This is a genomic window from Arthrobacter flavus, from assembly GCF_039526005.1.
GTDB classification, from domain to species: Bacteria; Actinomycetota; Actinomycetes; order Actinomycetales; family Micrococcaceae; genus Arthrobacter_D; species Arthrobacter_D flavus.
Map to the genome: position 1 here is coordinate 135,330 of NZ_BAAAIJ010000007.1, position 194,446 is coordinate 329,775.

Sequence of the window (194,446 nt, forward strand, 5' to 3'; positions counted from 1 at the left end):
ACACCGCTGGGAAGGACACCTGCTTGAGCACCTTCGTGTCGGTGACGCCAGCCCAGTCGTAGGTCAATGCCACCTCGGTGGAGTCGGGACCCTGTGGGGTCAGCTCCCACACCCACTGCCATCCCGCCGGGTCGGTGCCGGCCTCTGCTGTCTTCCACGCGAGGAGCTTGTTGTGGTCATACCCCACCACATGGTTGTCGGTCTTGTAGTCCCCACCCATCTTGTCCCAGTGCTGGTTCATGGTGAACACCTGCCCGACGGCGGTGATGCGATCCGACTTTTCATCGGACTGCACCATCCCGGAGCCGTCAATCTGGGCGTGCCGCTCGGGGTTGGACAGGACGTTGAAGATGGCATTCGCTGAAGCGTCGATGACGCGGGTTGTGGTGATCGTTTTTTCACTCATTGGTGTTCTCCTTTGATAGTGCTGGTCAAATACGCTGCGGCATGCAGCCGATGAGGCGTTCTCATCAGGTTTCGACGACGACGTCGGACGGCAGTTTGTCGGGCCGCCAACCCCGCCAGACCGGGTGGCGGAGTTTCCCCGCGCCGGTTCGTTCGCTGAATTGCACCTCGCCGACGAGGGCTGGGCGTACCCAGTGCGCATCCGACGCATCAGCGGCAGGCACATCCGCAAGTGGTGCGGTCTTCCGGGACATCTTGCGGAGCCGGGATCCGATTTCCGCGAGGTCGCGTTCGGTCAGGCCCGACCCCACCCGTCCCACGTATTTGAGGTCGACGCCGTCGGGCACAGCGACCAGCAAGGACCCCACCTTGTGGGCCCGGCTGCCTTTGCCCGGCCGCCACCCGACCACCACCACTTCCTGGGTGAGCTGGTCTTTGATCTTGACCCAGTCCCGGGTCCTGCGACCGGCTGTATACGCGCCTGAGCTGCGCTTGGCGACCACCCCCTCCAGCCCGAGCGCCCTGCTGGCCGCCACGGCCTCCTCAAGCGTGACATCCAGCGCTGGGGGCACCTGAATGTGGCCATCCGCGGGGCTGTCCACAGCCTGCTCGAGAATTTCCCGGCGCTGGGCATACTGCAGCTGAAGCAATGAGTTGCCATCGAGGTACAGCAGATCGAAAATCATGAAATGCACTGGCGCTTTGCGGCGTGCGGCGTCAATTTCGGAGCCTTTGGTGAGATTGAAGCGGTTCTGCAGTAGCCCGAAGTCGGGGCGTCCCGACTTGTTCAGTGCCACGATTTCGCCGTCGAGCACAACATTGTTGCCGTTGACGTAGTTGCCCAGATCCGCCAGTTCGGGATACAGCGCGGTCATGTCATTGGCGTTGCGGCTGGTGAGACGCACGCCGTCGGGCGTCACTGTGGCGATTGCCCTGACCCCGTCCCACTTCATTTCAAAAGCCCAGTCCTCATCGGCTCTCACGTCCCCCGCAGATCCGGGGGACGCGAGCATCGGCATCAGCTCCGGCGGGGCCTCGGTGGAGCCCGACGCTGCGGCGTCGGCCGAGGTATCACCCGTGCTCTGGTCTTTCATCAGGTGCATCAACCAGTTCCGTTTACCCGAGCCGTCGCCACCGGTGTGGATGAGGGCGTACCGGCGGATGGCGCTGCCGCTGTGTGCCAGGCCGCCGTCGTCGCGGCCCTGAATGGTGCAGATGACTTCCTTGCCCTCGCGCCACTTCTCGGCGTGGTAGGTTCCGGAATCCCAGATGGACATCTCCCCGGCCCCGTACTCCCCCTTGGGGATGGTGCCCTCGAAGGCGGCATACTCCAGCGGGTGGTCCTCGGTCTGGACGGCGAGGTGATTCCTGTTCGGGGTGTCCGGCGGCCCCTTGGGTACAGCCCAGGAGACGAGGACGCCGTCGCGTTCCAGCCGGAAGTCGTAGTGCAACCGGCGGGCGTGGTGCTCCTGAATGACGAAACGGTTGCCGCCGGTGCCACTGACGCTGTCAGGGATCGGCTCGGGGGTCTTTGTGCGGTCCCGCATGGAGCGGTAGGTGTGCAGGCGGTCAGCAAGGTGGGCCTCGGATGTTGTCGTGTCCCCGGGCTCGGACTTGTCGGAAGTCCCATCCAGCCCGGTGAGGAGATCACCGAGTTCCTGCACCCGGTCCATCATCTGCCGGTAGTCGAGCTGCGCCAGCTCAGGGTCCTCCAGTTCCGCCCAGGTGCGGGGCGCGGCAACAGTGGGGCGCAGCCTGCCGCGCAGGGAGTAGGGCGTCACGGTGGTCTTGTTCCTGTTGTTTTGGCTCCAGTCCACCAGCACCTTCCCCCCGCGCAGGGACTTTTTCATGTCGCTGACCACCTGGTCGGGGTGGTCAGCTTCGAGCGCTCTGGCCAGCTCATGGGCGACGGCGGATACCTCATCGGAGGACTGGGAGCCATCCAGTGCCGCATACAGGTGGATGCCCTTGGAGCCACTGGTGACAGGGTAGGGTTCCAGGCCCATGTCGCGGAGGATCACGCGGGCATGGCGGGCCACCTCGGCGCAATCGCCGAGGCTCACCCCCTCGCCAGGGTCAAGGTCGAGGACCAGCCGGTCCGGAGTGTTGATCTCCCCGTCCGGGCCGAACCTCCACTGTGGAACATGGATTTCCAGAGCCGAAATCTGTCCGAACCAGGTCAGGGTGGCCAGGTCGTTGACCATCGGATACACGTTGACGTGGTCTTTATGGGCGATGGAGTGTCGTTGCACCCACGCAGGCGCCGACTGGTCGAGGTTCTTCTGGAAAAAAACCTGTCCGGGCTGATCCTCGGTTCCCACCCCGTTGACCCAGCGTTTGCGGGTTACCGCCCGGTCCCTGGCGTGTGGAATCAGGTAGCCGGCGATCGCAGCATAGTAGGCGAGAACGTCCGCCTTGGTGGTCCCGGTTGCGGGATAGATCACCTTGTTGAGGTTCGTGAGCCGAAGGCGTTGACCGTCCACAGTGACAGTCTGCTGCTGCTGACCCGTGCTGGAACCCATGGCACCAGTCTTGTCTGGAAGCGCCGCAAACGCCACATGCGCCGGGAAATCAGGGCACTGGATCCTTTCCCGGAGTGCTGTTAGTGGCTGAACTTCTCCTGGTAGTGGGCGACAAGGCGCTCCCAGTCAGCAGGGTTCTGGCCCAACGGACGCTCGTTCAGGAGATCGTCGAGGCCAATCAGCGTAAAGTGCCAGCCCGCCGCCGAGCTACCCGCGGCGTCTTGGTCCTGCAGGGTATTGGAGAGGGTCAGCAGGCAGCCGGCGTCGCCGTCGTGCGCCAACTCCCAGCGCAGCACCTCGCGATCCCAGGTGTAGGCGAGAAGGTGCGGCTTCTCGGCTTCGAGGACCGCGCCTTTGGTGGGCCGCTCCCCAGGAAACGTGAAGGTCACTTCGGCGCCTTTGCGCGGAAGCAGGTCCAGTTCGCAGGGGAACCAATACTTGAGTTTGCGGGGGTCCGTCAGGTGCTTCCAGAGCACTGATACGGGGAAGTTGTACCGCATCTCGAACCGGAGGACGGGCTTGCCGTCGACTGTGGTCGTGGTGACCGTGGGCTCAGCTTTTTCAGGATTCACCAATTCATCGTATCCGCGGAACCCAAACACTGGTTCACTTGGTACATGAGAGCCATCTGGAAGGGCGCCGTCGCTTTTGGGCTGGTCAATGTACCGGTGAAGGTCTATAGCGCCACCGAAGACCACGACATCAGCCTCCACCAGGTCCACGACAAGGACGGCGGCCGGATCCGCTATCAGCGCCGCTGCGAGATCTGCGGGGAGGTGGTCGAATACAAGAACATCGACAAGGCGTACGACGACGGCGAGCACACCGTGGTGCTCACCGACGAGGACTTCGCGACCCTGCCCGTCGAGAAGAGTCGGGAAATTGGCGTCGTCGAATTTGTGCCCAGCGACCAGATTGACCCGATCATGCTGGACCGGTCCTATTTCCTGGAGCCGGACTCCAGTTCCAATAAGGCTTATGTGCTGCTGCGCCGCACCCTTGAGGAAACCGACCGCACGGCGATTGTGCAGTTCACGCTGCGGCAGAAGAGCCGGCTCGGTGCGCTGCGGGTGCGTGGGGACGTCCTGATGCTGCAGACGCTCCTCTGGGACGACGAGGTACGCGAGGCCAGGTTCCCAGCCCTTGACGAGCGGGTACGGATCTCGGCCAAGGAGAAGGAAATGTCGGCCGCGCTGGTGGACTCCTTCTCGACCGATTTCGATCCTGAGAACTTCACCGATGAGTACCAGGAACAGCTGCGCACCCTGATCGAGGCGAAGCTTGAGAAGGGGGAAGCCCTCGACACTGAGGAAACGTTCGGGGACTCCGATGACGACGAGGGCGGCGGCAAAGTCCTCGACCTGATGGAGGCGCTGCGGCGCAGCGTGGAGAAGAACCGCGAAAAGAAGGGCACGTCGGACTCGACGAAAACAACCGAGTCGAAGAAGGCACCATCCAAATCCAAGGCAAAGGGCGCCTAGTGGCACACACCGGATCATTGCTCCCCAGCTTCTTCACCAACGCCCGCGGTGAACAGACCATTGCGCAGGCTCCCAACGCCCCAGTACTCGGCTGGACACTCTTCGGGCTCGCTTCCCGGATGGCCCTGCGGGAGGAAAACCGGGTGCTGCTGCGAACTCTCAGCCGGGTGTGCCTCGGACTGTGGGCAGTTCTTGAGCTGACCCGCGGTGACAGCGGATTCCGCCGGACCATGGGCGGTCTTACCCTCGGCTGGCTAGCCACACGGTAGCCAGCCGCTCCCACTCACTGTCCCGCCGGGACATTCCACCCCCTGGGCGCCAAGTTGTGCGCCATTCTTGGGCCCTGCCGTGTGCAGGTTTCCCCACGTTCTGGCCATTGAGGGGCCGGTTTGACGGCGTGTTCCAGTCCGACGCGCGCCCAGGGGCCAAGAACCTGGGGAATCCTGCACTGCTCCGCAACCATTCGACAATAACCATTCGTCAACAACCATTCGTCAACATGAGAGAGCGCTCTCTTGACGATGTGACATTCCGCACATACAGTGGACTCACACCTCAGAGAGCGCTCTCTCGCTTAGTCGGCGTATGTCGCTCACACACACAAAGGAGTGACCGTGGAATACTCGCGACTCAGGAAAATCACCGCCCTCGCCGGCGTCGCATCCCTTGCGTTAGTGGCGTCGGGCTGCGGCGGCGGCGGGAACGGAGAGCCGGCTGGCGCCGATAATCCCATTGCCTTGACCGTCACCACCTTCGGACAGTTCGGCTACGACGACCTCTACGCCGCGTATGAGGATCAGAACCCCGGCGTCACCATCGAAGCGACGAACATTGACGGCAGCGCCAATGCCCGCACCGACGCCTTCACCAAGCTCGCGGCGGGGTCGGGCCTCAGCGATGTTGTTGCAGTCGAGGAAGGCTGGCTCGGCTCCATCATGGAGGTGTCGGATCAGTTCGTCGACCTCAATGAACACGGCGCTGCGGACATCAAGGACAACTGGGTGGACTGGAAGTTCGAGCAGGGCACCGATCCCGAGGGACGGGTGATCGGGTACGGCACTGACATTGGACCCCAGGCTCTGTGCTTCAACCGCACCCTCTTCGAGGAGGCCGGGCTGCCGACCGACCGCGAGGAAGTTGCCGAGCTGTTCGGCGGTGACGAAGCAACCTGGGAAACCTACTTCGATCTGGGCCGTCAGTACAACGAGGAAACCGGCAAGGCCTGGTACGACCAGTCCAGCTTCGTCTGGAACTCGATGGTCAACCAGATGGAAGAGGGCTACTACACGGCTGACGGTGAGTTGAATGTCGAGGGCAACGAGGCGATGCGCGCCCAGTTCGATCTGCTGGCCGGTGGAACCCTTGATGGTCTCTCCGCCAACCAGACCCAGTTTGACTGGGGCAACGGACAGGCCTTCGTGGACGGCTCCTTCGCGGTTCACGTCTGCCCGGCCTGGATGCTCGGCACCATCAAGGAACAGCTTGAGTCCGCCGGCGGCGGAGCTGAGAGCGGTTGGGACGTCGCGGACGTTTTCCCCGGTGGGGCCTCGAACTGGGGTGGAGCTTTCCTCTCCGTCCCCGAGAGCTCTGAGCACCCCGCTGAGGCAGCCAAACTTGCTGCCTGGCTGACCGCGCCCGAGCAGCAGGTCAAGCAGTCCGCTGCTGCGAACAACTTCCCGAGCACCCTTGAGGCGCAGGCGGAAATCGTGGAAGCGGCGGTCCCCAATGAGCTGTTCAATAACGCTCCCTATGGCGCCGTCTTCGAGTCCCGGGCCGAAGGCGTTGTTGCCCAGTTCAAGGGACCCTACGACTCGGTGATCCAGGAGAACGTGTTCGCACCCGCCGTGAAGCTCCTCGATACGGGTGAGGGCACGGCAGATGAGGCCTGGGAAGAAGCACTGACCCTCCTCAATGACCAGGTCGTCAACAACTAGCAACACCCGGCCGCGGGGCCCCGGGACTACCGGGGGCCCCGCAGGGAGTCTGAGATCATCATGACTACGACATTGAACCGCCCGGCGGCTGGCAAAGCCGCAACGAAACCCGCAGTCACCTTCCGGCAACGCCTCAGCGTTTTCGACCTGAAGGTTTCCCCCTACCTCTACATCGCCCCGTTCTTCATCCTGTTCGCGTTGGTGGGACTGTTTCCCCTCGGCTATACCTTCTTCGTCTCCCTGTTCGACTGGCACCTGCTCAGGGGACAGGGCGAGTTTGTGGGCCTGCAAAACTTCCAGGAAGTTCTCCAGGACCGCTTCTTCTGGAACTCCCTGTTCAACACCATGAGTATCTTCCTGCTCTCCACCATCCCGCAGCTCGTGGTGGCTATCACCATCGCAGCCATCCTGGACCAGAACCTGCGGGCCAGGACGTTCTGGCGGATGAGCATCCTGTTGCCCTACGTGGTCACCCCGGTGGCCGTGGCAATGATCTTCGCGAACATGTTCGGCGAGCAGTACGGGTTGGTCAACAACATCCTCGCAAGCTTCGGCGTCGACCCGATCATGTGGAAGAACGAGACCCTCCCCAGCCACATTGCTATCGCGACCATGGTGAACTGGCGGTGGACCGGCTACAACGCGCTGATCCTGCTCGCCGCGATGCAGGCAGTGCCCAGGGACATCTACGAGTCGGCGGCGATCGACGGCGCTGGGCCGTTCCGGCGATTCTTCAGCATCACCCTGCCGAGCATCCGGCCCACCATGATCTTCGTGGTCATTACCGCAACCATCGGTGGACTCCAGATCTTTACGGAGCCACGGCTCTTCGACCCCAGGACCGCGGGCGGGACGGCAAAGCAGTTCCAGACCACTGTGCTCTACCTCTGGGAGATGGCGTTCCAGCGCCAGAACTTCGGGAAAGCTGCCACGATCGCGTGGATTCTTTTCCTGATCATCGTGCTCTTCGGCGTGATCAATTGGCTCATCTCGCGGAGGATCGCCACCAGTGGCGATGACCGTGGTGGAACCCGGCGGGCACGCCGCCGAAAACGACCTGTCGCCCCTGCGGCAGTCCTCCCCGCCGTCGGCGCGCAGCCACCGGCACCCTCGGCAGACCCTGCCGGAGAGCCACTGGCGGGACCAACAGCAAGGAGCGGACGATGACTGTCACCCAGACCCGACCCGCGGCAAGGAAGTCACCGACGCCGCGGTCGCTCGCGGCGCGCAAGGCACTCTTCGGGAATGGCCGCCGGCCGGGTTTTCTCACCTATGGACTCCTGATTGCCTTCTTCCTTGCCTCGGCCTACCCCCTCTGGTGGTCGGTGATCATCGGGAGCCGCTCCAATGAGGCCCTGGGACAGACCTGGCCCCCGCTCCTCCCTGGCGGTAACTTCTGGACGAATGTCGGCGAAGTATTCGACACCATTCCCTTCTGGCTCGCGCTCGGGAACAGCATACTGATTTCGAGCATCATCACTGTCTCGGTGGTGGGATTCTCCACCCTCGCCGGTTACTCGTTCGCGAAGCTCAAATTCAAGGGACGGACCGGTCTGATGGTCGCCGTGGTCGCGACGATGGCCATTCCCACACAGCTCGGCATCATTCCGCTGTTCATGCTGATGCGCACCCTCGGGTGGACTGGTGAGATCGGCGCCGTCGTCATCCCCACCCTGGTTACCGCGTTTGGAGTCTTTTTCATGCGCCAGTACCTGGTGGATGTCATCCCCGATGAGCTTATTGAGTCCGCCCGAATGGACGGGGCCTCGATGATCTCCACCTTCTTCCATGTCGCCCTTCCCGCGGCACGGCCAGCGATGGCTATCCTCGGATTGTTTACGTTCATGACCGCGTGGACTGACTTCCTCTGGCCGCTACTGGTGCTCGACGCCGGCAACCCCACTCTGCAGACGGCACTCAGCCAACTGCAGTCGGCACGCTACGTCGACTACTCGATTGTTCTCGCCGGCGCTGTGCTGGCAACACTTCCGCTGCTGGTGCTCTTCGCCGTCGCGGGCCGTCAACTCATTTCCGGAATCATGCAAGGAGCAGTGAAGGGCTAATGCCATTGAATGCAACACACCACGGTGCCACCGGTGCCGACCCCGCCCGCCACTGGCCGCCAGGCTTCCTATGGGGTTCGGCCACCGCTGCTGCCCAGGTGGAGGGTGCAAGCCATGAGGGCGGGAAGGAGGATTCCGTCTGGGACGCTTTCGCCCGCGTGCCGGGAGCGGTCGCCCACGGGGACACCCCAGAGAATGCGGTCCAGCACTATCACCGGATGCCCGAGGATGTTGCGCTCATGAAAGACCTTGGGCTGGGCTCCTACCGGTTCTCGACCAGCTGGGCGCGGGTGCGTCCGGGCGGTCGCGGGCCCAACGCCGAGGGATTGGACTTCTACTCCCGCCTCGTCGACAACCTCCTGGAGGCCGGGATCCTGCCGTGGCTGACCCTCTACCACTGGGACCTGCCGCAGGCGCTCGAGGAGAAGGGCGGCTGGGCGAACCGGGATACGGCGTTGCGGTTCGTTGACTACGCCAATGACGTCTATTCCGTACTTGGGGACCGGGTGCAGCACTGGACCACCTTCAACGAGCCGTTCTGCTCGTCCCTGCTGGGCTATGCCGCGGGCGTTCACGCGCCTGGTCGGCAGGATCCACGCGCCGCGGTGGCAGCCATTCATCACCAGCACCTGGCGCACGGTCTGGCAGTCAACGAACTCCGGCACCGCGGGGCCCAGCACCTCGGGATCACGCTCAACCTGAGCAACTCGATCCCCCGCGATCCCACCGACCCGGTGGACCTCGACGCGGCCCGCCGGTTCGACTCCCTGCAGAACCGGATCTTCCTCGACCCGATCCTGCGCGGCGCCTACCCCGAGGACACCCTCGCAGACCTGGAGCAGTTCGGCATCCGGGAAGTGATCCAGCCGGGCGACCTCGACGTGATCGGCACCCCCCTCGATTTCCTGGGCGTCAACCACTATCACGACGACCTGATCAGTGGACACCCGAACGCTGAGGGGGGCGACGGTCACTCCGGCGGCGCCACCCGCCCGACCTCGTCCTGCTGGATCGGTTCGGAGGACATCGCGTTCCCGAGCCGAGGGCTGCCACGCACCGCCATGGACTGGGAGGTCAACCCGGATGGGCTGCGTGACCTGCTCGTCCGGCTCGGCGAGGAGTACCCGACGCTGCCCCCGCTGTACGTCACCGAGAACGGTGCCGCGTACGACGACGACGTCAGCAGCGACGGGTCGGTCCACGACGAGGAGCGCACCCGTTTCATCCTCGATCACATCGCCGCCGTCGGCGAAGCACTCGACAAGGGTGCGGATGTCCGCGGCTACTTCGTCTGGTCTCTCCTGGACAACTTCGAATGGTCCTGGGGGTACGGCAAGCGATTCGGAATAGTGCGGGTTGACTACGACTCGTTCGAGCGGACGGTCAAAGACAGTGGACTGGCGTACTCGCGCGTCATTTCCGGTGCCCGGACACCGTCGCTCTCCCCGACAGCCGCTTAAAGTAGTCTCAGCAATACATACGAGGCTTCGGAGAAAACAATGACGCAGGACGCAAGCGGACCCCGGCCGGTCGCCACCCTGGAAATGGTGGCGGCGCTGGCCGGGGTTTCACGGGCCACGGTCTCCCGCGTCGTCAACGGTTTACCGAGTGTCGACCCAAAGCTCGCGCAATCGGTAAAAAAGGCGATCCTCGCACTGGACTACACCCCGAACCGTGCCGCCCGGTCTCTCGCCAAGCGCCGGGCGAACACGGTCACCCTGATCGTCCCCGAGTCGACGTCGAAGGTCTTCGCCGACCCCTTCTTCGCCTCGGTGGTGGAGGGCATCGCCAGGTACCTGACCGACACCGACTACACCCTCAACATGGTCATCTCGTCGGAATCGAAGCCGGAGAAGACCCGCAGTTTCCTGCTCGGCGGCAACGTCGACGGCGTCCTGGTGGTCTCCCACCACAGCGGCGACCACTCCTGGACGCACCTCTCGGGGTCACTGCCGATGGTGTTCGCTGGCCGCCCGCTGGTGGGCGGCAAGGAGAGCTACTACGTTGAGGTCGACAACGAGCAGGCTGCCTACAACGCCACCCGCCAACTCATCGACTCAGGGCGGAAGCATGTGGCGACGATCGCCGGACCCCAGGACATGCCACCCGGTATTGACCGGCTCGCCGGCTGGCGGACCGCCGTCCAGGAGGCAGGGCTCGGGGAGGCGCTGGTGGAGACCGGTGACTTCACCCAGGTGTCCGGGACCCGCGCGATGCAGAGCCTACTGGACCGTGGCGACCCCCTGGACGCCGTCTTTGCGGGAAATGACCAGATGGCCGCGGGAGCGTACACCGCGATTCAGGGGAGGGGCCTGCGCATCCCCGAGGATATCGCCGTCGTCGGGTTCGACGACGATTCCTTCGCCACCTCGGTGACACCCGCGTTGACCACCGTGCACCATCCGATCATCGAACTGGGCGGGAAGATGGCTGAGACCCTGGTGAACCTGATCGAGGGAATCCCGACCGACCGGGTAACGGTGCTTCCCACCTCTCTCGTCATCCGCGATTCCGTGTAACGAGGTTTGGGACCAACGGCACGCCGTTCCCGCCAACGTTGCCGGACCGGCCACCGAAGGTCTTTGCTCAGTCCTGAGGTGAGCCGCCCGGAACAAAGCGGTACCCCATCCCAGGCTCAGTGATGAAATGCTGAGGCCGGGGCGGTTCTGGCTCAAGCTTTTTCCGCAACTGACCGACATACAGTCGGAGGTAACCGGTGTCGTGTGCGTGCTGAGGGCCCCATACCCGCTCCAGAAGAGTCTGCTGGGTGACAAGCCGGTCAGGAAAACTCAGGAGCACCTCCAACAGCTTCCATTCCGTTGGTGTCAACCGGAGAGTCTCACCCGTGTTCACCCGTGACACCGTCTTTGCTGCCAGATCGACGCTAACGCCGCTGAAGGTGATGGTGGGCTCGCGGGCCACCGTCGGCGTGCTGCGCGTCAGCGCCCTCATCCGTGCCAGAAGCTCGTCGGTGGAGAACGGTTTAGTGACGTAATCGTCGGCGCCGGCATCGAGCGCCTCCACCTTGTCTCTGGAAGTGGCTCGCCCCGACACCACCAGAATGGGCACCTTGCTCCATCCGCGAATCCCCGCTATGACTTCAAGTCCGTCGATCATCGGCATTCCCAGATCCAGGACAACTATGTCTGGCTGCTGATCGGCAGCGCGTCGAAGGGCTGCAGCCCCGTCCTCAGCAGTAACAATCTGATGGCCCAACGCGGTCAACGTGATGCGCAGCGCCCTGAGAATTTGAGGATCATCATCGGCAATCAGTATCTTCACGGTTGATCCCCTTCATGTTCTGGAGGGGCCCCAGCAAGGGGATCATCTTCTGCGAGGGGAAGAGTAATCACCATGGTGGCTCCACCCCCTGGCGTATCTTCAATGTCAAGGGTTCCTCCCATGCCTTCGACGAACCCTTTGGAAAGTGCCATCCCCAGTCCAAGTCCGGTTTGGTTGTCGGTATCTCCCAGCCGTTGAAATGGAACAAACACGTCGTCCCGTCGCTGCTCGCTAATCCCTGGCCCTGTGTCGATGACACGGATGTCCGCTGTACTCCCGAACCTACTCGCGGACAGCACCACCTGCTGCCCGGCCGGGTTGAAACGCTGCGCGTTGGCCAACAGGTTAACCAACACACGTTGCAACAGGCCGGGATCCGCCAGAATCTGAACAGGCTCCTCAGGTAGGTCCAGTTCCACATCGGCGGGACCCAGCCCTAGTTCCTCCAACGCGGGGAGGAGCGCGTCCTCGACCCCCACCGGACGAATCGCGACACCGAGAACACCTGCCTGCAACCTGCTGACGTCGAGCAGATCGGTAACGAGGCCCGCGAGACTTCCAAGGCTCTGCTCGGCCGTTTCCAGGAGTTCGTTTCGGTCCTCAGAGGACCAGTCGACGTCGGCCGACCGGAGTCCCGTTACGGCGGCTGTGGCCGCAGCGAGGGGCCTGCGCAGGTCATGCCCGACAGCGGCGAGCAGCGCGGTTCGCACCCGATCTGCCTCGGCCAAGGGCGCAACCTCACTGGCGACAGCCGACAATTCTCGATAACCAAGTGCCGTGTCCAGCTGGGCAGCAATAACAGCCAGCAGGCGACGGTCTGATGCCGCGAGGCTCCTGCCGAAGAGCTCCAGTTGCGCCAGTTCTCCGACCGGCAAGATGGCTGAAGGCTCACCTGGGAGTAGATTACCCGCCCTCGCGATCGTCTCTCTGCCGTCGTACAATCGGACGCCGTCGAGGCCGAACGCTTCAAGGGTTCTGCCGAGAAGTGCTTCGATGGCGTCGCCGCCGCGCAGCACGCTCCCCGCGACTGTGGCCAGGAGATCTGATTCTGCTGCGGCTCTTCGGGCGGCGCGGCTGCGCCGGGCCGCGCTATCCACCACGAAACTCACCAGAACCGCGTTGATGACGTAGAGGATCAGGGCGACAAACTGGATGGGGCTGTTGATGGTCAGGGTGTACAAGGGGTCAATGAAGAAGAAGTTCAGAGTGATCCCGGACAGCACCGCAGCGAACAACGCCGGCCAGATTCCGCCGATCAACGCCGCTACCACCACCAGCAGTTGGTAGGCGAGGACGTCGCTGGTGATTGACGCTTCAGACCTGGCCGCGACGAGGGCCTGCGTCAGCAGCGGACCACCAGCCAGCGCGAAGAGGAATCCCGTGATGCGGCGCCGTGGGGTCAGTGCCCCTCCGATCTGGGGCAGGGTGAAACGACCGCCAGCCGCCGCGTGTGTCACGATGTGAACGTCGATGTCGCCGGATTCGCGGATCACCGTCGCTCCGATCCCCGGCCCCGACAGGAGAGCGGCAAGGCGTGGCCGCCTGCTGACACCGATCACCAGCTGCGACGCGTTCACTCCCCTGGCGAATTCAACTAGGTCCCGGGGAATGTCGCTACCAACCACCTGATGGAACTGGCCACCAAGTTTCTCCACCAGGGCACGCTGTAACGCCAGTTCGCCCGCGTTCAGGGGTCGGAGACCGTCGGGCATGGTGATGTGCACGGCGTGCAGTTCACCCCCCGCCGACCGTGCCGCGATGCGGGCACCCCTGCGGAGGAGAGTCTGTCCCTCTGGGCCACCCGTGAGGGCGACCACCACCCGTTCCCTGGCGACCCAACTGTTGTCGATCCCCTTTTCGGCGCGGTACCGCTTGAGCGCGCTATCCACCTCGTCAGCCAGCCACAGGAGGGTCAGTTCGCGCAGCGCGGTGAGGTTGCCCAACCGGAAATAGTTCGAGAGCGCTGCGTCCACTCGGGTTGACGGGTAGATGAGCCCCTCGGCCAGCCTGTCGCGCAGCGCGGACGGCGACAGGTCGACCACTTCGATCTGATCGGCCAGTCGCAACACTGAATCGGGAATGGTTTCCCGCTGGGGAACACCGGTGATCTGCCGCACCACGTCGTTGAGTGACTCAATGTGCTGGACGTTGACCGTAGAGATGACATTGACGCCGGCATTCAGGAGTGCCTCGACGTCCTCCCACCGTTTCGGATGCGGCATACCGGGAGCATTGGTATGTGCCAGCTCGTCGACCAGCGCGATGCTCGGCCGGCGGTCCAGCACCGCGTTGAGGTCCATTTCGGTCAGCTCCACCCCGCGGTGTCTGACCAACGTCCGCGGCACCACTTCAAGACCCTCGACCATTGCCGCAGTTGCGGAGCGCCCGTGGGTCTCCACTACTGCGACCACTACGTCCCTACCCTCGCCTACCAGCCGTCGGCCCTCTTCGAGCATGCTGTAGGTTTTGCCCACACCGGGGGCGGCCCCCAGAAATACCCGAAGCTGTCCGCGCGTCATTGTCTAAGTGTCCATAGCTTCCAGGGCCAGGTTCAACTCCAGCACGTTCACTGTCCGCTCCCCCAGGTAGCCCAGGTCCCGCTCCTTGATATGGGAGCGCGTCAGATTCTCGACGTCTTCCACCTGGAGTCCGCGGGCCTGCGCCACCCGGGCCACCTGGAGGAGGGCGTACTCGGGGCTGATGTGCGGATCCAGCCCCGACGCGGAGGTGGTCAGGGCCTCGGCGGAAATATTGCCAACCCCCTCCAGATCCTCGATGGCTACTCGCCTGTCCGTGACGGCACTGACGAGTGCCTCGCTTTCGGGACCCAGGTTACTGCCGCTGGACGCGCCGCCGTCGTAACCATCACCAGCAGCCGATGGCCTCGACTGGAACCACTCCGTCAGGGCCACGCCGTCGTCATCGGTGAAGGACTGTCCGATCAGGCTGGACCCAACTGTCTGGCCAGAATCCTGCACCAGTGAACCGTTTGCCTGGCTCGGTAAGGCCAACTGGGCGATCCCTGAGATCGCCAGCGGATACCCCAGACCCAGCACCAGGGTAAAGACCAGCATTGCCCGCAAGCCCACCCACAGCCCGCTGATACCTCGAGTTGCACTCATGATGTTGCCGCCTGTCTGTGAGCTAGAAACCTGGGATGAGGCTGATGATGAGATCAATGATTTTGATGCCGCTAAAGGGAGTGATCACGCCACCCAGGCCGTACATCAGGAGATTGCGGTTCAGCACCGCCGACGCCGATGCGGGGCGATACTTCACCCCACGCAGCGCCAGAGGTATCAGCGCGACAATGACCAGGGCGTTGAAGATGACCGCCGAGAGAATGGCCGACGACGGCGAGCTCAGCTGCATCACATTCAGTGTCGCGAGCCCCGGGAAAACCCCCACAAACATTGCCGGGATGATGGCGAAGTATTTGGCGATGTCATTGGCGATCGAGAACGTGGTGAGAGCACCGCGGGTGATGAGCAACTGTTTGCCGATGCGGACCACATCGATCAGTTTGGTCGGATCTGAATCGAGGTCCACCATGTTCCCGGCTTCTTTCGCCGCGGAGGTCCCGGTGTTCATGGCCATCCCCACGTCCGCCTGAGCCAGAGCGGGCGCGTCATTGGTACCGTCTCCGGTCATCGCCACCAGGTTGCCGCCCTGCTGTTCGGCGCGGATCAACCGCATTTTGTCTTCCGGCGTCGCTTCCGCGAGGAAGTCGTCGACACCCGCCTCAGCCGCAATGGCCCGGGCAGTCAGCGGGTTGTCACCGGTGATCATGACGGTGCGGATGCCCATGCTGCGCAGCTCAGCGAACCGTTCCGGAAGTCCCTGCTTCACCACGTCCTTGAGATGGATCGCGCCGAGAAGCACCGCCGTCCCGTCCGCTCCTCGCTCGGCAACCACCAGCGGGGTCCCTCCGGCGGAGGAGATCCCCTCCACCAGAAGACCCAGTTCGGCGCGGACGCCGTCGTCACCAGCGGTCGTGCCGTCCACCCAGGCGAGGACTGCACTTGCCGCACCCTTGCGCACCTGCGATCCGTCAGGGAAGTCCATGCCGCTCATGCGGGTTTGCGCAGTGAACGGGACAGCTTCTCCCTCGACCTCGCGTTCACCGGAGAATCCTGAAGCTCTCGCCAGGTCAAGGATTGACTTGCCTTCAGGGGTGGGGTCACTGAGCGACGAAACCCACGCAGCCCGAACCAGGTCCGCTGTGGGGACCCGTGAAATTGAGGAAAATTCGCTGGCCTGCCGGTTCCCGTACGTGATGGTGCCGGTCTTGTCGAGGAGCAGTGTGGTCACGTCCCCTGCCGCTTCGACGGCCCGCCCGGACATGGCCAGCACATTGCGCTGCACCAGCCGGTCCATTCCAGCAATGCCGATCGCCGATAGCAACGCCCCAATCGTGGTGGGGATCAGGCAAACGAGCAACGCCACCAGGACGGGCACGCTGACTTGTGCGCCGGAGTAGCTTGCGAGGGGATTCAGGGTCAGGATTACCACCAGAAACACGATCGATAGCGCAGCCAGCAGAATATTCAGCGCAATTTCGTTGGGCGTCTTTTGCCGCGAGGCCCCTTCCACCAGCCGGATCATCCGGTCGACGAACGATTCGCCCGGCTGGCTCGTGATACGGACGACGATCCGGTCCGAGAGCACCCCAGTGCCTCCGGTCACCGCCGACCGGTCGCCGCCGGATTCCCTGACAACGGGGGCTGACTCGCCTGTGACGGCCGATTCATCGACCGATGCAATCCCCCAGATGATCTCGCCGTCGCCGGGGATCGTTTCGCCCGCCGAGACGATAACTGTGTCACCGAGGCGAAGGTCAGCTGAAGCCACCTCCCCGACGACTGCCCGGTGTGCGCCCGGGTCACTCGACTCGTCATAGGATTCCACCCGATACGCCGGAGTGCTGGTGCGGGTGCGCCGCAGGCTGGCAGCCTGCGCTTTCCCCCTGCCCTCGGCAACCGATTCCGCGAGGTTGGCGAACAGCACAGTCAGCCAGAGCCAGAGCGCCATGATCCAGGTGAAGGCGCCCGGCACTGCCTCGCCTCCGGAGGCCTGTGGGCCACCCAGGAACGGTTCAGCGATGGCGATCAGAGTGATCAGCAGCGCCCCGACCTCGACAATAAACATGACCGGCGACCGCCACATCTGCCGCGGGTCGAGTTTGCGGAAGGCCCCGGGGACGGCCGCCAGGAGTTGCGCTGGACCAACGGACCGCGGGCGGGAGCCCGACGGCGGCGCCGCCTGGGCGGGCGCAGTAGAGGGTACTTGGGTGGTAGTGGACATTTCTAGAGCAGTCCTTCCGCAAGGGGACCCAGTGCGAGCACCGGGAAGAAGGTGAGGGCAGTGACGACCACTGTGACTCCGCAGAGCAGCGTCACAGATTGGAGCTTGTGAGTCGGCAACGTGCCGGCAGTGGAGGGGACCTTGTCCTGGGAGGCGAGTGACCCTGCCAGAGCCAGCACGAACACCATGGGAAGAAACCTCCCCAGCAGCATCGCTACGCCGAGAGCGGTGTTCAGCCACGGGGTGTTCGCGGTCAGACCGGCGAAGGCCGACCCGTTGTTGTTGCCGGCTGAGGTGAACGCGTAGAGCACCTCAGAAAACCCGTGGAGGCCGGGGTTGTAGATGGAGGTGGCCATCACATCCGCCCTGACCGCCGGGATGGCGAAGCTCAGGGCGGTGCCTGTAAGCACAATGATGGGCATGGCCAGGATGTACAGGCTCACGATTTTGATCTCCCGCGACCGGATCTTCTTTCCGAGGTACTCAGGAGTGCGCCCCACCAGCAGACCGGCGATGAACACGGTCAGCACGGCGAGAATCAGCATGCCGTACAGTCCCGACCCCACACCCCCCGGTGCCACCTCGCCGAGCATCATATTGATCATGGGCAGCATGCCACCGAGTGCAGTGAAACTGTCATGCATCGAGTTGACGGCACCGGTGGAGGTGAGGGTACTGGTCGACCCGAACAGCGTGGAACCCGCGATTCCAAACCGCTGCTCCTTGCCTTCCATCGCCGCCCCGGCAGCTTGAGGTCCGGCACCTGAACCGTTCAGTTCGAGCGCTGTGAGCGAGACCATCGACACCGTATAAATCACGGCCATCGCGGCGACAATGGCGTACCCCTGTTTGCGGTCACCGACCATAGTGCCAAATGTGCGTGGCAGGCTGAAAGGTATAGCCAGCATCAGCAGAATCTGAAACAGACTGGTCCAGGCCGTGGGATTCTCAAACGGATGGGCCGAATTGACGTTGAAGAAGCCGCCCCCATTGGTTCCCAGAATCTTGATGGCTTCCTGGGAGGCTACCGGGCCACCCGGTAGGGTCTGCAGGGCTCCCGTCAGCGTGGTCACAGAGGTGAAGCCGTTGAAGTTCTGGATCACCCCACCAGCAACGAGTACGACGGCGGCCACCACTGCGCCAGGTACCAGGATCCGGAGGGTGCCTCGGGTGAGGTCCATCCAGAAATTTCCCACGGTGTTGGCTCCACGCCGCGAGAATCCGCGCACCAAGGCAATAGCCACCGCCATTCCCACCGCGGCGGATAGGAAGTTCTGAACTGTCAGACCAGCCATCTGGACCGCATAGCCGAGAGTGACTTCGGGTGAATAGGACTGCCAGTTGGTGTTGGTGACGAAAGAGATAGCTGTGTTGAATGCCAGACCTTCGGGCACCGGTGGCAGCCCCAACGACGCAGGGAGCAGCGCCTGGGCCCGTTGCAGCAGGTACAGGATCAGCACCCCGAGGCCAGAGAAGACGAGCACACTCCTGGCATAGGACTGCCACGACTGTTCGGACCCGGGATCGGAACCAATCAGTCGATAGAAGCCGGCTTCAACCCTGAGGTGTCGTGGCGACGTGTAGACCGCGGCCATGTAGTCCCCCAGCGGCCGGTGAAGAAGGGCCAGGATGGCCACCACTGTGAGGAACTGCGCAGCGGCTAACCAAAGTTCCATCAGAACCGCTCCGGTTTCATCAGCGCATAGGTCAAATAGCAAACCGCTGCCAGGCCAAGGCTGATGGCAAGGATGTCGAACAGGATCACAGTCCATCCACCACCTTGGCTGCCAACACAACAACCGCAAAGAGCACAATCACTCCCGCGACGTACACGATGTCAAGCACGAGGAACCCCATCTGACTGGACTGGCGCCCCGGTTCAGGAGCGCCGGCACATTTTGGTGCCTCACTGATTAGATACCCGCCTTCAGCCCCAACCCGTGGTCTTTATGGGATCCTCACGCCCAACCGGTGAACCCCTACACCTTCTTTACGGGCACAATAGTCTTCGGTTCATGCACCGTCAGCACCAACGAATTTCCTGTGGCCCGAGTATGGCCTAAACTAACAACTGTCCTCCTGCGTCTGCAGGACATGACACCTGCCTGTGTAGCTCAGTCTGGTAGAGCATCCGCTTCACACGCGGAAGGCCCGGGGATCAAGGCCCCGCGCAGGCACCACCACCGGCCCAACGCCTCAGCGTTGGGCCGGTTTTGTGTCCCGGGAAGGTCAGCACGCTTGCTTTCGTTGCTGAATCCTCGGAAGGATAGGGACTATGGCATACACACCCAGCACAGCAATAGTCACCGGCTCCGACTCCGGCATCGGCCGGGCCACCGCCCTCGCCCTCGCCGAGGCGGGGTGCGACGTCGGGATTACCTGGCACTCCGATGAGGACGGCGCCAACGAGACTGCGCGTCTGGTCCGCGAGCTTGGACGTTCTGCGGTGGTCTCCCAGTTGGACACCACTGACGCTCCCGCCTGCGGAGATGTCATCGAGAAGATGATCAGCGAACTTGGCGGACTCGACGTGTTCGTCAACAACGCGGGCGTCAATGGCGGGACGCCCTTCATGGAGACCAGCTACGACGAATGGCGTGGCACCGTCGCCGCAAACCTGGACGGGGCGTTCGTCTGCATCCAGCGCGCGGCGGCCCAGATGATTTCGGCAGGGAACGGAGGCCGGATCATCGCCGTCACCAGCGTGCACCAGGAACAGCCCCGCGTCGGCTCCGCGGCCTACGATGCGTCAAAGCACGGCCTTGGTGGGCTGATCAAAACGATCGCCCTGGAACTCGGCGATCAGGGAATCACCGCCAACGCCGTACTTCCCGGTGAGATTTCGACGGCGATGAACGATGCCGAGGACGACGACGCTCACGAGATCGACCGTCCGGGCATTCCGCTGGGCCGCCCCGGCGCCTCCGAGGAAGTCGCGGCAGTAATTGCGTTCCTCGCCTCCCCGGCGTCCAGCTATGTCAACGGCGCCTCATGGGTGGTCGACGGCGGCATGCTCCAGATGGGCCCGCAGGCCGGTTCCCACCTGACCACTGGTAAGTGGCGAACAGTCTGACATTGCACGCCAGAGTGCCGGAGGCCACCCCGAACGCTCAGGCGGCATTCACTTGCCGTTCAGACAGGCGCAGTACGTTGAGGACATCAACTTCCCGTACTGAAAGGACCCACCGACCATGGAAACGTCGCCTCAGCCCCGCGGGGTCATCTCGGACTGGGCCACCCTTCGCCGTGGGCAACGGGTCGCGTTCAACCACGACAGCGATGGCCCCGTAGCGGGGGTTGTCGAGATGCGCACCGACGACGCCTCGGTGCTTTGGATTCAGCTCAACGAAGGTGCCGGCCGCCGGCTCATCCATCGCGAAGACGGATACCGGCTCAAACGGGCTGACTGATCCCGGACCTACTGTTTGCCCCGCTTTCCCTACTCACAGGGGAAGGTCCCGCAAGTAGCCGGCGAACCCGCCGGGTGTCCTGCCCGTTGTTCTGGCAGATGTCGTGGCCCTGATGGAGTCCACCGCCGCCCACTTCACCCCCTGCGATTTCAGCCGCTCGATCAGATCTGCATCCTCATGGATGTCCAAGGCGGCGAACCCCCCGGCTGCCTGGTAACTGTCCGCCCGGAATCCCAGGTTCGCGCCGTGCACGTAGGCGTGGCCGTCGTCGAGCGGGTGAGCCGCGTGCCAGGCGTGCTCCAGCGCGGCATCCAGGCCTACCGGGTTGGGAACCACTGTCCCCAGGACCAGCTCCACTCCCGTGGCAGCCATCCGGCACTGCTCGACGAGCCAATGGTCGGGTACCTCGGTGTCGGCGTCGGTGTTCGCCACCCAGATCTGGCTGGCCGGTTGCCGAAGCTGACCCAGGGCGTGGGTGATCCCGGCTCTGCGTGCCAATCCCACCGATGCGAAATCGACGGCCAGAGGCTGGGCTAGCGGATACTTGGCCACCACGTGTGCCGAAGCGTCGGTACATCCGTCCAGTACCACTGTGACGGACAGGACCACCGACGGGTACGCGTCGGCGAGCGCCCTGCCTGCCTCATCGAGGGCGGTCAGGCACCGCGGCAGGCTCTCCTCCTCGTTCCGGGCCGGTACGACGACGGCGACCGCCACCGGCACCGGCACCGGCACGGACGACTCATTCACAGCACACCGGTCGCTCTGGCCACCGACACCGCCGGTGGCCGCACCAGGAGGTCAATGCGGAAATCCTCTTCGCGGTGTTCTGCAAAAACAGCAAGTGATGAGGCCGAGCGGAATAGTTCGTGAACGGTGTCCCCATCCAGTTCCCAGCCGTCTATCGGGTGCCGCCAGTGGCACAGGAGAATGACCCCATCGGCTGCCAGCGAGGCGACCGCACGCGCCACGACATCAAGCAATTGTGTCCGGCTGAGGAAGTAGCCCACCTCGGAGATGACGATCAGGTCGAAGTCCCCAGGCGGCCAATCCCGTGGCACGGAGGCAACCCGGGCGGTCGCCCCGGGGTAATCGCTCAACCGTTCCTGTGTAGCTGCCACAGCCGTTGGGCTGATATCCAGGGCAAGGAGGGAATCCGTGCGCGCGGCGAGCTCGGCGGACAGTACACCGATGGAGCAACCCAGTTCGAGTGAAGCCGCAAACCGTTCCCGCGGTAACAGCGCCAGAGCCACCGAACGTTTTCGTCGTTCATAGAAGCGGTCTTGGAGCCCCCATGGATCGTCGGCGTCGGCGTGCAGCCGTTCAAACACACCCGAGGATGGGGTGGGGATGAAGGTCTCAAAACCGCGGGCGAAGTGGTCAAGGAACCCCGGGGCGAGCAGTGCTTCGTCCCCCGGCTCGTCGGACAGGGGTGCCGTCTGGCTCGCATGCATGAGCAGAGCCGACTGCTTAAGCGTCTGCTCATCGCCGGCAAGTTCAAGGATTTCAAGCTGGTCCCACGGCGCTTCGGAGGAATCCGGCGTCGCCCAGTGCCACAGCCACACGGGGTATTCAAGCAGCGGAAGGTTCAGTTCCGCTGCCAGCTGTGCCGCGGCCAGGCCGCCGGCTTCGTGATCCGCGTGCCCGTCCCCTCGCCACGGGGCCACCAACAAGGTACGTTCGCCCGGACGCCCCCCGGCGGCAACAATGCGTCGGAGCTGTTCGGCGAGTTCTTCGGCATCCAGCCCGCCGTCGGGAAGGTTGAGGAAGTGGGTCCGTGCTGAAGGTGCCAACAATTCGACGGCCTGCTCAAGTTCAATTTGCCGCAGCTCCGCCAGCTGGACGGCAGTGTGGGTCGGGGAATTCGGGTGGGACGCTTCGCCGTTGGTGGCAACGACTATGTCCATGGCAACTCCTGCGCGGGCCATGCGTCGCACCAGCCCGGCCGCCCCCAGCGTCTCGTCATCGGGGTGTGCTGCAACCACTATCACCCGCTCCGGCATTCTCCCGTCGAAGAGGGCCTCGATGCTGAGCCGGGCATCGCTGCGCCAGTCCTGGCTCCAGCGGTGCTCGGGCGTTCCGGCGTCCTCATGTGAAAAGGTCACCACGGGGAAACCCCGGTGCCCTGGAGGTGGCGACCCAGTGCTGCTGCGTCCCGTTCGGCGTGATGTTGGCGGAGATATACCTGCAGATCCGCCACCCTCCGGGCATGGTCCTCCTCCAAGGCCAGGGGTGCCGGACCAAGCCCGTGGCCCACTATCCGAAGGATTGCTTCGGCAGCGTCGGCAACAACGCCCCTCACCCGCGCAGCCAGCAACGCCCCGACAGCACCGCTGGCCCGACCTGCGTCGATGTCGGTTGCGGCCGCGGCGAGGGCCTCCCGCGCGGCATACAGATGCCGGTCCACCTCCCCGAGGTACATCAGCGCCAGCTGATCGGGGGTTCGTTCCTCCACGGAGCGCAGCAGCCGCCGGGCAATACCGACCGCGCCGCCGTACCAACAGGCAGCCACCCCCAGCCCTCCCCACGCAAACCCGTCGCGCTGGAGATACCAATTGTCGGCACCTACGGGGCGGGCGGATGCCGCATCATAATCAGTGGGGCCACTGTCCACCGCTGCCAGCCCACGGCTAACCCAGGTACCGCGGATAACCTGAACGGCCGGTTGGCGCAGGTCTACGCTGAAGGCGCGCCGTTCGCCATCCGGAACATGGGCCGTCACTATCGCGTAGTCCAGCTTGGCCGCCAGCGAGCACCAGGGTTTCCGCCCGGTCAGCTGCCAGCTGCCGTCACTGTTGAGAGAGTGGTGCGCTTCCAGGCGGTGTCCGGGCGCCTCGGCGGCGAACACCCCCCAGGTTCCCGGTGCAACTGGAAGGTCGGCTTGCCGCAGGATGGCTACCGCGTCAAGGTGCGGTTCAACGGTACGCGCCACCGACAGGTCGGCTGCTGCAATGGTGGCCAGGGTCTCCCACAGGGTCAGGGTGGATCCTCCGCCCGGCAGGGGGGTGCGGTCACCAAGCTCGGAGGCAAGTGTCAGTGCACGTGACACCGAGCCAGCCGCCGCGACAGCGCTCCCGTAAAGGGTGTCCTGGGTGTTTGACTCGCTATCCAAAAGCACTGACCGCTTCGGTGTCGTCACATCATCCTCTTCCTCTAGCGGCATGATAATCAGCATACTTACTCAATCCGGGGTCCGCCGTCGTCAACCACACCGCAAGACCTCTGCGGGTCCTTGACGGGAACAGTTTTTGGGAGTGGGCTTAGGTCCCACAACCCGACGGCGGAAGGCATCCGATGACATCCCTTTGGCAGGCAACCCGTCCGCAGCTCCCAGCCGACCCGTTCACGCCCGGCGCCACCTACGACTCAGTGGTCGTGGGGGCAGGGCTTACCGGAATCAGTACCGCGCTGTTGCTGGCACGCTCAGGCCAACGGGTCGCAGTACTGGAGGCGAGGCGCGCAGGGGATGTCACCACCGGAAACACCACGGGCAAAATATCACTCCTTCAGGGGACCCAACTTTCCTCTATTATCCGGCACCACGACGCCGAGACAGCCCGCCACTACGTCACCGGCAACCTTGAAGGGCAATCCTGGTTATTGCGGTTCTTCCGCGAACACGGTATCCCGTTCGACACTCGGGACGCGGTCGCCTACTCCGTCACCGACGCCGGTGCTGCTGCGCTGAAAACCGAACGCGAGGCGTGCGTCGCGGCGGGGCTGTCCCCGGTGTTGCAGGACACCTCCTCCCTGCCGTTCGCCGTTACTGGTAGCCTCCGCCTCCCGGGGCAAGCACAGTTTCATCCGCTGCGGGGTCTAGCTGGCCTGGCAGCTGATTTCAGGTCCCATGGCGGCCACCTGAGTGAAGGAGTCCGGGTGCAGGGGATCAGCACCGGAAAGCTGAAGGGGGACAAAATTAAGGTCAAGACCCCTCGCGGGGCGGTGTGGGCTGAGCATCTGATCCTGGCAACAGGTACCCCCATTCTCGATCGGGGCGGACACTTTTCAGTCCTCACCCCTCAGCGGTCCTATGCTGTTGCTTTTGCCGTCGAGAGCCTGGCTTTTGAGGGCATGGATGAGATGTTCCTGTCCATCGACGGACCGACCCGCTCCCTGCGCACCGCCGTCGTTGATGGACAGACGTACCTGATCGCTGGTGGCAATGGCCACCCGGTCGGCCGTGAGACCCATACGCAAGCCCTGGTCGATGATCTGGTGCGCTGGACCCAGCAACACTTTCCGTCGGTGCGGCCGGTTTATCAGTGGTCGGCTCAGGACTATGAACCCGCGTCAGCCCTGCCCTATGTGGGCAAGCTTCCACTGAGCCGACACAACATTTACGCCGCCACCGGATACAACAAGTGGGGTATGACCAACGCCGTCGCGGCGGCCTTGGCCTTATCGGCCGAAATTCTCGGCGGGCAGATGCCGTGGGCGAACAAGCTGTATGCCACCCGCGTCGCCCGGCAGGACGCGTTCAGCACTGTCAAAACAAACGCCGGTGCCGGACTGGAACTCCTGAACGGCTGGCTTAGCGGCTTGGCGCGAACCAGCACCGTCAGCCCACCGGAGGGTCAAGGGGTGGTGGTCCGCAACGGCGCCCGCCCTGAGGGGGTCTGCGTGGTCGACGGCGTCACCCACCGGATTTCGGCGGTCTGCCCCCACCTGGGCGGTGTTCTCGGCTGGAACGACGCCGAGAAGTCCTGGGACTGCCCCCTGCATGGATCGCGATTCTCGGCGGAGGGAACCCTCCTGGAAGGCCCCGCCACCCGCGACCTCACTCAGGGCAGCTGACGCTGGAACCTTCCCAATTCGTTCACCCACTGTTCACCTGTATCGTAAATGAGGTGCTGCCTCACCCCACGCGTCGCCTTGCCCTACTTGCCACCGCTGCCCTCGGCCTCTCCCTTACCGCCTGCGGATCCGACTATCCGTTGGGCCCCGAGCAGGAAGCCGCAGCCCAGCGTGCCAACTCAGACCTGCGAGGCACCATCACCGGCGCCGGATCCTCGGCTCAGGGTCCGGCAATGGACGGCTGGATATCCGGTTTCGGCACTCTTCATTCCCAGGCACAATTGCAGTATTCCCCCGATGGCTCCGGGGCGGGGCGGGGGGCGTTACTCGCCGGAGCAGTGCAATTCGCCGGCTCGGATGCTTACCTCAATGACGAGGAACTCGCCGAATCCGTTGAGGCCTGCGGCCCAGCCGGGGCGTTCAATATTCCGGCCTATGTGTCGCCGATCAGCATCACGTTCAACCTCCCAGGGCTCACCGAGCTCAACCTGGATGCCCCAACCATCGCCAGCATTTTCCTGGGCGACATCGACAGCTGGGATGACCCGGCCATTGCCGGGCAGAATGCCGACGTCGATCTACCGGACCTCCGGATTACCCCGGTCAGCCGGTCGGACGATTCGGGAACCACCGAGAATTTCACCGACTACCTCCACGAGACCGTTCCGGACCTATGGACGTTCGATGCCGATGGCACCTGGCCCAGCGCGCTCGGCAATGAGAATTCCAAGGGCAACGCGGGTGTTGTCAGCACGGTCGCTAGCACGGTGGGGGCAATCACCTACGCTGACGATTCAGCTGTTGGCCCACCGCTGGGGAGGGCGAACCTGCTGGTGGGAGAGGAGTACGTCCCGGTCAGCACCGAGGCGGCGGCCGCCGCCGTCGATATTGCGACTCCGGTCGACGGCCGGCCCAGTTACGATATTGCGCTGACCCTTGACCGGACCACCACCGAAGCGGGCGTCTACCCGCTGATCCTGGTGTCCTATCATGTCTTCTGCACTTCATACCCGGACGAGACAACTGTCGAACTCATCAAGGAGTTCGGCACCTATGTGGTTAGCCCTGAAGGCCAGGAGGCTGCCGCCGAGTCAGCGAAGAGCTCACCGATCTCCGCCCAGCTTTCCCAGCGGGCGACTGAAGCGATTGCGGGTATCACGGTCCGCGATTAGGTCATTGTTGTTAAACAGTTTCGGCCGGATCCCCACCTGCGTGGAGTTCCGGCCGAAACTGTTTAACAGTAAGTCTCTCGGCTAGCTCGGCGAGACGGTCGCGCGTGGGCCACCCGACTCGGGGTCGTCCAGCGACGGATCGTTGAGGTCCGATGCTCCGGCCGCGGACGTTGAGGTCTCAGTAGTGGTTCCTGACGGTGGCGCATCAATGTCACCGCGCCAGGCCCCTGTCTCTGAGTTGTTGCTTTCGATGAACTCCTTGAACCGCTGAAGATCGGATTTAACCTGTCGGTTGTCGGCGTTAACCGCCGAGCCGATCTTTTCGGTGAAGGTCTCAGGATGCCAGTCCAACTGGACGGCAACGCGGGAGGTGGTGTCATCAATCCGGTGGAAGGTCACCACACCTGCGTGGGACTTTCCGTCGACGCTCTTCCAGGCAATTCGCTCATCGGGGTGCTGCTCGGTGATTTCGGTGTCGAACTCTCGTTCCACCCCGCCGATCTTGGTGACCCAGTGACTACGAGTGTCAGATGCCTGGGTGATTGATTCCACCCCGCCCATGAACTGGGGAAAGGTTTCGAACTGCGTCCACTGGTTGTAGGCAGTGCTCACGGGCACTGCTACGTCGATGGATTCCTGGACTGTCGTCATGCTGGTTCCTCCTGTAAGTTCCACAATCAGTGAACTACTAAGTAAACTGATTGTATTCCGTGCCGCTGGATTTCAACAACATTTGCGGTCTAGGGTGAAGACTGCTTGACCCCTCATACCCGGTGCTTCCCAGCATCGAGGGAGGGCAGGTCCCACATACAGGAGGAAACCCATGAAGGCGTCCAAAACACTGACCGACAACATGCAGGCCGTGCTGGTTGAGCTCATCGAACTGCACCTACAGGGCAAGCAGGCGCACTGGAACGTCGTCGGAAAGAACTTCCGCGACATGCACTTGCAGCTGGACGAGATCATCGACGACGCCCGCCTGTTCGCCGATCAGATGGCCGAACGCATGCGCGCTCTGCACGCCGTCCCTGATGGACGCAGCGCTTCGGTAGCGAAGGGCACCACCCTGAACCAGTTCCCGGCCGGCCTGGTATCCACCAAAGACACAGTCACCATGGTTGTTGCCATGCTCGAAGGCACGGTGAAAACCATGCGCGACGTGCACGACCAGATCGACGAGGAAGACCCCACCACCGCCGACATCCTGCACGCCTTCATTGAGAAGCTTGAGCAGTACGCCTGGATGGTTGACGCCGAGAACATGGAACCGACTGCAACGGTCACTCAGCCCGCAAAGGTCTAGTACAGCAAACCTGCCTTCCCCGGTTAGTTACCGGAGAAGGCAGGTTTTTCTTTGGTAAGGAACGCTCGGGTTCCCTCACGCATGTCTGCGGTGGTGAACGCCTGCCTGAAGGAATCGGCCTCGATTGCCAGCCCGTCGGCGGTGGACCGCCCCTCCACCCGCCCCACTGTTGCCTTGACCGCTGCTACAGCGGCGGGAGAGTGTCCGGCAATCTCGGCGATGGTTTTCCGAGCTGCGGCGAGCAGCGCTTCCCGGTCGGTGAACACCGCGTTCACCAGACCTAGACGGTGCGCCTGGTCGGCCCTGATGCGCCGCCCGGTGAACAACAGTTCTCTGGCTTGGGACGGACCCACTCGCTGTTGCAATCTCACTGAACCTCCAAATCCGGGAACCAGGCCCAGGCTCACTTCGGGTTGTCCAAAAGAAGCCGACTCGGTGGCATAAATGAAGTCGCAGGCCAGCGCCAGCTCGCACCCCCCACCCAGAGCGAAACCATTGACCGCTGCAATCACGGGCACGGGGAGCGACTCAAGCCTGAGTGTCAGTGACTGCATCCTGGTGCTGTACTCCCACGCCTGATCCGGTGTCATGGCTGTCATTTCACGGATGTCGGCTCCAGCGGCAAAAGCCTTCTCCCCCGAGCCGATGATCACGACCCCGCGGGCCTCCCCACCAGCGTCGTGTCTGAATGCCGCTTCCAGGACGCCAAGAAGATCCTCAAGATCCTCGACGACCTGGGTGGATAGGGCATTGAGCGCCTCGGGACGATTGAGGGTAATTGTCACCGAAGACTGAGCGGAGCTAGCCTGGATTGTCGTATATTCCTTGAACTGCATGTTAATTTCCTCTCGACGGTGTCGTGGGTGGTAGCCGAAAATTCTCAGGGGAGCAGTTCCGGTGGCAGCGCCAGAAGCAGGCCGATAGCAGTTCCGTTGAAAACGACATGGGTGACGATCGCTGGCCCCAGGCGGCCGGTCCAGACGGTGAGAAACCCGCACATCACACCCACCGTGAACGTACCGACGAGGAGGTAGATTGACGATCTCAGGTCCCCTACCGCGCCGGTATGCAGGAGGCCGAAGACGAGGGAACTGACCACGATCGCCACAACCGTTGCAGTCGTTAGCGACCGCTGCGGAGTCGCGGTCGAGACCCGGCCCTTTGCTGAGCCTTTCAGCCACCATGCGTTCTGCACAGCTCGCAAGACTAGTCCGCGGTTGAAGAGTTCCTCGAGGAAAGGAGCGATGAGGGCTCCGCCGAGGACGGCGTTCACAAAGATCCAGCCGCTGTCGCCAGTGAGAAAGATTTCCGCGTTACCTTGCAGCACCTCGTCCTCGCCCAGCGGCCAGAGTAGGGTCATGATCACCTGAACAATTGCCAGGATAAAGCGTGCCGCGATGCCAACTCCGAGTCCAATGGCCAAGTCAATCCATTTGAATCTCAGACCGAAGTCCTTGGCAAGCGAACCAAATCCCCACACCTTTGAGGCCAGAACGCTGCTTCCCAGCAGGGCAAGCCAGGTGAAGCACAGTGAGACGAAGACTAGTTCAGGCCCGAAGCTGAGCACCGAAGAGAGCGCCAGCGTGCCACCGAGGGGAAGTGCCAACACCAGAACCAATCCCATGGCAGCCTGCCAGAGTCCCCACCCGGGCTTCAGCGGACCCATCGGGCCACGCTGGGCGGGGTTCGCAAACCGCGCTGAGGCCAGTGTGGTGTCTGAGACCTTCGGAGAGATCTGTGCGTGTGCGCCCGGGGGGTCGGGGGTGGGGTTGATGCGCATATCCAGCACACTACCTTCCTGCCTCCCGGCGGTCAGCCAACAAGTCCGCAGCGTCAAGGCATTGACGCGACGGGGGCAATGGGATTTAGGTGAAGGGAGCAGGCTGAGAGCCCATAGAGGAGCGCACCATGACCAGCTTTGGATTGCCGCCCGGGTTTGTGTTTGGAACGGCGACGGCTGCAGCCCAGATTGAGGGTGGCGTCCACGAGGGTGGCCGCGGTGAAAGTATTTGGGACGCGTACGCCAGGACTCACAAGAACATCCTGGATGCCTCGAGTGCAGCCATTGCCTGCGACCATTACCACCGGTATGCGGAGGATTTCGACCTGCTCCAGGGGCTGGGTGGGCAGGCGTATCGGATGTCAATCGCGTGGCCGCGTATCCAGCCCCTCGGACGCGGACCGGCAAACCCCGAGGGGATCGCCTTCTACCACCGGCTCCTCGATGCCCTCCTCGACCGGGGAATCCAGCCGTGGGTAACCATTTATCACTGGGACCTGCCCCAAGCGCTACAGAATGCCGGCGGGTGGCAGAACCGCGACACCGTTGATGCGTTCGCTGACTACACCCGGATTCTTCGGGATGAGTTCGGCGACAAGGTAGCCGCCTGGATGACAGTCAACGAGCCGGTAGTCCATACCGGCATCGGGCATGCCATCGGCCGTGCCGCACCGGGTCTGATGATGCTGGGCAGTGCCTTCGTCGTCGCGCATCATCTTCTCCTGGCCCACGGCACCGCCGTGCATACTCTCAGGGAAACCCTTTCCTCGCCGGTGGGTATTGTGAACAATCATTCGCCGGTGCAGCCAGCCACCGGCTCCGACCGGGACGCGCGTCTTGCAGTGCTGTACGACCGCTATCACAACGGCCAGTTCGCTGGGCCGGTCCTGACCGGCAGGTATCCACCGGAACTCGAGGAAGTGGACGGCATCTCCTTTGAGGTGATCCACGACGGTGACATGGAGATCATCTCGGCGCCCCTGGATTTCTACGGCGTCAATTACTACTTTCCGACCCGGGTCGGTGCGGCTCCACCGTTCTATCCGGTGCCGTTCGCTCCCAAAAAATTTGTGGGTGTGCCGGTTACCGATTTCGGCTGGCCGGTAATGCCCGCCAGCCTGCTCACAATTCTTAAGCAACTGAAAGCGGCCTATCCACAGTTGCCTCCGGTGTACATCACCGAAAATGGTTGCGCTTACGACGACGGTCCGCAGGATGGGCTTCAACGATCAGGGAGCGGCCTGCAGGATACCCGCCGGATCGAATTTCTAGAGCAGCATCTCGCCGCCGTCGGAGAGGCGATCGCGGCGGGAATTGATGTGCGGGGATACTTCCACTGGACCTTGCTGGATAACTGGGAGTGGCAGGAGGGGTACACCAAAAAGTTTGGTCTGGTGCGCCTGGAGCCAGCAACGCTGGAAAGGATCCCACGGGCCTCTTTCCACAGATATGCCGAGATAATCCGCTCAACGGGTAGTCCGCCCTGACCGACAGGCGTCGCCAGCCGCAGCAGCCTCCGGGCCGCCCGCTACCACCCGCCGAACTAGCTCACCAGATCTACCGTCTCGGCGAAGGGGGCAGGCGGGAGGGAAAGAGTTGCGGGGAGGCTGACCAGGGAGACACTGAGGCCTAGCGGCGGCCTCGCCCACCGGAGCCGGGCTTCCGTCCGCGCGGGGCCTGCTTCTTGCCCCCCGCTGGCGACTTCTTGGGTCCGCCAGTTCTTTGCGTGGGCTTGGCGGCGCCCGATGACGGTTGCTTTCTGTTTGCCGCCTTTTGCGCCTTCTTTTGCTTCTTTTCAGGTTCCTTGGCTGAGGGCTGCCGTGAGCTTCGTTCAGTGCGCCCCCTGACGATCCCGATGAACTCTTCGATGTCCTCGTCGGTATTCTCCGAAAGCCAGGCCACCGCAATAGTGGTGGGCTGACCATCGAGAACGGGCCGGTAGACCGCGTCCCTGCGGGCGTAGAGGCGCGCAATCGACATGGGCACAATCACCACCCCGACACCCGTTGCCGCGAGTTCAATGGCGGCCTTCTCACCACCGTTGGAAATCACATCAAGCTGGTTCTCGGCGACCAATTCGGCGAGGGGTACCTCGTCGAACAGCGACAGTTCGTGGTCCTTGCCCGCCACCACCACCGGCTGTTCCTCATAGAGGGGAATCACGCTGAAGCCTTCGCGGTCCACCGGGAGACGGACAAAACCGAGATCAACCGTGCCTGCGCGCAGCGCCTCCTCCTGGCTGGCTGCCTCATACTCGCGGGTTTCGAGCGGTTTTTCCGGAAACCTATCGCGCCACCGGCTGACCCATTTTCCGGGTGTCACACCGGGGACAAAGCCGACGGTGAGGACGCGGGGCTGGGGCTCGGACATCTGATCACACTAACCCACGGGAGGTCAGTAGCTTACGGGCGAATCGTCGTCGGGCGCCGGAATGAATTGGGTAGCCAGGGCTTCCGACCCACGTGCCAGCAGGGCGACGTCGGCACCCACCAGAATGAAACTGGCTCCGCCAGCCAGATAGTGACGTGCGGTGGCGGGGTTGAAGGCGTTCACTCCGGCCGGTTTTCCAGCCTTCTGTGCCGCTGCAAGACAGTGTTCGACGGCGGCGCGCACCTCGGGGTGCTCCTGCTGGCCCAGTACGCCCATAGAGGCTGCCAGGTCGGAGGGGCCAACGAAGATCGCGTCAACACCGTCAACGGCAAGGATTGCCTCGACGGCGGAGACGGCGGCGCTGGATTCAATCTGCACCGTCACGCTGAGGGTTGCCTCGGCGTCGGCCAAATATCCGGGGACCCGGTTCCAGCGGGAGGCCCGGGCCAAGGCCGATCCGACGCCTCGCACCCCAGCCGGTGGGTAGCGGGTGGCCGCAACGGCAGCTTCGGCGTCGCCCACCGAGTGGACCATCGGGATCAGGAGGTTCTGCACCCCCAGGTCCAGATACTGCTTGATCAGCACTGTGTCATTCACCGGGGGGCGAACCATTGCCTGCACCGGGTAACCGTGAACGGCCTGGAGTTGGGCAAGAATGGATTCCAGCCCATTTGGGCTGTGCTCAGCGTCGATGAGGAGCCAGTCCAGACCAGCTCCTGCGCAGAGTTCGGCAATCAGGGGGCTCCCCGAGCACACCCACATACCAGTTAACGGCCGATCGGCCCCTGCGAGCGCATCGCGAAACGTGGCATCTAGCGGAAGTGGCATGTCACTGCTCCCAGCGGTCCGTAGTCGGCGTGGATGGTGTCGCCCTTCTGCACCCACAACGGTCGGGTAAAAGACCCGGCGAGGATGATGTCCCCGGCTCTCATGCTGTCACCGTGGGCCGCAATCTTGTTAGCCAGCCAGTGAACACCGGCCGCCGGGTGGTCGAGCACCCCGGCGGCCACACCAGTCTCCTCAACCGTCTGGTTTTTGTAGAGGATAGCCGAGACCCAGCGGAGGTCAACGGCGTCTGGCCTCACCGGACGACCACCAACCACCATGGCGCCCATCGCCGCGTTGTCCGAAATGGTGTCAACGATGGTTCTCCCCTCCATCTCGATCCGGGAATCCAGGATTTCGAGGGCGGGAACCACGTAGTCGGTGGCATTCAGGACGTCGAAGATGGTGCACCCTGGACCCGACAGATCCTGTTTCAACACAAACGCCAGTTCCACTTCGACCCGCGGATGAGTGTACCGATCCCAGTCCACCGAGCAGCCGGTGTCGAGCACCATGTCATCAAAGATGGCCCCGTAATCGGGTTCGGTAATGCCGGTGGCCGCCTGCATGGCCTTCGAGGTGAGACCGATCTTGCGCCCCACCAGTATTCGCCCGGCAGCCTCGTTGCGTTGGCGCCACAACTGCTGCACTGCGTAGGCGTCCTCCACCGTCATGTCGGGATAGCGGGCCGTCAACCGCGGAACCGGAGTGCGGCTGCGCCCGGCTTCGACCAGTTCATCGGCGATGGCTTCAATTGTTGAGGCATCCAGCATGGCTACAGCTGCGCCCCCAACTTGAACGCCTGCTCGGCACCATTTTCGTCTTTACGGGTGTAGGAGAACCCGTCTGCGCCAACGGTGACGGCCATTTCGCTCTTCTCCTCGCGCACAATCACGGGTTGGGGATTGCCGTCGAGATCCAGGACCAGCGAGGCTTCGCTGTACCAGGAGGGGACGACGGCGTTGCCCCACCAGTCGCGGCGCTGGTTGTCGTGGACGTCCCAGGTAACCGTGGGGTTGTCCGGGTCGCCGGTGTAGTAGTCCTGGGTGTAGATCTCGATGCGATGCCCGTCCGGGTCGAGGATGTAGAGGTAGAAGGCGTTGGATACGCCGTGCCGGCCGGGGCCGCGTTCAATCCGGTCCGAGATGCGCAGGGCGCCCATTTTGTCGCAGATCTGGATGATGTTGTGCTTCTCGTGGGTGGCGAAGGCGACGTGGTGCATCCGTGGGCCGTTGCCCCCGGTCAGTGCGGTGTCGTGGACTGTCTGCTTGCGATGCATCCAGACGGCGTAGCTCACTCCGTCGGAATCCTGGATGTCCTCCGACACCCGGAAACCGAGGTCCTCGAGGTATTTGCGTCCACGCGGCACGTCAGGGGTGACCTGGTTGAAATGGTCCAGGCGAACCAACTCGCCGGCAGAGTAGAGGTCGTAGCGCTGGGTGAGACGCTCCACGTGTTCGACGTCGTAAAAGAACTCGTAGGGGAAACCCAGGGGGTCCTCGACACGGACGGAATCGCCAATGCCCTTGGTGAACCCCCCCGTTCGGCGTTCCACCCGGCAACCAAGTTCCGTGTAATACGCCTCGGCGGCGTCCACTTCCGCCGGGGACTTCACCCGGTAGGCGAAGGCCGCGACGGCGGCCACCGGCCCGAGACGCAGCACGAGGTTGTGGTGGATGAACTCCTCAAGCGACCTGAGGTAGATGGTGGAGTCGTCTTCGTCGGTGACATGCAGGCCGAGGACGTCGACATAGAATTCACGTGACTTCACGAGGTCAGTGACGACGATTTCCATATAGGCGCAGCGGACAATGTCGGGTGCCGGTGCGGTAGGGGTGGGGACGAAGTTTGTCATGATGGTCTCTCTTCTTTGAGCATGGCGCGGGGGAGGTGCCTGGGACGGGGGTCAGCCCTTGGTTGCGTCTGGGGTGCCGCCGAACTTCGGGGTGTGGACAGCGCCGAGGCTGATGTGAACTGCCTGCTGGTCGGTGTAGAAGTCGATTGACCGGTAGCCGCCCTCATGACCCAGACCTGACGCTTTGACGCCGCCGAATGGGGTGCGCAGGTCACGAACGTTGTGGCTGTTGAGCCACACCATGCCAGCTTCCAGGTTGTGGGAGAAGTTGTGGGCGCGGGTCAGGTTCTGTGTCCAGATGTAGGCGGCAAGCCCGTATTTGGTGTTGTTGGCGAGAGCCAACGCTTCGTCGTCGCCCTCGAACGGGGTGATGGTGACGACCGGGCCGAAGATCTCCTCCTGGAATATGCGTGCAGCAGGTGCGACGTCGGCGAACACGGTCGGCGCGATGTAGTTGCCCTCGGGTAGGTGGTCCGGCCGGCCCCCGCCAGCCAGCAGCCGACCCTCTGACTTCCCCAGCTCCACATAGGAGGCGACCTTCTCAAAATGCTCGGGGTGGACCAGCGCGCCAACCTCGGTCTTGGGATCGTGCGGATCGCCGACGACGATGGACTTGGCACGGGCCGCGTACTTTTCGCAGAACTCGTCATAGATGCCTCCTTCCACCAGAATGCGGGAACCGGCGGTGCACCGCTCACCATTCAACGAGAAAACACCGAACAGCGCCGAATCAATCGCTGCGTCAAGGTCCGCATCGGCGAAGACCACGCAGGGCGACTTCCCGCCAAGCTCCATGGACAGACCCTTGAGGTGCTCGGCTGCATTGCGGAAGATGGTCTGCCCGGTGGTCGTTTCACCGGTGAAGGAAATCAGAGGGACCTGAGGGTGTTTGACCAGCGCATCACCCGCTTCCTCGCCGAGGCCGTTGACCAGGTTGAACACGCCGTCGGGTAAGCCAGCGTCTTTGAAGATCTGGGCCCACAGGGAGGCGGAGAGCGGCGTGAATTCGGCGGGCTTGAGGACGACGGTGTTGCCGGTTGCCAGAGCCGGTGCGAGTTTCCAGGACTCCAGCATGAACGGAGTGTTCCAGGGGGTGATCAGTCCTGCGACGCCGATTGGCTTCCGGTTCACGTAGTTGATCTGGGAACCTGGAACCTTCATGGCGTCGTCGAACTGGGCCACGATGAGGTCAGCGAAGAACCGGAAGTTCTCGGCTGCCCGCAGGGCTTGCCCCTTCGCCTGGGTAATGGGCAACCCAGTGTCGAAGCTCTCCAGGTCGGCTAGACGCGACTCCTGCGCCTCGACGGCGTCGGCAATCCTGTTGAGGACCCTGGCTCGCTCACGTGGTTTCATGCGCGGCCACGGGCCGTTGACGAAGGCCTCCCGTGCAGCGGCGACCGCGAGGTCAATATCTTCCTTCTGCCCAGCGGCAGCGGTGGCGTAGTTGGTATTGGACACAGGATCCTGCACGTCAAAGGTCTTCCCACTGACGGAATCGACAAACTCTCCGTTGATGCAGTGCTGGATGTGGGTGGGCAGGGCCTGCGGTACATAGTGAGTGTTTTCAGGGACGGTGGACGTCATAGTGTTCTTCCTGACTGCTTGATGGGGCTCATTCAACGGGGGCGGAGGCCTGCGCAAGGTAGGCGTCAAGGGTTGCGGAGCGGTGGCTGCGGGCGGCATGCTCAATGGTGTCGGCGTCGGCCGCTGATTCGATGAGCTTCAGCAGCGCCTCGTGCTCCAGGACAGATTCCTTGGCGCGCCCGGGAACGAACCTGAACGTGGACGACCGAAGCGCAGCGAGCCGGTTCCAGCCTCGGTGCACCAGATCAAGGATGTGCGGATTGGGGCAATGCTCAAACAAAATGCTGTGAAATTCCTGATTCAGTGCCGTGAAACGGACTGGGTCGAAATGGTCAAGACACTCTCGCATCTGGGCGTTGACCGCGCGTGCCCGGGCTACCGCCACGGAATCGATCAGCGGCGCGGACAGAGCCGTCGCGGCCCCCTCGATGATGCTGAGAGTCTGCATCGTATACAAGTATTCGGTGGGGTCGATCCCGGAGACGGTGGCTCCAACGTTGCGCTCAAAGGTCACCAAACCTTCAGCCTCCAACCGCCTGATTGCCTCCCGGACCGGGACCACGCTGAATCCAAGATCTTCAGCGATCTTCGCCAGCACCAGCCGGTATCCTGGCGAAAAGGAGCCTTCGATGATGCGGGCCTTGATCGAGGCGTAAGCCCGCTCGGACTTACTGCCCGGTTCGACATCATCTCGCATGGCTTCGCCCTTAGTCTCAAGTGACGGTGCGACGACGGCGTCAGCCACGTACTGCTCCGTCGGCGACCCACTGCACGTATTTCGCCCTCCAGCCGGCATTCATTGGGTACAGCCCATCCACGCCGCTTCCCTGCTTGACCATTTCGAGGATGAAAGTCTCTTCCTGCTCTTGCAGGATGCAGTCGTCGACGAGTTCCTCGGCAAGTGCCGGTGGGATGACGAGAATTCCGTCCGAGTCGGCCACGATGATGTCCCCCGGCTGAACCGTTGCTCCGCCGCACGCGATGGTGATATCGGTGTCCCACGGGATGTGGCGTCGGCCCAGGACTGCGGGGTGGGGGTTGGCGAAGTAGGTCGGCATATCGAGTTCAGCAACAGCCGTGTAGTCGCGAACGCCGCCATCAGTGATGATGGCGGCCGCCCCCCGGACCTGGGCTCGCATCGCCAGAATGTCCCCTACCGTGCCGGTGCCCTTCTCACCCCGCGCCTCCATGACCAGAATTTCACCGTCGTTCACGGAGTCAATGGCGCGCTTCTGGGCGTTGAACCCGCCGCCGTGGGTGGTGAAGAGATCCTCCCGGTTGGGGACAAACCGGAGAGTGCGTGCCAGCCCCACCACTCGACGGTCAGGGCGGGTTGCCTGCAGCCCATCAATGCTCACATTGTTCAACCCTCGCTTGCGCAGCTGCGAGGAAAGCGTTGCGGTGGCAACGCTCTCCAACTTCTTCTTCAAATCAGGTGCCAGCCCCCGGCCAACTGGTTCCAGTCCGGCTGCCTCGCGTGACCCATAGGCTTCTTCACGCTGCGTGTCATCGGCTTTGGGCTGAGCGCCGAAGTCAGCGAACGGCGTCGTTCCCTCCACCACGCAGGTCCTGAGCCGGCCGCTGCTGTAGACACCAGCGGTGACCTCAATGTCGACCATGTCATCCGGATTCGCCACCGACGCACCGGCCGGGGTACCGGTCAGAATAATGTCCCCTGCCTCCAGGGTGATCAGCTGTGACAGATCGGCAACCAACTGGCCGAAGGGAAACAGCAGCTCCTCGGTGGTGTCGTCCTGGACGAGTTCATCGTTGTGCCAGGTACGTACCCGCAGTGCGGTGGGATCGATGTCGTTCGCTGGAATCAACAGTGGCCCCACCGGGGTGAACCCGTCGCCACCTTTGGAGCGAACGTTTGAACCCTTGTCGGCGTAGCGGAGGTCATAAACACCCAGGTCGTTGCTGGCGGTCACCCATTGGACGTGGTCCCAAGCTTGGGCAGGGCTGACCCGGCGCGCTGCTGTGCCGATGATGAGAGCGATTTCGCCCTCGTAGCCGAGCAGCTCACAGCCCAGGGGGCGTTCAACGACGCCGGGCGCATCAAGAGATCCGAGTGAGAGGGACGAGGAGGGTTTAAGAAAGTAGGAAGGCTGCAGCGGAATACGTCCTCGCTGCGCGGCACGGCTGGGGTAGTTGAGGTGAACCGCGATCACCTTCCGGGTGCGGGCCAGCAGTTCGGCACTCACGGCCGCGGTCGTGGACTCCATCGTCATATCGCACTCCTCGTCGTCGTCATACTCTCTCCGATTCCTAATGTACGAAATCGTATACGATATACTACCCACTGTGACAGCCGCCACGTCAAGGGTTCACGATCACGGCACCCATTGTGTCGCTGGTCATACCCGACGTACAGTGTGACCATTGATTCGATTATCGGATTACGTGTTCAAATAAAGAACTTTTCACAAAGAAGTGAGTGAGGCAGACCGTGCATTTTCACCATCACGGCTACGTATCAGGAGACCCCCGCGTCCAGGTAGCTTCAGGCGTCGGCATTGATCGGCCTGACGAATTGCCCGACGATGTTGACGTCCTGATTGTCGGCAGCGGCCCAGCCGGAATGCTCGCGGCCGCCCAGCTCTCCCAGTTCCCGGAGATCACTACGCGCATGGTGGAGCGCCGTCCGGGGCGGCTTGCAATTGGTCAGGCAGACGGCATCCAGGCCCGAAGTGTTGAGACGTTCCAGGCGTTTGGCTTCGCCGAGCGTATTACCGCCGAGGCATACCGGATCACGGAAATGGCCTTCTGGAAACCAGACCCCGCAGATCCCACCCGGATTATCCGGACAGCCCGCCCACTCGACGATCCGGCAGGGGTCAGTGAATTCCCGCACCTGATTGTCAATCAGGCGCGCGTCCTCGATTACTTTGCCGAGTTCATGGCCAACTCCCCTACCCGGATGAAGCCTGACTACGGCCTGGACTTCATTGGGCTCGATGTTGATGACGACGGCGAGTACCCCGTTGCCGTCACCCTCGCCCATACCGCTGGCCCACTCGAAGGAACGCAGCGGTCGGTCCGGGCTAAATACGTGATCGGTGCCGATGGCGCCCGCAGCAAGGTCCGCAGCGCCATCGGTTGCACGCTCGCGGGCGACGCGGCGAATCACGCGTGGGGAGTCATGGACGTTCTTGCCGTCACCGATTTCCCGGACATTCGGTTGAAGTGCGCCATCCAGTCCGGTGCTGGTGGGAGCATTCTTCTGATTCCCCGCGAAGGTGGTCACCTCTTCCGCATGTATGTGGATCTCGGCGACGTCGATGCGCACACCAAAGGTGAAATCCGCAGCACCACGATTGATGAAATCATCGAGAAGGCCAACGCAATCCTCCACCCCTACACCCTCGACGTCCGGAACGTCGCCTGGCATAGCGTCTACGAGGTAGGCCACCGCCTGACGGACCGCTTCGACGACGTCCTCCCGGAGGAACTCGGCACCCGAACCCCTCGGGTCTTTATCACCGGGGACGCCTGCCATACCCACAGCGCCAAGGCGGGCCAGGGAATGAACGTCTCGATGCAGGACGGATTCAATATTGCCTGGAAACTCGGACATGTTCTGGAAGGCCGCAGTTCTGAGAGCCTGCTCTCCACCTATTCAGCAGAACGCCAGGTAGTAGCCAAAAACCTGATTGACTTCGACAAAGAGTGGTCTTCGTTGATGGCTAAAAAGCCTGAAGACTTCGAGGACCCCACGGAACTGGAAAACTTTTACACCAGCACCATGGAGTTTCCCGCCGGATTCATGACCGAGTACCAGCCATCCCTCATCATCGGCCAGACAACCCATCAGGAACTCGCCACCGGGTTCCCCATCGGGAAACGGTTCAAGTCTGCGCCCGTGGCACGCGTTTGCGACACCAACCTGATTCATCTGGGGCACCAGGCTACGGCCGACGGACGCTGGCGCATCTACGTTTTCGCTGATGACCCGCTGCCAGGTGCACCATCGAAGGTGGCCACCTTCGCCGAATGGCTCGCCAATTCACCAGAGTCACCTCTCGCTGCGACACCCGTAGGGGCTGACCAGGACGCATGGTTCGATGTCAGGGTGATCTACCAACAGCACCACCAGAACCTGGATATCACAGCTGTTCCTGAGGTGTTTAAACCGCAGGTGGGACCCTTCAAGCTCAACTACCTGGAAAAGGTCTTTGGCGTTAACCCGGCCGAGGATATCTTCGACCTGCGGGGCGTCAGCCGGGATGGCGCCGTCGTCGTCGTTCGCCCGGATCAGTATGTAGCTCAGGTCTTGCCGCTGACGGCTCCTGCGGAGCTGGCCGGGTTCTTTGCAAAAATGCGCACCGGGCGCGGGTGAGGATCGGCGGGGGCAGCTAGGGTTAAGGGATGACCCCCGCAAAAAGCCCCCAGACCATGAAACCCGCCACAGCGGCCAAGAAACTGGGAATCTACCTGCCAGCCTCTCCCCAAGAGTTTCAGGATAACGACGTCACCCGCGCGGAGTTCAACGAACTCCAGCAGAATCCGCCGGAATGGCTGGCGGAGCTCCGCCGTAACGGACCTCACCCCCGCCCAGTGGTGGCTCAAAAACTGGGCATCTCCATTGGCGGTCTGGCTCGTGGTGGGGTCACCGAACCGCTCACGACGCCGGAAATCACCGCGCTGCTCCAGGAGCCCCCTGCCTGGTTGGTAGCTGAGCGCTCGACCCATGCGGCAGTCCGCAAACAGGATCTGATCACCAAGAACCTGCATGCTGAGAAGGACGACCAGTAGGGTAGACAGCTCGGCCGTGTCGACATTTCACGGAAATGAAGCATACTTACCTTTATGCTGCATGCACAACCGTTCAACATTGCCATCATGGCCCACCTGCACCACCCCATTGCCAGCCCATTTCCGGGTGGACTGGAAATGCACACCGCGCTGCTGGCTGAAGAACTCACGGCACGAGGACACACGGTCACCCTTTTTGCCAAGGGTGGCAGCCAGACGACAGGCACCGTTGTGTCAGTACTCGACGCCGGGTTCCACTTCGCCAAGCATCCCGAGGGTCCAGATCGTGACGCGCAGACACGCCACCTGGATGATGCTCAGAACACCACCCTGAACCTGATTGACAAGGGTAATTTCGACGTCGTCATCAACAACTCGCTCAGCCCGCTACCGCATGCTGATCCGCCCACCGCCCCCATGTTGACCATTCTCCATACCCCTCCGCTACCGAGAGTGACGTCCGTTTTCGAGGGATCCGGCTACCGCCCCTCGCCTCGGCAACGGTTTGTCAGCGTTTCAGCGGCCAATGCACGGCAGTGGCGGAACCATCTCGCCGACATCAGCATTGTTCACAACGGGATCCGGCTCGAAGAATGGCATTCAGGAGTACCGACCCGCCGACGCTCCGGCACGGCAGTCTGGGCCGGCAGGATCACCCCCGAAAAAGGGTTGCACGTGGCCATCGAGGCTGCATCCCTCGCCGGACTGCGGATCCGCTTTGCCGGACCCATTAGTGATCGGGACTACTACACTCGAACCATTGCGCCGTTACTATCTGAATCGGTTCAGCACGTAGGTCACCTGAACCATGCCCAGCTAGCGTCATTCCTCAGCTCCGGGGACGTCTTTATCGCTTCACCGTTGTGGGCGGAACCGTTCGGGCTGACCACAGTCGAAGCCATGGCGTGCGGCACCCCAGTGGCGGCACTTCCCTGCGGTGCGATGGCTGAGATTATTGACCTGCGCGGCGGAGTAGTGGCAGACGGGTTCTCTGCAGCAGACCTTGCCTTGGCCATTGAACAGGCACGCAGAGCGGACAGCACAGCGGTTCGGGCTTCTGCGGCACGGTTTGCAGCTGACGTGATGATTGCCAACTACGAAAAGCACCTCGGTGAACTGGTGAATCAGGACCTGATCACCGACTCAGCGATGCTGGCCTCCTAAACCGGTGGTGATCCTCGGGTTGTCCCTCGAGTTGTCCCTCGAGTTGTCCCCGTGACAGCTCTCCCCCGCGTCGCCTACTACACCCACCACCACGGCTCGGGACACCTACGCCATGCCCTAAACATAGCGCGCCTGCAGGTTGTTGACCTGTTGGTCACTGGATCCACCGAACCCGCCGGGCTCAGGGCAATTCCGAAGACCCGATTTGCCCAGCTCACAATAGATACCGGGCCCGACGGCGAGCCTTACCCGACGCCCGAAGAGCCATTTCTGCACTACACGCCCACCAATTCAGCAATCAGGGACCGCATCGCCGAGCTGCATGCTGCATGGCGAGACTTTGATCCGCAGGTCATCATTATTGATGTTTCGGCCGAGGCGGCAATCTTCGCCAGACTCTGCGGGTATCCCGTCATCTACCGGCGCATGCCCGGGGATCGCTCCGATGCAGTGCACAAACTAGCCTATGCGTCAGCTTCGGAGCTGGTCGCCTACTACCCCCGGCATCTTGAGGACTCCTCTTTTCTTGAGGCATTTGGGCATCGGACCCAGCATCTGGGGATGCTTGCACCTACCGGAGGTGCTGCGACAGATCCAACAAAGCCAGGTGGCAGGATCATCACGGTGCAGACCAGTCTGGGCGGCAACGGGGTGAAAATCAGTGATCTTGCCCAGGCCGCCCGATCCTGCCCCTCCTGGCAATGGAACGTGGCTGGACTGAGCACCGGGAACATTGATCTGCCACCCAATGTTCGCCTGCTGGGCGTTCTGAACGATCCCTCCGAGGAACTCGCCACTGCCGACATCATCATCACCTCCGCGGGGTACCATGCCGTTGCCGCGGCGGCCGCAGCTGGTCGCCCCACCATTCTGGTGCCAGAGGAAAGACCGTTCGGGGAACAGGCCGCCTTTGCCCGGGCGTTGGCTAGCACAGCGGGGATTCCGATGGCTGAGAGCTGGTCGGATGTCAGCTGGCCAGATCTCCTCCGCCAGGCGGAGGCGTCAGATGCGAGCGCCCTGCAGAAGGCCTTATTCGTCAGCCAGGAAAGTTTCAAGGGTGGGTTGTTGGATCTGGTGTTGAGGGTGTCGGCAGCTGGCTCTTAGGTGGCTGGTACAGAGACGCCAGGTTCTGGGGCGGATGGTGTTTAGTAGGGAGCGATCACGCGAGCGAGAGCAACGTCCTCGTCAGAGGGGTGCTTCAGTACATCGATTCCGTCTGCGTCGGCAGTCCAGTCGATGTACCCGGCGGCAGCAAAGGCCGACAGCCATCCGGTCATTGGCCATAGTCCCCATTTGTGGTGAAACACCAGGCTGTTGGCAACTATGTCAGTGAAGTGCTGCAAGGGTGGGCTGGTGACCCCATGATGTTGGTGGAACATGGTGGCGGCTGAGAAGGAAAGAATGACCCCTCTCTCACGCGCAGTGAAGGAAAAGTCGGTGTCTTCTCCGCCGTAACCAGTGAAAGATTCATCGAACCCGCCAATCAGTGCAAAATCGTCGGCTGCTACCGCGAAACCCAGAGACCAGAACAGTTCATACTTCTCAGTGGCGGTGGGGGGCTCGCCATCAGCGGGTGCCAACGTGGTTCGGGCATGGTGCGGGATCGAGGCACGCATCAATCCAGTGTCGCCGTCGTCCATCGGAAACCCGGCCTCGCTTAGATAGCGAGGTTGGGCCATCACCAGGCCACCCAAACTATCAAGGTCCCGCATCAAGGTTTCACAGAGTCTGGTGGCAGGTATGCAGTCAACATCCAGAAAAATCAAAGTATCAGTGGAGGCCGCTGCAGCTGCGGCATTCCGTGCGGCCGCCAGGTTCAGAGTCCCGGACCCGGAGGCCGGGAGATGAACAAGGAGTAGCGGAATTGCTGTGTCCAGTGGAGCGGGGTTGGGTTGCCCCATATACACAATGACCAGCTCTGCAGGCCTACTGGTTGAACGATTCAACCCAATCACGAGGTTCGCGAGATGTTCATCGCGGTTGGCGCTGATCACGAGGACCGAAAAATCCCTGGTGGATGGTGCTCTCAAGAGGCAGCTGGTTCGATGAGGTGGGGCCCATTGTTGCGGACCGATCCAACGGCGTTACCAACTACCCGGGGGACAAGTTTCGGTTCTGGAATGGCGTCAATCAGCGCCTGCACGTCGGAACTACCGGTCATTTTTGGGTTTAGCCAGTCTGAATAGAGGTCTGCTGGAAGGATAAGTGGTGTCCGGTCATGAATATGACCGAGGGTGTCGCTGGCGGTCGTGGTGATAATGGTGCAGCTGCGCAGCCACTTGTTCTGATGGTCGTCGGGCAGTGTTGGATCCGGCCAGTATTCGTAGAGGGCGGCGAAAGCAAGCATGTCGCTGGTTTGACCGTGGAGGTAGGTGGGAATTTTGCCCTCGGGGCCCTTTTCCCACTCGTAGTACCCGTTGGCCATCACGATGCCCCTGCGCCGGGAGGCAGCGGTGCGGAAGGATGGTTTCTCCAGAATGGTCTCCGCCCGGGCATTGATCAAGGGTGGACCTTTTTTCGGGTCTTTCATCCAGGACGGTACTAGCCCCCACCGTGCTGTGGTGAGCCGTCTAGCGGGCGTTTGACCTGTGTCGTCGAGCCGTTCCATGAGAAGTCTCACGGTGTCAGTGGGAGCCACATTATAGGAAGGCTCAGGTAGATCCTTGTCCACGAAATCAACGTCAAACAGGTCTATGAGGTCCTGGCCAGATCCCGCCACCACAAATCGTCCGCACATGAGGATAGGGTACTCCGGGGTAGCTTCAAACCTCACTCCCGGGAGGCTAGAGGGCCAAAACAACCGATTGACTTAATCGAACATATCTTCGAATATTAAGGGGTGACTGCACTAGCAATAAGCCCCCGGATGTCCCCGGGCACCACCCTGGATCAGGACTTGCTGGTGCCTGAACTTGCTGGTCAGTTGCGCAGCGAGCCTGGGTTGCAGGAAAAGATTAATCAGATGCAGGGAAGCCGGTTGGGATCACGGCGTTTACCCACCATTCCTGCTCTTGGACGGATCCTTCCCGGTGGAGGATTGATGGCGGGAGCGGCCTATTCGGTGGAGAACTCCACCACGCTGGCAATGGCATTGCTTGCCGGCCCCTCGGGTTCAGGCGCGTGGTGCAGCGTGATAGGTATCCCCGATTTCAATGTGGAAGCTGCAGCAAATCTGGGCATTGATCTAGACCGCCTCATCCTTATCCCCCATCTGGACGGCCAGTGGCTTACTGTGACTGCGGCAATGGTGGATGTGGTGTCCATCATTGTGACCAGGGCGCCGGCAACTATTACCAGCACCGATGCTGCTCGGCTGCGGGCACGGTTAAGGCAACGGGGAGCAGCACTCATTACCATCGGGGCCTGGCCACAGAGTGAGGCGGTACTCAGTGTCTCCGACAATCAGTGGGGTGGGTTGGGAACCGGATCAGGTCATCTGCAAACCCGCAGGTTGAAAGTCACGGCCAAAGGGAACAACGGTCGGTCACGGAGCTCTGAACTTTCACTCACTGAACTTCAGCAACGCACCTGGCCTCAACTCAATACTGCTGACAGCAGGACTATTGATCAGCGCTTCGTCCCCCAGGTGGTTGGCGCTTGATGAAGCTGCAAACACCACCTCAAACACTCAGGCAGGGTGCCACCAGGGTCATGATGCTCTGGTGCCCCGACTGGCCCATCACTGCTGCCCTGCGCGAGCTGAACCTCCCTCTCGATGCATCACTAGCCCTGGTCGATAAAGGTGAGGTCTATGCCTGTTCACCAGCGGCGAGGTCTGAGGGTGTAAAACGTAGGCTCAGGGTCCGTGAGGCTCAGGCACGTTGTGCTGATCTCATCGTTGAGCAATATGACCCTGCCCTCGATGAACGGGTTTTTGAACCTGTAGTTTCAGCAATTGAAAAGATCATGCCCGGAGTTCAGCTGTTACGCCCTGGTTTATGCGCCATCCCTGCGCAGGGCCCGAGCCGGTATTACGGCGGTGAAACCGCAGCGGCATCGGTTCTGCTCTCCACTCTCTCGACCCTTGGACTAACCAATGCCAGGATCGGTGTGGCTGATTCACCGTTCGCTGCAGAGCATGCAGCCCGTGCCACTGAGGTGTTGGAGGGCGCTGAACAGGACGCCATCTGGGTTGTTCCACCAGGCGAATCACCCCAGTTTTTGAGCTCTTTTCCGCTAGAAGTGCTAGCCGAACCAAAAATTGCAGTGTTGTTGCGGCGATTGGGAATCAAGACACTCGGTGACTTTTCAGCGCTTGCTGCAGGGGACGTTAGGAACCGGTTCGGCGTTGAAGGTGCAATCGCCCATCGGAAGGCCAGCGGACTTGATCATCGCTCAGTGGTGGTGCGTAAGCCACCACCGGAGCTGGACGTCCTTGTTGACTTCGAACCAGCCTTGGTACGAATTGATCAGTTGGCGTTTGCTTTCCGTACCTCCGCGGACCGATTCGTGGACCGATTGCGTGGTTCCGGCCTGGTGTGCACAGTGGTCAGGGTGGTGTTGCACTCTGACTCCGGTGAAGTTTCAGACCGGTTGTGGCGTCATCCACGATGGTTCGATGCCGATGACATTGTTGATCGGGTTAGGTGGCAACTGCAGGGCGGCGGACTGATTGAGCATGGTCTTCAATCAGGTATCACCCGAGTGCAAACCATTCCTGACACTGTTGAGGATCTAGGCGACCATGCTGATGGCCTGTGGGGTACCGGACCTGACGAAGGCGTCCACAACGGGTTGGCTCGCGTACAAGGCATGTTGGGTCATGGAGCCGTACTGACAGCGATGATTGCTGGTGGCAGGATGCTCAAAGATCGCAGAGTGCTCATTCCGTGGGGGGATTCTTCAGGCAGCAATCCACTAGCGGTGAGGGCTGCCCGGCAGTTGCCCTGGCCCGGCACGTTGCCCGGACCAGCACCAGCTACAGTCTTTGACTCCCCTCGTGAAGTGCGCGTGATCGACGATAGTGGTCACAGCGTTGACGTTGACACTCGAGGAATGCTCACTCATGCGCCAGCGCACTTCACACCACCAGGTTCATCCGCCAAGCAGCGCCGGGTACATCACTGGGCCGGACCATGGCCCATCAACGAACGGTGGTGGGACTCCTCAGGGCGGGCTCTGAACCGTTTTCAACTGGTGGATGAGACGGGTGCTGCCTGGCTACTACTCCTGGAAGACCACCAGTGGTGGGCAGAAGCCAGCTATGACTAGGGCAGCCATCACCTTGTGGAAAACGGGGGGCCCCCGTGGGGTGGAGTAACCCCCCGATCTCGTGGTCAGAATTTGAGCGGACCCTCTCCGATCGAAGCAGGCCCGGCGCGCCACCTGTCGGAGCTGATGGTGGTGATAGTCCCGCATGGTCACCGAAACGACAGCCGTACCGTTTGCCTCCCGCGACGCTCCCTGACTCAGATGGTCCTCTGGTTCCCTACGCGGAACTGCATGTCCACTCGAACTTCAGTTTTCTGGATGGTGCCTCCAGCCCGGAACAACTGGTCGAGGAAGCCAACCGGTTGCGCCTGAACGGACTGGCGCTGACCGATCATGATGGCTTGTACGGTGTGGTGCGCCTAGCTGAAGCTGCCGAAAAGTTTCCGCAACTAAGCACTGTCTATGGCACTGAACTCTCTCTGGACCTTTCCAAACCACAAAATGGCGAACCGGATCCAGAGGGTAGCCATCTGTTGATCCTGGCCCGCGGAACCGAGGGATACCGGACGTTGGCTGGCGCCATCACTGCAGCGCAACTGGCTGAAGGAGCCGAGAAAGGCAAACCCCGCTACAACCTCGAGAGGCTGGCCGAACAGGCGTCTGGAAAGTGGCTGATTCTCACCGGCTGCCGTAAAGGGTCAGTCCGTCAAGCATTGGTGCGTGATGGAGAGCACGGGGCGCGAGACGCCGTCGGGCAGTTGGTTGAACTGTTTGGCAAGGACAATGTTGTCGTTGAACTCTCTGATCAGGGGAACCCACTGGATAGTTCGATCAACGATGCCTTGGCGTCAGTGGCATCACGGTTGAAACTCCCAATCATTGCCACCAACAACGTGCACTATGCCTCACCTGAACAGCATCGGCTAGCTACCGCTCTGGCTGCGGTGCGTGCCAGGAGAAGCCTTGACGAGATGAATGGTTGGCTACCCGCTGCAGGTTCAGCTCATCTACGTAGTGGAGCTGAAATGGCTGCCAGGTTCTCGGCCTATCCCGGTGCTATCGAACAAACTGTTGACCTCGCCGACGATCTGGCGTTCAGGCTGCGGAGCGTCAAACCGGGGTTGCCTAATCTGGCGCTGCCCGACGGACACACCCAAATGAGTTTTTTGCGCACACTGGTGTGGCAAGGTGCAGACAAGTTTTATCCGGGCCGGCGTGACGTAGTGGAGCGGATCGAGAAGGAACTGGATGTTATCGAGGGCAAGAATTTCCCGGGCTACTTCCTGATTGTTCACGATTTGGTTCGCTTTGCGCGGGGCGAGGGCATCCTCTGTCAGGGTCGCGGTTCGGCCGCGAACTCAGCAGTCTGCTATCTGCTGGAAATCACAGCAGTTGATTCGATCATGTACAACCTGCCGTTTGAGCGTTTTCTCTCCAGCATGCGGGACGAGGAACCGGACATTGACGTCGACTTCGATTCCGATCGCCGGGAAGAAGTTATCCAGTATGTGTACAACAAATACGGGCGATTCAATGCCGCCCAAGTGGCCAATGTGATCACCTACCGGCCTAAATTTGCTGTTCGTGACATGGCCAAAGCCCTCGGCCACAGCCCGGGACAGCAGGATGCCTGGTCCAAACAAATTGAACGTTGGGGTGGCCTCGTCTCCAGTGACGATCATGACATCCCTGAAGCAGTCGTTCACCTTGCCCAAAGTGTCCTCAAATTTCCTCGCCATCTGGGGATTCATTCCGGGGGAATGGTGCTTACCGACCGGCCAGTGGGCGAAGTCTGTCCCATTGAACATGGACGAATGGAAGACCGCACTGTCCTGCAGTGGGACAAGGACGATTGCGCCTGGATGGGATTGGTGAAGTTCGACCTGTTGGGACTGGGCATCCTTGCCGCCATCCAATACAACTTCGACCTTGCAAAGAAACACTTGGGTGAGTCCTGGGATCTGCACACCATTCCAAAAGAGGAGCAGGGCGTCTACGACATGCTTTGCTTCGCCGACTCCATTGGAGTTTTTCAGGTGGAGAGCCGAGCTCAAATGGGGATGCTCCCACGCCTGCAACCCCGAAGATTTTATGACCTGGTGATAGAGGTAGCACTGGTCCGGCCAGGCCCCATACAGGGAGGAGCGGTCCACCCCTTCATTAAACGCAAACTGGGGGAAGAACCGGTCACCTACCTCCACCCCAAACTGGAACCAGTGCTGGAAAGGACCCTAGGGGTACCTCTTTTTCAGGAACAGCTCATGCAGATGGCAATGGTGGTGGGTAATTGTTCCGGAGCAGACGCGGACCAATTGCGCCGGGCGATGGGGTCCAAACGAGGTCTTGAACGCATAGATACGTTGCGGGACAAGCTGTACGCGGGGATGGCATCAAACGGCATCACCGGAGAAACGGCGGACTCGATTTACCTCAAGATCCAGGCTTTCGCCAATTTCGGTTTTGCTGAAAGCCACTCCATCAGCTTCGCCTTGCTGGTCTACGTCAGTGCTTGGTTGAGACTTCACTATCCAGGGGCATTCCTCGCATCACTGCTAAGAGCCCAACCTATGGGCTTCTACTCACCGCAGACCCTTGTTGCCGATGCCCGCCGTCACGGAGTGACGGTGCACCGGCCGGACCTGCTGCTTTCAGGAATTCACGCAGATCTTGAGCCCCTCGCTGGACCTGCGAGCACTTCCACCGGCCAAGCTACAGGCTTGGATTCCTGCTGCCAGCAGAATCAACCCCCCGTAGGTCCTTTTGACAGGTCCACCCCCTTTGATTCGACAGTCCACCGAAGGGATGCCCACTTCGCAGTCCGACTGGGCCTGGACAGCGTCCAATCCATTGGGACACGTGTTGCAGAACAAATTGTTTCCGAACGCATCGCCAATGGCGTCTATGCGGATATGGCGGATCTGGTGCGGCGCACTGAACTCAACGCCAGCCAACTTGAATCACTGGCAGCTGCTGGAGCCTTCGAATCAATGGGACTAACCGAGCGGGAAGCTCTTTGGAATGCCGGACCGGCATCCACTGAGCGAGCGGGTCAACTAAAAGGCACCACTATCTACATCCAACCGCCGCTATTCTCCGACCTCACTGCGGCAGACCGGGTCGCCTCTGATCTCTGGTCCACTGGCATCACCCCCGACGATCACCCGGTTCGTCACATCAGAGCAACTCTGATCAAACGTGGTGTTTTGACCGCCGCTGACCTGCTGCAGGCTGAACCAGGACGCCGGGTCGAGGTTGGTGGTGTGGTTACTCACCGGCAGCGACCCGCCACGGCAAGCGGAATCACCTTCATGAATCTGGAAGATGAAACGGGGCTGGTCAACGTCATCTGCTCTGTGGGGGTGTGGCAGCGATACCGGCGCATTGCCCGGGAAGCAAGTGGTGTACTGGTCCGCGGCATGCTGGAGCGCTCCGCGGAAGGAATCGTCAATATTGTGGCTGACAAGTTTGAGGTGCTGACCATGAAGGCGACCACAAAATCGCGAGACTTCCAGTAGCTACCGGTCCCAATGACCTGGGAGCTACGTCCACAACCTCTTGTTAACGAAAAAGACCCCCGGGTAACCGGGGGTCTGAGCCGTGCGCGAGGGGGGATTTGAACCCCCACACCCTTTCGGATACTGGCACCTGAAGCCAGCGCGTCTGCCGTTCCGCCACTCGCGCGCAACCACTCCAAAACATTTCAACACAACGGTCGAAGACCTTCGAGAACAGCAGAAATAAGCATAACGGAGCATCACTGAAATCACCTAAACGCGCTGCCGTATCCCACTGGCCAGAAGGGGTATGTCAGACAAGCACTCCGCTACGGTCCGAGGAATCGTTATCACTTAGTGGTCTATCCGGGCAGGTGGTTAAGGCCTTTTAGAGAGGTCCCCAGTAGTATCGAACTCATCGTGTCGTACGTTGACCATGCCTTCGCGCTCGATGAAGGCCGTGGATCGCTGTACCGGCAAACTATTCAATCGCAGGGTGAGGAGGCAACAAGTGGGTATTTTGGACAACGTGGAACGCGGGTTGGAAAAGATCGTCCGCGGCGCCTTCTCTACCGGATCACGGTCCCAGGTACAGCCCGTTGAAATTGCTAGCGCCCTGCGTCGCGAGTTGGACAACAAGTCCATCACCCTCGCCGAGGGCAGGACTCTAGCCCCGAATGTCTTCACAGCGAGGCTGTCAGACTCAGACTTTGTCCTGGCCCAGGAATGGGGATCGACGCTCGCCGAAGAGCTATGCGACGTGGTGATCAAACACGTCAATAGCCAGGGCTACTCACTTCGAGGTCCCGTCAAGGTCTCATTCACCAGGGATGAAGACCTCAAGGCTGGGGTCTTCGAGATTGATTCCTCCACTGAAAAACAAGCTGGTCCCAAAAGGTCCACTACCCCCAACGCACCCACCCGCCAACCAACCCGGGTGCAACCTGTGCTGGACCTCGACGGGCAGCGCTATTCACTCAACGCAGGATCCATCATTCTCGGTCGCTCGTCCGAGGCTGACATCCTCGTCGATGACACCGGAGTGTCACGAAAACACCTCGAAATACGCACACAGGGTGGCACCACCCAGGCAGTGGACCTGGGATCCACGAATGGCAGTTATGTGAACGGTCAACGCGTCCAGGGCCAAATCGACCTCACTGACGGATCGATCATCACCATGGGTCGCACCCGCATGACCTTTCGGCTGATCTCGCTACCGAACGGCGGCCGCTAGGAATGAGTGACCTGAGCGAACTGACTCTCACCGTGCTGCGGTACGGTTTCCTGATCCTGATCTGGATCCTGGTGATTAGTGTGGTGAGCGCTCTGCGCCGAGACCTGGTAGTCGGCAGCAAAAACCGGCTGGGGACGCCATCTGCCCGTCAAGCACGGAAGCACCCCGAACTCGTCGATGAGACACCAGCGCGTGTCACCGCGCGAACCCTCGTGGTCACCGAAGGGCCTCTGAAAGGCGCCACACTGGATCTCGCATCCAGCCCAATCCTGCTGGGCCGAGCCCAGGAAGCAACCCTCGTGCTTGAGGACGACTACGCCTCTGGTCGACACGCGCGTCTCTTTCCCCAGGGCAGCCGCTGGTTCATTGAGGACCTCGGGTCTACGAACGGCACGTTCCTCGCAGGCAGCCAGCTGACCCGTGCGTTGCCGGTTGATCTGGGTGTTCCCGTCCGGATCGGTAAGACGGTCATCGAATTGAGGTCATAGCGTTGGCCTACATCATGCGCTTCGCGGCACGTTCAGACGTAGGGATGGTCCGCGTCAAGAATGATGATTCTGCCTACGTAGGTCGCTATCTGGCCGTTGTCGCCGACGGTATGGGCGGCCACGCGGGTGGAAATGTTGCCTCCGCGTCAACAGTGCTGGATCTGGTTCACCTGGACCGGAAAGATTACGACGACGGTGATGCCGCGAACCAGCTGGCCGACGAAATTCAGACCGCCAACACGCTACTGTCCGAACTGGTGAACGCCAACCCACAGCTGGCGGGGATGGGCACCACCGTTACTGCCCTCCTATTGAATGGGAATCGACTCGAATTCGCGCACATCGGCGATTCCCGGGCCTACCGGCTCAAAGATGATGTCTTTGAGCAGATCAGCATCGATCACACGTTCGTGCAACGCCTCATTGATGAAGGCCGGTTGAAGCCAGAAGAAGCCGATGTCCACCCGCACAAGAACGTGCTGATGCGGGTTCTCGGCGACGTCGACGCCAGCCCTGAACTCGATCTCGATTCTTTCGAAGTCGACGCCGGAGAACGCTGGCTCCTATGCTCCGATGGGCTGAACGCCGTCCTCAGTGATGAGCTTATCGAGCGCATCCTGCGTGAAACACCAGACCTCCAAGCCACCGTCGACACCCTCGTCGACCTGACACTGGCCGGCGGGTCCCCTGACAACGTCACCATCGCTGTCGTGGAAATAGCCGCGGCAACAGCCGAAGACCTACGGACGGCCGCCCTGACAACCCTGCCGCCTGCCAAAGAGGCGGCCGGCGAAAAAGATGACGCCAAGCCAGCAGACGATCAACTGCCGGGGAGCGCCATCCGCGCCGACGTGATCCGACAGGACCTTTCGTCCCGGCCGCACAGGCTGGTCGGTTCTGCGGCGCTGGCAACCGAAACCGGTCAAATCCCCATCGTCACGCAGCGGACTACCGAACGCCGTGCCGCGATGATGCTTACCCATAAGGCCGCACTTGATGCCGAACTGTTCGACAACGACAACGACGCGGAGGAACCCGCCAAGGGCCGGAAACGCTGGCTGATCCCCGCATTTCTCGGGCTGATGGCACTTATTCTCGTCGCGGTGCTGTGGTTCGGGTATGCCTGGACCCAGACTCGCTACTACGTCGCCGAGTACGAGGACAACGTGGCAATCTTCAACGGTGTATCACAGACAATCGGACCACTGAGACTGAGTCACCTCGATCAAACCACTGATATTCCGGTATCCAACCTTCCCGAGTACCAGCGCACCCGGGTAGAAAGCTCGCTGCCTGCCACCGATCTTGAACATGCCCAGCGTATTGTCGAGGATTTGCGCGGTGACCTGCGAGCCGTCGCCTGCCCACCCGGGGATGAGAGCCCGTCGCCGTCCGCATCACCGTCGGGTTCCGCCGGCCCCTCAGTAGAACCAACCAGCACCCCCAGTCCCCGGAGCAGCCCACAAGCCGCCCCCGGTGAGGCCCAGGGCTGCCGAGACGAGTCATCATGAGCGACGTCCTTACCGTTTCAAAATCACGCCGCAACGTTGAAGCGCTGCTCCTGGTGATAGCGCTAGGAGTGGCAATCAGCGCCAACCTGATCGTCGGCCTCGACAAAGAGAATCCCCTTGATTCCGCCTTCTGGACTCAGAGCGGCATCCTCGCGGCGCTGGCCCTGGCCTTTCACATCGTTCTGCGCTTCAGGGCTAAATATGCGGATCCGGTAATACTTCCGATCGTGATTGCTCTGAACGGCATCGGCCTGGCCATGATTTACCGGATTGACCTAGCCAATGACACCACTGTCGCTGAAAGCCAGTTCCTGTGGACGTCAGTTGCCATGGCGGCATCCATTGCGGTCCTGTTGGTGTTCAAAGACCACCGGATGCTTCGGCGGTTCACCTACATTTCATTGATCGCGAGTGCGGTACTTCTCCTGCTCCCCCTCTCACCGCTCGGCCTGGAAATCAACGGTGCGCGGATCTGGATCAACGTTGGGTTTGGAACCTTTCAGCCCGGAGAGATTGCCAAGATCACGCTTGCCATCTTCTTCGCTGGCTATCTTTCCACCAACCGCGACCTAATTCTTCTGGCAGGAAAAAAAGTGGGTCCGCTGCAGCTTCCCCGCTTCAAGGACCTCGCCCCCATGGTGGTGGCCTGGCTGGTCAGCATCGGGGTCTTGATCTTCCAGCGTGATCTGGGCTCCTCCGTCCTGTTCTTCGGACTGTTCATGGTGATGATCTACGTTGCCACCAGCCGAATCAGCTGGGTCCTGATCGGACTGCTGATGATCGCAGCCGGCGGGTTCGCTGCAATCCAGTTGTTCAGCCACGTCTCGCTGCGCATTGATAGCTGGATCAACGCGTTTGATCCGGAGGTGTTCAACCGCCAGGCGGGGAGTAGTTTCCAAGTGGTCCAGGGTCTCTTCGGGCTGGCCAACGGTGGACTCTTTGGGACAGGTCTCGGTGAGGGGCGTCCTGATCTGGTGATCTATGCCAATAGCGACATGATCATCGCCGCCCTTGGCGAGGAGCTCGGGCTCATCGGCCTGTTCGGCATCATCATGCTCTTCGTCCTACTGGTGTCCCGTGGCATGCGCACGGCTCTGGGTACCAGGGACGGATTCGGCAAACTCCTGGCCTGCGGCTTGTCCTTCACGATCGCTCTTCAGTGCTTCGTTGTCATGGGTGGAGTCACACGCCTCATCCCACTCACCGGTCTGACCACACCATTCATGTCGGCAGGCGGGTCCTCGCTGCTTGCAAACTGGATCATCGTCGCAATCCTCCTGCTCATTTCTGAGTCCGCCCGCCGCCCAGCTGTCACAGGGCCGATGAAGGATTCTTTCCCTGACCGACAGGACTTTCGCACCGGGAATCTGACTAGCGGATCGAAAGGGGTCAGCGCGTGAATCAGGCAATACGAAGCTCGTGGATGGTGGCCCTTGCGATGTTCACCTTGGTTCTGGGGGCTCTGACGTTCGTCCAGTTCTTCGAGGCCGATGCCCTGGCGGACAACGACTGGAACAACCGGTCGCTCCTCCAGGATTTTGGTAAGAATCGCGGATCCATCCTTGTGGATGGGCGGGCAATAGCGGAGTCGGTACCCTCCGATGACGAGTTCAACTATCAGCGGGTCTACAACGAACCGAGCCTTTACGCGCACCTGACCGGGTTTTACTCTCTGGCCAACGGTGCCACCCAGTTGGAAAGCGTCATGGCCGACGAGCTTTCCGGCGCAAGTGACGACCTGTTCTATGACCGCATCGTGCAGTTGTTTTCCGGCGCACAGGTTCAGGGCGCGTCGGTCGAGTTGACCATCGATCCAGAGATCCAGCAGCTCGCCTGGGACTTAATTCCCGACGGTCAGCAAGGGTCGATCGTTGTCATGGAACCCGGCACCGGAAACATCCTTGCCATGGTCTCCAAGCCGTCCTACGACCCGAACCTGCTTGCAGGTCATGACACGGGCGTCGTGATGGAAAACCTCGAGGAACTGTCGTCTGTTCCCGGACTGTCGCCGTACTTCAATCCGGCCACGCAATCGCTGGTGGCGCCTGGTTCAGTCTTCAAGCTTGTGGTCGCAGCTGCCGCACTTGAGTCGGGCGACTTTGACGAGGATTCCGAAATTCCCAATCCGGCGGTCCTCGACCTTCCCGGCACGGACGCCGGCCTTCCCAACTTCGTCAACGGTAACTGCGCTGCCCGGGCAACTGCTGACCTGGAATTTGCGCTGGAACAATCCTGCAATACGCCATTCGCACAGATTGCGTGGGAGCTGGGCGAAGAAACAGTCCTCGAGCAGGCACAGGACTTCGGCTTCGGGGAGAAATTCTTCGTCCCGGTTGAGGTCGCTGCAAGCCAGTTCCCCGAAGACCTGAGCCAGCCAGCACTCGCCCAGTCAGCCATCGGCCAGTTCGATGTTCGGGTAACTCCGCTGCAAATGGCCATGGTAAACGCTGCTATTGCCAATGACGGAGTCCTCATGAAGCCCAACCTGGTGAAGGCGCTTCGTGCCCCCGATCTTGAGCGTATCAGCGCATCCGAACCCGAAGTACTGAAGGAATCAATGAGCGCTGACTCCGCGAACCAGCTCACCGACTGGATGGTGAATGTGGTCAACAACGGCTCGGCGCGGGCAGCGGCTATTCCCGGGGTGGAAGTAGCAGGCAAGACCGGCACGGCTGAGGTTTCCGGGCAGGGAGACAACGCCTGGTTCACCGGTTTCGCGCCAGCGGATGACCCGCAGGTGGTGGTATCGATCGTGATGCAGAACGTCGACCTGACGACGGGTGCACAACTAACAAGTCCAAGCGCTAGGCAATTGATAGAGGCGGTGTTGAATAAGTGAGACCTACATCAGGTATCACCTTAGGCGGACGGTTTAAACTCACCGACCGGATTGCCATTGGCGGGATGGGCGAGGTCTGGAAGGCAATGGACCAGGTCCTGGGCCGGGAAGTTGCCATCAAAATCCTCAAAGAGGAATACACGGGGGACCCGAATTTCCTCGACCGTTTCCGCGCCGAGGCACGACACACTGCGCTCCTCAATCATGATGGCATTGCCAACGTCTTCGACTATGGCGAGGAAGGCGGCTCGGCCTACCTGGTCATGGAGTTGGTTCCCGGTCAGCCGCTGTCCACCATCATCGAACGCGAACAGATCCTCTCACCAGACCGGGCGCTGTCCATTGTGGGCCAGACGGCCACAGCTCTGTCGGTGGCACACCGCCAGGGTTTGGTTCACCGCGACGTCAAGCCAGGCAACCTGCTGATCCTCCCCGACGGTCGGGTCAAGATCACCGACTTCGGTATCGCCCGTCTCGCTGATCAGGTTCCACTGACCGCCACCGGACAAGTCATGGGCACCGCCCAGTACCTTGCCCCTGAACAGGCCACGGGGCAGGCCGCCACCGGCTCAAGCGATATCTATGCCCTGGGCGTGATCGGTTACGAGCTACTCGCTGGCCGGCGTCCGTTCTCCGGGGAATCCCAGATCGCTATTGCCCTGGCCCAGGTCAATGATGCCCCACCGCCACTCCCAGAGACCATCCCTACCCCGGTCCGCGCGCTCATTGCCTCGATGCTCGCCAAGGACCCGGCCGATCGCCCCGCCGACGCCGAGTTGCTGGCACAGGCGGTAGCCGCCATTCGTAGAAATGACATCCGCGCCGCTCAGGCCGCCGTCCCAGGCATGCTCCTGTTCGGCAACAGCACGGGTCCGATCACCGCGCCAGTCCCAGCTCCGGAAACCTCGGCCACGACGGTAGTGCCGTCGTCGACCTCGTCGATGCCGACGGTCGGCGCCGCTGCGGGGAATGACGAAGTAGCGGCGTCCCGCGAATGGCACGAAGAGGAGATTGACCGGGGCGAGCCGGCGCCGGAATCCCGCGGCAGGAGCCCGTGGCTCATTCCGTCGATACTCCTACTTCTATTGGTTGGACTTGGCGTCGGGTTGTTTTTCCTCTGGCCCGTTCTGACCGGGGCAGATGACGACCCCAGCACCCCTCCGGCCACGACGACAACCTCGGCTAGCCCGACGCCGTCGGAGACGGAATCGGAAACGCCCTCAGCAACTCCCACTACCGAACCTGCTGAGACAGAAGAACCTGAAATCGTCATCAGTGCCGCTCAGTTCGAAGGCCGTCCGGTCGATGAGGTGGTTGCCGAGCTCGGCGCCCTCGGCCTTTCGGTCTCCACCGAGCAGGAAGAATCCGACATAGCAGAAGGCCTTGTCCTGAGCGTCAGCCCGGTGGGAACCCTTGCACGTGGCGCAGCTGTGACGGTCACCTCCTCCTCCGGCCCTGCGCCAGTTGAGGTGCCGTCAGGACTGGTGGGCTCCACGGAGCAAGAAGTCCAGCAAGCACTGATCAATGCAGGCCTGCAGCCAGCCAACGCTGGACCAGAAGAATCCGAGGAACCTGCCGGAACCGTACTGAGTGTGGACCCAAGCGAAGGTTCGGAGGTTGAACCCGGCAGCACCGTCAGCTACGTGGTGTCCTCCGGCCCCCCGCAGACCACCCCAGCACCCGAAGAAACCACCAGCCCCCCACCCACCACCGAAGCGCCCTAACGCGCTTCCTTCACTACTCAGATGCAGGCGGAAGGCGAACAAGTGACCACTGACAGGGTCCTGAACGGGCGTTACGAAGTAGGTGAGCTCATTGGCCGTGGAGGAATGGCCGATGTGCACCTCGGTCGTGACATCCGGCTGGGCCGGTCCGTGGCCATCAAACTGCTGCGTCGGGATCTTGCCCGGGACCCGCTGTTCCAGTCCCGTTTTCGCCGGGAGGCGCAGGCCGTCGCCGCGTTGAACCACCCCACTATCGTGTCCGTCTATGACACCGGCGAAGAAGAAATTGCCGGCCGTTCAGTGGACGACGTGAAGGTCCCGTTCATTGTGATGGAGTACGTTGCGGGGAGGACGCTTCGCGATCTCATTCGAGCCGGGGAGCTGACCCTCGATCAATCAGCCGAACATATGGTGGGCGTGCTGTCGGCACTGGAATACAGCCACAAGGCGGGTATTGTGCATCGCGATATCAAACCCGCGAACGTGATGATCACACCGGAGGGCAACGTCAAGGTGATGGACTTCGGCATCGCCCGGGCCATCGCAGATTCCGCAGCCACCATGACCCAAACCCAGGCCGTCATTGGCACCGCCCAGTACCTCTCACCCGAGCAGGCCAGGGGCGAGACCGTTGATGCTCGCAGTGACCTGTACTCGGCCGGTTGCCTGATGTACGAACTGTTCACCGCCCGTCCGCCCTTCATCGGCGACAGCCCGGTTTCCGTCGCCTACCAACACGTGAGGGAAATTCCCAAACCGGCTAGCCAGTTCAACCCCGAGGTCTCACCGGCTCTCGATGCGGTCTTACACCGGGCCCTCGAAAAAGACCGTCAGGACCGTTACCAGGACGCTGTAGCCTTCCGCGACGCATTGCAGCAGGCCCGCAAAGGTGTAGTTCCTCCTTCCCGGCCACAGGAGCACGCCACCGAGGCGCTCTCGACCCTACCCGCCGCTGCAAACTCGGCCACCGAGACCGAGGGCCCGCAGACCCGAGCCATGGCGAAGGTGCTGGCTGGCGGGTCAATGAGCTCGGGTCCGGTCACAGAAGACCAGCCTCCACTGTCGATATCTCGGACGTTTAACGCCGACGGCGATGCCGACGACCGCCGTCGTGCTGCCCGGCGCGCGTGGACCACAACATTTTTCATCATCGTGGCCCTTGTTCTTGCTGGTGGAACGTTTGTGCTGCTGAACTTGCTGAACTCCGAACCTGAGGGCCCCCTCCTGCAGGCGGTCCCAACCGTCGAAGGGATGACTCAGGATGAGGCAGCCAATGCCATCTTCGCTGCCGACCTGCGCCCTCAGTTTGACGAAGATTACAGTGACTCCGTCGAACCCGGGTTGGTGATCGATTCTGACCCGGGCGCAGGGGAAGAGGTCGAACCCGGTTCAACAATCAATGTCACTATTTCCGAGGGCCCTTCCGAGGCGATCATTCCCCAGGACATCCTTGGCATGACCGAGTCATCGGCTAGGGATGCCCTGTCTTCGGCCGGTCTCAGCGGCGGCACGGTAACCCAGGAAAACAGCGCAACGGTTCCGGCTGACCGCGTGGTCTCCACCACTCCCGGGGCGGGAGAGTCGGTCCCGATTGGATCAGAGATCGACCTCGTGTTGTCTACCGGATTGGTCGAAGTGCCGCGCTTGATCGAATTGACGACAGACGAGGCGATAGCGCAATTGGAGGACCCGGCGAGGGGTTTGACCTACCGCATAGAGGAGGTAGAAAACGCCGTCGTGGACCCCGACATTGTCACCGATCAGAGTGCAGAGCCCGGCTCGGTGGTCGCGCCGGGCACGCAAATAGTCATCACCGTGGCCGTTGCGCCGGAACCCGAGGATGACTCTTCGGCCGACCCGGACCCCACTCCTACCCCGACGCCTACGGAAGCGACCGAGGAACCCTAGCTCAGGATCGCAGACCCTGGCTCGGCGGTGTAGGGCCAGGGTTCCTGGCTCGATGAACCTATCTGGAAATCAGCGGGCTCAGGGTTGATGACTTTTCAGCGGCGCCCGCCAGTCCCAGAGACTCAAGCCAGTTGCCAAGCATGCGATAGCCGCCCTCGGTCAACACCGACTCGGGGTGGAACTGCACACCACACAGCGGAGCTGTTCGGTGCTCCAACCCCATGATGATGCCGCTTGCCGTGCGCGCGGTGACCACCAGCTCTGGTGGAACCACATCGCTCACTGCTGCAAGCGAGTGATAGCGGGTCGCGGTGAACGGTGACGGCAGCCCCGTGAAGATGCTCCCTGCCTCGTGTTCCACCAGGGATGTCTTGCCGTGCATCAGCTCTGGCGCATGGGTGACGGTGCCACCGAAGGCCTCCGCCAGCGCCTGATGCCCCAGACAGACCCCGAGCATCGGTGTCGAACTGTCACCGCACCACTTGATCATTTCGATGCAGATACCGGCATCGGCAGGTGTCCCTGGGCCTGGCGAAATCAGCACACCGTCACGCACCTCGGCGAGAGCGACCGCCTCAGCCAACGTGACGTCGTCGTTCCTCACCACAGTGGTTTCGGCACCCAACTCCTGCAGGTAGCCAACCAGGGTGTAAACAAAGCTGTCGTAGTTATCAATGACCAGAATGCGGGTGGGTGTGCTCATAGTGCTCGTGGAATGCCCGTCGTTGAACTCTTGCGGCCTGTTGTACCTTGATCATCAGCAATGTGCTCCACTGGTTTGTCCTGCAACGCACGGGCTGCCGGAATTTCACCTGGGTGGGGTTCGGCACCCCAGCACAGGTTCATTGGTTAGAATTATGCGGAACCGTGCTGATGACATTGATCCTTTTTCAGGATAGCGTGCGTCATCGCCGACTGCCGAGCCCTTGTGAGGGTAAACACTAAGGCGTTGCCCCTGTGGCTTCGCCTCTCTAGGAGGACCAGTGCCCGAGTCGAAGTCCCGCAAGAACAGGAAACCGAATCAGTCCAGCACCGCTGCCTCCGTCGAGCGGAAACCTAATCCGGTCTGGTACAAACCCGTGATGTTCGGATTGATGATCCTGGGGTTGCTGTGGATCATCGTCTACTACGTGTCCGAGGCACGCTTCCCTATTCCTTCAATCGACTCGTGGAATATCATGATCGGTTTCGGCCTGGCGATCATAGGGTTTCTGATGACGACGAAGTGGCACTGACCCAGCTTTCCCCATAGCCACTCCCCAACGCGTCCGCACTGATCGTGGGACAGAGCCAATTCCGGTCCCTGTCCTACGGTTGCTGCGGGCGCGTTTGCTGTTAAGCCCGATTCATACACACGTTGTGCACTAAGTTATCCACAGGTGTGGGTAACTTTCCTTAGATCAGGTCTAAAAGTGGTGCTTTTCGGCCCCCTGCTTATCCACAGGTGTGGAATTACATGTGTGTAAGTTATCCCCGCTGTTGATAAACCTTGTGGAAAACTTCTAGCCCAGTGGTAGCCGCACGAGTGATGAACCGATAATTGCCAAAGCTACGAGCAGGACAGTCAGACCCGCCAGACCTCCCCAATGAATCAGGGATCGGTTATTCCCCTTGGGGGCATAGGCGATGATTGCGGCCGCCGCGGTTCCAGCGAGCAGCCCACCGAGGTGCGCCTCCCAGGAGATCCCTGGGACCACGAAGCCCAACACGCCGTTGATGGCGATCAGAACCACGAGCTGGCGCACGTCGCCGCCTCTGCGGCGCTGGACTACCAACATCGCGCCAAACAAGCCGAAAACGGCGCCTGAAGCGCCCACCACCGACTGCAAGGGGTTGGAGAGCAGGAGCACGGCTACAGATCCACCAAACGCGGACAACAGGTAGAGCGCCAGGAAACGGGTACGCCCCAGCAACGGTTCCAGTGCCTGTCCCATGATCCAAAGCGCGTACATGTTGAACGCGATATGCAGCAGAAACCCGGTGGAGTGGAGGAATGCGGCCGTCAGCATTCGCCAGGGTTCAGGGGACAGGTATTCAGAGGTATAGAGCGGAGCATAGGCCAGTGCTCCGGTCAGCCCGGGGATGACCATCTGCAGCAGGAAGAGCACCGCGCAGATGCCAATGATCGAGAACGTGAGAAGAGGCTTCCCTTGCCTGGCCACACCGCCGAATATAGTTCGCTGTGTGGGAACATTCCGCGCACTTTCTCTCACACAGTCAACACACTGAATCCCGACGGCCGCCGGTCGCTGGCACTCCGGGCACGCAGGTCTGCCGCACCGCTGGCAGCGGACGTAACTGACACGGTCTGTGTGTCGGGAGCACACGGGGACTTCCTGCTGCGGCTGGTCCGCCGGGATTCCGTATGTCATTGGTGTCTTAGAGCTGCTCTACCGTGATCGAGTTGATAACAACATCTTCCAGTGGCTTGTCCCGTGCATCGGTGGGAATAGCGTTCAGCTGCTCCACGATGGTGCGTGAAGCTTCATCGGTGACGTCACCGAAGATGGTGTGCTTTCCCTGCAGCCAGGTGGTTGGGACCGAAGTGATGAAGAACTGTGAGCCGTTGGTACCCCGGCCACCCTGGATTCCTGCGTTTGCCATGGCCAGTTTGTAGGGCGCCGTGAAATCGAGGTCTGGGTTGATCTCATCATCGAACTGGTAACCCGGTCCGCCGATACCCTGACCCAGTGGGTCTCCACCCTGGATCATGAAATCCTTGATGACCCGATGAAAAATTGTGCCGTCGTACAACGGCTTGGTGGATTCCTCGCCAGTCTGCGGGTGGGTCCAAGCCTTTTCACCCGTCGCCAGGCCCGTGAAGTTTTGCACGGTTTTCGGCGCATGGTTCCCAAAGAGGTTTACCTTGATGTCGCCGAGGTTGGTGTGGATAGTTGCCTGTGCTGTTGCAATAGCTGTCATACCCCCATTCTTTCATGCACCCTCTGGTAAACCCCTGAGAATCAGCTGTTCCGCGCACAGTGAAAAATCGACCGGGATACCACGAACGAATAGCACGTCATTGCGATACCACGTAGGCTGACAGTCAACAGTCACTATTCCCGGGAGGCAGATGTGAAGAAGAACAAACGTATGACCCGCGACCTCGAGAAGAGCGTCGTCATGAGTGCCGAAGCCGCACGGGACTGGGCAGCTCCACGCGTCGATGCCGCCTACAACTGGGTGGCGCCACGGATCGAAAAGGGCTACGGATCTGCGTCGCCGATGATCCAGCACGGAGTGCAGCGTGCCGCACATGGCATTTCCGACGGGATCACCACCGTCACCCCACGTATTCAGGACGGCCTGGATAGAGTTGCGCCGCGCATTTCGCAGGTGGTTGACACCACCACCCCGCACATCCAGAAAACCCTGGACCGCGCAGCTCCCGCAATTACCGGTGCTCGTGACAAAGTAGTTGGCGACTACCTACCAACCCTGTCCCACAAATTAGGAGACGCTGCTGACAGCGTGTCCCGTTCGCTGTCCGGCGCAACGATACCCGAACCTGTAAACCGGGCGGTCACCAAGGTCACCGGGGACAAGAAGACGGTGAAAAAGGCCCAGAAGGCTGCGGCGGCGGCCGCAATGAAGGCTTCACGGGACCTGAAGAAGCGCCAGAAGAGCGGCAGCAAAGGCTGGTTGATCTTCGGTATCATCGCCGCAGCGATTACCGCTGGCGTTGCTATCTGGCGGGCTTCCAAGCCGGTCGAGGACCCCTGGAAAACCCCCGTCAAGGTCGATACCAAGCCCACCGGCGAAGCTGACCGCGCTGAGGAAGCAAAGAACGTTGTCGCTGACATCAAGCAGGCCGCCGATCGGGCCGCAGCCAAGGCTGGCAACGCTATCGATGAAACGTCAGAGGCAGCGAAGTCGGCTGGAACAGCAACGACCGGCAAGATCGCTGATGCAGCAGAAGATGTGAAGGATGCTACCAAATAGTCCCTTTGGTTTAGTGTGAAAGGAAAGGCGGTTCTTCGGAGCCGCCTTTCCTTTTGTTCACTCGTACGGTCAAGGGACTCACGGTGGTAGATTGACGGCCGTGCATCCTCTCCAGAACGCCGTATCGATCGTCATTCCGGCGTACAACGAGGAAACCATCATCAGGCAGTGTTTGATCGCGGCCATCTACCAGTCGGTGCCGGCCGACGAAATCCTTGTGGTCGACAACCGTTCCACTGATGGAACATGTGGGATTGTGCGGCAGATGCAGCTGGAGTATCCCGACAGTCCGATCAAACTGCTTCAGCATTCAGTCGAGCAGGGGTTGATACCCACCCGCAATTTCGGATTTGATAGCGCCTCAGGCAACATCATCGGACGAATCGACGCTGACTCTATGCTGGAGCCCGACTGGGTGGAGCAGGTCCTCGCGGGCTTCGATGAGGCCGACGTCGCCGCCACGACCGGCCCAGTGGTCTACTACGATATGCCGATGCGGCGCTGGGGCTTGCTTGCCGATGACAAAATCCGCCAACTTGTCCTGAAGCTCGCCCGTAACCAATACCACTTCCTCTTCGGCTCCAACATGGCCATCCGCCGGACGGCCTGGGAACAGATTCGTGAGTCCACTTGCCGGGACGAGGCAGACGAAATGCACGAGGATATCGACCTTTCGCTCCACCTGGCCGAACACGATCTGGTAATTCGTTACCTGCCGACCATGGTCAGCGGCATGTCGGCGCGCAGACTCGAGGATTCACCCAAGGATTACCGCCATTATGTAACCCGCTTTGATCGTACGTACAAAGCTCACCGCATCAACAAGCGGATCCTTGGCATACCCCCGCTGATTTTCATGTCTATCTACTACCCGGCAAAGATCATCCGTGCTGTTCACTCTGCTCGCAGTCCCCGCCAGCCCCGGGGTGGGACTCCCCAGGACGCTGCCGGGGGCCCGCCCCAGGCCTAGGTGCCACCCATCGCGGGCGGTGGTGTAGCCGCAGTCTCTATGGGAGGTCTCTGCCGCGGATTCATCTGTCCCCGGACCACAATAGCCAGGCCCACCAGGATCAACAGCAATCCACCATACGTGCCAGCCGGCAGCTGCTCGCCTAGAAAGATTGCTGCAAGCAGGGCTGCCCCTGGGATCTCAAGCAGAATGATCATCGATACCACCAGCGGGCTCATCACTGCCAGCAGGTGATTGAATACTGTGTGGCCCATGAGTTGGGCAACCAACGTGACGGCGAGGATCCCCACCCAGGCTGCCGGCGAGAATCCCACCAACGGCTGCCTGAAGATCAGGCACATTGCGAGCAGGATGAGCGCACACCCTCCGTAACAAAGGGTGGTGTAGGTGCCCGTGGACATGGTCTTCCGGGCGCTAGCCCCAGCCATCTGATAGATCCCAGCCAGGGCGCCGCCAGCCAGGGCCAAAAGATCACCGATGATGGCGTCCTGGGAGAGTGTCAGGTCGAATCCAGTGATGACGACGACGCCAAGCAGCGCCACACTCAGTCCCACCACCACCTTCGTAGCGGGCCTTGAACCCTGGATCGCATTGAACAGCGCGATCCAGGCCACCTGGAGGCAAACCAGCGCCGTCGCAGCCGCCACCGAGGTCAGTTTCAGGGCGGTGATGAAGCAGGCGAAGTGCAGTGCCAGTGCAGTGGCGGCAATCGTGAGACGCACGAAGTCGGGGCGTCGCAAGGCTTTGAACTCATGCCGCCTGGACAGTGCCGCGGGCCCACCCATCACCAGCGCACCAATCGCGTTGCGCCAGAAAGCTATCGCGAGGGCCGGAGCCACCGTCGCCGCCATAATTGGGCCAGACGCCGCAACGCCTAAAACACCCAGAATGGAGAGGAAGATGATCACCCAGTAACACTAAGCTACCCGGTGCAGTTCAGTTAACAGGAAAGGGTTCCGGCCAGTGGCCGGAACCCTTTCCTTCGGTGGAGGCACGGGGACTCGAACCCCGAACCCCCTGCTTGCAAAGCAGGTGCGCTACCAATTGCGCCATGCCCCCGATCGATTACCTTTACGGCAACCTCACCAGTATAGCCTAATCAACCGTATCGGTTGCCTTACGCCATACCGCTCTATCCCTTTCGGATTCCTGCCACCTTTTATAGGCGAAGACACTTGCTACCGCTGCTGCAACTACCAACAACTTCTTCACAGTGTTCCTCCTATCGCAGTTGCCTGCGGCTGGTAGGTCCGTGGGCGTACCAGGACTTGAACCTGGGACCTCTTCGTTATCAGCGAAGCGCTCTAACCGCCTGAGCTATACGCCCCGAAGCCTGTTCGGGCCGAAACACGACTTTACAGGAGTATCTCGGCAATCATCAAATCGTCCGGGAACAGGCGTCCGACGGGAAGGTTAATCGTCGGTGAGGGTGACACCAATTCCGCCAACCAGGGTCGATGAAATGTTGTACAGGACCGCCGAAAGCATCGCTAGAGCTGTCAAGAGCACCACATTCACCACCGCGATGATTGTGGCGAAAGAAACCACTTGACCCAGGGAAGCGAACTGGCGTAGATCAAAACCGCCGCTTTCGGTGCCAGCTATTTCGCGTAGTAGATCGTTCACCCCATCGAAAATCCCCGTGAGATCCAAAACCGTCCAAATGACAATGGCCGCGACCACGGTGACAATGCCCAGGGCTACAGACAAGAGGAATGACATCTTCAGCACAGACCAGGGATCAACTTTGCTGACCAACAGCCTGGCCTTCCGGGCCTTGGCCTTGGGAGCTGGTTTCACCAAACCCGGCCGGGTCCCAGCCGGTTTCGCCGAGGGGGCACCCGCTGGGCGCTGGGGTGGCCGTGCCGGGGCATTCACGCGGGGCCCGGCGCCGGTCTGTTTGACCGACCCTCCGGTTGCCCGTGGGTTTGAGTTAGGCGAGCTCACTCGGTACCTCCATTATCTGGCGACTGTGCTTCCAGCTCAGCCGTCTCTTCTGAGGTCAACGGTACTTCATCGGTTGTTGCCTCGGCGGATTCGCTGCTCTCTCCCGTCATATCAAGAGCCCCGTCTTCGACCGTGAGACCCCGTTCGCTATTGCGTGCGACGGCTATGATTCGATCCTTCTTGTCTGGCTTTGCGAAGATGACCCCCATCGTGTCGCGGCCCTTGGCCGGCACCCCGGTTACGGCTGAGCGCACAACCTTGCCACCGCCCATCACGACCAGGACTTCATCTTCTTCCTGGACGATCAGAGCACCCACCAGGTCCCCGCGTTCCTCCGCAAGCTTGGCAACCTTTATCCCCAGGCCGCCGCGACCCTGGACTCGGTATTCCTCAACCTTGGTGCGCTTGGCAAACCCACCCTCGGTCACAATGAAGACAAAGGATTCGTCAGTGACAACGTTGGCAGCAAGCAGCTCATCCTCTTCGCGGAACTTCATCCCGGTGACACCCGAAGTTGCCCGGCCCATAGGCCTCAAAGCGTCATTCGTGGCGGTAAACCGCAGCGACTGACCCTTCCTGGAAACCAGCATCATATCGTCGCTTTCCGATACCAGTTGTGCTGAGACCAATTCGTCGCCGTCACGCAGGTTGATCGCGATCACTCCGGCTGTCCGATTCGTGTCGTAATCCTCAAGTCTGGTCTTCTTCGCGAGACCGCGCTTGGTTGCCAGCACCAGATAAGGGGACTGCTGGTAATCCCGAAGGTCGAGCACCTGTGCGATCGATTCGTCGGGTTGGAACGCCAGCAGGTTGGCTACATGCTGACCCTTCGCATCGCGGCCAGCCTCTACCAACTCGTAGGCCTTCGCCCGATATACCCGTCCCAGGTTGGTGAAGAAGAGCAACCAGTGGTGGGTGGTCGTGACGAAGAAATGCTCAACTACATCATCGCCGCGTAGTTGCGCTCCTCTGATGCCCTTCCCACCGCGGGCTTGCTGACGGTAGTTGTCGCTGCGAGTCCGCTTCACATAGCCACCGCGGGTGATGGTGACGACCATTTCCTCTTCAGGGATCAGGTCTTCCATGCTCATGTCCGAGTCGAAACCCATGAGAATTTCAGTACGTCGGTCATCGCCATGCTTGTCGACTATTTCGCGGAGCTCAGTGGAGACAATATCCCGTTGCAGTTGCTTCGACGCAAGAATCTTCTGGTACTCGGTGATTTCCGCTTCGAGCTTGGCATGCTGATCCTGGATCTTCTGGCGTTCCAGGGCGGCCAAACGGCGCAGCTGCATATCCAGAATTGCCTGGGCCTGGATTTCATCGATCTCGAGCAGACCCATGAGCCCGTTGCGGGCGTCCTCGACCGTCGAGGAGCGTCGGATCAGGGCGATTACCTCATCAAGTGCGTCAAGAGCCTTCAGCAGACCCCGCAGAATGTGGGCCGCCTCTTCAGCCTTACGCAACCGGTACTGGGTACGCCGGACAATAACCTCGAGCTGGTGTGTGACCCAATGGCGAATAAATGCGTCCAGACTCAGCGTGCGAGGCACATCGTCGACGATAGCCAGCATATTCGCGCTGAAGTTGTCCTGCAGCTGGGTGTGCTTGTACAGGTTATTCAGCACCACCTTCGCGACCGCGTCGCGCTTGAGCACGACAACCAACCGCTGACCGGTGCGGCCCGACGTCTCGTCACGGAGATCGGCAATTCCGTTGACCTTCCCGTCTTTGACCAGGTCGGCAATCTTGATCGCCAGATTGTCGGGGTTTGCCTGGTAGGGCAATTCGGTGACAACCAGACAAGTACGACCCTGGATTTCCTCGACGTTGACGACGGCCCGCATTGTGATCGACCCGCGGCCTGTGCGGTAGGCGTCTTCGATACCCTTATGACCGAGGATCTGTGCTCCGGTGGGAAAATCCGGTCCCTTGATGCGTAGCAGAAGTGCCTCGAGCAGTTCCTCCTTGGTTGCCTCGGGGTTCTCGAGGTACCACTGGACGCCTGAGGCGACTTCGCGAAGGTTATGCGGTGGGATGTTGGTCGCCATCCCGACGGCGATACCCGACGATCCGTTGACCAGCAGGTTGGGGAACCGTGCCGGAAGGATGGTCGGTTCCTGATTCTTTCCGTCATAGTTGTCCTGAAAATCGACGGTTTCCTCGTCAATATCCCGAACCATTTCCATGGCGAGCGGTGCCATCTTGGTTTCGGTGTACCGGGGGGCCGCAGCTCCATCGTTGCCCGGCGAACCAAAGTTTCCCTGCCCCAGGGCGAGCGGATACCGCATAGTCCAGTCCTGAATGAGCCGGACCAGCGCATCGTAGATGGCAGTATCACCGTGCGGGTGGTACTGCCCCATGACTTCGCCGACCACGCGTGCACACTTATTGAAGGACCGGTCCGGCCGGTAGCCGCCGTCGAACATGGCGTAGAGAACGCGTCGATGGACGGGCTTCAGCCCGTCGCGGACGTCGGGAAGCGCGCGCCCCACAATCACTGCCATCGCATAATCCAGGTACGACCGCTGCATCTCAGTCTGCAGGTCGACTTGCTCTATTCGATCGGAGAGGACCCGTCCTTCAAGGGGGAGATCGGGTGTTTCTTCGTCGCTCATACGTCAGTTCCGTTCAGTTCTAAGTGCCAAGGCGTTGGAGCTGGCGATTACCGTCGATCGCCGGAACTCCCTAAATGTCGAGGAATCTAACGTCCTTCGCGTTCTGTTGGATGAAATTCCGTCGTGATTCGACGTCTTCACCCATCAGTACCGAGAAAATCTGATCCGCTGCGGCCGCATCGTCGACAGTCACCTGAAGTAGGGTGCGGTTGTCGGGGTCCATGGTGGTTTCCCAGAGCTCGGTGTAGTTCATCTCCCCAAGCCCCTTGTAACGCTGGACGCCGTTTTCCTTGGGCAAACGCTGGTTGTTGGCCAGGCCCATTTTGATGACTTCATCCCTCTCACGGTCGCTAAACACGTAGGAGTGGGTGGCGTTGGACCACTTGATCCTGTAGAGCGGTGGCTGCGCCAAATAAACGTAGCCATTCTCGATCAGGGGGCGCATGTAGCGGAACAGCAAGGTCAGCAGCAGCGTGGTGATGTGCTGCCCATCAACGTCAGCGTCAGCCATGAGGACAATCTTGTGATATCGAGCCTTGGCGACGTCGAAATCTTCGCCGATGCCGGCCCCAAAGGCTGTGATCATGGCCTGGACCTCGCTGTTGCCGAGAGCCCGATCCAACCTGGCTCGTTCGACGTTGAGGATCTTGCCACGCAGCGGCAGGATGGCCTGTGTATCGGGGTTACGTCCACGGACGGCCGACCCACCTGCCGAGTCGCCCTCGACGATGTAGATTTCAGACTTCGATGGGTCTTTCGACTGGCAGTCCTTGAGCTTTCCGGGCATCCCCCCGGATTCGAGCAGACCCTTGCGTCGGGTGGATTCGCGAGCCTTGCGCGCAGCGAGCCGTGCCTGCGCTGCTTGGATGGATTTGCGGATAACATCGCGGGCAGGTCCGGGGTTCCGTTCTAACCAGTCGCCCAGCTGATCGGTGACTACGCGCTGCACAAAGCCTTTGGCTTCGGAATTCCCGAGCTTGGTCTTCGTCTGTCCCTCAAACTGTGGTTCGGAAAGCTTCACTGAGATGACCGCGGTCAGTCCTTCTCGAATGTCATCACCGGTGAGGTTTTCGTCTTTTTCCTTGATGATGTTCTTGTCTCGCGCGTACCGGTTGATCAATGACGTCATGGCTGCGCGGAAACCCTCTTCGTGGGTGCCGCCCTCGTGCGTGTTGATCGTGTTGGCGTAGGTGTGAACACTCTCCGAGTAAGCACTGGTCCACTGCATTGCTACTTCGACAGCAATCTTGCGGTCGGTGTCTTCGGTCTCGAACCCGATGACATCTTCGTGGATGACATCCACGCGCTTTGCCGAGTTTAGGTGGTTGACGTAGTCAAGCAGCCCGTTCTCGTACATGTAGTCAACCTGGCGGTGCTTTGGAGTGTCCTCACCGGGGGTACCGTCATCAGATGTATCAGCAATTTCCTCAGTTTCAACCTCGTCGACCCGCTCGTCGACCAGCATGATTCGAAGCCCCTTGTTGAGGAACGCCATTTGCTGGAACCGGGCTCTCAGCGTTTCGAAGTCGAACTCCACTGTCTCAAAGATGGAGGCGTCCGGGTAGAACGTCTGAGTGGTTCCTGTTTCAGTGGTCTCAGCTCCACGGCGGAGCTCTCCCACCGGCTTGCCGCCATCAGCAAAAGATTGGTTCCAGACATACCCCTGACGCTTCACCTCGGTTTCCACTCGGGAGGACAGGGCGTTGACTACCGAGATGCCTACCCCGTGGAGACCACCGGACACCGCATACCCACCACCACCGAACTTACCGCCAGCATGCAGGATGGTCATGACGACCTCAACGGTGGGGCGCCCCTCTGTGGGGTGCATATCAACAGGGATGCCACGCCCGTTATCAACCACCCGAACACCGCCATCAGCCTGCAGTGTCACCTTGATGGTGTCGCAATGCCCGGCAAGAGCCTCATCGACCGAGTTATCGACCACCTCATTCACCAGATGGTGAAGGCCTCGGGGACCGGTCGAACCGATATACATGCCGGGTCGTTTACGAACCGCTTCAAGACCCTCGAGGACGCTGATATCGCTTGCGTCGTATCCGGTGGTCCCATTTTGGGCTTCTGCAGCGGACTGCGGATTGCCCTGGGTTTTGGCGTCCAGCTCGTTGTCATTAGCCACAGGCGCTGTCGGCTCCTCAAAGGTAGGAATCTGGGTAAAAAAGCTTCGCTGTTGACACCTGCGGAGCAGGTAACAGATCGAAGGCATCCCCTCAGGAATGCCATTTCCCATCATTCTACCTTGCCGCCGTGGACAATACCTCACTGAACAGGCCTCTAATGGCGAATAAAGCCGCATATAAGCCATTGGGAGGGCGGCAGCTAAGGCCGGATACCTCCAACGGGGAGTTCAGGGCCCTACATGGCGTTTACCGAACTGGCAATAGACCGATCGATCCGATCCTCAACGGAACTTATCCGTAGGTATCGCGGGGCCCTCTGCCTTTGACAGATCGGCCCCCTTTCCTCCAGTTGGGGGAGGCTGGGCCGAGAACCGAGATGCGGGTGACAACGCCGCTGCCCAACTCAGCGTCAAATCTTTGAATCAACATCGGGCTGATCAATCTGAGCTGAGTAGCCCAAGCGGTAGAGTCACAGCGCACGAGCACGGTACTGCCGTCAAAACTTTCGGGTCGGCAGTGCAAAGCGATTTCCTGCCCAACAAGTTCATCCCACCGGGCAAGCACTGAACCCACCGCCACTGGGGACTTCCACCCGCGCTCACTGAGCAACCGACTAAAGACATTCCCCAACCCCTCGGGATCACGGCCCGTATAGGTGACGGACCCCGCCGGCCGCCGTTTGGGGCTTGCCCCACCGCGCCGTCCAGCGGGCAATCGGGTGTTACCTCGGTTTTGTGAGGCATCACGGACTCGGTTCAGCAATGACTGTGGAGCATCCAGATAGGGCTCCCCACCGGCAGACTGATCGTCCTCGGGCGAATCTCCCGAGACGGTTCCCTCCGGACGAGGGTTATTGGGTTCCACTGTTGACCAGTCCCCCAGGTACCACCTGGAACTGGCGTCCGGTTAGCGACTCGGGAATATCATCGCTGACGGCAGCGGTGACCAGGACCTGTTCAGCTCCACCAACGATCGCCGCCAGCTTCTTCCTCCGGCTCGTGTCCAGCTCAGCGAACACATCGTCCAGGATGAGCACAGGGGTTGCACCCGGGGTGTTGTCGTCCTCAACCAAGAGGTAATACGATCCCAGCCTCAGGGCGAGCGCCAATGACCAGGTTTCACCGTGTGAGGCATACCCCTTGGCGATGGTCCCTCCAAGCACGAGGTCGACCTCATCCCGGTGAGGTCCAACGAGCGATATCCCCCGGTCAAGCTCCTTCTTCCGGTGCCCGAGAAGCGCCGCAACATACTTCTCAGTCAGCTCGTCCACGTTTGATGAGCCTAGGTTGTCATCTTCTCCGGCGCCGCCGTCGTCGACACCTGACAGCGACGACCGGTACGTGGCAACCGCCACCTTGGATCCGTCGGTGAGCTGGTGATACGCCCGTTCCAGATGCGGCTGTAGCTGCCCCAGTACGAGCAATCGGGCATGCAATAGCCTGGCGCCAGCTTCTGCGAGGTGCTGGTCCCACACATCGAGCGTCGCTTCATGTGAGGCAGTGAACTTTCCGCTGGCCCGCGCCGACTTCAGCAATGCGTTGCGCTGTTTGAGGACCCGCTCATAGTCGGCACTGATTCCCGCCCGGTGTGGGAGCAGAGTCACCATCAGATCATCCAGGAATCGACGGCGGTTGGAGGGATCACCTTTCACCAGTGCAAGATCCTCTGGCGCGAAAAGTACAGTACGGAGGATGCCGGCCGCGTCGCTCGCCTTGACTGGGTTTGCCCGGTTTATCCGGGCACGGTTGCTCCGGTCAGCGTTGATCTCCACCTCGACGCTGGTGGTTTGGGTCCCGCGTATCAGTCTCCCCCTGACCAGAGCACGCTCCGCATTGAACGCGATCAGCGGTTTGTCTGAGCTCACCCGGTGCGAGGAAAGAGAAGCGAGATAGCCGATGGCCTCAACAATGTTGGTCTTACCCACACCGTTGGGACCTACAAAGACTGTTACTCCGGCCTCCAATGGCACTTCAACCTGGCTGTAGGTGCGGAAATCCGTCAGGGACAGATGCTGAACATACATGGAGACCCACTCACGCGGATTCTGTGGGAGTGCGTACGAGGTGCCCACCAAACTGGTTTCGGAGTGCAGCCACCATCTTCATCGCGGGGGCATCGTCCTGGCGAGAGGAGAACCGTGCAAACAATGCCGCAGTGATGGCGGGGACCGGAATTTCGCTGGCGATGGCTTCCTCAACAGTCCATCGTCCTTCACCTGAGTCCTCGACATAACCGGCAATTTTGTTCAACTCCGGGTCCTCGTCGAGCGCCTTAACCAGCAGGTCAAGCAACCATGAACGGACCACCGTGCCATGCTGCCAGGCCTGGAAGGTGCCATGAACATCCTTGATGATGTCTTTTGCTGCCAACAGTTCGTAACCCTCTGCATAGGACTGCATCAGGCCGTATTCGATCCCGTTATGCACCATTTTCGCGTAGTGCCCAGCTCCTACGTCGCCGACGTGTACAAAGCTTTCTTCACGGGGTCCATCCGGCCGCAAGGCGTCGAAGACGGGAAGAACCCGCTGTACATCAGCGTGAGTTCCACCTGCCATCAGTCCATAACCATTGTCGAGGCCCCAGATGCCACCGGAAACACCACAGTCGATGAAGGCGATGTTTTTCTCCGCAAGCAACGCCGCATTGTGATGGTCTTCGGTGAAGCGGGAGTTGCCGCCATCAATCACCAGGTCCCCTGGCTCCAACAGTTCAGCGAGATCGCTCATCACAGTCCTGGTGATCTCTCCGGCGGGGACCATTACCCAGATCACCCGTGGTGTCTGGAGCGCTGCCACCAGATCGTCGAGAGAATCGACGTCTGAAAGGTCTGGGTCTCTATCGAACCCCGTGACGGTCAGCCCTTTTCGGCGAAGCCTTTCCCGCATGTTGAACCCCATTTTACCGAGTCCGATGAGGCCAATGTGCATTTCCGCTTCGCTTCCTGGGACGGGGAACAAGATCCACCCGGTGTTTCCGTGTCGCTAATGAACTGACTAGTTGGCCATTCGAACCGGCATCAGCAGGTACCGGTAGTCAGTACGGTCCTCTCCGATCGCGTCCTCCTGCGCGGAGATCACTACGGGCTTCGGGGGCGTGGTGAAGGAGAACCGAACGAATTTGCTGTTGAAAGCGCCCAACCCCTCGCTGAGATAGTGCGGGTTGAAAGCGACGGTGATGTCATCGCCGTCCAGGGTGGCTTCGATTGCCTCGGACGCTTGGGCATCCTCTCCGGTGCCGGCATCGAGTGTCACCTGACCTGCGCTGAAGGCCATCCGGACAGCAGTGTTGCGTTCAGCAACCAGCGAAACCCTACGCACCGCCTCAACCAGCACGTTGGTCTCAACCGTCGCGTGGATTGGGGTACTTTCCGGGAATAATGCCCGGATCTTCGGGTAGTCACCATCCACAAGGAGCGACGTAGTCCGGCGTCCACCACTTTCAAAACCGATGAGTTCCCGGTCATTGGAAAGGGCGATGCTCAGGTCGCCAGCGCTGCCCAAAGTCTTTGCTACTTCGTTGAGCGTTTTGGCTTTTACCAGTGCACTGGTGGAGATTCCCGGTGTCCGAGGTTTCCAGGTCACTTCGCGCAGCGCTAGACGGTAGCGGTCTGTCGCGAGCAGGGTAATCAGGTCATCTTCGATCTCCATGCGAACACCCGTGAGGATGGGCAGTGTGTCATCGCGACTTGCAGCGATGATGACCTGGGAAACGGCTTGGGAGAAGGCCTCCCCATCGACGATACCGCTTACTTCCGGTGGCGTCGGAAGTTCGGGATACTCGCCTTCAGGCATTGTCGCCAGGTTGAATCGGCTATTGCGGCAGGTCAGCGTTACCTTGGTGCCTTCGGTTTCCACCTCAACGGGTGCCGAGGGAAGGCTACGGCAGATGTCAGCCAGGAGACGCCCGGACACCAGGATGGTTCCTTCTTCAGCCACGTCAGCTGGGATCTCTAGGCGTGCAGAAATTTCATAGTCGAAACTGGCAAGGCTAAGGGTTCCAGCTGCGGCCTTGATCAAGAGCCCTGACAGCACCGGTACAGGCGGGCGGGGGGACAAGGAACGTGCCGTCCAGGTTACGGCCTCAGCTAGAACATCCCGTTCGACTCTGAATTTCACTGAAGGGTGCCGCCTTTCTCAACATAATTCTTGGGAAGATCGCCCGGCCAACGGGGCAGGGGCTCAGCCGGAGGGCCGGGAACTTCTTTACTCACAGAAAGCTTAGCCTGACTGTCGCCGAGCGGTTTTCGGAAGTGTGAGGTTTGTTCGGTTGGGGGGTGGAGTGGGGGATGTGGGTCGGGAAAATGTTATTTGGAAGAACTCTTGAATTTAAGGTTCGTAGTCGTAGTAACACCTGTTGAAACTGTGGATAACTGCCGCAGACCATGCAAGGACAGGTAAGTGCCTGTTGAGAAGTTGTGTACAGACGGCCTTTCGAGGTGGTGGGGGCTGTGGGGAAAATCCCTGAAATTCAGCGGGTCCACAGGGTTTGAGGGGTTGTCCTCATTAAGACCGGTGTTGTTCGACCAGTTATCCACAGTTCTATCCACACCTGTTAATACCACTGGTGTAGTTAGGCGTCTTTCCGCCGATGTTTGATCCTGTTGGTCAGCTCGGTGACCTGGTTGAAGATCGCGCGGCGTTCGGCCATCAGCTCACGGATCTTGCGATCCGCGTGGATCACGGTGGTGTGATCGCGCCCCCCCAATTCTTGACCGATCTTGGGTAGAGACATATCAGTGAGCTCCCTGCAGAGATACATGGCGATCTGCCGTGCTGTCACGAGAGTCCGGGTGCGGGATTTACTGCAGAGCTCCTCCATGCTGATCTGGAAGTAGTCGGCAGTCTGGGCCATGATCACGGCTGAAGTGATCTCCTGAGCGCCGTCGTCGGTGATGAGATCTTTGAGAACCACCTCAGCGAGTGTCACGTCCACTGGTTGACGATTCAGACTGGCGAACGCTGTGACTCGAATCAGCGCCCCCTCTAGTTCACGGATATTGGTGGAGATTTTGGAGGCGATGTACTCGAGGACATCATCTGGAGCACTCATGCCCTCACTGATTGCCTTCTTTCGGAGAATGGCGATTCTGGTTTCCAACTCCGGCGGCTGAATGTCAGTCAGGAGACCCCACTCAAACCGTGATCGCATCCGTTCCTCGAACCCCGAGAGTTGTTTTGGGGGTAGATCTGAGGTGATGACCACTTGCTTGTTGTGATTGTGGAGGGCATTGAAGGTGTGGAAGAACTCTTCCTGGGTGCGGTCCTTACCGGAAAGAAACTGGATGTCGTCAATGAGGAGGATGTCGACGTTTCGGTAAGTCTGTTTAAAGCTGGTGCCCTCGTCATCGCGGATCGAGTTGATGAAGTCGTTGGTGAACTCTTCCGAATTGACGTACCGCACTCGAATACCGGTGTAGAGATGCCGGGCGTAATGACCGATCGCATGCAGAAGATGGGTTTTACCAAGCCCAGAGTCGCCGTAAATGAACAAAGGGTTGTATGCCTTGGCGGGTGCTTCTGCAACAGCCACCGCTGCTGCATGGGCAAATCGGTTGGATGAGCCGATCACAAATGTATCGAAGACATACTTCGGATTGAGACGACCGAACTCGTGAGAGTTGCTCGGCAGGGTTGGCGCGGGCTTCGCCTCCTCCCTCGCAGGTTCCGCGCTCTGTGCTGGTTCGCTCTCGTCGACCTCGACCGGTGTAAGTTCGGGGTCGATAACGAAGGCACACTGCAGATCCTCACGGAATACCTCACGTAACGCCTCGTCCAGGGCTGCTTTCAAATGGGTTTGGAGAACCTCGCGGGTTAGTTCGTTCGGGACGGCGACCAGAAGGGTAGTCCCGATCAACCCCTGAGCCTGGGCCAATACAACGAATCCTCGCTGCCTGGGGGTGACCCTCTCATCGTGTTCCAGGGTGCGAATGACCTTGCGCCAGGAACTCCCTACATCATTAATTTCGTCCGGGCCCACTAATACCTCTCCACCATGTCCATCGAAACGGCCTTCATCCACAGAGTTATGCACAGCTGGTGGATAAACGACCCTTGGGCAAGACTAGAGGATGGGTACTGGAGAAGATAGCTGGTCTGTCGGGGCTACGCGGGGGCGCCGGGGACTCTCCACACACCGGGAAGCGGCAATTGAGCGAGGGTTGTCCACAGGTTTGGTGAACAACTTCCTGACCCGACGCCGACACCCGGTTTGACTGGCCTGTGTGCGGTCGCCTAACGTTATGTAGTCCTATATGTCTGCATTTTGCATGCCTGCGAATTGATCACCGATCAACCAAACCCGTTGGCCTCTGCACCAGTCGCAGATATCAAAACGTCGAATCGCCAGTCTGTTCTTCCCCCTTGTAGCAACGGACCGGACGCATCCTAAGATTGTCTTGGAGTAAATACAGTGAGCAAGCGGACCTTTCAGCCGAATAACCGCCGCCGGGCTAAGAAGCACGGTTTTCGCCTTCGGATGCGCACACGCGCTGGCCGAGCCATCCTTTCAGCGCGCCGCGGCAAGGGCCGCACCGAGCTGTCAGCTTAAGCAGCCCCAGCTAGCTTGAAGACGTGGGTTCGCCAGGCAGTAGCTAACGCCTCGGCAACCCGGCCGGTTCGGACAATCTGACATGTTGGCTCGAATCAACAGAGTTCGAACGGCTTCCGACTTCACCCATACCGTACGTTCCGGCTCCCGCTCTGGGCGCCGGAACTTGGTGTTATATGCGGTCACCACTTCTGCCGACCAACCCAGTAGATTCGGTTTCATCGTCTCAAAGGGCGTGGGGAACGCAGTGACACGAAACCTCGTTAAGAGGAGACTAAGACAAATGGCTGCGTCAGCCTTATCCCGCCAGTCCACTGGATTGGCCGTGGTGGTTCGGGCGCTGCCGCCTGCCGCTGGTGCAACCTGGAGTCAGCTCGCTAGTGACTTCGACCGGGCACTTGATTCGGCATCCAGCAGGAAGAGAGGCAGCACATGACCACGGCTGCCCCTGGCGTTTCGCTGTTTCGTGAGTTCCCCCGAAACGTGATGATCGCTATTCTGAAGACCTATCGGGTGGTTATCTCCCCGTTATACGGTCAGGTCTGTAGATTTTTCCCCTCCTGCTCGGCCTATGCACTGGAAGCAGTGACCGTTCATGGAGCGTTCAAAGGCGGCGGTCTTGCCTTTCGTCGGGTCTGCCGTTGCCATCCCTGGAACGACGGCGGCGTGGATCATGTGCCTGCCGGTGGCAGAGCATTCCCGGAGGGAAAAATACCCCAAATTGTTGTGCTGAATCATCCTGTGATTCCCGCTGATGACGAGAGCCGCTCGGCGGCCTGAGGAGCAAATAGCTATGGACTTCTTCAATACGATCCTCTTCCCGTTCCAGTGGTTGGTGTCGTGGATCATGACGTTCTTCCACGACGGCTTCACCTTTCTGGGTATGGATGCGGCGTCCGGCTGGACCTGGACCCTGTCCATCGTGGGTCTCGTTGTAGTTATCCGCGCGGCGCTCATCCCAGTCTTCGTTAAACAGATCAAAGCCCAGCGCGGTATGCAGGCCCTGCAGCCTGACCTGAGGAAACTGCAGAAGAAGTACAAAGGAAAAACAGATCAGCTGTCGCGGCAGGCGATGACCCAAGAGCAGATGGCGCTGTACAAGAAACATGGAACCAACCCATTTGCGGCCTGCCTCCCGATCCTGATCCAGATGCCCTTCTTCTTCGCGCTTTTTACGGTGCTCAACGGTGTGTCCAGGGCGTCGGAGACGGGCGAGACAATCGGTGCCATGACCACCGAGGAGGTCCGGCAGTTCGATGACGCATCGATCTTCGGTGCTCCGCTCTCGTCAACATTCCTGGGTAGTTTCGGGGACAACGCGAACGTCAGCGTGATCATTTTGTCGGTGATCATGATTCTGGCGATGACTGGGTCGCAGTTCATTACGCAGAAACAGATCATGGCGAAGAACATGTCTGAAGAGGCAATGCAAAGCCCCTTTATGCGCCAGCAAAAACTGATGCTGTACATCCTGCCTCTGGTGTTTGGTATCGGCGGTATCAACTTCCCGATTGGTGTGCTTATCTACTGGACCACGACCAACATTTGGACGATGGCCCAGCAGTTCTATGTCATTAGGAAGATGCCCACCCCGGGATCTCCTGCGGCGAAGGCGCTTGCCGAGCGGCGCGCAAAGAAGGGTCTTCCGATGACCCCTCTCCTCGGCGAGAAGAATGCTGATCCAGCGACTGAAGAGGTCATTGAGACCAAGGGGCAGCGCACACAGCCACAGCGTAAGAACAGGAAGAAAAAATGACAGCTGATAGTTCGCCGGCGGCCGGCCCAGAAGAAGCGATCGACTCGGCTGGCGAGGGTGGTGATTCATCGGCAACCATCAGGCGGCTTGAGGATGAGGGTGATGTCGCGGCGGACTACCTTGAGGAGCTCCTGGACATTGCCGATATCGACGGAGATATGGACATTGAAGTTCGGAATGGGCGTACCTACATCTCGATTGTGTCCGAGGACTCGGAGGGCGGTGCGCTAAGCGGTTTGGTTGGTAATGATGGAGAGGTACTGGAGGCTTTGCAGGAGCTGGCTCGTCTCTCAGTGCTCACATCGACGGATAGCCGGTCGCGACTCGTACTCGACATCGATGGCTTCCGTGAGGTGCGCGGCAAGGAACTTCGGACCATCGCCGTGGATGCAGTCAATATGGCGAAGGAGTCGGGCACTGATGTCGCCCTTGAGCCTATGTCTGCGTATGAGCGCAAAATAGTTCATGATGTGGTGGCCGAGCTCGGTTCCCTCAGTGAGTCTGAGGGTGAAGGGTCCGGGCGGCACATCGTGGTTTCCCCGGCGGATTCATAGCAATCCGGGAGTCGAGGCATACCTGATGGTGGAAATTACAGAGTCGGAACTTGCGGCTGCCCGAGCAATTTTTGGAGACCGGCTCGGTTTGGCTGAGCGGTTTGTTGAGCACCTGGCGACCACTGGAATAGAACGTGGCTTGCTTGGACCACGGGAGGTTCCCCGACTCTGGAGCCGACACGTGTTGAATTGTGCAGTGACTGCTGAACTGTTCCCCGCGGGGGTTTCAGTGGCAGATGTTGGTAGCGGTGCGGGCCTACCCGGCATAGCGTTGGCTATTGCTCGCCCGGATTTGTCCTTTACCCTCATCGAGCCGCTTGAGCGTCGTGTCACCTGGCTCAATGAGGTTGTCGCTGATCTGGGTATAGACAACGTCACGGTCTTCCGTGGGCGTGCGGAGGAGGCCGTCGGAAAGGTTTCCGTGAGTGTTGTGACCGCGCGAGCAGTATCTGCGCTGGGAGGACTTGCGGCAATGACGATCCCGATCCTGGCTGGAAGCGGTCAGGTACTGGCGATCAAGGGCCAAAGTGCTGCCGAAGAAGTCAAGAAGGCAGCCAAGCTGATTCGGAAGCTAGGTGGTCGCAACACTGCGGTAGTGCAGGTCGGTGCCGGTGTTCTGGATCAGCCAACAACGGTCGTCCGCATCACCGTTGGATAATCTGCCGATAGCTCCCCCGAATCTTCACCAATAGCGCTTGTCCCGAGGCAGGTTCGAGCTGGTCACCGGTACTCTAGACATAGGACCGAACCCGGAATGCTGAAAGCGAGTTATCCTGCGTGACAACGAAAGACGCTGCGAAGCGAAGTGAATCCTTGCTTGCTACAGGGTCTCAATTAGCGGTCACTCTAGGTGAAATCCAACCAGAAGTGTTTGCTGATCCAGCCAATATGGGAATAGTTTCACGTGAAACGACTTTTATGGTGTCAAGCAACCAGGGCTCTCCGGCTTCCGCTCATACGACCACCCCTAGCGCATCATCAAGGAATGTTATGGACGCGATGGACGACAGCACACCTTTGGCACGGGAACTCGCCAGTGAGAACCGTCGCAGGGAAAAACTGAGTGGACGTAGCCTGCCTAAACCTGATGCCACCCGCACGATGACGGTGAGCAATCAAAAAGGTGGTGTGGGCAAAACCACGACGACCGTCAATATTGCCGCAGCACTGGCCGCCGCGGGTCTGAACGTGCTTGTGATTGATATCGATCCACAGGGGAACGCCTCCACCGCGCTCGGAATCCCGCACCACGCAGAGATCGACAGCATCTATGACGTGCTTATTGACGATCTACCCCTCGGCGAAGTGGTGGTTCAGTGCCCTGATGTCCCTAATCTGCTGTGTGCCCCTGCAACCATCCATCTAGCAGGTGCGGAAATCGAACTGGTGTCGTTGGTCGCCAGGGAGCAACGACTGCGTCGAGCAATCGACCTGTATTCCCAGGAGCGTGCAGAGCGTGGTGAAGAACGTTTGGATTACGTCTTTATTGACTGTCCTCCGAGCCTGGGCCTCCTCACGGTCAATGCCTTTGTCGCCGCCAGGGAAGTGCTAATACCCATCCAGTGCGAGTATTATGCCCTGGAGGGGTTGAGTCAGCTGCTTAAAAATATCGAGATGATTCAGAAGCATCTCAATGCAGAGTTGGTGGTATCAACAATCCTGTTGACGATGTACGACGGGAGAACCAACCTTGCTGCGCAGGTGGCCGCTGAGGTTCGGGAGCATTTCCCCAAACAGGTCCTCAAGGCAGTAGTACCGCGATCAGTCAGAATTTCTGAGGCACCCAGTTATCAACAGACAGTGATCACTTACGACCCGTCGTCCAGCGGTGCCCTATCCTATCTTGAAGCAGCGTCGGAAATCGCCCTGCGCGGCTAGTGAGCTTCACGCTATTTCATCACCTCCCACAGTAGTGTGGGTATCAATAATCACCCGATGCGGATTGCTCTGCACTCTTTGAAGGGATCTGTTCATGGTCGAGAAGCGACGCGGATTGGGACGCGGGCTAGGAGCTCTTATCCCAAGCGCCCCGGTCGAGGAAAAAGCCGCGGGAATCGAAGCAACATCACCGCGTGGTGGACGGCCAGCTGATTTGTTTTTTCCTTCCGCACCGAACAGGGATGAGGCGGGAGATTCCGGCGACGGCTCGGACCGCCCGCAGCGAAACGCTTCGGGGATCAACAAGGACGCGCTGACAGCTTCTACCCGAGGCTCCAAACGAACTCCGGTCAAGAAAACCCCGCGGCCCCCCAAAAGGGTCACCAGCGACAGCGCACCCGTGGACTCTTTAGAAGATGCTGCTACTGAAACTCCCGTTGCGGTAGAAGAGACCAGCCCGGCATTGTCAGAATTGACGGTTGATGGGGGCGCGGCCGTGGATGAGAATTCCGGTCCTGTAGGCGGCCAGGGCCTCGAACTGGAGAACAATAGTTCTGCAGATGAGTTTCCATCAGACCTCACCTCAGTGGATGTTTCACGTGAAACAGTAGCCCAACCGGTGGACTCAAACTTGATGGAGGTACCTGGTGCCACCTTTGCTGAAATCCCCGTCAATCTGATTCACGCGAATCGAAAGCAACCTCGAAGTGTCTTCGACGATGACGAAATGGCTGAACTGGTCAACTCCATTCGTGAGATCGGCGTTCTCCAGCCGATCGTTGTGCGCCCGTCATCCGAGGGTGGCGAACAACCCTATGAACTGGTTATGGGCGAACGGCGCTGGCGTGCAACCAAGGAAGCCGGCTTTGCCCTGGTCCCGGCGATCATTCGGTCGACGACCGACGACGATCTCCTCAGAGACGCTCTCCTGGAGAACTTGCACCGTAGTCAACTGAATGCGCTTGAGGAGGCAGCAGCTTATCAACAATTACTGGACGATTTTGGCTGTTCCCACGACGAGTTGGCAGACCGTATCGGTCGTTCTCGCCCGCAGATTTCCAACACTCTCCGCTTGCTGAAGTTGCCCCCGCTAGTCCAAAGGCGGCTAGCCGCGGGTGTTATTTCGGCCGGCCATGCCAGGGCGTTGCTGGGGCTGGGTGATCAGGTCGAGATGGAAAAGCTTGCCCAGAAGATCGTAGCCGAGGGTCTATCAGTGCGGACCACGGAAGAGCTCGTCTCGATGAACGATGGTCTTCGTCGTCCCGTAAAGCCGAACACACCGCGTGCCGGAGCGCGTCATGAACGGTTGGACTATTTGGCGTCCTCTCTTTCCGATCGCCTGGATACCAGCGTCAAGATCACACTGGGTGCCCGTAAGGGCAAGGTGAGTATCGAGTTTGCCAGTGTTGATGATCTGAACCGCATTATGGGAGTGCTCGGTACGTCCGGGGGGTCCTAGGGCCAACAAGTGTACGGTTTCACGTGAAACAGTCCGGCATGTACAGTCACGTTGCCCGACAGGGTTGGTTCCCTTACCGGTCCGCACTGTTGCACCTCTAACACCCTTGCCTGTTGCCGCTTCGTTCCATATTTCGATCCTCGTCGTAAGTGTTGGACTCATGTGTTCGATATTGGCAGGTTGGTTGAGGTGAGGATGTTGTCCTGTTTAGTCATATCCTCCGCGATCGGCTGTTCTAACTCCTCCGATCATTTGTTGTTTCACACAAGACCGGGTTGTTAGGTTCCGATACCAACCGGTGATCGCGGGACACACTCAAATCGCTGGAAACTCTCAACTCGCGCATCCAGTCGCCCGAAAAGCAATTTCTAACTCCGTGGCTCGTGGGCGGCCGCAGATCTAGTTTCACGTGAAACAACGCTCCATACGGGCACCGCTGCACGTGGTTGACTGATCTTAAACAGCCCGGCGTGACCTTAGCGGCAGATCAATCCTCTAGGAGCGGGTCGATCTAGCCTGATAGTTGGTGAGAACTGTCCCCGCCTGGCTCATCAGTTTTTATTAGGTTTGGGAGGTGGTTCTACCCCTGGGAAGCGGCTGTTTTGGCATCCACGCTCCCCGATGACGGTGCAGACACCGCCTGTTGGGCTGACTGCTTTGCAATGACGGCAAGAAGGAGCGTTTCACGTGAAACAACGAGGCATACGGGCACCGGTGCACGTGGTTGCCTGATTTAGAACAGCCGCGCGTGACCTTAGCGGCAGATCAGTCCTCTCGGAGCAGGTCGATCTACCCTGATAGTTGGTGAGGACTGTCTCCGCCTGGCTCATCAGTTCCTGTCAGGTTTGGGAGATGATTCAACCGCTGATAAGCGGCGGTTTTGGCATCCACGGTCCCCGATGACGGTGCAGACACCGCCTGTTGGGCTGACTGCTTTGCAATGACTGCGGGAAAGACGGTTTCACGTGAAACTACTCATCAACACTGCCTGGCCCGATCCTGCTAGGCAAGTATCGGGTCGATATCTCTGCCTGTCTTTCCCGAGTGCCCCAAATGCTGGATCGCTAAGCTACATTGCTAGCTCAGTTCGACATCATTGGCTGGTTCTGGCTGGTCTTCTGATCGAGGACACCTGGTTTCGCTGTCTTGGGTCGTCGTCTGGGATGTCAGTTCATCGGCCGGAACGATCGTGGGGCGGAGAACACTCCAATAATCGACGTCCGTGCTGGTGCAACCGAAGTACGAAGAGTTGCGTCTTCGACTTGATCACCTTGCGCAACACTCCCTGGTGGATACTGGTTTCACGTGGAACGACTGCTGCGCGCCCGAACATCTATGATTTTGGGCGCCCATAGTCCACGGTTAGTCGTCGGCACGATAGAGGTATCAGGGAATTGGCTGGCCAGGGAATTGACTGTGAAGTGGGATGTCACCCGCTGCTGCCGTGGTTCCCCATGAACTGAGTTAGGCCCGGCGACTAGGGGCGCTGCTGATACCCACGAATGTGGACAGTCTATCCGGCTGGACGGGACTGATCTGGGTCGAACGTCTCCGCGCGGTTCACTAAGGGGCGTCCTGTGATGTCCATGGCCTCTTGCATTATCCGCAGATATGGTCTCTTCTTGGTTCGGTGTTCCAAACTGTAACGGGTGCTCAACCGTTTCTGTCCTGATGCAAGGGCTCGAGCAGTGTGAAGGATCGCTATCAGAAGGTCCGCTGTGATGGTCGCAGTGTGCTCAGGCTAGCAAGGCGTTGGGGCCGATCCCTGCATCAGTGACTCTCGGCATTCGCATAACTGCCAGCTGTTTCACGTGAAACAGCTGGCGTCTCTCGTCCTGGCTTGCTGCTGTGACGAGCACCCTCGTATCCGGGCGGCTTTGAATCTGTGGCTAGGCGGGACTTTGCGGCTCTGATTATCGACGCTGCGAGGGAGTGAGACGCGACATCGTGGGCTACTTCGCGACCGGGTGACACAAAGTGGTGATTCGGGTTTCACGTGAAACAGTGACTGGGCACTAAAAAGGCTGCCGTTTCGTAGAGAAGGGGCAGCCTTTTTAGGGAAATGCAGAATTAGACTTCTTTACTTGAGGAAGTCAGCAAACTCCTGCTCCAAAACCTGCTTCGGCTTCGCACCGATGGACTGCGCTGCGACTACCCCGTCCTTAAAAACATAGACAGCCGGGATGGAAGTGATTCCATACTTTGCAGCAGTAGCCGGATTGTCATCGACGTTCAGCTTCACCACATCAACCTTTTCCGAGTGCTCTCCAGCGATTTCATCCAGGATGGGCGAAAGTTTACGGCACGGCCCACACCACTCGGCCCAGAAGTCGACGAGCACCGGTTTTGTTGATTTCAATACATCGGCGTCGAAGGACGCGTCGGTAACTTCTCTTGCGGTCATGGCTACTCTCCTTGGGTGGTGATGGATACGCGGGCTTCTTCCGAGACGTGTTCGGCTGGCGGTGTCGGGACTTCCGCTGCCGTGTCTACCGAGTCTCCGAGGTCCGCGAGATAATGCTCCACGTCTATTGCTGCGACACAGCCGGAGCCGGAGGCGGTGATGGCCTGACGGTAGGTAGGGTCGATCACATCCCCCGCGGCAAACACCCCGGGGATAGATGTCTTGGAAGTGCGGCCCTGCACGGCAATGGTGCCTTCGGTGGTCAGTTCGAGCACATCCCGGACCAGGTCCACGCGCGGATCGTTGCCGATAGCAACAAAAACTCCGGTGACAGGTAGATGCTGGGTTGAATCGTCTACAGTGCTTGCCAGGCGCAATCCGGTTACCTTGGAGTCGCCGTCTATTCCCACCACCTCGGAGTTCCAGATAAAACGAACCTTCTCGTGGCTCAAAGCGCGATCCTGCATGATCTTGGATGCACGAAGGGTGTCGCGCCTATGGACGACGGTTACTGAGCGAGCAAACTTGGTCAGGAAGAGGGCTTCCTCCATTGCAGAGTCGCCACCGCCGATCACCGCGATGTCCTGGTCCTTGAAGAAGAACCCATCACAGGTTGCACACCAGCTCACACCGTGTCCTGACAGACGCTTCTCATCCTCCAACCCGAGTTCGCGATACTCGGAACCGGTGGACACAATAATGGACCGGGCGCTGAAGATCTCACCTGTGCCGATAGTGACCTTCTTGACCGCTCCGGACAGCTCAAGCGAGGTGACATCCTCAAACAGGATCTCTGTGCCGAACCGGACAGCCTGCTTCTCAAACTGCTCCATCAGATCTGGTCCCATAACGCCTTCAGGGAAGCCGGGGTAGTTTTCCACATCCGTGGTATTCATCAGTTCACCGCCTGCCTTGACGGAACTGGCAATCATCAGAGGTGCCAGGTTCGCTCGGGCGGTGTACACGGCGGCTGTATAGCCGGCCGGACCTGAGCCCACAATGATCACATCGTGGATCTTCTGTGGATCGGTGCTGGTGGTTCCGGTTGTGCCGGTTTCTGTACTCACGGGTTTGGTAGACCTTCCTTTGGTGACACCACTATTGAAGCCTGGGGCCCGGCTGAGCGGTCATTTATAAGAACCGCTTCTGGGTCAAGCTTATTCCGTCCGCGAAACGCTCCGGTCAACGAGAGGTGAAGCTCAGGAGACGCTGATTTCCGCTATCCGAACCCCCCAGGGGAAGACGGCTTGGACGTTGGTCAAGCGCGGAAGCTGGGTGAGGTTGACAATGATGTACTGAGCGGTGGCGGGCTGGTCAGCCGCGCTTGGTGGGACAGGGATGTTGATTGTCGGCCCGGTGAAGGAGCTCTGCGCAATCTGATCAGCGCCTTCCAGCGTGGGCTCGTCGTTCAGGAGAACCGTGAAGCTGCCACCGGAGCCGTTGAGCTGCTCGATCTGGATTTGGCTGATTGTTGATTCTTCTTCCAGTTCGACGACGAGAGCCATGTTCTGGGCCAAACCGCCAAAAGTCTCGTTCGCGTAGACGAGGCTGCCCCAGAAGCTACCAGGATTGCCATCGATAATCAGAGGGAGATCCGCGTCGGTTTCAGCGTTCAGCTCGGGGTTATCCGGCACGAGGCGTGTCACATTCGCCGCGACTGGCTCAACTGCTTCCACCGTTGGTTCGGGATTTTCCTCCGGTCCTTCGGCAGGAGTGGTTGCGACATCATCGGACGGTTCCTCCGCCACCTGGGTGGTGTCAGTGCCAGCCAGGGGGTCAGGCGAGAAGTAGTTGCTGAGCTGGTTGACGGACAGGGCAACGACAGTCACCAGAATGATTGCGAGCACCACTCCGACGAGAACCCGGGTGTACTTTGGGTTGTTGCCCTCGTCATTATCCTCAGCTGGGTCATATTCGTCATACTCGTCAGGGGCTTTACCACCGGAGGCGGCCGCAGCGGGAAAGTGCGACGCGGCCCGGCCTGAATCGTCTGCACGCGTTGCGTCGGCGTTGTAGTCGCTGTCTGACCAGAGGGAAACCTTTGGCTGGTCCTCGACACGGGGTGCCGAATCCGGTGCAGGGGGAACCGCCGACGAGGCGGACGTCGGGTTGGCTGAGGTGGGTGCGGGACCTCCGTCGGCGGCTCCCGCCGTGACACCGGCGCCAGCTGCTGCAGCTCCCTTGCCGAACTTCGGCAGCCGGGCCTTGGGCAGCCGGGCCTTCTTTTCGGGCTGGTCGTCGTCGTCGTCGTCGTAATCGTCGTCGTACGTCTCGGGTTCGGTGGAGCGGGGACCGCCGAAGATTTCCGATCCAAGGGTGTCGGTGAAAAAAGGTTCCACAAACGGTGCGTCCTGAGGGACGACGAGATCCAACAAATCAGCCGGGGAGGCGCGGTTGGTGACCAGATAGGTGCTCTCATCGGTGACGCCCAGGTCAAGAACCTGAATGTTTCCCGCCCGTTCACCGGTGGCTACTTCCCGGGCGGTAGCCGCTATTTGGCCGGCGTTGGAAGCTGAAGCGACCAGGATGCTGACTGGGCGATTCAGCACCTGGTCCATACCGTCGAGCACGAGGTCCCGGTCAGCAGAAGCCAGTACGTAGGCGGTGACCTTGTAGCGGCCTCCCAATACTGATCCGACGTCTACTGGTTGTGGCACGTGTTCCTCCCGCGGAATGGATGGATGCTGGGGCGCTGAACAGAATCCTGGTCAGCGCGTGAAGTCAATTGCAGATGATTCCCACCAATGCTACCGGTCAGCACCGCGGATCCGCGGGTTTTCAGCTCGCATGCCGGTGCCGATTTCACGTGGTACGGGTGAATCGGGACAGGAGGGGAGCCAGGAATTCATCAAGCTCCTTGATGCGCAGAACCTTGAGCATGAGCAGGTAGACGAGCGCCATCAGCGTGCCACAGACTGCGAGCACGCTGAAAGCGGCGAGGACTGATTGCCAGACAAAGCCTTCGATGCTGTAGCCACCGAAGAGCCAGAGCGTTCCGGTACCGACCGCAGCGGACACCATTCCGGCGAGGACAAGCCGAACGTGGACATCGTAGACGCGGCCCGCACCGTAGGAGCCGATCTTGCGTACCAGGAACGTGTGGCTGACGACGACGGCGATGATGTTGCCCAGCGAGTAGCTGACAGCCAGCAGTGGAACAATGTACTCCGGCGCAAAAGTCCCGGAAATGAGAGCCAGCGTCACTCCGATTACGGACAGGATGAGCTGGATCCTTAGCGGAGTGACGGCGTCCTCGGCTGCATAGAAGACCCGGTTCAGGAAGAAGTTGGCACTGAGGAAAGGTGCTCCGATGGCGAGCAGAGAAATGAGCACCGCGTTGAGTGCACCGTCTGGCCGGATCCCACCGGAGAACAGCATCCCCAGTGGTACTGCCAGCGCCAGGAGAACTGCCGCACCGAAAACTGTTGCCACCCCCATGATGCGAAGGCCCCGTGACAGTGTCTCCTTGATCAAGGCCAAATCGTTGCGACTATGGGCTGCCGCCAGCTGGTTGAACATCACCGTGGCGATGGAAAGGGCGATCACCGAATGGGGCAGGACGTACACCATTGTTCCGATGTCCAGGTTAAAAGGTCCCGCGATTTGCTGCGGCGGCACCCTGGCGAGATAGTCCGGGCGTGCTTCGGCCGCGATCGAAGCAACACGGATGTTGACCAGGTACAAACCGTTGCCCACCAGCATGGTGATGATGGTGATGGAAGCGAGTTTTCCGGTGCGGCCCAATCCCACCCCTCGCCATCCGAATGTTGGCTTCAGGCCCAACCCGAGCCGCTTCAGCGGCCAGAAAAGGACCAACGCCTGAATGACGATCCCTAGAGTGGTACCCCCCGCGAGCAGCAGTGTCTGGGGTGAGGTCCACGACTCCGGTGTGTGCGAGCTATCGAGCTGTGACCCCATCAAAACAATGAAGGCCACCAGCGCAGCAATCGACACAATGTTGTTCGCGACCGGCGCCCACATGTAGGGGCCAAAGGAGCCATTGGCGTTGAGGACCTGACCGACAATGGCGTAGAGGCCATAGAAAAAGATCTGCGGAAGGCACCAATAGGCAAAAATGGTGGCCAGCGCCAGGCGCTCACCCGAGAAGTCGGTGACCAGTGTCATGATCAGTGGTGCGGCGAGAGTGACCAGGGCAGTCAGGACCAGAAGGACTATAACAGCGAGGGTAATGAGGCGACTGATGAAGTCGGCACCCCGGTCAGGGTTCTGCGTCGCCTTGATGATCTGCGGCACCAGGACTGCGTTGAACACTCCGCCAGCAACCATCAGATAGATGAAGTTTGGCAGGCTATTGGCGATGGAGAATGCATCCACCACCCCGCCGGAGGCGCCGAGCGCCGTCGCGAGGAGCGCTACCCGGACCAGTCCGAGCACTCGAGACACCAGGGTTCCCGCCGCCATGATGGCGCTCGAGCGCGCCGTCGTGTCCGGGGCTTCAGCGGAAGAGCGCACGCCGTCGTCGCCTGAGGGCTCAGCGGTGTCGCCAGATTGAATCACACGACGGCTGGGCAGTACCCCAGCGTCCTGAACGGGGAGGGAGGCTGTGTTTGAGTCCGACATCGTTGTCTATCGTCTCACCACTGGCCCCGTGGCGATAACGCGGACCTATAGGTAGTCCGGGAGGACTTCCCGGGCGAGGTCAGCGATGCGGCGCTCATTGGGGAAGGAAAGTTTCTTTCCCAGCTCAGCCAGCGGAACCCAGGCCACATCGACTGCCTCGTGGTCCGGGTCATTCTCGATGGTGAGCTGGCCACCAGTGGAGATCAGAAGATAGTGGTGAACCGTTTTGTGAACGCGGTGCCCGCTGACGGTGAACCAGTAGTCGATACTCCCCAAAGCAGCAAGAATCCGGCCCTTGATGCCGGTTTCTTCCTCGATTTCCCGCACCGCCGCTTCGGAATTGTTCTCTCTACCTTCGGGATGACCCTTCGGAAGGCACCACTCAAGTCGGCCGCCACGGTTCAGCCGGGCAATGATTGCTACGTTGAGCTGCTCATCGGAGGTGTCGACCACTATGCCGCCTGCAGAGACTTCCTCGACGGTTGGGAGTGACTGGTGGACCTGGGGCGCGCCAGCACTGCCCATTGACACTGTCAACGGGGTCCGCTTGGGTGCGCTTGGAACAGGACGGTCCATGCAGTCCACTCTAACGATCTTTCGCTTCGGTTGATGACGATCGGCAAGCTCGACCGTCCTCCCGGGCCGGTACCAGCGTGTCGACCGGTGCCGGCACCCACCACCCCCATAGTGGAATTTGCCGGAGCATCTGGCACCCTTTAAGCACTATGGTGCACCTGTTAGACAACTCAACCCTTACCGCTCCGCTACCCCCGGTTGTTACCGAATTGGGACGGCTCTTCGTCGCCGCCGGATATGAACTGTCGCTCGTGGGCGGGCCGGTGCGTGACCTCTTCCTGAACCGCACCTCCCCGGATCTCGACTTCACCAGCAACGCCACACCGGACCAGACCCTGAACGTCATCCGCCCGTGGGCCGACTCCTACTGGGAGATGGGCAGAGACTTCGGCACTATCGGTCTCCGGAAAGACGGATTCATGATCGAGGTGACCACCTACCGGGCAGAGGCTTACGACCCCGCGTCCCGTAACCCGGTTGTGGCCTTCGGGGACACGCTCGAGGATGATCTGCTGCGTCGTGATTTCACCATCAATTCCATGGCGCTTCGGCTTCCGTCAATGGAGCTGGTGGATCCCTACGGGGGCCTCAAGGACCTGAAGGCGGGGCTGCTGCGGACCCCCGGGGCGCCGTCGTCGTCGTTCTCGGATGATCCACTGCGCATGATGCGGGCCGCACGCTTCGCCTCCCAACTGGGGATCGAGGTGGCCCCTGATGTGTCTGAGGCGATGACAGCCATGGCCCAACGCATCACCATCATCTCGGCCGAGCGGGTCCGCGACGAGCTGGTGAAACTGGTCCTGGGGGATGCACCTCAGCGGGGCATCGACCTGATGGTAGAAAGCGGATTGGCCGACCACGTGCTTCCCGAGGTGTCGGCGCTGCGACTGGAAATCGATGAGCATCACCGCCACAAGGATGTCTACCAGCACTCGTTGACTGTGCTCGAGCAAGCCTGCCGCCTGGAAACGGGCGCTGACGGAGCCGTACCCGGACCTGACTTCGTGCTGCGGTTTGCCGCGTTGATGCACGACGTCGGCAAACCCGCCACCCGTAAATTTGAGCCCTCCGGGGCGGTCAGTTTCCGGCACCATGACATGGTGGGATCCAAACTCACCGCAAAAAGAATGAAGGCCCTGCGGTTCGACAACGACTCGATCAAGGCTGTGGCCCGGCTGGTGGAGTTGCATATGCGGTTCTACGGCTACGGCGAGGCCGGTTGGTCCGACTCCGCGGTGCGCCGGTACGTCAACGATGCAGGGAATCTACTGGAACGGCTGCACCGGTTGACGCGTTCGGACGTCACCACCCGGAATCAGCGCAAGGCGGAGCGGCTGGCCTTCGCCTATGACGACCTGGAAGCGCGAATCGAGGCGCTGGCCGAACAGGAAGAACTGGAATCCATTCGCCCGGACCTCGACGGAGCCCAGATCATGGGACTGCTGAACATCAAACCCGGCCCGGTGGTTGGTCGGGCGTACCGATTCCTGTTGGAGGAACGAATGGAACATGGACCGCAGTCAGCCGAAAAAGCCGAGGCGGTGCTCCGCACCTGGTGGGCGTCACAACCAGAGTCGGCGACATCATGAGCCTCTCCGGCGCCGCTTCGCCAGACCTGACCCCAGCAGGAACTCCGCTGCCGCTCCTCTGGCTGATGCGGCACGGGGAAACCGAGTGGTCCCGGGACGGCAACTACACGGGTCTCACCGATCTGCCCTTGACCGCCAGCGGCGAGGAGCAGGCGGTCGACGCTGCACGGCACCTCGGAGGGATAACATTCGACACTGTCTTGTCCTCACCGTTGCAGCGCGCGGTCCGGACGGCGCAGCTGGCGGGTTTCCCTGATCCGGAGATTCTTCCGCATGCCCACGAGTGGGATTACGGCGACAACGAGGGACGCAACAGCGCCCTGGTTCGCGCGGAGAATCCCGGGTACCTGATCTGGAATGACGGCGTGCCGAACGGTGAAACTCTCGCCCAGGTTGCTGAGCGCGCAGACCGGGTTGTCTCAACGGTCCAGGCGGGCTGCGGTACCCCAGCAGACCAGGATCCTTCCGCGTATCCGGCCCGGAACGTTCTGCTCGTGGCGCACGGGCACTTCCTGCGGGTGGTCGCCGCACGGTGGCTGGAGATGGACCCCGGCCAGGGCCGACGGTTCGTCCTCGGCACCGCAGCGGTGTGCGCTCTGGGCTGGGACAAGCGGACACCGGCCATTGTGCACTGGAATCTTTGACACCCGACTGAAGCCGTTCTGTTGGTGAACCGGTCAGGCTGGAGGCTTCCGTTCCCACCCCGGATAGGTAACCCGCCTCAGCAGCGCCTCCATCGGGCCGATCCCGAATCGAGATAACCAGAGTCGGCTGAGCGCCAGCTGGGCACCAAACAGGACGACGACGACAACCATCACCTGGGCCGGCGGCAGGACATTGGTCAACCCGAAGCCAACACCAGTGAAAACGATCACGAGCACCAGCGACTGGCCCAGATAGTTAGTCAGCGCCATTCGTCCGGCCGGAGCCAGGGCGCCCAGGACGGCTTGTCCTGGCGGCGAGCGAAAAGCCAGCAGCAACAAACACACGTACCCGGCCGTTTGAAGGGGCGCGGTTAACGTGGTGATGCCGGTCGAGACCAGAGAAAACCGGTCGCGGTCGGCGTAATACAGCAAGGCGGACTGGGCCCCAGCGGCGAACAAGCCGATCGGCAGACAGATGATGGCAATCCGACGCAGCGTTGAACTGCTGACGGGTCGTTCGAGGATCCCTCTCCGCGCGGCGGCGAGACCCAGAAGAAACATCGCCAGGGACAGGGGTCCCTGGAAAAGCATCACTGAGGGGAGGGCGATGAGGTAGTTTTCCACATTCACTGCCAGGGCGGACCCCGGACCAGCGGTGAGGGCTGCGACGCTCGGGGCGGGGATCACGCCGTCGCCGACTGGATCGCCAACAGCAGCGACGAAGGCTCCCACCAGGGTCAACAACAGGGAGATGCTCACGGTTATGCCCACGGCGATCACGACGGCCGTCCGCGCGCTTATGGCCCGAACGCTGAACAGGACCACCCCCATGACCGCATAGGTCAACAGGATATCGCCGAAAAACAGCAGGAAGCCATGAGCCAGCCCGAGCATCGCGAGCCCCGCCAAACGGCGCAGCATGCGAGGACCCAGCGGCACGCCCGCCCGGACGGCGGCCCGCTCCTGCAGGGCGAAGCCGTAACCAAAGAGAAACGCGAACAGAATGTAGAACTTGCCTTCGAACAGCATCGTCACGATGAACCGGACTGCAATGTCCGACGGCGAGGAATGGTCCGAGCTGAGGTCGCCGGTGAAGGCCCAGGGGTCGGCGAAGAACCAGATGTTCACTGTCAGAATGCCAAAGAGCGCGAAGGCGCGAAGACCGTCGAGCTCTCGGAGTCTTTCCACGGCTGCCCCATCTCACTGGTCAGAACCCGCAGTCGCAGGATGCTGTCAGCCTAACTGGGAAGCGCTAGCCGGGCCGAAAGGGGTTGTAGCTGCCAAAAGACCAGGGGTGGGCAAAACAATTCACAATTGGCAGGCAAAAGCCCTAGGCGATTGACCGTCCAGTGGGGTAGCTTTGATTTGTGCCATTGGGAGTTCTCAATCGAGTGATCGCTTGATGGATTTCGGCACTGTCTCTATTGGCGCACTAGAAGAAAGGGAGGTGGGAACTGTGAATACAAAGCTACGCCGATCGTTTACCGCGTACACCAGTTCGGCCTCCGTTGCTGCGCATTAGCTAACTGCTGATTCGGTCGCCCTCCCGTTTGGCGGGGGACGACCCTCTCTCGGTATCCCTTTTTTGCTCAGGCGGGTTCCGCCTCTCTGTTGCGTGCACTGTCTGCCCGCCCTCCTCGATCGAGGAATCCCTTGGCACCATCAAATTCAGGAGACCCCTGTGTCCACTTTGCTGACCAGTTCCACTTCCCCAGTCCCACCAGCCACCCCAGAGCGTCCGATCCGACCGCATGGCGAGTTCATTATGGCCGGCAATCTCACCACCACCGGAGATCCGGAAACCGGGATGTCCGATTCGCCAGTACCAGCCATGCCCAACTATGCCCGTCGAGAGGAGGTGCACATCATGCTGAAGAAGCTCAGAGACAGCGTCTCCCTGTGGAAACGAATACCCGACCCACCCCCGCCCGGCGCGAGGGAATCGGTTGACCGCTTCGTCCTGCCGCAGCACACCATGTACGTCAAGTAACTGGTTCATCCACGCTGCGAGAGGCCCGTTGATGACCTTGTTCAACAACCGCGAAGGAGGATCTGATGTACATCATTAGTCCCACCACCAGAGAAGCCCGCGCTTCCCAGCGCGGGCTTCCGCCTTTAACGGACGCGAAAATTCGGCACGTTGCAGCCCGACACGGAATGTGCAGCCTGCACGGCACGTTATATGGTCAGTAGCGGCGGCTAACTGTCAGACAATTCAAGCGCTCGATAAGATCGGGAGCATTCAGGGGAGAGGAGAACTTATGCCTCCGGTAAAGCGTGTGGCAATGCTCTCCCTGCATACCTCCCCGCTGGATCAGCCAGGAGCCGGCGACGCCGGAGGGATGAATGTGTACGTGCGATCCCTGGCCCTGGAGTTGGCTCGCGTCGGGATCGACGTCGAGATTTTCACCCGCGCAGCCTCCGAGGGGCAACCGCACTCCGAGGAACTCGCGCCAGGGGTCATCGTCAGACACCTTCGGGCGGGGCCGCAGCGCAGGGTACCCAAGGAACAACTGCCGGGCCTGTCCGAATCCTTCACTGATGCTATCGCCGAGGTGACTGACCTCCTGGCGGACGGCCACTTCGACGTCATCCACTCCCATTACTGGGTTTCCGGGAGCGTCGGTCTAACCGTCGGGGCCAGTCTCAACCTTCCCCTGGTGCACTCCATGCACACCATGGCACGTGTCAAGAACATTCGCCTGCACGCTGGTGGGACACCCGAGCCGGATGTCCGGGTTGCCGGGGAACAGGCAATTGTCGACGGCGCCTCCCGCCTGATCGCGAACACTTCCACCGAGGCGGCCGAGTTGGAATCCCTCTACGGTGCTGCACCCGACAGAGTGGATATCGTGGCGCCCGGTGTCGATCTCGACACGTTCAATCCCGAGTCACGCCCAGAATCTAGAGCATCCCTCAATTTCGCGTCTGACACTTTTCACGTGGTTTTCGCCGGGCGGATCCAGAAACTGAAGGGACCGCAGGTGCTGGTTGCCGCCGCCGCTGACCTTGCGTCACGGCGCCCGGACATCCCGCTGCAGCTCAGCATTCTGGGGTCGGGCAGTGGTGCGGAGGCGCTGCGGTTGCAGCCCCTCATTGACGACGTCGGTCTTCAGGACCGGGTGAGACTCTACCCGCCAGTCCAGGCGAACCAGCTGGCTCATTGGTTCCGTGCGGCGGACCTCGTGGCGATGCCTTCCTTCACTGAATCATTCGGGTTGGTGGCGCTCGAGGCGCAGGCGTGCGGCACCCCGGTGCTCGCCGCCAATGTGGGGGGCCTGCCGCAGGCCATCAGCGACGGTCGGACCGGCACCCTGGTTAACGGTCACACACCTGAGCAATGGTCGGCTGCACTTGAAACCATGTACGACGACGCCGCGACCCGCACGTCGCTGGGCAGAGGCGCCGCCATTCACGCCCTTGCCTTCGGGTGGCAACGCACGGCCCTGCTCACAGCGCAAAGCTACCGCACCGCCGTCGAGCGATTCCAGGAAGCCGCAGCGCGCTGATAGTCCTCCGCGTTGGCTCACAACGAGGGCACTTAGGATAGGTCTGTGAACTCCACCGAACTTGCTGCCTACCTTGACTCTGTCCAGATCACTGGAGCGGTAGCCACCCCGCGCGAAGACAACCTGCGGCACATGCAGCTATTCCTCGAGGGCAGCGAACACCTTGAGTTTGGTGTCCGCACCACACGCCCCTGGAGTTTCGATGAGGTGTTCGACCTGATGAGCGACAGGGTGGGGATCAGCCCCAACCGCAACCACGTGACGGGACAGGACACCATCGACTCGGCACGGTGCGTGGCCGCGTTGGACCGGTTTGGATCGGTTTTCGGAGCTGCGGTGGCGGCCGGGCATCGCATCCTCTTCGCAACTGGGCACCCGGCCGGTCTCCTTCCGGTGCACGCAGCGCTGGCCGCTGCGGCCCGTCGGGCTGGCGCAACGGTGGTCGAGGTACCTGAGGGGCAACAGTTCAGGCACGGCGACATCCGGCAACTCTTCGGGGTGCTCGTCTGGCATCAGCACGGCGGGCTGGCGCATACTCACTCGCCGGAACCCATGCAGCTGAGCCTCGAACTGCTCGCGGAACTCGGTGAGCCAACCCCTGACCTGGTGGTGGCCGACCACGGCTGGGCAGGGTTTGCCGCCAGCGCAGGAATCCCTGCAGTGGGGTTCGCGGACTGCAACGACCCGGGATTATTCGTCTCAGAGGCAGAAGGGCAACTAAAAGTCGCGGTTCCCCTTGACGACAACGTGTCACCCGGACTCTACGAACCCATGATCGCCTACCTGTTGGACCGGTCCGGGCTGAGCTGAATCGCGGGATGCCGCTGGTAGATTTGACGCTGTGCCCAGACCCGCGGCACCTTATGGGACTCACTCCCGACGCGCCACAAGCCCAGAGGACTGTTGACAATGAAGTCTTTGCCCACCCCGACGAGCGACCTGGAAGTCGCCCGAAACGCAGCTATCCAACCCATTGACGACATCGCCGCCAAAGCCGGCATACCGACCGCAGCGCTCGAACACTACGGTCGGTACAAGGCCAAGATTGACACGGCGAAGCTGCTTCCAAACCCCGGGAAGCCTGCGGGAAAAGTGGTTTTGGTGACCGCAATGAGCCCCACGCCCGCCGGTGAAGGAAAATCGACCTGCACGGTTGGGCTCGCGGACTCTCTGGGACGAAGCGGACGTAATGTCATGATCGCTCTGCGGGAACCATCCCTCGGGCCGATCCTGGGTATGAAGGGCGGTGCCACGGGAGGCGGCTATTCGCAGGTCCTACCGATGGAGGACATCAACCTGCACTTCACTGGCGACTTCCACGCGGTCACGAGCGCCAACAACGCCCTGATGGCATTGGTGGACAACCATATTTACCAGGGCAACCAGCTGAACATCGACCCGCGACGGATCACCTTCAAACGGGTCTTGGACATGAACGACAGGGCCCTGCGCGAGGTGGTGATTGGACTCGGTGGGCCAACACAGGGCACCCCTCGCCAGGATGGCTTTGACATCACTGTTGCGTCAGAGATTATGGCGGTGTTCTGTCTCGCCTCGGATCTGCAGGACCTCAAGCACCGGCTGGCGAAGATCACGTTCGGTTACACCTTCGACCGTAAACCGGTGACGGTCGGCGACCTCGGGGTGGAGGGCGCGCTCACCCTGCTCCTGCGCGATGCAATCAAACCGAACCTGGTGCAAAGTATTGCCGGTACGCCCGCCCTCGTCCATGGCGGCCCATTCGCGAACATCGCACACGGCTGCAACTCGGTCATCGCCACGAGCACCGCTCGCCAACTTGCCGACATTGTGGTGACCGAAGCAGGGTTTGGTGCCGATCTGGGTGCGGAGAAGTTTATGGATATCAAGGCGCGGTATGCGGATGTTGCTCCGGCCGCCGTCGTCATCGTCGCCACTATCCGGGCCCTGAAGATGCACGGTGGAGTAGCCAAGACCGAGCTGCAGAAATCCGACCCGGCCGCACTGGAATCAGGGGTCGCCAACCTGCGCCGCCACGTCCACAACGTGGAGAAGTTCGGTATCGTCCCGGTGGTGGCGATTAACCGATTCGCAACCGACACCGAGGAAGAGTTGGACTGGCTACTCGCGTGGTGCGCTGCTGAGGGAATCGAAGCAGCCGTGGCCGATGTCTGGGGGCAGGGCGGCGGTGGATCTGGCGGTGACGAACTCGCAGCCAAGGTGCTGACCGCTTTGGCGGGGCCGCAGAGCTTCCGTCACCTGTACCCGCTTGAGCTTTCGGTGGAGGAAAAGATCAGGACCATTGTGCAGGAAATCTATGGGGCAGATGGCGTCGACTTCTCAGTACCGGCGTTGCGGAGGCTCGCAGAGATCGAAGCCAATGGTTGGGGCGGGCTTCCGGTCTGCATGGCGAAGACGCAGTACTCCTTCTCCGATGATCCTGCGATTCTCGGAGCGCCGAAAGGGTTCACGGTGCATGTCCGGGATCTGATTACCAAGACTGGTGCCGGATTCATTGTTGCGTTGACCGGCACGGTGATGACGATGCCAGGGCTGCCCAAGGAACCGGCTGCGATGCGCATGGACGTCGACGACGAGGGCGGGGCGGTCGGCCTGTTCTAGGCCCATTCCTGCTGGGCCCGTTCCTTCTGGGATCGGCCCTCGCGGCGTTCACCCAGTGGATGGCCGTCAGCAACACGGACAGGTGGGGTGGTAATTACCGCCCCACCTGTCCGTGTTTCCTACGCGTACAGTCGGCTGCTGCGCAAACTAGACCCGCAGACTAGCGGTCAAGCTCTCCGCGGATGAAGGCTTCAACCTTCTCGTGGGCGATATCGTCGGCGTACTGCTCCGGCGGTGACTTCATGAAGTAGCTTGAGGCCGAGAGGAGAGGACCACCAACCCCGCGATCGAGGGCGATCTTCGCCGCACGGATGGCGTCGATGATCACGCCGGCAGAGTTCGGTGAATCCCATACCTCGAGCTTGTACTCGAGGGAGACGGGTGCGTCGCCGAAGTTGCGCCCTTCGAGACGGACGAACGCCCATTTGCGGTCATCAAGCCAGGCTACATAGTCGGACGGACCGATGTGGACGTTCCGTTCGCCCAGATCAGCCTGAACGTTGGACGTGACAGCCTGAGTCTTGGAGACTTTCTTGGACTCCAACCGGTCGCGTTCCAGCATGTTCTTGAAGTCCATGTTGCCGCCAACATTGAGCTGGTACGTGCGGTCGAGGGTGACGCCCCGGTCCTCGAAGAGCTTCGCCATGACACGGTGGGTGATCGTTGCCCCGATCTGGCTCTTGATGTCGTCGCCCACGATGGGAACACCGGCGGCAGTGAACTTGTCAGCCCACTCCTTGGTTCCGGCAATGAAGACGGGCAGCGCGTTGACGAATGCCACCTTCGCGTCGATGGCGCACTGTGCGTAGAACCGTGCGGCGTCTTCGGACCCGACGGGCAGGTAGCACACCATGACATCGACGTTGTTGGCCTTCAGTTCGGCAACGATATCGACTGGCTCCGCGTCGGATTCCACGATGGTCTCGCGGTAGTACTTACCCAGGCCATCGAGGGTGTGGCCCCGCTGTACCTTAACACCGGTTGGGGGCACATCGGCGATCTTGATGGTGTTGTTCTCACTGGCACCGATGGCGTCGGCGAGGTCCAGCCCCACCTTCTTGCCATCGACGTCGAATGCGGCAACGAACTCCACGTCATTGACGTGGTACTTACCGAATTCGACGTGCATCAGGCCAGGTATCGACGCCGTTGCGTCCGCATCCTGGTAATAACGTACGCCCTGCACCAGTGACGCCGCGCAGTTGCCGACACCAACGATTGCCACCCTAATGGGGTTAGTTCCCACTGTTCTCCTCTTGAATCACTTCTTATGTCGACCCGCCGGATTTTTCCCGCAACGGATCAAACAGCTAATCCAGTCTACTTCTTATTCTTAACACCCGATCGTCCCGAAGCATTCCAACATCCTGATATATCGGTCAGATTCGCTGTGGATGGCCCACTTGATCGGTAGGCTTCAGGGATGGGAACCGGTCAGTCCCGGCGCCGGCCGGTGCGTATTTCGGTGCCGTCGCGTGCCGATGCGCTGTTGCGGGAATTCACTGAACTGATTGGTGGTCCGCTGGGCCGCAAGACCAGCCCGGGCACTATTGATCCCGGGGCATTCACGGTCGAACGCGTGCTGATCCTGTTGACGACGGCGGCGGCGGCGCTTGCCGTTCTGATCAGGAATCCCTGCCGGGTGGAGGGGTGGTTGGGTCCGGACCGCTATTACCGGGCCTGTCATTCGCAGTGGCCCGAGGCCTTTGCGGATCTTGGTGCAGGGACATCCTTCCTGCAGCTGGGTCACTCAGCGCTGACGGGCGCTTTTGCGGGAGTCACCGCCCAACTCGTCCCCGCGGGAAGCACGCTGAGGTATTACGACCTGCATTCGGTGCTGGCGGTGGCAGCGTGGCTGGTCACCGTCTACGCGACCATGCGAATGGCCAACCGGCGGCCGTGGGATGCGGCAATGGTCGCCGTCGCACCCATGATCGTGGTGGCCGGGTTTCTCAGCTGGGATCTCTGGGCGGTGATGTTCGCCGCGCTGGGTATGTTGGGGTTTGCCCGCGGCGGGTTCGTTTCAGCCGGAATCTTCCTCGGCCTCGGAACAGCCGCCGCCGGCTATCCGCTGCTGATCTTCGTCGCGGTCTCACTGCTGGCGTGGCGCACCCGTCTCTTCAGGGGCGCTGCTTTGACGGGATCCGTACTCGCTGCAACGTGGTTGGCGGTCAACCTTCCGTTCGCTGTGTACGACCCGCGAGGGTGGACCACACCGATCGCGGACGCGTTGACCAGGGAAGCCGGACCTTCATCCGTCTGGTTTGCCTACAATTCGATGATGGCCCGCGTGGGGGGCTGGGAAATGAGTGCCGCCACAGCCACGGTGCTCTCTGCGGTGGCGTTCACCCTTCTCTGCGCGGGGATCGCTGCCCTTGCGCTCTTGGCACCCCAGCGGCCGCGACTGGCCCAGCTGGCTCTGCTCCTGGTGGGTGCGTTGATCCTCAGCGGCAAGGAATACTCGCCGCAATACGCGCTCTGGCTGATACCACTGGTGGCGCTTGCCTATCCGAAGTGGCGGACCTTTCTGACGTGGCAACTCTTTGAGGCCGCCCACTGGTGGGCTCTGATGATGTACCTCGGGTGGCAGGCCAGCGGCGGTAACCAGCAGAACAACATCGACTTACCCTACTATTTGCTGGCCGTTTTCGGACATATGCTAGCAACGGCATATATTATGTATCGGGTGACCGAGAGCATTCTTGATCCCCGCCAGGACCCCGTCCGGCGCCTCGGTATTGACGATCCCCAGGGTGGGCCTTTCGATCATGCACCTGACCATCGGAGATCCGGGCGACGCCACGTCGCAGCAATCGGCACTCGGGTACGCTTGAGCCGACCCGCCCCTGAACCGAAAGATCATCCGTGACCGCAGTTGCCCTTCGCTTTGAGAAACTCAGCACGGAAGGCTTCGGAGCCTTGGCGTCGGCCCATCCGGCAGTGCTGATCCCGCTCGAACAGACCCCCCAGTGGGCAGCATTCGAATCCAGCCGTGGGCGTACTCCCTATGGGATCTGGGCCTATTACGACGGCGCTACCCTGGTCGCCGTCGCCAGTTACCTCTGGAGCAGCAGGCGGTTCAGGAAGTCGCTGGTTGCAGTCAATGGGCCGGTCTGGTTCGTTGAGCGCACATCTGACCTGGAAGCACGCTTGCTGCAGACCGTCAGGGAGCAGTTCGGTGCGGACCCGGCCGTCAGGCCCCTCTATGTTCGGCTTCAGGTTCAGCACCTGCAGGATCCGGCGACTGGACCAATCGAGCATGGCTGGTACGAGCGGGAGATCGTCGTTGACCTCACCCCCAGCGAGGCCGAAATCTTCAAGGCTTTCAAGCCAAATGCACGCAACAGCATCCGCCGGGCTGAACGGGCTGGCGTCGAGATCCGCAGTATCGAGAGGTCCGATTGGTCGGCTGTCTTCAGCTCCGAGCTGTTCCCCATTTTGGAAGAGACCGCCGCCCGCGATGGCTTCACCAGCTTTGAGTCAGCCTATTACGAGCAACTCCTGGAGCAACTCGGTGATCATCTCCGCCTGATGGTCGCCTACCTCGACGGTCAGGCGATTAGCTGGCTCATCACCACCGAGTACCGTGGTTATTCGGTGTACTACTTCGCGGCGAGCACCCAGGCGGCCCGGACAGTCTTCGCCCCCTACCTCCTCCTGTGGCATGCCTTCAAAGAACTCAAAGCGGCCGGCAATCGCAGCTGCGGGTTGACCGGCATCGTGAGCGAGAACTACCCGCAGCTCATTAACGTGACCACCTTTAAACGCAACTTTTCCAAGAACATCGTCGAGGTTCCGACCACCTACGATGTGCCCCTGGACCCGGTTCGCTACCGAGTGGTTGCTTTCGCCCTCACGGCACGGCGTACCGTGCCGTCAGCCGCCCGGTCGGTCACCGCAGCAGCCAGGGCGCGCACCGGTGCACTGTTGAGACGGGGGAGCAGCGGTGACTGACGCAGCAGTAGTCGGATCAGGACCCAACGGGCTCGCCGCAGCAGTAGTCCTTGCCCGCGCGGGCCTCAGCGTCACCGTTTACGAGGCAGCGACGACGCTTGGCGGCGGAGCCCGCACCGGTGAACTCGAGACAGACCACCTGAACGATCTCTGTTCGGCCGTACATCCAATGGCCCTTGCCTCCCCGTTCTTCTCCCACTTTGAACTGCAGCGGCGGATCGGCTTCGCTGTGCCGGAGATTTCCTACGCACACCCACTTGATGGCGGTCGGGCCGGGGTTGCGTTCCGCGACCTTGCGCGCACCACCGATGGGCTGGGGCGCGACGGGCCCGCCTACCGCAGGCTCATGGAGCCCCTCGTGCGGAACATCGACGGCACCCTCGATGTAGCGTTGAACCACCTGCTGAGGGTGCCACGCCACCCCATGGCTGCGGTGCGATTTGGTCTGGCCGCCCTCGACCAAGGGACACCGCTCTGGAACCGGCGGTTCAGCACCGCCGCAGCCGCAGCGCTGTTCACCGGCGTCGCGGCACACCCGGTGGGCACTCTGCCGTCCCTCCCCTCTGCTGGAGCCGGACTGACTCTGGGCGCGCTGGCACACGCCGGCGGCTGGCCAATCCCACTGGGTGGATCGCAGTCAATCGCCAACGCCATGGTCGATGACATTCGGGCGCATGGCGGGAAAGTTGTCGCCGACCACGCAGTGCGGTCCCTGTCCGAGCTGCGTGGCGTTCCACTGGTCCTGCTGGATATTGCCCCACCGGGGTTGCTGCAGCTAGCGGAGGGCAGGCTTCCGCGCAGCTACGAACGAGCCCTTCAGCGATTCCGGTTCGGTGATGGCGCCTGCAAGGTGGCATTCATCCTGTCTGGTCCAGTGCCGTGGAGCAACGAGGACGTTGCGCAGGCCGGAACCGTTCATTTGGGTGGCACCCGCGAGGAAATTGTGGCCTCCGAAGCGCAGGTGGCCGCTGGGAAACACGCCGATAATCCGTATGTCCTGCTCTCCCAGCCGTCGCTGTTTGACCCATCGCGCGCACCCCAGGGCCGACATGTCTTGTGGACGTACTGCCATGTCCCCAGCGGTTCCACACGTGACATGGCCGAGGCCATCACCGCGCAGATCGAGCGGTTCGCGCCGGGCTTCCGGGACGTCGTCGTCAGCTCATTCACGACGACGGCGGCCGAACTGGCCACCTCGAATGCCAACTATGTGGGGGGCGACTTCGGGGGAGGGGCAGTGACCCTGTCGCAGATGTTGGCGCGTCCGGTGTTGTCTCATGCCCCCTGGCGGACGCCGCTGGATGGCGTATTCCTGTGTTCGGCGTCGACACCGCCCGGCCCGGGAGTCCACGGAATGGGCGGCTTCCATGCGGCACGGCTGGCCTTGCGGCAAGTGTTTGGGCTGGCGGTTCCGCCGCTCGGCCTGAGTCTCCAAAAAGATCAGCGGAAAACACCGTGAGGATTTTCCGGCGGGCACGTCTTAGTTCTGTAGGTACTTTTTTGAAAGTTGACCTATTGAGCTATCACCTACCAGGAGAGAAGGGTTTCCATGAGCTTCATTGATAAGGCGAAGAACAAGGCCGAAGAACTTGCCGGCAAGGCGAAGGAAGCCGTCGGTGATGCTACTGACAACCAGGACCTGTTGCGTGACGGCCAAGCCGATCAGGGTTCTGCTCATACCAAACAGGCCGGCGAAAACATCAAGGACGTTTTCAAGGGCGACAAGTAGCCTCTCTCGTGTTGAACCCGCCGTCCTCACGGAGGCCCATCTGAGCCGCGTCTTGAAGAGTGGGCAGCCCGACGGAAAACTAAGGGTCCCGATAACGACCTACCCCTTTCCAAGATGTCGGGTGTTGTTGTATTCGAGCGGATCACCACCCAAATTAGCGACGACCTGGGCATTGAGTATTGATGGGCAGGTGGCCGCGTGGCGGGCGGTGGAACGAAATGGGATCCAACTTGGTGTTTATCAGCCAGTTCCACCAGCAGGCGTCCGCACACTCCGCCATGAAGTCAGTGTTGGCGGCGAATCAACGGGAATTTACTGCGAAGTAGGTCTTTAGCAGATTCGTGATGGCGCGGACCGTTGATCCGTCCCGCTGACGGATCGGCTTGCGGGGGCTGGTTTGGGGTCACTTCTGGCAGCATTGCGATATGAAAAGGTTCATGCAATCACTGGCAACAGGCATTCTCAGCGCTGTCGGTCCAGAAGGCCGGTTCGTGGCAATCGACGGCGTGGACGGCAGCGGCAAGACAACCTTCGCCGCAAACCTGGTTCGTCATCAATATGGCAAATGCCGGTGCAGCGGTGGCAACATTGGTCGGCCTCGTCGTGGCGTGGACAGGAGCAGGAGCTGCTATCGCGGGAATAGTCGTCGCGGCACTTTTGGTTAGCTCCTCCTTCTTGGCGGTTTGCAATTCTTGGGGAGCGGGCGTCGGTATCAATGCGGCATGGACCGGCACTGTATGGTGCTGGACTCAGTAGAGTCGTATCTCATAACTATCGAGAGAGGTTGTGTAACCGATGAAAGCAGCACGAAGATCGAAACCACAGAGGTGGACCTTGGTCCTTGGGACTGCCGTTGGTATAGCACTCATGATCGTGGGTCTGGCCCTGTTCGCAGTCAGTGTCCCTGGATACCTCGAAGGATCGTATGATCTCGAACTTGCGAGAATCGCTGGGATCGTCATGGTGCCGGGAATCATAATAGGACTGGCCTGCATGATGTTTATGATCCCAAAGCGATAGATCGCGGTTCGGTCTCACCGTCTTGGTGGTGCAGTTATGGTGCATCGCCAAAACGGTTTTCGTTGTTCAGCCATGAAGGTGGATGTTAATGCCGCGGTGCGCCGTTCTTAGACTGGCAGGGTCCCAGCCCTCAACTCACCCGGTTGGCGAGGATGAGACTGAACCGACTTTGCTCGGTTGAGCAGATTAGACGATCCCGAAATTCCGTCTGCTAGCATAGCGGGCAACCTGTTTCTTTTGAGGTCAAAGTTGATACCTACGGCGGGTTCGTCAAGTCAATGGGGGGCGCTATGCAGCATCGTGAGAGTTGTCAGGAATCAGGCTGGGGTCCCAGACATGATTCAACGATCGCTCGCGAACTGGTTCACCGATGGGCTGTCGCTGAAGTCTTTGTGACGGGATGGCAGCGACTTAGCGTTCACAGCTTTATCATCGGGGCACAGTGGCCTCGTCGCCACTATTTCTATGAAACACGTCGTGTCGTTGACTCGTTGACTCGTTGCTCGTCGCTGAGACTCTTCGCCAAGCCACCATCTGTCTGGCGCATGCAAATTACCGTGTCCCCATGGATAGCGGTTTCCTAATGAACCGCATGCAGATAGACATAGTTGACGCGTCGGTGACCGTCGGGGACCGCCCTGCGGACGTTGATCTCATCGTCGCAGTTACTGAGGTGCGATGGCGAGGCTCGGACGTGGTTGCCTTTCGAACGACAGTCGAATTTGCTGTGAAGGGCACCATCGTGGCCAAAGGCATAGGCGACCTGAAAGTCGTTGATTCCAACGTTTATGCACGCATCCGTAAGGGTGCACTGCGTTCTGACGCGGTCTTGACATCGGCACAGCAGGGTGTTCCTGGAGAACTGGTAGGGCGGTTAAATGAAAGCGACGTCGCTTTGAAAAAGCCGAAGGTAGGTAATCATTCCCGTGAATGGGAGCACTGATCAGATCCATTCGTCGACTCCGAATTCAATAATCCCGGTGGGAAGCTCTAGTCCATGTAGCGACGTGAAGAGGACATCGGTGCCGAATCCAGCGATCAGCCCGATAAGCCCGATCCGCAGCGAATTCCCCGCACGCTCCGGGAACAAACAACTCAAGAACGCGCTCTCGACTAAAACCATAGGGGCACCCCCCCCCAAGGTCCAGGTTGCCCGCCGGTTCACCTGACGACCGTTTTTGGTACTCCAGTCTGCGGCCTAGTAAGCTAGATCACGATCCTCATAATTTCATAGCCCTTGATCTGCAGCGGGAGAGTACTTCCGTAGACACACACTCCGGCGGGCGCCGTAGGAGCAAATCCTCCCCAGGAATCTCTCAGGCCCAGTACCGCTGCGGCTAGGCAACTCTGGAAAGCAGGCGGACGGATCCACGTCCATCTCACCGACGGTGCAAGCAGGCGTGTAGTTCTGCGGAATCTCTCAGGTCCCATACAGAGCGGGGAGGAACTCACCATTGTCCGGGCAGACGCCGACGCCCGGACCTCATCAATGGAGTTCCCATGACTGCTCAGCCCCTCACCGAATCAACCTTCGCCGACCGCCATATCGGCCCGCGCTCCACAGACGCCGCCCAGATGCTCAGCCTGCTCGGCTACCCCAGTCTCGATAAACTGGTAGAGGTCGCGGTCCCGGCCAATATCCGCTTGGCCGAACCGCTGAACCTACCAGGCGCGCTCAGTGAGTCTCAGGTCCTGGCGCAGCTGCGCGACATCGCCGGCAAGAACACCACTGCCGTTCAGATGATCGGCCAAGGTTATTTTGACACCGTAACGCCACCGGTGATTCGCCGGAACGTCCTCGAGGCCCCCGCCTGGTACACCGCGTACACCCCTTACCAACCCGAGATTTCCCAGGGCCGCCTCGAAGCCCTGCTGAATTTCCAGACCATGGTGCAGGACCTCACTGCCCTGCCCATCGCCAACGCCTCACTGCTCGACGAAGCCTCAGCCGTTGCTGAAGCTGCGCTACTGATGCGCCGGTCCGGCAAAAACAAGGGCAAGACAGTGCTTGACGCCGACTGCCTGCCGCAGACAATCGCCGTCGTTCGCGGCCGCGCCGAAGCACTTGGCTTCGAGGTGGAGGTGGCGGACCTCAGCCAGGGGCTGCCCGACGGCGACATCAACGGCGTCATCCTGCAGCAGCCCGGCGCCTCGGGGGCCCTTCGTGACCACCGTTCACTGATCGCCGCCGCGCACGACGGCGGCGCTCTGGTCACCGTGGCGGCGGACCTGCTGGCGCTGACCCTGATTACGCCTCCGGGTGAGCAGGACGCCGACATCGCCGTCGGCTCGGCCCAGCGATTCGGTGTCCCCCTCTTCTTCGGTGGCCCCCACGCCGCGTATATGGCGGTCCGTAAGGGCCTTGAGCGGATGCTTCCCGGGCGGTTGGTCGGGGTGTCGAAAGACGCCGACGGCGCACCCGCCTACCGCCTCGCTCTGCAGACCCGCGAGCAGCACATCAGGCGGGAAAAGGCGACGTCCAATATTTGTACCGCCCAGGCACTGCTGGCCATCGTCGCCAGCATGTACGCGGTCTATCATGGCCCGGACGGCCTGAAAGCGATTGCCGCACGGGTTCACACACACGCCGCCACGCTGGCAGCGACGCTCGCGGGTGCGGTGACAGTGGTCCACTCAGACTTCTTCGACACGCTGCTCCTCAACGTGCCCGGCAAGGCGCGGGACTTCCAGTCCACGGCGGAGTCAGCGGGCATCAACCTGCGGTTCGTCGACGAGGATCACCTGGGCGTCTCCTGCGACGAGACCACCACCGAGGAGCATCTGGCCACGCTGGCCCAGGTGTTCGGCGTCGGGCAGGTCGCCGAGCCGGAATCCGCCTCGGCTGGCCTTCCCGCCGACCTGGTCCGGACCTCGACCTACCTGACCCACCCGGTGTTCTCCAGCCACCGCTCCGAAACGCAGCTGCTGCGGTACCTGCGCCGTCTCTCCGACAAGGATCTGGCCCTGGACCGCACCATGATCCCGTTGGGATCGTGCACCATGAAGCTGAACGCCACAGTGGAAATGGAGCCCATCTCCTGGCCTGAATTCGCCACCATCCACCCCTTTGCCCCCGAGCACCAGACCGAGGGGTGGCGCTGGCTGATCGAGGATCTCGAGGACAAGCTCGCCGAAATCACCGGCTACGCCAAGGTGTCCATCCAGCCCAACGCCGGCTCGCAGGGCGAACTGGCAGGGCTGCTCGCCATCCGTGGCTACCACCGGTCCCGTGGCGACCAGGATCGCAACGTCTGCCTGATCCCATCCTCCGCCCACGGCACCAACGCGGCATCGGCAGTGCTTGCCGGGATGAAGGTGGTGGTCGTCAAGACCGCCGACAACGGCAACATCGACCACAATGACCTGACCGCGAAGATCGCGCAGCACGCCGAGCAGCTCTCGGCGATCATGATCACCTACCCCTCCACCCACGGGGTGTTTGAGGAAGACGTCAGGTGGGTCTGCGGTCAGGTGCACGACGCCGGCGGCCAGGTTTACATCGACGGCGCCAACCTCAACGCCCTGGTGGGCCTCGCGAAGCCGGGAGAGTTCGGCGGCGACGTGTCGCACCTGAATCTCCACAAGACCTTCTGCATCCCCCACGGCGGCGGTGGGCCCGGGGTCGGCCCGGTCGCTGTCGCCGAGCACCTCGCACCGTTCCTGCCCGGAGACGCAGCCCAGCAGGGCGCCGGAGCTGAAGGCGTCCCGATCTCTGCTTCGCGGTATGGTTCCGCCGGCGTACTGCCCATCTCGTGGGCGTACGTGGCGCTGATGGGAGGCGAGGGGCTCACCTCGGCCACTGGTCACGCTCTGCTGGCCGCCAACTATGTTGCGGCTCGCCTGACCGAACACTTCCCCCTGCTCTACTCGGGGGAGAAGGGGCTGGTTGCGCACGAATGCATCCTGGACCTGAGGCCCCTGACCGCTGCCACCGGGGTGACCGCCGAGGATGTCGCGAAGCGTCTCATCGACTATGGGTTCCACGCGCCAACGCTTAGCTTCCCGGTCGCGGGCACCTTGATGGTGGAGCCCACCGAGTCCGAGGACATCGGTGAGCTGGACCGTTTCGTCGACGCAATGATCGCCATCAAGGGTGAGATCGATCAGGTGCAGGCCGGCACGTACACACTGGAGCAGAGCCCCCTGCGCCAGGCGCCGCATACTGCCTTCGCTCTGATCAGTGACACCTGGGAGCAGGCGTACCCCCGCGAGTTGGCCGCCTACCCGGTCCGCACGCTCAAGCACAACAAGTACTTCCCGCCGGTCCGCCGGATCGATGGCGCGCACGGCGACCGCAACCTGGTGTGCTCCTGCCCGCCCATCGAGGCCTTCGAAGACTAAGGCCCGCCCCCGTCCGGCCGCCGGCCGGACGGGTTGAGTCCAGCGCACCATCGGAAGGATCCTCCATGACCAAGCAGACAGCCCTATACGCCGAACATGAACTTCTCGGAGCCAGTTTCACCGACTTCGGTGGCTGGCAGATGCCCCTGAAGTACCGCAGTGAGCTCGAAGAGCACCACACCGTCCGCCGTGCCGCAGGACTCTTCGACCTTTCCCATATGGGTGAAGTCTGGGTTACCGGCCCACAGGCCGCCGAGTTCCTGAACTATGCCCTGGTGGGCAACCTCGCCGCCATCGCCGTCGGCAAAGCCAAGTACTCGCTGATCTGCACTGAGGATGGCGGCGTGATCGATGACCTGATCGTCTACCGTCGCGCCGACGACAGGTACCTCGTGGTCCCCAATGCCAGCAACGCTGACACGGTCGCCGCAGCCCTGCAGGAACGAGCCGCCAACTTCGACGTGACAGTGGAGGACGTTTCCGAGACCACTGCCCTGATCGCTGTGCAGGGTCCCGCCGCCGAAGCAATCCTGCTGGAGATCGCCGCTACTGAGTCACGTCAGTTGATCACCGACCTGAAGTACTACGCGGCCGTCGAGGTGGAGCTGGCCGGACTACAGGTGCTCCTGGCCCGGACCGGGTACACGGGCGAAGACGGCTTCGAACTATTTATCAGCAATCCCCAGGCAACACAGCTGTGGAAAGCCGTCGCCGCGGCCGGGGCTCAGCATCAGCTGGCACCCTGCGGTCTCGCCGCGCGGGATTCACTGCGTCTGGAGGCAGGCATGCCGCTGTATGGCAACGAGCTCGGGCTGGACACCAACCCGTTCGAAGCAGGACTCGGCGGAGTGGTCAGTCTCAAGAAGACCGAGAACTTCGTCGGCAGGTCGGTGCTGGAGCCGCTGAAAGAAGCGACGCTGGAACGGAAACTGGTCGGCCTGCAGGGTGCCGGACGGCGGTCGGCACGCGCCGGGTACGACGTCGTCGTCGACGGTTCAGTCGTAGGGACCGTGACGTCGGGCCTCCCCAGCCCGACCCTCGGCTACCCTGTGGCGATGGCTTATGTGAGAGTCGAACTGGCCGAGCCGGGTACCGAGGTGCAGGTTGACCTCCGAGGGAAGCCAGAACCGTTCACGGTGGTTGCCACACCGTTTTACCGCCGTCAGAAATAGCCAGACTTTACATACCCCGAAAGGTATATACCCACGTGAGCATCATTAAATCAGGTCTCCGGTACTCAGCTGAGCACGAATGGCTCGACACCCCAGCAGATGGCGCGGCCACCGTCGGCGTGTCAGCCATCGCCGCCGACGCCCTGGGCGACGTTGTCTATGTCAGCCTCCCCGAGGTGGGCGACACGGTCACCGCTGGCGAAAGTTGCGGCGAGGTCGAGTCGACCAAATCTGTCTCCGACCTTTACGCCCCCGTTACCGGAGAGATCACCGAGATCAACCAGGACGCCGTCGACAACCCGGGCATTCTGAACGAGGATCCTTACGGAGCGGGCTGGTTGTTCAAGGTGGACGTCGCCAGTGAGGGCCCGCTCCTCACGGCCGAGGAGTATGCCCAGAAGAACGGCATCGACGCATGAGCGCCATCACCGGGCTGAAAACCGTCGATCACCTGAACGCGAATCTCGCCGATCTGGATCCGGAGGTGGCGCACAGCATCGACGCTGAGCTCACCCGGCAGCGCAACGGTCTGGAGATGATCGCCTCCGAAAACCACACTCCGGTGGCGGTGATGCAGGCGCAGGGTTCGGTGCTGACCAACAAGTACGCCGAAGGCTACCCGGGTCGTCGCTACTACGGTGGGTGTGAGCACGTCGATGTGCTTGAACAGCTCGCCATCGACCGGGTCAAGGCCCTCTTCGGTGCGGGGTTCGCCAACGTCCAGCCCCACTCCGGAGCGCAGGCCAACGCCGCCGTCATGCACGCCCTGATCAAGCCCGGCGATACGATCATGGGCCTGAATCTCGCTCATGGTGGCCATCTGACCCACGGCATGCGGATCAACTTCTCCGGCCGGCTCTACAACGTGATCCCGTACCAGGTGCGAGCCGATGACTACCGGGTGGACATGGACGATGTCGAACGCCTGGCCCGCGAGCACAAGCCGCAGCTCATCGTGGCCGGCTGGTCGGCCTACGCCCGGCAACTCGATTTTGAACGGTTCCGCAGCATCGCCGATGAGGTGGGTGCCTACCTCATGGTGGACATGGCGCATTTCGCCGGACTGGTAGCGGCGGGACTCCACCCCAGCCCGGTGCAGCACGCCCACGTCACCACCTCCACCACGCACAAGACGCTCGCCGGTCCCCGGGGTGGGATCATTCTCAGCAACGACGCTGATATTGCGAAGAAGATCAATTCAGCTGTCTTCCCGGGGCAGCAGGGTGGGCCCCTCGAGCATGTCATTGCGGGTAAGGCGGTTGCCTTCAAGATCGCGGCATCAGCCGAGTTCAAGGAACGGCAGCAGCGCATCCTCGACGGCGCACGGATCCTCGCTGACCGCCTCACCCAGCCGGATGTCGCTGCGCATGGCATCTCAGTGGTCAGCGGAGGCACCGACGTACACCTGGTGCTCGTGGACCTGCGGGACTGCGAACTTGACGGTCAGCAGGCCGAAGACAGGCTGGCGCAGATCGACATCACCGTGAACCGTAACGCGGTGCCCTTCGACCCCCGCCCGCCAATGGTCACCTCGGGGCTTCGCATCGGCACTCCAGCCCTCGCGAGCCGCGGGTTCGAAGCTGCCGCTTTCTCCGAGGTGGCCGACATCATTGCGGAGGCCCTCATCGCTTCTGCTGATGCTGACCTCGCATCACTTGCACAGCGCGTTGCGGCATTGGCTGCCGATCACCCGCTCTATGCCGACGTCGTGCCGTTTGGTGCGGGCACCAAGAACGACAGCTGAGGAACCCCATGCCCATTAGCGCTTTTGACCTGTTCAAAATTGGAATCGGCCCCTCCAGCTCCCACACCGGGGGGCCGATGACGGCTGCGTTCCTGTACACGGAGCTGGTGGAGCAGCGGGGGCTGGTCGGCTCAGTGCACCGGGTCGAGGTGGAACTGTTCGGCTCCCTCGGGGTGACCGGCCATGGCCACGGCACGATCAAGGCGGTCATCCTGGGGTTGGAGGGTGAACAGCCGCACCTGGTCGACCCTGTGACGGCCGAGCCCCGCGTCGATGAGGTGGGGCAGACCCGCCGCCTGCGATTCGCGGGCCACCGCGAGATCGATTTCGACCCGGAAGTCGACCTGATCATGCACCGCCGGAAACGGCTCGACTTCCACACCAACGGGATGCGGTTTCACGCCTACGACGCCGACGGCGCCGAGCTCCTGGCAAGGGACTACTTCTCGGTGGGGGGCGGCTTCATCCTTGATGAGGACCAGATCGGCGTCGACCACGCCGCCGAGGCCACCGTTCCGGTGCAGCATCCCTTCAACATGGGGGAGCAGCTGCTCGAGATCTGCGCGGCCACCGGCAAGTCATTCTCCGAGATCGTGATGGCCAACGAGCTGTCGTGGCGCACGGAAGCCGAGGTGCGCGCCGGGCTGCTGGAAATCTGGGACGTCATGCAGGACACCATCCGCCGCGGGTCCACCACCGATGGGATCCTGCCGGGCGGACTGGGGGTGCGGCGCCGTGCCGCCACCCAGTTGCGGCTGCAGCAGAAGGCCGAGGACCCCAACGACAAGCTGAGCACCATGGAATGGGTGACCCTGTTCGCTCTCGCCGTGAACGAGGAGAACGCGGCCGGGGGCCGGGTCGTGACAGCCCCGACCAACGGTGCCGCAGGCATCATTCCGGCGGTCCTGAAGTATTACGTCGACTTCGTTCCGGGAGCCAACGACGACGGCGTCGTCCGGTTCCTCCTTGCCGCGACCGCTGTGGGCGGGTTGTTCAAGCAGAACGCTTCCATTTCGGGTGCGGAGGTGGGCTGCCAGGGTGAGGTGGGATCCGCGTGCGCGATGGCGGCCGGTGCGCTCGCCGAGGTGCTCGGCGGGACCCCCGAACAGGTGGAGAACGCCGCCGAAATCGGCATCGAACACAACCTGGGCCTCACTTGCGACCCCGTTGGCGGTCTGGTGCAGATTCCGTGCATCGAGCGGAACGCCGTTGGCGCTATGAAGGCGATCACCGCCGCCCGGATGGCGGTCCGGGGCGACGGCAAGCATCATGTCTCGCTCGACGTCGCCATCAAGACAATGCGGGACACCGGCGCGGACATGATGGATAAGTATAAGGAAACCGCCCGGGGCGGCCTCGCCCTGAACGTGGTGGAGTGCTGACCCATGGCTGAGTACCCGGGGCGTCTTCCGCTTCGGGTGGAGATCATCCCGGGTAGCGGGATCGTGGAGGCCCTTCAGAAGCACCTGCCGACGCCAGCGGTTGTGACAATTACCTGTCTCCCGCACCACGGGGCCGAGGAAACTGTTGATCTCGCCGTGCGCCTGGCCGATCTCGGGTATCAGGCCGTCCCCCACCTCGCGGCGCGATCAATCGCGTCGCGAGGACAGCTCACTGGGTTCCTGAGCCGGCTGCAGGCGGCGGGCGTTTCTGACATCTTCGTGATAGCAGGCGACGGCGGCTCGGCAGCGGGCCCCTATGCCTGGAGCGGACACCTGATGGAGGACATCACCTCAATCAGCGGCGGGACCTTCGCGCTGGGAGCTGCCGCCTACCCGGAGGCCCGGCCCGGCGCGTCGGCCGCTGAGCTCACTGATGTGTTGTTGGCCAAGCAGGACCTATGTTCCTGGGCCGTCACTCAGCTCTGCTTCTCCGGACCAGCACTGGTCGCCTATGCGGCTGAGCTGCGCACCGCTGGAGTGACACTCCCTGTCTGGGCTGGGGTGCCGGGCGCCGTCGGCCGTGCCAGGCTGATCTCACTCGCCGCCCGCATCGGTGTAGGTCCATCGCTTAAGTTTGCCAGACGGTCGATGACCGGGGCTGGCGGCGGGTCGCTCGTACGCGGCGTGCTGGGGCCGTCGTCGTACGACCCCGCACCACTGGTGCGCCGCATCGGGGAGTCGGGCGATTTCGCCGGTCTCCACGTATACAGCTTCAACAACCTTGCGCCGATCAGCCGGATCTTCACCGTCGGCTGACCACTACCTGGCCAACCGGGAGGCGATCCACGAGCGACCCCACCCACGGCTGCTCTCCGGTGACCCGGTCCAGAAAAGGCCCCGCGGGTCAGGTCGGCCGATTGCAACCGGCCAACCTGACCCGCGGGGCCGTACCTGACCGGTTAGTAGCCTCCACTCAAAAACCTTGCGTCTGTAAGGTTTCTATGGAACCCTGTTCTTCATCGGATGAACAAAGGAGTTCCCATGCCAATGCCCATGAAGCCCAGCGACCGCAACCCGCTTGACCCCAGTCCCAAAGTCAGACGGAGGGCGGCACTCACGGCGGGAGTAACCGCAGCGGTCCTGTCGCTCGTTGTTCCCTCGGCCGCTGTCGCCGGCCCTGCAGGTGGACCCGACAACGGTAAAAGAGCCGACCCGTTGAATCAGTACGCCGCCGACACGTGGACATCGCTCGACGCGATGACCGACGAGACCACGGGCCTGCCGGCCGACAATATCGAGGGCGACCTCAGCACGCCGAGTGAGTACACCAGTCCCACAAACATTGGTGGCTATCTGTGGTCCACCATTGCAGCCCGAGACCTCAAGATCATTGATCGGAAGGAGGCGAGTGCCCGGCTGGCAACCACCCTCGACACTCTTGAAACCCTAGAAGTGCATGAGCCTAGCGGGATGTATTACAACTGGTATTCACCCACCGACGGCAGCAAGTTGACGATCTGGCCGGACAGCGGCGATGTCGTCTATCCATTCCTCAGCACCGTCGACAACGGGTGGTTGGCCGCAGCACTCAGGGTAGTGGCAGAGGCCGAACCCCGCCTCGCCCGGCAGGCCGATGCGCTTTACGACACCATGGACTTCGGCTGGTACCACGATCTCAACGCACGGGAAGGGGTTAGTCTCAACCGGGGCGGGTTCTGGGATGCGCCTCCCGGTGACGGTTGTGCAGTGCCGGGCAACTACGGCGACGAAGGCCCCGACGTCTACTACACCTGCCACTGGTATGACACCTCCGTGAGTGAGGCGCGCATCGCCACCTATCTGGGGATCGCCAACGGCCAGATCCCGGAAACCGCCTACTACGGCACCTACCGGACCATGCCCGACCAGGGCTGCGATTTTGGCTGGCAGGAGCAGAAGCCGACCGGTGTTACCCGCGAATACCTAGGCGTCAGTGTCTACGAGGGTGTATATGCCTACCGTGGCATGAAACTGGTTCCTGCGTGGGGCGGCAGTATGTTCGAGGCCCTGATGCCTGATCTGTTCGTTCCCGAGGCTGACTGGGGGAAGCGCTCCTGGGCGCCGAACCACAAGGCAACAGTGCGCTCCCACATCGAACACGGGATGGACGAGGCAGGCTACGGATACTGGGGCTTCTCCCCGGCCAGCGACCCCTTCGCCTCCTACCGTGAATATGGTGTGGAAGAGATCGGGATCAACGCCACCGGTTATGCCAGTGACGTTGAGAGCACCGATGTCGACAAGGGGTATGAGGGCTGCCGCGAGGCGGCCAATCCGGACCCGGAGTTTGGCGACGGAGTGGTCACGCCGCACGCGGCCTTCCTCGCCCTGCCCTACGACCGGAAGGCGGTCCTGGAAAACCTCGACGGCATCAAGAATGAGCTAGGGGCCTACGGTCCCGGCGGATTCTACGACTCGGTGGCTGTCGGCAGCGGAACCGCGGCCGAACGGTATCTCAGCCTGGACCAGTCAATGATCATGGGCGCCATCCTGAACGAGCAAAAGAAGGACAAGCTGAAGGACTACTTCGTGGACCGCGGGTTCGAGAAGGCCGTCCGCCCGCTGGTCGAGGCGCAGATCTTCGGCACCGAGCTGAGCGGTCGCTAGCCTGTTTCTGAACCCGGCGCGGTTGGGGGTGCCGGGTTCAGAAAGTACCCGCGGACAAACTCGTCGAAGACACCCGTCATATCCACTGTGTCGTCGAGGAGCCACTGTTGCTGCAGCCCATCCATCACCGCCGCGATCAGCCGTGACGCGTGGTGGACGTCCAGATCCTCGCGCACCAGACCATCCCGCTGCGCATCAGCGAGGATGGTGGCCGTCTGCTCGGCACGGGTGGCATAGCGGGCCGCAAAATACTCGTGCGCTGGATGGTCGCGGTTAGTGGCCTCGGCGGCGATCACCGTGTAGAGCGAGGTCAGTCCGGGGGTGGTCTGGTTGTAGGACACCACCCGGCGCATCTGTTGCAGGAGGGTGTCCTCGGCGACGTCGCCCGCGGCTTCCTTGACCCGTTCATCACGCTGCCGCAGCACCTCAGTGAAGAGTTCTTCCTTGGTGGCGAAGTGGTGCATCAGGCCGGCTGGCGTCAGGGCGACCCGTTTCGCAATCTCCCGCAGCGAGCCGCTATGGAAGCCACTGCGCCCGAAGACCACCAGTGCGGCGTCGAGTATTTCCTGGCGCTTCGCCTGGCCCTTGGCGTAACTGCCGCGTTTCCGGTCAGGAGTCGTAGTCATATCCAAAACCTATCGCATGATCGGAAATAAAAACCTTTCGCATGTAAGGTTTTTATGGTAGCTTGGCAACGAACTCCAGCGGCGAACCCTGTGCCCACGGAGGAGTAAACCCCACTTACTGGAGGCAACACTATGAATCAATGGCGATCATGGAGCGCGGTGGCCGTCATCGGCGCACTCGCACTGACCGGATGCGGACGCGAAGAAGGCAGCGAAGCGGGCCCCGAGGGCGGTGGCCCCATTGACGAGGCCCCCGCCACCGGAGAGGTGACCATCTGGGCGATGGGCAATGAGGGCGAGGTCCTGGACCAGCTGGCCGCCGACTTCGAGACGGAGAACCCGGATGTCACCGTCAACGTCACCCCCGTCCCCTGGGAAAGTGCCCACGACCGTATCGCCACCTCCATCGCCGGCGGAGAGACGCCCGACATTGCGATGCTCGGCACCACCTGGGTGGGCGAGTTCGCTGCGACCGGCGCCCTGGAACCCACTCCCGAGGGCCTGGTCGACGAGGGTGACTTCTTCGAAGGTTCCTGGGGCACAGCAGTGGTCGACGACGTCGCCTACGGTGTCCCGTGGTACGTGGACACCCGCGCCCTGTACTACCGCACCGACCTGGCCGAGGCGGCAGGCGTTGAGGCGCCGACCACCTGGGACGAGTTCAAGACCTTCACCGAGGGTATGCAGGCGGAGGGAGCCGAGGCCGGTATTTCCCTGCCGCCCGGCGGCTTCGACTCCTGGCAATACCTCGCACCGTTCGTGTGGCAGGAGGGCGGGGACATCATGAACGAGGATGGCACCGAGTTCACCTTCGAGACCCCTGAGTGGAAGGCGGCCTTCGAGTACTACGCCAGCTTCTTCGCCGAGGGAATCTCCGATCCGGTGCGGTTGGAGACCGGCGAGATTGAGCAGAAGTTCATCTCCGGTGACGTGGGGTCATTCTTCAGCGGTCCATTCCATATCGGATTGCTTGAGGAGCAGGGCGGTGAGGGATTCGCTGACCAGTTCGATGTGGCAATGGTCCCTGGCTCCGATGCGCGCACCAGCTTCACCGGTGGTGGCAACCTGGCGGTGTTCAACGACAGCGAGAACCGTGACGCCAGCTGGAAGTTCGTCCGGTGGCTCAGCGAACCGGAAACGCAGATCGCCTGGTATGGCATCTCCACGACGATGCCGAGCGTCCAGGCAGCCTACGAGGATCCCACCTTCGCTGACGATCCCAACCTGAGCGTGTTTGCCGACCAACTCGCCGATTCGAAGGCGCCACCCGCCATTCCCACCTGGGCGCAGGTCTCAGCGGTAATCGACCAGGAACTCGAGAAGGTCACCCGGGGCGACACCACAGTCGACGAGGCACTGGCCGCGATCCAGGGCCAGGCCGACAGCATCGGGACAGGCCTCTAACAGTGGCACTCGCCCACACGGCAAAGCCAGCTCCGGGGCGGGCCCGTAAACCGCGCTCGCGCCGGAGCAGGCAGACCGTCGTTGCCTGGAGTTTCGCTGCACCGTTCCTGATCCTCTTCGTGATCTTCATGGCCGGGCCAATCGTTGCTTCGCTTGCCATGAGCTTCACCGACCTGACCACCAGGGACCTGCGCAGCCCGTTCGGCGTGAACTTCGTGGGATTCGAAAACTACGTCGCGTTGTTCAACGATTCACGCTTCGTGCGGTCACTGGCCAACACCGCAGTGTTCGTGCTGATCGGCGTTCCCCTCACCATGGCCGTGGCGCTTCTGGTGGCCCTAGCCCTCAACAACGGCATCACCCGCTTCCGGACGTTCTTCCGGGTGGGCTTCTACGCCCCAGTGGTAACCAGCATTGTTGCGGTAGCGATCGTGTGGCGTTTCATCCTGCAGCCGGACGGCCTTCTGAACGGATTTCTGGGGATCTTCGGTATCACCGGTCCCCACTGGCTTGAGAACGAGCTGACGGCGTTGCCCTCACTGATCTTCATGGCGGTGTGGCGCAACATTGGCACCCTGATGGTGATCTTCCTCGCCGGGCTCCAGGGTGTTCCCCGGGAACACCACGAAGCGGCAATGGTGGACGGCGCCAGCGCCGTCCAGCGGTTCTGGAATGTCACCCTGCCCGCCATGCGGCCACCCATCCTGTTCGCAGCGGTCATCACGGGCATCGGGTTTCTGCAGTTCTTCGAGGAACCCTATGTGATGACCGGCGGCGGACCGCTTGATGCCACTCTCTCCACCGCCATGTACACCTACGATCAGTTCGGCTTCGGCAACTACTCCTATGCTTCGGCGGCGAGCTACGTCCTGTTCCTCGCGATCGTTGTCCTGTCCCTGATCCAGTTCCGTTTCCTCGGAAAGAAGGATTGATCATGGCCACTTCAGTTGCCCCGCCGGTCGTCACAGTTCCCCGGGAACGACGCCGGCGTACGCCGATGCAGCAACGTCCCCGCCTCTGGCTTTACGTGGTCCTCGGGCTTGGCATGGTCGCCATGATCATGCCGTTCGTCTGGATGATCCTCGGGTCCTTCAAGACGACCGCTGAGATCCGCCAGTATCCGTTGAACTTCTGGCCGCTCGAGCCGACCCTCGACAACTACACCGAGTTGTTTGTGCGCCTGGATTTCGCCACCTTCTTCGCCAACAGCCTGGTGGTGGCGGTGTTCGTCACAGCGGGCAACATCGTCTTCTCGTCAATGGTGGGGTACGCCCTGGCCAAGCTGGACTTTGCCGGTAAAAAGGTCCTGTTCATGCTGGTCCTCGGCACGCTGATGGTCCCGGGAGTGGTCACCTTTGTGCCGCTCTTCGTGCTCACCGCGAACCTGGGTCTGGTGAACTCCTACCCGGGGCTCATTCTTCCCTTCCTGATCGCACCGCTCGGTGTCTTCCTGATGCGGCAGTTCATGCTGAGCCTGCCCGATGACCTCATTGAGGCGGCACGCATTGACGGCGCCAGCGAATGGCGGATCTTCCTGCGGGTGATCATGCCGTTGTGCGGACCCGCCGTCGCCACCCTGACCATCCTGACTTTCCTCGCGTCGTGGAATAACTTCCTCTGGCCCCTCGTGGTCGCCACGAGCGAGGACCGCTACACGCTACCCGTCGCCTTGGCGCTGTACTCGGTGGGCCAGAATGCGGCGGAGTACGGCCTCATGATGGCTGGCGCCGTCGTCGTGGTCCTGCCCATCCTCCTGATTTTCGTCCTGCTGCAGAAGTACTTTGTGCAGGGCATCGCGCTGACAGGCATCAAATAGCCGGCCTTTGTGCTGGCAGAAAGTAGTCGACTATGAACTTCCCGAACGGGTTTCTGTGGGGTGCGTCCACGGCGGCGCACCAGATTGAGGGCGGCAACGTCAATTCTGATTGGTGGCAGCGGGAGCACGGTCATTTCCCGGGCGCCCCAGTTGAGGCGCCGAGCGGTGACGCTGCTGACAGCTACCATCGGTATCGCGAGGACATGACGCTGCTGGCCGACGCTGGCCTGACGTCCTACCGCTTCAGTATCGAATGGGCGCGGATTGAGCCGGAAGAGGGTTTTGTCTCCCGCGCCGCCGTGGATCACTACCGTCGGATGGTGGCGACCGCCGTCGAGCTCGGACTCACCCCAATGGTGACCCTGCACCACTTCACGAATCCCATTTGGTTCGCGCGTGCTGGCGGGTGGAAGGACGCCGGCTCCGTGGAGCGTTTCGCCCGGTACGTCGAGCACACGCTGCCAGTGCTGGAGGGTGTTGAGCTGGTATGCACCATCAATGAGCCGAACATGGTTGCTGTTCTTGCTGATCCCGAGCAGGGTTTTCCTTCAATCGGGCTTCCCGCTGGCAACGCGGAGGTGACTATGAACCTCATCTCCGCGCATCGCCGTGCCGTCGACATCTTGCAGGCGGCGGGTAAGCAGGCCGGTTGGTCGGTTGCCACCCAGGCCTACCAGGCTGAACCGGGGGCCGAAGATGTTACTGAGGAGTATGGCCGAACACGGGAGCACATCTTCTTGGAGGCCTGCGTCGGCGACGACTGGGTAGGAATTCAGGCCTACACCCGCACCAAGGTGGGCGTTGACGGTCCGCTGCCGATTGACGACGACGCCGAGCGGACCCTCACCGGGTGGGAGTACTACCCCTCAGCTATCGAGGATGGCATCCGTAATTCCTGGCAGCGCAACGGCGTCCCGATCTACATCACCGAGAACGGGATTGCTACCGGCGATGACACCCGTCGAATCGACTACACGCGCGGCGCCCTGGAAGCGGTCGCCCGGTGCATCGACGACGGAATCGACGTCCGCGGTTACCTGCACTGGAGCGCGTTGGACAACTACGAGTGGGGCAGCTTCAAGCCCACTTTCGGCCTGATCGGCTGGGACGCCCAGACGTTTGAGCGGCACCCCAAACCAAGCCTCGGTTGGCTTGGGAGAGTGGCCGCGGCGAACTCGGTCCGTGAGGTGGCGGACGCTGTGCAGTAGCTAATTCCACACAGAAGCGGCCCCTCGGGTCAGGATTGCCGCAAGGAACCGGCAATCCTGACCCGAGGGGCCGTTCCTCGCTGCTGGTCGGCCCGTTTCGGTGTCAAGCTGCCCAGGGCGGCAGGTGGGGAGGCCGGGTTTGCCCCCGGATGACAAACTTAAAGTGTGGCTCATCTAGACGTTTCCAACATTGACTACTTCCTCTCCGACGGGCGGCAGTTACTCAACGCCGTCAGCTTCAAGGTCGGCGACGGGCACAAGACGGCGCTGATCGGGCCGAACGGCACCGGCAAGACCACCCTGCTGCGCATCATTGCCGGGGATGTCACGGCCGACGAGGGTGCAGTCACCCGCTCCGGAAACATGGGCATCATGCGCCAGTTCGTCGGTCAGGTGAGGGACGAGACGACGGTCCGGGACCTCCTGGTCTCCGCTGCGCCGCCGGCGCTCGCGAAGGCGGCCAAGGCCGTCGACGACGCCGAGCTCGCCATGATGGAGAACGACGACGAACCCACCCAGATGCGGTACGCGCACGCCATCACCGAGTGGGGCGATGCTGGTGGCTATGAGCTGGAAACCACGTGGGACGAAGTGACGATGGCCGCGCTCGGCGTGCCCTACGCCCGGGCACAGTACCGGGCGTCGTCGTCGTTGTCCGGCGGTGAGCAGAAACGGCTGGTCCTGGAGGCACTGTTCTCCGGACCGGATGAGTTGCTGCTCCTCGACGAACCCGACAACTACCTCGACGTCCCCGGCAAGCGCTGGCTGGAGGCGAAGCTGAACGAGTCGAAGAAGTCGGTGCTGTTTGTCAGCCACGACCGGGAACTGCTCGCCAACGCCGCTACCCGCATCATCACCCTCGAACCGGGAGCTCTCGGGGCGTCCAGCTGGATCCACGGCGGCGGCTTCGAAACCTACCTGCAGGCACGGACCGACCGGAACCTGAGGTTCGAGGAACTCCGCCGCCGGTGGGATGAGGAGCACCTGAAGCTCAAGGAACTCGTCAATATGTACAAGAACAAGGCGGCGTTCCGGTCCGACATGGCCAACCGGTACCACGCAGCCCAGACCCGGTTGGCGAAGTTCCTCGAGGCGGGCCCGCCGGAAGCGATCCCCATTGAACAGAACGTCTCCATGCGGCTCAAGGGTGGGCGGACCGCGAAGCGCGCAGTGGTGGCCCAGAAGCTGGAACTGACCGGGCTGATGAAGCCGTTCAGCACCGAGATCTGGTTTGGCGACCGGGTAGGAGTGCTCGGATCCAACGGCTCGGGTAAGTCACACTTCCTGCGGCTCCTGGCCAGTGGTGGCACCGATCCGGAGAGGGAACACGAGCCGGTGTCCGAGGTCAGCATCGCGGCCGTGCCGCACGAGGGAACCGTGAAACTCGGTGCCCGGATCAGGCCCGGCTTCTTCGCCCAGACCCACGTCCGGCCCGACCTGCTGGGCCGCACCCTCCTGGACATCCTGCACCGCGGCGACGACCACCGCTCCGGCCTGCCGCGGGAAGCAGCCTCCGGGGTGCTGGACAGGTACGGCCTGGCCGGCCAGGCCGAGCAACTGTATGACTCCCTCTCGGGTGGTCAGCAGGCGCGGCTGCAGATTCTGCTGCTGGAGCTATCGGGCGCCACACTGCTGCTGCTCGATGAACCCACCGACAACCTCGACCTGCACTCGGCAGAGGCGCTCGAGAAGGCGATCGACGCCTTCGAGGGTACTGTCCTCGCGGTCACCCACGACCGGTGGTTTGCCCGCAGCTTTGACCGGTTTATGGTCTTCGGCTCGGATGGCAAGGTGTACGAGACGGAGGAGCCGGTCTGGGACGAGGGCCGGGTGCAGCGCGACCGCTGACCCCCACGGGACGGCTCCGCAGACCTAGCGGTACGTCTTCCTTCTGGTCTCGACCCCGTCAGGGCCGTAGGTTACCCACTCACCGGTCTTCCTGCCCCGGGCATACCAGCCGTGATCGAGAACGGCGCCAGTGCTGTGATAACGGGTCCACTCGCCATCCTGGACCTGGTCCATAAATGACCCGTGTTGCAGGAACCCGCCTCCCTCGCGGTGCCATTCCCAGTACCCGTCAAGTTCACCCGCCAGATACGAGCCGGCAGCCTTCAGCTGCCCATTCCGATAGTAGAACCGCCAGGCCCCCTGCCGGAGCCCTCCGGCGTAGGAACCCTCGCCCGAGGTTTTACCGTCGGTGAATAATTCAGTCCCGGGCCCGTCTGGGGGAACCGGGCTGGGAGGTGTTGTCGCCATGTGTCACAGCGTACGCTGAGCGCAGTAGACCGTCCCCACGCATTGCGCATACGGTTTACTGGTGCAAACTAATGTCTTGTCGGCCATGTGGGCGACATTCGCCGTCTTCGGCCTCAATGGTCTGGTCTTCGCAAGTTGGGCTGCCCGGATTCCGTCCGCGTCCTCAGTGCTGGGCCTCGGTTCGGGGGAGACCGGCGCCCTGTTGTTGGCGGCCGCCGCCGGATCGGTGCTCGCCCTCCCCCTCGCGGGTGGGATCTCAGGACGAGTGGGGGTCGCCAATACGGTCAGGATCGGCGGCGTGGTGTCTGCCCTCGCGGCGGTGACCATCGCTGGCGGATTGACGACGACGTCGGTCCCCCTCACCGCGATGGGACTGTTCCTCTTCGGTGTGGGCGTTGCCCTTTGGGATGTGGCCCAAAATATCGAGGGTGCCGACGTCGAGCACCGCCTCCGCCGCACCATCATGCCCAAGTTCCACGCGGCGTTCAGCGGCGGCGCCTTTGTGGGTGCAATGGTTGGCGCCGGTCTGTCACACCTCGACATCGACCTGTCTTACCACCTGCTGGGGGTTGCCGCCGTCGTCCTCGTGGTCTCACTCTGGGTGCCCCGCTACTTCCTGCCGGAGATCTCCCACGCTGACGCGCACCCCGGTACCCCCCAGCCCAGCCGATTCGCTGCCTGGCTGGAACCGAGGACGCTACTCATTGGTTTGGTGGTGCTGGGCGCGGCCCTGACCGAGGGGGCGGCCAACGACTGGGTAGCCAAAGCCACCGTCGACGGCCTGGCGGCCAGCGAAGCGACGGGCGCGCTCATGTTCGGCGTGTTTGTGGCGGCGATGACCCTGTTCCGGTTTGTGGGCGGTGGGGTGATTGACCGGTATGGCCGGGTCCGGGTGCTGCAGATTAGCCTCGGGTCGTCGTTGGTGGGTCTCATCATTTTCGTTTTTGCACCCACCGTGCCGCTTGCGGGGGTGGGAGCGGTGCTCTGGGGAGCCGGCGCCGCGCTGGGCTTCCCGATGGGAATGTCGGCGGCCGCCGACGAACCGCGTCATGCAGCGGCCCGGGTGTCTGTGGTTTCCACCATCGGCTACATGGCGTTCCTGGCCGGACCGCCCCTGCTCGGATTCCTCGGCGATGTGGTCGGGATCCGCAACGCACTGCTCGTCGTGGGGGTGGCGGTCCTTGCCTCATTCCTGGTCGCACCCGCTGCCGCTGAACGCCGGACCGACGCCGATCCGCTGGCCATACCCGTCCCCCAGAGGTCGGATCAACCGGGACCACCCTGACCGTTTTACCTGAGGACAAAAACTGTCCTCAATGAGTACCTGCGGGCTGTTTTGAACCTTAAGATTGGTCGCATGACAATTATTGAGGCCAGGGGTCTGAAGAAGACCTACAAATCGAAGAGCGGCCCCGTCCACGCGCTGGACGGGTTGGACTTGCGAGTGCCCCAGGGCACCGTCAAGGCGCTGCTCGGTCCCAACGGTGCGGGCAAGACCACCGTTGTGAAGGTCTTGACGACGCTGATCCAGCCTACTGAGGGCACGGCGTTCGTTGACGGCATCGATGTGCTCTCGAACCCCCGGGCAGCCCGTCGGATTATCGGGGCATCCGGACAGTACGCCGCGGTTGACGAGAATCTGACCGGGTTTGAAAACCTGGAGATGGTGGGCCGTCTTTATCATCTCGGGGCCAAGACGGCGAGGCGCCGTGCCCAGGAGTTGATTGACCAGTTCGAGCTCACCGAGGCGGGCAACCGCCCAGTCAAGGGTTTCTCCGGCGGTATGCGCCGGCGGATCGACCTTGCGGGGGCACTGGTCATCAACCCGAAGATTCTCTTCCTGGATGAGCCCACCACCGGACTCGACCCCCGGAGTCGGCTGGCGTTATGGCAGATCATCAAGAACCTGGTCAGTGACGGCACGACGTTGCTGCTCACCACCCAGTATCTTGAGGAGGCAGACCACCTGGCCGATGATATCGCGGTGATCGACGGCGGCAAGGTGATCGCCGAGGGCACCTCCGACCAGCTGAAGGCCCGAATCGGTGGGCACCGGGTAGTGGTGGCCCTCATTGACGAGTCCGACGCTGGCACGGCCAGTGAGATCCTCGCCCGCCATGGCGAGGGGGAGGCAAGGGTTTCCAGTGACCGGCGCAGCGTCGAGGTGGCCGTCACTGAAGGACCGCGCGCGCTGCAATACATCCTCGCGGACCTGGGTCAGGCCGACGTCGGCCTCCATGACGCTGGTATGCGCCGCCCCACCCTTGATGATGTGTTTCTCAAGCTCACCGGACATACCGCGGAAAACGAGCAGGACACTGAAAAGTCCGAAATGGAGCAAGCTAAATGAGTGTCCTCACCAAGCAGACGACCTACGAGAGTGTCGGAACGCCCGCCGGGCAACTCCTCTCGGATGGCTGGATCGCGACGCGCCGGAACCTGATCAAGATCAAGCGGGTGCCGGAAATCCTGGTCTTCACTATCCTGCAGCCGATCATGTTTGTGTTGCTGTTCAGCCAGGTCTACGGCGGGGCGATGAACGTCTCCGACTACACCAATTTCCTGATGGCCGGGATCTTCGCCCAGACCGTCATCTTCGGATCGACCTTCTCAGGCGCCGCGATGGCCCAGGACCTGAAGGACGGCATCATTGACCGGTTTCGTACCCTGCCGATGAGCCCCGCGGCGGTGCTGATCGGCCGCACCAACGGTGACCTGGTCATCAACAGTATTTCGATGCTGATCATGATGGGCACCGGCTGGATCGTCGGATGGCGAGTGACCACCTCCATCTGGGGATTCTTGGGCGGCGTGGCCATTCTCTTGCTGTTCAGCTACTCCTTCAGCTGGGTGATGGCGTTGCTCGGTATGAGCGTCAGAAGTCCGGAGGTCATCAACAACGCGTCCTTCATGATCCTGTTCCCGCTGACCTTCATCTCCAACGCCTTTGTTCCCATCCACACCATGCCTGAGGTGCTGAAGAACATTGCGGAGTGGAATCCGGTCTCTGCACTGGTGGAATCGGCCCGGCAGCTGTTCGGCAACACCAATCCGGACTTTCCGGAACCCACGGCCTGGACCCTGCAGAACCCGTTCATCACGATCTTCGTGGGGATCGCGCTGATGCTGCTCATCTTCGTGCCGCTCTGCATCAAGAAGTTTGAGTCCATCAGCTCGAGGTAGGGCTACGTCGGGTAAACAGAAACGGCCTTTGGGGTCAGAATCGCCGGGTACACCCGGCAATCCTGACTCGGGGGGCCGTTTCTGCGTCAGGAGGCTACTCATCCGAAAGGTGTAGGCGGAGGCCGTCAAACATCATCCCATGGAGCGGCGACTGGGCGGGGGACAATCCGTAGGGTAGAGGGAGGCCCAGCAGTGTGGGCACCACAGCAATCTTAAGGACGCAGCCATGATTGAGGCACAAGGCCTGGCGAAGCGCTATGGCTCCAAGACAGCCGTGGATAACGTGTCATTCACGGTCCACCCCGGTAAGGTCACCGGTTTCCTGGGGCCTAACGGCGCAGGCAAGTCCACCACGATGAGGATGATCGTCGGGTTGGATAACCCGTCCTCTGGCAACGTCACAGTCAACGGTCGGCGTTACGCCGAGCACCGGGCGCCCCTCCGCGAGGTTGGTGCCCTTCTGGACGCGAAAGCAGTCCACACCAAGCGCAGCGCCTACAACCACCTGCGCGCCATGGCAGCGACCCACGGCATCCCCAATAGTCGGGTCAAGGAAGTCATCGAGATGACCGGGCTGGGCCCTGTTGCCAAGAAGCGGGTCGGTGGCTTCTCCCTCGGCATGGGCCAGCGCCTCGGCATCGCCGCAGCGCTCCTGGGTGATCCCCACACAGTCATCCTCGATGAGCCAGTCAACGGACTCGACCCCGAAGGCGTCCAGTGGGTGCGCCACCTCGCCAAGGGGCTTGCCGCTGAAGGGCGCACCGTTTTCCTGTCCTCCCACTTGATGTCGGAGATGGCACTGACCGCCGACCACCTCATCGTGATCGGCCGCGGACGCATTATTGCCGACGCGCCTATTGAACAGATCATCTCGGATCAGGGACAGGTACGCACCCGGGTACGCACCGACAACCCAAGCGAACTGATCCGGGTGCTTGCCGGTGACGGTGTGACCTCGAAGCAGCTCGAACCCGAGATGCTCGAAATCACCGGCGCGGACTCTCACCGGATCGCTCGTACCGCCCTGGACCACCAGGTGCTCCTCTATGAGCTCACACCGCTGCAGGCGTCCCTCGAAGAGGCGTACATGCAGCTCACCAACGATTCAGTCGAATACCACTCGGCTGACCTCCCGCAGGCAACCCAGGCCGCCGGCGTCGGGGAAGGAAAGTAGCCATGTCTCACACAACAGTCGCAGCGCCGACGCGCGGCACAACCCAGGGTAGCGGCGTGAATTTCATGCGGATCCTGAAGTCCGAGTGGATCAAGTTGGTCACGGTTCCCTCCACCGTCATCATGCTGTCGATCACAGTCATCGTGATGATTGGGCTGGGAGCTCTCTTTGCATGGCAAACGACAATCCTGCTCGATCTCCAGGGAGACCCGGAGATGGCTGCCCAGATGCAGGGCGCCCCGGATGCAACCTCCATCACCAACACCATCCCCGGGTCGGGTCTGATCTTCGGCCAACTGCTCATTGGGTCGCTGGGCGTTGTCCTGATCGCCTCTGAATGGGGCACCGGGATGATCCGCTCCACGATGGTGGCAGTGCCAAAACGTATCCCAGCCCTCCTCGCCAAGCAGGCCGTGTTTGCAGTGGTCGCCTTCGTTGTTGGCGCAGGCTCAGCCCTGGTTAGCTACCTCATTGCACAGCCGATCCTGGCTCCGTCGGAGCTCGAATTCGGGCTCGGTGACGAGGGAGTGCTGATGCACATCATCAACACCGGTTCGGTGCTCGCCCTGATGGCTGTCATCGCGATGTCGATTGGCACGCTGCTGCGGAACACGGCCGGAGGCGTAGTGACCACAATCGGCCTGCTTCTGGTCCTCCCAATCCTGGTAGCCACGTTGCTGGCAGGGATTGCCGACTGGGTTCCCGACGCTGCTCGTTTCCTTCCCAGCAGTGCGGGGGAGCAAATGGTGGCCATCACCATCGCCGACGGCGCACTGAACCAGTGGCAGGGCGCGCTGGTGCTAGGCGCCTGGGCCCTCGTATTGCTGGTCATCTCCTTGCTGGTTACCAAGAAGCGGGACGTGTAACCCAGCGGGTCCACAACGGACCGATAAGCTCACTCAATGAGTGAAAAAGCCTCGGTGGAGGGGGCGGCGGGGCGAACGGCCGCCGTCTCCTTCACTGAGCTAAATGCACAACGGCTAGGCCCGTTCAGGCGCTATTTTCGGAGCCACCCGCGGGTCACTGACGCGCTGGTGGTGGCCCTTTACCTCGCCGCGAGCCTGCCACAGGCGATCATCGGAACCGTGACGGCAGATCGATGGGTTGCCTTGATCCCCGTCGTTGCAGCAGGGATCGTCCTCTTTTGGCGCAGAGACCGCCCGCTGATCGTCCTCAGCATCCTGATGGGACTCGAGTGGATTAGCCTCATGACCTCCGATGGTGAGGCGAGTGTCGGATTCGGTGTCTGGTTTGCCCTGTACGCTGTGGCCGCCCGGCATCCCCTCCGCAGCGCACTCTGGGCGCTTGCCGGAGCAGCACTGCTGACGATCACCCCCCTCTGGTTTGTCGACGCCCTGTTTGTCGACGAGGCCCCATACCTCATCTGGATCGTCACCGGCTTTGTGCTCATGTGGTATTTTTTGGCCGTCGGATTTGGGGTTACCACCCGCAAGGATCGGGAACATGAAACAGCCCTCCGAGAATGGGCCATCCGGAACGCCGAACTGGCGTCCGCCACCGAGCGCAACCGCATTGCCCGGGAGATGCACGACGTCGTCGCCCACTCCCTGTCGGTGATGATCGCCCTCTCCGACGGCGCCGCCGTCGTGATGAAACGGGACCAGGACCGGGCCCGCGAGGTCCTCGATGAGCTCTCGACCAGCGGACGCACGGCCCTGGCGGACATGCGCCGGGTGCTCGGCGTCCTTAGGGAGAACCCCGACGCCGCACCCCGCGAACCTCTCCCGGCGGCCGGCTCGCTATCCACGCTGCTTGACGGCTTCCGGGCGGCGGGGCTACCCATCCGGCTGGGACTCTCGGGCCCGGGATTACCTGAGGACCCAGCCTTCCAGCTCACCATCTACCGGATCATTCAGGAATCCCTGACCAACGTCCTGCGGTACGGCAAAAGTGTTACGACAGTCGAGGTAGCTATCAAGCGCACCGGAATCCTCATCCGGGTGAAAGTGTCCGACGACGGCCGCGGCAGTATGGGGCCGGTGGTGTCGGTGGGTTCCGGGCAGGGGATCGCTGGAATGCAGGAACGCGCCGCCATCTATTCGGGGACGGTTGATTGCGGGCCGGGCCCAGACGGTGGCTGGGTCGTGAACGCACAACTGGTCGTCCCTGAGGAGCAACAATCCAGCAACAGGAGAGCACCAAGTGTCCGAAGTGCCTGATGAGTTAGCGCTCAACGAGACAGCCATGCCCGAAACGATAGCCGGGGAGGCCATCAGGGTTCTCCTGGTTGACGATCAGCCGCTGCTGCGGATGGGGTTCCGGCTCATCCTCGAGGGTGAGGACGGGGTCGTCATCGTCGGTGAAGCGTCCAACGGCGCCGAAGGGGTGCGGATGGCGGCCGCCCTGAAGCCGGACGTCGTGTTGATGGACGTCAGAATGCCGATCATGGACGGCATCGAGGCAACCGGCCTGATCACCCAGTCTGGCTCGTGCTCACGCATCATCATCCTGACCACCTTTGACCTGGACGAGTACGCCTTCGCCGGCCTCCAGGCTGGAGCGTCCGCTTTCCTGCTGAAGGATGTGGGACCCGATGAGCTGGTGAATGCCGTCCGGGTGGTAGCCAGCGGGGACGCGGTTGTCGCACCGCGGGTCACCCGCCGGCTCCTTGAAACCTATGTGCGGTCGTTGCCACCCCTTGCGACTCCGCCGCCCGCCGATCCGTTGCTGGAGGACCTGACACCCCGTGAACGGGAGGTTTTGGAGGCCATCGCCGAGGGACTCTCCAATGCGGAACTGGCCCATAAGTTCTTCCTCTCCGAAGCCACCGTGAAAACCCATGTGCGGCGGATTTTCACCAAGCTTCACCTTAGGGACCGGGTACAGGCAGTTGTCTACGCCTACGAATCGGGTCTGGTGGTCCCCAGCCAGGGACAGGACTACTGAGCTTGGTAGGCTCGAATCCATGACTGCCCTCCAGCACATCACCGATCTCGGCGCCTACATTGGTGCGTCACCGTCCAGCTTCCATGCCGCAGCTGAAGGCGCAACCCGGCTGGAGGCTGCCGGGTTTGTGCGGTTGGAGGAAGCCGACGCGTGGACAGCACGGGAGGGCAAATTCCTGGTGGTCCGTGATGGGGCCCTGATCGCCTGGGTCACCCCCGCCAACGCCACCCCCGTGACCGGTTTCCGGATCCTGGGCGCCCACACCGATTCGCCGGGTTTCAAACTGAAACCCAAGCCCACCACCGGTCGGCACGGCTGGCTTCAGGCAGGCGTGGAAATCTACGGTGGACCGCTGCTCAACTCCTGGCTGGACCGCGAGCTGGGGCTCGCAGGCAAACTCGTCACCCACGACGGCGTCGAGCACCTGGTGTCCACGGCTCCCTTGCTGCGGTTCCCCCAACTTGCTATCCACCTCGATCGGGCAGTAAACGACGGACTCGCGTTGGACAAGCAACAGCATATGAATCCGGTCTGGGGAATCGGTGACCCACGCGACGCCGACCTCCTCGAGCTGCTGGCAGACTCAGCAGGGATTGCCGCGGCGGACGTCGGCGGGTACGACGTCGTCGTCGCGGACACTCAGCCAGGTAGCGTTTTCGGCGCAGACGGTGCTTTCTTCGCCGCCGGTCGGCTGGACAACCTTTCCTCGGTGCATGCCGGACTGGTTGCTCTGATCCGGGCGGGTGCGACGGCGTCCCCGGATGGGCCAATCGCCGTTCTCGCCGCCTTTGATCACGAAGAGGTGGGAAGCGCCTCCCGCTCCGGAGCGAGCGGCCCCTTCCTCGAGGATGTCCTGCACCGCATTTCGGGTGGGCTGGGGGCCCAGTCTGAGGAACGCCGCCGGGCGCTAGCCGCCTCGTTCTGTGTTTCGGCGGATGCTGGTCACGCGGTGCACCCCAACTATGCCGAACGCCATGATCCCGTGAACCGCCCCATCCTCGGTGGTGGACCGCTGCTGAAAATCAACGCTAACCAGCGCTACACCACGGATGCCCCCGGTGCCGCCTATTGGGCCCGCCTGTGCCGCGAAGCACGGGTACCGTATCAGGAGTTTGTCTCCAATAATGTAATGCCCTGCGGCTCAACCATTGGTCCGCTGACCGCCACCCGGCTCGGGATCCGGACCATCGACGTCGGCACCCCACTGCTGTCCATGCACTCCGCCCGGGAACTGTGCGGTGTTGAAGACCCCCACCATCTGGCCACAGCCACCGAACTGTTCTTCACGTCCATCAGGTAGCGGCGGAGCCGGGAACAGGTTATCCACCTGCGGTTCGGTGGGCTGCTCATTCTCCGGTAACATTGGTAAGTCTGCGCTGACACCGGCCCGAACTGGGAACAGGTGTCTGGCAGGCCAACGCAAATAGAACCTCCTGTTACGGAAAGACCGTGACCGTTTAGCCCAGAGGAGGTGGGTTCACAAATGCGTGCATATGAATTGATGGTAATCATCGACCCCGATGTCGAGGAACGTACCGTTGAGCCTTCGCTCGAGAAGTTCCTGAATGTCGTCCGCAACGGCGGCGGCACCGTAGACAAGGTAGACCTGTGGGGACGTCGTCGCCTGGCCTACGAAATCAAGAAAAAGGCTGAGGGTTTCTACGCTGTAGTCAACTTCACCGCCACGCCAGCAATTGCTGCCGAGCTTGACCGCCAGCTGAGCCTCAACGAGACGATCATGCGTACCAAGATCATCCGTCCCGAGGAGCAGAAGGTCACCGCCGAGTAATTTCGGCTTAGCTTCACAGATTAGGACAGGCCCACCACAGTGGGCTGTGACAGTAGGAGGCACCATGGCAGGCGAGACCCTAATTACGGTCGTCGGTAATCTCACCAGCGATCCCGAACTTCGTTTCACCCCGTCAGGCTCGGCAGTGGCTAATTTCACCATTGCGTCGACGCCGCGGACCTTCGACCGCCAGTCCAACGAGTGGAAGGACGGCGAAACGCTGTTCCTCCGTGCGTCGGTATGGCGTGAAGCGGCAGAGAACGTAGCGGAGACCCTGACCAAGGGAACCCGCGTCGTCGCTCAGGGCCGCCTCAAGTCACGCTCGTACGACACCAAAGAAGGCGAAAAGCGCACCGTCATGGAACTTGAGGTGGACGAAATTGGTCCATCCCTGCGCTACGCGTCGGCCAAGGTCACTCGCACCCAGCGCTCAGGCGGTGGCGGCGGTGGTGGTGGTTTCGGCGGCAACAGCGGCGGGAACAGTGGCGGTGGAAACAACTCCAACTCAGGTTGGGGCGGTGGCCAACAGGGTGGTCAGCAGGCGCAACAGCCAGCTGATGACCCATGGGGTGCACCCGCTGGGGGCAACTCCTCCGGAGGCAATTCTTCCGGTTGGGGCAACGGACCGGATTCGTCCGAGCCTCCCTTTTAACCCTTCTTTACCGGCAGGACCGCTCCACTTTTGGCAGCGGCCACCCGCCAAGTAGTTCCCATCCCGCAGAATCGTTCTGCGGGCTCCACCAGACATAAGGAGCACCACGATGGCAAAGGCTGAACTTCGTAAGCCCAAACCAAAGTCCAATCCCCTGAAGGCCGCTGACGTTACTGTCATCGACTACAAGGACGTAGCCTTGCTGCGTAAGTTCATTTCCGACCGCGGAAAGATCCGTGCACGCCGCGTTACCGGCGTCACCGTTCAGGAGCAGCGCAAAATTGCGCAGGCAATCAAGAATGCCCGTGAAGTTGCGCTCCTGCCGTACTCCGGCGCAGGCCGCGGTTAAGGAAAGGAACCCAACCCAATGGCAAAGCTCATTCTGACCCATGAAGTAACCGGTCTTGGTGCTGCAGGCGACATTGTCGAGGTAAAGAACGGTTACGCACGTAACTTTCTTCTGCCCCGCGGTTTCGCCCTCACCTGGACCAAGGGCGGCGAGAAGCAGGTCGAGTCGATCAAGGCTGCCCGCCTCGCTCGCGAGCACTCAACGCTCGAGGACGCCCAGAAGCAGGCAGCTGCTCTCTCCGCCAAACCGGTCAAGCTGACCGTGAAGGCCGGGGAGTCCGGACGCTTGTTCGGCACCGTCAAGGCTGACGACGTAGCGAAGGCAGTCGAGGCCGCAGGTCTTGGCACCATCGATAAGCGCAAGGTTGAACTGCCCGCCCACATCAAGTCGGTTGGCACCTACCAGGCGAACGTCCGCCTGCACGACGATGTCGCTGCAGTTATCGACCTGAACGTTGTCGCCAGCTAGTTCCGGCACCTCTCATTCAGGACGGCTCAAGGGGCCCCCGCTTACTGCGGGGGTCCCTTTTGTCGTCCTCGGGTGGTCCGCTGGGCTGTTCCAACCCTTGGTCCTGCAGATGTAGGGCGAAAGCGGGGTTGCTCATCAGCGCCTGGACCCGGTCCAGCGTGCTGAGGCGTGGATCGCTCATCGCCGCTTGGTTGGCAGCGAGAGCCTGCCGCGCGGCCAGCACGCCCTCATCCTCATTTCCAGGTTGATCGGGACCCAGCGGGGCTGCGGTGGCTGCTGGAGGAAGCGCCGGCGCGTCCTGAGGCTGCAGGCGGGTTGGTGAATCGGTGGGTGATGATGTGGTCGGTTGGCCAGACTGCGGCTGTAGCGCGGGGCGGTCAGGGTCCGCCCGACGGCGGTGCGATTCACTAGCCGGTGCAGGCGGCGGTACTGAAGCCGAGTCGGCTCCTCGATCTCGGCGACCGATGTAACTGATCAACCCGCCGGTCAGGAGGAGCACTGCGAGTAGCACGGCGACGATCAACTGTAGTTCCATCGATCTGTTCCCTTCGACCCTGGGTGCTGACCTCCCAAAGTATGGCACCAATGGGGTCACCTTGGCCGACCGATGTATGCCAAATTGGTCATATGTCAGACAGGAGCGACCCCTGGGGGTGCGGCAACCGGTATATAGGCCGGTGGGACACCCTTTGGACTGTGCCTCAGCTCACACCAATTGCCCACAAAGCTGTGGATAGCTGGTGAATAACTCGGCTCCTAGGCGCTGTGGGAGCATCTGTCAACACGCAAGTAGTGGATGAACGTTGGGTGTCTGAAACATTTACTCCACAGGTCTATAAGAGTGTTTCCCCTTGTCAGGGACATATCGGCTGGATAAGTATTTAGTTATCCACACTCTTGTCCCCATCCTGTGCACAAGACACGCCGCGTAATCCACAGACAATCCACAGGGCCTGTGGATTACTCGCTTGGCAGGACGGTGCTTCGGCACTACCGTTGCGGAGTATCCCAGACGCTAAAACTGTCCGTACCGGGTGATAAGACTCAGATATCAGACCGGATACGACCACCCACGACGATCTGTCGGAGTTGGTTCCCGGGGTAGGTAACTGGAAGAGAGAGTGCAGCGGTGTCCCTCACGCACGTTGATTCATCAGAGGACACCCGGTCCCCGGAGTTCACTCGAACCCCGCCGCAGGACCTGGTTGCTGAGCAGTCAGTTCTCGGCGGAATGATGCTGTCCAAGGACGCCATTGCCGACTGCGTCGAGGTTTTGCGGGGGGTGGACTTTTATCGTCCGGCCCACGAGAGCATCTACGAGGCAGTGATTGACCTCTATGGCCGCGGGGAACCCGCCGATGCCGTCACGGTCTCCGATGAGCTGACAAAACGCGGTGAGATTTCCCGCATCGGCGGACCCGCCTATCTTCATACGCTGATCCAGTCAGTCCCGACGGCTGCGAACGCCGGATTCTATGCGGAGATCGTCCGGGAGCGGGCAGTGCTGCGGCGGCTTGTGAATGCAGGCACCAAGATCGTCCAGTTGGGCTACTCCAACGACGGCGAGGTCGACGACATCGTCAACGCCGCGCAGGCCGAGGTCTATGCTGTGGCCGAGCGTCGCAGCGCTGAAGACTACGTCGCACTGAAAGACATCATCGAGAGCACCGTCGACGAGATTGAATCGGCCGGGCACCGCGGTGAGGGCATGACCGGTGTGCCGACCGGGTTCTTTGAACTTGATGAACTAACTCAGGGGCTTCACGGCGGGCAGATGATCGTCGTCGCGGCGAGGCCCGCAATGGGTAAGTCGACCTTTGCTTTGGACTGGGCGCGCTCCGCGGCGATCAAGCACAACATGACCACCGTGTTCTTTTCCCTGGAAATGGGGCGCAACGAGATTGCCATGCGCCTGTTGTCAGCCGAAGCCACCATCGGACTGCAGGACCTGCGCAAGGGTACGATCAAGGACGAACAGTGGGGCAAGATTGCCACCACCATGGGGCGGATGAACGATGCGCCACTCTTCATCGACGACAGCCCCAATATGTCTCTGATGGAAATCAGGGCAAAGTGCCGACGGTTGAAACAGCGACATGACCTGAAACTGGTGGTCCTCGACTATCTGCAGCTGATGTCATCGGGCAAACGAGTGGAGTCGCGTCAGCAGGAGGTCTCCGAGTTCTCCCGTGCGCTGAAGCTGCTCGCCAAGGAGCTCAACGTTCCGGTGGTGGCACTTTCCCAGCTGAACCGTGGCTCGGAGCAGCGCACCGACAAACGCCCGATGGTTTCCGACCTTCGCGAGAGTGGTTCGATCGAGCAGGACGCCGACATGGTGATCCTGCTGCATCGCGACGACGTCTACGACAAGGAATCACCCCGGGCCGGTGAGGCTGACGTCATCGTCGCCAAGCACCGTAACGGCCCCACCAAAACGATCGTGGTCGGATTCCAGGGCCATTATTCCCGGTTCAACAACATGGCTGTGGATGGCGGGGGCGGCGGGTTCTGACCGGAACCCTGCGTCCTAGGGTGTTAGGCCCTTCCGCCTGCCACTGGGCCATGAGGTGACCATGCGCCGTCAAGAGCCTGATTTACCTGGTCCAGTTGGTCCTGCAGGTGCTCCTGAACTGCTGGTGGGTGGGATTCCTGCTGAATAGCTGCGGCGACTCGCTGTAGCTGTTCGCGGATCGCTGGCTTGTCCTCACCTACCGCGTGCCAGGCGACCTCCTGCAGCAGGCTCAGGACCCGATCAATGACGGCCGGGTCGGAACTCCCATAAAGCAGCGGCTGGTCGAGGGTGAGGTTGAGGAACGCAGCGAAGTCGGGGCGGCGGAGAATGACTCGGACCACCCCGTCGTCGTCGCGCAGTGCGCGCGCCCCCAGATCCCGCTGCGTGAGATCACACAGCAACGCTGAAGTGTGCCCAAGCACGTGGATCGCGGTTGTTGGGTCGTTGATGCCGGGCGATAGCGCCTTGGCCGCGACATCAATAAGCTGTCGGAAACCGAAGGCGACATCCTGCACCGCGGTCCGTTCGAATCCGCAGGTGAAAGCGGCTGCCACGTCGTGACGGAATTCTTCCAGTGCCTCAGCCCTCATGATCGGCTCGTCACTGTGCGCCCAGCCGACGGCGACGGGCACGCCTTTCACGAGGGACGAACCCACGCGGCAATCAACTCTCACGACCGCACGGTGTTTTGCCGCTGCTGCAAGGATCCGTTCCTCATCGATCCCGGTCAGAAACCCTGACTTCGCGGTGACTATCAGGGCTGCGGAGGTAGGCGCTACCGGCAGCGCAGGGCTTGCTGAACCCCGTCGATCAGGGAATACCCGGTCAATGGTCGCCGCCGTCTCCCCGTGGACCTTTCGCATAATGGTCTCCACCCTGATTTCCCGGGCCAGATGAGCCAGGAAAAACACCAGCCCAATGACGCTGGCAATCGCCAGCAGGAAGGCGAGAGTCACTGCGAGGTGTGGAACAAACGCTTCCTCGCCGTCGTCACCGGAACGAACTGTCCGCAGGACGGTCAGCGCATAGGCGAAGGTGCCCAGAAACAGGGCCAGCGTCGCGTGCACCACACGGTCCCCGGTGAAGGTTCTCAGGAGCCGCGGAGAAAACTGGCTGCTGGCGAGTTGCAGGGTGACGACCGTCAGGGAGAAGGTCAATGACGTGGCGGTAATCAGTGAACCGGCCGTCGCCTCCAGGATTGCCCGGCCAGCATCGGGGCCCCCATTGATCAGGAGAGAGGAAACCGCCGACGGCATGTCCTCCCCAATTGCGGCATCCAGGAGAGGGAGCCACACGCCCAAACCGATTGCGACCAGTACAGCAAGGACCGGCAGTGGCCAGAGCTGGGTGCGCAGCGCATCGCCTGCAGTGCGAAACCTATCGCCAATCCGGCTGGCTGGCCCTGAAGACATAACCATCGGCGGTAGGGCTCCTCGTTGGTGTTGCAGGTACCTGCAAAGCGTAGACCAGACTGCTGTGGAATACCGTGAACACACCGCATTAGGCGGACCCCATGATTTCGGCTCGCCGTGCCCGCACCATCGCAACAACGACACTCGCCGGGAGGGGGTGTTCCGGCGTGAACCTGATCGTGCCAGTGGACAGTGAATAGTCGTCGAGTTCTCCGCGGACCTGATCGACTACTGCCGGCGAAAAGGGGTGGACCGCAAGGTGCCGGGCGCTGGCCGTGACACCGATTAGCGGTTTGCCCCCGACTTTCAGGACGGGTATTCCGTAGCTCACCCCGGCAACGGCGTCGGGTGCCTCCGCGCGAGCGACGTCAATAAGCCGTTTCAGGCACTCACGCTCGGGTTCACCCAACGTTGCCAATGCCTCATCAAGTGAATCCATGGGCGCCTCCGGCTAGCCGCCGGCCACGGACTGGATAATCATCACCTCGGCGCCGGGCGGGACCGGTGTCGAAAGCCCTGCCAGGCGCCGCACGTCCTCCCCGTCGACGTACACGTTGACGTACCGGCGCAGGGCTCCCGTCTCGTCCCGAATGCGCCGGGCGAACACCGGATACCCCTCGTGCAGGGTGTCGAGGAGTTGGGTGAGGGGGACCGGCGATTCAGCGGCGACAGACACCGACGACCGGTCGCCGATCAGGGACCGCAAGAGGGTCGGAATCAGGACCGTCACACAGCTCGACGTGGCGCCCACCCTAGGTGCCGACGACGGCTGAGGCGCGGACACACAGGACGTCGGGCAGGTGGGAGACCACCTCAGTGAACGATGCTCCGTCGTCGGCGCTCGCGTACACGGTGCCGCCCCGAGTGCCGAAGTACACGCCCACCGGCTCCAGCGTGTCGACGCCAGCGGCGTCCCGCAGGACGGCGTTGTACTCGTGGTCGGGCAACCCCTGGTCCAGGCGCCTCCAGGACGAGCCGGCATCGTCGGTGCGATGCACCGCGAGCTTGGCATCTGGCGGGATGCGCTCGCCGTCAGCCTTCAACGGGATCACCCACGCGGTGCCGCTACGGCGCGGGTGGGTGAGCATCACGAACCCAAAGTCTGCGGGCAGCCCGTCAGCGATCGACTCCCAGGTCTCACCGCTGTCATCGGAGCGGTACACCCCGTGATGGTTCTGGGCGTACAGCCGGTTCGGTTCAACGGCGTCACGGGCAATTTTGTGCACACATTGACCAAATTCCGGGTTGGGATCCGGCATGAAGTAGGCCGAGATCCCCTTGTTCCGGGGGGCCCAGGACGCACCGCCGTCGTCCGATCGGTACACGCCTCCGGTGCTCATGGCCACGTGGACCGCGTCGCTGACAGGGCTCGGGAGTACCGAGTGCGCTGCGGCGCCACCGAAGCCGGCGCCCCATTCGGAACGATGCGGGTGGTCCCAGAGGCCGCGGTTCAACTCGAAGTGCTCGCCGTAGTCGGTCGACTTCCACACCGAGATGGGTTCACAGCCAGCCCAAACCACTCCCGGGCGGTCGGCGGAATCGGGATGAAGCTGCCAGATCCGTTCGACAGCAGCGTCGTCGTCCGCCCCGAACTTGATGGCACCATGTTCGGGTTCAGACCACGTGACGCCGAGATCATCGGAACAGACCACTGTCGGGCCCCAATGGTAGGACAGCACGCCGGCCATGATCCGGGTCCGGCCCTCACGGGTATCGATGCCCACGCTCGCAACTTCCTGCATCAGGAACTGCGGTTCGGAGAGCGTCCAGGTCAACCGGTCCGTGCTGGTCGCAAGCCAGAGGCCCTTCTTGGTGCCGACGGCCAGGAGTGTTGTAGTCATGGGGTCCTCGGTTCAGTGGGTAACTGATGTGAACACTGTAAACAATGGCACAGCTCCGGTGCCCTGTACATAGCTTTCCTGCCGCCGCGGCCGTGCCTTCGTCTCGGCGTCGAGTGGACCGGTCCGGAACCCGTCAGCGCACCGACCTCCGCTCATAGATGCTCCTGGACCAGACGTAGCCGATGGCGATGATCACCACGCACCAGCCCAGTGACGCACCCAGGTTCCAGCCGGGGTCGGTACCAAGCAGCAGGCCTCGGAGGGCCTCGATGAGGGGTGTGAACGGCTGGTACTGAGCGAACCACTGGAGCCATGCGGGCATCGATGCTGTCGGGACAAAGCCGCTACCGAGGAACGGCAGGAGGGTCAACAGCAACGGCCAGTTGCTGGCCGTGTCGACCGATTTCGCCTGGATTCCCATGGCGACGCCCAGCCAGCTGATCGCGTAGCAGGTCAGGGCAATGAGGCCGAGGGCGGAGAGCCACCCGAGCAGGTCTGCCGTTGGACGGAAGCCGATGAGAAGGCCGACGCCGAAGACGAGCACAACGGCGATCAGGCCCACGATCGTATTGCCCAGTACGTGCCCGGCGAGGACCGCGGATCGTGAGATGGCCATGGTCCGGAACCGGGCGGTGATGCCCTCTGTTATGTCCATCGCTGCGGTGATGGCGACCCCGCCGGCACTGCTCGCAACAGTAACCATCAGGATCCCCGGCAGGACGTAGGAGACGTAGGCTTCGCGGCCGCCACCGGCATCCACGCCCGGGAGACCCGCCCCGAGGGTGCCACCGAAAACGTACACGATGAACAGGAGGGCGACTACGGGGCCGAGGATCGTGAACAGGGACAGCCCGGGGTAGCGGACCATGTGGAGCAGGTTGCGGCGCAGCAGGGTGATCGCATCTGCCGCGACGTGGGATTGCCGTTTCGCGCCCGGGCGGACCGGTGACGCGGCGGTGGTGGTCATGGGGTGGTTCCTTTCGTCTCGACCCGGCCAGTGAGCGCGAAGAACACGTCATCGAGGTCAGGAGTGTGGATGCTGAGGTGGTCGACGGGAAGGTTCGCCGCATCGAGGCGGTTCAGGAGCGCACGAAGGGCGCCGGGTTCACCCTGGCTAGGCACTGTGAGGGAGAGCCCCGCCTCATCGCTCTCGGACTCCTGGAGCAGCTGCGCGGCAGCCTCCAGGGCAGCGGCGTCGGCGAAACGGAGCCGGACGTGACCGCCGGGCACCAGGCGTTTGAGCTCCTCCGGTGTTCCCTCGGCGACGATCCGCCCGCCGTCGAGGACTGCAATCCGGTCGGCAAGCCGGTCCGCCTCCTCCAGATGCTGGGTGGTGAGCAGCACCGTGGTGCCCTCGGCGACAAGGCTGCGCACCATGTCCCACATGGTGTGGCGGCTCCGCGGATCCAGGCCGCTGGTCGGCTCGTCGAGGAAGATCACGCTGGGCGTCGCGACCAGGGTCATCGCCAGATCGAGCCGCCGTCGCATCCCCCCGGAGTAGGTGGACAGGCGGTTTCGGGCCGACTCAACCAGGTCGAACTGTTCCAGGAGCTCTCTCACGCGTGTTCGTGAGCGGTTCTTCCCCAGGTGCCTGAGGCGGGCCATCAGGTAGAGGTTCTCCTCACCCGTCAGCAGGTCATCGACCGCCGAGAACTGACCGGTCAGGCCGATCGCGGCGCGGACACCGTCGGGATCCCCGGCGACGTCGCAGCCCGCCACCGAGGCGGTACCTGCGTCGGCGTGAATGAGTGTCGAGAGGATATGGATTGTGGTGGTTTTGCCCGCCCCATTCTGGCCGAGTAAAGCCGTGACCGTTCCGGCGCCGACACTGAGGTCGACTCCGTCGAGCACCGCCTTTTCGCCATAGGACTTCTGGAGTCCTTCAAGATTGATTGCTGTCGGCTGCATGTCAGGTTCCTTATCAGCTGTGCCCGGCTGGCGCGCGGCTACCGGGCACGGTGGATAGAGATGTTGCCGCCTTGGGTACGCGCACGGACGGCGACGGTTTGCTCGGACGGCGCGGGTGCCTTGTCGCCGTCGAGCTCGTTGCGGATATGGCCAATCTTCGACGACAGGTCCAGCCAGGCCGCGACCCCCGGGCGGATCCCGATCGTGACCTGGCCGTACCCGCTCTCGACGGCGATGGAGCCGCTTCCTACGTCCGGGAGCGTGATGGATCCATAGGCGGTTTTGGCTGTCACCGAGGCAAGGGCCTTATCGACTTCAAAGTCGCCGTAGGAGAGTTTCGCTTCCAGGTCACCGGCCGCTTCCCCGACGGAAATGGAACCGTGCGAGGCCTTGAGGATTGCCTCCCCGCCGATGGAACGGACCCGAATCTGGCCGTGGTCGGCGGTGATTTCGGCGCCGCCACGGACGAATCCGGCGGTCGCGTTGCCGTGCCCGGCGCGCAGCCACAGGTCGCCCGTGGCGTCGATGTCCACGGGCCCCATCGAATTCTTGATCCGGGTAGCCCCCAGCTGGCCGACGGTACGTACCCCACCGGCCGCCACCTTGGCGGTCAGCCGGGATCCGGTGGGCAGCTCGATCAGCAGGTCGACCGACTCGGTGGGTCCGATCATGTTGAATCGGGGCTTCGGGCCGGTGACGGTGAGCCGTTCGCCGTCGAAGTCGACGGTGGTCGCCTCGGCCCCCCGGCGGTCGACCGCCCGGTCCGGGTTGGTGGGCGATACCGTGACCACGGTGTCGGAACGGTCGCTGGCGATGACGTCCAGCGCACCGACCTGCAGGTTGACGGCGAGGTCGATGGCGGTGGGGGTGGTGTAAGTAGGCATGCTGAAGTACTCCCCTGCTAGGCGTGATGGATTACCCCCGCGGGTTCGCGGGGTGGATTCAGTTGTGGGGCGGGCGCTGGCTAGCGCGCCCACCCGGCGAAGTTGTCCCCAGAGCGCAGAGCGCGCTGGGCGGAGCGTCGTTGCTTCGGCTGAAGCGCAGCGGCCACCGCGCGGACCAGCCAGGTGTTGACGGACATGCCGTCGGCTGCAGCCGCGTCGTCCACCCGTGCCTTCAGGGCGTCGGGGAGTCGAAGGGTGGTCCTCGTGGTGCTCGCATCGTCCTGATCGACGGTCACGGCGCCCGGTTCATCGGCCTCGACGTCGGCTGCCGCCGGGGTCACGACAAACTCGACCTCGCGCCCCCTCAGCCGGAGGTCAACCGAACCGGGGGCGAGATCGCGGGTGATCTCTCCAGCAGCGGCCGACAGAACGTCGAGGAGGACAATCCGGGTGGCGGCATCCAGTCCAGCGGCAAGGCGTTCGGCGGCGGCGCGGGCATCTTCTGAGCCACCCTCCGCCGCATCCACCAGTTGGCGTTGCAGGTCACTGACGTATCGTCCCAATTCCATAGCACCATAGTGACACCATAGTGGTGTCAGGTCAAGCAAAAGTGGTGTCATCATCAGAAAGTTCGGGATGTCCGCCGGTAGGCTTGATCGATGGCCATCTACATTGACCCCCCGCTATGGCCGGCTCATGGGACCGAGTTCTCCCACCTGATATCGGATACCTCAGTCTCCGAGCTTCACGCTTTCGCGGCCGTCGCCGGGATTGCCGAACGGGCTTTCGATGGCGACCACTACGATGTTCCGGCCCGCCGCTACCGCAAACTTGTGGCCCTCGGAGCGAGGGAGGTGGATTGCGGAACCCTGACCCGGATCCTGATCTCCAGTGGTTTGCGGATCCCAGCCCGGCATCGGGCCCCGAGGTTGCGACGCGCACTGCTGTCCCGATGGGGGACGGTAGCGCCGCAGGCTCCCCAGCTGGGTGAGAGTCTGCTGGGTCGATGGTCCGAGGTGCATCGCCGCTACCACACCCCCTCCCACCTTCTCGAGGTGCTGGAGGCACTCGATGTGATTTTCCTGCCGTCCGACGACGAGCACCTGCGCCGCCGGGTCCGCCTCGGCGCGTGGTTTCACGATGCCGTATACCAGGGCGTCGCCGGAGAGGACGAGCGCGCGTCCGCCACCCTCGCCAAGGAGTGGCTGACGGACTTCCTCCCGGCAGCGGAGGTGACGGAGGTGGCCCGACTGGTGCACTTGACCGCATCTCACGACCCGCCATTCGGCGACCGCGCCGGCGAGTTGTTATGCGACGCGGACCTGGCCGTCCTGGGGCGGCCAGAGCATCAATATGGGCAGTATGTCGCGGCAGTGCGCCAGGAATATGCTCATGTGTCCGACGTCGACTTCACGATCGGCCGCACCGACGTCGTGCGTCGGCTCCTCGCCATGGACCGGTTGTTCCGCACCGCTCCGGCGCAGCGTCTGTGGCTGGAGGCTGCGCGCGCCAATCTCCTGAACGAACTGCGCTCCTGAATCAGTGCAGTGGGCTCCATGACAGACTTGTAGACAGTGTTTACTTACAGCCATTCGAGGTAAGGCCAAAGATCCCGTGACCGAGCAGTCCAGCCCGCGCACCACCTACCGACATGGCGACCTCCGCCGGGCGCTGATCGACGCGGGCACCGACCTGGCACGCGAGGGTGGGCCGGACGCCGTCGTCCTCCGGGAAGTCACCCGTCGCGCCGGGGTCACGCCGAACGCTGCCTACCGCCACTTCACCGACAAGGGTGCGCTGCTCTGGGCGGTATCGTTTGCCGCCCAGTCGAGGCTGGCGGCAGCCATGGAGGATGAGCAGTCAGCGATCGACGACGACGGCGCCCGCCTCGGCAGGGCGGGGTTCGCGCGCGCGAAGCTTCGGGCCGTGGGCGCGGGATACCTGGGTTTCGCCCAAGCCGAGCCGGGACTGTTCAGAACCGCATTCGCCAACCATATTGACCTGCGGGACGCTGCGATTGAAGACTCCGCGGGGCCGCACGGCAGGACCCCGTTCCAGCTGCTGTCCGACGCCCTGGATGCGCTTGTTGATGCCGGGGCGTTGCCTGTCGACCGGCGGCCGGGTGCGGAGTTTGTAGCCTGGTCGGCGGTCCATGGGCTGGCCATGCTGGTGATCGACGGTCCGCTGCGCGGGTTGGACGCTGATCAGCGGTTGAGCGTCGCAGGCCGACTGCTGGAAATGGTGGAGAAGGGGATCTAGTCCTGATCGAGGCTGGAGTGGTTTTTGCGGCGGACAACATAGCCGGTCGCAAGGCAGGCGATCGCTATCGCGATCAGAAGCGTACCGATCCCGAGGTTCAGTCCAGCATCTGAGGGCACCGCCTCATTGAGCGCGGCGGCCCTGGCGAAGTCGGAGATGCCTTGCGGAATGAAGAGAGTACTCAGAAAAAAGGCCACCAGACCACCGATGAAGAACCAGACCTGTTTTTGCATTGAACTCTCCTGTGCGCCGTAGTACCCCGGTATTAAGCCTAGCCGACGAGCCCCCCCGAACCGCTTCCACCCAGCTGGGAAGCGGTTCGGGGTAAGGCATTAAGCAAGGCATTAAGGTGGCACTGTGACTACCGTACTTCCTGACACCCGCGAGCTGAGCCGCCGGATCCTTCGCCTGGCCGTGCCAGCGTTGGGTGCGCTCATCGCTGAGCCGCTGTTCCTCTTGGCCGATTCAGCCATCGTGGGGCACCTGGGTGTCGATGAGCTTGCGGGCGTTGGTCTGGCGTCCACCGTGCTGCACACCGCCGTCGGCCTAATGGTCTTCCTCGCCTACTCAACCACGCCCGCCGTTGCGCGGTTCCTCGGCGCGGGGCGGATCCAGGATGCGGTTGCAGCGGGGCGGGACGGGATCGGTCTGGCCTTGGTGCTGGGTGTTCTGCTGTCCAGCGTGGGCTGGGTGCTGGCCCCCGGGCTGTCCACGCTGATGGGCGCCGAGGGGCAGGTGCACAATTTCGCCGTCGACTACCTGCGCTACTCAATGCCCGGCCTGACCGCGATGCTGGTGGTGCTCGCTGCAACCGGTGTGCTTCGTGGTCTGCAGGACACCAAAACGCCGCTGCTGGTGGCGGGCATCGGTTTCACAGTGAATATCGGTCTGAATTTCCTGCTGGTGTACGGGCTGGGGCTCTCGGTTGCCGGGTCGGCACTGGGAACCAGCATCACGCAGTGGGGGATGGCGGCGGTGTACCTCACCATCGTCTACCGGCTTTCCCGCAAGAACCGGGTCCCGCTGCGACCGTCCTGGCTTGGGCTGCGGGCGACGGCGCGGGTTGGTTCGTGGCTGATGCTGCGGACCATGAGCCTTCGGGCCGCAATCCTCGCCACGGTCTTCGTTGCGACGGCGCAGGGGTCGGTCTCGCTCGCCGCACATCAGCTAGTGATGACCATCTTCATCTTCCTGGCGTTTGCCCTCGATGCCCTCGCCATCGCTGCGCAGGCCCTGATTGGCAAGGAACTGGGTGCCGGCGACAAACCGCTCGCCCACGCGTTGACCCGCAGGATGATCGGCTGGGGGTTGGGCTTTGGTGTCATTACCGGTGCGCTCCTTGCGGCGGCCGCGCCGTTTGTGGGGTGGATCTTCACCACTGACCAGTCGGTCCAGTCGGCGCTCGCAGCGGGCCTCTTTGTTCTCGCTGCATCACAACCCATCTGCGGACTGGTCTTTGTGCTCGACGGGGTGCTGATCGGAGCCGGAGACGCGAAGTATCTGGCGCTCGCGGGCGTCGTCAGTCTGCTGCTCTACCTGCCGCTGCTGATCTGGGTCTTCAACGCTGAATTGGCTGGACCCGCCGGTATCGTCTGGCTGTGGCTGGCCTTCGGTGTGGGCTACCTGGCTGCTCGTGCCCTGACCTTGGCGTGGCGGGTCCGCAATGATCGCTGGATGGTCACCGGCGCCCGCTAGGCGTGGTTCGCCGACAGACGTCAGTGCGTCGGCTCGGGGATAAACTAGGAATTCTGGACTGAAGTGATCAGCCCTGTGTCTACCGGAGGTCAAAGCAATGGGTGCCGCACCCCACGACGCGACGGTCCAACCGCCTCGCACCCCGCTCGACCAAGCGGCGGCGGTCTGGCGGCCGCTGCTCTTTCGCGCGATCGTGTCCGCGGCCTTCGGGGCCCTGACAATTTTCTGGGTTCAACCATCTGTGCAGGTCGCGTCAATTGCCGGTGGACTCTACCTATTGGCGCTCGCCGTTTCGGCGGCCTGGCTGGAGCGTGCCGCCGGGGTAAAAACCGGCAGCGACCGGTGGGTGGTCGGGATCGGGCCGGGATTCCTGGTGATGGGTGGCGTGCTCAACCTGTGGATTCACTCCGATGCGATGTTCGCCCTGGTGGTTGCGCTCGTTCTGGTGATTTCCGGGGCTATTGACCTCTATGTGGGAATCCGCCAACGCCGCTCCAACGTCGTTGCCAAAGATCTCATCGTGGTCGGTGCTGTGGGTATGGCTTCGGGATTGTTGCTTCCGATTTTCCAGGACGCTGGGGCGCACGCTCTGCTCGGCGTCACGGGGGGCGGGGCGATCATCATTGCCGTCGTTCTGGCGATCGCGTCATTCGGCTACCGCCATGATGTACGTCACGCGGCGAAGGCGTCCCCGACAACCGCGTAAACTAGACGCGGCAGTGTTTCTACCACTCGTAGAAAGACTGCGGCGGCAATTTCTCAAGGAGTAACAGTGTCCAAATCGGTCAAGGGCGTCAAAGGCCCTCTCATCTTTTCCGCTGTCCTTGGGGCGGTGGCCGGTATCGTCGCGATGGTTGTTTCCACCGGTGGCGGAACGAGGGAGCTTAGGGTTGACATCGGCCTCACCGCTGCCGGCATCGCGTTCATAGCCGCACTGGTGGTCTGTGCGTTGCTTCTGATGACTGAGAAGCCCAACGCTGATCATCTGGGCAAGGGGACCGGCATCAATCGGTCATCGGCGAAGATTCAGGGCGGCGCAGGGAACCTCGATAAGGATGGAAACATCAAGGGGACGCCGCGCGGTGGTCCGGAGAGCCCGCGCTGACCTCTTGGCCCAGAAAAGTGGCAGGGCTGCAGGCGCGCTGTTGGGCAACCACTGGTCTGCGGGTGCGGGACTCTTTTGGCCCCAGGGGTTACCCCTTGGCGGACTTCCGGGCCCGGTAGGCCTTGACGTGCGCGCGATTGGCGCAGTTCCCGGTGTCGCAGTACCGCTTCGAGCGGTTTCGGCTCAGGTCCAGCACCACTGCGCTGCAATCGTCGGCCGAGCAGATCCGCAGCCGCTCCATTTCGTGGGTCCTGATGACATCGACCAGCGCCATCGCCGCTTCGGTTGCCATCCGATCCTCCAATGGAGCCTCGGGCTCGGTGGCATGGAGGTGCCAGTCCCAGTGATCATGGCGTACCAGCCGGGGGAGGGCGTGGGCGTCGCTCAGCATCCGGTTGACGTGCGCGACGGCGTCGTCCTCCGTTGACGTCCATACTTCCTCCAGCTCTGCCCTGAGCCGCACCACAGCAGCCAACTCGGCGGCAGTGTGGGCGCGGGAGCCGGAGAAGTCCTGTTCTGCCAGGAATCGGTCGAGGTCCGCCAGCGTGGTCAACTGATCGGTCTCCTCCTTGCCGGTGTTGATGAGCGCTGCGGCAGAGATCAACGCAACCTCTGTGTCATTAGCAAATGTCACATTGACTCCTGACATTGTTTGGGTCTACTGTCACTACCATAATCAACTTTTGGTCATGACACTAATGAGGTTCAGTATGAGAAACGGCGCAGCGGCGGGTTTGTGGTGGGCGGTCATCTCGGCAGCGGCATTCGGCGTATCCGGGCCGTTTGCCAAATCCCTGCTGGAGATCGGCTGGAGTCCCGGGGCTGCCGTGGGAGTCCGCATTGGGGGTGCTGCACTGGTCCTGCTGATTCCGGTCCTGATTGCACTCCGCGGGCGCTGGACCGCACTTCGCGGCAGTGCGCTGACCCTCATCATTTACGGTGTCACTGCCATCGCGCTCTGCCAGTTCTTCTATTTCAATGCTGTGCAGCGGATGTCAGTGGGTGTTTCCCTCTTGCTGGAATACCTGGCGCCGGTGTTGATTGTCGGATGGCTGTGGGCGCGAAGCCGTCGGGCACCACGCCGTCTCACCGCCGCTGGTTCGGTGACGGCGATGCTGGGCCTGCTCCTGGTGCTGGATCTCACGTCGGACGAACGGCTTGATCCGATTGGGGTCATCTACGGGCTGGCAGCAGCGGTCTGCCTGGCGGTCTTTTTCCTCATGTCCGCCAAGGCCGACGACGGCCTGCCCCCGCTGGTGATGGCCGGGGGTGGCATGGTGGTGGGCGCCGTAGCGATCGGCGTCATGGGGCTGGTGGGCATCATGCCGTTCACCTTTGAGTTTCGGGATGTGACACTGGCTGGCTGGCAGACCAGCTGGCTGGTCCCCGTCCTGGGCCTGGTGCTCATCTCGACGGTGGTGTCCTACTTCACCGGGATCCTTGCCGCCCGCCAGCTCGGCTCGAAAGTTGCTTCTTTTGTGGGGCTCACCGAGGTGATGTTTGCGGTGCTTGCCTCCTGGCTCATGCTCGGTGAGCTGCCGGGGCCCATCCAGCTGCTGGGCGGGCTGCTGATCGTCGGCGGAGTGGTGATGGTTCGCGTCGATGAGCTACGCACGCCAGCTGATGGGGTCCCACCCCTGAACCGGGCCAACGACGTCGAACCGGTTCCGCTGCCCTAGAAGCTCTCCCTGCTAACCCTTACCGAACCTGCGCAGCCGGAGCGAGTTGGCCACCACCAGCACCGAGCTGGCGGCCATCGCCGCGCCAGCGACCATAGGGTTGAGGAAGCCCAGGGCTGCCACCGGGATTCCGATGGTGTTGTAGAAGAAGGCCCAGAACAGGTTGGTCTTGATGGTGCGCAGGGTGATCCGTGAGAGCTCGATGGCTTGGGCCACCTGCTCCAGGCTGTTCCCCATTACGGTCAGGTCGGCTGCCTCGATGGCCACGTCTGTGCCGGAGCCCATCGCAATGCCCAGATCGGCCTGCGCCAGGGCTGCGGCGTCGTTGACTCCGTCACCGGCCATGGCCACCGTGGCTCCCTCGGATTGAAGGTTTCTGATCGCCTGGACTTTCCCCTCGGGCAGTATCCCGGCGAGGACGTCCTCGGGGGCAATGCCGACCTGTTCGGCCACCCTCTGGGCAACTGCGGCGTTGTCGCCGGTCAGCAGGATGGGTCGGAGCCCCAGTTCCTTGAGCCGCGTGATCGCGGCCGCTGAGGAGTCCTTGACCGTATCCTTCAGTGACACCAGCCCGACGACGTGGCCGTCCGCTGCTACCCAGATGGCGGTGGAACCGGCATCCTGCTGGTCCTGCAGTGCGGTCAGATGCTCGTCGCTGATGACGACGCCGTTCTCCTCCAACCAGCCCGAGCGCCCAGCAACCACCGTGACGTCCCGGCCGCCGTCCTCGACGGTGCCCCGAACCCCGCCGCCCGCTGAACTGCTGAACCCTGTCACGGGAGGATGCCCAGGGGCAGCAGCTGCGATCGCCTGGGCAATCGGGTGCTCGCTGGCGGCCTCGACGGCGCCAGCCAGGGCCAGGACGCGTGTGCGGTCGAGTCCCCCTAGCAGGACGACGTCGGTCACGGCCAGTTTGCCAGTGGTGACGGTGCCGGTCTTGTCCAACACGATGGTGTCGACGGTCCGGGTGTCTTCCAGGACCTGAGGGCCGCGAATCAGGATGCCCAGCTGGGCGCCGCGCCCCGAACCGGTCAGCAGGGCCGTCGGTGTGGCCAGACCCAGCGCGCACGGGCAGGCGATCACGAGGACCGCGACCGCGGCAGTGAAAGCCGACTGAAGGTCCCCGGTAAGGACCATCCAGCCGACAAAGGTCAGGACGGCAATAACCAACACAATCGGCACGAACACGGCGCTGATTCGGTCCGCCAGACGGGCGATCGGCGCCTTGCCGCTTTGCGCCTGGCTGACCAGCCGACCCATTTGGGCGAGCGTGGTTTCACTGCCTACCCGGGTGGCCCGGATAATCAGGCGTCCGGAAGTGTTGATGGTGGCGCCGGTGACGACGTCGTCAATGCCGACATCCACCGGCATTGACTCGCCCGTGATCAGCGAGGTGTCGACAGCGCTCGCCCCATCGACCACCACGCCGTCGGTGGCGATTTTCTCTCCGGGGCGCACCACAAACTGGTCGCCGTGCACGAGGGAGTCTGCGGGCACCTTGACCTCCACGCGACGCCCATCCTGATCGCGGAGCACTGTCGCCTCCTTGGCCCCGAGGCTGAGGAGCGCCTTGAGAGCCTCCCCGGCGCGCTGCTTGGCGTTCGCTTCCAGATAGCGGCCCAGCAGCAGGAAGGTGACGACGACGGCCGCCACCTCGAAGTACAGGGCATGATCACTCATGGCCATACCGGCGTGCTCGGTGATCGAGGGGTCGGCCAGGAGCTGCCAGGCTGAGAAGAGGAACGCGGCCGTGACGCCGATCGAGACCAGGGTGTCCATTGTGGAGGCGAGATGACGGGCATTGATGGCGGCCGCCCGGTGGAATGACCAGGCAGACCAGGTGACCACGGGAAGGGTGAGGGCAAAAACCAGCCACCCCCAGTGTGGGAACTGCGCCGCAGGCACCATGGAAATGACGGCGACCGGCACCGTGAGGAGCGCCGCAACAATTAGCCGCGGCCGTAACTGCGCGGCAGTCCCACCGTGCGACAGGTGATCGGAGTGGACCGGGTCCGTGCCCTCCAGCGCTGGGTCGGCAGTGGAGGTGCGGACCGGCCGTTTCAGCTGGGCTGTGTATCCGGTCGCGTGGACCGTGTCCACGATGTCCTGATCCGAGATACTCCCGGTGACGGTGACGGTGGCCGACTCCAACGGTAGATTCACACTCGCCTGGACTCCTTCAAGCTTCCCGAGTTTGCGCTCCACCCGTCCCACGCAGGACGCGCAGGTCATGCCCTGGATGTCGAGTTCGACAATCCTGGTCGGTGGAGAGGTGGGCAGCTGGTCGGTGCTCATGGGGGTCCTTGGCGATGCTAGTAAGTCGAATTGCTGGAGTTAGGTGCTGGTGCGCCTAAGCGTCGTTGGCAACGACCAGGTAGCCGGCTTCGGCTACCGCTTCACCGATCTGGCCGGGGTCGAGATCACCGTCGGACGTCACGGTGGCCGTGGAGACGCCACCCTTGTTGAGGTCGACGGTAACGCTCTGGACGCCTTCGATGGCGCTGATCTCTTCGCTAACCGAATCAACGCAGTGGCCGCAGGTCATGCCAGAAATACTGACGGTGGTGGTGCTCATAGGTGGACTCCTTGGGTGAAGGGGGTTGTTACCTCAGCAGGCGACTGATTGCTGCCGAGGCTTCCTGGACTTTCTCCTGGACAATTTCGGGGTTTCCGGTGAGCTGGGATTCGTTGGCGGCACCCACCACGCAATGCGCGATGTGCTCCTCCAGCAGGCCGATGCTTACCGCGTGGAGGGCCTTGTTGATGGCCGACACTTGGGTGAGGACGTCGATGCAGTACTTGTCCTCCTCGATCATCCGCGCGATTCCGCGGACCTGACCTTCGATCCGTCGCAAGCGCCGCAGATAGGCCTCCTTGTCGGCGGTGTATCCGTGTTCGACGGTGGTGTCACTCATTGGTCCTCCTCGTTCACTGTTGAACATATACCCCCTACCCGTATATATCAAGTACCCTAGGGGGGTATCCCAGATTATTCTCAGGGAACGCCGAGCCTGATGCAATACGTTAGAGAGACTGGATAGTTCTGATGAACAAGGAAAAAGGTAGATGACCCTGCACTTCGAGACGTGGCAGAAGCGCGCGCTCATTGCCCTGGCCGGAGCGCTGCTGCTTTCTCTCCTCGCGCTTGCGTTCGTGGCAGGCCGGGTCGGAACCGGCGTCGAGCATCCCGCCGGTAACAGCGCCGACGCGGGCTTTGCCCGCGACATGCAGATCCATCACACCCAGGCGGTCGAAATGTCTCGGCTGGTACGCGACCGCACTGATGACGAGGTGGTGCGGGTCATCGCCTATGACATCGCGATGACCCAGCAGCACCAGATCGGCCAGATGTATGCCTGGCTGGAGGAGTGGGGGCTCCCCCAGAGCTCATCCACTCCGAACATGACCTGGATGGAGGGGACAATGGATCACCACGGCGGAGGCAGCATGCTGCAAGACGACGGGTTGATGCCCGGCATGGCCACCAATGAGCAGATGCAGGATCTGGCCGACGCCTCGGGGGTCGAGGTGGAGCGGATCTTCCTGACCCTGATGATCACTCACCATGAAGCAGGCGCGGAGATGGCTCAGGCAGGGGCTGAGCTGGCCCAGGAGCCCCGGGTCAAGGTTGCCGCCGAGAAGATGGCTGAAGCCCAGGTCGCCGAGATCACGGCGATGCAAGGCATGTTGGAAGAGCTGCCGTAACACCGACGGTACATTTGTTGTAGACACACCCACGGAAAAAAGGATTCACGCGTTGAACAAGAAGCGAGCCCAGGACAATGCCGACCGCCAGGCGCGGCTGGCGGCCATCCAGTCCAAGCAGCGGGCCAGCGACCGCAAGCGCACCACACTGATCCTCGGTGGTATCGGCGCGGTGGTCGTGGCAATCATTGTCGCCGTGACAATTGTGATCGTGGGTCAGGTGCAGGAGAACCAGCGCATCGAAGCGCTCGCCAGCCAGCCCATCGAGGGTCTGGAGGAGTTTGAGGACCTCACCTTCAACCACACCGATGCGCCGGTCGAATACGAGCAGTCCCCTCCCGTGGGTGGCGACCATAACGCGACCTGGACCAACTGTGGCATCTACCCGTTTGAGATCCCGAACGAGAACACCGTCCACTCGTTGGAGCATGGTGCCGTCTGGATCACCTACCAGCCGGACCTCCCGCAGGCCGAGATCGACACCCTCACCGATCTGGTGGGCTCCAGCGGATACGTGCTGCTCAGCCCCTACGCCGATCAGGACTCTCCCGTCATGATGAGCGCCTGGGGCCTTCAGCTCGGCGTCGATTCCGCCGATGATGACCGCCTTGCGGTCTTCCTCGAGCGGTATATCCAGGGTGAGCAGACCCGCGAGCCTGGCGCTGCCTGCTCCGGTGCCCTGACCCCCACGGCCTAGGTTCCTGCAGGGACCCAGCCGCAGCGGCGCGCCCGACGGATTCCTTCCGGATCCCTAGGCGCGCCGCAGGCTCCAGAGGGCCAGCGCCGACGCGAAGACCATCAGCGCGGCACCTATCCCCGAGGTCAGCACCACTCCGCTGTCGAAGGCGTGGAACGCCGAGTCCAGTAGTTGGCTGCCGCCGTCGGACGGGAGTTCAGCGGCAATGTTGACCGCGCCGCCGAGGGTTTCGGTGGCGGTGGTGGCCTGCTCGGGGCTCAGTCCCGTTGGCAGGACCAGGTTGCGCTGGTAGGAGGCGAGGAGCACGCTGCCCAGCAGTGCCGTGCCGAACACCGAACCAACCTCGTAGGCGGTTTCAGAGACCGCTGATGCCGCCCCGGCCTTTTCTGCGGGGACCGTTGCGAGGATCAGGTCATTGGACACCGTTTCGGATGCGCCGACTCCCACACCAAGCAGCATGAACGCGAACAACAAGATCGCGGCGGATCCGCCCTGACCGGTGACCGCCACGAAGCCGTAGGCGGCAGCCGAGAGTAGCAGGGCAACAGGCACCACGATCCGAGGTGGCACCCGGCGGACGATGGGAACCACCGTAAGACCCGCAATGATCGTCATGACCAGCCCCGGCACCAGGATCAGGCCAGCGCTGAGAGGGCTGAGCCCGAGCACCAGTTGCAGATGCTGGGAGACGAAGTAGATGAACCCCACCAGCGAGAAGATCGCGAGCAGGTTCACCAGCACCGCACCGGTAAACGCCCGCACCGTGAACAACCGCACATCAAGCATCGGGTTGGATCGTCCGAGTTGCCGCCGGACAAACAGGGTGCCGGCGGTGAGCCCGATGATGACGGCGGCAACGGTCACTGTGACGGAGTCACCCTTCGCGAAGTTCTTGATCGCGAACACGATGGGCAGCATGGTGGAAACGGACAGGACGATGCTCGCGTAATCCACGCGGCCGGGGTTGGGGTCCTTGGATTCCGGCACCAGCGCCGGGGTGAGGGCGAGCATCAGGACCAGCACGGGAACGGCCAGCAGGAACACCGATCCCCACCAGAAGTGCTCGAGCAGGGCTCCGCCCACCAGCGGCCCCATAGCCGCGCCGGCTGAGAATCCCGAGGCCCAGATGGCAATAGCCAGACGGCGCTGGTTGCGATCGGTGAAAATGTTCCGGAGCAGGGAAAGGGTCGAGGGCATCAACATCGCGCCAAAGACACCGAGTCCCACCCGGGAGGCGACCAGAAGTTCGGCGGTCGGTGAGTAGGCGGCGGCAACCGAGAAGACGGCAAACCCGATGGCCCCAATAATGAGGAGCCGACGACGGCCGAACCGGTCGCCAAAGCTGCCCATGGCCACCAGCAGTCCGGCGAGGACCAGGGGGTAACTGTCGATGATCCACAGCAGCGTGGTGCCGCTGGTGTTGAACGCCAATGAGATTGCCGGGGTGGCGAATGCGAGCACCGTGTTGTCGACGGCTACCAGAAGGACGGGCAGCATCAGGACAGCCAGGGCTGTCCATTCGCGCCGGCCGGCACGGCCGGTAGCAGGTGTGGTGGCAGCCGCTCCGGTGATCGGCTCAGAAAGATGGGTCGAGTTGCTCATCCGTCGAGACTATACCGTCCAGCCGGTACAGTAAAGCCATCGGGAACGTTACGATGAACACATGGCTAGTTCCAAAGAGCGCATCCTCGACAGTTTCGAGAACATCCTTATCCGCGACGGAGAGCGAGCCGCCACCATGGAGTCAGTGGCCGCTGCAGCTGACGTGTCGAAGGGCGGCCTGCTGTATCACTTTCCCTCAAAGGAGGCGCTGGTGGACGCGCTGGGGGAGCGGTTGCTGTCCCTCTCAGCACGCGACCGGGAGCTGATGGCCGCCGACCCCGACGGCGCGGCCCGCTACTACGTTCGAACCTCCGTGTATGAGGACAGCGCTCTGGACCGCGCGCTGGTCGCGATGGCCCGGTTGGCGCAGCAGGGGCACCCCAAGGCGCAGCAGAACTTCGCCCGGATACAGGCTTTCTGGCTGGAGGCGCTGGAAGCGGCGCTGGGCAGCCACACGGTGGCCCGCGCGGTGAAGCTGATGGGCGACGGTCTCTACTATGAGGCCGCCTTCTTTGCCGGCACTGGCGCGAACCAGCAGTCCACTGCTGAAATGGAGCAGCTCCTGGAACTGGTGGATCTGCTGCAGTCCTCGGACCCCGGCGGTTCCTGACTCCCGCTATTCGTCCAATAACTCGGCAGCCAGCCGGCGGATCCGTTCGTCGAGTTCGTTGCGCACCCGGGTGACTCCTGCGGGGTCCAGGTCTGCGGGATCCTCCACCTGCCAGTCCTCGTACCGCTTTCCCGGGTAGATCGGGCAGGTGTCCCCGCAGCCCATGGTGATGACGACGTCGGCCGCGCGGACCACATCATCGGTCAGGGGCTTGGGGAAGTCGGCACCGAGGTCAATCCCGAGTTCCTTCATGGAGTCGACGACGTTGTGGTTGAGGTGCTCCGCCGGCATCGATCCGGCGGACCGCACGTTGATGCGACCTTCCGTGTACTGCTTGAGCAACCCGGCAGCCATCTGTGACCTACCGGCGTTCTGGACGCACACGAACAATACCTCTGGCTTTCCGCTGGGACGAATGCCCTGCGCGTGGGCAAGAGCATCCAGGCGGTCCTGGGCAAAGTGCTTGGTAATGGAGGCCAGATAGGTCTTGATCTTGGCCGTCCTGGCCAGGGCTGTGTAGGACTCGAAGACGTAGCGGTCGATCATCTCCGGGCTGAACACGCCGTCGAACTTCCTGGCCAGCTCACCGCTGATCCGGTGCAGGACATGTTCGTCGTTGATCAGACCGGGCATGGGGTTGGGTCGAGTGGACATCTTTGCTCCTTGAGGCGAATCTTCGGTGTGTTGTCCAGAACTGGCGTTAGTAGTCCGGGTCGTTGGAGCGACCGTGGAGCGTTCCCGTCGGGACGCCAATGGTGACGAGCGAGGGCGTGCTGCAGCAGCTGTCCGTTTCCTCTTCGGCAAGTACTGCCGGTGCGTCGCAGGAGCCACCCAGGTCGGTACTGCACACTCCTGTTTCCGGGAGGTCGAGCTGGACGTCGGCCGAGGCGGCCAGGTCGCCGGCTAGTGCTGCGACCACGGAGCGGACCTGTTCGTAGCCCGTGGCCATCAGGAACGTCGGCGCGCGGCCGTAGCTCTTCATCCCGACGAGGTAGAAATCCTTGTCGGGGTGGGCCAGTTCTTTCGCTCCGTGCGCCTGCACAGTCCCGCAACTGTGGAACTCGGGGTCGATCAGCGGTCCAAGAGCGCGCGGCGCCTCCACGGCCGGGTCCAGCTCCAGGCGAAGTTCCTTCAGGATGCCCAGATCCGGGCGGAAGCCAGTCGCCGGAATCAGGATGTCGACGTCAATGGAGTCGTCGGAGGCATGAACAGTCAACGCCTCGTCCGCCGAGAACCCGGTGATGGTGAAGTTGGTTCTCAGTTCAACCACGCCGTCGTCGACCAGTTTGCGCAGCCGGGAGCCGAGCTGGCCACGGGCCGGCAGGCCGTCGAGATCTCCGCCCCCGTAGAGCCGGTCAGCGGAGCCGGTTCCGCGGACGGCCCAGATGATTGAGGTGTCGTCGGTGGCCTTCGCTACCTGGCCCAGGGCAAGCAGGGTATTCGCTGCCGAGTGCCCGGCACCCACCACCATCACCCGCTTGCCGTCAAACTTCGACCGATCGGCTCCCGTCACATCAGGCAGCGGGTGGGTGATGAACCGTGCCGCAGCTGCCTCCCCGTGGGCGGGAAGTCCACCCTGGCCGAGGGGGTTTGGCTGGTCCCACGTTCCGGAGGCATCGATGACCGCCCGCGCCAGGTGGTCCTCGACCCCGTGGGGGCCCTCGACGCGGACCAGGAACGGCTGATCATCGCGGCCCTTGGTGCGCGTTTTGTCCATGCCCTGACGGGTTACGGCGATCACCTGGGTGTTGAGGTGGAGTGTCTCGGCGATCGTGGGCACCGCAGCGAGCGGCGCCACGTAGTCGGCGACCAGCTCGGAGCCATACGGCAGCGCGGTGCCCCGCGGCGAGGTCCAGCCGGTGGGTTCGAGTAGGCGTCGGGCGGCGGCGTCGACGTTGAACTGCCAGGGCGAGAACAGGCGGATGTGCCCCCAGGTGCTGATCGCGGCGCCCGCCGTCGCGCCCGCTTCGAAGATCAGCGGTTGGAGCCCGCGCTCAAGGGCGTGGGCAGCGGCAGCGAGGCCAATGGGGCCAGCCCCGATGATGACGACTGGAAGGTCGCTCATGCCGGGAGCAGTTCCGCGATCAGGACCTCGACGCGGCCCTTGATGGTGTCCCGGATGGGGCGCACCGAGTCGACGCCCTGACCCGCCGGGTCCTCGAGCACCCAGTCCTCGTAGCGTTTGCCGGGGTAGTAGGGGCATTCGTCGCCGCAGCCCATGGTGATGACGACGTCGGAGTCCTTGACGGCGTCGTCGGTCAAAACCTTAGGGATCTCGGCTGACATGTCGATGCCGACTTCACGCATCGCCTCCACGGCGGACGGGTTGATCGACTCGGCTGGCTGCGAGCCAGCGGAGCGGACCTCGATCCGGCCCTCGGACAGGGTGGTCAAGAACGCTGCGGCCATCTGTGAGCGGCCCGCGTTGTGGACGCAGACGAAGAGGACCGAGGGTTTGGTCAGTGAGTCAGGCATGAGAGCTTTCCTTTGATGGTGTCAGGGGGTCGGTGGCGAAGAAGCGCTTCCGTGACCAGAGGGCCACGTAGACCAGTGCAACAAGGACGGGAACTTCAATCAATGGTCCGACAACGCCAGCGAGGGCCTGGCCGCTGGTGACCCCGTAGGTGCCAATGGCGACGGCGATGGCCAACTCGAAGTTGTTGCCAGCGGCGGTGAAGGCGAGGGTGGTGGTTTTGGCGTAGCCCAGGTTCAGAATCTTGCCGAGCACCATGCCAGCGGCGAAGACCACCAGGAAGTAGATCAGGAGAGGCAAAGCGATGCGGGCGACGTCGAGCGGCCTGGCAAGGATTTCATCTCCCTGGAGGGCGAAGAGGATCACGATGGTGAACAGCAGCCCGTAGAGTGCCCACGGTCCAAGCTTGGGCAGGAACTTTCCCTCGTACCAGTCGCGGCCCTTGGTGCGCTCGCCGATAGTGCGGGTCAGGAATCCGGCCAGCAGGGGTATCCCGAGGAAGATGAGGACGCTGATGGTGATGGCCCAGAAGGAAAAGTCAGCGCTGGTGGTCGGCAGACCGAGCAGGCTCGGCAGCCCCTGCAGGTAGAACCAGCCCAATGCGCCGAACGCGAAGACCTGGAACACCGAATTGATGGCGACGAGGACGGCCGCCGCCTCACGGTCACCGCAGGCGAGGTCGTTCCAGATCATCACCATGGCGATACAACGGGCCAGGCCGACAATAATCAGGCCGGTGCGGTACTCGGGCAGGTCGGGGACGAAGACCCAGGCCAGGATGAACATGAAGGCCGGCGCGGCGACCCAGTTGATCACCAGGGAGGTGATCATGAGCTTCCGGTCCTTGATCACGGCACCGGTTTGGTCGTAGCGAACCTTTGCCAGCACCGGATACATCATCACCAGCAGGCCGAGGGCGATGGGTAGGGACACTGAGCCGATAGCCAGCGAGTCAAGGGCGCCGGCCATGCCGGGGATGAACTGGCCGAGCGCTATGCCCACCACCATGGCGGCAATGATCCACACTGGAAGCAGCCGATCGAGGGTGGACAGTTTGCCGGCCGTTTCTTCGGCGGGAAGGGTGTGAGTACTCAAGGTGCTCCGTTGAACGGTATGAATGACGGTTGCATGAATCGATGATCTTCGATGCCTGAAGTATTTACCAGGACATCGACGGATGTCAATGTCAGTGTATAATGGATGGATGACTATAGCCATGACCACATCGCCGGAGGCGCTCACCGCCTGCTGCACCCCCACGGGTGAGCCTGCGATGTCGGAGGAGACGGCGTCGTCGCTGGCCGCCCAGTTCAAGGCGATCGCTGATCCCAACCGGCTGCGGATGGTGTCGATCATCTCCTCAAGCGAGAACGCCGAGGCGTGCGTCTGCGATATTACCGAGCCGTTGAACCTTGGCCAGTCGACCGTGTCGCATCACCTGAAGATCCTCGTGGATGCGGGCGTCCTAACCCGGGAGAAGCGCGGCGTCTGGGCCTACTATTCGCTGGTTCCTGGCGCGCTGGACAGCCTCGCCGGGGCGCTCACCGGTCGGTCCTGAACGGAGCAGCTGATGCGAAGGGGCACGTGGCAGGGGCACGTCTTTATCGGGATGAGTGTTGACGGGATGATTGCCCGTGCCGACGACGACCTCGACTGGCTCACCGGGAACGCCGACGCTCCTGCCGACGGGGCAAGTGATCCGGAGGAGGCAGGGTTCACCGAGTTCATGCGGCTGGTCGATCATCTGGTGATGGGACGCAGCACCTACGAGATCGTGGAGTCCTTCGGCGAGTGGCCCTACGGGGACACTCCGGTTCTGGTGCTCAGCACCACCCTGGAATCCGATGACCCCCGGATCACGGTGGTCAGGTCCCTCGACGAGGCACTGGCCCGGCTCGACGACGACGGCGCCCGGCACGTCTACGTCGACGGCGGCAGAACGGTGCGGACGTTCCTGGTGGAGGGCCTCATCGACACCCTGACCCTCACTCGGGTGCCGGTCCTGATCGGTGACGGCAAGCCCCTCTTCGGGTCAGTTCCCGCCGACATCCTGCTGACCCACGAGGAGACCAAAGTCCTGTCCGGCGGTGCCGTCCAGTCCCGTTACCGGGTGGATGGTCCACTAAGCCGTCCACCGGTGGATTCGGCACGGGACGACTGAGAAAAGTGGCCGGGCCGCAGCCTAGTGGTGTCGCCACAGCGAAGCTGCGGGTCCAGCACTCTTTCAGGCGACGGAAGGGCTAGTCCAGCGGTGAGAACTCGATCCACCGCGGCCCCGGGGAGCAGCCATGGCTCCCGCGTTCGTGCAGCAGTCCGCTCTGCGGGTCGATCGCGTACAGGGTTATCCCGTCCGAGGCCTCCCCGCATGCCAGCAGAAACCCACCGGTAGGGTCGATGTTCATCCCGCGAGGCTGGGATTGCGTGGGAGTGGTGTCGACCAGCGAGAGGGTGCCATCGGGTGCCACGGCGACGACGGCGATGGTACTGCTGGTGCGCTCGGTGCTGTACAGGAATCGACCATCGGGGGACACCTGCAGCTCAGCGCACCAGATGGCGTTGGCTGCTGGTTCGGGTCCGGACCCGTTCCGGACCCGCCCGGGCACTAGATTCAGCGACGGGGAAATCGAGGAGATCCGCTGCTGCTCGGCCAAAGCGCCAGACTCGAGGTCCCGGGCGAACACCGCGATCTCCCCGGACATCTCGTGGAGCGCGTAAAGCGTCGTACCAGACGGTGAGAAGCGGAGATGACGCGGACCGCTCCCGGCGGGGGTGGCAATCTGGCCGTGATCAGTCAACGCACCCGTCGCCGAGTCCAATGCCCACCATGCAATGAGGTCATCGCCCAGGGCTGTCGCATAGACGAACCGGCCATCGGGGCTCACGACGACGGCATGGGCGTGAGCCCCGGGGGCCTCGGAGGCAGTCGTGTCGGTCACCACCCCGCCGTCGTCGTCGAGCTTCATCACGCTGACCAGATGGTCAGTGTAGGAAGCGCCCAGCAGGTGGTTGCCCGCTGGGTCCACAGAGAGGTAGGCCATCCCGGCAACCAGATCGGCGGCATGAGTCGTGGCGAGGCTGCCTGAGCTGGAGTCAATGGATAGCGAGGTGACCGAGGGCGGCGAGGTGGCGAGGGCTGCGTAGAGCACTGGGCTGAAGGGGTGCATGGCCAGGCACTGAACCTTTACGCCCAGCGGCAAGGACTGGCCGGGGGCCAACGTTCCGGAGGTGGCGTCCAGCTCGAATGTATCGATGCTTTGGCCGTCGGCGCAGGCAACATGTACGGCGAATCGAGTCATATACCTCAGCCTAGCAACCAAGCCGCAGGACTCCTGAGATGTGCGAGCATTGCAGCGGTGCAAATGCACGTCAGGTGGGACAAAGGAGTTGCAATGCACGTTCAGTTGGTATTCCCGCACCAGCTTTTCGAAGAGCACCTGGAGGCCCCAGAGGCGCGCCGTTTCATCCTGGTCGAAGACGACTTGTTCTTCCGCCAATACCGCTTCCACCAGCAGAAACTGGTCCTGCACCGGGCGAGTATGCGCAGTTTTGGACAGCGCCTGAAGGATTCAGGCCACGCTGTGGATTACCTCGAAACGTCAGCAACTGAGTCGAGCCAGGAGCGGCTGGGCGCCCTTCTGGGCCAACTTGGCGCCACACGGTGTACCTACTACGACGTCGTTGACGACTGGCTGAACCAGCGGCTCGTCACGACCCTCAGGAACCTGAATCTACCTGCTGAGATTGAAACCAGCCCCGGGTTCCTGCTCAGTAGTGAAGACGTCAGCGGCTACTTCAGGGACAACGGTTGGCGCATGCAGACCTTCTACGAGTGGCAGCGCCGCAGGCTGGGCATTCTGGTGGAACCCGATGGCAGCCCGATCGGTGGGCGTTGGAGCTTTGACGCGGAGAACCGCAAGAAGCTTCCGAAGGGGAAGACGCTGCCGGACCTTCCGGTGTTTGACCGTTCGGATGAAGTGCTGGGTGCGCTGGAGTGGGTCGCACTGGAATTTCCCGACAACCCGGGAGTCGCGGGCGGTTTCAACTGGCCGGTCACCCACCAGGAAGCGGCAGCTGCCCTGGAAGCGTTCCTCAATGACCGGTTCGCTGACTTCGGGCCCTATGAGGATGCCATCTCCGCCCCTGATTCCTTCCTGTTTCACTCGGCATTGAGCTCAAGCCTGAATCTGGGTCTGCTCAGCCCCCTGGAGGTGGTTGACGTGACACTGGATCATGCGGCGCGGCATGACACGCCAATCGCCAGCGTCGAGGGCTTCATCCGCCAGGTCATCGGGTGGCGAGAATACATGCGCGCCTCCTACCTGCTGCGTGGCCGCGAGATGCGCACCCTCAATACCCTCGGGTTTGATCGTCGCCTCGACGACGGGTGGTGGACCGGGAAGACCGGGCTGGAGCCGGTCGACGTCGTCATCACCCGAGTTGATGCGACCAGTTATGCCCATCATATTGAGCGACTGATGGTGCTCGGCAACGCAATGGCCCTGTTGCGGATGCATCCGGACGACGTCTACGAATGGTTTATGGCGATGTTCATCGACGCCTACGACTGGGTGATGGTGCCGAACGTTTACGCGATGAGCCAATTCGCAGCCGGCAGCATGATCACGACCAAACCATATGTGAGCGGCAGCAACTACCTGAAGAAGATGAGCAACTTCCCACCGGGCCCGTGGCAGGACAGCTGGGACTCGCTCTACTGGCAGTTTGTGAGTGATCACCGCGAAATGTTCAGCCGGAACCCACGATCCTCCATGATGGTCAGCCTCTACGACAAGTTCGACGACGACAAGAAGACGCGCCTGCGGAACGAGGCGGCGCGGTGGTTGCGGGGTAAATAGACGCGTCGCCGCCGTGGCGGGTACCGCGCTCCCGTCGTGACGAGACCACCCGATACGGGTGATCCTCGAACACCATCGGAGTGGCAGGATGGGCCTCACCGAAGCGGGTACGAAGCCTGAGAGAAAGTGAAATGCTCATGATCCGGTTTCTGTTCCATGTCGTCATCAATCTGGTTACTGCGGCCATCGGTCTACTTCTGGCCGCGTGGCTGGTCCCCGGAGTGACTCTGCAGCTCGCGGGTTTCATTGTCGCCACTCTGGTCTTTGCCTTTGCGCAGGGCATTCTCGGTCCTTTTGTTTTCAACGTCGCGCGTCAATACGCGTCGCCCATCCTGGGTGGGATCGGGCTCGTGACCACGCTGATCGCTCTTTTCGTCGCCTCTTTCTTTCAGGGGGGACTGGAGATTCGAGGTGCCACCGCCTGGGTGCTCGCAACTCTGATCGTGTGGATTGTCACTGCGCTAGGAGGCTGGATCCTTGGAGCGATCTTTCTCAAGAACAGGAGCGCACGACGCAAGGCTGGAGCATAATGACCTTCTTATGACGTCTGTGTTCGACCGCTGTGCCGAAGTGACGTGTCAAGAGTCTGCTCATATGAGATATCTCGAAATGCTCATATGATAATCTGGGTCAAAGATAACCCAGCTCACAAGGACTGACCCATGCAACTCAACACCCAGGCGCTCCCGTCCCTTCCTGCGAATCTCGGACGACCCGCCTACGACAGGTCAATGATCACCGCCGGAATCGTTCACTTTGGTGTCGGAGGATTCCATCGGGCGCATCAGGCGATGTATCTGGACCGGCTGATGAATGAGGGTAAGGCCCTGGACTGGGGGATCTGCGGGGTCGGCGTCCTGCCCAGCGATGCCCGGATGAAGGAAGTCATGGACGCGCAGGACTGCCTCTATGCACTGGTGCTCAAACACTCCGATGGCAGTCTTGATGGCAGGATTATCGGCTCAATTATCGAATACCTTCATGCGCCTCAGGATCCCGAAGCGGTCATCGAGAGGATGGCTTCCGAGGAGATCCGGATTGTTTCCCTCACGATCACCGAGGGCGGTTACAACTTCCACCACGTCACCGGTGATTTCGATGCTACCAACGCCGACGTCCTTCACGACCTTGCGCCGGGCGCTACCCCAAAGACCACCTTCGGTCTGGTCACCGAGGCGCTCGCCCGCCGCCGGGAGCGCGGTCTGGTGCCCTTCACCGTGATGTCTTGTGACAACATTCAGGGCAACGGTGACGTGGCACGCACGATGTTCACCGCCTACGCGCGGCTCAAGGATGCCGAGCTGGGCGCCTGGGTGGATGCCCATGTTGCGTTCCCGAATTCAATGGTGGACCGGATCACTCCAGTCACCGCGGATGAGGACCGCGCACTCGTGGCCGCTAATTATGGTGTGGAAGATGCCTGGCCGGTGGTGTGTGAGCCTTTTGAGCAGTGGGTGCTGGAGGACCGCTTTCCGCAGGGACGTCCTTCGTTCGAGGATGTCGGCGTGCAGGTGGTCGCCGACGTCGAACCTTACGAACTCATGAAACTGCGTCTCCTCAACGCGAGTCACCAGGGGCAGTGCTACTTCGGTTATCTGGCTGGGTACCGCTACGCCCACGAGGTTTGCCAGGATCCATTGTTCGCTGATTTCCTGCTCGCGTACATGGACAAGGAGGCGACACCCACTCTCCATGCTGTGCCGGGCATCGACCTCAATGACTATAAACGAACCCTGATTAGCCGGTTCTCCAACGAAAAGGTCCGCGATACCCTGGCTCGGCTGTGTGCCGAGAGTTCAGACCGTATCCCCAAGTGGTTGCTTCCAGTGGTGCGGGAAAACCTGGCACACGACGGCGAGATTCACCGGTCGGCGGCGATCGTCGCGTCCTGGGCGCGCTATGCCGAGGGCGTTGATGAAGCCGGAGAGCCGATTACGGTTGTCGACCGGTTGGCCCCGCAGCTCACGCTCGCAGCGCGGCAACAGGACGCTGACCCGTTAGCCTTCCTTCGGGACCGCCAACTTTTCGGTGACCTGATCGATAGTGAACGGTTCACTGCGGCCTACCTCTCGGCGCTGCGCTCACTGAAAAACGACGGCGCCCGAGCAACCATAGAAGGGCTTGCCGGGGCGACAGTGCAATAGCCTGTCTGGTCCGGCGCGGTCCGGCGATGATCGATTCGCTGTTTCGCGACGAGGCGCAACCCAAGGAACGGGTGGACAGGGGTCCGTGGCGATGGTCCGACTGGTTAGCGTCCGCTAAATTCCGTACACGGCCTTCCGGGCCTGCACATACTGGCCGCGGACGTCAGCGCCCCAGTCACCGCTGGGTTCGAATGATTCCTCGATGGTGCGCTTCCAGGTCGGCAACTCACCGGTGGCAGCCCAGGCCGCCTGTCGCGCCGCCCCCAGCGCGACGTACTCACCGGCGGCCGGGACCTCGACCGGCACTCCAAAGACCGAGGCCGCCGCCTGACGAAGCGACCGGGATTTCGACCCACCGCCGATCAACAGGACCCTATCGACGCGCACGCCGTGCAGCTTGAGCACCTCCAGGGCATCCGCAAGAGAGTTCAGGATACCCAGCACCGAGGCGCGGGCAATGTTGCCGGGGGTCATGTTCGCACGGCTTAGGCCGGTCAGGGTGCCGTGCGAATCCGGGAGGTTCGGGGTGCGCTCCCCATCAAGGTAGGGCAGGAAGTGCAGGCCACCGGCGTCGTCGTCGGCAGCCGTGGCCAATTGGTCCAACGCCGACAGGTCGACGCCCAACATAGCCGCAGTGGCGCTCATTACCCGAGCGGAATTGATCATCGCGAGCAGCGGCAGGTGTTGGCCCGTGGCGTCAGCAAAACCGGCGACGCCGCCGCTTGGGTCTCGGGAGGGCTCAACAACCGAAGTGAAGACAGTTCCCGATGTCCCGACCGAGACAACCACCTCACCCGGAGTCACGCCCAACCCCAGTGCTGCACCCGCGTTGTCGCCCGCGCCTGCGCCAACCACTGCACCTCCTGCTGACCAGTTGGTCAGCAAAGTGCCGCCGTGGCCCGACGGCTCTACCACCCGTGGCAACTCCGGTACGCGACCGAAGAATCGCTCCAGGAGGTCAGTGCGATAGGTATTGCTGGTGGGAGAAAAATAGGCAGTACCGGAGGCGTCGCTCCGATCGGTGAAGAACTCACCGGTGAGGGCGTGGTTCAGGTAGTCATGCGGCAGGACCACGCGCGCTACTGAGTCGGCCACTTTTGGACGGTGGGCCGCCAGCCAGGCCAGCTTGGTCAGGGTGAACGAGGCGACTGGAACCACGTTGACGGCGTCCACCCAAGTCTCGGCACCGAGCTCTTCGAGCATGGCCGCCGCCTCGGGTGCGCTTCTGACGTCATTCCAGAGGAGCGCATCGTGTACCGGAGCGTTATCGGCGTTGAGCGCCACCATGCCGTGCTGCTGTGCGGCGACGCTGACGCCCACGACGTCGGCCCCCAGGTCGGAAATTCCGGCGTCGCCCCAGGCCGAGTCCAGTGCGCTGACCCAGATCCTCGGGTCGACAGCGGTTTCGTCGGGGTGGGGAGCGGAGCCGGAGGACTCGACCCTGCCGGTTGCCAGGTCCACCGAGATCACCTTGCAGGACTGAGTGGAGGAATCCACCCCAACGACTGTGGTCATCGGTCAGCTTCCGATGTGGATGAATCGGGCACCGCAGCGATCAGCGCCTCCGCCAGACTGTGATCCATAATCAGGGTGGAAAGGATTCCTGCCTTCACCGCGCCGAGCACCGCGGGTGCCCGGGCGGCGCCCTGAGCCACCGCGATGACCGCTGGCGTGTTCTGTAGCTGCTGGAGGGTTACGGCGATCACCCGTGAGTCGAGACCTGAATGCACTTCTTTTCCTTCGACATCGATCAGCCGTCCGGAACATTCGGTGACCGCGCCAGCCTGCGAAGCCTCCAACCGGACCGCGTTATCGACGCGGTCCCAGACGGTGGACAACCCCGGGGTCCAGGCGCCGATGGCGATCACCGCGAGATCGAGGCTGTCAGCACGGTGGAGCGCTTCGGAAATTTCCGGCTGCCGGGCGAGGCTCTCAGCCGTAGCTGCATTCTCGACCACGAGGGGAGCCCAGATGGGCCAGGTGGCGCCCCCGGACCGACGGCCAAGACGCTGAATAAGCTCCAGCGGATTGCCTTTGCTGCCGGCAACCGGCAAGGCGCCCGCAAGCTGAACAATGTCGCACTGCGGTAGTTCCGAAACGTAGTGCGCCGCGCGGTCTATGGTCCGCGACCAAGAGATGCCAAGAGTGGAATGTGGCTGTGCGGTCCGCATGAGTTCCCCGGCCACCGCCTTCGCAAGGATCTCGCGACCCGCAAGGTCGTCCAATGCATCGTCGGTGACCACCACACGGTCGATCCCGAGGGCCGTCGCAAGCGCAGCGGCGTCCAGAACCCCAGATTTCCGTGGAAAGCTCACCTCGATCCGAACCACACCTGAGGCCCGTGCCTCCTCCAGCAGGCGTGCAACCTGGAACCGGGAGACGCCGTAGGTTTCGGCTATTTCCACCTTGGACCGGTTGTCCAGATAGTAGTCCCGACCAATCCGGGCCAGTAGCTCCTGATGCGGAAGTGACTCCACGTGATTCCCTCCGCTGTGGACGTTTGAGCAGTACATGTTGCTCAAATGAGTATATATGACTAAAGTCACTTAACAAATGAGCAAGTAGGAAGTCTCAAATGAGCAATGAAGGTGGATGTATGGCGAATCAGCGTAGACCCGTCATCGGTAGAGCACTCCGGCTGCTGTCGGTGGCGACAGCAGCCGGGCTGGTCTTGGCAGGTTGCGGGGCCAACTCCGCGGCCGACCGCGAGGAGTTGGTGGTGGCAATCGTCTCCAACCCCCAGATGCAGGATGCAATCTCACTGCAGGACGACTTCACAGAGAAGCACCCTGATATTGATGTCCGGTTCGTTTCACTCCCCGAAAACGAGGCGCGAGCCAAGATCACTGCGTCGGTCGCTACGCAGGGCGGCGAGTTCGACGTCGTCATGATCTCCAACTATGAGACACCGATGTGGGCGGAAAACGGGTGGATTACCAACCTGCAGGAATACGCGGACACCACTGAGGGCTACGACCCTGACGATTTCCTTCCCACGATCAGCGACGCGCTGAGCTACGAAGAAGACCTGTATTCGGTGCCGTTCTATGGGGAGTCAGCGTTCCTTGCATATCGGGCTGATTTGTTTGAACAGGCTGGCCTCACGATGCCAGCGAATCCTACCTGGGCTGACCTGGCGGGTTTTGCTGAGGAGCTCCACAACCCTGAGGAGAATTTTTCCGGAATCTGCCTCCGGGGTCTGGCTGGCTGGGGAGAAGTAATGGCTCCACTGAGCACCATGATTAACACCTATGGCGGTCAATGGTTCGACGAGGATTGGAACGCAACCCTCGATTCCCCCGAAGTTGAGGCGGCGGTGACCGACTACGTTGATCTGGTCCGTACCTCGGGGCAACCGGGCGCCGCGACGAGCGGCTACGGCGACTGCATCACGCTTTACAGCCAGGGCAACGCGGCAATGTGGTTCGACGCCACGGCGATGGTGTCCACCATCGAGGACCCGGCGTCGTCACAGGTGGTCGGCAAGACGGCCTACGCGCCAGCGCCCGTGGAGGAGACCGAGTCGGCCGGCTGGCTGTACAGCTGGTCGCTGGCGATCCCTGAGACCAGCGAGAACAAAGACGCTGCCTGGGATTTCATTTCCTGGATGACCTCACCTGAGTACATCAAACTGGTCGGCAACGAGATTGGCTGGGAACGGGTACCACCGGGCAGCAGGATGTCTACCTACGAGAACCCCGAGTATGCGGAGATCGCGGAGGCCTACGCCGAGCCCACGCTCACGGCTATGAATAGCGCCTCCCAGGACACCAGTATCTCCGCAGAGGTCCCCTACCGGGGCTTGCAGTTTGTCGGTATTCCCGAGTTCCAGGACCTGGGAACCAGGGTGGGGCAACAGATTTCGGCTGCCATCGCCGGGCAGATCAGTGTGCAGGAAGCACTGGAGCAGTCTCAGCAGTACGCAGAAACCGTTGCCGAGACCTACCGGTCAGGGGAGAACAAATGAGCACTCTGGTGGACAAGCACAACAGCAAACAGCTCAAGCAACGTACCGAACGCAACGAACGTGGCATGTCGAAGGCCGAAGGATGGCGTCGCCGCGGGCCGCTGCTTCCCGCACTGCTCTTCACCATTTTGGTCACCCAGCTGCCCTTCCTTTTCACCATCTGGTATTCGATGCGGTCATGGAACCTGCTGCGTCCCGAGGGCGACATCTTCGTCGGCCTGTCCAACTATCTAGCCATTTTCGCCGACTCGACCTTCAGGGGCGCTGCATTCAACAGCATCCTCATCACCCTTGGCTGCGTGTTCGCGGCCATGCTGCTCGGCACCGGGTTCGCACTCCTGCTGGACCGCAGTTTCCGCGGGAGGGGTCTGGCACGAACCCTGTTCATCACCCCGTTCCTGATCATGCCAGTCGCCGGAGCCACCCTCTGGTCGGTGTCGATGCTGAGCCCCAGCTTCGGCCTGGTGAACTGGCTTCTCGGCCTGGTGGGCATCCCCGCGGTCGAGTGGACGTCGTCGTACCCGGTGCTCTCGATCCTGATTGCGCTGGTGTGGCAGTGGACCCCCTTCATGATGCTGCTGGTCCTGGCAGGCCTGCAGGCGCAGCCGAAAGACGTACTGGAAGCCGCGCAGATGGACGGCGCGAACTGGGGTAAAACCTTCATCTCGGTGACCCTGCCGCAACTGCGCCGCTACATCGAACTTGGCGTCCTGTTGGGGGCGATCTACGTGGTCAACACCTTCGACCAGATCTATCTGATGACCGCTGGCGGGCCGGGTACTGCCAGCGCCAACCTGCCGTTCTACATCTACCAACGGGCATTCCTTGGCTTCGATATCGGCCAGGCCGCGGCGATGGGCGTCATCGTGGTCATCGCCACCATCATCATTGCAACCTTCGCGCTGCGGTTGATCTTCCGCAGCTTTGAGACAGAGGACTGACCCGTGGCCATTGAGACACTAGGTACGACGACGACGTCCCGCTCGGCGGTCCGCCCGCCGCAGCGCCGGGGGATGTCCCCCCTGCTCACCACGCTGACTTGGGTGCTGGCCATCGGCTTCTTCAGCCCAGTGCTGTGGATGGTGTTGACCTCCTTCAAGCAGGAGGCAGATGCCGCCTCAAACCCGCCCACCTTCTTTTTCGAGCCGACGCTTGACCAGTACCGGGCGGTGATCGATTCGGGGGCGGGCAGCTACTTCCTCAATTCGATGATCGCCACCGGCGTCTCGACGCTGCTGGTCATCCTGCTGGCTGTCCCGGCGTCCTATGCCTTGAGCATCAGGCCGGTGAAGCGGACCAAGGACGTACTGTTCTTCTTTATCTCCACCAAAATGCTCCCGGTGGTGGCGGTGATCATGCCGATCTACGTGATCGCGGGGCAACTGCGGGTGCTAGACAACATCTGGACGCTCGTCGTCCTGTATACGGCAATGAACTTGCCGATCGCGATCTGGATGATGCGCTCCTTCTTCGACGAGGTGCCCAGCGAGGTGCTGGAGGCCGCCCAGATGGACGGGGCCTCACTGTTGAAGACTCTGCGTATTGTCCTGGTCCCGATGGTCGCCCCGGGGTTGGCCGCCACCGCGCTGATCTGCGTGATCTTCTCCTGGAACGAGTTCTTCTTCGCGCTGAATCTGACAGCGGCGAAGGCCGCGACCACGCCGGTGTTCCTGGTGTCACAAATGGCCAGTGAGGGTCTATTCCTGGCGCAGCTGTCCGCCGCGTCGGTACTAGCCTCCCTGCCGGTGGTCATCGCTGGCTGGATTGCCCAGAAGCAGCTGGTTCGCGGCCTCTCCATGGGCGCCGTGAAGTAGCGGGATCGACGGGTGCGATGGAGTAGCCGGGGCGATGGCGCGATGGAGTAGCCGGAACCGCCCGGGACACGCATCGCCCGCCGCCGTCGGACGCCCCTCGTTCCAAAATAGTGGTGCCCCCGCAGGAACGCTGTTGCTCAACAGCTAATCTGCGGGGGCACCACTATTTTGCCCGCTGACCCGTCGAGGGCCCGGCGGGTCAGGGGGTGACGACCGCCTTGAGCGCCCCAGGCCGATTGCCAGCGAGTAGGGCGCCTTCGACGTCGTCGAGGCCGTGGTGCGAGGTGACCAGCCCATCCAGGTCGATCAGGCCGCGCGCGGCAAGGCTGATGGCCGTGGGCCAGGTATTCGCATACCTGAAGGTACCGGTGATGGTCAGTTCGCGGTTCTGCACCAGGGGGACAGGCAGGGCAATAGTGTCTGCCCCCATACCCACCAGAACAGCGCGTCCCCGTGGTGCCAGTCTCTGCAGACCAGCAAGCACGGCAGGCTCAGCTCCCGTGGCATCGATGAACACGTGGTATTCGGGGCCGATGGGCGGCGCATCGTCGGCGGTGAAGGTGCTTTGCGCCCCGTACTGCCCGGCGATCGTGAGGCGTTCGCCCCGCATATCTGTCAGGGTGACCTCGGCGCCGGCCAACTGGGCCACCTTGGACACCAACAAGCCAATCGGCCCTGCTCCCGCGACCAGAACGCGAGAGCCCACTCCGACCCTTCCTGCCGCCCGGGCGGCAAGAGCCACGCTGAGTGGCTCGAGAAGGGCAGCGGCGTCGTCGGAGACCGAATCCGGGACCGGATGGCAAAACGCGGCGGGATGGGCCGCGTACTCGCTGAAAACGCCATCCACGGGGGGTGTGGCGAAGAAGCGAACCTCGGGATCCAGGTTGTAACAGCCAGCAAGGCTCTGGGGGGAAAGTGGGTTCGGTACGCCTGGTTCCAGGGACACCCGCTGACCAACGTGCCGGTCCGTCACGCCAGCCCCCAGCTCCACGATTTCGCCGGCCGGTTCATGCCCCAGGACCAGTGGTCGCTCCACCACGAAGGATCCGATCCGGCCATGCTGAAAATAGTGGGTGTCGGATCCGCACACTCCCACTGAGAGAATGCGGACCAGGACCTCCCCGATACCGGGCGAGGGGACTGGGCGATCCTCCACCAGCAGGCTGCCGGGACCCTGCAAAACCGATACTTTCACGGCGCGCTCCATTGATTGATACCAGGACTGCTCGTTTGAGGAGCCCCTCTCGCTCAAATGATACCGGGTAGTTTGGCGAGCCACCAGATCCCGGGGGGCTGTTGCCGGTCGGGGTGGCGTACTAAGGTTGGATTGTTAGCGTCAGACGGGTAGAGGGCGTCTGTCATAGTGCACACTCCAACGAAGGATTCACTCATGACCGAAAACATCTCCCCTGCCAGCCAGGAGCCCCACAACATCCGAGACTGGGCGGATCTCGCCGAGGAAATGTGGACCTACCTCACCGGCAAGGGTGCAGCCGTCAACTACAGCTTCATCGACATGACCGTCGAGGTACCGCGGGATATCGGCCCCGATGCCCCGCGCGCCACATGGAAGCTGAACGGAACGTTGCGTGTCACCACCAGTGACAACGATGCAGCGGGCTCAGACACCCACCGCAGCTGAGCCATGACCGCAAGAATCCGGTTGGAGATCGATCTCGAGTTTTCGGTGACCGAACCAGCAAGGCCGGACCAATCTTCTTCGACCGTTAACGGAACCGTTAAAGCCAACGGGTCCACCGTCGAGGTGTATCTCGATACACCCGAGGCGTTTAGCGGGTCTGCTCTTCCCAGCCTCGACGCCGTCCGGGAGCTGGCCAAAGCATTCGCCGACCAGGGCGTTGCCGTGTCGGTGTCCGGGCCCAAAGGTAGCCTCGTAAGCCTCGGCGCCGTCAAGGTGTCACGGGCGCAACGGCTCCTAACCCGCTCACCGCACATCCGGCTGGGGTCCCTCAGCGCACTCACGCCCATGGCCAAGAGTGTGCGGGCCTCAGGGAAGGCCGACGCTCCCAACCTGCTGCCGCCGTCGACCCCGTTCCCTCTGGTGCCCACGGTGAACCGGAAGATCCAGCGGCGGGTGACCACCACCCACCACACGCCCGGCAGCGGACGTGCCCGATTGATCTTCGTCCAGGATTCGGCGACCTGGAATGGGCAGGTGCCACGGGAGTTCAATCTGGGGCCGGTGTCCACCACGATCGGCAGCGGAGACGGCGTCGATCTGATGCTGCCCGGCCTGGACGCCGTGCACGCCGAAGTGGTGCATAACGAGGCCGACGAGTATGTCCTCGTACCGCATGGACCGGTCAGCGGCAGCGTTAATCCCGCGGAGCCGTCGGTGCTCCGGACCGGGGCACGCATCCAACTGGGTCAATGGTGCCTCGCCTATTTCCGGGAGGAGTACGCCGATCATGGGAGGCCATTCGGTGGTCGCAGTGGAGGGGAGCTGGCGTACCAGCGACCGCAGTTCGATCCGCGCACCGGCAGGACTGAGGGTGACGGTTCGGAAGGTGTCGGGGACTTCCGCCGTCGGCCGCGCTAAGCCGCGTTGTGGACAGTATTGAACTACTGCTGGATGAGGGATCAGAGCAATTCATCACGGGCGAGTGGGAGGCGCTTCAGGCGGCCGGGCTGCCGAGCCGTGCCTCCCACCGTTCTCCGCATAACCGTCCGCACATCACCCTCGTAGCCGCGCCAGCCATCACCGGCGACCGGGATGAGCAGACCGGGGCAGGGCTGAACCTGCCCCTGGCCTTCACCTGCGGCGGGCTGTTGCTGTTCAACGCCGGGCGCAAGGGCTACGTGCTGGCACGGCAGGTGGTGTGCACCGCCGACTTGCTGATGCTGCACCGTCGGGTGCACGAGGCCGGTGCTGTGGCTGGCGCGGCGTCCACCTCGCTGCCTGGCAGCTGGATCCCGCACATCACTCTCGCGAACGCGGTGCCGCGGGAACAGCTGGCGGCTGCGCTCGACGTCGTCGGCGCCCCCATGCCCGGTGGAAGCATTGTGGGCGCGCGGCGCTGGGACAGTCAGGCCAGGACAATCACCGGACTGGCCGGGCTCACGAACATGACCTGCGGCTAGGTCAACAACCAGGCAATCACAATCAGGGCGGGCACGGACAGCATCGACGAAATCAGGATGACATCCCTCGCCACAGTGATTCCCCGGTTGTATCGGCCCGCGAACAGGAACACGTTCTGGGCGGCGGGCAGGGCGGCCATGACCACCGCGCCGAACACCAGCTCATCGTCCAGCTGAAACAGGAACTTGCTGAGCAGGTAGGCAGTCGCCGGCATGACGAAGGTCTTAATGAGGGTCGCCACGATGACCTCGGTGCGGCCCTCGCTGGCCCGCAGCGGACGGCTCCCCCGGAGCGACATGCCGAACGCCAACAGCACGAGCGGAACCGCAGCCCCGCCCAGTAGCGCCAGCGGCTCCCAGATCAGTTGCGGCACGTCCAGGTCAGCCCAGCCGACAGCCAAACCAATGAACGAGGCAATGATCATCGGGTTGCGAAAGGGCTGGGTCAGCACGTTCTTAACCGAGGGTTTCCGTCCTGACGAGAGGTCAAGAATGGTGAGGTAGAGCGGGGTCAAGAGAAGCAACTGCACCAGCAACACCGGGGCGACGGCCGTCGCGTTGCCCAGCGCGTAGACAGCAATCGGGATGCCGATGTTATTGGCGTTGACGTAGGACCCGGCCATCGCGCCGATAACGGTTTCGGCCGCTGGACGACGGAACCAGATCCGGCTCACCACTACATACAGGAGCGCCGCGACCACGGCAGTGATGAGCGCGATGGGCAGGTAGGCGGACAGGACCGCCGTCAGGTCGGCGCCCGCTAGAATGGTGAACAGCAGGGCCGGATTGGTGATGAAGAAGGCCGTCTGGGTGAGGGCCTTCACGGTCTCGGGCCCACCGACCCGCAGCCGGGCAGCGATATAGCCTGCCAGGATCACCGCTCCGACAATCGCGAATCCCACCAGTACGCCGTTCAAAAGACCCTCCGGCCGCAGTTGATGATGGGGCAAGCTCGGCTGCACCCCAGGGATATCGGGTTGCAACCGCCCCGTCGCTGCGGGGTCGTTCGGTCGGTATTACTTGAGGTGGTCGACGAGCTGTTCAGCGATCCCCGTATAGGTGGCGGGGGTCAGCGCCATCAGTCGGTTCTCCGCCCCGGTTGAAAGTCCCAGCCCGGAAACGAACTCCTGCATCCGGGCGCCATCGACACGCTGCCCACGGGTCAGCTCCTTCAGGCGCTCGTAGGGGTCGTCCATGCCCGGGACACCAGCGATGCCCTCGGCCCGCATGACCATCTGGACGGCTTCACCAAGTACTTCCCAGTTGGAGTCGAGATCAGCGGCCAGCACTGGACCAGCGACGTCGAGCCGCTCCAGGCCCTTCGCCACATTCGACAGCGCCAACAGCGAATGGCCGAACGCGACACCAATGTTCCGCTGCGAGGACGAGTCGGTGAGGTCACGCTGCCACCGTGAGGTAACCAGGGTGGCCCCCAGCACGTCCAGCAGGGAACAGGAGATTTCGAGGTTCGCTTCGGCGTTCTCGAACCGGATCGGGTTCACCTTGTGCGGCATCGTTGAGGACCCGGTGGCACCTTCCACCGGAACCTGGGCGAAATACCCGATCGAAATGTAGCTCCACACGTCGGTGCAGAAGTTGTGCAGGATCCTGTTGAAACGAGCCACATCCGCATAGAGCTCAGCCTGCCAGTCGTGGGATTCAATCTGGGTGGTCAGCGGGTTCCAGGTCAGCCCCAGCCCCTCCACAAAATCCTGTGACACCCGCTGCCAGTCGGCACCGGGGACGGACGCGTAGTGGGCGGCGAAGGTGCCGGTCGCACCGTTGATCTTGCCAAGGTACTCAGTGCGTTCGATCCGCTTGAGCTGACGGTCCAACCGATGCGCGACGACGGCGAGTTCCTTGCCCAGCGTGGTGGGTGTAGCTGGTTGACCGTGGGTGCGCGAGAGCATTGGTACAGCCGCCGACTCGCGCGCCATTCCGGAGATCTGGGCAGTCAGGGCCCGTGCGGCGGGTAGCCAGACGTTTTCGACGGCTCCCTTGATTCCCACGGCGTAGGAAAGATTGTTGATGTCCTCGGAAGTGCAGCCGAAGTGCACCAGGGGTTTGAGGGACGCAATTCCGATCTCGGGGAGCCGGCGTCCAATGAAGTATTCGACCGCCTTGACGTCGTGGACAGTGACCCGTTCCAGTTCGGCGAGCTCAGCGACCGACTGTCCGTCGAAAGAAGTCACGATCTTCCGGAGCGCCGCCTCCTGATCGGAGGTCAGGGGCGCGGTTCCCGGCAGGACCGCATTGCGGGTGAGGTGGATCAGCCACTCCACCTCCACATGGACGCGGTCCCGGTTCAGCGCCGCCTCGGAGAGATAATCGACTAGGGCCGCCACGGCACCGCTATACCGACCGTCCAGCGGGCCGAGAGCCAGCGGAACGCCCGACGGGGTTGAAGTCGATGCGAGGTTTACTCGGGAAGTATCAGCCATACCCCGATCATTTCACGATCTGGAGGGTGCCTGCAGTCGTGTGACTTGCCCCGTCTGAAGCCAACGCACTGCGCGAGCTCACATAGCAACCCTTTCACCCACGGCTGCCCCGGCGCGGGGTACCGTTCGAATGAAATAGCCCCGGCGGGACAGGCAGGAAGGTGTCATGAATGGTGCAGCTGGGTTGTCGTGCGAACCCTGGGCGGTTGACAGCGGCACCGTCGTAGCGCTTGGTGGCCTGGTCCTGCTCCAGGCCGAAGCGGTGGAAAGCGTCGCGTCCCGGATGGTGGAGGTTGCCGACCTTGAGTGGGAATCGCCGGCGGGCCGGAACTATCGGGACTACGTTCTGATCCAGGCGGGGGGAGTGCGGATGTGCGGAGCACTGTTGCGTGACGCCGCGATCGGCATCGAGTCGTTCGCTGCCACGCTCAGAAGCTTCGAGTACAACCGATTCCTGGAGCAGCAGCTGCCATGAGGGCAACGGACGGCCTAGTACCAGTAACTCCATCACCGGGGCCGGTGGAGTCCAGCATCGTTGTCAGCGGTGGAGTAGGAAGCATCAGGTTTCAATGGTCGGAGCTTCGGCAGGGAGCGGTCCGGCTCGGGCTCCTGGCCGACAGCATCAGGGATGCCCTCCATCAGTGCGGGGAGCTCCAATGGCGACTCCAGATGCTCCTCAATGAGCAGGACACGATGGTGCAGGGCGCGGGGGTCGCCGCCGTTACCGGCCTCGACGACGCGCGGACTGCGTTGGCGGCAGCCGACAATGAGCTGCGGGACACAGCCCAGCGGGTGGAAGCGTGCCGACTGGCGTACGAAGCGGCCGAGGCCATGGCTCGCCTGGCTTCGGCCGCAGCCAGAACCGCTTTGGGGGAGGTTGAACGTGACCTGGCTCGGGTCATCGGTCTCGCCAATGCTGGCGACCTGGCCGAACCCAGTGCGTTGAGCGTGGAACGATTGTCGCCTGTTGTCGAGTTGACCCTCGACGGCTCAGTGCCCGCTCTCCTGGATCGGGTTCAGGTGGTCAATGCGGACGGACCGGGAGCCTTCGAGGTCCTGAAAGTGCAGGGAACGGAGGGGCCGGTGTTTGTTGTGGTGCTGCCGGGTACCCAGGGATCATCCATTACCGCCAGCACCCATCCCTTCGACCCGACCGGAATCGTCGAGGCGGTCCAGTACGACAGCGCATTCGTCACTGAGGCAGTGGGTCAGGCGCTCGCCGAATCGGGGGCCGTCCCAGGGGACCGGGTGATGGTCGTTGGCTACAGCCAGGGTGGGATGCACGCAGCGAACATTGCTCAGAACGAGGGCTTCGCTGACACCTACCACCTTGAGCTGGTGCTGACCGCGGGATCTCCCACCGGCCGGGAACCCTCAGGCGGGGCTCAATACCTGCACCTGGAGCATGCCGACGATTGGGTCCCTCAAGTGGATGGCGTTTCGAACCCCGACGAACGCGACCGGGTCACGGTGACCCTCCAGGATCCGGTGACAGAGGTTCCCGACGGCGACAAAGGGTTGGGTGCAGCGCACAAGCTGGGCACCTACCTGGCCGGGGCCGAAGCCGTCGAGGCCAGCAGCCACCCCTCAGTGGTAGCGACCGTCGCCACACTCAGGGCTGCGATCGGTACCCGGGTACCGGCCGAACGGCATGTGTTCATAGCCCACCGCCCCTCGGTCGAGGGGCGTACCTCCTCGACTGACCAGCGGCGACGGGGCCATCGGCCCACGCCCGGCCCGGCCCCTGAGCCGGGCCGCTCGGTGGGTGGACCCCAGCTACCTGCGAGTGCCAGTGAGTGACCCTGCCACCATCGAGACCACGCTGATGATGAGTGAGCCAAGGACTGCGGTCCAGAAGAAATCGTCAACCGAGAACTGGATGGGAGTGAAAGAGGTCAGCCACGCGGTAAGCATCAGCATGCCTGCGTTGATGATGACGGTGAATAAACCGAGCGTCAGGATGGTGAGCGGCAGGGACAGCAACGCAACGATTGGCCGGACCAGCGCATTGACGATACCAAAGACCAACCCGATGAACAGGTAAGACAACACGACTTCGGTGGTGTCTCCACTGGACCCCGCTGCTCCCACCTCGATGCCTGGCAGAAGCCAGGCCGCTACGAAAAGCGCCAGCGCATTGATAAGGATACGCACGATGAACTTCAGCATGTCTCAATGCTGTCATAAGGCTCGACCCATGCCCAGCGATAAGCTGGACCCATGACTACACCAGAGCGCCAGGGCGACGACGCCGGGGCACAGGAACCTTCAATCCATCCCCGCAGCGTGTTGGGCCGCCTGCCACGCTATGCGGCTGGCAAACCACCGGTCGTTGTCGATGGCCTGCAGAGCTACAAGCTTTCCTCCAATGAGAACCCCCTTCCGCCGCTGCCCTCGGTGCTAGCGGCGATCGCGTCGCAAACGCACATCAACCGGTATCCGGACCCGATGACCACCGCGCTCCGGACCGCGCTCGCTTCGTTCCTCGCAGTTCCGGCCGATGACATTGTGGCTGGCGCAGGAAGCCTGGGCGCGTTGAACCAGGTCCTGGCCACCTTTGCAGGGCAGAACGACTATGACGCGGCCGATGAAGTGATCTATCCCTGGCGCTCATTCGAGGCGTACCCCATCTGCGTCGGACTAGCCGGGGCCGCCGGTGTGCAGATTGCGCTAAACCAGGATGGAACCCACAACCTCGAGGCAATGCTTGCAGCAATTACTGACAGGACCCGCGTCATCCTGCTGTGCACGCCCAACAACCCCACCGGACCGATTCTCAAGAAGGCCGAGGTCGCTTCGTTCCTGCAGCGGGTGCCGGCGCATATCGTCGTCGTCATCGATGAGGCCTACCAGGAGTTTGTCAGGGACGCCGAGGCAGTGGACGGGCTCGCGATGTACCGGGAACACCAGAACGTTGTGGTGTTGCGCACGTTCTCGAAGGCACACGGGCTCGCTGGGCTTCGTGTGGGGTACTCCGTGTCACAGCCTGAGCTGACTCAACATCTCAGGGTGAGCGCCGTGCCGTTTGCAGTCTCCCAGATCGCCGAACAGGCTGCGGTAACGTCCCTGGAACATTTCGACGAGGTCAGAGAGCGTGTCCAGGGGATCGTTGATGAGCGGACCCGGGTGGTCGAAGGCCTGCGAAAGCTGGGCTGGACCGTGCCCAACGCCGAAGGAAACTTCGTGTGGCTCGCGCTGGGCGACAACACTCCGGAATTTGCTGGACTCGCTGAACAGCGGGCCTTGTCGGTACGCGCCTTCGGCACCGAGGGGGCTCGAGTGAGCATTGGGGAGCCCGAAGCCAATACCCGTTTCCTTGACCTTTGCGCAGCGTACCCCCACGGGCCCGGCCTTTCGTAGAGCGTCATAAATGGGTTGAGCTGGATCTCGTGGCTAGTGTGGACGAGGTACATGCGCATGAGGGTATGTCCCAGTGATTCATTCCATTTGAGGTATATAAGGACGGGGAGGGAGCACGTATGGACGCCGCGCAATCGACTGCCACCGGGCTGGGCAGCAACGGAAATGACGTGAGCCCGCCCGATGCCGGACTGAACACCCCGGACATGGTCCAGCTGATGACCGCAGATGGCGACCTGCAGGACGATGCTCGGTTAAGCGACTATGCCCCCGATCCAGACACCTATCAGGGCCTGTACCGGGACATGTTCCTGATCCGCCGGTTCGATCAGGAGTCGACGGCGCTCCAGCGCCAGGGCCAGCTCGCCCTCTGGGTGCCACTGACTGGCCAGGAAGCCGCGCAGATCGGCTCGGGTCGCGCGATGCAGCCACAGGACTATGCCTTCCCCACCTACCGGGAGCACGGCGTAGCGCTGACCAGGGGGGTCGACCTGCCGGACATCCTGAAGCTATTCCGCGGCATCACAAACGGCGGCTGGGATCCCCGGGAGCACAACTTTCAGCTCTACACGCTCGTCTTGGCCGCTCAGACCCTGCACGCTGTCGGCTATGCAATGGGAATCCAGCGGGATCGGACGGCCGATCCCGCCGTCCCCGCGGCGGCATCGGTCGCCTATTTCGGGGACGGGGCCAGCTCCGAGGGTGATGTTCACGAAGCAATGGTCTTCGCCGCATCGTTCAACGCCCCGGTGGTGTTTTTCTGCCAGAACAACCACTGGGCCATCTCGGTGCCCTCGGATGTCCAGACTCGGGTACCCCTGGCCGAGCGGGCCGCCGGCTACGGGTTCCCCGGCGTCCGCGTCGACGGTAACGATGTCCTGGCAGTCAACGCGGTCACCGCCTGGGCGTTGGAACATGCCAGGCAAGGGAAGGGGCCGGTGCTCATCGAGGCCTTCACCTACCGGATGAGCGCCCACACCACAGCCGACGACCCGACCAAGTATCGTGCCTCCGCTGACGAAGAGTCGTGGCTGGCGCGGGACCCCTTACTCCGGGTGGAAAGATTTCTCCGAGCCAACGGCACCGCCGACGCGTTTTTCGAACGGCTTGAGGAGGAGGCAGTGGAGCAGGCCGGCCGGCTCCGCCGCGCGGTTCTGGCCATGGAGGCCCCCGACCTTAGCCAGCGTTTCGGGACCACCTATGCCGAGCCGCATCCCCTGGTCCAGGAGGAACTGCGGTTCTGGCAGAGCTACGAAGCTGGGTTCGCACCCGAGAAGGACGGAGGTCGCTAGATGCCGGTCATGACCATCGCCAAAGCCATCAACGAGGGGCTCCGCGCCGCACTCGACGCTTCCCCGACGACGCTACTCATGGGGGAAGACATCGGCGCTCTCGGGGGCGTGTACCGCGTGACAGAGGGTCTGAAAGCCGAGTTCGGCGCAGATCGCGTTGTCGACACGCCGCTTGGCGAGTCAGGCATCATCGGGACAGCTATCGGGCTGGCCCTGCGCGGCTATCGACCCGTATGCGAGATTCAGTTCGACGGTTTCGTCTTCCCGGGCTTTAACCAGATCACCACCCAGCTAGCGAAGATGCATGCCCGCAGTGACGGAATGCTCCGGGTCCCGGTAGTCATCCGGATTCCCTACGGGGGCGGGATCGGCAGCGTTGAACACCATTCCGAGTCACCCGAGGCGTTGTTTGCCCACACCGCGGGACTGCGCATCATCACGCCCTCCAACCCCCAGGACGCCTATTGGATGATCCAGCAGGCCATCGAGTGCGACGACCCGGTGATTGTCTTCGAACCGAAACGACGCTACTGGCTCAAGGGAGAGGTGGACCTGACCGCCCCATCCGGGGACCCGTTCACCGCCCACGTGCTGCGTGAAGGAACAGACGCGACAGTGGTGGCGTACGGCCCGCTGGTGCCCGTTGCCCTCGCCGCCGCAGCGGCTGCAGCGGAGGATGGGCACAGTATCGAAGTGATCGACCTCCGATCGGTGTCACCGATGGATTTCGACACGGTGACGGCGTCAGTGCAGAAGACCGGACGGCTGGTTGTCGCGCACGAAGCGCCCACGTTCGGCGGGATCGGCGGCGAGCTTGCGGCCCGAGTGGGAGAACGCGCCTTCCTCTCACTGCAGGCTCCCGTGATGCGGGTGGGAGGCTTCCACCTGCCGTATCCCGTGGCGCGGATGGAAGAGCACTACCTGCCGGATATTGATCGGATTCTCGAATCCGTCGACCGAGCGCTGGCCTACTAGAGGAACCCATGACACTCAATACGTTCAATCTCCCCGACGTCGGAGAAGGGCTCACCGAAGCAGAAATTGTTCAGTGGAAGGTCCAGCCAGGCAGCGTCGTCGCGATCAATGACATCATCGTCGAGATTGAGACCGCCAAATCCCTGGTGGAGCTGTCCTCCCCGTACGCGGGAGTCGTCGCGGCACTGCTGGCTACGGAGGGCGAAACGGTCGACGTCGGATCGCCGATCATCTCCGTAGCGGACGGCGACGACGACGCCCCAGCTCCCCAGATGCCCGGCGAGTTATCCACCCCGCCGGCGACCACCCATCCGTCAGGCGCCACGGATGCGTCAGCTACCAGGGTGGCCGCGGCCGACGGCGGACAGCGTACGGACACCCAGGAATCACCGGAGGCGGGCCCACTGGTGGGAACCGGCCCCAAAGCTGATGCGGTGAAACGGCGGCCCCGACGGACTGATGCAGCCCCACTGCAGGCTCCAGACCCGCAGCCCGCCCCACCGGCTGATGGGGCCCAGGCAGCCACCCGGGTGCTCGCCAAACCACCGGTTCGGAAGGCGGCCCGTGATCTCGGAATCAACCTCTCCGATGTGGAGGGAACCGGTCGCTCGGGCGAGGTGACCAAGCGGGATCTCATGAGCTACCAGGCGCAGCGCGACGCCGAGCAGGACGGCGCCAATACGTTCTGGGACGCGCCCCAGAAGCCCCAGGACCAGCGGATTGAACGAGTGCCCGTCAGAGGCGTCCGCAAGGCCACCGCAAAGGCAATGGTGGACAGCGCCTTCTCGGCGCCGCACGTCAGCATCTTCGTGGACGTTGACGCGTCACGCACCATGGAATTTGTGAAGCGGCTCAAGGCCTCCCGGGACTTTGAGGGAATCAAGGTGTCCCCCCTGCTCATTCTGTGCAAGGCAGTGATCTGGGCGGCCGCCCGCAACCCGTCGGTCAATGCGACCTGGGCCGGTGACGAGATCCTCGTCAAGCACTTCATGAATCTGGGCATTGCTGCCGCTACCCCTCGTGGACTCATGGTCCCGAACATCAAGGATGCGCAGGACCTGACGTTGAAGGAGCTCGCGATCGCCCTCAACGAGTTAGCGACCACTGCTCGTGCCGGGAAGACGCAACCGGCCCAGATGCAGGGCGGGTCCCTCACCGTCACGAATATCGGTGCACTCGGGATCGATACAGGGACGCCAATCATCAACCCGGGAGAGGTTGCGATCGTGGCCTTCGGCACGATCAAGCAGAAACCGTGGGTGCTCGACGGGGAAGTAATCCCACGGTGGATCACCACTCTGGGAGGGTCGTTTGACCATCGGGTGGTGGATGGTGACCTCAGTGCGCGCTTCATGGCCGACGTTGCCTCCATCCTGGAGGAGCCCGCGCTGCTGCTCGACTGACGTTGTGCCCTAGGCTGGTTTCCGATGCCACATAACCCCAGCCCAAGCCAGCGCCCCGACCGTGAAAATTCGGGGGCGCCGTCGCCCACCGGTTCCTACCTCAAGCGGCTCCTGCCCATGCTGCTCGCCGCGTTCATCGGCTCAACCCTGCTGCAGTTCCTCTTCCCGGAACTGAACTTCGTGGTCCGGTTGCTGATTCTTGCCGTCCTGCTGCTGGCGGTCTCCGTTGTCCTGGACCGGTTGCGTTCCCGCAACAGGTAGCCTCCGCTTACGCACGATTCGACGCGATCGCTTCCTGGAGAATCGGGGCAAGACGCTCGATTCCCGTGACGATGTCCTCGCTGGAGACTGCGCTGAAGGCAAGCCGCAGCTTGTTTGAGGGGGCGTCGGAGGGGGTGAAAGCGGCGCCGGGAATGAACACCACCCCCGCGTCGATTGCCTTGTACAACAGGGGATAGGTGTCGATCCCTTCGGGCAGGGTTACCCAGATAAAGAATCCCCCATCGGGACGCGTCCAGGTCGCCGACGCCGGAAGGTGCTGCGCCAGGGCACTCAGCATGGTTGAACACCGTTCGCTGTATAAGGCACGCGTGGTCTCAAGGTGACCCAGCCAGTCGTAGTCGCTGAGATAAGCCGATACCAGCATCTGGGTCAGCGGGGATGGACACAGGACCACGGCCTCACACGCCAGATAGAACCGCCGATGCAGATGCTTGGGCACCAACGCCCAGCCGAGCCGGACCCCGGGGGCGAAAATCTTGGAAAAGGACCCCAGATAAATGACGTCGTCGGGGTTACCTTCGCGCAGCGGGGTCAGGGGCTTGCCATCAAAGCGCAGCAGGCCGTACGGGTTGTCCTCCAAGACGAGGATGTTGTGCTTTTTACAGATATCGACAATGACCTGACGGCGGCTGGCCTTCAGCGTGATCCCACTCGGGTTGTTGAAGCTGGGGATGGTGTACAGAGCCTTGATGGTGCGGCCCTCCGACTGTAGTTCGTCGATCCGCTGTTGCAGCGCTTCGGGGACCAGGCCGTCGTCGTCCATGGCCACCGCCTGGACATCCACCTGGTAAGCCTCGAAGGTGTTGAGTGCTCCAACATACGTGGGGTCTTCACACAGGATCACATCCCCCGGGTTGCAGAACACCTTGGCGGCGACGTCCTGCGCTGACTGCGATCCGGTCGTGACCACAAGGTCAGCCGGGTCGGCATCAGTTATTCCCTCGGCCGCCATGACCTCGCAGATCTGTTGACGGAGTTTCTCCATCCCCTGGCCGCCGCCGTATTGCAGCGCCTCCAGGCCGTGCTCGGCGATGATCTGTTGGGCAGTGTCGCCAAGCTCCTTCAGGGGGAGTGAACGCAGGTAGGGGCTTCCTCCGGCGAGCGACACCAGACCGGGCCGGATGGAGATGTCGAAGACGTCGCGTACCGCGGATTGCTTGATGTTGGCAGCCCGATCGGAGAACAGCGCCTCGTGCCGATGAGCTGAATCAACTGCTCGGACCAGCGCTGCTTCAGTTTCGGCCGGCATGGTCGATGGGTCAAGTTTTGACTGTGAGTTCACTCACGCAGTCTATGACAGGGGTTAACTAATGAGCAACGGGTGTTGCCTCTCGCAGGATTCTGCCCGGGTTAGATCCAGCCAGCATCGCGGGCCTTCGCGCCCGCCTGGAATCGACTGTCTGCCTTGAGGGCCTCAAGCATCCAGGCGATGTGCCGTCTGCACGTGCGTACATTGAGATCGACGCGCCGGGCGATAACCTCATCCGAGTAGCCGGCCGCGAGGCCCGCGAGAATTGCCTGCTGGGTTCCATTGAGGGGTGACACAGCGTCCTCCTCCGTTGGAAACGGCGCGGCGAATTCCCAGGTGAAGTCGAAGAACCTCATGAAGACGTTCACCAGGTTGGGGTCCCGGATCATCATCGCGGCCTTGTCGTCGCTCGTCAGCTGCCGGGCGACGACGGCGAGTTTCCGGTCGAAAATCAGCATCCGAAATGGCACGGACGGTAACGTGCGGAACTCACCACCCTCCGCAGCAATCGCTTTCACCGCCTTGCGGGTTGGCATGTGATCGCGGGTGCTGAGGTCGTAGAGGGTCCTGCGGCTCACTCCCTGCTTCAGCAGGTCGACGTCCTTCCTGACATTCTCTTCCTGAAAGTCTGCGTTCGCGCCCTGCCCGGGGACGGCCATTAGCACGTGCTCGGAAACGTCGCGACCATATTCGATCAACACCCGCTGAATCAGGTGCGGGTCCTCAAGGACCTCAACCGATGCGCTGGAGATGATTTCCCGGCGGGCTTCCAGATAGAGAGGAACCAAGCCGGATAGCTCAAGGCGCCTGGTGTTGATGCGGCTCTTCAGATCCTGGACGAGGCGCTCGTCGGCGTCAACCAGATCGGCCAGCGCGACGTCGGGCGAAATTGCGACGAACGCGTCCGAGTCCGCTGCATGGGTGCTGAGCAGTTTTCGCTCAGTCAGCTGGTTCATCGCGGAATCTATGGCCCTCAGTGGATACCCAAGGGCCTCCGAGGCGCCCTGGCGCGTCCATCCCGGGTGGGCGACGGCATAGCGATAGAGCTCAAGACCTAGTCCGTCGAGCATGAACATTCCTCCCCGGTATGGCGCCGCACCTGCCTGTAGCCTACCGACCCGTTTCGTCGGGGAGCGATTCGGGTGAAGAGCGCCGCCTGATGGGTCGATCATGGCGCTGTAAAACATGACATGTCCACTTTATGACACAGCGCTTCGTGCCTGTCGCGGTTCGCGTCAACGGACGGTTTACCCCTGGACGGGGGCGGGTATCAGGCCCTTGCGAACCTCTGTCACGACGGCGGGAACCGGCCGTTTAGTCATCTTTAGGCCATGTCCAGAACAGGGTGGTTATCGGGCTGGACATCAGTATCGCCAGCGGCACATTGTTGTGGGTGTCAGCATCACTTCCGCCGACGCACCACCACATGCGGCCACTCAAGGGGGGTTCTCGTGAAAAAGATTGTCGGTACAGCAGCCGGTCTTCTCGTCGTCATGAGTGTAGTTGCCTCTGCCAGCCCCGAACTCAGCCCGGTGAACTGGGAATGGCCCAAAACGGTGATGGCAGACAACTGGGAGTGGCCGAAATAGCAGTCTGTTCTGACCGATCTTTGTCGGGAAGGCAGCACCCAAGCTCGCCCCAGTGGCGGTGACCAATATCCGGAGGGAGAGGGCCATGAGTCAACTGACTGCAGTTCGAAACGCCTCACGAACCGCCAACAGCACTCAATGGTGGCATCTCTCGATCTTCACCGGTGGCTTCGATGTAGCGGACGGCATCATTGAAGACCTGGTCATCCCACTGGCGGCGCAGGCTCAGCTTTTGGGAGCCAGCCGCTGGTTCTTCACCCGGGGTGAAGAACCAGCGGTGAACCCGGTGAGGCTACACGTCCTCGCCAGCCCCGCCGCGATTGTCAGTCTTCAGACCTCGCTTGCCTCCTTGCGGGGTCAAGCCCTCGCGGGAGACCTGGACGACGTAGGCCCTGGTGTGGTTGCTGGGTTCAACGTCCGGCAGTACCTCTCCTCACCCGCGGGCGGCCTGCTCCCCCCGGGCCCCGATAAACCCACCGACAGAGAGATCAGAAGGAAGCTCGAAGCCGACCTTGAGAAGTACGGTGGATTGGACGGTCTCCAACTTGCTGAAGAGGTGTTCGAAGTCTCTTCAGAGTTGGCCACCTGGGCCAGCCGAAGGTTTCCCAAAATGCACAACCGGTCAGCATTCGGTGCGTTGATCCTTTTCGACTCTGCGCGGAGCATGATGAAGGGGCCCCGATCTGCCAGCTGGCCGGACCGGCGCCGCATCACCTGGGACTTCTACTGGAACAGTCACCTCAGAGCCTGCACCGCTGAGCTGGGTCCCCGAGCGGTCGGCGCCCGTGATGCGTTGGCCGCACAGGTGGAGGTCCGGACCTCGGCGTTTCACGGCCTGATGGCGGCCACCGCTGCCGAATCTGCGGCTCATAACTGGCGCCGCAGATGGTCCCGGGCGATCGACAACTATCTTTACCGCGCCGACAAGGCCCGGGTGAGCCGCAGCGCTCAGCACCTAACCGTCTACCAGGCGCACATGACCCTGAATCGACTGGGCTTTTCCACCCGTGAAGAAGCGGTCCTCGGTCTGTACGCCCGGTCGTGGAGCATCGAACGCGAGACATCCTCCTACCACCAGAATTAGGCCAGACACAGACCCGATCAGCAGGGCTCCACGGAAGGACTAGAACACCATGGCGATGAGCAATGATGTCATCCTGGCAACCGACGCGCGGGAACTCAGTGAAGCCCTGGGGTGCTCACCTGACACCCTCGAGGACATGCGCGTTCAGGGCGTGCTCGCCTCTCGCGGCGAACTGTGGGAGGTTGGGCCGGCCAGGGACTATCTCCGCGACGCCGCCTGGGCAGACAACCTCTGGTCCTGACTACCGCTTGTCCTGACTACCGCTGGTTCTGTCCGTCGCTGGTTCTGACCGCTGGAGGTCACGATTCCAGCTGACGGGTACCGAAGAGACGAGTGCCGACGGGGTCAGTTCCGGCCGGTAGGCTGAGCGCATGACGATCATCCGAACAGCAGTCTTCGGCTACGGCCTCGGTGGACGCGTGTTTCATGCCCCTTTCATCCACGCTGACCCGCGGTACTCACTCGACGTCATCGTCACCTCCGACCCGGCCAGGAAAGCCGAAGCCGAGGTACGGTATCCGGGTGTCCGCGTCGTACCGACTGCGGCGGACGCCTTCGCCCAAGCTGGTCAGCTCGACCTGGCGGTGATCAGCACTCCACCAGCCACTCATGTTCAGCTGGCTGAGGAGGCGCTGGAGGCGGGACTCGCTGTCGTCGTCGACAAGCCCTTCGTCGTCGACACTGCCGATGGCCTGCGGCTCATCGAACTGGCACGGTCTCGTGGGACAGTGCTGAGCGTTTTTCAGAACCGAAGATGGGATGGCGATTTCCTGACGGCCCGGAAACTCATCGCCGACGGCACCCTTGGGACGGTACGCCGGTTCGAGTCCCGCATGGAGTCCTTCAAGCCGGTGGTGTCCAAACCGTGGAAGGGTGCGGCCGCCGGTGAAGGCGGCGGCATTCTCTATGACCTGGGACCCCACCTGATAGACCAGGCGTTGCAGCTGTTCGGACCCGCGGAGCTGCAGTACTCCGAGCTTGCCGCGCACCGCGGTGATGGTGGGCCGGATGACGATGCCTTCCTCGCTTTGCGGCATGCCAACGGGACCATCAGCCACTTGTGGATGAATGCCCTGGCACCGCAGGCCGCTCCACGGTTCCGTATCGTTGGATCCCAGTCGGCCTACTCGAAGTGGGGCGTGGATGTTCAGGAACCGTCCATTCTGGCAGGGATGCTGCCCACGGATCCCCTCTACGGAGTCGAGGATGAATTCGCCTGGGGGCTCCTGGGTTTCGATGCCGACGCTACCAAAGTGCGCACGGAGAAGGGCGCCTACCCTCGGTTTTATGAGCAGATGGCTTCAGCCGTGCTCGATGGTGCACCGGTGCCCGTGGATCCGCAGGACAGCCTTGCTGCCCTGCGGATCATTGAGGCAATACACCTCCGCTGAGTCAGACCAGTTCCCGCCAGTCAGCGGTAAGGTCGAGGCCGTGCGCTTCGGAAACAGAATGGTGTGCAACCCGTCCACCGGCAATGTTCAGGCCATGCGCCAGCGAGGCGTCGGACTCAAAAGCAGCACGAACCCCGCGGTTGGCCAGGGCGACCGCATAGCGGAGGGTCACATTGGTGAGTGCGTAGGTCGAGGTGTTGGGGACAGCGCCCGGCATGTTCCCCACGCAGTAGAACAGCGAGTTATGCACGGCAAAAGTGGGATTCTCGTGCGTGGTTACATGTGAATCCTCGAAGCAGCCACCCTGGTCCACAGCGATATCCACAAGGACGCTTCCCGGCTTCATCTGGGAAACCATGTGGTTCGTCACCAGCTTTGGAGCACGGGCACCGGGGATCAGAACAGAGCCAATCACCAGATCAGCGTCCAACACTGCCCGCTCGATTTCAAAGGCATTTGAGGCGACAGTCTTGACCCGGCCCGCGTAAAGGGCGTCCAACTCGCGCAACCGTCCGATGTTGATATCGAGAATGGTCACTTCAGCGCCAGTGCCCACCGCCATTGCTGCCGCATTGGTGCCAGCCACCCCGGCGCCGAGGACAACTACCTTCGCTGGGCGTACTCCCGGAACTCCGCCGAGGAGTAGACCTGGACCGCCAGCGGGGGCGGTCAGGACCTGGGCTCCGACCTGTACCGACAGTCGGCCGGCAACCTCGGACATCGGCGCGAGAAGGGGCAGCGCGCGGCCGTCCTGAACCGTTTCGTAGGCAATCGCCGTCACGCCCGCGTCCAGCAGAGCACGGGTCAGTTCTGGTTCCGCCGCGAGGTGGAGGTAGGTGAAGAGAATCAGATCCTTGCGGAACCGGTGATACTCCTCGGCGATCGGTTCCTTGACCTTGAGCACCAAGTCCGCCCGGGACCACAATTCGTCGGCAGAGGTGACAATCTCCGCTCCGGCGGCAGAGTACTCATCGTCGGTAATGTAGGAACCGATTCCTGCGTCTTTTTCAATCAGGACTGTATGCCCGTTGGTACGCAGTTCATGCACCCCTGAGGCGGTGATGGCCACGCGGAACTCGTTGTTTTTGACTTCTTTAGGAACGCCGACGATCACGGGATTCTCCGTTCACTCTCAAAGGTGCGGTGAGGTGGCTTATAGCCAGGCTCCTAGCCTACGGACAGGTAGCGGCCCTCGGGCAGCCCCCTGGTGGCCCGGATTCGCTGCCCGCGGGCGGATGCGGGACCGATTGGGGTCGCGTTCCCTGTGGGTGGGGGCCAGATGGAGAATGTGACCTGATTCACTACCATACGAAGAGTGGCTAGCGAGGTCGACAAATGTCGACCTTTTGCACATCAATTGTCTCCTTGGTGACGCCGCCCAGTAGCATGAGGCAATGCAGCCAGACGGAGTCGACGAGGCCGTCGAAGCGATAGGCGCCCGGCTGAACCGCGGCCTGTCTCTTGAAGATCTCGATGGGGTGCTGCTGGCGTACAGCAGCCACCAGTCCGCTGCTGACCGGGTCAGGGTCAATTTCCTGCTAAGCAAGAAGGTGCCTGCAGACGTCAGTCAATGGCAGCTGCAGCATGGCATCTCATCGGCAGTCCGTCCAGTGGTGTTGCCAGCCAACCCCTCGCTCGGGATGCTCGGACGCGTGTGCGTTCCCTTACTGGTCCGAGGGTTCAGGGTGGGCTATCTCTGGGTCCAGCAGGACGCACATGAGGCGACCCCCGAGACCATCCTCGATCAGCTCCCGGGTGTGCGGGCGGACGTGGACCGACTTGCGTCACTGCTGCTGGAAGGCAACACCGCAGCCTCCGAACACCGCCGCAAGAAAGAGAGCATCTTTCTGATGGCCTGCGAAGGGACCGAGGCGGGTATCGACGAGCTCGCTGGCTGGCCCGAGCTGCACAACACCGCTCCCTGGCAGGTAGCAGTGCTCTACGCGCAGAATGATCTGCCCGAACCCGCCGACCCTCACGCGAGCCTGCTGACTCACCGCACCGCCGCCCTGCAGGCCACCGTGGGGGTGAGGTCGGTGCTGTTCAGTGCCGCGACCCCTGCCATTGCCGTGCTGCTCCTCACCGGCGACGTTGGCGGCGAATACACTGAGATCCTTCGACGATATGACCAGGAGCAGGTCAAGCGTGAAGGCGGTCCTGAGGGGCGCGCCCTGCTCGGGCTGAGCGAACGGGTGCTTGACCTACGGGAGCTGCCCAAGGCTTTCAGCCAGGCACGCCATGCCGTCCAGGCTTCGGCGGTCGATGGAGGTCTCGGTCTGATCACTGAATACCGCGCCACCGGGTGCTACCAGTTCCTGGCCGCTGGGGGGTGGCAGCTGACATCCGCCAGGTCAGTCCACTTCGCCGAAATCGAGGAGCAGGATAAAAACTCGGAACTACTGCCCGTCCTGGAGTTGCTCTACGACAAGAATGGGTCGGTTCAGGATGTGGCCGCTCACCTGCACCTGCACCGCAGTAGTGTCTACAACCGACTGGCACGAATCCGGTCGATTATCGGCGCGGACCCGATGAACGGTCATGTGCGGCTGGAACTCCATTTAGCCCTTAAAGCGCGGAAGTGGTCACGGCGTCCCAGGATTTGATCCCAAATCGGCAGGCTGTTAGCTGTCACTCATTGATCGCGGCGGCTCCCCGCGTTTATCTGATTTCTGCGTTGCCAGCCAGGTGGCTATGTCCTCGGATCTAATTCGACGATGGGTGCCGCGATATTCCACCGGAATTATCCCGGCATCAGTGAGATTCCGTAAATATGTGTGGGAAATGCCAGCTGCCGCCGCGGCCTGTGAAGTGGTCAGAGTCTCGGCAGCTGAGGTGGTGGTGACGGCGTCTCCGGCTGCAAGCCGACGCAGCACGTCGACGACAGCATCACGGGCGGTGGACGACAGTTTCACCGAGGTGCCGTCGACAAATACGGTGACGTCGGCATTCTCGGCGAGAGCCCGTGTCAGTGCTGCCGCTTCGGCGGGGCGAAGGGACTCGGTGGTGTGAGGGCTGCGGATGACCATCCCTCTATTCTGTCAAGCCCTGTCAAAAGTGAAACTTTCAACAGAATTCTTTTAGCCAGTTGTGACGTCTGCCCCTTTCCCAATTGTTGTGGCAGGTCTAGGGTGGGGTCCACTCATTAGCCCCGGGTTTTCATCGGATGTGTGGTTCGGGGCGTGTTTAAGCAGGGAAAGAGTGCTCTGACTTGGGAAAATAGTGGTG

At 62.0% G+C, this 194,446-nt stretch carries 183 protein-coding genes, 4 tRNA genes and 1 riboswitch; of the genes, 107 read left to right on the plus strand and 80 right to left on the minus strand.

The features are described from left to right. From ABD059_RS02945 to ABD059_RS02955, 3 genes are all read right to left on the minus strand, one after another. The coding region (locus ABD059_RS02945; RefSeq protein WP_343877684.1) for an SRPBCC domain-containing protein at positions 1 to 406 on the minus strand (406 nt) is incomplete at its 3' end. Between the two features lie 64 nt (positions 407 to 470). Next, positions 471 to 2,927, minus strand: coding sequence for an ATP-dependent DNA ligase (locus tag ABD059_RS02950; protein WP_343877685.1), 2,457 nt, complete (start codon positions 2,925 to 2,927; stop codon positions 471 to 473). Between the two features lie 80 nt (positions 2,928 to 3,007). Continuing rightward, positions 3,008 to 3,499 (minus strand): SRPBCC domain-containing protein, encoded by a 492-nt coding sequence (locus ABD059_RS02955; RefSeq protein WP_343877687.1) that lies wholly within the window; start codon positions 3,497 to 3,499, stop codon positions 3,008 to 3,010. Between the two features lie 45 nt (positions 3,500 to 3,544). On the opposite strand from ABD059_RS02955, the gene ku reads away from it, so the two are divergent. The 7 genes from ku (at position 3,545) to ABD059_RS02990 (ending at position 10,924) form a co-directional block, all read left to right on the plus strand. Continuing rightward, a complete protein-coding gene (gene ku / locus ABD059_RS02960; protein ID WP_343877689.1) occupies positions 3,545 to 4,408 on the plus strand; it encodes a non-homologous end joining protein Ku in 864 nt (287 codons plus the stop codon). Next, positions 4,408 to 4,677 carry a hypothetical protein gene (locus ABD059_RS02965; protein WP_343877690.1) on the plus strand — a complete coding sequence of 90 codons (270 nt, stop codon included), beginning with the start codon at positions 4,408 to 4,410 and terminating at the stop codon, positions 4,675 to 4,677. Before ku ends, ABD059_RS02965 begins: the two co-directional genes overlap by 1 nt. A 345-nt stretch (positions 4,678 to 5,022) precedes the next feature. Next, positions 5,023 to 6,342, plus strand: a complete 1,320-nt coding sequence (locus ABD059_RS02970) for an ABC transporter substrate-binding protein (RefSeq protein WP_343877691.1) — start codon at positions 5,023 to 5,025, stop codon at positions 6,340 to 6,342. 60 nt (positions 6,343 to 6,402) lie between these two features. Continuing rightward, entirely contained in the window at positions 6,403 to 7,509 is a 1,107-nt protein-coding gene (locus ABD059_RS02975; RefSeq protein ID WP_343877693.1) for a carbohydrate ABC transporter permease, read from the plus strand. Further along, on the plus strand, positions 7,506 to 8,405 hold the full coding sequence (locus ABD059_RS02980; protein WP_343877695.1) for a carbohydrate ABC transporter permease: 900 nt from the start codon (positions 7,506 to 7,508) through the stop codon (positions 8,403 to 8,405). The genes ABD059_RS02975 and ABD059_RS02980 overlap by 4 nt, the downstream gene beginning before the upstream one ends. After that, positions 8,405 to 9,865: a GH1 family beta-glucosidase gene (locus ABD059_RS02985; RefSeq protein WP_343877696.1), complete on the plus strand. Its 1,461-nt coding sequence runs from the start codon at positions 8,405 to 8,407 to the stop codon at positions 9,863 to 9,865. The genes ABD059_RS02980 and ABD059_RS02985 overlap by 1 nt, the downstream gene beginning before the upstream one ends. Positions 9,866 to 9,904: 39 nt before the next feature. Continuing rightward, positions 9,905 to 10,924 (plus strand): LacI family DNA-binding transcriptional regulator, encoded by a 1,020-nt coding sequence (locus tag ABD059_RS02990; protein WP_343877698.1) that lies wholly within the window; start codon positions 9,905 to 9,907, stop codon positions 10,922 to 10,924. Between the two features lie 67 nt (positions 10,925 to 10,991). Here ABD059_RS02990 and ABD059_RS02995 read toward each other — a convergent pair whose 3' ends face one another. Genes ABD059_RS02995 through ABD059_RS17695 form a run of 6 tightly spaced genes read right to left on the minus strand, consistent with a single transcriptional unit; the run spans position 10,992 to position 18,756 of the window. Continuing rightward, positions 10,992 to 11,687, minus strand: a complete 696-nt coding sequence (locus tag ABD059_RS02995; protein WP_343877699.1) for a response regulator — start codon at positions 11,685 to 11,687, stop codon at positions 10,992 to 10,994. Next, positions 11,684 to 14,206, minus strand: coding sequence for an ATP-binding protein (locus ABD059_RS03000; protein WP_343877700.1), 2,523 nt, complete (start codon positions 14,204 to 14,206; stop codon positions 11,684 to 11,686). Before ABD059_RS03000 ends, ABD059_RS02995 begins: the two co-directional genes overlap by 4 nt. A 3-nt stretch (positions 14,207 to 14,209) precedes the next feature. Further along, complete coding sequence (kdpC, locus tag ABD059_RS03005) at positions 14,210 to 14,809, minus strand: K(+)-transporting ATPase subunit C (RefSeq protein ID WP_343877701.1); 600 nt, start codon at positions 14,807 to 14,809, stop codon at positions 14,210 to 14,212. 22 nt (positions 14,810 to 14,831) lie between these two features. Further along, positions 14,832 to 16,991: a potassium-transporting ATPase subunit KdpB gene (gene kdpB / locus ABD059_RS03010; protein ID WP_343877702.1), complete on the minus strand. Its 2,160-nt coding sequence runs from the start codon at positions 16,989 to 16,991 to the stop codon at positions 14,832 to 14,834. Positions 16,992 to 16,993: 2 nt separating this feature from the next. Beyond that, positions 16,994 to 18,667: a potassium-transporting ATPase subunit KdpA gene (gene kdpA, locus ABD059_RS03015; protein WP_343877703.1), complete on the minus strand. Its 1,674-nt coding sequence runs from the start codon at positions 18,665 to 18,667 to the stop codon at positions 16,994 to 16,996. Next, entirely contained in the window at positions 18,667 to 18,756 is a 90-nt protein-coding gene (locus tag ABD059_RS17695) for a potassium-transporting ATPase subunit F (protein WP_377959516.1), read from the minus strand. The genes kdpA and ABD059_RS17695 overlap by 1 nt, the downstream gene beginning before the upstream one ends. 338 nt (positions 18,757 to 19,094) lie before the next feature. Between ABD059_RS17695 and ABD059_RS03020 the strand changes: the two genes are divergently transcribed. From ABD059_RS03020 to ABD059_RS03030, 3 genes are all read left to right on the plus strand, one after another. After that, positions 19,095 to 19,171 (plus strand) — tRNA-Val (locus tag ABD059_RS03020). Positions 19,172 to 19,266: 95 nt separating this feature from the next. Next, positions 19,267 to 20,064, plus strand: coding sequence for an SDR family oxidoreductase (locus tag ABD059_RS03025; RefSeq protein WP_343877705.1), 798 nt, complete (start codon positions 19,267 to 19,269; stop codon positions 20,062 to 20,064). Between the two features lie 118 nt (positions 20,065 to 20,182). Further along, entirely contained in the window at positions 20,183 to 20,401 is a 219-nt protein-coding gene (locus tag ABD059_RS03030; protein WP_343877707.1) for a hypothetical protein, read from the plus strand. 33 nt (positions 20,402 to 20,434) lie between these two features. Here the strand turns inward: ABD059_RS03030 and ABD059_RS03035 are convergent, their stop codons facing one another. The 3 genes from ABD059_RS03035 to ABD059_RS03045 are packed head-to-tail and all read right to left on the minus strand — an operon-like array spanning position 20,435 to position 23,564. Next, positions 20,435 to 21,151: a glycosyltransferase family 2 protein gene (locus ABD059_RS03035; RefSeq protein ID WP_343877709.1), complete on the minus strand. Its 717-nt coding sequence runs from the start codon at positions 21,149 to 21,151 to the stop codon at positions 20,435 to 20,437. After that, entirely contained in the window at positions 21,148 to 22,506 is a 1,359-nt protein-coding gene (locus tag ABD059_RS03040; protein ID WP_343877711.1) for a bifunctional PIG-L family deacetylase/class I SAM-dependent methyltransferase, read from the minus strand. Before ABD059_RS03040 ends, ABD059_RS03035 begins: the two co-directional genes overlap by 4 nt. Next, positions 22,503 to 23,564, minus strand: coding sequence for an acyl-CoA dehydrogenase (locus ABD059_RS03045; protein ID WP_343877713.1), 1,062 nt, complete (start codon positions 23,562 to 23,564; stop codon positions 22,503 to 22,505). Before ABD059_RS03045 ends, ABD059_RS03040 begins: the two co-directional genes overlap by 4 nt. 131 nt (positions 23,565 to 23,695) lie before the next feature. On the opposite strand from ABD059_RS03045, the gene ABD059_RS03050 reads away from it, so the two are divergent. Together ABD059_RS03050 and ABD059_RS03055 are read left to right on the plus strand one after the other, a co-directional pair. Continuing rightward, on the plus strand, positions 23,696 to 25,195 hold the full coding sequence (locus ABD059_RS03050; protein WP_343877714.1) for an FAD-dependent oxidoreductase: 1,500 nt from the start codon (positions 23,696 to 23,698) through the stop codon (positions 25,193 to 25,195). A gap of 53 nt (positions 25,196 to 25,248) precedes the next feature. Then, positions 25,249 to 26,367 carry a phosphate ABC transporter substrate-binding protein PstS gene (locus ABD059_RS03055; RefSeq protein ID WP_343877715.1) on the plus strand — a complete coding sequence of 373 codons (1,119 nt, stop codon included), beginning with the start codon at positions 25,249 to 25,251 and terminating at the stop codon, positions 26,365 to 26,367. An 81-nt stretch (positions 26,368 to 26,448) separates the two neighbouring features. Here the strand turns inward: ABD059_RS03055 and ABD059_RS03060 are convergent, their stop codons facing one another. Further along, the gene (locus tag ABD059_RS03060; RefSeq protein ID WP_343877716.1) at positions 26,449 to 27,018 is read right to left on the minus strand and encodes an SRPBCC family protein; all 570 of its coding nucleotides are present in this window, start codon (positions 27,016 to 27,018) and stop codon (positions 26,449 to 26,451) included. A 172-nt stretch (positions 27,019 to 27,190) separates the two neighbouring features. Here ABD059_RS03060 and ABD059_RS03065 point away from each other — a divergent pair, with 172 nt between their 5' ends. After that, positions 27,191 to 27,670 carry a Dps family protein gene (locus tag ABD059_RS03065; RefSeq protein WP_343877718.1) on the plus strand — a complete coding sequence of 160 codons (480 nt, stop codon included), beginning with the start codon at positions 27,191 to 27,193 and terminating at the stop codon, positions 27,668 to 27,670. Positions 27,671 to 27,693: 23 nt separating this feature from the next. Here ABD059_RS03065 and ABD059_RS03070 read toward each other — a convergent pair whose 3' ends face one another. Together ABD059_RS03070 and ABD059_RS03075 are read right to left on the minus strand one after the other, a co-directional pair. Continuing rightward, positions 27,694 to 28,506: an enoyl-CoA hydratase/isomerase family protein gene (locus ABD059_RS03070; protein WP_343877720.1), complete on the minus strand. Its 813-nt coding sequence runs from the start codon at positions 28,504 to 28,506 to the stop codon at positions 27,694 to 27,696. A gap of 44 nt (positions 28,507 to 28,550) precedes the next feature. Further along, entirely contained in the window at positions 28,551 to 29,450 is a 900-nt protein-coding gene (locus ABD059_RS03075) for a CPBP family intramembrane glutamic endopeptidase (RefSeq protein ID WP_343877722.1), read from the minus strand. Between the two features lie 128 nt (positions 29,451 to 29,578). Here ABD059_RS03075 and ABD059_RS03080 point away from each other — a divergent pair, with 128 nt between their 5' ends. Beyond that, positions 29,579 to 30,937 (plus strand): GH1 family beta-glucosidase, encoded by a 1,359-nt coding sequence (locus ABD059_RS03080; protein ID WP_343877724.1) that lies wholly within the window; start codon positions 29,579 to 29,581, stop codon positions 30,935 to 30,937. Between the two features lie 142 nt (positions 30,938 to 31,079). On the opposite strand, the gene ABD059_RS03085 is transcribed toward ABD059_RS03080, so the two are convergent. Genes ABD059_RS03085 through ABD059_RS03115 form a run of 7 tightly spaced genes read right to left on the minus strand, consistent with a single transcriptional unit; the run spans position 31,080 to position 38,315 of the window. Continuing rightward, positions 31,080 to 31,820 (minus strand): LysR family substrate-binding domain-containing protein, encoded by a 741-nt coding sequence (locus ABD059_RS03085; protein ID WP_343877726.1) that lies wholly within the window; start codon positions 31,818 to 31,820, stop codon positions 31,080 to 31,082. A gap of 24 nt (positions 31,821 to 31,844) precedes the next feature. Further along, positions 31,845 to 32,648 (minus strand): HpcH/HpaI aldolase family protein, encoded by an 804-nt coding sequence (locus ABD059_RS03090; protein ID WP_343877728.1) that lies wholly within the window; start codon positions 32,646 to 32,648, stop codon positions 31,845 to 31,847. Continuing rightward, positions 32,633 to 33,418: a 2-oxo-hept-4-ene-1,7-dioate hydratase gene (hpaH, locus tag ABD059_RS03095; RefSeq protein ID WP_343877729.1), complete on the minus strand. Its 786-nt coding sequence runs from the start codon at positions 33,416 to 33,418 to the stop codon at positions 32,633 to 32,635. Before hpaH ends, ABD059_RS03090 begins: the two co-directional genes overlap by 16 nt. Before the next feature lie 2 nt (positions 33,419 to 33,420). Beyond that, the gene (hpaD, locus tag ABD059_RS03100; RefSeq protein WP_343877731.1) at positions 33,421 to 34,500 is read right to left on the minus strand and encodes a 3,4-dihydroxyphenylacetate 2,3-dioxygenase; all 1,080 of its coding nucleotides are present in this window, start codon (positions 34,498 to 34,500) and stop codon (positions 33,421 to 33,423) included. 51 nt (positions 34,501 to 34,551) lie between these two features. Further along, the gene (gene hpaE, locus ABD059_RS03105) at positions 34,552 to 36,084 is read right to left on the minus strand and encodes a 5-carboxymethyl-2-hydroxymuconate semialdehyde dehydrogenase (protein ID WP_343877733.1); all 1,533 of its coding nucleotides are present in this window, start codon (positions 36,082 to 36,084) and stop codon (positions 34,552 to 34,554) included. A 28-nt stretch (positions 36,085 to 36,112) separates the two neighbouring features. Continuing rightward, positions 36,113 to 36,781: a GntR family transcriptional regulator gene (locus ABD059_RS03110; protein ID WP_343877919.1), complete on the minus strand. Its 669-nt coding sequence runs from the start codon at positions 36,779 to 36,781 to the stop codon at positions 36,113 to 36,115. A gap of 40 nt (positions 36,782 to 36,821) precedes the next feature. Further along, positions 36,822 to 38,315: a fumarylacetoacetate hydrolase family protein gene (locus ABD059_RS03115; protein WP_343877735.1), complete on the minus strand. Its 1,494-nt coding sequence runs from the start codon at positions 38,313 to 38,315 to the stop codon at positions 36,822 to 36,824. 218 nt (positions 38,316 to 38,533) lie between these two features. Between ABD059_RS03115 and ABD059_RS03120 the strand changes: the two genes are divergently transcribed. The 4 genes from ABD059_RS03120 to ABD059_RS03135 are packed head-to-tail and all read left to right on the plus strand — an operon-like array spanning position 38,534 to position 43,107. Then, the gene (locus ABD059_RS03120; protein ID WP_343877737.1) at positions 38,534 to 40,423 is read left to right on the plus strand and encodes an FAD-binding monooxygenase; all 1,890 of its coding nucleotides are present in this window, start codon (positions 38,534 to 38,536) and stop codon (positions 40,421 to 40,423) included. A 29-nt stretch (positions 40,424 to 40,452) separates the two neighbouring features. Further along, the gene (locus tag ABD059_RS03125) at positions 40,453 to 40,839 is read left to right on the plus strand and encodes a DUF5997 family protein (protein ID WP_343877739.1); all 387 of its coding nucleotides are present in this window, start codon (positions 40,453 to 40,455) and stop codon (positions 40,837 to 40,839) included. Positions 40,840 to 40,893: 54 nt separating this feature from the next. Next, positions 40,894 to 42,003 carry a glycosyltransferase gene (locus ABD059_RS03130; RefSeq protein WP_343877740.1) on the plus strand — a complete coding sequence of 370 codons (1,110 nt, stop codon included), beginning with the start codon at positions 40,894 to 40,896 and terminating at the stop codon, positions 42,001 to 42,003. A 51-nt stretch (positions 42,004 to 42,054) separates the two neighbouring features. Then, entirely contained in the window at positions 42,055 to 43,107 is a 1,053-nt protein-coding gene (locus ABD059_RS03135; protein WP_343877742.1) for a glycosyltransferase, read from the plus strand. Positions 43,108 to 43,148: 41 nt separating this feature from the next. Here ABD059_RS03135 and ABD059_RS03140 read toward each other — a convergent pair whose 3' ends face one another. Further along, on the minus strand, positions 43,149 to 44,033 hold the full coding sequence (locus tag ABD059_RS03140) for a glycosyltransferase family 2 protein (RefSeq protein ID WP_343877744.1): 885 nt from the start codon (positions 44,031 to 44,033) through the stop codon (positions 43,149 to 43,151). Beyond that, positions 44,030 to 44,740, minus strand: coding sequence for an SOS response-associated peptidase (locus tag ABD059_RS03145; protein ID WP_343877745.1), 711 nt, complete (start codon positions 44,738 to 44,740; stop codon positions 44,030 to 44,032). The genes ABD059_RS03140 and ABD059_RS03145 overlap by 4 nt, the downstream gene beginning before the upstream one ends. Before the next feature lie 102 nt (positions 44,741 to 44,842). Between ABD059_RS03145 and ABD059_RS03150 the strand changes: the two genes are divergently transcribed. Genes ABD059_RS03150 through ABD059_RS03160 form a run of 3 tightly spaced genes read left to right on the plus strand, consistent with a single transcriptional unit; the run spans position 44,843 to position 50,669 of the window. After that, positions 44,843 to 45,604, plus strand: a complete 762-nt coding sequence (locus ABD059_RS03150) for a hypothetical protein (protein ID WP_343877747.1) — start codon at positions 44,843 to 44,845, stop codon at positions 45,602 to 45,604. Beyond that, entirely contained in the window at positions 45,604 to 47,214 is a 1,611-nt protein-coding gene (locus ABD059_RS03155) for a DNA polymerase Y family protein (RefSeq protein WP_343877749.1), read from the plus strand. The genes ABD059_RS03150 and ABD059_RS03155 overlap by 1 nt, the downstream gene beginning before the upstream one ends. Before the next feature lie 35 nt (positions 47,215 to 47,249). After that, a complete protein-coding gene (locus tag ABD059_RS03160; protein ID WP_343877751.1) occupies positions 47,250 to 50,669 on the plus strand; it encodes an error-prone DNA polymerase in 3,420 nt (1,139 codons plus the stop codon). An 83-nt stretch (positions 50,670 to 50,752) separates the two neighbouring features. Here the strand turns inward: ABD059_RS03160 and ABD059_RS03165 are convergent. Then, positions 50,753 to 50,835 (minus strand) — tRNA-Leu (locus ABD059_RS03165). A gap of 324 nt (positions 50,836 to 51,159) precedes the next feature. Here ABD059_RS03165 and ABD059_RS03170 point away from each other — a divergent pair. From ABD059_RS03170 to pknB, 7 genes are read left to right on the plus strand one after another with little or no spacing between them, the layout of a single operon-like run. Beyond that, entirely contained in the window at positions 51,160 to 51,885 is a 726-nt protein-coding gene (locus tag ABD059_RS03170) for an FHA domain-containing protein (RefSeq protein WP_343877753.1), read from the plus strand. 2 nt (positions 51,886 to 51,887) lie between these two features. After that, positions 51,888 to 52,373, plus strand: coding sequence for an FHA domain-containing protein FhaB/FipA (locus ABD059_RS03175; RefSeq protein WP_343877755.1), 486 nt, complete (start codon positions 51,888 to 51,890; stop codon positions 52,371 to 52,373). A 44-nt stretch (positions 52,374 to 52,417) separates the two neighbouring features. Next, positions 52,418 to 53,884 carry a PP2C family protein-serine/threonine phosphatase gene (locus tag ABD059_RS03180; protein ID WP_343877920.1) on the plus strand — a complete coding sequence of 489 codons (1,467 nt, stop codon included), beginning with the start codon at positions 52,418 to 52,420 and terminating at the stop codon, positions 53,882 to 53,884. Continuing rightward, on the plus strand, positions 53,881 to 55,284 hold the full coding sequence (locus ABD059_RS03185; protein ID WP_343877757.1) for an FtsW/RodA/SpoVE family cell cycle protein: 1,404 nt from the start codon (positions 53,881 to 53,883) through the stop codon (positions 55,282 to 55,284). Before ABD059_RS03180 ends, ABD059_RS03185 begins: the two co-directional genes overlap by 4 nt. Then, entirely contained in the window at positions 55,281 to 56,723 is a 1,443-nt protein-coding gene (locus ABD059_RS03190; protein WP_343877759.1) for a peptidoglycan D,D-transpeptidase FtsI family protein, read from the plus strand. Before ABD059_RS03185 ends, ABD059_RS03190 begins: the two co-directional genes overlap by 4 nt. Beyond that, positions 56,720 to 58,447, plus strand: coding sequence for a protein kinase domain-containing protein (locus ABD059_RS03195; RefSeq protein ID WP_343877760.1), 1,728 nt, complete (start codon positions 56,720 to 56,722; stop codon positions 58,445 to 58,447). The genes ABD059_RS03190 and ABD059_RS03195 overlap by 4 nt, the downstream gene beginning before the upstream one ends. A 42-nt stretch (positions 58,448 to 58,489) precedes the next feature. Beyond that, entirely contained in the window at positions 58,490 to 60,355 is a 1,866-nt protein-coding gene (pknB, locus tag ABD059_RS03200) for a Stk1 family PASTA domain-containing Ser/Thr kinase (RefSeq protein WP_343877761.1), read from the plus strand. Between the two features lie 58 nt (positions 60,356 to 60,413). On the opposite strand, the gene ABD059_RS03205 is transcribed toward pknB, so the two are convergent. Beyond that, positions 60,414 to 61,058: an aminodeoxychorismate/anthranilate synthase component II gene (locus tag ABD059_RS03205; protein ID WP_343877763.1), complete on the minus strand. Its 645-nt coding sequence runs from the start codon at positions 61,056 to 61,058 to the stop codon at positions 60,414 to 60,416. Positions 61,059 to 61,338: 280 nt separating this feature from the next. Between ABD059_RS03205 and ABD059_RS03210 the strand changes: the two genes are divergently transcribed. Further along, positions 61,339 to 61,590, plus strand: coding sequence for a cell division protein CrgA (locus ABD059_RS03210; protein WP_343877764.1), 252 nt, complete (start codon positions 61,339 to 61,341; stop codon positions 61,588 to 61,590). 267 nt (positions 61,591 to 61,857) lie between these two features. Here the strand turns inward: ABD059_RS03210 and ABD059_RS03215 are convergent, their stop codons facing one another. Further along, positions 61,858 to 62,517 carry a rhomboid family intramembrane serine protease gene (locus ABD059_RS03215; protein ID WP_343877765.1) on the minus strand — a complete coding sequence of 220 codons (660 nt, stop codon included), beginning with the start codon at positions 62,515 to 62,517 and terminating at the stop codon, positions 61,858 to 61,860. 217 nt (positions 62,518 to 62,734) lie between these two features. Then, complete coding sequence (locus ABD059_RS03220; protein ID WP_343877766.1) at positions 62,735 to 63,277, minus strand: peptidylprolyl isomerase; 543 nt, start codon at positions 63,275 to 63,277, stop codon at positions 62,735 to 62,737. A 171-nt stretch (positions 63,278 to 63,448) separates the two neighbouring features. Here ABD059_RS03220 and ABD059_RS03225 point away from each other — a divergent pair, with 171 nt between their 5' ends. Together ABD059_RS03225 and ABD059_RS03230 are read left to right on the plus strand one after the other, a co-directional pair. Further along, positions 63,449 to 64,297 carry a hypothetical protein gene (locus ABD059_RS03225; protein ID WP_343877768.1) on the plus strand — a complete coding sequence of 283 codons (849 nt, stop codon included), beginning with the start codon at positions 63,449 to 63,451 and terminating at the stop codon, positions 64,295 to 64,297. Positions 64,298 to 64,397: 100 nt separating this feature from the next. After that, positions 64,398 to 65,267 carry a glycosyltransferase family 2 protein gene (locus ABD059_RS03230; protein WP_343877770.1) on the plus strand — a complete coding sequence of 290 codons (870 nt, stop codon included), beginning with the start codon at positions 64,398 to 64,400 and terminating at the stop codon, positions 65,265 to 65,267. On the opposite strand, the gene ABD059_RS03235 is transcribed toward ABD059_RS03230, so the two are convergent. The 12 genes from ABD059_RS03235 to dnaA all read right to left on the minus strand — a co-directional run bounded on the left by ABD059_RS03235 (position 65,264) and on the right by dnaA (position 77,949). After that, positions 65,264 to 66,175, minus strand: coding sequence for a DMT family transporter (locus ABD059_RS03235; RefSeq protein WP_343877771.1), 912 nt, complete (start codon positions 66,173 to 66,175; stop codon positions 65,264 to 65,266). The two genes, ABD059_RS03230 and ABD059_RS03235, sit on opposite strands and share 4 nt — an antisense overlap. 78 nt (positions 66,176 to 66,253) lie before the next feature. Further along, positions 66,254 to 66,326, minus strand: a tRNA-Ala gene (locus ABD059_RS03240). A gap of 36 nt (positions 66,327 to 66,362) precedes the next feature. Next, positions 66,363 to 66,479, minus strand: coding sequence for a DLW-39 family protein (locus tag ABD059_RS03245; RefSeq protein WP_343877773.1), 117 nt, complete (start codon positions 66,477 to 66,479; stop codon positions 66,363 to 66,365). A gap of 41 nt (positions 66,480 to 66,520) precedes the next feature. Then, positions 66,521 to 66,594: transfer RNA gene (locus ABD059_RS03250), tRNA-Ile, on the minus strand. Between the two features lie 86 nt (positions 66,595 to 66,680). Next, on the minus strand, positions 66,681 to 67,214 hold the full coding sequence (locus ABD059_RS03255; protein WP_343877774.1) for a DUF3566 domain-containing protein: 534 nt from the start codon (positions 67,212 to 67,214) through the stop codon (positions 66,681 to 66,683). Continuing rightward, positions 67,211 to 69,832, minus strand: coding sequence for a DNA gyrase subunit A (gene gyrA / locus ABD059_RS03260; protein WP_343877775.1), 2,622 nt, complete (start codon positions 69,830 to 69,832; stop codon positions 67,211 to 67,213). The genes ABD059_RS03255 and gyrA overlap by 4 nt, the downstream gene beginning before the upstream one ends. A gap of 70 nt (positions 69,833 to 69,902) precedes the next feature. After that, a complete protein-coding gene (gene gyrB / locus ABD059_RS03265; protein ID WP_377959519.1) occupies positions 69,903 to 71,972 on the minus strand; it encodes a DNA topoisomerase (ATP-hydrolyzing) subunit B in 2,070 nt (689 codons plus the stop codon). A gap of 292 nt (positions 71,973 to 72,264) precedes the next feature. After that, entirely contained in the window at positions 72,265 to 72,753 is a 489-nt protein-coding gene (locus ABD059_RS03270; RefSeq protein WP_343877922.1) for a DciA family protein, read from the minus strand. Between the two features lie 70 nt (positions 72,754 to 72,823). Then, positions 72,824 to 73,996 (minus strand): DNA replication/repair protein RecF, encoded by a 1,173-nt coding sequence (gene recF / locus ABD059_RS03275; protein WP_343877776.1) that lies wholly within the window; start codon positions 73,994 to 73,996, stop codon positions 72,824 to 72,826. Positions 73,997 to 74,006: 10 nt separating this feature from the next. After that, positions 74,007 to 74,900: a phosphogluconate dehydrogenase (NAD(+)-dependent, decarboxylating) gene (gnd, locus tag ABD059_RS03280; protein ID WP_343877777.1), complete on the minus strand. Its 894-nt coding sequence runs from the start codon at positions 74,898 to 74,900 to the stop codon at positions 74,007 to 74,009. Between the two features lie 66 nt (positions 74,901 to 74,966). Next, positions 74,967 to 76,088: a DNA polymerase III subunit beta gene (gene dnaN, locus ABD059_RS03285; protein ID WP_343877778.1), complete on the minus strand. Its 1,122-nt coding sequence runs from the start codon at positions 76,086 to 76,088 to the stop codon at positions 74,967 to 74,969. Positions 76,089 to 76,542: 454 nt separating this feature from the next. Further along, the gene (gene dnaA, locus ABD059_RS03290) at positions 76,543 to 77,949 is read right to left on the minus strand and encodes a chromosomal replication initiator protein DnaA (RefSeq protein WP_343877923.1); all 1,407 of its coding nucleotides are present in this window, start codon (positions 77,947 to 77,949) and stop codon (positions 76,543 to 76,545) included. Between the two features lie 432 nt (positions 77,950 to 78,381). Between dnaA and rpmH the strand changes: the two genes are divergently transcribed. From rpmH to ABD059_RS03330, 8 genes are all read left to right on the plus strand, one after another. Then, positions 78,382 to 78,519 carry a 50S ribosomal protein L34 gene (rpmH, locus tag ABD059_RS03295; protein ID WP_022892375.1) on the plus strand — a complete coding sequence of 46 codons (138 nt, stop codon included), beginning with the start codon at positions 78,382 to 78,384 and terminating at the stop codon, positions 78,517 to 78,519. 82 nt (positions 78,520 to 78,601) lie between these two features. Next, the gene (rnpA, locus tag ABD059_RS03300; protein ID WP_343877781.1) at positions 78,602 to 78,955 is read left to right on the plus strand and encodes a ribonuclease P protein component; all 354 of its coding nucleotides are present in this window, start codon (positions 78,602 to 78,604) and stop codon (positions 78,953 to 78,955) included. Continuing rightward, positions 78,952 to 79,299: a membrane protein insertion efficiency factor YidD gene (gene yidD / locus ABD059_RS03305; protein WP_343877782.1), complete on the plus strand. Its 348-nt coding sequence runs from the start codon at positions 78,952 to 78,954 to the stop codon at positions 79,297 to 79,299. Before rnpA ends, yidD begins: the two co-directional genes overlap by 4 nt. Positions 79,300 to 79,312: 13 nt before the next feature. After that, complete coding sequence (gene yidC / locus ABD059_RS03310) at positions 79,313 to 80,275, plus strand: membrane protein insertase YidC (protein ID WP_343877784.1); 963 nt, start codon at positions 79,313 to 79,315, stop codon at positions 80,273 to 80,275. After that, positions 80,272 to 80,829: a Jag family protein gene (locus ABD059_RS03315; RefSeq protein ID WP_343877786.1), complete on the plus strand. Its 558-nt coding sequence runs from the start codon at positions 80,272 to 80,274 to the stop codon at positions 80,827 to 80,829. The genes yidC and ABD059_RS03315 overlap by 4 nt, the downstream gene beginning before the upstream one ends. A gap of 25 nt (positions 80,830 to 80,854) precedes the next feature. Continuing rightward, positions 80,855 to 81,487 (plus strand): 16S rRNA (guanine(527)-N(7))-methyltransferase RsmG, encoded by a 633-nt coding sequence (gene rsmG, locus ABD059_RS03320; RefSeq protein WP_343877788.1) that lies wholly within the window; start codon positions 80,855 to 80,857, stop codon positions 81,485 to 81,487. Between the two features lie 260 nt (positions 81,488 to 81,747). Further along, on the plus strand, positions 81,748 to 82,707 hold the full coding sequence (locus tag ABD059_RS03325) for a ParA family protein (protein WP_377959523.1): 960 nt from the start codon (positions 81,748 to 81,750) through the stop codon (positions 82,705 to 82,707). 94 nt (positions 82,708 to 82,801) lie between these two features. After that, entirely contained in the window at positions 82,802 to 84,166 is a 1,365-nt protein-coding gene (locus ABD059_RS03330; RefSeq protein ID WP_343877792.1) for a ParB/RepB/Spo0J family partition protein, read from the plus strand. A gap of 2,080 nt (positions 84,167 to 86,246) precedes the next feature. Here the strand turns inward: ABD059_RS03330 and trxA are convergent. The 5 genes from trxA to ABD059_RS03355 all read right to left on the minus strand — a co-directional run bounded on the left by trxA (position 86,247) and on the right by ABD059_RS03355 (position 91,727). Continuing rightward, positions 86,247 to 86,570, minus strand: a complete 324-nt coding sequence (trxA, locus tag ABD059_RS03335; protein ID WP_019482057.1) for a thioredoxin — start codon at positions 86,568 to 86,570, stop codon at positions 86,247 to 86,249. Positions 86,571 to 86,572: 2 nt separating this feature from the next. After that, on the minus strand, positions 86,573 to 87,637 hold the full coding sequence (gene trxB, locus ABD059_RS03340; protein WP_343877793.1) for a thioredoxin-disulfide reductase: 1,065 nt from the start codon (positions 87,635 to 87,637) through the stop codon (positions 86,573 to 86,575). A gap of 132 nt (positions 87,638 to 87,769) precedes the next feature. Then, entirely contained in the window at positions 87,770 to 89,227 is a 1,458-nt protein-coding gene (locus ABD059_RS03345; RefSeq protein WP_343877794.1) for an ABC transporter substrate-binding protein, read from the minus strand. 145 nt (positions 89,228 to 89,372) lie between these two features. Next, entirely contained in the window at positions 89,373 to 91,151 is a 1,779-nt protein-coding gene (gene murJ / locus ABD059_RS03350; protein WP_343877795.1) for a murein biosynthesis integral membrane protein MurJ, read from the minus strand. A 45-nt stretch (positions 91,152 to 91,196) separates the two neighbouring features. Then, positions 91,197 to 91,727 carry an NUDIX hydrolase gene (locus ABD059_RS03355; protein WP_343877796.1) on the minus strand — a complete coding sequence of 177 codons (531 nt, stop codon included), beginning with the start codon at positions 91,725 to 91,727 and terminating at the stop codon, positions 91,197 to 91,199. Between the two features lie 149 nt (positions 91,728 to 91,876). On the opposite strand from ABD059_RS03355, the gene ABD059_RS03360 reads away from it, so the two are divergent. Both ABD059_RS03360 and ABD059_RS03365 read left to right on the plus strand, forming a co-directional pair. Then, entirely contained in the window at positions 91,877 to 93,316 is a 1,440-nt protein-coding gene (locus ABD059_RS03360; RefSeq protein ID WP_343877797.1) for a CCA tRNA nucleotidyltransferase, read from the plus strand. Further along, positions 93,313 to 93,960 (plus strand): histidine phosphatase family protein, encoded by a 648-nt coding sequence (locus ABD059_RS03365; protein ID WP_343877798.1) that lies wholly within the window; start codon positions 93,313 to 93,315, stop codon positions 93,958 to 93,960. Before ABD059_RS03360 ends, ABD059_RS03365 begins: the two co-directional genes overlap by 4 nt. 33 nt (positions 93,961 to 93,993) lie before the next feature. Here the strand turns inward: ABD059_RS03365 and ABD059_RS03370 are convergent, their stop codons facing one another. Beyond that, positions 93,994 to 95,148 (minus strand): DUF418 domain-containing protein, encoded by a 1,155-nt coding sequence (locus tag ABD059_RS03370; RefSeq protein WP_343877799.1) that lies wholly within the window; start codon positions 95,146 to 95,148, stop codon positions 93,994 to 93,996. Positions 95,149 to 95,641: 493 nt separating this feature from the next. Here ABD059_RS03370 and ABD059_RS03375 point away from each other — a divergent pair, with 493 nt between their 5' ends. The 4 genes from ABD059_RS03375 to ABD059_RS03390 all read left to right on the plus strand — a co-directional run bounded on the left by ABD059_RS03375 (position 95,642) and on the right by ABD059_RS03390 (position 100,070). Continuing rightward, the gene (locus ABD059_RS03375; protein ID WP_343877800.1) at positions 95,642 to 95,950 is read left to right on the plus strand and encodes a hypothetical protein; all 309 of its coding nucleotides are present in this window, start codon (positions 95,642 to 95,644) and stop codon (positions 95,948 to 95,950) included. Between the two features lie 271 nt (positions 95,951 to 96,221). Then, positions 96,222 to 97,469, plus strand: coding sequence for a D-inositol-3-phosphate glycosyltransferase (gene mshA / locus ABD059_RS03380; RefSeq protein WP_343877801.1), 1,248 nt, complete (start codon positions 96,222 to 96,224; stop codon positions 97,467 to 97,469). 45 nt (positions 97,470 to 97,514) lie between these two features. Next, complete coding sequence (locus tag ABD059_RS03385; RefSeq protein WP_343877803.1) at positions 97,515 to 98,279, plus strand: phosphatase; 765 nt, start codon at positions 97,515 to 97,517, stop codon at positions 98,277 to 98,279. Positions 98,280 to 98,378: 99 nt separating this feature from the next. Continuing rightward, positions 98,379 to 100,070 (plus strand): formate--tetrahydrofolate ligase, encoded by a 1,692-nt coding sequence (locus ABD059_RS03390; protein WP_343877804.1) that lies wholly within the window; start codon positions 98,379 to 98,381, stop codon positions 100,068 to 100,070. A gap of 160 nt (positions 100,071 to 100,230) precedes the next feature. Here the strand turns inward: ABD059_RS03390 and ABD059_RS03395 are convergent, their stop codons facing one another. Then, the gene (locus ABD059_RS03395; RefSeq protein WP_343877805.1) at positions 100,231 to 101,316 is read right to left on the minus strand and encodes an inositol-3-phosphate synthase; all 1,086 of its coding nucleotides are present in this window, start codon (positions 101,314 to 101,316) and stop codon (positions 100,231 to 100,233) included. Positions 101,317 to 101,493: 177 nt separating this feature from the next. Between ABD059_RS03395 and ABD059_RS03400 the strand changes: the two genes are divergently transcribed. The 5 genes from ABD059_RS03400 (at position 101,494) to ABD059_RS03420 (ending at position 107,716) form a co-directional block, all read left to right on the plus strand. Beyond that, positions 101,494 to 102,939 carry a glycosyltransferase family 87 protein gene (locus tag ABD059_RS03400; RefSeq protein WP_343877806.1) on the plus strand — a complete coding sequence of 482 codons (1,446 nt, stop codon included), beginning with the start codon at positions 101,494 to 101,496 and terminating at the stop codon, positions 102,937 to 102,939. Then, complete coding sequence (locus tag ABD059_RS03405) at positions 102,936 to 104,024, plus strand: lipid II:glycine glycyltransferase FemX (RefSeq protein WP_343877807.1); 1,089 nt, start codon at positions 102,936 to 102,938, stop codon at positions 104,022 to 104,024. Before ABD059_RS03400 ends, ABD059_RS03405 begins: the two co-directional genes overlap by 4 nt. Continuing rightward, a complete protein-coding gene (locus ABD059_RS03410) occupies positions 104,017 to 105,483 on the plus strand; it encodes a phytoene desaturase family protein (RefSeq protein ID WP_343877808.1) in 1,467 nt (488 codons plus the stop codon). Before ABD059_RS03405 ends, ABD059_RS03410 begins: the two co-directional genes overlap by 8 nt. Positions 105,484 to 105,573: 90 nt before the next feature. Next, on the plus strand, positions 105,574 to 105,753 hold the full coding sequence (locus ABD059_RS03415; RefSeq protein WP_343877809.1) for a CsbD family protein: 180 nt from the start codon (positions 105,574 to 105,576) through the stop codon (positions 105,751 to 105,753). 1,519 nt (positions 105,754 to 107,272) lie between these two features. Continuing rightward, complete coding sequence (locus ABD059_RS03420) at positions 107,273 to 107,716, plus strand: AfsA-related hotdog domain-containing protein (RefSeq protein ID WP_343877810.1); 444 nt, start codon at positions 107,273 to 107,275, stop codon at positions 107,714 to 107,716. Here the strand turns inward: ABD059_RS03420 and ABD059_RS03425 are convergent, their stop codons facing one another. Beyond that, positions 107,717 to 107,896, minus strand: a complete 180-nt coding sequence (locus ABD059_RS03425) for a hypothetical protein (RefSeq protein ID WP_343877811.1) — start codon at positions 107,894 to 107,896, stop codon at positions 107,717 to 107,719. It abuts the gene before it with no gap. A gap of 115 nt (positions 107,897 to 108,011) precedes the next feature. Further along, positions 108,012 to 108,114: riboswitch (glycine riboswitch) on the plus strand. A gap of 159 nt (positions 108,115 to 108,273) precedes the next feature. Here ABD059_RS03425 and gcvP point away from each other — a divergent pair. The 7 genes from gcvP to ABD059_RS03460 all read left to right on the plus strand — a co-directional run bounded on the left by gcvP (position 108,274) and on the right by ABD059_RS03460 (position 118,058). Next, positions 108,274 to 111,114 carry an aminomethyl-transferring glycine dehydrogenase gene (gene gcvP / locus ABD059_RS03430; RefSeq protein WP_343877812.1) on the plus strand — a complete coding sequence of 947 codons (2,841 nt, stop codon included), beginning with the start codon at positions 108,274 to 108,276 and terminating at the stop codon, positions 111,112 to 111,114. Between the two features lie 65 nt (positions 111,115 to 111,179). After that, positions 111,180 to 112,286 carry a glycine cleavage system aminomethyltransferase GcvT gene (gene gcvT / locus ABD059_RS03435; RefSeq protein WP_343877813.1) on the plus strand — a complete coding sequence of 369 codons (1,107 nt, stop codon included), beginning with the start codon at positions 111,180 to 111,182 and terminating at the stop codon, positions 112,284 to 112,286. 35 nt (positions 112,287 to 112,321) lie between these two features. Beyond that, positions 112,322 to 112,705, plus strand: coding sequence for a glycine cleavage system protein GcvH (gcvH, locus tag ABD059_RS03440; protein WP_343877814.1), 384 nt, complete (start codon positions 112,322 to 112,324; stop codon positions 112,703 to 112,705). Further along, the gene (glyA, locus tag ABD059_RS03445; protein WP_343877815.1) at positions 112,702 to 114,030 is read left to right on the plus strand and encodes a serine hydroxymethyltransferase; all 1,329 of its coding nucleotides are present in this window, start codon (positions 112,702 to 112,704) and stop codon (positions 114,028 to 114,030) included. The genes gcvH and glyA overlap by 4 nt, the downstream gene beginning before the upstream one ends. A gap of 8 nt (positions 114,031 to 114,038) precedes the next feature. Then, positions 114,039 to 115,412: an L-serine ammonia-lyase gene (locus ABD059_RS03450; protein WP_343877816.1), complete on the plus strand. Its 1,374-nt coding sequence runs from the start codon at positions 114,039 to 114,041 to the stop codon at positions 115,410 to 115,412. A gap of 3 nt (positions 115,413 to 115,415) precedes the next feature. Beyond that, entirely contained in the window at positions 115,416 to 116,228 is an 813-nt protein-coding gene (locus tag ABD059_RS03455) for a methylenetetrahydrofolate reductase (RefSeq protein WP_343877817.1), read from the plus strand. A 231-nt stretch (positions 116,229 to 116,459) separates the two neighbouring features. After that, complete coding sequence (locus ABD059_RS03460; protein WP_377959524.1) at positions 116,460 to 118,058, plus strand: glucoamylase family protein; 1,599 nt, start codon at positions 116,460 to 116,462, stop codon at positions 118,056 to 118,058. Here ABD059_RS03460 and ABD059_RS03465 read toward each other — a convergent pair. Continuing rightward, positions 118,055 to 118,684 (minus strand): TetR/AcrR family transcriptional regulator, encoded by a 630-nt coding sequence (locus ABD059_RS03465; RefSeq protein WP_343877819.1) that lies wholly within the window; start codon positions 118,682 to 118,684, stop codon positions 118,055 to 118,057. The genes ABD059_RS03460 and ABD059_RS03465 overlap by 4 nt on opposite strands. A gap of 132 nt (positions 118,685 to 118,816) precedes the next feature. Here ABD059_RS03465 and ABD059_RS03470 point away from each other — a divergent pair, with 132 nt between their 5' ends. The 5 genes from ABD059_RS03470 (at position 118,817) to ABD059_RS03490 (ending at position 124,960) form a co-directional block, all read left to right on the plus strand. Next, a complete protein-coding gene (locus ABD059_RS03470) occupies positions 118,817 to 120,088 on the plus strand; it encodes a sugar ABC transporter substrate-binding protein (protein ID WP_343877820.1) in 1,272 nt (423 codons plus the stop codon). A gap of 2 nt (positions 120,089 to 120,090) precedes the next feature. Beyond that, positions 120,091 to 121,020 carry a carbohydrate ABC transporter permease gene (locus ABD059_RS03475; protein WP_343877822.1) on the plus strand — a complete coding sequence of 310 codons (930 nt, stop codon included), beginning with the start codon at positions 120,091 to 120,093 and terminating at the stop codon, positions 121,018 to 121,020. A gap of 2 nt (positions 121,021 to 121,022) precedes the next feature. Further along, a complete protein-coding gene (locus tag ABD059_RS03480) occupies positions 121,023 to 121,904 on the plus strand; it encodes a carbohydrate ABC transporter permease (RefSeq protein WP_343877823.1) in 882 nt (293 codons plus the stop codon). 32 nt (positions 121,905 to 121,936) lie between these two features. Continuing rightward, a complete protein-coding gene (locus tag ABD059_RS03485; protein WP_343877824.1) occupies positions 121,937 to 123,112 on the plus strand; it encodes a glycoside hydrolase family 1 protein in 1,176 nt (391 codons plus the stop codon). 165 nt (positions 123,113 to 123,277) lie between these two features. Next, entirely contained in the window at positions 123,278 to 124,960 is a 1,683-nt protein-coding gene (locus tag ABD059_RS03490) for an ABC-F family ATP-binding cassette domain-containing protein (RefSeq protein ID WP_343877826.1), read from the plus strand. Positions 124,961 to 124,984: 24 nt separating this feature from the next. Here ABD059_RS03490 and ABD059_RS03495 read toward each other — a convergent pair whose 3' ends face one another. Beyond that, positions 124,985 to 125,368, minus strand: coding sequence for a toxin-antitoxin system YwqK family antitoxin (locus ABD059_RS03495; RefSeq protein WP_343877827.1), 384 nt, complete (start codon positions 125,366 to 125,368; stop codon positions 124,985 to 124,987). Positions 125,369 to 125,453: 85 nt separating this feature from the next. On the opposite strand from ABD059_RS03495, the gene ABD059_RS03500 reads away from it, so the two are divergent. From ABD059_RS03500 to rplI, 12 genes are all read left to right on the plus strand, one after another. Next, positions 125,454 to 126,653 (plus strand): MFS transporter, encoded by a 1,200-nt coding sequence (locus ABD059_RS03500; protein ID WP_343877924.1) that lies wholly within the window; start codon positions 125,454 to 125,456, stop codon positions 126,651 to 126,653. A gap of 72 nt (positions 126,654 to 126,725) precedes the next feature. Then, positions 126,726 to 127,718, plus strand: a complete 993-nt coding sequence (locus ABD059_RS03505; protein WP_343877828.1) for an ATP-binding cassette domain-containing protein — start codon at positions 126,726 to 126,728, stop codon at positions 127,716 to 127,718. Then, entirely contained in the window at positions 127,715 to 128,551 is an 837-nt protein-coding gene (locus tag ABD059_RS03510) for an ABC transporter permease (protein ID WP_343877829.1), read from the plus strand. Before ABD059_RS03505 ends, ABD059_RS03510 begins: the two co-directional genes overlap by 4 nt. A 226-nt stretch (positions 128,552 to 128,777) precedes the next feature. Further along, positions 128,778 to 129,725: an ABC transporter ATP-binding protein gene (locus tag ABD059_RS03515; RefSeq protein WP_343877830.1), complete on the plus strand. Its 948-nt coding sequence runs from the start codon at positions 128,778 to 128,780 to the stop codon at positions 129,723 to 129,725. A 2-nt stretch (positions 129,726 to 129,727) separates the two neighbouring features. Then, positions 129,728 to 130,591: an ABC transporter permease gene (locus ABD059_RS03520; protein ID WP_343877832.1), complete on the plus strand. Its 864-nt coding sequence runs from the start codon at positions 129,728 to 129,730 to the stop codon at positions 130,589 to 130,591. Positions 130,592 to 130,627: 36 nt separating this feature from the next. Continuing rightward, positions 130,628 to 131,905 carry a sensor histidine kinase gene (locus tag ABD059_RS03525; RefSeq protein WP_343877833.1) on the plus strand — a complete coding sequence of 426 codons (1,278 nt, stop codon included), beginning with the start codon at positions 130,628 to 130,630 and terminating at the stop codon, positions 131,903 to 131,905. Between the two features lie 25 nt (positions 131,906 to 131,930). Beyond that, positions 131,931 to 132,632, plus strand: a complete 702-nt coding sequence (locus ABD059_RS03530; RefSeq protein ID WP_343877925.1) for a response regulator — start codon at positions 131,931 to 131,933, stop codon at positions 132,630 to 132,632. 19 nt (positions 132,633 to 132,651) lie between these two features. Then, complete coding sequence (locus tag ABD059_RS03535) at positions 132,652 to 133,932, plus strand: M18 family aminopeptidase (protein WP_343877834.1); 1,281 nt, start codon at positions 132,652 to 132,654, stop codon at positions 133,930 to 133,932. 183 nt (positions 133,933 to 134,115) lie between these two features. Further along, positions 134,116 to 134,421, plus strand: coding sequence for a 30S ribosomal protein S6 (gene rpsF, locus ABD059_RS03540; protein ID WP_343877835.1), 306 nt, complete (start codon positions 134,116 to 134,118; stop codon positions 134,419 to 134,421). A 64-nt stretch (positions 134,422 to 134,485) separates the two neighbouring features. After that, on the plus strand, positions 134,486 to 135,073 hold the full coding sequence (locus ABD059_RS03545) for a single-stranded DNA-binding protein (protein WP_343877837.1): 588 nt from the start codon (positions 134,486 to 134,488) through the stop codon (positions 135,071 to 135,073). A gap of 109 nt (positions 135,074 to 135,182) precedes the next feature. Beyond that, positions 135,183 to 135,422 carry a 30S ribosomal protein S18 gene (gene rpsR, locus ABD059_RS03550; RefSeq protein ID WP_005273147.1) on the plus strand — a complete coding sequence of 80 codons (240 nt, stop codon included), beginning with the start codon at positions 135,183 to 135,185 and terminating at the stop codon, positions 135,420 to 135,422. 18 nt (positions 135,423 to 135,440) lie between these two features. Beyond that, a complete protein-coding gene (gene rplI, locus ABD059_RS03555; RefSeq protein WP_019482097.1) occupies positions 135,441 to 135,890 on the plus strand; it encodes a 50S ribosomal protein L9 in 450 nt (149 codons plus the stop codon). A 16-nt stretch (positions 135,891 to 135,906) separates the two neighbouring features. Here the strand turns inward: rplI and ABD059_RS03560 are convergent, their stop codons facing one another. Continuing rightward, a complete protein-coding gene (locus ABD059_RS03560; protein WP_343877838.1) occupies positions 135,907 to 136,425 on the minus strand; it encodes a hypothetical protein in 519 nt (172 codons plus the stop codon). A 594-nt stretch (positions 136,426 to 137,019) separates the two neighbouring features. On the opposite strand from ABD059_RS03560, the gene dnaB reads away from it, so the two are divergent. Continuing rightward, entirely contained in the window at positions 137,020 to 138,402 is a 1,383-nt protein-coding gene (gene dnaB / locus ABD059_RS03565; protein ID WP_343877839.1) for a replicative DNA helicase, read from the plus strand. 23 nt (positions 138,403 to 138,425) lie between these two features. Here the strand turns inward: dnaB and ABD059_RS03570 are convergent, their stop codons facing one another. The 8 genes from ABD059_RS03570 to ABD059_RS03605 all read right to left on the minus strand — a co-directional run bounded on the left by ABD059_RS03570 (position 138,426) and on the right by ABD059_RS03605 (position 145,016). Then, positions 138,426 to 139,820 (minus strand): DUF2254 domain-containing protein, encoded by a 1,395-nt coding sequence (locus ABD059_RS03570; RefSeq protein ID WP_343877840.1) that lies wholly within the window; start codon positions 139,818 to 139,820, stop codon positions 138,426 to 138,428. An 82-nt stretch (positions 139,821 to 139,902) separates the two neighbouring features. Continuing rightward, a complete protein-coding gene (locus tag ABD059_RS03575) occupies positions 139,903 to 140,253 on the minus strand; it encodes an iron chaperone (RefSeq protein ID WP_343877841.1) in 351 nt (116 codons plus the stop codon). A 12-nt stretch (positions 140,254 to 140,265) separates the two neighbouring features. Continuing rightward, the gene (locus ABD059_RS03580) at positions 140,266 to 140,544 is read right to left on the minus strand and encodes a MoaD/ThiS family protein (protein WP_343877842.1); all 279 of its coding nucleotides are present in this window, start codon (positions 140,542 to 140,544) and stop codon (positions 140,266 to 140,268) included. Positions 140,545 to 140,566: 22 nt separating this feature from the next. Next, positions 140,567 to 141,655, minus strand: coding sequence for a WD40/YVTN/BNR-like repeat-containing protein (locus ABD059_RS03585; protein WP_343877844.1), 1,089 nt, complete (start codon positions 141,653 to 141,655; stop codon positions 140,567 to 140,569). Between the two features lie 133 nt (positions 141,656 to 141,788). Then, entirely contained in the window at positions 141,789 to 142,622 is an 834-nt protein-coding gene (locus ABD059_RS03590) for an ABC transporter permease (RefSeq protein ID WP_343877846.1), read from the minus strand. Next, positions 142,619 to 143,563 (minus strand): ATP-binding cassette domain-containing protein, encoded by a 945-nt coding sequence (locus ABD059_RS03595; protein ID WP_343877847.1) that lies wholly within the window; start codon positions 143,561 to 143,563, stop codon positions 142,619 to 142,621. The genes ABD059_RS03590 and ABD059_RS03595 overlap by 4 nt, the downstream gene beginning before the upstream one ends. A 38-nt stretch (positions 143,564 to 143,601) precedes the next feature. Next, complete coding sequence (locus ABD059_RS03600) at positions 143,602 to 144,447, minus strand: DUF4097 family beta strand repeat-containing protein (protein ID WP_343877849.1); 846 nt, start codon at positions 144,445 to 144,447, stop codon at positions 143,602 to 143,604. Positions 144,448 to 144,527: 80 nt separating this feature from the next. Continuing rightward, the gene (locus tag ABD059_RS03605) at positions 144,528 to 145,016 is read right to left on the minus strand and encodes a histidine kinase (RefSeq protein ID WP_343877851.1); all 489 of its coding nucleotides are present in this window, start codon (positions 145,014 to 145,016) and stop codon (positions 144,528 to 144,530) included. 90 nt (positions 145,017 to 145,106) lie between these two features. On the opposite strand from ABD059_RS03605, the gene ABD059_RS03610 reads away from it, so the two are divergent. After that, positions 145,107 to 145,985 carry a DUF4031 domain-containing protein gene (locus ABD059_RS03610; RefSeq protein ID WP_343877853.1) on the plus strand — a complete coding sequence of 293 codons (879 nt, stop codon included), beginning with the start codon at positions 145,107 to 145,109 and terminating at the stop codon, positions 145,983 to 145,985. Between the two features lie 76 nt (positions 145,986 to 146,061). Next, positions 146,062 to 146,706 (plus strand): TetR/AcrR family transcriptional regulator, encoded by a 645-nt coding sequence (locus tag ABD059_RS03615; RefSeq protein ID WP_343877854.1) that lies wholly within the window; start codon positions 146,062 to 146,064, stop codon positions 146,704 to 146,706. Here ABD059_RS03615 and ABD059_RS03620 read toward each other — a convergent pair. Continuing rightward, the gene (locus tag ABD059_RS03620) at positions 146,703 to 146,939 is read right to left on the minus strand and encodes a hypothetical protein (RefSeq protein ID WP_343877855.1); all 237 of its coding nucleotides are present in this window, start codon (positions 146,937 to 146,939) and stop codon (positions 146,703 to 146,705) included. The genes ABD059_RS03615 and ABD059_RS03620 overlap by 4 nt on opposite strands. Before the next feature lie 124 nt (positions 146,940 to 147,063). Here ABD059_RS03620 and ABD059_RS03625 point away from each other — a divergent pair, with 124 nt between their 5' ends. From ABD059_RS03625 to ABD059_RS03635, 3 genes are all read left to right on the plus strand, one after another. Beyond that, positions 147,064 to 148,401 (plus strand): MATE family efflux transporter, encoded by a 1,338-nt coding sequence (locus ABD059_RS03625; RefSeq protein WP_343877856.1) that lies wholly within the window; start codon positions 147,064 to 147,066, stop codon positions 148,399 to 148,401. Between the two features lie 97 nt (positions 148,402 to 148,498). Then, positions 148,499 to 149,107: a hypothetical protein gene (locus tag ABD059_RS03630; RefSeq protein WP_343877857.1), complete on the plus strand. Its 609-nt coding sequence runs from the start codon at positions 148,499 to 148,501 to the stop codon at positions 149,105 to 149,107. 66 nt (positions 149,108 to 149,173) lie between these two features. Beyond that, positions 149,174 to 149,506 (plus strand): hypothetical protein, encoded by a 333-nt coding sequence (locus ABD059_RS03635; protein WP_343877858.1) that lies wholly within the window; start codon positions 149,174 to 149,176, stop codon positions 149,504 to 149,506. 88 nt (positions 149,507 to 149,594) lie between these two features. On the opposite strand, the gene ABD059_RS03640 is transcribed toward ABD059_RS03635, so the two are convergent. After that, a complete protein-coding gene (locus ABD059_RS03640) occupies positions 149,595 to 150,140 on the minus strand; it encodes a CGNR zinc finger domain-containing protein (protein ID WP_343877859.1) in 546 nt (181 codons plus the stop codon). A gap of 76 nt (positions 150,141 to 150,216) precedes the next feature. Between ABD059_RS03640 and ABD059_RS03645 the strand changes: the two genes are divergently transcribed. After that, a complete protein-coding gene (locus tag ABD059_RS03645; RefSeq protein WP_343877861.1) occupies positions 150,217 to 151,185 on the plus strand; it encodes an EamA family transporter in 969 nt (322 codons plus the stop codon). 12 nt (positions 151,186 to 151,197) lie between these two features. Here the strand turns inward: ABD059_RS03645 and ABD059_RS03650 are convergent, their stop codons facing one another. The 3 genes from ABD059_RS03650 to ABD059_RS03660 are packed head-to-tail and all read right to left on the minus strand — an operon-like array spanning position 151,198 to position 154,100. Next, positions 151,198 to 153,480 carry a heavy metal translocating P-type ATPase gene (locus tag ABD059_RS03650; protein ID WP_343877862.1) on the minus strand — a complete coding sequence of 761 codons (2,283 nt, stop codon included), beginning with the start codon at positions 153,478 to 153,480 and terminating at the stop codon, positions 151,198 to 151,200. Between the two features lie 55 nt (positions 153,481 to 153,535). Then, positions 153,536 to 153,760, minus strand: a complete 225-nt coding sequence (locus ABD059_RS03655) for a heavy-metal-associated domain-containing protein (protein ID WP_343877863.1) — start codon at positions 153,758 to 153,760, stop codon at positions 153,536 to 153,538. A 28-nt stretch (positions 153,761 to 153,788) separates the two neighbouring features. Beyond that, positions 153,789 to 154,100 (minus strand): metal-sensitive transcriptional regulator, encoded by a 312-nt coding sequence (locus ABD059_RS03660; RefSeq protein ID WP_343877864.1) that lies wholly within the window; start codon positions 154,098 to 154,100, stop codon positions 153,789 to 153,791. A 151-nt stretch (positions 154,101 to 154,251) separates the two neighbouring features. Here ABD059_RS03660 and ABD059_RS03665 point away from each other — a divergent pair, with 151 nt between their 5' ends. Further along, positions 154,252 to 154,890 carry a DUF305 domain-containing protein gene (locus ABD059_RS03665; RefSeq protein ID WP_343877865.1) on the plus strand — a complete coding sequence of 213 codons (639 nt, stop codon included), beginning with the start codon at positions 154,252 to 154,254 and terminating at the stop codon, positions 154,888 to 154,890. A 52-nt stretch (positions 154,891 to 154,942) separates the two neighbouring features. Continuing rightward, complete coding sequence (locus ABD059_RS03670) at positions 154,943 to 155,587, plus strand: thioredoxin-like domain-containing protein (protein WP_343877866.1); 645 nt, start codon at positions 154,943 to 154,945, stop codon at positions 155,585 to 155,587. A gap of 54 nt (positions 155,588 to 155,641) precedes the next feature. On the opposite strand, the gene ABD059_RS03675 is transcribed toward ABD059_RS03670, so the two are convergent. After that, complete coding sequence (locus ABD059_RS03675; protein WP_343877867.1) at positions 155,642 to 157,189, minus strand: MFS transporter; 1,548 nt, start codon at positions 157,187 to 157,189, stop codon at positions 155,642 to 155,644. A 61-nt stretch (positions 157,190 to 157,250) separates the two neighbouring features. On the opposite strand from ABD059_RS03675, the gene ABD059_RS03680 reads away from it, so the two are divergent. Next, entirely contained in the window at positions 157,251 to 157,799 is a 549-nt protein-coding gene (locus tag ABD059_RS03680) for a TetR/AcrR family transcriptional regulator (protein WP_343877868.1), read from the plus strand. A gap of 6 nt (positions 157,800 to 157,805) precedes the next feature. On the opposite strand, the gene ABD059_RS03685 is transcribed toward ABD059_RS03680, so the two are convergent. From ABD059_RS03685 to arsB, 4 genes are read right to left on the minus strand one after another with little or no spacing between them, the layout of a single operon-like run. Then, the gene (locus ABD059_RS03685; RefSeq protein ID WP_343877869.1) at positions 157,806 to 158,453 is read right to left on the minus strand and encodes an arsenate-mycothiol transferase ArsC; all 648 of its coding nucleotides are present in this window, start codon (positions 158,451 to 158,453) and stop codon (positions 157,806 to 157,808) included. 46 nt (positions 158,454 to 158,499) lie between these two features. Next, positions 158,500 to 159,864 (minus strand): NAD(P)-binding domain-containing protein, encoded by a 1,365-nt coding sequence (locus ABD059_RS03690; RefSeq protein WP_343877870.1) that lies wholly within the window; start codon positions 159,862 to 159,864, stop codon positions 158,500 to 158,502. Next, positions 159,861 to 160,274 (minus strand): arsenate reductase ArsC, encoded by a 414-nt coding sequence (locus ABD059_RS03695; RefSeq protein WP_343877871.1) that lies wholly within the window; start codon positions 160,272 to 160,274, stop codon positions 159,861 to 159,863. Before ABD059_RS03695 ends, ABD059_RS03690 begins: the two co-directional genes overlap by 4 nt. After that, positions 160,267 to 161,280, minus strand: coding sequence for an ACR3 family arsenite efflux transporter (gene arsB, locus ABD059_RS03700; protein ID WP_343877926.1), 1,014 nt, complete (start codon positions 161,278 to 161,280; stop codon positions 160,267 to 160,269). Before arsB ends, ABD059_RS03695 begins: the two co-directional genes overlap by 8 nt. Positions 161,281 to 161,476: 196 nt before the next feature. Between arsB and ABD059_RS03705 the strand changes: the two genes are divergently transcribed. Both ABD059_RS03705 and ABD059_RS03710 read left to right on the plus strand, forming a co-directional pair. Further along, positions 161,477 to 161,830 carry an ArsR/SmtB family transcription factor gene (locus ABD059_RS03705; RefSeq protein WP_343877873.1) on the plus strand — a complete coding sequence of 118 codons (354 nt, stop codon included), beginning with the start codon at positions 161,477 to 161,479 and terminating at the stop codon, positions 161,828 to 161,830. 12 nt (positions 161,831 to 161,842) lie between these two features. Continuing rightward, complete coding sequence (locus tag ABD059_RS03710) at positions 161,843 to 162,433, plus strand: dihydrofolate reductase family protein (protein ID WP_343877875.1); 591 nt, start codon at positions 161,843 to 161,845, stop codon at positions 162,431 to 162,433. Between the two features lie 79 nt (positions 162,434 to 162,512). Here ABD059_RS03710 and ABD059_RS03715 read toward each other — a convergent pair whose 3' ends face one another. Next, positions 162,513 to 163,568, minus strand: a complete 1,056-nt coding sequence (locus ABD059_RS03715; RefSeq protein WP_343877876.1) for a lactonase family protein — start codon at positions 163,566 to 163,568, stop codon at positions 162,513 to 162,515. 93 nt (positions 163,569 to 163,661) lie between these two features. On the opposite strand from ABD059_RS03715, the gene ABD059_RS03720 reads away from it, so the two are divergent. The 3 genes from ABD059_RS03720 to ABD059_RS03730 all read left to right on the plus strand — a co-directional run bounded on the left by ABD059_RS03720 (position 163,662) and on the right by ABD059_RS03730 (position 167,272). Beyond that, positions 163,662 to 165,128: a cryptochrome/photolyase family protein gene (locus ABD059_RS03720; RefSeq protein WP_343877877.1), complete on the plus strand. Its 1,467-nt coding sequence runs from the start codon at positions 163,662 to 163,664 to the stop codon at positions 165,126 to 165,128. A 137-nt stretch (positions 165,129 to 165,265) separates the two neighbouring features. Then, on the plus strand, positions 165,266 to 165,658 hold the full coding sequence (locus tag ABD059_RS03725) for a phage holin family protein (RefSeq protein ID WP_343877878.1): 393 nt from the start codon (positions 165,266 to 165,268) through the stop codon (positions 165,656 to 165,658). A gap of 132 nt (positions 165,659 to 165,790) precedes the next feature. Continuing rightward, complete coding sequence (locus tag ABD059_RS03730) at positions 165,791 to 167,272, plus strand: mannitol dehydrogenase family protein (protein ID WP_343877879.1); 1,482 nt, start codon at positions 165,791 to 165,793, stop codon at positions 167,270 to 167,272. Positions 167,273 to 167,386: 114 nt separating this feature from the next. Here ABD059_RS03730 and xylB read toward each other — a convergent pair whose 3' ends face one another. Together xylB and ABD059_RS03740 are read right to left on the minus strand one after the other, a co-directional pair. After that, positions 167,387 to 168,787, minus strand: coding sequence for a xylulokinase (gene xylB / locus ABD059_RS03735; RefSeq protein ID WP_343877880.1), 1,401 nt, complete (start codon positions 168,785 to 168,787; stop codon positions 167,387 to 167,389). Then, positions 168,784 to 169,749 (minus strand): sugar-binding transcriptional regulator, encoded by a 966-nt coding sequence (locus tag ABD059_RS03740; protein ID WP_343877881.1) that lies wholly within the window; start codon positions 169,747 to 169,749, stop codon positions 168,784 to 168,786. The genes xylB and ABD059_RS03740 overlap by 4 nt, the downstream gene beginning before the upstream one ends. A 119-nt stretch (positions 169,750 to 169,868) precedes the next feature. On the opposite strand from ABD059_RS03740, the gene ABD059_RS03745 reads away from it, so the two are divergent. From ABD059_RS03745 to ABD059_RS03755, 3 genes are all read left to right on the plus strand, one after another. Beyond that, complete coding sequence (locus ABD059_RS03745; RefSeq protein WP_343877882.1) at positions 169,869 to 171,239, plus strand: ABC transporter substrate-binding protein; 1,371 nt, start codon at positions 169,869 to 169,871, stop codon at positions 171,237 to 171,239. After that, positions 171,236 to 172,180: a carbohydrate ABC transporter permease gene (locus tag ABD059_RS03750; protein ID WP_377959522.1), complete on the plus strand. Its 945-nt coding sequence runs from the start codon at positions 171,236 to 171,238 to the stop codon at positions 172,178 to 172,180. The genes ABD059_RS03745 and ABD059_RS03750 overlap by 4 nt, the downstream gene beginning before the upstream one ends. A 72-nt stretch (positions 172,181 to 172,252) precedes the next feature. Further along, complete coding sequence (locus ABD059_RS03755; RefSeq protein ID WP_343877928.1) at positions 172,253 to 173,053, plus strand: carbohydrate ABC transporter permease; 801 nt, start codon at positions 172,253 to 172,255, stop codon at positions 173,051 to 173,053. A gap of 199 nt (positions 173,054 to 173,252) precedes the next feature. Here ABD059_RS03755 and ABD059_RS03760 read toward each other — a convergent pair whose 3' ends face one another. After that, complete coding sequence (locus tag ABD059_RS03760) at positions 173,253 to 174,248, minus strand: NAD(P)-dependent alcohol dehydrogenase (RefSeq protein ID WP_343877883.1); 996 nt, start codon at positions 174,246 to 174,248, stop codon at positions 173,253 to 173,255. 195 nt (positions 174,249 to 174,443) lie between these two features. On the opposite strand from ABD059_RS03760, the gene ABD059_RS03765 reads away from it, so the two are divergent. From ABD059_RS03765 to ABD059_RS03775, 3 genes are read left to right on the plus strand one after another with little or no spacing between them, the layout of a single operon-like run. Beyond that, entirely contained in the window at positions 174,444 to 174,695 is a 252-nt protein-coding gene (locus ABD059_RS03765; protein ID WP_196839721.1) for a hypothetical protein, read from the plus strand. Positions 174,696 to 174,698: 3 nt separating this feature from the next. Further along, a complete protein-coding gene (locus ABD059_RS03770) occupies positions 174,699 to 175,613 on the plus strand; it encodes an FHA domain-containing protein (protein WP_343877884.1) in 915 nt (304 codons plus the stop codon). Positions 175,614 to 175,621: 8 nt separating this feature from the next. Then, positions 175,622 to 176,155 (plus strand): 2'-5' RNA ligase family protein, encoded by a 534-nt coding sequence (locus tag ABD059_RS03775; protein ID WP_343877885.1) that lies wholly within the window; start codon positions 175,622 to 175,624, stop codon positions 176,153 to 176,155. Here ABD059_RS03775 and ABD059_RS03780 read toward each other — a convergent pair. Continuing rightward, positions 176,152 to 177,072 carry an AEC family transporter gene (locus tag ABD059_RS03780; RefSeq protein ID WP_343877886.1) on the minus strand — a complete coding sequence of 307 codons (921 nt, stop codon included), beginning with the start codon at positions 177,070 to 177,072 and terminating at the stop codon, positions 176,152 to 176,154. The two genes, ABD059_RS03775 and ABD059_RS03780, sit on opposite strands and share 4 nt — an antisense overlap. 99 nt (positions 177,073 to 177,171) lie before the next feature. Further along, positions 177,172 to 178,596, minus strand: coding sequence for an adenylosuccinate lyase (gene purB / locus ABD059_RS03785; protein ID WP_343877887.1), 1,425 nt, complete (start codon positions 178,594 to 178,596; stop codon positions 177,172 to 177,174). A gap of 166 nt (positions 178,597 to 178,762) precedes the next feature. On the opposite strand from purB, the gene ABD059_RS03790 reads away from it, so the two are divergent. Beyond that, on the plus strand, positions 178,763 to 179,071 hold the full coding sequence (locus ABD059_RS03790; protein ID WP_343877888.1) for a hypothetical protein: 309 nt from the start codon (positions 178,763 to 178,765) through the stop codon (positions 179,069 to 179,071). Further along, positions 179,068 to 180,396 carry an alpha/beta hydrolase gene (locus tag ABD059_RS03795; protein WP_343877889.1) on the plus strand — a complete coding sequence of 443 codons (1,329 nt, stop codon included), beginning with the start codon at positions 179,068 to 179,070 and terminating at the stop codon, positions 180,394 to 180,396. The genes ABD059_RS03790 and ABD059_RS03795 overlap by 4 nt, the downstream gene beginning before the upstream one ends. Here ABD059_RS03795 and ABD059_RS03800 read toward each other — a convergent pair. Further along, complete coding sequence (locus ABD059_RS03800) at positions 180,373 to 180,765, minus strand: phage holin family protein (RefSeq protein WP_343877891.1); 393 nt, start codon at positions 180,763 to 180,765, stop codon at positions 180,373 to 180,375. The two genes, ABD059_RS03795 and ABD059_RS03800, sit on opposite strands and share 24 nt — an antisense overlap. Before the next feature lie 51 nt (positions 180,766 to 180,816). Between ABD059_RS03800 and ABD059_RS03805 the strand changes: the two genes are divergently transcribed. From ABD059_RS03805 to ABD059_RS03825, 5 genes are all read left to right on the plus strand, one after another. Beyond that, the gene (locus tag ABD059_RS03805) at positions 180,817 to 181,956 is read left to right on the plus strand and encodes a histidinol-phosphate transaminase (RefSeq protein ID WP_343877893.1); all 1,140 of its coding nucleotides are present in this window, start codon (positions 180,817 to 180,819) and stop codon (positions 181,954 to 181,956) included. 119 nt (positions 181,957 to 182,075) lie between these two features. After that, positions 182,076 to 183,248, plus strand: coding sequence for a pyruvate dehydrogenase (acetyl-transferring) E1 component subunit alpha (gene pdhA / locus ABD059_RS03810; RefSeq protein WP_343877894.1), 1,173 nt, complete (start codon positions 182,076 to 182,078; stop codon positions 183,246 to 183,248). Then, positions 183,249 to 184,223, plus strand: coding sequence for an alpha-ketoacid dehydrogenase subunit beta (locus ABD059_RS03815; RefSeq protein WP_343877895.1), 975 nt, complete (start codon positions 183,249 to 183,251; stop codon positions 184,221 to 184,223). 8 nt (positions 184,224 to 184,231) lie between these two features. After that, positions 184,232 to 185,626 (plus strand): dihydrolipoamide acetyltransferase family protein, encoded by a 1,395-nt coding sequence (locus tag ABD059_RS03820; protein WP_343877896.1) that lies wholly within the window; start codon positions 184,232 to 184,234, stop codon positions 185,624 to 185,626. Positions 185,627 to 185,650: 24 nt separating this feature from the next. After that, a complete protein-coding gene (locus tag ABD059_RS03825) occupies positions 185,651 to 185,887 on the plus strand; it encodes a hypothetical protein (RefSeq protein ID WP_343877897.1) in 237 nt (78 codons plus the stop codon). Positions 185,888 to 185,894: 7 nt separating this feature from the next. On the opposite strand, the gene ABD059_RS03830 is transcribed toward ABD059_RS03825, so the two are convergent. Together ABD059_RS03830 and ABD059_RS03835 are read right to left on the minus strand one after the other, a co-directional pair. Next, positions 185,895 to 187,157 carry an aminotransferase-like domain-containing protein gene (locus tag ABD059_RS03830; RefSeq protein WP_343877929.1) on the minus strand — a complete coding sequence of 421 codons (1,263 nt, stop codon included), beginning with the start codon at positions 187,155 to 187,157 and terminating at the stop codon, positions 185,895 to 185,897. Between the two features lie 101 nt (positions 187,158 to 187,258). Next, entirely contained in the window at positions 187,259 to 188,227 is a 969-nt protein-coding gene (locus ABD059_RS03835) for a LuxR family transcriptional regulator (protein ID WP_343877898.1), read from the minus strand. A gap of 381 nt (positions 188,228 to 188,608) precedes the next feature. Between ABD059_RS03835 and ABD059_RS03840 the strand changes: the two genes are divergently transcribed. The 4 genes from ABD059_RS03840 (at position 188,609) to ABD059_RS03855 (ending at position 191,221) form a co-directional block, all read left to right on the plus strand. Then, positions 188,609 to 188,746, plus strand: a complete 138-nt coding sequence (locus tag ABD059_RS03840; RefSeq protein ID WP_343877899.1) for a hypothetical protein — start codon at positions 188,609 to 188,611, stop codon at positions 188,744 to 188,746. 85 nt (positions 188,747 to 188,831) lie between these two features. Further along, positions 188,832 to 189,830: a lantibiotic dehydratase C-terminal domain-containing protein gene (locus ABD059_RS03845; RefSeq protein ID WP_343877900.1), complete on the plus strand. Its 999-nt coding sequence runs from the start codon at positions 188,832 to 188,834 to the stop codon at positions 189,828 to 189,830. 49 nt (positions 189,831 to 189,879) lie between these two features. Then, on the plus strand, positions 189,880 to 190,071 hold the full coding sequence (locus ABD059_RS03850) for a hypothetical protein (RefSeq protein WP_343877901.1): 192 nt from the start codon (positions 189,880 to 189,882) through the stop codon (positions 190,069 to 190,071). A gap of 130 nt (positions 190,072 to 190,201) precedes the next feature. Beyond that, positions 190,202 to 191,221 (plus strand): Gfo/Idh/MocA family protein, encoded by a 1,020-nt coding sequence (locus ABD059_RS03855; RefSeq protein WP_343877903.1) that lies wholly within the window; start codon positions 190,202 to 190,204, stop codon positions 191,219 to 191,221. Between the two features lies 1 nt (position 191,222). Here the strand turns inward: ABD059_RS03855 and ald are convergent, their stop codons facing one another. Then, on the minus strand, positions 191,223 to 192,335 hold the full coding sequence (gene ald, locus ABD059_RS03860) for an alanine dehydrogenase (RefSeq protein WP_343877904.1): 1,113 nt from the start codon (positions 192,333 to 192,335) through the stop codon (positions 191,223 to 191,225). A 280-nt stretch (positions 192,336 to 192,615) separates the two neighbouring features. On the opposite strand from ald, the gene ABD059_RS03865 reads away from it, so the two are divergent. Beyond that, complete coding sequence (locus ABD059_RS03865) at positions 192,616 to 193,824, plus strand: PucR family transcriptional regulator (protein ID WP_343877905.1); 1,209 nt, start codon at positions 192,616 to 192,618, stop codon at positions 193,822 to 193,824. Between the two features lie 18 nt (positions 193,825 to 193,842). Here the strand turns inward: ABD059_RS03865 and ABD059_RS03870 are convergent, their stop codons facing one another. After that, positions 193,843 to 194,247 carry a helix-turn-helix domain-containing protein gene (locus tag ABD059_RS03870; protein WP_343877906.1) on the minus strand — a complete coding sequence of 135 codons (405 nt, stop codon included), beginning with the start codon at positions 194,245 to 194,247 and terminating at the stop codon, positions 193,843 to 193,845. Positions 194,248 to 194,446: the final 199 nt, after the last annotated feature.

What these genes read in the sequence shown, in the direction of transcription:
- hpaD (WP_343877731.1), bottom strand. Translation starts at nt 34,500, where the DNA reads ATGACAAACTTCGTCCCCACCCCTACCGCACCGGCACCCGACATTGTC.
- ABD059_RS03690 (WP_343877870.1), bottom strand. Translation starts at nt 159,864, where the DNA reads ATGAGCGACCTTCCAGTCGTCATCATCGGGGCTGGCCCCATTGGCCTC.
- ABD059_RS03365 (WP_343877798.1), top strand. Translation starts at nt 93,313, where the DNA reads ATGAGCCTCTCCGGCGCCGCTTCGCCAGACCTGACCCCAGCAGGAACT.
- ABD059_RS03680 (WP_343877868.1), top strand. Translation starts at nt 157,251, where the DNA reads ATGGCTAGTTCCAAAGAGCGCATCCTCGACAGTTTCGAGAACATCCTT.
- ABD059_RS03075 (WP_343877722.1), bottom strand. Translation starts at nt 29,450, where the DNA reads ATGCGCATCAACCCCACCCCCGACCCCCCGGGCGCACACGCACAGATC.
- ABD059_RS03330 (WP_343877792.1), top strand. Translation starts at nt 82,802, where the DNA reads ATGGTCGAGAAGCGACGCGGATTGGGACGCGGGCTAGGAGCTCTTATC.
- ABD059_RS03705 (WP_343877873.1), top strand. Translation starts at nt 161,477, where the DNA reads ATGACTATAGCCATGACCACATCGCCGGAGGCGCTCACCGCCTGCTGC.
- ABD059_RS03180 (WP_343877920.1), top strand. Translation starts at nt 52,418, where the DNA reads ATGGTCCGCGTCAAGAATGATGATTCTGCCTACGTAGGTCGCTATCTG.
- kdpB (WP_343877702.1), bottom strand. Translation starts at nt 16,991, where the DNA reads ATGTCCACTACCACCCAAGTACCCTCTACTGCGCCCGCCCAGGCGGCG.
- yidC (WP_343877784.1), top strand. Translation starts at nt 79,313, where the DNA reads ATGGACTTCTTCAATACGATCCTCTTCCCGTTCCAGTGGTTGGTGTCG.
- ABD059_RS03660 (WP_343877864.1), bottom strand. Translation starts at nt 154,100, where the DNA reads ATGAGTGACACCACCGTCGAACACGGATACACCGCCGACAAGGAGGCC.
- ABD059_RS03500 (WP_343877924.1), top strand. Translation starts at nt 125,454, where the DNA reads ATGTGGGCGACATTCGCCGTCTTCGGCCTCAATGGTCTGGTCTTCGCA.
- ABD059_RS03685 (WP_343877869.1), bottom strand. Translation starts at nt 158,453, where the DNA reads ATGTCCACTCGACCCAACCCCATGCCCGGTCTGATCAACGACGAACAT.
- gyrA (WP_343877775.1), bottom strand. Translation starts at nt 69,832, where the DNA reads ATGAGCGACGAAGAAACACCCGATCTCCCCCTTGAAGGACGGGTCCTC.
- ABD059_RS03865 (WP_343877905.1), top strand. Translation starts at nt 192,616, where the DNA reads ATGCAGCCAGACGGAGTCGACGAGGCCGTCGAAGCGATAGGCGCCCGG.
- ABD059_RS03485 (WP_343877824.1), top strand. Translation starts at nt 121,937, where the DNA reads ATGAACTTCCCGAACGGGTTTCTGTGGGGTGCGTCCACGGCGGCGCAC.
- ABD059_RS03025 (WP_343877705.1), top strand. Translation starts at nt 19,267, where the DNA reads ATGGCATACACACCCAGCACAGCAATAGTCACCGGCTCCGACTCCGGC.
- rnpA (WP_343877781.1), top strand. Translation starts at nt 78,602, where the DNA reads ATGTTGGCTCGAATCAACAGAGTTCGAACGGCTTCCGACTTCACCCAT.
- ABD059_RS03835 (WP_343877898.1), bottom strand. Translation starts at nt 188,227, where the DNA reads ATGCTCGACGGACTAGGTCTTGAGCTCTATCGCTATGCCGTCGCCCAC.
- ABD059_RS03585 (WP_343877844.1), bottom strand. Translation starts at nt 141,655, where the DNA reads ATGACTACAACACTCCTGGCCGTCGGCACCAAGAAGGGCCTCTGGCTT.
- ABD059_RS03605 (WP_343877851.1), bottom strand. Translation starts at nt 145,016, where the DNA reads ATGGAATTGGGACGATACGTCAGTGACCTGCAACGCCAACTGGTGGAT.
- ABD059_RS03845 (WP_343877900.1), top strand. Translation starts at nt 188,832, where the DNA reads ATGAGTCAACTGACTGCAGTTCGAAACGCCTCACGAACCGCCAACAGC.
- ABD059_RS03610 (WP_343877853.1), top strand. Translation starts at nt 145,107, where the DNA reads ATGGCCATCTACATTGACCCCCCGCTATGGCCGGCTCATGGGACCGAG.
- gcvP (WP_343877812.1), top strand. Translation starts at nt 108,274, where the DNA reads ATGACTGCTCAGCCCCTCACCGAATCAACCTTCGCCGACCGCCATATC.
- ABD059_RS03765 (WP_196839721.1), top strand. Translation starts at nt 174,444, where the DNA reads ATGACCGAAAACATCTCCCCTGCCAGCCAGGAGCCCCACAACATCCGA.
- ABD059_RS03645 (WP_343877861.1), top strand. Translation starts at nt 150,217, where the DNA reads ATGAGAAACGGCGCAGCGGCGGGTTTGTGGTGGGCGGTCATCTCGGCA.
- ABD059_RS03070 (WP_343877720.1), bottom strand. Translation starts at nt 28,506, where the DNA reads ATGCAGTTCAAGGAATATACGACAATCCAGGCTAGCTCCGCTCAGTCT.
- ABD059_RS03560 (WP_343877838.1), bottom strand. Translation starts at nt 136,425, where the DNA reads ATGGAACTACAGTTGATCGTCGCCGTGCTACTCGCAGTGCTCCTCCTG.
- ABD059_RS03110 (WP_343877919.1), bottom strand. Translation starts at nt 36,781, where the DNA reads ATGCGAGATGATGTCGAACCGGGCAGTAAGTCCGAGCGGGCTTACGCC.
- ABD059_RS03505 (WP_343877828.1), top strand. Translation starts at nt 126,726, where the DNA reads ATGACAATTATTGAGGCCAGGGGTCTGAAGAAGACCTACAAATCGAAG.
- ku (WP_343877689.1), top strand. Translation starts at nt 3,545, where the DNA reads ATGAGAGCCATCTGGAAGGGCGCCGTCGCTTTTGGGCTGGTCAATGTA.
- ABD059_RS03085 (WP_343877726.1), bottom strand. Translation starts at nt 31,820, where the DNA reads ATGTCCGAGCCCCAGCCCCGCGTCCTCACCGTCGGCTTTGTCCCCGGT.
- ABD059_RS03515 (WP_343877830.1), top strand. Translation starts at nt 128,778, where the DNA reads ATGATTGAGGCACAAGGCCTGGCGAAGCGCTATGGCTCCAAGACAGCC.
- rsmG (WP_343877788.1), top strand. Translation starts at nt 80,855, where the DNA reads ATGGTGGAAATTACAGAGTCGGAACTTGCGGCTGCCCGAGCAATTTTT.
- ABD059_RS03125 (WP_343877739.1), top strand. Translation starts at nt 40,453, where the DNA reads ATGACCCCCGCAAAAAGCCCCCAGACCATGAAACCCGCCACAGCGGCC.
- ABD059_RS03090 (WP_343877728.1), bottom strand. Translation starts at nt 32,648, where the DNA reads ATGCCACTTCCGCTAGATGCCACGTTTCGCGATGCGCTCGCAGGGGCC.
- ABD059_RS03545 (WP_343877837.1), top strand. Translation starts at nt 134,486, where the DNA reads ATGGCAGGCGAGACCCTAATTACGGTCGTCGGTAATCTCACCAGCGAT.
- ABD059_RS03450 (WP_343877816.1), top strand. Translation starts at nt 114,039, where the DNA reads ATGCCCATTAGCGCTTTTGACCTGTTCAAAATTGGAATCGGCCCCTCC.
- ABD059_RS03750 (WP_377959522.1), top strand. Translation starts at nt 171,236, where the DNA reads ATGAGCACTCTGGTGGACAAGCACAACAGCAAACAGCTCAAGCAACGT.
- ABD059_RS03455 (WP_343877817.1), top strand. Translation starts at nt 115,416, where the DNA reads ATGGCTGAGTACCCGGGGCGTCTTCCGCTTCGGGTGGAGATCATCCCG.
- murJ (WP_343877795.1), bottom strand. Translation starts at nt 91,151, where the DNA reads ATGTCGGACTCAAACACAGCCTCCCTCCCCGTTCAGGACGCTGGGGTA.
- ABD059_RS03390 (WP_343877804.1), top strand. Translation starts at nt 98,379, where the DNA reads ATGAAGTCTTTGCCCACCCCGACGAGCGACCTGGAAGTCGCCCGAAAC.
- rplI (WP_019482097.1), top strand. Translation starts at nt 135,441, where the DNA reads ATGGCAAAGCTCATTCTGACCCATGAAGTAACCGGTCTTGGTGCTGCA.
- ABD059_RS03650 (WP_343877862.1), bottom strand. Translation starts at nt 153,480, where the DNA reads ATGAGCACCGACCAGCTGCCCACCTCTCCACCGACCAGGATTGTCGAA.
- ABD059_RS03400 (WP_343877806.1), top strand. Translation starts at nt 101,494, where the DNA reads ATGGGAACCGGTCAGTCCCGGCGCCGGCCGGTGCGTATTTCGGTGCCG.
- ABD059_RS03315 (WP_343877786.1), top strand. Translation starts at nt 80,272, where the DNA reads ATGACAGCTGATAGTTCGCCGGCGGCCGGCCCAGAAGAAGCGATCGAC.
- ABD059_RS03830 (WP_343877929.1), bottom strand. Translation starts at nt 187,157, where the DNA reads ATGCCGGCCGAAACTGAAGCAGCGCTGGTCCGAGCAGTTGATTCAGCT.
- ABD059_RS03695 (WP_343877871.1), bottom strand. Translation starts at nt 160,274, where the DNA reads ATGCCTGACTCACTGACCAAACCCTCGGTCCTCTTCGTCTGCGTCCAC.
- ABD059_RS03730 (WP_343877879.1), top strand. Translation starts at nt 165,791, where the DNA reads ATGCAACTCAACACCCAGGCGCTCCCGTCCCTTCCTGCGAATCTCGGA.
- ABD059_RS03535 (WP_343877834.1), top strand. Translation starts at nt 132,652, where the DNA reads ATGACTGCCCTCCAGCACATCACCGATCTCGGCGCCTACATTGGTGCG.
- ABD059_RS03790 (WP_343877888.1), top strand. Translation starts at nt 178,763, where the DNA reads ATGAATGGTGCAGCTGGGTTGTCGTGCGAACCCTGGGCGGTTGACAGC.
- ABD059_RS03415 (WP_343877809.1), top strand. Translation starts at nt 105,574, where the DNA reads ATGAGCTTCATTGATAAGGCGAAGAACAAGGCCGAAGAACTTGCCGGC.
- ABD059_RS02990 (WP_343877698.1), top strand. Translation starts at nt 9,905, where the DNA reads ATGACGCAGGACGCAAGCGGACCCCGGCCGGTCGCCACCCTGGAAATG.
- ABD059_RS02950 (WP_343877685.1), bottom strand. Translation starts at nt 2,927, where the DNA reads ATGGGTTCCAGCACGGGTCAGCAGCAGCAGACTGTCACTGTGGACGGT.
- ABD059_RS03470 (WP_343877820.1), top strand. Translation starts at nt 118,817, where the DNA reads ATGAATCAATGGCGATCATGGAGCGCGGTGGCCGTCATCGGCGCACTC.
- xylB (WP_343877880.1), bottom strand. Translation starts at nt 168,787, where the DNA reads ATGACCACAGTCGTTGGGGTGGATTCCTCCACTCAGTCCTGCAAGGTG.
- trxA (WP_019482057.1), bottom strand. Translation starts at nt 86,570, where the DNA reads ATGACCGCAAGAGAAGTTACCGACGCGTCCTTCGACGCCGATGTATTG.
- ABD059_RS03045 (WP_343877713.1), bottom strand. Translation starts at nt 23,564, where the DNA reads ATGCCGCTAGAGGAAGAGGATGATGTGACGACACCGAAGCGGTCAGTG.
- ABD059_RS03795 (WP_343877889.1), top strand. Translation starts at nt 179,068, where the DNA reads ATGAGGGCAACGGACGGCCTAGTACCAGTAACTCCATCACCGGGGCCG.
- glyA (WP_343877815.1), top strand. Translation starts at nt 112,702, where the DNA reads ATGAGCGCCATCACCGGGCTGAAAACCGTCGATCACCTGAACGCGAAT.
- ABD059_RS03145 (WP_343877745.1), bottom strand. Translation starts at nt 44,740, where the DNA reads ATGTGCGGACGATTTGTGGTGGCGGGATCTGGCCAGGACCTCATAGAC.
- ABD059_RS03815 (WP_343877895.1), top strand. Translation starts at nt 183,249, where the DNA reads ATGCCGGTCATGACCATCGCCAAAGCCATCAACGAGGGGCTCCGCGCC.
- ABD059_RS03820 (WP_343877896.1), top strand. Translation starts at nt 184,232, where the DNA reads ATGACACTCAATACGTTCAATCTCCCCGACGTCGGAGAAGGGCTCACC.
- ABD059_RS03030 (WP_343877707.1), top strand. Translation starts at nt 20,183, where the DNA reads ATGGAAACGTCGCCTCAGCCCCGCGGGGTCATCTCGGACTGGGCCACC.
- ABD059_RS03175 (WP_343877755.1), top strand. Translation starts at nt 51,888, where the DNA reads ATGAGTGACCTGAGCGAACTGACTCTCACCGTGCTGCGGTACGGTTTC.
- ABD059_RS03770 (WP_343877884.1), top strand. Translation starts at nt 174,699, where the DNA reads ATGACCGCAAGAATCCGGTTGGAGATCGATCTCGAGTTTTCGGTGACC.
- ABD059_RS02980 (WP_343877695.1), top strand. Translation starts at nt 7,506, where the DNA reads ATGACTGTCACCCAGACCCGACCCGCGGCAAGGAAGTCACCGACGCCG.
- ABD059_RS03850 (WP_343877901.1), top strand. Translation starts at nt 189,880, where the DNA reads ATGGCGATGAGCAATGATGTCATCCTGGCAACCGACGCGCGGGAACTC.
- ABD059_RS03205 (WP_343877763.1), bottom strand. Translation starts at nt 61,058, where the DNA reads ATGAGCACACCCACCCGCATTCTGGTCATTGATAACTACGACAGCTTT.
- ABD059_RS03220 (WP_343877766.1), bottom strand. Translation starts at nt 63,277, where the DNA reads ATGACAGCTATTGCAACAGCACAGGCAACTATCCACACCAACCTCGGC.
- ABD059_RS03360 (WP_343877797.1), top strand. Translation starts at nt 91,877, where the DNA reads ATGGTGCACCTGTTAGACAACTCAACCCTTACCGCTCCGCTACCCCCG.
- rpsR (WP_005273147.1), top strand. Translation starts at nt 135,183, where the DNA reads ATGGCAAAGGCTGAACTTCGTAAGCCCAAACCAAAGTCCAATCCCCTG.
- ABD059_RS03590 (WP_343877846.1), bottom strand. Translation starts at nt 142,622, where the DNA reads ATGACCACCACCGCCGCGTCACCGGTCCGCCCGGGCGCGAAACGGCAA.
- ABD059_RS03080 (WP_343877724.1), top strand. Translation starts at nt 29,579, where the DNA reads ATGACCAGCTTTGGATTGCCGCCCGGGTTTGTGTTTGGAACGGCGACG.
- ABD059_RS03325 (WP_377959523.1), top strand. Translation starts at nt 81,748, where the DNA reads ATGGTGTCAAGCAACCAGGGCTCTCCGGCTTCCGCTCATACGACCACC.
- ABD059_RS03620 (WP_343877855.1), bottom strand. Translation starts at nt 146,939, where the DNA reads ATGCAAAAACAGGTCTGGTTCTTCATCGGTGGTCTGGTGGCCTTTTTT.
- ABD059_RS03665 (WP_343877865.1), top strand. Translation starts at nt 154,252, where the DNA reads ATGACCCTGCACTTCGAGACGTGGCAGAAGCGCGCGCTCATTGCCCTG.
- ABD059_RS03000 (WP_343877700.1), bottom strand. Translation starts at nt 14,206, where the DNA reads ATGACGCGCGGACAGCTTCGGGTATTTCTGGGGGCCGCCCCCGGTGTG.
- ABD059_RS03465 (WP_343877819.1), bottom strand. Translation starts at nt 118,684, where the DNA reads ATGACTACGACTCCTGACCGGAAACGCGGCAGTTACGCCAAGGGCCAG.
- yidD (WP_343877782.1), top strand. Translation starts at nt 78,952, where the DNA reads ATGACCACGGCTGCCCCTGGCGTTTCGCTGTTTCGTGAGTTCCCCCGA.
- ABD059_RS03825 (WP_343877897.1), top strand. Translation starts at nt 185,651, where the DNA reads ATGCCACATAACCCCAGCCCAAGCCAGCGCCCCGACCGTGAAAATTCG.
- ABD059_RS03115 (WP_343877735.1), bottom strand. Translation starts at nt 38,315, where the DNA reads ATGACGATGGAGTCCACGACCGCGGCCGTGAGTGCCGAACTGCTGGCC.
- ABD059_RS03630 (WP_343877857.1), top strand. Translation starts at nt 148,499, where the DNA reads ATGGGTGCCGCACCCCACGACGCGACGGTCCAACCGCCTCGCACCCCG.
- ABD059_RS03480 (WP_343877823.1), top strand. Translation starts at nt 121,023, where the DNA reads ATGGCCACTTCAGTTGCCCCGCCGGTCGTCACAGTTCCCCGGGAACGA.
- ABD059_RS03225 (WP_343877768.1), top strand. Translation starts at nt 63,449, where the DNA reads ATGACCCGCGACCTCGAGAAGAGCGTCGTCATGAGTGCCGAAGCCGCA.
- ABD059_RS03600 (WP_343877849.1), bottom strand. Translation starts at nt 144,447, where the DNA reads ATGCCTACTTACACCACCCCCACCGCCATCGACCTCGCCGTCAACCTG.
- ABD059_RS03575 (WP_343877841.1), bottom strand. Translation starts at nt 140,253, where the DNA reads ATGGATTCACTTGATGAGGCATTGGCAACGTTGGGTGAACCCGAGCGT.
- ABD059_RS03130 (WP_343877740.1), top strand. Translation starts at nt 40,894, where the DNA reads ATGCTGCATGCACAACCGTTCAACATTGCCATCATGGCCCACCTGCAC.
- ABD059_RS03520 (WP_343877832.1), top strand. Translation starts at nt 129,728, where the DNA reads ATGTCTCACACAACAGTCGCAGCGCCGACGCGCGGCACAACCCAGGGT.
- ABD059_RS03745 (WP_343877882.1), top strand. Translation starts at nt 169,869, where the DNA reads ATGGCGAATCAGCGTAGACCCGTCATCGGTAGAGCACTCCGGCTGCTG.
- ABD059_RS03050 (WP_343877714.1), top strand. Translation starts at nt 23,696, where the DNA reads ATGACATCCCTTTGGCAGGCAACCCGTCCGCAGCTCCCAGCCGACCCG.
- ABD059_RS03755 (WP_343877928.1), top strand. Translation starts at nt 172,253, where the DNA reads ATGTCCCCCCTGCTCACCACGCTGACTTGGGTGCTGGCCATCGGCTTC.
- rpsF (WP_343877835.1), top strand. Translation starts at nt 134,116, where the DNA reads ATGCGTGCATATGAATTGATGGTAATCATCGACCCCGATGTCGAGGAA.
- ABD059_RS03675 (WP_343877867.1), bottom strand. Translation starts at nt 157,189, where the DNA reads ATGAGCAACTCGACCCATCTTTCTGAGCCGATCACCGGAGCGGCTGCC.
- ABD059_RS03570 (WP_343877840.1), bottom strand. Translation starts at nt 139,820, where the DNA reads ATGGTTATGTCTTCAGGGCCAGCCAGCCGGATTGGCGATAGGTTTCGC.
- ABD059_RS03460 (WP_377959524.1), top strand. Translation starts at nt 116,460, where the DNA reads ATGCCCATGAAGCCCAGCGACCGCAACCCGCTTGACCCCAGTCCCAAA.
- gnd (WP_343877777.1), bottom strand. Translation starts at nt 74,900, where the DNA reads ATGCACATTGGCCTCATCGGACTCGGTAAAATGGGGTTCAACATGCGG.
- ABD059_RS03725 (WP_343877878.1), top strand. Translation starts at nt 165,266, where the DNA reads ATGATCCGGTTTCTGTTCCATGTCGTCATCAATCTGGTTACTGCGGCC.
- ABD059_RS03655 (WP_343877863.1), bottom strand. Translation starts at nt 153,760, where the DNA reads ATGAGCACCACCACCGTCAGTATTTCTGGCATGACCTGCGGCCACTGC.
- pdhA (WP_343877894.1), top strand. Translation starts at nt 182,076, where the DNA reads ATGGACGCCGCGCAATCGACTGCCACCGGGCTGGGCAGCAACGGAAAT.
- ABD059_RS03800 (WP_343877891.1), bottom strand. Translation starts at nt 180,765, where the DNA reads ATGCTGAAGTTCATCGTGCGTATCCTTATCAATGCGCTGGCGCTTTTC.
- ABD059_RS03355 (WP_343877796.1), bottom strand. Translation starts at nt 91,727, where the DNA reads ATGGACCGTCCTGTTCCAAGCGCACCCAAGCGGACCCCGTTGACAGTG.
- ABD059_RS03530 (WP_343877925.1), top strand. Translation starts at nt 131,931, where the DNA reads ATGCCCGAAACGATAGCCGGGGAGGCCATCAGGGTTCTCCTGGTTGAC.
- kdpC (WP_343877701.1), bottom strand. Translation starts at nt 14,809, where the DNA reads ATGAGTGCAACTCGAGGTATCAGCGGGCTGTGGGTGGGCTTGCGGGCA.
- ABD059_RS03715 (WP_343877876.1), bottom strand. Translation starts at nt 163,568, where the DNA reads ATGACTCGATTCGCCGTACATGTTGCCTGCGCCGACGGCCAAAGCATC.
- ABD059_RS03495 (WP_343877827.1), bottom strand. Translation starts at nt 125,368, where the DNA reads ATGGCGACAACACCTCCCAGCCCGGTTCCCCCAGACGGGCCCGGGACT.
- ABD059_RS03425 (WP_343877811.1), bottom strand. Translation starts at nt 107,896, where the DNA reads ATGGTTTTAGTCGAGAGCGCGTTCTTGAGTTGTTTGTTCCCGGAGCGT.
- ABD059_RS03720 (WP_343877877.1), top strand. Translation starts at nt 163,662, where the DNA reads ATGCACGTTCAGTTGGTATTCCCGCACCAGCTTTTCGAAGAGCACCTG.
- ABD059_RS03870 (WP_343877906.1), bottom strand. Translation starts at nt 194,247, where the DNA reads ATGGTCATCCGCAGCCCTCACACCACCGAGTCCCTTCGCCCCGCCGAA.
- hpaH (WP_343877729.1), bottom strand. Translation starts at nt 33,418, where the DNA reads ATGCTGGATGCCTCAACAATTGAAGCCATCGCCGATGAACTGGTCGAA.
- ABD059_RS03805 (WP_343877893.1), top strand. Translation starts at nt 180,817, where the DNA reads ATGACTACACCAGAGCGCCAGGGCGACGACGCCGGGGCACAGGAACCT.
- kdpA (WP_343877703.1), bottom strand. Translation starts at nt 18,667, where the DNA reads ATGGAACTTTGGTTAGCCGCTGCGCAGTTCCTCACAGTGGTGGCCATC.
- ABD059_RS03185 (WP_343877757.1), top strand. Translation starts at nt 53,881, where the DNA reads ATGAGCGACGTCCTTACCGTTTCAAAATCACGCCGCAACGTTGAAGCG.
- ABD059_RS03525 (WP_343877833.1), top strand. Translation starts at nt 130,628, where the DNA reads ATGAGTGAAAAAGCCTCGGTGGAGGGGGCGGCGGGGCGAACGGCCGCC.
- ABD059_RS03155 (WP_343877749.1), top strand. Translation starts at nt 45,604, where the DNA reads ATGAAGCTGCAAACACCACCTCAAACACTCAGGCAGGGTGCCACCAGG.
- mshA (WP_343877801.1), top strand. Translation starts at nt 96,222, where the DNA reads ATGCCTCCGGTAAAGCGTGTGGCAATGCTCTCCCTGCATACCTCCCCG.
- ABD059_RS03855 (WP_343877903.1), top strand. Translation starts at nt 190,202, where the DNA reads ATGACGATCATCCGAACAGCAGTCTTCGGCTACGGCCTCGGTGGACGC.
- arsB (WP_343877926.1), bottom strand. Translation starts at nt 161,280, where the DNA reads ATGGTGGTGGGCATAGCGCTCGGCCAGTTCATCCCCGGCATGGCCGGC.
- ABD059_RS03710 (WP_343877875.1), top strand. Translation starts at nt 161,843, where the DNA reads ATGCGAAGGGGCACGTGGCAGGGGCACGTCTTTATCGGGATGAGTGTT.
- hpaE (WP_343877733.1), bottom strand. Translation starts at nt 36,084, where the DNA reads ATGACGTCCACCGTCCCTGAAAACACTCACTATGTACCGCAGGCCCTG.
- ABD059_RS03510 (WP_343877829.1), top strand. Translation starts at nt 127,715, where the DNA reads ATGAGTGTCCTCACCAAGCAGACGACCTACGAGAGTGTCGGAACGCCC.
- gcvT (WP_343877813.1), top strand. Translation starts at nt 111,180, where the DNA reads ATGACCAAGCAGACAGCCCTATACGCCGAACATGAACTTCTCGGAGCC.
- ABD059_RS03065 (WP_343877718.1), top strand. Translation starts at nt 27,191, where the DNA reads ATGAAGGCGTCCAAAACACTGACCGACAACATGCAGGCCGTGCTGGTT.
- ABD059_RS03060 (WP_343877716.1), bottom strand. Translation starts at nt 27,018, where the DNA reads ATGACGACAGTCCAGGAATCCATCGACGTAGCAGTGCCCGTGAGCACT.
- ABD059_RS03595 (WP_343877847.1), bottom strand. Translation starts at nt 143,563, where the DNA reads ATGCAGCCGACAGCAATCAATCTTGAAGGACTCCAGAAGTCCTATGGC.
- purB (WP_343877887.1), bottom strand. Translation starts at nt 178,596, where the DNA reads ATGGCTGATACTTCCCGAGTAAACCTCGCATCGACTTCAACCCCGTCG.
- recF (WP_343877776.1), bottom strand. Translation starts at nt 73,996, where the DNA reads ATGTATGTTCAGCATCTGTCCCTGACGGATTTCCGCACCTACAGCCAG.
- ABD059_RS02985 (WP_343877696.1), top strand. Translation starts at nt 8,405, where the DNA reads ATGCCATTGAATGCAACACACCACGGTGCCACCGGTGCCGACCCCGCC.
- ABD059_RS02975 (WP_343877693.1), top strand. Translation starts at nt 6,403, where the DNA reads ATGACTACGACATTGAACCGCCCGGCGGCTGGCAAAGCCGCAACGAAA.